The organism is Brevibacterium pigmentatum (genome assembly GCF_011617465.1).
Taxonomy (GTDB): Bacteria; Actinomycetota; Actinomycetes; order Actinomycetales; family Brevibacteriaceae; genus Brevibacterium; species Brevibacterium pigmentatum.
Window position 1 is genome coordinate 285,968 of sequence record NZ_CP050153.1, and the last position, 230,686, is coordinate 516,653.

The window sequence follows — 230,686 nt, forward strand, 5'->3', positions numbered from 1 at the left end:
GGGAAAGTCAGCAGACTTCGTGATCCTTGATAGGGACCCATTTGAGGTCGAAACCGACGATCTGGGGGACCTCCAAGTTCTATTGACGGTCGCCGCAGGGGAACACGTCTACGAGCGCAGTAGAGCGATCGTATGAAGTCGTGATTGACTTTGTCAGCGACTTAGACTCAGAGCCTCCCACGCAAACGTCGCTAACCAATGCGACGACACGTACTCGTCAGAGACAGCTGATGCAAGTCCGGGGGTCATCAACGAATCGACTCGGGTGAGCATGCCCTTGGCCTGTGCCATGAGCTCGTCATGGTCCGTCTTCTCCGCAATCGCCACCAGCCTCGGCGCCAGCCGCATCACTGATGCCGCTACTGAGAGTCCCAAGCCGTAGAGGTGGCTCTGCTGACCGTCGGTTGGGTCGAGGACCTTGACCGGTGTAAGCGCTGGGGACTCCGGCGAAAGTTCGGATAGAAACTCAGGCAGCCACGTCGCCAACTCGTCTTCGGTGAGCATTTCAGCCATGAGGTCGGCCTCGCACAGGCCGGGGGAGAGGAAGTCGTGTCCGCTGCGCTCCTGAGTGAAGTTCCAGGCGGCATCCTCGGCGAAGAATCGACGAGCTGCACCTGCGATGACATCGACAACATCATGTCGGCCTGCCACCCGGGCGCCGAGGAGGATTCGGCGCAGTCCGAACGCCGTGTTCGAGTGCACCCCGTGACGAACTGGCTCGGCCGCCTTCGGCAGCCATGCAGCCACCAAGTCGAAAACAGTCTCGGCGAGCACCTGCGTATGAGTACCAAGCGCACGCAACTCCGGAATCCCACTGGCATTGAGCACCCGGTCGAGCTCGACCGCCCACGCCCAGCCATATGGCCGCTCCCACGAAGGACTGCCACGGAGGAAAGCCGCCTCGGCGAGCATATTCTCTTCGCTCAGATGCGCGGTCAGAACCTCGACCGCACGTTCGCGCCAACCAGCCCCGTGCGCCGCCTCGGTCCCCAACAGCGACGCCAACAAATAGTGCATGTGCACGCTCGAATGCCAGTCATAGGAGTTCGCGAACGCGGGATTCTTCTCCGCCGCGGGCACGATATCGGCAACGCTCCGCGCCAGATGATGGGAAGCGAACGGATACTCACGGGTGATATTGCTCAGAGCCACCTCGGCGAAAGGGTGGACGTAATCGTCAATCTGCGGCATTGATCCTCATCGGCTCGGGGGCTTCCACTCTACTGGGGCGATCACCAGGCATAGTGTCGAACCGCAACGGCTAGGCTGGAGCGGACCAGGATTATCCCTGGACGCGGCGTTCCGGAAGGTTAGGAGAGCAATGACGCGAACTCCCGAAGTATTCGGCCCGACGGTCGACGACCACACTCGGTGCGACCACTACGCCACTGGCCTCGACATCATCGCAATCCGCTTCGCCTGCTGTGACCGCTACTATCCCTGCCACCTCTGCCACTCCGAGACAGCCGACCACCCCGCGCAGCAATGGCCGCAGGATAAGTTCGACCAGCCCGCTGTCCTCTGCGGCAATTGCTGGAGTGAACTGACGATCGCTACGTACAAGGCGGCCGGCGACTGCCCGAACTGCGGGGCCGCATTCAACCCCCGCTGTGCGGCGCACTCGGATCTCTACTTCGCCGGTCAGTGACGAATCCGTTCAGTGAAGGAACTGCATCACCACGATCATCGCTGCCATCCCCCAACAGTCGAGTGAAATCAGAGGGCGCCTACGGGCGATGTCACGGACGGCGCAGACCACCAAAAGGATAGCTAGGACGACGACGGCCATCATTAGGAACGTGGTGATCAGCGACACGTCGCCGGCATGATGACCATGACCGCCGGCATGCGTCGCACCGCGCATGTGGGCCCCATGGTTGAGGACCTGCCACGCCATGACCGGATAGGCGATGGTGGAGAGCACTGCAGCCGTCGGCCCCGGGTGCGACGCCCCGGGACCGCTCCATTCAGGCTCGGCCGATGGCTGAAGCCCGCGGTCGGCCTCCGACTCTGACGGGCCGCCCACGCCAATCGCAACGAGAGCGGGGGTCCGCTTCGGCGAGGGGATCCTGGACGACGATCGCAGGAACACGGCCAGGCAGAGCCCGACGACGAGCAGCGCCCCAGACCAGATCACCGGCGGGACCAGGGCGGTATAGGCCAAGTCGACCATGGCAAGGACCATCATTGCCGCGGCGATGATAGTTGCCCGTCCCTTCGACGCGAGAGCGCCGGTCAGGCACAGGACTCCCGAGGCGACCATGAGGAAAGAGGCCAGGCCGCTCATCGTCTGCGCCGGTCAGTCGCACTCGCAGGAGTGACCGGTCTCTGTGTCGCAGTGTCCCGACTTCGGACGCGGCACATCGAGCGCGGGATTCCTGTCGAAAAAGCCGTAGGGCTTCATCGTGAACCCGAGCTTGTCGACAGGCATGATCGGCCAATCCTCGGGGCGGGGGAAGTGCGTCATCGCAAACGATGCCCACACGACGATGTCGTCACCATCGACCGGTCGCTGCTGCTCGACCCACTGGGTAATGGTGCCAGCGCCCGGGTTCTGATTCGGGTAAGTGCCAGAGGGGAACCGTTCATCCGCATCGAAGTGGGTCAGCCACATGTGCTTCGACCCGAAACCGGCCCGCTTTGAGATCGACGACCCCTCGGCCGCCATCATCGTTGGCTCATCGGGTACGCGCAGTTCATATCCCACGGGGAACCCATGCCGGTTGTTCTTCTCCGGATTGACGATATGCCAGACACGGCCGGTCTCCCCGTCGGCAGTCCGACCGCCCTCGGCGGTGAGCCGAGTGAGTTTGCGGGTGAAAGCGTTGCCGTAGGGGTTGTCGTCACCGAAGGGAACGCGGACAGCTTCCTGCTCATCGACGGCGTTGGCGATGCCGTCGACCTGCATGTCGAGGCGGGCACAGAACATGTGCTGGTGGAACGGCATGCCCAACCCCTCATCGCCGAGTGGGGACGACCAGCGCTGCCGCTGGGTCTCATCACCGTACGCGGCTGTGTAGACGATGCCGGTGGCCTTGCACTCGAGCTCGATCGTGCCGTCGAGGTAGAGGTACCAGTAGAAGCCGTAGTCGTAGTTGCCGACGGTGATGAAGAAGGAGATGACGAGTCGACGGTTGCGGCGCACGTCGACGGCTCCGGTGAACTCGTCGGTGTGCTTGAACAGAATGCCCGCGTCCTCTTCGTGGATGCAGATAGCGTTCGTGATCGTGTGTGCGTGCCCCTGATCATCGGCGAGCACAGCATCCGAGTAGTGGATCTCGCCGAGGCAGTCGCACCCGAGTTCGAGCGAGTTCGCGCTCTTGCCCATCGAGTACTCGCCGGCGTCGAAGTAGTTCTGCCAGAAGCGCACTGGGCTGGGATCGCCGTAGGGGACGACCATCTCCGCCACCGAAGCGCGGTAGACGATGGGGCGCCGCTCGCCCTCGTCATCGAAGCTGATCTGATGGAGCACCAGCCCTTCGACCGGGTCGAAGCCGAGCCGCACCTGCCACTTTTCCCAGTCGAGGACATCCCCGTCGAGGGTGAAGCTTGCCCCTTCGGGCTGGGTGATCTCGATCGCCTTCTGCGTCGTCCGCGGCTCAGGCAGCCACGAGTCGAGGTGGTAGTCGAAGCGCTCCTGCGGCACCGGGACGATATCGGTGTCGACGACCTCGACGACTTCTCCGGTGTTGAGGTCGAGGTAGGCGACAAGCCCTTCGAGAGGGTGGGCCCACGCATTGTCCTGCGGGTCCGACTGGATGAAGGATGAACCGCGCACGAGGCGGCGTCCGGCTTCTCCAGGGATGTCGAAGCATCCGGCAGAGAGCGCGCAGATGCGCACGGTCTCGACGTCGGTGATGCCGCGAGCCGCGACGGCCGCCCGCCAATTCGCGTCGTTGCGGATCATCTGTTCGGCTTCTTCGTACTCGGTCATCGTAATCGGGGCCTGGCCCTCGGCTGCGACATCGAGCACCCGGGCGAGCAGCACCCTGCGCTCGGTCAGCGAGACGAGGAGCTCTGTCTGTTCCCCGGTGCCGCGATCGATGATGAGCGAGCGCACGCGACGGTCGAGGTCAGTTGCGCCCGAAATAACATCGCGCTTATCTGGTTCGACAAGGCTGACGAGTGCGAACAGCGTCTGTTCGTTCACGTGGCCCGCGTCGACGATGACCGCACGGTTAAGTTCGATCTCATCGCGGGTCAGGCGATCAAGAGGGTGGGTGGTCGAAGTGCCTGCGGCAGTCGTTGTAGTCATGGATCTCATATGCCTTTCTGTGTGTGGAGTGTGCTGTCTAAAGCGGGGTCAAGGTCGTCGAGCAGATTCTGAGGATCGGCCGGGGTGGGGCGATAGACACGAATCCGGTGTCCGCGGACGTATCCGATGAGGGCCAGTGCGGCGAGGGCACCGAGGGTGCCGAGAGTGAGCGCAGTGAATGGGCCCTGTGCGACGCCCCACTCGTCGAGGAAGTTGTACTCTTGCCCGAACAGTCGATCGAGCGTGCCGGGGAAGATCGCGACCCAGGATCCGAGCAGGATCCAGAGGAAGGCGATGCCGCCGAGGATGGTGAATCCGACATTGCCGACGGGCACTCGGAAGGGGCGTTCGATATCGGGATGCTTCCACCGCAGTTTGATGGCTGCGGGAATGATGAGCAGGTAGCTGAGCAGGAAAGTGGAGATGGAGATCGAGAGGACGACCCCGAATAGTGCACCGGCGTCGCCGCTGAGCTGCATGGCTGCGATGAGGAAGACCGTGGCGACGATGCCCGAGAGCAGATTGACGTTGACCGGGGTGCCGAGGGTGCGAGAGATCTTGCCGAAGAAGCCGCCAAAGAACGCGCCGTCTGCCGCGGTCAGTGCCTGCATTCGATCGCTCATGATCATCCAGGCCGCGCCTTGGGAGGCGAGGATGATGACGAACATCAGCGCTGCGAGCACGACCATGATGTCGGCGGCGGGACCGTAGACGGTGAACACCGTCTGCACGGCGTCGAGGAGGCCGCCGATGCCCGTGATCGTCTCGGTCGGCAACACGAGCAGCATGGCGAGGACCGGCAGGAGATAGCAGAGCGCGGAGATGATACCGGAGCGTGCGATCGCGACGGGGATGTCCTTCTTCGGGTTCTTCATCTCGTCCGAGGCGCTGTTCGAGGCCTCGAACCCGAGGTAGGAGAAGAGCAGGAGCGGCACAAGCCCGAGGAAACCGCCGAGGCTGGGGCTGAAGTCCGAGAGGTGAAGTGGCTGAACGCCGTGCTGGGCGGCATAGATGATCGTGGTGAAGAGGAAGAACGCAATGAAGATGACCTTGAGCACGCCGCCGAGTGTGGGCAGCCACTTCGCCTTCGCCAGAGACAGGATCGCCGCGATCACCGTGATCCAGATGAAGACGATCTTGAAGATCCAATCGCCGATCGACCCGGCCTCGAGCGGGCTGACGAACTGGTTCCATGTGCCGGTGGCGAGGAACGCCATCGAACCGCCGACCCATACTGGCTGGGTGACCCAGCTGAGGATCGAGGCGATCGCGCCGAATGGCCGGCCGAAAGCTTGGCGGACCCAGATATAGGCTCCGCCCTCACCCACGAAAGTGCTGCCGGTCTCGGCGAAGACGAGCGCGTAGGGCACGAGGAAGAAGATCGCGAGGACGAGTGTCCAGGTGAAGGTCTCTGCGCCGAACCCTGCGGTTTCGGCGAGGACCTCGATGCTCAATACCGCCGACATGACGATGAGCACGATGTCGAATCGGCCGAGCGTCTTCTTCAGTTGCTGCTTCTGTTCGTCCGCGTATGCGGTCGTCCGTTCAAGGGAAGACACCATCCACCTCCTTGTGAGTGGGCGTCCGATAGAGTTCTTTGTGTTACACCGTAAAGAATTGCACGGGCCGGCGCCAATTGACAGAGGTACGGCCATACCGATCCGCGTTGGCCTGCATCACTTCAGGAGATAATGAGGCCATGGCACGACCGAAGAATCAGGCGGGACGTCGCGCACAGCTAGTGCAGGCGGCCAAGCAGGCAATTGCGAAACGGGGACTCAACGGGCTGCGAACCATCGACGTGGCCGCGCACTCAGAACTGGGTGCCGGATCGGTAGCGTACTACTATCCCGACCTCGGAGACCTCGTGCGAGAGGTGCATGAGGACGCGGTGTCGCGGTTCTACTGGAGTCGCCGCAAGCAGGGAAACGCAGACGACCAGCCGACGACCAGGCTCGCACAGATCATCCGTAGCGGCATCCCGCGCTCGCGCGACGACGTCGACTTCCAAGTGCTCAATGAGCTGCATACCCATGCATACAGGGATGCATTCCACGCAGAGCTCATGGCGGAGATGTACCGCCTAGAAGTCTCGCTCTATGCCGCCGTCCTCAGCGAGGGCGTCGATGCGGGCAACTTCACGATGACCCTACCCGTGGAGACTGCCGCGAGTAACCTCGTGGCTCTCGAAGACGCATACGGATTGCACTTCATGGGAGGAACACCGCTCAACGCGGATGACATCTTCCGGCTCATCGCCGCCAACGCCGAGGCTCTGACCGGGTGCAGTCTGGTCGAAACGACAATGGCGCGGTGAACCGGCGTCCACCCGAACAGGAGTGGTTGCCGGTTCACCGCGCCGAGAATGGACTTTAATGTCGGTGGGTCTTGCAGAAGCGGGGGTGTTTCACCCCCACTGCATCCAGGTGGTTTTGAAGTCCGAGTAGTTCTCCAAAGCGTGGACCGAAAGGTCACGTCCGAAGCCGGACTGTTTGAATCCCCCGAAGGGTGTGGTGAAGCCTAAGGCGTCGACGGTGTTGACCGAGACGGTTCCGGCGACTAGGCGCGCGGAGACTCGATGTGCCCGAGCCATGCTGCCCGTCCACAGCGCTGCAGCCAGACCGTAGGGCGTCTCGTTGGCCCTCGCGATGGCCTCCTCCTCGGAGTCGAAGGGAGTAACGAGGGCGACGGGTCCGAAGATTTCGTGGCTGTACAGGCGGTGGTCCGCCGGCAGGTTGGTGATGATCGTCGGATCGATGAAGGTGCGGCGGCCGTTGATCGCCGGACGATTGCCGCCCTGGACGATGGTGCCGTCTGCGCGGGCCTCTTCGATGCACTCCCACACTTCGTCGGCGTGCTTCTCGGATACGAGGCAGCCGATCGCGGAGGAAGGATCGAGCGGATCCCCGGGCTGAAAGTTCTCGGCCGCGTCCTCGAGAAGATGGACGAACTCTTCGTACACAGGGCGTTCGACGAAGATCCGCGAGGTGGCCGAACAGACCTCGCCCTGGTTGTAGAAGATGCCGAAGGCCGCCTTCTGGGCCGCGGCGGTCAGGTCATCGGTGTCGGCGAAGATGACGTTCGCGCTTTTGCCTCCGGCTTCGAGGGCCAATCGCTTCATGTTGGACTCCCCGGCGTAGACCTGGAGCTGCTTGGCGACCTCGGTGGACCCGGTGAAGCCGAGCATGTCCACGTCCATGTGCCGGCCAAGCGCGGATCCGACGACCGAGCCCCGACCGGGCACGACGTTGAGGATGCCCGCGGGCAGTCCCGCCTCGGCAGCGATCTCGGCCAGCAGCAGGATCGAATGCGAAGCCTCGACCGGCGGTTTGACGACCAGCGCATTGCCGGCAGCCAGCGCGGGCGCGATCTTCCACGTCGCGATCTCCAGCGGATAGTTCCACGGCACGATAACCCCGATGACGCCCAGTGGTTCGCGGGTGACGAGCGCCGTCGAGCCGGCCGGAGTCACCGGAATCTCGTCGCTGAGCTTCTCGATCGCTTCGCCGTAGAAACGGAACAGAGCAGCTGCACCCGGGGCGTCGATCGTCGAGGACTCACCGATCGGTTTGCCCATGTCGAGCGTGTCGAGAAGGGCGAATTCATCCGACCGCGCTTCGATGAGCTCGGCCAGGCGCAGCAGCACCTCACGCCGATGTGTCGCCGAGGCACGCGACCACTCGCCGGTGTCGAAGGCGGCGCGAGCGCTCGCCACCGCCGCATCGACATCGGAGGCGTCGCCGAGGTGGAGCTGGGAGATCACTTCACCGGTGGCTGGGTTCGTCTTCGGATGGGTCTGTCCTGAACGTGCATCGACACGTCGCCCGTCGATGACGGGCCGTCCGTCGATGGTCAGCGCCGCAGCTGCGGCCTGCCACTCGGCCAGGGTGCTCGGTCGGGTCGGGGTGTCGGTCAGAGTCGCGGTCATGGCAGGTCTCCTTCGAGTGTGGGGCGGAAAGCGAGTGGGTAAGTGACCGCGGTCAGCGGTCGCTTGAGGGTTCGACGGGCGGCGGGGTGGGGTGCACTGCCGGGGCTGCCGCTTCGTCGACCGAATTTGACGCCTCATCGATGTCGTCGGAGTGCAACAGGTTGATGCCGCGGGTCTCCGGCAGCGAGGCGACGGTGACGATGCCGATGACTCCGACGACGGCGAGGAACCAACCGGGGCTCAACGTGCTGCCGGTGGTATCGATGAGCCAGGTGAGGATATACGGGGCGGTGCCGGCGAAGAGTGCGGCTGTGAGGGCATAGGCGATGGACAGCCCCGTCTGCCTCGTCCGGGTCGGGAAGAGCTCGACCACGGTGGCGGCGTGGGTGCCGAGGATGATCGCGAGGATGAAGGCCAGCCCGAAGGTCGACACGAACGACGCCCACGGGTAGTCCGCGCCCATGAGGAGGAACAGCGGCACGGAGAGGACGGTGAGTGCGATCGCCGCGGTCATGAGCACGGGCTTGCGTCCGAAACGGTCGGACGCGATTCCCGCCAAGGGGACGATGACGAGTCCGAGCGCCGAAGCTAAGGTCGACAGCAGCGCCGCCCGCCCGGGTTCGATGCCCACGGCGGTCTCCTGATAGGTGAGCAGGTAGACGAGGACGACGTAGAAGGTGACGTTCATGAACGTCTCCATCCCGCAGGTCTGGAGGAACTGCTTGGGATTGCGTTTGAACACCTCACGCAGGGGCGCCTCGGCGACGGTTTCCATCTTCTGCAGCGCCTCGAATTCCGGGGTGTCCTCGATTTTCCGGCGGATGTAGAGGCCGATGAAGCCCAGAGGCACAGTGATGAGGAACGGGATTCTCCAGCCCCATTCGTTCACCTGGTCGGGAGTGAGTGCCTGGTTGAGGAGGAATACGACGAAGGATGCGAGCAGGAACCCGGCCAGGGAGCCCACCTCGAGCCAGCTGCAGCCGAAGCCGCGCCGCCTCGGCGGTGAGAACTCACCGAGGAAGGCCGCCGCACTGCCGAATTCGCCACCGGCGGCCAGCCCCTGCACGATGCGAGTGACGATGAGGAGGATCGGAGCGAGCATACCGATCGTCGCGTAGGTCGGCAGCAGCCCGAGCGCGAGCGTCGAGAGAGCCATGGCGAGGATGACCAGCGACAGGGTGTGCTTGCGGCCGAGTTTGTCTCCGAGTCGGCCGAAGATGATAGCGCCGATCGGACGGACGAGGAATGAAACCGCGAAGACGGCAAAAGTGGCGAGCAGTCCTGCGGTGCTGTCCTCCTCGGGGAAGAAGATCGATGCGATCGTCGTGGCCATATAAGCGTAGACGGCCCAGTCGAACCAGTGGACGAGGACGCCGATGGAGCCGGCGACTACGCTCTTCTGCAGGCCCTTCTTATAGGCCAGCCCCTCGATGTTCTGCTTGTCACCTGACATGTCCGAATCCTCCTTTGGATACGTGCCCGCCGGCAGTGTGCCGGTGGCTTCGGCTCGATGAACCGACTACAGCTCATTTCATGCGTGCGGCTATTGCCGGACCGCCGATTTGGTGCGGCGGTCACTGACGTCTGCGGCCGTCCAGGCCAGTGCCGTGGCGCCGTCGAGGAGTGTGCGTTCGGCCGTCTCGCCGATGCAGGACTCGGCGAACGCCGCCTGGTGGTTGCTGGCCTCGCCGCCCACACCGATGTAGGGGTGGATAGCGTCGACGATCTGAGAGACATTGCCCATGTCCGTCGAGGCACGGTTCATCGTCGCGGCGACAGGGTCGACATCGAAGGTCCGGCCCAGTGCTTCGGCGTTGAATCGGTAGTACTCAAGTGCTGCCTCATCGGTACGCATTTCCGAGTAGCGGCGGCTCTCCGGGGTGATGGTCAGCTCGGCCCCGGTGGCCAGGGCTCCGGCTTCGAAACAGTTGACGACCTTCTTCTCGACGTCCAGCAGTTCGTCGGTCGTCTCGGCGCGTACGTACCAGCGGCCTTCGGTCTTCTCGGGAATTGCGTTGGGAGCCTCGCCGCCGTTCGTCATCACCCCGTGGACACGCACGGTCTTCGGCAGCTGCTGACGCAGGAGGCCGAGGGCCACCTGTGCGATGAGGAATGCATCATTGGCGTTGATGCCGCGCTCGGGATAAGCGGCCGCATGAGCGGCGCGCCCGGTATATTCGACGTGCCAGTGAGTGACGGCGAAGGGTTCAGCCTCGGCGACGTCGACGGGTGCCGGATGAGCCATGAGCGCGAAGTCGAGTTCGGTGAAGGCCCCGCGGTCGAGCAGTTCGATCTTGCCGCCGCCGCCCTCTTCGGCCGGGGTGCCGATAACTTCGACGGTGATGCCGAGCTCCGCGGCCGCCTCGGCGAGGCCGATCGCCCCGCCGACGCTCATCGCTGCGATGAGGTTGTGGCCGCAGGCGTGACCGAGGCCGGGCAGGGCGTCGTACTCTGCGAGGAAGCCGACGGTGAACTCACCGGTTCCGTACGTGGCGCGGAACGCGGTTTCGAGCCCGAGGTAGGGGCGTTCGACGGTGAAGTCGTGCTCGGCCAGGACCTCGGCGACGGCGGCCGAGGAGCGGAACTCCTGCCAACCGAGCTCGGGTTCGTCGTGGAGGAAATTCGACAGCTCGATGAGCCGTGAGGCAACCTCGGTGATCCGGGCGGCGACTCGATCTTTGACTGCGGTTGCCGCGTCGTTCATCGGTCGTCTCCGGGGACACCGTACGACGGTGAGGCGGCCGGATCGAGGCCGCGAGTGATGTAATCGTCGCGCTGCGGCATCCAGATGTCGAGAAGGCGGCCGAGTTGTCCGATCGGATCCTCGTCGGCCCAATCGACGCGCAGGTCGGTGACCCTCCAGCCGGAGCCGTTGACCACGGACAGGCCGGCGGAGTGGACGGGTCCGGCTTCGCCGCCGGCGGCCATCGCTGCTTCGAAGGCTGCAAATAGTCGTTCTTCGAGACGACCGGTGGCAGACAGCGCGGTCTCGACGAAGGCGTCAAGGACGGTCAGGTCGGCGAGCATGTTGCCTCCGGCCACGGCGTTGGTCTCGGTGCGGGTGCCGAAGATGCCGAGTGCCTGTGCGCCCGAGTGCGCCGCGGTGTTCCCGGCCGCGTCGATGACGAGCAGCTGCCGAAAGTCGATCGCGGTCGGATCGGCAGCAGCGACGACGGCGTCGAGTGCCGACTTCGCGTCTTTGCCAGCGCGCATCTCATCGAGGATGGCCGGACCGAGCCGGGGGTCGGTGATGTTCTGGGAGTTCACCCCGCCGATCCCGTCGGCCAGACTGATGCAGCGTGCGGCGACGGCCGGTGAGGACGAGGAGATGGCAGAGCCGAACTCCCCGGTTTCGGGATCGTGGAGGAGCAGCGAGAAGGTCACTGGGCCACCTCGTTCCGTCCCGCCTCGGCGGAGTTGCTGATGACAGCGGTGGCGTCGATCTCGACGAGCCACTCGGGGCGAGCCAGGGCTTGGACGACGATACCGGTCGAGACGGGGTAGACGCCCTTGAGCCACTTGCCCATGGTCCGGTAGACATCTTCGCGGTAGCGGGGGTCGATGATGTAGACGGTGACTTTGACGATGTCGGCGAGGCTGCTGCCGGCTTCTTCGAGCAGCATTGCGATGTTCGCCATCGCTTTCTCCGTCTGGGCAGTGACATCACCGATGCCGACAGACTCTCTGGTGTCCAGATCCTGACCGATCTGTCCGCGGAGGTAGACGACACCGCCGGCGACGACGGCCTGACAGAGATCGTTGTCGAGGTTCTGCTCCGGATAGGTGTCCTTGGTGTTGAACATCCTCAGTCGTGTGTGCGTCGGCTCTGCCATGGTGCGTCTCCTCGTTGAGTGAAGCGATCGTTGTCTGCCACCCATTCTCGAGACATTCCATTCATCTGTGAAATAGTTATAATTTAGTCAGAGTATCTACAAAACAGATTCTTCGTCACAGGGAGCCGCAATGGTGCAGAGATTCTCGATCACCCTCACCCAGCTGTCGTACTTCGCCGAGTGCGCGAAGACGCTCAATATGACCGAGGCCAGCCAGGAGCTCCACATTGCGCAGTCGGCCGTGTCGACGGCGATCAATCAGCTGGAGAAGGCCCTCGGCGCTCCACTGTTCGTGCGCCAGCACTCGAAGGGCCTCGTGCTGACGTCGGCAGGCGAGAGCCTGCTCCGAGAGACCCGGGAGATCTTCGGACGCATCACCGATGCTGTCGACTCGATCCAGGCCGGCCAGCGGGAGGTGCGCGGGACCATCGTCATCGCCTGCTTCCAGACGATCGCGCCCTTCCTGCTGCCGCAGCTGCTCCAGCGGCTCGGCGAACGGTACCCCGAACTCAGCGTCGAGGTCGTCGAAGGTGATCACGAAGAGAGTATCGACGCCCTGCGCAGCGGGCGGGTCGAACTCGCTCTCAATTACGACCTCACCGAATCCGACGGCATCCGCGCCGAGATCGTCGGCGAGGCCCGTCCGCACGTCATCGTCGGCACCGATCACCGTCTGGCGAGGCGGAAGAAGATCTCGCTCACCGAGCTCGCCGACGACGCCTTTGTTGTCCTAGACCTGCCCGACAGTCGCGAGTACTTTCTCAACATCCTCCGTCTGGCCGGAATCACGCCGCACGTGCGCTACCGCAGCTCGAGCTATGAGACCGTGCGTTCGATGGTCGCTATGGGGCTCGGATACTCAATCCTCAACCAGCGTCCGCGGATCCGACAGACCTACACGGGGGAGCGGACGACGATTCTCGAGATCTCCGACTCCGTCCCGACCCTGCACGTGGCCGTGTCGACTTTGGCTCGCTCCGGGCGGACGGCGAAAGTTGCGGCCGTGACGGAGATCGTCCGCGAGATCCTCGCCGAGGTTGCCCTCGAATAGGGGCGGACGTGCCGTCGCCGGGTTGTTCGTGGGGCCCCGGAACGGCGGGCGTGCCAATACGTCGAATTGATCGATATCTGAGTACTGCATCTATTCAGTCGATGCAGTGGACCGTGAAGAACTATTGGCAATGCCACTCTCACCTGCGGTTTGCTGGATGGCGTCAGGGCAACGTTGAAGTTGTTCCCGCCAGCAATGAAGCACGTGCCGCAGCACCGCGGCACCGACGGAAGGGTGTCCATGTCGAACACAGCCGCAGAAACCACCGAGGTCGTCGTCATCGGCGGCGGCCAGGCCGGAATCGCGATGAGCGAGCATCTCAGCGACCGGGGAGTGGCCCATGTCGTCCTCGAGAAGCACCGGGTTGCCGAGGCCTGGCGAACTCGCCGCTGGGACTCCCTCGTCGCCAACGGTCCGGCTTGGCACGATCGCTTCCCCACGCAGGAATTCGAGGAGACCGATCCTGACGGTTTCGCCACCAAGGCAGAGGTTGCCGATTACTTTCAGAAGCTCGTCGATCGCAAAGACCTGCCGGTGCGTACCGGTGTGACAGTCACTACGGTCGAGGAGAACAGTGGCGGCCGCGGCTGCCGTGTGACCACCGACTCCGGTGTCATCGATGCCGATTACGTGGTGTCGGCAACCGGTCCGTTCCAGACTCCGCGCATTCCCGGACTCATTCCGGATGACGCAGGTTTCACCCAGATGCATTCGAGCTCGTACAAGAACCCTGACCAGCTCGAAGACGGCGGAGTCCTCGTGGTCGGAGCCGGGTCCTCGGGCGTACAGATCGCCGCAGAGATTCAGAACTCGGGCCGGCCGGTTCATCTTGCCGTCGGTCCCCACGATCGCCCTCCTCGGTCCTACCGCGGCCGCGATTTCTGCTGGTGGCTGGGAGTCCTCGGACTGTGGGATCTCGTGACTCCGCCTGCCGGGGCGGAACATGTCACGATTGCTGTCAGCGGTGCCGGTGGCGGACATACCGTCGACTTCCGGGACCTGGCCGATTCCGGAATCACGCTCCTCGGGCGCGCCAATGGGTATTCAGATGGAAAGCTTGTTCTGGGGACGGATCTGCAGAAGAACATCGCCAATGGTGACGAGAACTATCTCTCCCTGCTCAACGCTGCCGACGAGTACATTGAACGCAATGGCCTTGAACTGCCTCCCGAACCAGAGGCACATGTGCTCGGACCCGACCCGGAATGTGTCAAGAATCCGATCCTCGAACTCGATCTCGCCGAGGCAGGCATTCGTACGGTGATCTGGGCGACCGGGTTCGGAGTCGACTATTCGTGGCTCAAGGTTGATGACGTGCTGGACGAGTCCGGGTACCCGGTTCATGCACGCGGAGTCTCTCCGGTCCCCGGTGTGTACTTCCTCGGACTGCCGTGGCTGTCGCGGCGTGGATCAAGCTTCATCTGGGGAGTTTGGCATGATGCGAAATACATTGCCGATCAGATCGACATCCAGCGGATGTACCGCGACTATGCGCCGGCACAGTCCGGGCTCGCAGCAGCCGCAATCTGATTGAGTCAACAGCGGACGGGCGGCGGACATTTCGAACCCAATGATGGGCGAAACGACCTGTGGCCGAACTAGCAGCACCAACAATTCCGCCGCCCGTCCGCTGTCTCCGAAGTCACCTACTGACCGAGTAGAAAATATGAGATTCTGAAACCACTATGACTGAGTCGAACGTCTCCGCAGATCCCAACACCGCCTCTCTTCCCCTCAACTCGCCGACCGCGACGAACCAGATCCCCACGAACCAGAACCTCCCCACGCGCACCGAGACCGATTCGATCGGCAGCCTCGAGATCCCCGATACCGCGTATTGGGGTGTGCACACTGCTCGGGCGAACGAGAACTTCCCCATCGCCCGCCGTCCCGTCTCCGTCTACCCCGACTTCGTCCGTGCCTTCGCTTGCGTCAAACAGGCGGCAGCCCGCGCCAACGCGGAGATCGGTGCGCTCGATGAGCAGCGTGCGAACCTCATCGACGCTGCCTGCGAAGAGATCAAAGGCGGCAAACTCCACGACCAGTTCGCTGTCGGCGTCATCCAGGGCGGAGCCGGCACCTCGACGAACATGAACGCCAACGAGGTCATCACCAACCGCGCCCTCGAGATCGCCGGTCGTTCCAAGGGCGACTACGCGTTCATCCACCCCAACGACCACACGAACCACAGCCAGTCGACGAACGACACCTACCCGACGGCGATCAAGATCGCGCTGGCGTTCTCACTGCAGAACCTCCTCGGCGAACTCACGCTCCTTGCCGATGCCTTTGCCGCGAAGGGCCGCGAGTTCTCCCATATCGTCAAGGTGGGGCGCACCCAGCTGCAGGATGCCGTTCCGATGACGCTCGGTCAGGAGTTCAACGCCTTCGCCACGACGCTGCGCGAAGACGTCCAGCGCCTCGAAGAGGCGGTTGCCCTCCTCGGTGAGGTGAACATGGGCGCGACCGCGATCGGCACCTCGATCAACGCCCCGGTCGGGTACAAGGAAGCCGTCATCAAGCACCTGCGCCAGATCACCGGGCTCGAGCTCGTCACCGCCGGCGACCTCGTCGAATCCACCTCGGATACCGGCGTCTTCATCACCTTCTCCGGTGCGCTCAAGCGCAGCGCGCTGAAGATGTCGAAGATCGCCAACGACCTGCGTCTACTGTCATCGGGGCCGCAGGCCGGCATCGGTGAGATCAACCTGCCCGCCCGCCAGGCCGGATCGTCGATCATGCCCGGCAAGGTCAACCCCGTCATCCCCGAGGCGGTGTCCCAGGTCGCGTACTCCGTGGCCGGCGCCGACGTCACCGTGTCCATGGCCGTCGAAGGCGGACAGCTGCAGCTCAACGCCTTCGAACCGATCATCGCCCACTCGCTGTTCCAGTCGATCACCTGGCTCGAACGCGCGGCCCAGACTTTCCGCATCAACTGCGTCAACGGCATCACCGCCAACGAGGCGCACATCGAGGACACCGTCGACCGCTCGGTCACCGTCATCACCGCGTTGGCCCCGGTCATCGGCTATGTCGCCGCAGCAAAACTGGCGAAGGAAGCACTGGCGAAGAACGAATCCATTGCCGATCTCGTCGTCGAGCACGGACTGCTCGAGCGGGATGAACTTGGCGAAATCCTTCGCCCCGAACGGCTGACCGGTATGCCCGCCGATGATTCCGTGGACAACACTGCCACCAGCGCCGAGGCGGTTCCCCGGGATGAGGTGACCACCGAGCTTCCGATCATCCCCGATCCGGAAGGGTGACAAGCGGCAAGCGGCTGTGCCAGGTGCCTTAGAGGGGTTCCCGGCACAGCCCATAATTGTTTGTTGTCTCAAGGTGTCCCGTGGCGAAAGACCTCAAGAATTTCATCGACCCCGGCCCCCGCGAGTCCGAGAGAGTCGACGGTACGGCCTGTCTCCTTGAAGTCGACTCCACACAACACGCTGCTGATGGCGATGAATCCGTCGGTGAGCGGCATTTTCACACCCACCTCGTTCCCAATCGAGCTCCAGACGACCAACCCGAAGGGGATGTCTTCGGTGAAGTAACGGTGGGTGAGCGAATCCGGCTCTGGGAACGCCTGCCGACCATAGCCTTGGACGACGCGGTCGACGAACGATCCTTCAGTTACTCCATACGCGTCGGCGAGGAACTGCCAGAATCCGGTCGTGTCCGTGTGCAGAGTCGAGGACAGCGACAATCTCTCTTGATCGAGAGCCTCGATGGCCTCGGCGATCCGTGGAGTCACCAGAGTGTGTTGGGGCAGACGGTCGGCGTCCTCAACCGTCTTGAAATTGAGCACTGCCGGCGGAACGTGATAGATCGGGTTCGAATTGCTCAGCCCTACGGCAAGACTGTCAGCTGCCGCGACATAGTGCTTACCGAAGAAGGGAGTCAAGCGGTCGACCACTTCCTGCGTCCGGCTGTTGGGTAGGCTCGAAACCCGTATCGAGTCCTTGATGGCGCCGACGTACACCCGGGCTGGTTCCTTAAGTCGGCATGTGTATAGGCTCGTCGCGCTTTCCGCGATCAGACTGGGTCGACGCTTCTCCAGAGCGAACTGTCGGCATAGTTCGACACCGCTGCCGAGCACCGTGGGTTGGAAGACGACGAGCTGCTCCGGAGTGAGAACCTGTGCGAGGGATGCCGAAAGCCCCGGATGAGCGAAGGCGGGCGCCGCCACCACGATGACTTCGGCTCTGGCCACGGCGGCCTCGATGTCGGTGGTGAGCAACGCCGGCATTGCTCTGCCTTCAACATCTCCGAATAGCTCAATACCTCCTCGGTCGCGGATCGGATCGAACTCTCGGTCCCATACGGAGTACATTCGAACCGAATGTCCTTCCAATGTCATGTGTCCGGCAATTGTTTGTCCGACGTTGCCTGCACCGATGACGGCTATCGTTCCCATTATTTGTTCCTTTCGTTGTTACAGCAGTTGTTCGGTCGGCGCCGCAAGCGATGAAATCAACGCACAGGTACACCTGGTCCGAGCGGAATCCCGATGAGATACCAGAGGACGAAGAACGTCGTCCATACGATGAGCACCGCGACGGCCAGCGGAAGGGTGAACGACAACATCGTTCCGACACCGGCCCCTTTGCGGAAATGCTGGACATATCCGAGGGCGAGAACGAAGTAGCCATTGAGCGGCGTGAGGCAGTTGGTCACTGAGTCGCCGATCATGAACGCGACCATTGCCGATTCGGGACGCATGCCGATGTACATGACCAGCGGGACGAGGACGGGTGCGAGAATCGACCACATCGCTGAACCGCTGGTGATGAGCATGTTGAGTATGCAGATGGCGACAACGATGAGCAGCAGCAGCACGAGGTGCGGGGCACTGAGCTGCTTGAATAGCTCAGCACCATTGACGCTGATGACCGACCCGATATTGGTCCACTCGAAGTAGGCGAGGAACTGCGCGACGACGAAGAACAGTACGAGCACCGGTGCCAGTGTTCGGATGCCCTCGGCCATCGCAGGCGGCACATCGCCTAGGGTGGGAATCGACTTCGTGATCCGGCCATAGACGATTCCGAGCAGACCGAACACGACGGCGATGAAGATCGCGATGTTCTTGAGGACGGGGGACTGGACGATGCTGCCGCCCTCACCGCGGAACGGTGAGCCGGGCATGAGCATGAGTGCGATGCCGACTGCCGCGATTACGAAGACGACGGCTGACAAGATGAGTCCTCGACGCTCCTCTGCACACAGGGTCACCGAGCCGCCCGCCTGCATTGTCGGATCGGTGTTGAACAGCTTGTCGGAGACAGCGAAGTCGGCATCCAAGCGATTCGGAGAGAATTCCGGGCGGCGGGCGAGCAACTTGTCGACGACGACGGCGATCGTGATCGAGAGGATCACCGATGAGGCCGCCGTGAAGAAGTAGGTCGCGAAAGGCGTGACGACGTAGTTCTCGTCGACGATGTGCGAGGCGGCCATCGATAGGGACGCGCGGATCGCATCAGAAGGTGTGACGAGCGGGCTGGCGTTGAAGCCGACAGCAGTGGCCGCATAGGCGACCATGAGGCCTAGCAGCGGGCTGCGGCCTGCAGCTCTGAACGCCAGTGCGCCGAGCGGGATCATCACGAGGTAGGCGGAATCCGACATCACATGTGCGATCATCGAAGCGAAGGCGATCGAGAAAGTCAGCCACGCTTTCGGCAGACGTCCGACCGTGACTCGGAGCAGCGCGGTGAGCATTCCGCTGCGCTCGGCGATGCTCACGCCGAGTAGGACGACGACGATCATCGCCAGCGGCGGGAACGTCGCATAGTTCGTCAGAGCGTTCTCGACGGCGAAGAGGGCGCCGTCGATAGAGAACAGGTTCTTGACCCGCGCTGTCGATCCGTCGGCCGGCAGGACTACGGAGACTCCGAGTCCAGACATGATCGCACTTGTGATTCCTAGCAGTATGCAGAGGAAGGCGAAGAGCCAGAACGGGTGAGGTAGTCGGTTTCCCGCGCGTTCGATCGCACTGAGTGCTCGGTAGAAGCGGTTGTCAGGGTTGATTCCCGGATCAGCGTCGACGGTTCGGGGTGTCATGAAGGCCCTCCTGCGGGTCGTGGACTCGTGGCACGTCGTTGTGGTGAGGTCCTCGTCGAGGACTGGCAGCCAAGTTGTTTAATCCAACTTACGTACATGAAATATATAACAGGAATGCTAGAATTCGAAAGCAGATGAAGTCAACCCGCAGCGAACACTCGGGTTGAGACTCGAGAGCGGAAGTGGGTGTTCGATGGCTTCGAAGGAGTCAATGGCCGATCGGGCCTATGCCCGGTTGAAGAGGGATATCATCGAAGCACGGCTGCGCCCGGGGACGGTTCTGTCGGATTCGGCCCTCGCTGAACAGTACGAGATGAGTCGTACGCCGGTGCGAGAGGCGATCAACAACCTCCGCCGAGAAGGGCTCGTCGTCGTACTTCCGAAGCGGGGAACCTTCGTCAAACCACTTGACTTCGGCGAAATCCACGATCTCTACACTCTGCGGACCCTTGTCGAGCCCGAGGCGGCGGTGCTCGCCTCTCAGAGAAGCACAGAGGGGGAGCTCACCGAGCTCGAGGAGCTCAGCGCACTGAGCACGGACCCTGACGTCGAGAAGCTCGTGCTCAATGAGCGCAACAGCAGGCTCCATGTGCGCATTGCCGAACTTTCCGGCATCTCCCTGCTGGCGACGACGGTGCGGGCGATCCATGAAGAGATCGAACGCTGTCTCAACCTCCGCCGAGAACTCGGTCGTCCCTACAAGGCGGTCAACCACGGCCGTCTGGTCGACGCGATCATGACTCGTGATGAGGTCGTCATCCGCAGCACTGCGCTGAGCGGGATCGAGCGGGCGCGCGACCATATGATGAGTGTGCTCACACGGCACTCAGGAGTCGCCGGAGAGGGCGACTCGTAGTTCTCCCGGAGTTGGCTGTAGTTCTTCACCGGTGGGGCCACACGCCGAACGACCAGATAAGCGCAGGGAAGACTGCAAACAAGGCGATGTCCCATCGAGCGACGCGCGGCACGACGGCTTACTCGCCCTCCCACTCCACCGGGGTCTTCGTGAGGAAACCTTCGACGGCGTTCGCGAAATCCTGGCTGCCGTAGACCTTTGAGACGACATCCGCATCGTCGACGGGTCCGCCGGCGGCCAGGCGACGGAGGTTCTCCTTGATCGCCCATTGCGTCAGCGGAGCCCCGGACACGACCCGTTCGATGAGAGCTTCGGCCTCGGCGTCGAGATCCTCGGCGACTGATGTGAGGAACCCCGAGGCCAGCGCCTCCTGCGCGTCGACCTTCCGCGCGGTGATGAGCATCGACGCCGTCCGCGGTTCCCCGAACGCCCGGACCAAGCGGCGCAGGGTGTTTGCCGAGAGAGTGTTGCCCAAGGTGCGCGCGATGGGGACGGAGAACGCCGAGGCGGCCGATCCGATCCGCACATCCGCGCAGCACGCGATGCCCAGACCTCCGCCCACGCAGTGTCCGTCGATGACGGCGATGACCGGTTTGTCGACCGCGGCCAGGGCGCCGAGCACCTCGTCGATGCGCTGCTCGTACGCGACCCCGTCCTCACCGGTGAACCCGCGGAACTGCGCGATGTCCGTGCCGGCGACGAAGGCTCGGCCTCCGGCTCCGCGAAGGACGAGGGCACGCAGATTTGGATCCGCGTCGACCTGGGCGGCCGCCTCGGCGAGCTTCTGATACATCTCGAACGTCATCGCATTGCGGGCCTCGGGACGGTTGAACGTCACGCGCAGACTGCGCCCGACCACCTCGGTGATCACTTGATCGCTCATGACCGGGCCTCCTCGGTGACTGTGCCGACTCCGGCATCGGTAGTGCCCGGTCCGGACCCGTCCGACTCGGCAGCGCCTGCGAACTCCGCGAGCACCCGGTCGGTGTCCGCGCCGAGCGACGGTCCGGCCGGACCGTGGGTCAACTGCGAACGTGAGAAGCGCATCGGGTTGCCCAGCTGAGTGACCTCGCCGAGGCGGGGGTGCTGAGACGACCAGAAGAAGTTCCGTTCCTCAAGGTGAGCGTCGGTGAAGACCTGCTCGTAGTCGTTGATCGGGGCGGCCGGGACACCGACACGATTCATCTCCTCGACCACCTCGGCGATGGTGCGCCTGCGCAGCCGATCCTCGATGACGGCGATGAGAGCCTCTCGGTTGGCGAACCGCAGCGCGGGCTCGGCGAATTTCGGTTGGTGCTCGAGATCGGCGAGGTCGAAGGCCGAGCAGAACCGCGTCCAGGTGGCCGGGGTGTTCGCGCCGATGGTGACGAAGCCGTCGCCGACCTCGATCGCCTGATACGGCGCCTGCGCCTGATGGGCCGAACCGTTCGGCCGACTCACCGTCCCGGCGCCGAAGTACCCGCCGGCCTCCCACACCGCCAAGGACACGGCCGATTCGAAGAGCGAGACGTCGAGGTACTGGCCCTGCCCGGACTCTCGACGCTCATAGAGGGCGGAGACGATGCCGAGCGCGACGTAGAGGGCGGTCGAGAGATCGGAGATCGGCACCCCGACCTTCGCCGGCGGCAGATCGGGAAACCCGGTGATGCTCATCAGCCCCGACCGGGCCTGCGCCATGATGTCGAGGCCGGCCAAGGGCGCCAGCGGCCCGTCCTGTCCCCAGCCCGAGGCGGAGGCGTAGATGAGATCGGGATGATCCTCACGCAGATCGTCGTATCCGAAGCCCATCTTTGTCAGCGCCCCGGGACGCATGTTCTCCACGAGGACGTCCGCCTCGGCGAGCAGGGAGTGCAGGCCGGCTCTTCCTGCGTCGGATTTGAGGTCGAGGACGATCGACTCCTTGTTGCGGTTGAGCCGGATGAACGGGCTCGATTCGCCGTCGACGAATGGCCCCGAAGCGCGCATCGGATCGCCGCCCGGCGGTTCGATCTTGATGACGCGGGCGCCCATATCGGCCAGCTGCATCGTCGCGTACGGCCCGGCGATGAACACGCCGAGCTCGAGCACCGTCACCCCCGATAGCGGTCCTGGTGCTGAGTCCTCACTCATTGCGTCCTCTCTGACTGCATTCTCACTGATCGGTCGGATCGTCGGGGTCGGTTCTAAGTGCCGAATGGTTCAGGCATCGGCGGGTTCGCCTGTCGGCGCCTTCACGCATCGGCGGCTTCGGGCAGGCGGGAGGCGCGGGCTGAATGCCCGGGCCTCGATGCCTCGCCGGTGAGCAGCTGCGGCAGCGTCATTCCATTCACGTTCGCGAGGTCCGCCGCCTGGGTACGACAAGAGAATCCGTCTGCCAGATAGATGGAATCCGCCGGCGCATCCCGCAGTGCCGGCAGCAGGGCGTTCTCTGCCACTGCCACCGAGGTGTCGTAATGGCCGGCCTCCATCCCGAAGTTCCCGGCCAGCCCGCAGCAGCCGGCGAGTTCGCGCACCGTCGCACCTGTCCGCTCGAGGAGCGCCCGGTCCGCGGCGAAACCCATGACCGAATGCTGATGGCAGTGCGGTTGGACGACGACGGTGCGTCCCGTGAGATCGGGGACGTCGAGCTCCGCGTCGACAAGGACCTCGGCCAGCGTCGAGGTGGCCGCCGCGATCCGCCTGGCCCGTTCGTCGTCGGGGAAGAGATCGCCGAGGTCGCTGCGCAGCACCGCGGTGCAGCTCGGTTCGATGCCGACGACCGGGATGCCCTTCCGGGCGTAGGGATCGAGGATCTCCATCGTCGACTCGAGTTTCCGCTTCGCCGCGTCGAGCTGGCCCGTGGAGATGAGCGTGAGCCCGCAGCAGGCTTGCTGATCCGGCAAGAGGATCTCGAAACCGGCCGCTTCCAGCAAGTCGACGGCCGTCCTGGCCCCGGCATCGGAGAGGTATTCGGTGAACGAATCCGCCCACAGCAGGACCTGTTTCTTGCTCGCCTGGGAGGTGCTCACGTATTCGTCGGCGACGAGGGCGTCACGGTTCGCATCTGAGGCATCGCGCGCCTCGGCGGAGGAGACGCGGGACTTCGCCCAGCGGGAGAACCGGCGATCATTGAACCGGACCATCTTCCGGCGTGGGTCCATTCCGCCGCCGGTCAGGACGAGTTTGGCCAGGGGACGGAACCCCAGCGCCGCGTTCGCCAAAGCACTGACCCCGGGCACCGCCGTGAGCAGGCGGCCCCAGGTGGGCAGCCAGCCGAGCGAATAGTGCGCGAGGGGACGGAGCTTCCCACGGTAGGTGCGGTGGAGCACCTCTGACTTGTACTGGGCCATATCGACCCCGGCCGGGCAGTCGGACGAACAGGCCTTGCAGCTCAGGCACAGGTCGAGGGACTCGGTCACCTCGGCGCTGTCGAATGCGTTGATCAGGCCTCCGTTGGTCACCTCTTGGAGGACCCGGGCGCGACCGCGGGTGGAGTCCTTCTCATCTTTCGTCGCCAGATACGACGGGCACATGAACCCGCCGGACCCGGAGGTGTCGGCACGGCATTTGCCGACGCCCACGCAGCGGTGGACGGCGTTCGTGAAGCTGCCTTTGTCGTGCGCGAAAGCGAAGCCGCCGGCCGTGCCGATCGGGATCGACTGCGGCCTGCGCAGGTCGGCGGTGATCGGCAGCGGGTCGACGATGATGCCCGGGTTGAGCAGGTTGTTCGGGTCGAAGAGCCGTTTGACCTCGCCGAGGGCGGCGATCGCTTCATCCGAGTGCTGAAGGCTGAGGAGTTCGGACCGCGCTCGCCCGTCGCCGTGCTCGCCGGAGGCAGAGCCGCCGTATTTCGTGACGAGTCGTCCGGCCTCCATGACGAAGTCGTGGAAGACGTCGATGCCATCGGGGCGGTCGAAGGGGAAGTCCGTGCGCATGTGCACGCAGCCGTCCCCGAAGTGGCCGTAGGGCAGACCGCGGATTCCATAGGAGGCCATCAGCTCGTCCTGGTCTCGCAGGTAGTCGCCGAGCACCTCGGGCGGGACCGCGGCGTCCTCCCATCCGGTCCAGGCGGGGTCGCCGTCTTCGGTGCGTCCGGCCAGTCCGCCGGCGTCGGCGCGGATGCCCCACAGGGTGCTCGCTTCTTTTCCGGCGGGCAGGATGCGGAAGTGGTCGGTGCCGGCATCGGCGGCGATGATCTGGGCGTTCGCGACGGCTTCGTCCGCGGTGGCGCCGGCGACTTCGATGAGCAGCCAGCCCTTGCCCGCCGGCAGTTCGGGGACGGCGTCCTTGCCCTTGTGGTTGCGGACCATGTCCATGAGCCGTGAATCGATGCCTTCGACGGCGAGCGGGCCGTGGGGCAGCACCCGGGGGACGGCATCGGCGGCTTCGAACATGTCCGGGTAGCCGAGGACGAGCACCGTGGGTGACTTCGGAAGGTCGCCGAGGTTGACGACCGCCTCGGTGATCGTCGTCAGTGTGCCTTCGCTGCCGACGAGGAATTTCGCGAGGTTCGGGCCGTTCTCCGGGAGCAGATGCTCCATCGCATAGGCCGAGGCTTGGCGGCTGAACCGGCCGAATTCGGTGCGGATGACTCCGAGATGACGGCCGGCCACCTCGGCGAGTCCGGGAATGGGATCGAGTCCGGATCCGGCGAGGAAGGACCGGCCGGTGCCGTCGATGGCCGTCATCTCGACGATGTTGTCGACGGTGCGGCCGGCCGAAATCGCGTGCGGTCCGCAGGAGTTGTTGCCGATCATGCCCGCGATCGTCGCCCGATTCTTCGTCGAGGGATCGGGGCCGAAGGTCAGCCCGTGCGGTTTGCCGGCTTTCTGCAGCTCGCTCATCAGCACCCCCGGTTCGACTCGGGCGGTCTTTGTCGCCGGGTCGATGTCGAGGATGCGGTTGAGGTGGCGGGAGAAGTCGATGACGATCCCGGTCCCGATCGAATTGCCGGCCTGCGAGGTGCCGCCGCCGCGGGAGGTGATGGGCACCCGGTGCGACCGGGCCACGTCGAGGATCGAAACGACGTCAGACCTGGTCTTTGGGAAGGCCACGACCTGCGGCACCACCCTGTAGTTCGACGCATCGACGGCGTATTCGGCCAACCGGCGAGCCGAGGTGTCGACGGTGCCTTCGATGCCGCGGGTGAGATCGGTGACGACGTCGGTGATGTCGGTGTTCGTCTCAGCGCTCATGCCGAGCTCAGCTCTCGCGGAGGATGTCGAGGGCTGCTCCGAGGCCGGCTGAGTCGATCTTCACTCCCGCCAGCTGCAGTCCCATCTGGACGCCGGCCAGTGTGCCCGCAAGGGTGAGATCATTGAGATCGCCGAGGTGGCCGATCCGGAAGACCGTCCCCTGCAGTTTGGATAGGCCCGCCCCCAGAGACATATCGAAGCGGTCGAGGATGAGCTTTCGCAGCTCATCGGCGTCGTGTCCGTCGGGCATGACGACGGCGGTGAGCACGGGGGAGTGTTCGCTCTCGTTCGTGCACAGCACTTCGAGGCCCCAGGCCTCGACTGCGGCACGTGTCGCTTCGCCGAAGCGGATGTGGCGGGCGAAGACGTTGTCCAGGCCTTCCTCATTCAGCAGCCGCAGTGATTCCTTGAGTCCGAACAGGATGTTCGTGTTCGGGGTGTAGGGAGTCATCCCGTTCCTGCCGGCGGCGAGCATCTCCGTCCAGTTCCAGACGGATTTCGGAAGGGACGAGGACTTGTGGGCTTCAAGGGCCTTGTCGCTCACGGCATTGAAGGACAGTCCCGGTGGGAGCATGAGGCCCTTCTGTGAGCCCGAGACCGTGACATCGACGCGCCATTCGTCGTGCCGGTAGTCGACGGAGCCGAGTGAGGAGATCGTATCGACCATGAACAGAGCCGGGTGGTCTGCGGCGTCGATGGCCGCGCGGATCTCGGAAATGCGGCTCGTGACCCCGGTCGAGGTCTCGTTGTGGACGACGCAGATAGCTTTGAAGCGGTGGTCGGTGTCAGCGGCGAGGGCTTCGCCGATCTTCTGGGGATCGGCGCCGGTGCGCCAGTCGCCCGCAATGACCGTGGGTTTGAGTCCCCATTTCTCAGCCATCGTCTTCCACAATGAGGAGAAATGCCCGGTTTCATAGCAGAGGATCTCGTCGCCGGGGTTGAGCGTGTTGACCAGCGCAGCCTCCCACGCCCCGGTTCCCGTGGCCGGGTAGATGACGACCTGATTGGAGGTGCCGAAGATCTCGGCCATGCCTTCGAGTACATGGCTGAAGAGTTCTTTGAAGGCAGGCCCTCTATGGTCGATTGTGGGCATCGAGATCGCCCGAAGAACAGTATCGGGAACGTTGCTGGGTCCCGGGATCTGTAGGAAATGCCGTCCGCTGATTGTCATTGAAGAATCCTCTCTGATTCCACGATGCGGTACATTATTTTCATTTGACGCTACCACAATGAATTCGAGAGAAAAATGCCCTTTCCAGGATTCGGAACGGAGATTTGCGGCATTCTGCTCGCCGGTCGAGTTGAGCCTTTTCTGCCCGGTTCGGATTGCGGTATTCCATTTTCTCTGAGTCTTTGACGTGGAGTTCTGTACTTTCCTGTGGCGAAAGGCTTACTTTGAAAACCGCGGGTTGGTATACATGCTCCTGTTATTCGGGAAAGTGAAGTCGAGGTCTTGACGGTTCGGAATTCTCCGGGGCAGACTTTCATAAAGTAGCAGCAAGATTTCCACATCGTGGAATGTCGGTTGCGGCAATGGGGTCGTTTCCGACTGATTCACACATCGCATAGGAGCGAATTGTGTCTTTGGAGATTGCTTCGATACTCGTTCTCGTGGCTCTGTTCGTCATCGCCACCTTTGTTTCGGTCCATATGGGTGCGCTCGCGCTCATGGCGACCTTCCTGTTCGGAACCTTTGTTCTCGACGAAGACGTCGACACCCTGTTGTCAGGTTTCCCTGCAGATCTGTTCCTCATCCTTGTCGGTGTCACGTATCTGTTCGCCTTGGCGAAGGACAACGGCACGGTCGATTGGATCGTCCATATCCTCGTCAAGGCCGTCGGCGGTCGAATAGCGCTGATCCCGTGGGTGTTCTTCGTCGTCACGGCTCTGCTCTCCGGTTTCGGTTCCGTGGTGCCGGCGGCCATCGCGATCATCGCGCCGATGGGGATGGGCTTCTCCCGGCGGTACGGCATCCGACCGCTGCTCATGGGGCTCATGGTCATCAACGGAGCGACGGCCGGCGGCTTCTCGCCGCTCAGCATCTTCGGCACGATCACCAATCAGGTCGTCGAGCGCAATGACCTGCCGGGCAGCCCTCTGCTGCTCTTCCTTGCCTCCTTCGTCTTCAACGTCGTCCTCGGCTTCGTCTGCTTCTTCCTCTTCGGCGGGCGGGAGCTGCTGGGCAAGCGCGATCTCGGGCATGGACTCGAAGACAAAGACGGTGAGCCTGCCGGTGGTGTCGGAGCCGGATCGGGCGGCACCGGTGCAGGCGGCTCGGGCGGAGCGGATGGCACTGCTGGCGGCGTGGACGGCGGGTCGGGCGGCTCTCCCGCGCCGTACCACGACCCCGAGCGCAGGGCGGCGCGACGGTCGGTGCAGACGACGATGGTCAAGGACGCCGACGAGGACGTCGAAGTCACCACCCTCGACCTCAACCGCATCGTCACCCTTGTCGGGCTCGTCGTTCTCGCTGTGATGGTCGTGCCGCCGCTCAACCAGGACGTCGGCTTCACCGCGATCAGCATCGCCGTGATCATCTCGTTCTTCTCGCCCCGCATCAGCAAGGGCGCGGTGAGCAAGATCGCGTGGCCGACAGTGCTGCTGATCTGCGGCATCGTCACCTACGTCGAGCTCATGGAACGACTGGGCACGATCGACTGGCTCGGCGAGCAGGTCGCTGGCATGGGCGCTCCGCTCTTTGCGGCACTCATCATCTGCTTCATCGGTGCGGTGGTCTCGGCATTCGCGTCGACGACGGGCATCCTCGGTGCTCTCATTCCTCTGGCAGTGCCGTTCCTGCTCACTGGAAGTGTGAGCGAGATCGGCCTGATCATCGCACTGGCGATCTCGTCCTCGGTGGTCGATTCCTCACCGTTCTCGACTTCTGGAGCGCTCGTCGTGGCGAACTCGCCGGAGGACCAGCGTGACAGGGTGTTCAAGCAGCTCATGGTGTGGGGCTTCTCGATGGTCGTCATCGCACCGATCGTCACCTGGCTGATCTTCGTCGTCCCCGGGTGGTGATGAAGGATCCAGTCCCGGGGTCGGGGGTGGAACGTCAAAGGCTTTCAACGCGAATCGGCGATGGGTTGGAAATGTCTGTGCCTATGGTGTTCATTATTGCACGGGGCTATATTTGAATGTATGGGACGGTTCCAATCGGATAATCCGGGCGAACTCATTCGCGAAGCGCGTCTCGATCTGGGAATCACACAGACCGAGTTGGCCCGGCGCGCCGGCCTGAGTCAGTCCAGCCTGGCCCAAATAGAATCGGGCAAGCGGAACGTCTCCTCTGAGATGCTCGAACGCGTATTGAAAGCGGCAGACTACCGACCCTCACTTGCCCTCGAGATGGCATTTGAACGAATTCGTGACGAAGCTGACCGCCTGGGCCTGAGGAATCTGAGAGTGTTCGGCTCGGTGGCCCGCGGCGACGATGGTTTCAACAGTGACATCGATTTCCTCGTCACTGCGGATGAGGAAGTCGACCTGTTCGATCTCGCGCTTTTCGGAGAGCGGGTCCGACAGATCACCGGCTTCCCCGCAGATGTCGTTGTCGATGATGGTCCGATCCCACCCGGGTGGCAAGCAATGCGAGAGGCCGTGCCGGTATGAACCCATCGGAACCTCATCGAGGCACGTATCGCCGGCCCCCGCGGCGGGAAAAGACGGACGTGGACTTCGACCAGGCGAACATCCGTACCGAGTTGAGGGCGATTCTGCGACGCACGCAATCGGTGGCCGCGACTGCCCGCGAAGAGTTTTCGGACGGAACCGCTTCCTACGATATCGCCGGCATCGCAATCATTCGCCTCGCGTCACTGACCGAGCGGGCTGAGTTCGCGATCTGGATGAAGCTGCTGACGAAAGATGAAGTCCTCAGCATCAGAGCGACCCGGAATATCGTTGCTCACGCGGGCTACGCGTCGATGGATGATGACCGCTTCTGGGACACGGTGACAAAACGTGTGCCGGAACTTATCGAGAGGCTGCTGAGCTCCGAAGAGTGAAACGGCGTCGCTTTCGGTCGCCTGGGCGACCGGGAACTATTGAGGCCGGTCTGGCGAGAATATTTACTTTAGGGCACCTAAAGTAAATATTCTTCCGTGATCCGTGAGGTTAGCTGGAATCGCCTACCCCTCGAGCAGCCCCTTGATGTCCGCGGCGGTCACCGTCTGGCTGAAGGCTTGCCCGCCTGGGCCCCGGCCCTCGTACGTGCCGGCGTCGGACATGAGGTCGTCGAAGAGTTCGGCCTTGCGCTTCTGCAGGGCGAGCACCTTCTCCTCGATCGTGCCCTCGGCGACATAGCGGTAGACCATGACGCTCTTCGTCTGCCCGATCCGGTGCGCCCGGTCGATCGCCTGATTCTCCGAGGCGGGATTCCACCACGGATCCATGAGGAAGACATAGTCCGCCTCGGTGAGGTTGAGCCCGAACCCGCCGGCCTTGAGGCTGATGAGGAACACCGGCGCCTCACCCGACCGAAACGCATCGACGACCGCCCCGCGATTGCGCGTCGACCCGTCGAGGACGACATAGGGAATCCCGCGAGCGTCGAGGTCCGCGGCGACGTTGGACAGGAACGACGTGAACTGGCTGAACACGATCGACCGGTGGCCCTCGGCGATGACATCGTCGAGCCGTTCCAGGAGCGCCGCCAACTTCGACGACGGCACCTCAGTATGTTCGGCATCGACGATCGACGGATCGAGAGCGAGCATCCGCAGCAGCGTGAGCGACCGGAAGACGATGAACCGCTGCTTGTCGTATTCGCTGTCGATGAAGCCGAGGATCTTCTTCCGTTCCTTCTGCAGAATCCGATCGTAGAGTCTCCGGTGCGCGGCGTTGAGCTCGACCGAGATGACCTGCTCCTGCTTCTCCGGCAGGTCTGCGGCGACGAGGTCCTTGGTCCGACGCATCATGAACGGTCGGATCCGCTTCTGCAGACACTGCATCCGTCCCGGATTCTCACCCGACTCGATCGGACGCACATACTCTTCCTCGAACCGGTGCGGTGACGGAAACAGTCCCGGCGAAGTGATCGAGAACAGCGACCACACGTCCTTCAGCGAGTTCTCCAGAGGAGTTCCGGTCAGCGCCAGTCGGAACGGTGTGCGCACTTCCTTCGCCGCCAGATGGGTCTGCGCGGACGAGTTCTTCACGAACTGCGCCTCGTCGAGGATGAGTCCCGCCCACTCCATCCGCGAGATCGGAGTCTCCTCCAACCTCAACATCGCATACGACATGACGATGACATCGGCACCGCGAGCCACCTCGGCGAGGTCGACCCCACGCGCCCGCGTCGACTCGGCCACGACACGGACATCGAGATCAGGGGCGAACGCGGTCGCCTCCTTCACCCAATTCGGCACCACTGAGGTGGGAGCGACGACGAGGAAGGGGGCGCTCGCCTTCGCGTGCTTGATGAGCGCGAGCGTCTGCAGGGTTTTGCCCAGGCCCATGTCGTCGGCGAGGATCCCGCCGAGGCGGCACCGGTAAAGCAGTGCCAACCACCGAAATCCCTGCACCTGATACGGACGCAGCTTCGCACCGTTCAGGTCGGGGACCTCGGTGGCGGGCAGGTGCTCGAGGTCGGCCAATGCGCTCACGGAATCTCGCCAGGTCACGGCCGGTTCGGACTCGTCGGCGAGGTCCTCGAAATCCGACCACAGACCCACATGCATCCGGGAGATCTTCGGCGACTCCGGTTCCCATTCGGGGATGAGGTCCGCCTCGGCGAGGAGGGCCTTGAGCTTGTCGAAGATGGGCTTGTTGAGCGACAGGAAGGAGTCGTCGGAGAGCTTGATCTTCTTCGTTCCGGCGGCCAGCGCCTTGTACAGCTTGACGAAGGGGACCGGGTGGCCGTCGATGCTGATCTGGAAGCCGAGATCGAACCAGTCGTTCTTGTCCGACTCGACCGAGGTGATCTTCACGTTCGGCTCCCCGCCGAGCTCCCGGTATGGCTGCTTCTTCCCGCGCGTGATGACCTTGACGTGCTCGACCTCTTCGAGCCCGGGCAGGACGTTGACGACGAAATCCGCGGTGTCCGCGTCGTCGAGTTCGACGTCTCTGATGGTCGGCAGGGCGGAGCCGGTTTCGTGGGTGTCGGCGAGGAGTTTGTCGACCTCGGCGACGACGGCATCTTCGAAGTCGAGTTCGCGTTGCTCCGCATATTCCCTCGCCGAGGCGGCGCTGAGCCTCAATCGATCGATGACGGGGAAGGTGCGGCGGGGTCCCTGGTATTCCCAATACCAGCTTAAGGAGAGTTTGTCGCCGGCGCCGAAGGCGGCGAAGACGACGAGGCGGGGCCGGCCGTACTGCGGGAAGGCGACGGTGGCGTCGCTGCTGATGACCTCAGCGCTGGAGCGCAGCTGCGGGTAGTACTCCTCGAAGAATTCTTCGGCCTCCGCCTCGGGGATCGTGATCGGCCCAGGCGATTGGAGCACGGGCAGCGCGGATTCCTTCGTCGGGATCTCCGCGGGGGCCAGGGTGACGGTGAAACCGCTGGTGACGTCGACGCCGAAAAAGCCGTGCGTCCAGATGGGTTTGATCAGTCCGGGGGCATATTCGCGTTCGTCGATCGTTGCCCGCGTCTGCACCTGCAGGCGGTTCTGGCTGCGGCGGATGTCGATGGCGGCGCGGGCGGTGTGCCCGATGCGGATGGTCATATCCGGATTGATGCCGACGAATTCGATGCCGAGCTTCTTCCCCTGCGTGAAGTGGTCCCACAGCAGGGGAGTGCGGAAATCGGCGAGGTGGTACGGCGCCCCGTCGGGTGTGAAGTCCGTCTTCCCGCGGGTGCGCAGTCCGGCGAGTTGGGCGAACCATTCCTGGTGGGCGGGGTCGATGTCGAATTGGCGGGTCATGCGGTCGATGGTGCGCCAGGTCAGGGACTTCTTCACCCAGTTGCCGGATTCGCTGAGCATGAGCGGGCGGATCGCGAGGCTCGGGTTCGCACCCGGGGTGACGTCGTCCTTGTTGAGGACGACGGAGTGCTGGGCTTCGAACCAAGTGCGGGGGATTACTTGGACGAGCTCGAATCCCAGCGCCACGGGCGTGTGTGAGTGCGGAGCCGCCTCGGCGAGTGGGGCGAAGGCATCACGCCAATCGGCGGGGAGGGCGGATCGGTTGTCAGACACCAGGCCATCCTCTCATCTGCCGGTGCCGCGAGACGTACGCGCTGCGTCTGGGGTGAGAGGTACAGTCGGCGCATGAGCGAGAACAGCGACAGTGATGACGAGCGGTGGCTGATCGTAAAGGGACGCCGATGGCGACGAACCGACCCAGCACTGGAACCCAGCGTGATCGAGGAACTGAAGGGTCACCTCGGCGCTGCGAGGAATGCCGTCAAGCAGGCGAAGAGGCGGGGTGCTGAGAATGATCTCGCGGAGGCGAGACGGAGGGTGAATGTCGCGAAGCACGGCCTCGGCGAACGCGGCGAGTATTGGTGGGAGATGTCGCTCGAAGACCGCCGTCGGCGCGCGGAGACGGCCCTGAACGAACTGCGGTGAGCTCGAACAGGGCCGTCACTATACTGTCAGGCGTGAGCAGCCCGGGTGGACGCGCTGCTGCGGGACGTCAGACTCCGGACACCGCGGCTGCCAAGTTGCCGAGGGACGATTCGAGGTCCTCTTCGCTGACGGCCGGGAAGTCGACCTGCTTGAGCACCTCCTTGTCGGTGACAGCGCTCCAGTCGTAGGTCACGGAGACCTCGGTCGAGTCATGGCTGTGGGACTTGAGCTCCCAGACCCACTCCCAACCCGGTGGCTCTTCACCGGCCGGTGCCGTCTTCCAGGCGAGAAGCTTGTTCTCCTCAAAGCCGATGACGTGATTGTCGGTCTTGTAGTCGCCGCCCATCTTGTCCCAGTGCATGTTCATCGTGAACACTTGGCCGGTCTCGGTGATGCGGTCAGTCTTGTCATCGGACTGGACCATTCCCGAGCCGTCGATCTCGGCATGACGCTCTGGATTGGAGAGGACGTGGAAGATGTCCTCTACGGGGGCATCGATCGTGCGGGAAGCGCTGATGCTCGTCTCACTCATGCTTGTCACCTTTCGTCAGATGGTGGCTGGAGTACGGGCCGGTCGACCCGTCCCTGTGGCCCACGGTATACCCTGGTTCCGAATGAGGGGAGGGGGTGCGCAACCAATGACAGCAAATGTGGCTGGTCTTCCGGATCCTCGTTGAGGAATGCAGAATAGCCGACAGAGGTACGTGCCCTACGACGAAGACTTCAACATCGTAGGCAGCTATCGGCCGGCAGTCTCGCAGGGCCGATCGCTGATCCTGCAAGGTCATGTGGATGTCGTTCCGACCGGACCCTTGGAGAATTGGACTGCTCCGCCCTTCGAGCCTCGAGTCGAGCCTTCGAGCCTCGAGTCGAGAACGGCTGGCTGTACGGACGTGGCGCCGGGGACATGAAAGCCGGCCTCGCGGCCAACCTCTTCGCCTTCGACGCGATCACCGCTGCCGGATTCTCTCCTGCAGCCCCGATCCATCTCCAATCCGTGGTGAAGGAGGAGAGCACCGGCAACGGAGCGCTTTCGGCACTTCTGCGCGGCTACACCGGCGACGCCGTGCTCATCCCGGAACCAGTAGAGAACGCCCTGGTGCGAACCAACGTCGGAGAGATCTCTGGCGGAGACTGACCCTTCAGCGTCCCGTCATGGTGTGAGGTCTCCGTGCGGCCGCCATCTATCCGGGGATCGACCCGGAACAGGCGTGGGAAGAGATCCAGGAGCACGTCCGGCACGCGAGCATCGCCCGGCGCGGTCAGGACAGTCGCCTGCCACACCTGGAGCGAACCGGCTTCTTCACCGCAGGATATCGACTCGACGAAGGCGGAGGAGCTTAGGCCGTCCTCGGCTCGGCCCACCGGGATGTGTTCGGCCTCCCCTCTGCAGTCGTTCACCACGCCGGGCTACCTCGACGGCCGGGTGTACACGAACTACGGACCGATGCCGACTCTGACCTACGGACCCCGATCCTTCGACATCCATGCCTTCGACGAGCGCGTCCACATCGAGTCCGTCCGCAACATCACGAAGACCATCGCTCTCTTCACCGCCGAGTGGTGCGGGTTGGAGCCGTTGAAATAGGCGCATCGGCGTTCTGCGCGGACTGCTGGCCCAGCACCCCTTCGAGGCGATGCCTCAGCCGATCCGGTCAGCGAGGTCCTCGAAGTCCTGCGCGATGACGTCCCAGTCGCCTTCGGCCGCGAGGTCCGTCGTCTGGTCGGATCCATGCTCGGAAGGGCGACGGACGAAGCACGTCCGCAGCCCGAGGGACTGTGCTGCGGCGAGATCGCTGTTGTGCGCGGCGACCATGGCGACTTGATGCGGTTCGAGACCGAGGATTTCGGCGGTCCGCCGATACGCGTCGGGGTCCGGCTTATAGGCTCCCGCCACCTCGGCGCCGAGGATCGCATCCCAGGGAAGACCAGCACGTTTGGCGACGTCGAGAGCCAACCGGACGTTCGCATTCGACAATGGGGCGACGACGAATCGCTCCTGCAAACGGGTCAACCCTGCGATCGCATCCGGCCACGGATCGAGCCGGTGCCACGCAAGATTGGTCTCGTCGAGGACCGGTGCGGGAATCGAGTCCGGATCGACGCCGAGACCCCTGAGCACGGTCTCGAGATTCTCCCGGTGGAGCACATCCAGACGAACGAACTCCCGGTCACCGTTGCGGACCTGCTCCATCGACGGCTGATATTCGGCCCGCCAAGCGTCGGCGAACTCAAGTGGAACGAGATCGGGAACATGATCGCGCAATTGCACGGCCACCTCGGCGGCAATACTTGTACGCCAGTCGACGACAGTGCCGAACATGTCGAAGACGAGGGCGTCGACCGAATCGAATCCTGCTGTCATGGTTACACGGTAGTCCGGGCGCATCGGACCGTCCACGTCGGTTCTCCCGCTCACCATGTCAGTCCGTCCGCTTAGACTGAGCGGTGTTGGGAGTCGACGAGGACCTCATCGACACTGAACCACACGGCATCGGCGGAAGGACCTGACCGTGGGATGGAGCACGAGCGAATTGGCGCGTCTGACCGGAACCACGGTCAATACGATTCGGCATTATCACAAGCTCGGGCTGCTCACCGAGCCCGAACGGATGAGCAACGGATACAAACAGTACGGGGCTTCCCACCTGCTGCGACTCCATCAGATCCGGCGGATGCGCGAGCTCGGGATCCCGTTGGCTGATATCGGTGCGGTCGAAGACGATCACGAACAGCAGCAGCTCGCCCTCAAACAGCTCGAGTCCGACCTCGGTGAGCAGATCGCGGCCCTGGAAAAGGCACGCACCGAGGTGTCCCAGCTCCTCGAACACGGAGCGCCGATCGATACTGCTTCAGGCTTCATCGACATCGCCGCCCGGATGTCGAACTCCGATCGCGCACTGATGAACATCTATTCGACCCTGTACGAGGAATCGGCGCTCGCGGAGATGCGGTCCATCATGTCCGAGACCACACCGTACGACCAGGAAGTCGATGAGCTCGCCGAGGATGCCGACGACGCCACCCGCGCACGCTTGGCAGAGCAGATCGCCCCGAGTATGAAGCGACAGCTCGAAGCGAAACCCTGGCTCCTCGCGCCGACCGAGCGGATGACCGGGGACGTGAAGATGGGGCAGGCTGCGATCATCGGCTCGCTCAGAGAGCTCTACAACGACGCGCAGATCGACGTCATCCAGCGTGCCTTCATCGCCGTCTTCCCGAATCTCGATATCCCGGACGCCGACCGCGAGCGGTTCATCGCTTTCATCAAGCACGTTGCCGCGGAGGAAGAAGGCTGAGGCAGGGGACTGAGGCGGAGGAAGAGGAGTGAGGTCGGGAGCTGAGGGAGAGAGCTGAAGACAGTGACTGGGAAATGTAACTGAAGATTCGCTGGGTTCGACGATGAGGGCTTGACCCTGTTCTGAGAACACAGTCTGTACTGAACGTATCAACCATCAGATCCGGTTCATCCGGGCCGGGATCTGCCGATTACGTTCAGGAGGACACCATGAACCCCATCATCGAATTCTTCCAAGGTCTCGCCGCTCAGGTTCCCGACCTGCTTCAGCCGTTCATCATCGCCGCGGCCGGGGCGGTCCCCTTCATCGAGGGTGAGATCTCCTCGATCATCGGCGTGTGGGCCGGAATGAACCCCGTGCTCGCCGGAATCGCCGGAGCCATCGGCAACTTCATCTGCGTCACCGTCATCGTGCTCCTCGGCGCACGGGCGCGCCGCGCCGTCGTGAATCGTCAGAGCGAAAAGCGTGAGCTCGCGACCGTCGGGGCAGGCGCCGGTGTCGGTTTCGCACCGGTTGATGGCGCTGCGCCCGAGGCAAGTGCCACGCGGAATGGATCCGCCGACGTTCTCTCCCCCGGTCCAGCGGCCGACGGCGATGCCGGTGACACGGCGACGGAGGGCCACCTCGGTGAAGGTGGGAAGCCCGAGTCCAAGGGACGGGTCAAATTCAAAAAGTTCCTCACCCGCTTCGGCGTCCCCGGCGCGAGCCTGCTCGGACCGCTGGCGATTCCCACCCAGATCACCTCGACGATCCTCGTCAGTGCTGGTGTGAAGACCTCGTGGATCCTGCTGTGGCAGGGCATCGCGATCATCGCCTGGACAACCTTGACCACGCTCATCGCCACGGGATCGCTCGCGCTGCTGGCAGGCTGAGCAAATCCTCGACCGACGTACTGGAACAGCAGCCGACCTAGCTCAGACAATCCAGGTGACTACGCCCATGTATTTCTCACTTGGTCGAACCGTGACGCATGCCGCCTTGACGACCCGATATCCGAAGAGACGGTGGACAGAAGCCGCCGTGCGCACATATTTCTCGCACTGTGTGAGAGTCGGGTGATATGTGTGGCTGGCTTTCATCACACCGGCGTGAGCGGCGGTGCCGCCGAATATGCTCGCCGTAGCCAGAATCAGGGAGGCAGTTCCAATTCCAAGAACTCGTTTCATCTGCATCATCTTCTCCGCATCTCAGGGGCATCATTCTCTGTACGCGGCCACCATCTCTGGCCACACGACCGACACTATTTGCAGTTACGTGAGTCGGAGACGATTGCGTGTACCGAGGTTGAAACCCGATGTGCCCCATCTGAAACGTACAATGGAGTGAATGTCTGATACCGGGAGAACCCACACCTCGTCGCTGGCCGTGCTCGGTGCGCTGCTGTTCATCACCGCCCGCAGCCTCGATTCCACTGGCGCGCCGGGGATCCCTGCCAGCGCCGATCCGGCGAAGCTCAGTCCCAGCGACCGGGAGACCCTCGCCGAGGTGGAGTCCGCACTGACCGTCCAACTCGAGAACTCAGGGACGTCGGTGACGTCCACTCTCGCCGAGGTGGCTGCGGCGGTTGCGTACGTCCGCGGCCGGGCGGAGGTCCCAAGTCTGACCGCCAGCCGGTACGACAAACTGCGCAAGTCGGTGCTCGACGGCCTCGGAGCGACCTCGGCGCAGGGGGCGACCATCTGGCCGCCGACCAGTCAGACCGCGGTGCAGCGGTTCGGGTCCTGGAACGAAGCGCTCAAGGCGGCGGGTCTGGCGACGAACAAGATCGGCCGAGCCAAGGGCCAGCTGCGCTTCGACTCGGATGCCTACGACAAGGCGATTGCCGAGTTTCTCGCCGACTGCGAATCACGCGGGACCGCCGCGACCTACAAGGCTTACACCGAATACGCCGCCGAGCATAAGGGCGAGGTGCCCTCGGCCGCGGCCGTCCGGAAGTTCTACGGAAGCTGGAATTCAGCGCTCGCCGCAGTGGAATGAGGTTGTTGCAGGCTCACCGAGCTGTGGCGAAGGCCTCCAGCCGGTCGCACGCGGTGTTGATGGTCTCGTCCGAGACCGCGAAGGTCAGACGCAGGTAGCCTTCGCCGGCCGGGCCGAAGGCCGAACCGGGGATCGTCGCGAGATTGTGCTTCTCGAGCAGCTGGGTCGCCAGTTCCCAAGAGTCCAATCCCCACTCGGAGACATTCACCCAGGCATAGAACGTCGCCGCCGGGCGCAGCAGACTCAAGCCCTCGACGGCGTTGATGCGCTCGACCATGAGCTCACGCCGCCTGGCATACGAAGCGACCATCTCATCGACCGCGGTCTGCGGTCCCTCGATTGCGGCGACCGCTGCCTCCTGGACGAAGCCGGGCAGACTCGAGGTCAGGCCCTCCTGCAGCAGTGCCATCGGCGCGATGAAATCCTCCGAACCGATGACGAAACCGCACCTCCACCCGGTCATCGCATAGGTCTTCGAGAAGCTGCCGATGGCCAGGAACCGATCGAACTCAGCTCCCACCTCGGCGGTGGATGGTTTCACCTCGGCGATGGAGGTGAAGACAGCATCGTCGAAGACCATCTCGTCATAGACCTCATCGGAGATGACGGTGAACTCGTGCTCATCGGCCAGCGCAGCGATCTGCTCGAGGTCGGCCCGATCCATGACCGAACCCAAAGGGTTCGACGGACTGTTGATGATCACGGCCGCGGTCTTGTCCGTGATCGCAGCGCGGACATCCTCGGCGCGGAGCTCGAAATCATTGTCCTCGGTGACAGGAACGGATACCGCAATCCCGCCGAGGCGGTGCACCTGACCCATGTAGTTGGGGAAGCTCGGGTCGGGGATGAGGACCTCGTCGCCTGGGGTGACAGTGACGTCGAGGGCGAAGGTGAGCGCCTCCATCGCGCCGAAGGAGACCATGACGTTCTCGGGCGCGATGCTGCGATTCCATCGAGTCGAGTACTTCCGGGCGATCGCCTGCCGCAGTTCGGGGATGCCAGCATTCGCAACGTAGCGGGTGTTGTCGTTCTCGATCGCGCGGATGCCTGCGGCCTTGATGTGCTCCGGAGTGGTGAAGTCAGGTTCGCCGACGGTGAGCTTCACAGCATCGGGGAAGTCGAGGGCGAGGTTGAACATCTTGCGGATGCTCGACGCCGGGTAGGAAGCGGCCATGGGGGAGATGCGGCTGTGCGAACTCGTCATGGATTCAGTCTGCCTCTTCGACGAACCGGACGACAGGGGTGGGCCACAGCGTAAGACCGGGGCAGGTGCCCGGCCGTTAGGCTTCAGCTTGGTGAACCTGCCGCAGCTTGGTGCAAGGACCGAGCTGCTGCAGGTTCACCGAGCTGGTGGAGCTGGTAGGACTGGTGGAGCCCCGCCCCGCTTACTCGTGCAACCCGGCCAAGCGGGATCCGAATCGGGCGAGCAGGCTCGTCTTCTTCGCCCCGGTCGCTGACTCCCACGCATCCGCGAGGCCGAAGATCTTGTACATCGACCGGATGCCCAACCACCGAATCGGTTCGGGCTCCCACTGCCCGGAGAAGTGGTCGTTCCACGGCAGCCCGGTCAAGGGCGTCGATGCCCCGGCAGCCCGATCGAGCAGGGTCTTCGCCGCCAGATGAGTCGCCGTCACCCCGTGCCCGGCGTAGCCGCGGGCCACTCCGATGCGCTGTGTCGGGTCGAAGAAGACACCAGCGCACCAGTCTCTGGTCACCCCGAGCGCCCCGCGCCAGGCATGAGCAACCTCGAACTCGAGGTCCGGGAAGAGCGAGGACAGGCGCCCGGCCAACAGGTCGACCACCTCGGCGGGGACCTCACCGTCACCGGGCAGGCCCGACCGAAAAGCATAGGGTGCCCCACGGCCGCCGAGCGCGATCCGGCCATCGGCCGTGCGCTGGGCATAGATGAACGTGTGCGCCGTATCGCCGAGACATTCGCGCCCCTCCCAGCCGATCGACGCCCACGCGTCGCCCGGCAGCGGCTCGGTTGCGATCATCGACGAGAACACCGGGATGACCTGCCGTCCCTGCAGGCCCGACAGGTCGCCGCCGACCGTGTCCGAATACCCCTCGAGACACACGAAGATCGTGTCCGCGTGCACCGGCCCGCGGTCCGTGGCGACCGAATTCTTTCGGATATGCCTCGCCGAGGTGGCCTCACAGATGGTCACGCCCTGTTCCCTGAGCACGTGGCCGAGTCCCCGGGTGAGCAGTGCAGGATCGATGGCGGCGGTACCGGGGAAGTAGAGGCTGCCGAGCGCCCCGTCGACGTTGATGCGGGCACGAGTCGCCTCGGCGTCGAGGAACTGCATATCCTCGGGCCCGTATCCGAACTGCTCATTGCCGGCCTCAAGATCGCGCAGCCGGGACAAGCCGGCCTCCGATTGAGCGATGTCGATATGACCGCCGCGGACTTGGTGGGCATCGATGCCCTCGGTCTCGCAGACGTCGAGGACCTCGTCGATGGAGTCGAAGAGTGCCGACTGGAATGCGCTGACGCTGGCCACGCCGTCGAGCCCTGCCGAGCCGACCGGCCCGGAGGGATCGTTCTTCCGGGCACGGTCGACCGCCTCGGCGAACTTGGTGCGATTGCCCGGCAGCAGGGTCGAGAGCCACCCTCCGTTGCGGCCGGAGGCGCCGTAGCCGATGTGGCGGGCCTCGATAATAGTGATCGCCCAATCGGGGTGGGCCTGCCTGGCGTAATAAGCCGACCACAGGCCGGTCAGTCCGCCGCCGACGATGACGAGATCTTGTTTCTCGCGCGGCAGTGGTGCGGGGTCGTGGGTTTCGGCGGGGGAGGCCGCCAGCCAGTGCGAGGCTTCACCATTGAAGTAGGACACGGATCATCTCCTGAACTCGAGGCGGACCATGTGGTCGCCTACGAAAACAGTTCTATCTCACGCTCAAGGTGAAGTAAATAGTTGCGCCGGTTTGTATTGAGTGCTGAAACAACCTCGACAGCCTACTGATTTCTTCGTCACGGCGGTACTTGGGTGGTTGTGCTGATTACACAGTTCGCATGAGCGCAATGGAGCCGATCAATACCCGCGTATTTCCACTCAGCCACGAACCGATCGGGGACTGGCAGATCATTCCGGCCGCCTCGGCGGGAGGGCCCGACGCGGTTGGATCGGTCGAGCTGGAAGGGGCGACATCCTCGGCGGGGGAGGCGTCTGTGACGACGGGACTCGCCGAATTCGGCACCATCGGCGGCGCTCAGAGCCGAGGGAGTCGGGAAAACGTCATGGGTGCGGATCCTCTTTGTTGAGTAGTGTCGAAGACGGCCCGCACGGACGAAAGGGATCGACGATGATCGACGTGGCATACTCGCGCGACCTCGTCATGATCGGCGCGATCTTCGGTCTCGCCGCGTTCATCTGGTCCGGGTGGGCGCAGGAAGCACCTCCCAAAGGGCTGGTCTTCCGGCTGGTCCTCGCCGGGTTCGGAGTCGCGGGACTCGCCCTCGCCGTGCCGAGCATTCTCACCGCCATCGGCAACTGGTCGGAACCCAGCGCCTTCACCACCGGGACCGCCTCATTCACGCTCTACCTCATCGTGTTCTGGGCCGAGGTCATCATCGCCGCGGTGGTGAGCTTCTTCCTCATCCGCGCCGGCCAGACCGAGAACATCGCTCCGCTCATCCTCGCGATCGTCGGCATCCACTTCTTCGCACTCGCCGTCGTCTTCGACCAGCCCGTCCTTCATCTGGCGGGGCTGCTGCTGACCATCGTCACGGTGGTCGCGTTCATCTTGCCGCGCGAGACCGCGGCGCCGAGCTTCTGGTGCGGCATCCTCGGCGCTCCGGTATTCCTCGGCATCGGTCTGTGGTGTCTGCTCGCCGGACGCAGCGCGCTCGCCGTCGGATGAATCTCGGACACCGCTGACAATCCCTGGTCAGGTGCTCTATCGTGAGTGAACCGGTGCGCACCGTGCCCCGGGGACGGTTCCGTCCCTCCTTGCGCAGCACCCACGGGCACCTCAGCACCGACACCTCAGCACTGCCCCGAAGAGATGGACCCCGAAGAAGGAGTCGACGATGAAGACTGCTCGCCGCTTGGACAACCTCGGCACCGAGACCGCTTTCCGCGTGGCCCAGGCCGCCGCCGATTGGAAGGCGAAGGGCAACGAGGTCTTCCCGTTCCACCTCGGCGATCTCAATTTCCCGCTCGCTCCTCACATCGTCGAGGCGATGGAGCAGGCGATCCGCGACGGCAAGACCGGCTACTGCCCCGGGCCGGGGATCCCCGAACTGCGGGAAGCGCTCGCCGATGACATCGGCGCGCGGCGCGGAATGACGATCGACCCCGCCGAGGTGGTTGTGACCACCGGTGGCAAGCCCGTTATCACGAAATTCCTCCAAGCGGTGATGAACCCCGGCGAAGGTGTGCTCTACCCGAACCCGGGATTCCCGATCTACGAATCCCAGATCGAATACTTCGGCGGTACGGCTCTGCCCTATCGCTATGTTCCGACCTCCGACGGTTTCGCGATCGACCTCGATCACCTGCGGGCGTCGATCGATGAGAACACCACGGCGATCATCTACAACGACCTGCAGAACCCGATCTCTGCGGAATCCACCCCGGGGGAGCGGGAGGCCATCGCTGCGATCGCGCAGGAATTCGACCTGTGGGTGCTCTCTGACGAGGCGTACTTCGAGATGCGCTATCGCGGGAAGTCCCAGTCGATCGCCGCGCTGCCGGGCATGCGCGAGCGCACCGTCATCCTCTACACGTTCTCGAAGAAGTACGCGATGACCGGTTCGCGTCTCGGGTGCGCGGTAGCGCCGAAGGAGGTCGCCGAGGCGATCTCGCTGATGAACACGAACGACGAATCGTGCACGAACCAGTACGTGCAGTGGGCGGGGATCGCTGCCCTGCGCGGGCCGCAGGGGCCGGTCGGGCAGATGTTGGAGGTGCTGCGCAAGCGACGTGATGCCACCTGTCGGCTCATCAATGAGATCCCCGGTATGTCCGCGGCGACCCCGGGGTCGACGTTCTACGTCTTCCCCGATGTCACCGAGGCGATGGAGGCGAAGGGAATCGCGACTCTGGCCGACTTCTCCACAGAGGCGCTGCATGCCACGGGAGTCTCATTCTGCACTCGCGAGCACTTCGGCTCACCGCAGCCCGGAGAGGATCGTTCCTATATCCGGCTGGCATATTCAGGCATCGACGAAGCCGCGATCACCACGGGGCTCGTCCGACTCAAGGAGTGGATCACGGCCGACTGAGTCCAGCTCGGCCCGGCCGCGGCCCAGTCAGGACCAGTCGCTCCAGGCGGGACGTCGGGTGCTCGGCAGTGCGTTGTGGCGGCGCCACTCGTGGATCCACTCGGGCAGTTCGGGCACATTCTCCGGCACCCCGAATGCCTCAATGAGGTCGTCTCTGGTGAGCGGGCCGCTGTCTGCGATCACTCGTGTGGCGACATAGGCGCGGGCGAAGATCTCACCGTCGACGACCATGCGATGTTCGAAGAACACGGTACGTTCATCGATTCCGCAGACCTTGGTCTCGAGGACGTAGCGCTGCCAGAGTTTCAGTGATTTGCGGAAGCTGATGGTCTCGCCGCTGACGACTCCGGACCATCCGCGCTCACGCATTGCCTGCCAGGCCCCGCTGCGCATCATCATGTCGAGTCGGCCGAGGTCCATGATCGACAGGTACTTGCCGTTGTTGAGATGCATGAAGATGTCGATCTCGCCGAGGTGGACGCGCATGGGGAGAAAATACGTGTCCCAAATGTCGCGGGCAGAGCGCTGCTTGGACCTGAAGAGGTGCAGGAGCATACGGAAGAAGTGCATGACGACTATGTTACTTTGCAGTAGATGATCGGCGGGTGCGGCCCCACCTGCCTCGGCTGGGACAGCATTTCAGCTTGAGTGAACCTCAGCCCTGGGCGCCTGTGATGGGTGACCGGTCGCTCCGGAGAAAGAGTGGATCGTCCGGTCGAGGACGGGAATCGCGCGAGACGACGGGGCAGGGGAGCCGCCTCGGCGAGGGGTTCCGTCAGTCCTTCGCAGGTTCGGGTTCTCGTGCGGGGAAGAAGGGCGATTCCTCGGGTTCGGGATGGCGTTTCCACTGCACGATCATGATCACCGCACCGAGCGCGACGGCGCCGATTGCGCCCCAGACGTTCGTGCGCAGGCCGAGGATGACGAAGCTCGGGTCGAGGCGAATAGACTCCCAGACGATGCGGCCGGCACCATACCACATGAGGTAGACGGCGAAGAGGCGTCCCCACTGGAAGAAGACCTTGCGGCCGAGGTAGAGCAGGACGAGCGCGCCGAGGCTGTTCCAGATGACCTCGTAGAGGAATGTCGGGTGGAAGAGCGTGCCGGGTGGAGTGCCCAGCGGGATGGCCGGATTGCCGGGGTCGATCTCGAGACCCCAGGGCAGGGTGGTGGGCAGGCCGAAGAGCTCCTGGTTGAACCAGTTGCCGAAGCGTCCGCAGGCCTGGGCGAGGATGAGACCCGGTGCCAGGGCATCGAGCAGGGTGGTGAGTTTGAGGCCGAGGCGGCGGCACATGATCCATGCACCCAGCGTGCCGCCGATGAGTGAACCGAAGATCGCGATGCCGCCCTCCCAGATCGCCCAGACCGAACCGGGCTCGAACGGATTCCAGGGGTTGCGACCGGGTCCGAAGTAATCGGTGTAATGCGTGATGACGTGGTAGATGCGGGCGAAGACGATGGCCATCGGAACCGCCAGAGTCGCGATGTCGAGGACTTGCCAGTCTTCGACGCCGCGTTTGGTCAGTCGGCGGTTGGTCAGCACGATCGCGATGATGATGCCTACGAGGATGCACAGCGCATAGAAGTGGATCGTCAGCGGACCGATTTGGAAGCTCGAGATGGACGGGCTGGGGATCGCCGCCGAGGTGTCGTGCGGAATCGCGGTCGCGCTGGAGGTCACTAGGCCGAGGTGCATGAGGCCAGTCTATTTGCGGCGCCTGTGAATCCGGTATTCGCGCGGATGGAGACTGCGTTGCAAGTGAGTCTGCTCCAGCGAATGGGCCTCGACGATTCGCGACCAATTGAGCTCGCCGGTTGTGCACTGCGTGTTCTCGCTGAGGTGCGGGCACAAGGGTGCCCTTGAGCTGCCTGGCAGGGCTACGTGCCGAAGAGGCCGTCGATTATGTCGTCGGTGATGAACCTCGAGTGCATGATCGGGGTGCGAGCTGGGTCGATGCTTTCGGGAGGTTTCCATGCCGGCCGACCGTCAGCGAGCATGAAGACTTCCCAGGTGGAACGGTCCATGAGGTGGTGGTGGAAGGAACAGAGCAGGCACATGTTGTTGATGTCGGTCTTGCCACCCAAGGCGTGCGGAACAACATGGTTCACGTCGCACCATCCCGCTGGTGAGTCGCAGCCGGGGAACACGCATCCGCGGTCTCGGGCGGTGACGATCGCGGTCTGTTTCTTGTTGGCGAAGCGCTGATCCGTGCAGACTTCTACGGTGCGAGCCTTTTCGTCCATCAGGTGGAAGAAAACGGTGCCATTGAGTCCGCGGCGAACGACATCGCTCATGGGGAAGCGGTCGCCGGAACCTGTGACGGCTTCGCCGGTGCCGTTGGCGATATCCGACGCCTTCGCTGTGATGACGAGAGGGTATGGCGAGCCCTTGGCTGCTTCCTTCATGCTGATGCGCGAGATGACGGTGGTGAAGCGCTCGTAGATCCAGGCTCTCGCACTGGGTTGTTCGCTCATGAGGTCGACTGTCGAGCCGTCGGCGCGGACGCCATGGCCAGCGGGAGTGGAACGGTCGCCAGCGGAATCGGCAGTATTCGCATCGGCGTCGCCGGCAGCTTCACTCTCGGCGGCGGAGTCGCTCGCGGCATCGATGACAGCCCACGGGGGAGCGTCAAAACGATCTCCGGTGAGCACTGCATCGAGGGGTTCGAACTTTTCTTCGCCCGGTCCCGCTGTGCTCGACGGGTCTTCGTCGGCAGTTCCCGCCGAGCTCGATGCGTTGTCTTTAGCAGATTTGATCCGCGACGTCAGCAGTCCGTGCAGTTCTGATCCTGCTACTGGATCGAGGACCCCCTCCAGCCTCCAGTCGCCGTTGCGCTTGGGGCGGGCAGTGATGAAATAGGCAGAACGGTCGCTGGGGTCGAGCGGCTCGGCGCCGTCGGGGTCGATGAGAGCGAGCATCTGACGGAAGATGTCGCGGAGCTCGGTGACAGTCACCGATTTCGCGTACTTCACGAGGTCGGTTTCCACACGGGACCTAGTCTCGTGATCCACCCATGCGGGCAGTGCCTTGAGGCATTCTTCGATGACAGTGAGGTGCTCGGCCGGCAGCGTGCCGAGGTGGAGCTGCTCGGCCACGAGCGGATGCTCAGGTTCGAGCGGTTGCCCGTCGAGTGCGACACGTCCGCCGAGATTCTCTGCGAGCTTCGCCCGGCGGTTCGCTTCTCGCCCCGAGAGATTGAGGCGCTCCTGGATGAGCGCCTTGGTCGACTTGGCACCACTGTCCTTAGGTGTGCCGACGCGTTCGTAGACGGCCAGCGCCAAAGTGGACAGGGATTCACTGAGCCGACGCAGCGCCTCCGCCCCGTCGATGACCTGCAGGGCCTCGTCGGGCCCCATGGGTCGATCGAATGCCCGAAGTGCACCGACCAGTCCGGTCAGTGAGGCGATCGAGTCGGTGATCTCGGGAGCGCTCTTGGCAAGGTCGTTCCAGGCGGAGTCGGTGAGGACAGGGTGCAGCGAGGTCGGTCGCTGAGAGTCATCTCCGGCATCGGGCTGAGGCGGGACGGGGTTGATTGCATTGGTCGAGCTCGCGAGTTCAGGAACTGCGCGCTGTGCGGCTGAGTCCGCCTTGGTATTCGGCTCAGGCTCTGCGGGGATTGCTGTTTCAACGGCTTCGCTTGGTTGAGCGACCTCGGTCGCATGTGTGTCTGCGATGGGTTCTTCGAGTTTGGTGGTCGGCGCGTGTTCGTCCAGTTCGTCGTCGGTCGATACGGGGTCCAGGGCATTGAACACGTCGGCGAAGTGGTGGCCACTGAGGTCGAGTCCGGCTGTCTTGAGCTGCTCAGCCAGAGAAGAAGGGCTCGATGGTTCAACTTCGGGGCTTGTGGGTGCGTTGTCCTCGGAGGCGCGAGAAGTTGAAGTGGGGGAGTCGGTGCAACTCGTAGGATTCGAATTGGTCGGTGGCCGGCGTCTCGCCCCGCCGCGCGAGTCAGTGGCAGCGCGTCGGTCGCGCTTTCCTGACTTGCGTCGCTTGCGGTTGGGGGTGAAGGTCATCGCTGTCGAGTTCCGTTCGTCGTTGAAGGTCTCTTGCTGAAATTATAGTCAGTCACGATGGAGAAAACAATAGAAACTTCGAAAAATATTCGATTGGAATTGTCGTTCCAGTTGAGAGGGAATATTAAAATGATGGAGAACACGTCATTGGCGTGTTTGAGGGTGATTCTATCTGTCGGCACCGACACGAGATCGATGCGAGACCGACACGAGATCGATGCGAGATCAACGCGGAATGCCGCGGCGGTCAAAGGCTTCGCGGCGGGCCGCCTCGGTGAGGATGCCATTCCTGTGGCGGTGGGCCGCTTCGGTGGGGGCGGCATTCCTGTGGCTCTGGCCGCCTCGGCGGGGCTGTGTCTGCATGCACGGGCGCTGCGGGTGGGATGATGAGGGATTATGGCACTCGATTTCACCCTGGTGCAGCTGCGGTACTTCCAGGAGGTCGCCCGGCGAGAGAATATGACCGAGGCGGCGAAGCAGCTCAATGTCACCCAGTCGGCGATCTCGACGGCGATGGCTCAGCTCGAGCGGACCATCGGGCTCGACCTCTTCATCAGGCAAAAGAACCGATCCGTCGTGCTCTCGCCGGCGGGAAGGCGTTTCCTCGCCGAAGTGACAGGCTTCCTCGATGCCTCCGAGGCGCTCGGCGAAACCGCGCAGGGGCTGTCCCGGTCACTGAGCGGGAGTCTGACTGTCGGCGTGTTCTCGCCGATCGCACCGACCCGGCTGCCGCTGATCCACGACGAATTCGCGAAACGCTACCCAGACGTGCAGGTGACCTACCTCGAAGCCGACCTGGAAGAACTCCAGAGAGCCGTCAAAGCAGGCGATTGTGACCTGGCGCTGACGTACATGCTCGGTCCGACGAGCCGATTCGACACCTTCCTTCTCGATGTCATCGAACCGCACGTGCTGGTGTCCCGCAATCATCGCTTCGCCAACGGAGGGAAACCGAAGCCAGTGAGCCTGAGCGAGCTCGCCGACGAAGACTACATTCAACTCGATCTGCCCTTCTCCAGGCAGTACTACGACGAGCTCTTCCGCATCGCCGGGGTCGTGCCGAAGGTCCGCCACTCATTCTCGGGTTACGAGACTCTGCGGTCGTTCGTGGCGATGGGGCACGGATACTCGTTGCTCAGCCAAAGCGTGTCATCGGGCACCTATATCGGTCTGCAGACCGTCGATGTTCCCCTGCTCGACGACTTCCCGAGCATCGATCTCGCCGTGATCTGGCCCGAAGGCGTGCGCTTGAACCGGCGCGGGAGAGCCTTCTGCGAAGTCAGCAGAGAGGTGCTGGGCGCTGCCTCGAACGAGTGATGGCGCGGAACGTCGGAGGCGGGCGCGGAACGGCACGCCAGGTGAGAAAGTGCAGACACCGGAGAGCACCTGGCCCCATCATCTGCCATTCATCCAATTGATGACAATGTTCAAAAGTATCTGTTGGACTGATTCCGATTCGCTGATGACAATGAATGGCAGGCGTCACGCGGGCAGACGGTGATGCTTCCGCCCGCCAGGGCGACAGAGCAAAGGAGCTTTGATGTCCACTCCCATCACCGGCCAGGAGCACACGCCCACCGCCGACGGCAACGGCCGATCGACGACGATGCAGCGAAAGGTGCTCCTCGGCGGCAGCATCGGCCAGTTCGTCGAGTTCTACGACTTCACGCTGTACGGTCTCTCAGCAGTCATCCTGTCCGAATACTTCTTCCCCGACGGTGATCGGATCACCGGTCTGCTGGTCATCTTCGCGACCTTCGGAGTCGCCTTCGTCATGCGCCCCCTCGGCGGACTGTTCTTCGGCGCACTCGGCGACAAGGTGGGCAGGCGGCAGACCCTGACGATCACGATCTTCCTCGTCGGAGCCTGCACCGCACTCATCGGCATCCTCCCCGGGTTCGACACGATCGGCTGGTTCGCGCCGATCCTGCTCATCCTCGCCCGCCTCGGACAGGGCTTCTCCGCCGGCGGCGAATCCGTCGGCGGTCCGTCCTTCGTCTACGAGCACGCTCCGATTGCCAAGCGCGGACTCTGGATCAACATCACTCTGGCCGCGACCGCTCTGCCCTCGGTGTTCGCCGGAGGCCTCATCCTCCTGCTGTCGACGATGATGAGCGACGCCGCCTTCGAGTCATGGGGCTGGCGTGTTCCGTTCCTTCTCGCCCTGCCGCTCTCAGCCGTCGGTCTGTGGATCCGGTCGAAGACCGACGAATCAGAGCTGTTCAAGAAGACCGCCGCAGAACGGCCCAAGGAATTCAGCCCGATCCGCGAATCCTTCCGTGAGAACTGGGTCGGCATGCTCCAGGTCTTCTTCGTCCTCGGCGTCACCGCACTCGGCTTCTACATGCTCTCTGCCTACTTCGTCACCTACATCCAGACCACCGGCGACCTCAGCCGCGAACAGTCGCTGCTGACCAACGCGATCGCCATGGCCAGCTACACGATCTTCCTGCCCATCGCCGGCCACCTCGGCGACCGCTTCGGACGTCGGCCCATGCTCATCGCGGGCTCGATTCTGCTCGCGGTCACCTCGATGCCGGCATTCGGGCTCGTGACCAGTGGACACATGGGGCTGGCATTCCTCGGACAGACGATCTTCGTCCTTGCCCTCTGCTGCTACGGCGGAGGCTGCTACACCTTCTTCTGTGAGCGCTTCTCGACGAAGACGCGGTTCACCTCGGCGGCCATCAGCTACAACATCTCCTACGCAGCGCTCGGCGGAACCGCGCCGTTCGTGGGTACCTGGCTCGTCGACATCACAGGCGTCAACACCGCACCCGGCTACTACATGGCCGCTGCGGCCGCCGTATGCCTCGTCCTCATCTTCGTCACCCGCCTCCCCGAGACCCGCGGACGGCTGGGGTGAGCACGGGTGAGCCTGCATTGACATCGAGTTTCGTCCACTTTCACATCACATTTTGTACAGATCATCGGGATGAAAAGCGATGAACTGAACGAAAAGCGATGTGCGGGCCCGCCCGCGCCCTCAACCGCGCCCCAGACCTTTGCAAACCGCATCCCACCCACAAGAAAGCAGCGATAACCAATGAACCATCAGGCACCCCCATCGCCCGACGCCGCCCCGTCGTCCGCACCCCCGGCATCCGACGCGGCCTTCCTCGCAGACTTCCATTTCGTCGCCACCATCGGGGCCACTGACAACAACGGCGTCGACCGGCAGGCGCTGACGCCGGAGGACAAGCAGACGCGTGACTGGATGCGCGGCTGGGCGACCGACAAAGGCTTCGAGGTGCGGGTGGATGCGATCGGCAACATGTTCGCGTGCCTCGAGTTCGTTCCCGACGCCCCATATGTCCTCATCGGCTCCCACCTCGATTCGCAGCCGCTCGGCGGTCGCTTCGACGGCGCCTACGGCGTCATCGCCGCCCTCTTCGCGGCCCTGCGCGTCAAAGAGGAGCTCGCCGAATCGGGCCTGAAACCCACCTTCAACCTCGCTGTCGTCAACTGGTTCAACGAAGAAGGCGGCCGCTTTGCTCCCTCGATCATGGGCAGCTCCGTCTACGCCGGACTCTTCGACCTCGACGAGATGCTCGCCGTCACCGATCTCGACGGCACCACCGTCGCGGAGGCGCTGGGCGCCATCGGCTACGCTGGCACCGACACCCCGCCAGAGGCGATCTCCTACGCCGAGATCCACATCGAACAGGGCCGCATCCTCGAGCGCGAAACCACGGACATCGGCGTCGTCGAATCCAGCTGGTACACGCAGAAACTCGACATCGACGTCCTCGGCGAACAGTCCCACACTGGCGCGACCGCCATGGCCGATCGCCACGACGCCCTCGTCGCAGCGGCCAAAGTCGTGCTCGCCGTCGCCGAGGTGGTCGACGAGTTCGAGGAGGAAGCCCTCGTGTCCTCGGTCGGTCAGCACGTCGTCGAACCGAACTCGCCGATCGTCGTTCCCCGCCGCGTCCACATGGTCGCCGACCTCCGCTCGTCCGACCCCGCCATCGTTCAAGCCGCCCGCGACTCCCTCAAGACGCAGATCGCCGAGATCGCCCGCGCCCACGACATCGCGATCAACTCCCGCGACTTCGACATCCGCGATAAGCGCCATTTCCCGACCGAAGGAGTCGAACTCGCCGAGAAGGCCGTCGCCAACGAAGGCCTGAGCATCCGTCGGCTGGAAACCATGGCGGGCCACGATTCCGTGGCGATGAACCACCGCGTGCCCGCCGTGATGATGTTCGTGCCCAGCGTCGACGGCGTCTCCCACTGCGAACGCGAATTCACCACCGACGAGGACATGGTCCGCGGAGTCCGCGTCCTCACCTCGGTGGCCGGAGAGCTCGTCCGAGGCGAGCTCGCCGCCGTCCGCGACGGTGCCGTCTGGGTCGGTTCGTCCGTCGCCGAGGCGCGCGCATGAGCCGCGCTGTCCCGCGCTCCGGCGCTGACGCCAAGACCGCCAACACCACGACCGAACCCTGGACCCTGTCCGCCACCGAGGCGCTCGCCGCCTTCCGCTCGAAGGAACTCTCCCCGGTCGACTACCTGACCTCCTTCATCGGCCGCATCACCGCGGAAGATGAGCGCATCAATGCGGTCACGGAAGTCGTGGAGGAGGCGGTCCCCTCGGCGCGGGAAGCCGAGAGGTTCTACTTGAGCGCCACCGACGATGACCTCGCCGATGCGGCCGCCACCCGCCCGCTGCTCGGACTTCCCGTGATCGCCAAGGAGAAGCACCCGCTCGCCGGCCGAGGCCTCACCCAAGGACTGCTGCACGAACGCGACACCATCGCCGACAACGATGCCGCGATCATCGCCCGCATCCGCGCCGCCGGCGGATTCGTCCACGCCCGAGCCACCTCCCCGGAGTTCAGCTGCGCGACGATCACGCACTCGCCGATGTGGGGCGTGACCCGCAACCCCTGGAACCTCGACCTCTCGCCGGGAGGGTCCTCGGGTGGGTCCGGTGCCGCGCTCGCCGCCGGATTCGCGCCTCTGGCCACGGCCTCGGACATCGCCGGATCGACGCGGCTGCCCGCCGCCTTCACCGGCACCGTCGGCTACAAAGCTCCGTACGGTCGGATCCCCGGCGCCCAACCCCTGGCCGCCGACTGGTATCGCGGAGACGGGCCGATGACGCGCACCGTCGCCGATGCCGCCCTGCTCGCCAAAGTCATGGTCGGCGTCGATCCGAGCGATCACGCGACGATCACCTCGCTCGGGTTCCTCGATGACTTCGACCCCGCCGAGGCGGCTGATCGACTCCGCGGACGCAGGGTCGCGCTGTGCGTGAGGTTGGGGGACTTCCCCGTCGGGAAGGACACCGAAGCGAACACCCGCGCGGTCGCCTCGGCGCTGGAATCGGCGGGTGCGCAAGTCGAGGAGATCGAACTGCCGTGGACGGCCGAGCGGATCTTCGAGACCGCGTTCACCCACTTCGGGCACCTGTTGGCACCCGCCATGCGGAAGGCCACACGCGGCCACGAGGACACGTTGGCCGACTACACGCTACGGTTCATGGCCGACTCCGAGGCGGTCGCCGGCCGCCGCTCCTTCTTTGACGGACTCGCCATGGAGTCACAGATCCAGGCCGAGCTGGCGTCCGCGATGGACGGCTTCGACGTACTCCTGGCGCCCACCTCGGCGGTGGCGGGGTTGGAAGCCGATGCGAGCTATCTCGACGGGATCACGGTCGGCGCGGACGGCGTCGGTCGCGAAGGCGGAGAGAACGGTGCGGGCGGCGACTCGGGCGGTGCGGTCGCTGCCTCCGGCGAAACGGCCGGCTTCCACCTCGACCACTACTGGCAGGCGCATATGACGATGCCGTTCAACATCTGCAACCGGGTGCCGATCGTCAATGTGCCCTCCGGGATGGCTGACTGCGGCATCCCCACCGGCGTCCAGGTCATTGCCCATCCCTATCATGATGTTCGAGCCTTCGAGATCGCCGCGGCAATCGAAGAGCTCTGCCCGTGGTCCGGTCTCGCACCGCTGTGACGACCGGACTCGGCGCCCCTGATCCCCGACGGCTGGCAGACGCCAGCCCAACTCAGCACGAAGCCAAGCGGCTGCTTGACTGCACCACCTAGTAACAAGGACCCACAATGATGTCTGATCCATCCGGGGTGCTCCCCGACGACCCCGGCGGCTCTGCCGGCACGACAGCACGCGGCACCACAGCACGCACCACCAACCCAGCCAACCCCAACGGCCCGGAGTCGACCAACCCGGGCAAGGTCGCCTTCGCGAGCTTCATCGGCACGACCGTCGAATGGTACGACTACTTCCTCTTCGGCACCGCGGCTGTGCTCGTGCTCAACGACCAGTTCTTCCCCTCGCTCGATCCTTTGGCCGGGCAGCTGGCGTCGCTGTCGACCTTCGCCGTCGCCTTCGTCGCGCGGCCTTTGGGCGGAGTGATCTTCGGGCACTTCGGTGACAAGCTCAGCCGCAAGTCGATGCTCGTGCTGTCCCTGCTCATGATGGGCTTCGCGACTTTCGCGATCGGGCTGCTGCCCGGCTACAGCACAATCGGCGTGGCCGCTCCGATCCTCCTCGTCCTCCTCCGCGTGGTCCAAGGCTTCGGCGTCGGCGGCGAATGGGGCGGGGCCGTGCTCATGGCTGTCGAACACGCTCCACCTCATAAGAAGGCGTTCTACGGAGCCTGGCCGCAGGCCGGTGTGCCCGCCGGTTCCGTGCTCTCCAGCCTCGTGTTCTTCCTCGTCCAGCTCATGCCCAATGAGCAGTTCATGTCCTGGGGGTGGCGGATCCCGTTCCTCATCTCCGCCGTCCTCGTCCTGATCGGCCTCTTCATCCGCCTGCGCCTGACCGAGTCGCCTGAACTCAACGAGGTCAAGGAAGAGAAGAAGGTTGCGAGCCTGCCCTTCCTCGAACTGTTCAAGACCTCGAAGAAGTCGCTGCTCATCGGGATCTTCTGTCTCGTCGGATCGAACACGCTCTTCTATATCGCCAGCGTCTACCTGCTCTCCTACGCGCCCGACTACACCGGCTTGAACCGCGGCGAGGTGCTCCTGGCCATAGCGATCGGTGCGTCCTTCGACGTCATCGCCATCCCTCTCGTCGCGATCTTCGCCGACCGCCATGGCAAACGCACGATGATGCTCGTCGGCAGCCTCGTCACCGCCGTCGCCGCCATCCCGATCTTCTGGGCGATCAACACCGGGACCTTCCTCGGTGCGGTGCTGGCGATGATCATCGCATTCCCGATCGCGCACTCGGTCGTCTACGCCACCTCCTCGGGCTTCATCTCCGGACTCTTCGACCCCGAGGTCCGCTACACCGGAGCATCGATCTCCTACCAGATCGGCGGGCTCATCTCCTCAGCCCCGGCTCCGATGATCTCCGTGCTGCTGTTCACGACCTTCGAATCGTGGGTGCCGGTCGCGCTCTACCTCGTCGCGGCTAACCTGTTGGCAGGGATATTCGTCCTCTTCGACACGAGGAACAGGGCGATGAGCGAGTGACCAGGAGCAGACAGATGACCGACGGACAGGTGCAGCCGACGAACGGACCGACTCATCCAGAACAGGCTCATCCGATGGATGAGCACACCATCGCCGAGGTGGAACGTGCCGGAACGCAGTTCAACGCCGTCACAGCGATGACCGTCGACCGCGCGGATGCCCTCACCGCGGAATCGATCCGCCGCCGCGATTCCGGGCAGCCGCCTCGGCGCCGGTCGTGGACCGACTCGAAGCAGCGGGGGCGATCCCGGTCGCGAAGACGAACTGCCAGGAATATTCCTACGGAATCCTCGGCGACGAATCCGCCTTCGGCCGCGTGATCAACCCCGTCGATCCCGCACTGTGCACCGCCGGATCGAGCTCCGGATCGGCCGCGCTCGTCGCCGCCAACGCGGTGCCTTTGGCCTTGGGCACGGACACGGCCGGGTCCGTGCGCGTGCCCGCGGCCTGCCAGGGCGTGTTCGGGTTCAAACCGACCTTCGGCGTCGTGCCCGTCGACGGAGTCTTCCCGCTGTCGCCTGCCTTCGACACCGTCGGCCTGTTCGCCTCGGACCTCGGCGTGCTGACCACGGCCTTCGATGTGATCGCTGGCGACGTGTCCGGCGAGGCACCCGATCTGAGCGCGGCGATCGGCCTCATCGGCAGCGGCGAACGGACGATCGATGTCAGCCTCTTCGGCGACGACGATAGCCGGGCGAGAGACCTGCTCATGACGGTCCCGGACCTCACGATCACCTCGGCGAATGGCCCGACCCTGGGCGAACTCCTCGACGACCTTGCGCCGATCTACGACTTCATCCGTCTCTATGAGGCTTACGAGGTCCACAAGGACCTCTTCGCCGAGCACGCCGCGGACTACCAACCGGGCGTGGCCAAGAAGATCGAGGCCGGCCGGGACCTCGGCGAGGCCGAATACCGGAAGCAGTTGGACGCGCTCGCCGAACTGCGGGAGCGGTCGCTGTCGGTCTTCGGCGCCGCCGATTTCCTGCTCACTCCAGCCCTCGACGGGCCGGTGGTCCGCTGGGATGAGATCGACTCCGGATCGGCGGCGAAGTTCATGCGCTATTCGATGCCGTTCAACGTGCTCGGCTGGCCGGCGTTGACGATCCCGCTGCCCGGGGCCGGCGTCGGAAACGGAAACGGCGTTGGAACTGGAGCCAGCTCAGGACCGCGGGCGGTGCAGCTGGTCGGTCGCCCGGGTGGTGACCGCGACCTGCTCGCCTTCGCCTCGCGGCTGGGGTGAACGCAATTCAGATACCGCCGAGGCGGCCCTCCCATTTCGGGAGGGCCGCCGCGGCGAGGATGGGCCACGTCGTTCGGATGCGTGATCCGATCAGGGAGGGCTGCCTCGGTGAGGGTGGGAGGTCACAGCCTCCAGCAGCTGTCGAGCGGAGCCTTGCCCGCGAAGGTGCGACTGGTGAAGGCCTCGATGCGGGGCAGGGCTGCGACGTAGCCGCCTAAGTGAGTGGGCCCGAGATTGTCCTCGAAGGCCACCTTGTGACCGGCTCGGCACCAGGTCGACGCGAGCTCCTTGCCCTGATCGAACGAGATGACGTCGTCGAGACGGCTGTGGTTGACCAGCAGCGGAATATCAGGCACTTCGGCCTTACCCAACCGCTGCCGGTCAACGATGTCCGTGAAGTGCTCGTCGATGACCTCAGGGAACGACTCGCCGTTCTTCGTCAGCGACTTCCCATCCGTGAAGGCAGTCGAGAGCAGGGCTTGGACGGTGCACTTGTCCGCTGTTTCGGCGACCACCTTCTGCCCCTTCTCGTTGAGGAATTCTGACAGATCGATGTCGGCCTGATCGGCGAACCCGACCACGCCGTAGAGTGCGAATGCCGTATAGACGCTCGAGAGACCGGAGACGGTCTTGTACAGGTCGGTCGGCACGGCACCGGCCGAGGTGGAGACGACGTTGAGTTCGGGAGCCCATTCCTTCTGTAGCTCCAGAGCTGCCGTCGTGGCGTGGCCGCCCTGTGAGTATCCGCGCAGCTGGAGCTGGGTGTCCGCGTCGATCTCGCTGCCGTCGAGCTGCTGAACGGCGCGTGCCGCGTCGAGGACGGAGCGCCCCTCTTCGACACGGTTGACGTAGTGGTGGGTGCCTTCGGTGCCGAGGCCCATGTAGTCGACGACGACAACCGGATGCTTTGCGGCGAGGGCCGATGCGACGGAGATGCCTTCGTATTCGGTGCCCATGCCCATCTGGCGGCTCGGAGCGCACTTGTCGGCGATGCCCTGGGTGCCCGGCGCGATGACGACGGCATCCTCAGCGTAGCCGCTCGCACCGTTCGGGGTGAGCAGAGTGGCGGTCGCGGCTCGGGCCTGTCCCTTCTCATCGGTGGTCTTGTACATGAAGACCGTCGACTTCGCGTCATGCTTGATGAGCTTCACCGGATCGAGGTAGAACTCGGATTCGGCCTGCTTGACCACTGCGCCGTCCTCGCTCGGCAGTGAGTCCGGGGTCTGATAGAAGTTCCCGGGAACCCCCGATGCCGGAAGCTCCTCCTGCGCGGCGGCGTATTCGACATCGGCCGTGGTGATCTCATCGGACTCTTCGACGGCCTTCTGCGCCTGTTCGACGCTGACGCCTTCGGGGACGGAGTCGCGGTCGAGTGTGCTCGGACCCTCTGCCGCACGGTCGTCGAGGAACTGTTCGGCTTCGGCATCGGTCTGCGGAACGAGTTCGGTGGCCTTGGCCGGCGCGGTGGTCGTGCACAAAGTGAGTGCGAGGCCGACGACGGCAGCGGCGCTCAGGGCCCGCAGGCGACGACGGGAACCGTGTGAGGAGGTGGTCGGCAGTGCTGTGGTTGGCGTGCTCATAGGCGTGGTCCTGTTCTGCCATGTCTCTCGGCATTGAGAAGGTGCGGGACAGTGGTGTCGGTGCAGACCGCAGCGGTGTACACCGTGACGGTGAGAACAGTGTCACGACGGGGTGCAGTCGGCCAGAGTGTTCACCGTTGGACGCCCTGATTCTGACGGGCACCACACACATTACTTGATAGTAGAACTGAGTGGTAGTTAAGTGCAGATTCGGTCTGTTGCCTGGTGGAGAGACACGTCGACGGCCGCCGGTCGACAGCGAAGCACGCTGCCGGCCGACGGCCGTTGGAGGAGCGGAACCACCCCGCCGAGGTCAGCTGCCCGGAATGGGCAGGGCCGCCTCGGTGAGGGTGGGGTTCACTTGCGTTCGAGGTCCTCGAGGGAGGGGTAGATGGTCTCCTTCGGGGCGACTCCGTGGTTGCGGATGAGCAGGAAGTAGAGCACGAAGGTGACCACGATGCCCACGAGCCACGAGATGTCCGCGCCGCCGAGCTTCGCGACCAGCGGACCGGTGTAGAAGGACTGCGCGAGGAACGGGATCTGGACGACGACGCCGACTCCGTAGGCGACCAGCGCGCGCCAGTTCCATGCACCGTAGCGACCATGGCGGTCATAGAATGCGGGGATGTCGAAGCGGTCCTTCGAGATCAGGTAGTAGTCGGTGAGGTTGATGACGCTCCACGGGGTGAAGACCATGAGCAGGGCGAGCACGAAGTTCTTGAAGTTCGCGAGGAAGTCCGCTGAGGCCGCCAGCGCCACCAGCACGGTGAGCGCGACGATGCCGATGACGAACACCGCTCGGGTCCAGCGGCGGATCGTCGCCCGGTTGCCGAACGAGGTGAGGATCGTCAGCGTGCACATGAAAGCGCCGTAGGCGTTGAGCGTGTTGACGGTGAGCTTGCCGAGCAGGATGACGACGAAGATGAGGAGCGCGAAGACGCCGCCGCCGACGATGTCACCGACGTAGGCGACCTGGTTCTCGACGAACTCGTTGCCGGTCTCCGTCATCGCGGCCGCACCGATGAGCGCTCCGAGCGTCATCGACCACTGCGAACCGATGACCGAACCGCCGAAGGTGAACCAGAAGGTCTTCGCTGCCGGGGTCGAGCGCGGCAGGTAGCGCGAGTAGTCGGCGACGTAGGGGCCGTAGGTCAGCTGCCAGCCCACGGACAGAGCGATCGCGGAGAGGAAGGCGGGGAAGGCGAACGAGGAATTTGAGATCAGTCCGGGGACGTCGACCTGAGTGATCACGCAGTACGTGATGAACAGGAATCCGAGCAGGCCCGTGACCGACGAGATCCGTCCGAGCACGTGGATGTACTTGTACCCCAGAAGAGCCACCAGAGCGGTGAGCGCGCCGAAGATGACGATGCCGATCCACGGGGTCTGCGCGCCGATGATGAGGTTGACGGCCTGACCGGACAACACCGCGCCGGTCGAGGCGAAGCCGATGTACATGAGCACGACGAGCACGAGCGGGATGATCGCGCCGATGATGCCGAACTGCGCACGCGAGGAGATCATCTGCGGCAGACCCAGCTGCGGCCCCTGCGCCGAGTGCAGAGCCATGACGATGCCGCCGATGATGTTGCCGATGAGCAGGCCGATGATGGCCCACAGTGCATCGGCGCCGAAGACGACGGCCAGAGCCCCGTCGACGATGGCGGTGATCTGGGTGTTCGCGCCGAACCACAGGGTGAACTGGGACCGTGGCGTTCCGTGACGCTCGGCGTCAGGCACCATCTCGATGGACCGCTTCTCGATCCCCGAACTGGTCGTACTTGCCATGATTTTCTCCTTTGAACTGATGGACCTGGTTCAGTGTGGCACCACTGCACAACACCCGACGAGGTCCAGATCACACTTTCTGTCCGAAATATCGGAAAATCTCGCCGAGGCGGCCCGGAACGTCCGGACATCGGAGCGGGGGTCCGAGGAGCGACCGACTCGCCCTCAGATACCGTGCCGATCGTAGACTCCGACACGTTTCGGTGCTGTTTCGCGCCCGGTCTCCCGGCCGCACCGGCCGCTATTTCGACAGAGAGCGCGCGATGATCGTGCGCTGGATCTCCGACGAGCCTTCGTAGATGCGGTAGATTCGGGCATCTCGAACGTAGCGTTCGAGCGGAAAGTCCCGGGTGAAGCCGTAGCCGCCGTGGATCTGCAGGGCTTCATCGGCGATGTACGCGGCCGCCTCGGAGGCGGCGAGCTTTGCCGTGGCCGAAGACCGGGTGAAATCGACCCCCGAATCGCGCTGTTCGGCGGCGTCCATCGTCAGCAGCCACGCCGACCGGTACTTCGTGTACATGTCCGCGAGCTTGAACGCGATGCCCTGCAGGCGGCCCAGCGGTTTCCCGCTGATCTTGCGCTCGCCCGCCCAATCCACGGCGGCGTCGAGAGCGGCCTTGCCGATTCCCAGGCTCATCGCCGCGACCTCGATGCGACCACGGTCGAGCACGCGCATCGCCGTGGTGAAGCCCTCGCCTGCGTTCCCGAGGAGGGCATCCTCGGGGACGACCGTGTCGATGACGAATTCGAAGACCGGGCTGCCGCGCAGGCCCATCGTCTTCTCCGGGGGATTGAAATCCAGCCCCGCCGAGGCCGCCGCGGTGTCGACGATGAATGCGCTGATGCCCTTGTGGGCGGCATCGACGTCGGTCTTCGCATAGACGATGATGAAGTCCGCGAAGCCGGCGTTGGTGATGAAGCACTTCGTGCCCTTGAGATGCCAACCACCGTCGACCCGTGTGGCCTTCGTCGACATCTCCGCCGGGTTCGAACCGGCACCCGGCTCGGTGAGCCCGAAAGCGCCGATGACCTCGCCGGCAGCGGCACGTGGCAGCCACGCTTCGCGTTGGGCATCGGTGCCGCCGAGGAGGATCGAGTCGGTGGCGAGGAACTGCGCGGTGACGATCGACGCGGTCGATGCACACGCCTCGGTGATGGCGGCGACCATCTGGCTCATCGCCACCGAACCGACGCCGGGCCCGCCGAATTCCTCGGGCAGGTTGAGCCCCATGACCCCCACCTCGGCGAGGGTCTTCAGGGTTTCGTCGGAGACGCGTTCGTTCGCGTCGGCGGCCGCGGCCTGTGAAACGAGGACGTCCTTGCTGATCGAGACGACGGCGTCGACGAGTTCCTGTTCATCGGTGGTGATGTCGAAGGCCATAAGAGTGCTCCTTTGCAATGGGGATCGGTTCGATGGAATTGGACGGGGTCCCGACCAGGAGGATCGGGGAATCCTGACTGAGAGGCCAGGGGATTCGTGCGGAGTGCGCCGCCTCGGCGAGGTTGAGGCCAGCCGGTCAGGTCAGCGTGCGTCGGTGGGTGCGGCGAAGTCGGCGTTGTGTTCGCCGAGGCGGGGCGCCGGAAGCGCGGACGCCGGGCGGGTGCCGTCGACAAGGAGCGGGTGGCCGAGGAAGGCGTGCCCGGATCGGGGATCGGTGGCAGTGAGATCGCGATCGGAGCCGATGGGGCCGGTGACCGCCTCGGCGAAATCGAGGACGGGGGAGTTCGGGATTCCGGCGGCATCGAAGATCTCGCACAGCTCGGTCACGGTGCGCCCGGTGGTGAATTCTTCGATCTCGATGCGCAGCGCGTCGTCGTTGTCCGACCGATGAGCGTCGGTGGCGAAGCGCGGATCGGTGGCCAGCTCCGGCTTGCCGAGGGTCTGGGCAAGAGTACCGAAGAGCCGGTCGTTGGCCACGGCGATGACGAGGAGTCCGTCGGCGGCGCGATAGGTGTCGAACGGTGCCGAGACGGGGTGGCGGTTGCCGACCCGGGTGGGGGCGGATCCAGCGGAGCGGAGGGAGGCGTTCGTCGGCTGCATGGCGAGCATGACGTCGAGCATCGGAATGTCGATATGGGCACCTTCGCCGGTCGTCTGGCGGTGGAAGAGCGCCGAGGAGATGCCGAAGGCGGCGAAGACTCCGGCGGAGACGTCGGCGATGGATTCGCCGACTCGGGTGGGGGAGCCGTCGGGGAAGCCGGTCGAGGCCATGAGGCCGCTCAGGGCCTGGATGACCGTGTCGTAGGCGGGGCGTTTGGCTTGGGTGCCGTGCTGTCCGAAGCCGGAGATCGACGCGTAGACGATATCGGGTTTGACGGCCTTGAGGTCCTCATAGGACAGGCCGAGCTTCGCGGCGACGCCGGGCCGGAAGTTCTCGACGACGACATCGCAGCTCGCGATGAGATCGAGCAGTCGAGCGTGGTCTTCCGGGTCCTTGAGATCGGCCTCGATCGAGCGCTTTCCGCGGTTGAGTCCGGTGAAGTAAGTCGACCCGGAATCTGTGAAGGGTCCGAGATGTCGGGAATCGTCCCCGTGGCCGGGCATCTCGATCTTGATGACCTCGGCGCCCTGATCGGCGAGCATCGCCGTGGCGTAGGGGCCGGCGAGGACTCGGGAGAAATCGGCGACCCGAACCCCGGTCAGCAGCTGCTTCGTTGCGTTCATGTTCCTCATCCTCGGCGCTGACCTGGGCGAAGACAACGGGGTCTCCGCGGATTTCGTCCGAGGTGTCGGACTGGATCGAGCGCTGACGGGCGGTCCGTCCCTGGGGTGGCCTGAGTCGGCGTGAAGGGCCGCCCGCGACAGACGCGGACGGCCCTTCACTCGGCCTGCGGTGAGCTGCTGGCTCCTCGAGTCGATCAGCCTCAGGCGAGGCCGTCCTGTCAGGCTACGCGTTCGAAGACCGCAGCCATGCCCTGGCCGCCGCCGATGCACATGGTCTCGACTCCGTAGCGGGAACCGCGGCGATCCATCTCCCGCAGCAAGGTGGCGAGGATGCGCCCACCGGTCGCGCCGACCGGGTGGCCCAGTGAGATGCCCGAGCCGTTGACGTTGAGACGCTCGGCGAAGTCGGATTCGGACAGTTTCCATTCGGTCGTGCAGGCGAGCACCTGCGCCGCGAATGCCTCGTTGAGTTCGATGAGGTCGATATCGCCGAGTTCGAGACCCGCGCGTTGCAGTGCCTTCGCGGTCGCGGGGACCGGACCGATGCCCATCGTCTTCGGCGGCACTCCGGCCACCGCCCAGCTGCGCATGCGGGCGAAGACCCGCAGACCCAGCTCGGCGGCCTTGGCGGCGGTGGTGACGATGCACAGGGCGGCACCATCGTTCTGACCCGAGGCATTGCCGGCGGTCACCGTGGCCTCATCGTCGGACTTCCCGAGCATCGGCTTGAGCTTCGCGAGCTTCTCGACCGTCGACCCGGGACGGATGTGCTCATCGGTCGTGATGACCTGTTCGGGGGTCTTCCGGGTGGCCGGCAGTGTGATCGGCACGATCTCGTCGGCGAACTTCCCTTCCTCAGTCGCCGAGGCGGCACGACGGTGCGATTCCACGGCGTAGGCGTCCTGGTCCTCCCGCGAGATCTTGTACTCACGGCGCAGGTTCTCCGCGGTTTCGATCATTCCGCCCGGCACCGGGTAGTCATTGCCGCCGGCGGTGAGGCGGCCGCGGACGAGGCCGTCTTTGAGCTCGACGTTGCCGCCCCTGATGCCCCAGCGGATCTCCTCATTGAAGAACGGTGCGCGGCTCATCGACTCGACGCCGCCGGCGACGACGAGGTCCGCATAGCCGGCCGAGATCATCGCGTGGGCGTCAGCGATCGCCTGCAGGCCGGAGCCGCAGCGGCGGTCGACCTGACGGCCCGGAACGGTGATCGGCAGTCCCGCGTTGAGGGCGACGACGCGGCCGATCGCCGGGGTCTCCATGTGCGGATAGCAGTTGCCGAGGACGACATCCTCAATGGCTTCACCCGGCAGGTTGGTCTTCTCCAGCAGAGCTTTCAGGACCTGACGGCCGAGCTCCTCGTGCGGAACGTCCTTGAACTGTCCGCCGAATCCGCCCACGGGGGAGCGGAGAGGTTCACAGATGACGATGTCTTCGGACACAGGGTCTCCCTCTGGTTGCGGTCGCACCGTCCCGCTTGTGGGGCCGGAACGTCGACACGATCGGCATCACTGCCGAATTTGGTATTAATACTTTCCCATTTATGAACATATCCGAATGGATTGCGCCTGACAAGGGTGCGTCTCAATGAATGGGCCTCATCGTGACGGCGCGGCACTGGTGGGTGGGTCGCCTCGGTGACGGTATGCGGGGTCGCTGGATTCGATTCGCAAGATTCGCCAGCCTGGCGGGCTTGCGGCAGCCAGGCCGCTCAGCGGACGGTCGGCAGTACCGCCTCGGCGACATCGAGCACCGTGTTCAGGGCTGCGTCCTGCTGATCGAGTCGGTAGGCGAGGTGGAGCTGGGTGGCTTCGTTCGGGAGATCGAGCGGCACGGCGGTGATCCGCGAGTCGTAGCCGGCGGCGACGGAGTCGAACGTGATCGTCACACCCATTCCGGCGGCCACGAGCGCAGAGATCGACTGCGAATCGGGGGCCTCCTGGACCGTGCGCGGGCTGAACCCGGCATCGAGGCATAGGCGCATGGCGGTCTCGCGCAGGTTCGAATTCGGTCGTGCGGGCAGGAGGACAAAGGGTTCGTCGGCGAGTTCCTCGACGCCGATCTTCTTCCGACCCGCCAGGCGGTGAGAGCTCGGCATGGCGACGCATGGACGCTCGATCGCCACGGGGCGGCCGGCGATGAGCGGGGGCCGACGGCGCCAGCGGACCAGCGCGAGGTCGAGGGTGCCGTCCATGATCCGCTCGAGGCCTTCGTCGGCGTAGACCGTCGACTCGAGGTGGAAGGTGATGCCCGGATTGCGTTCGTGTGAGGCCGCCACGAGGGTGGCGGCCAGGTCGCGGGAGGACGGGTGCGAGTAGCCGAAGCGGACGCGGCCGACCTCACCGCTGGAGGAGCGGTGGACGGATTCGACGGCGGCCTGCTGGGTGGCGAGCATGTGTTTGGCCGGTTCGAGCAGAGCCTCACCGGCGGGGGAAAGGCTGACTGAGCGCGTCGTGCGTTGGAACAGTGAGGCGCCGAGTTCGGTCTCCAGGGAGCGGATGGTGCGGCTCAGCGGGGGCTGGGCCATGCCGAGGCGTTCGGCGGCGCGGCCGAAGTGGAGTTCCTCGGCGACGGCGACGAAGGCGCGGATCTGCTGCAGCTCCATGGACGATCTCCCTCGTCAGACGTTCAGGCGGTCGGGCATGCGGGTGGCCATCATTATTGCACGTTGGGTAATCAATGACTGAGCTGTTTTATAGCGGTCGGCAATGGGGTGTGCGGCGCATACTCGAGCACGTCCGAAATGTCGGACGGAACTTGATGCGGGCCACTTCCGCATTCTGCTCCAGCCGACAGAATGGAATGTGTAGTCAGAGCCGACAGCGCAGGGGAGCCCACACCTCGGCGCGACGGCGAAGCGGCAGCCAAGCATCCGCCTCGTCGGACACAGCGACAAGGAGAATCCCATGACCACCAAGCCGTCGTTCACTCAGCACGACCCGTCCCGCGTCATCCGCGCCGACCGCGGAACCGAGATCACCGCGAAGTCGTGGCAGACCGAAGCCCCCAAGCGCATGCTCATGAACAACCTCGACCCCGAGGTCGCCGAGCGTCCCGAAGACCTCGTCGTCTACGGCGGCACCGGTCGCGCCGCCCGCTCCTGGGAAGCCTACGATGCGATCGTGCGCACCCTCGACGACCTCGAGGACGACGAGACCCTGCTCATCCAGTCGGGCAAGCCCGTCGGTGTCATGCGCACCCATGAATGGGCCCCGCGCGTGCTCATCGCGAACTCCAACCTCGTCGGCGACTGGGCCAACTGGGAGCACTTCCGCGAGCTCGAGGCCGAAGGCCTCATGATGTACGGCCAGATGACCGCCGGATCCTGGATCTACATCGCCACTCAGGGCATCCTCCAGGGCACTTACGAAACCTTCGGCGCCATCGCCCGCAAGCGCTTCGACGGCACCCTGGCCGGCACCCTGACCATCACCGCCGGCTGCGGCGGCATGGGCGGAGCCCAGCCGCTGTCCGTGACCCTCAACGGCGGCGCCTGCCTCATCATCGACGTCGACAAGACCCGCCTCGACCGCCGCAAGGGCAAGCGCTACCTCGACGAGGTCGAAACCGACCTCGACACCGCACTGGCCAAGGTCATCGAAGCCAAGAAGAACAAGCAGGCACTGTCGGTCGGACTCGTCGGCAACGCCGCCGAGATCCTCCCGCTCATCCTCGACCGCCCCGAGGCGGCCGAGGTCGACATCGTCACCGACCAGACCTCCGCGCACGACCCGCTGTCCTACCTGCCGATCGGCGTGAGCGTCGACGAATGGCACGACGAAGCCGACCAGGACGCCGAGAAATTCACCATCCGCGCCGAGGAGTCCATGGCCAAGCATGTGAAAGCCATGGTCGAATTCCAGGACCGCGGCGCCGAGGTCTTCGACTACGGCAACTCGATCCGCGACGAAGCTCGCAAGGCCGGATACGATCGCGCCTTCGAATTCCCCGGATTCGTCCCCGCCTATATCCGTCCCCTCTTCTGCGAAGGACTCGGACCCTTCCGCTGGGTGGCGCTGTCCGGCGACCCGAAGGACATCGAAGTCACCGACCAGGCGCTGAAGGAACTCTTCCCGGAGAACGAACACCTCCACACCTGGCTCGACGCCGCCAACGAATACGTTGAGTTCGAAGGTCTGCCGGCACGCATCTGCTGGCTCGGCTACAAGGAACGCCATCAGGCCGGCCTGCTGTTCAACCAGCTCGTCGCCGAAGGCAAGATCTCGGCCCCGATCGTCATCGGCCGTGACCACCTCGACTCCGGGTCCGTCGCCAGCCCCTACCGCGAGACCGAATCCATGCTCGACGGCACGGACGCTGTGGCCGACTGGCCGCTGCTCAACGCCCTGGTCAACACCTCCTCGGGTGCTACCTGGGTGTCGATCCACCATGGAGGCGGCGTCGGCATCGGCCGCTCCATCCACGCCGGTCAGGTCTCCGTGGCCGACGGCACCGAACTGGCCGCGAAGAAGCTCGCCCGCCTGCTCACGAATGACCCGGGCATGGGCGTCATCCGCCACGTCGACGCCGGCTACGACCGCGCCGCCGAAGTGGCCGAAGAGCGCGGTCAGCGCGTGCCGATGATCCCCGAGCTCGACAAGCGCGACGAGGAATCCGCCGCGCAGTAAGCAGTTGGAGTCGCCGCGTCGAGCGGCCGGCTGCTGAATAGCTCGAGAAAAGTCGGGCAGCACAGTTTTGAAACAGTGCTGCTCGACTTTTTGTGTGCCGCGGGGAATTGTCGACCGCGAGTAATCGGCTGCGCCGCGAACCCTACTCGTCGAGGAAGAGGTCGAGCTCGAGGTCGTTGGGCCCGTGACCGACGGAGCCGGGCTTCGACGCATCATGGGCGTAAGCCGAGAGGTCCGTGACACCTTGAGCCGCCAACACCTCGTCGTCGATGAAGAAATTGCCGGTGACCTCGCGGGGGCCGCTGGTAAGGATCACCCATGCCGCCTCGGCCATGATCTCGGGCTTGCGGCTGCGCGCCATGAGCTGTTCGCCGCCGAGGAGGTTGTTCACAGCGGCCGTTGCGATCGTCGTCCGTGGCCACAGGCTGTTCGCCGCGACTCCGGCCTCGCGCTGCTCCTCGGCCAGCCCGAGCGTGACCAGCGACATCCCGTACTTCGCCATCGTGTAACCCAGGTGTCTGCCCGCCCATGCCGGATTGAGGTTGAGCGGCGGGGAGAGCGTGAGCACATGCGCGGCGTCCGAGTCTCGGAGGTGCGGCAGGGCCGTTTTGGCCAGAAGGTAGGAGCCACGTGCGTTGATCGAGTTCATGAGGTCGAACTTCTTCATCGGCAGGTCCTCGACTGGGGAGAGGTCGATGGCGCTGGCATTGTTGACGACGATGTCGATCCCCCCGAAGGCCTCAACGGTCTTCGCGACCGCCTCGGCGACGGATTCGTCGCTGCGGACGTCACCGATGATCGGCAGGGCCTTGCCGCCGGCCGCCTCGATCTGCTCGGCCGCAGTGTAGACCGTGCCCTCGAGCTTCGGATGGGGTTCCGCGGTCTTCGCCAGCAGCGCGATATTCGCCCCGTCCTGGGCTGCGCGCAGAGCGATCGCCAGTCCGATTCCACGGCTGCCGCCGCTCATGATGATCGTCCGTCCGGCCAGCGATCGGGTGGAATATCCCTCGCCGAGGTGGCTGTCAGTGGTCATCGTTCGTCTCCTTCATCCGTAGTCCGATGATCGTATCCGTGTGTTCGGTGGTCGGGTCCGTGTTCCGCGATCCGTTGATCGGGATGGATATGAGCCAGGCTAGCCTTCGGGTCACGACTTTGCCCAGGTGTCAGGTGCTTCCGGTGCCCGACAGCGAGGGTGACCGTTCCGACAGGACCGCATGAATCTTTGTCCGAAATATCGGACGAATATCTTTCTGGGCCGTTCACTGCCGTTCGCCGACAGTCCATACTGGGACTGAACCACACTCGATCGGAAAGGGCCGACCGTCATGCAGCTATTCACCGGGATCAGCGAACTCGTCGTCAATGATCTCGACCGTCTCGGCGAACTCGACGTGATCGCTGACGCCGCTCTGCTCGTCGACGCCGGTCGGGTGATCTGGTCGGGACCGTCCGCACAGGCGGACACCGCGCTCGCTGCACACGAGGACCAGACCGGCACCGCCGGCCTCAACGACGATGACATCGCCAACGGGGAAGTCACCTCGGCGAATGACCTCGGCGGACTCGAGACGATCGACCTCGATGGGAAGGCCGTCATCCCGGGCTTCGTCGACAGCCACAACCACCTCATCTTCGCCGGCGACCGGTCCGAGGAATTCGCGGCCCGGATGGCCGGGCAGAAGTACTCGGCCGGGGGCATCGCCACTACCGTGGCCGCCACCCGCGCAGCGACGGAATCCGAACTCGAGGCGAACCTCGTCCACCTGCTCGATCAGGCCAAGCGGCAGGGAACGACGACGTTCGAGATCAAGTCCGGCTATGGGCTGACCGTGCCCGACGAGATCCAGGCCCTCGACATCATCAACCGGCACGCCGAGGAATCGACGCTCATCGCCGCCCACGTCGTCCCACCGGAGTTCAAGGACGAACCGGAACGCTACGTCGACCTCGTCATCGACGAGATCATCCCAGCCGCCGAAGGCAAAGCGAAGTGGATCGACGTGTTCTGCGAAACCGGTGCCTTCACCGAGGATCAGACCCGGCGGATCATCGAAGCCGGCAAGGCCGTCGGAATGAAACCGCGGCTGCACGCCAACCAGCTCACCGGGGGAGGGGCGCTCAAGCTCGGCGCGGAACTCGGCTGCGTGTCCGTCGACCATGCGACCTTCGCCTCCGATGAGGACCTCGCCGTCCTCGCTGAGGCGGGCACCGTCGTCACCCTGCTGCCGAGCATCGAATTCTCCACCCGCCAGCCCTACCCCGACGCCCGCCGCTACGTCGACGCGGGAGTATCGCTGGCGATCGCCAGCGACTGCAATCCCGGGTCAGGGTTCTCCAACAGCATGCCGTTCGTCATCGCCATCGGCGTCCGGGACATGCACTTCACCGTCGAACAGGCGGTGTGGGCAGCGACAGCCGGCGGAGCCAACGCTCTGCAGCGCACCGATGTCGGCCACCTCGGAGCGGGAGCCCGCGCCGACCTGGCCGTCCTCGACGCACCCAGCTACCGCCACCTGGCCTACCGGCCGGGTGTCCAGCTGGTCGAGAGGGTCTACTCCGGCGGTGAGCTCATCGTCGACAACCGATCCCGCGACTGAACTTCATCCACGACGAACACAAGGAAAGGCTCTTCATGACCACATTCATCGATCTCGACCCCGATACGCTGACCTTCGCCGAGGTGGTCGACGTCGCCCGCAACGACGCGAAGGTCTCCCTGTCCGAAGCCACCCTGGCCCGGGTGAACAAGTACCGGGAGGCCATTGACGCCCTCGCTCAGGCGGAGAAGCCAGTCTACGGAGTCTCGACCGGATTCGGCGCGCTCGCGCAGCGCCACATCCCCGCCGAACTGCGCACCCAGCTGCAGAAGTCCCTCATCCGCTCCCACGCCGCCGGCGTCGGCGAACCCGTCGAACGCGAAGTCGTGCGGGCGCTCATGCTGCTGCGCGCCCGGACACTCGCCACCGGTCGGGCCGGCGTCCGCGCCGAGGTCCTCCAGACCTATGTCGACCTGCTCAACGCAGGCATCACTCCGGTCGTCCACGAGTACGGATCACTCGGCTGCTCCGGCGACCTCGCGCCCCTGTCGGCGTGTGCCCTCGTCGTCATGGGCGAAGGCGTGGCCGAAGGACCCGACGGAGTGGCCGGGCCGGCCGATGAGATCCTCGCTGCCGCCGGAATCACCCCGGTGACATTGGCCGAGAAGGAAGGCCTCGCGCTCGTCAACGGCACCGACGGCATGCTCGGCATGCTCATCATGGCCCTGACTGACTTGGAGAACCTGCTCACTGCCGTCGACGTGTCCGCGGCCATGAGCATCGAAGGACTCTTCGGCACCGACGCCGTCTTCGCCCCCGAGCTCCACTACGCACTGCGCCCGCACGACGGTCAGGCCGCCTCGGCCGCGAACATGCTCGCCGCGCTCGCCGATTCCGGCATCACCGCCAGCCACCGCGACTCCACCCACCTCGTCCAGGACGCTTATTCGATGCGCTGCGCCCCGCAGGTCAACGGCGCCGCGCGTGACGCCGTCGCCTTCGCCACCCAGGTCGCCGAACGCGAACTTCGGGCCGCCATCGACAACCCCGTCGTGCTCACGAACGGAATGGTGTCATCGAACGGCAACTTCCACGGCGCACCACTGGCCCACGCGTTGGACTTCCTCGCCATCGTCGCCGCGGACGTCGCCTCGATGTCCGAGCGCCGCACCGACCGGATGATGGATGTTGCCCGCAACCAGAACCTCACTCCATTCCTCGCCGATGACGCCGGCGTCGATTCGGGACTGATGATCGCCCACTACACGCAGGCGGCCATGGTCTCCGAGGCCAAGCGCGGCGCTACCCCGGCCTCGGTCGACTCGATCCCGTCCTCGGCCATGCAGGAAGACCACGTGTCCATGGGGTGGTCGGCCGCACGCAAACTGCGCAAGGTCATCGACAACCTCGCCTCCGTCGTCGGCATCGAACTCTATGCCGCCTCCCGTGCCTGCGATATGCGCGACGCCGCACCGGCACCGGTGACCGGAGCCGTGATCGCGAAGATCCGTGAGACCGTTCCCGGACCAGGCCCTGACCGGTTCCTCTCGCCCGAACTCGCCGAGACCATCGCGAAGGTCAAGGACGGTTCGCTTATCGCCGCCGCCGAGGCGGTTGCACCGCTGACCCACACCGTCACCGCTGCTGCCGGAACCTGGCAGCCGGAAGACGGCGGACCGGCCGTCAACGATCCCGAGTTCACTGCGCTGGGTAACCTCGAAGCCGCCGCCGAGGCTTCGGGCACCTCAGCAGCCACCACCCACCAGGACTGACACCGGGCTGGGACCGGTCGCCGACCGGACCCGACCGACGGGCCTCTGATGCCAGGGCCGGCCGACCACGGCGCCGACACATCACCGGACCCCACCGATTTCGAACGGAGTGAACTGTTAATGAGCGATGTCGTCTCGCTGCTGAGCCAGATCGAGGACACCGGCCGCGACACCCGCGGTCCGGGCTACCAGCGGCCCGGATTCTCGGACACCGAACGGGACCTGCGTGAGTGGTTCCTCGCCGAGGCGGCCCGCCGCGGTCTCGATACCGAGATCGACGCCAACGGCATCACTTGGGCATGGGCCACCCCGCAGGGTGCGAACGCGGTCGTTACCGGATCCCACCTCGACTCCGTGCCCGGGGGTGGTGAGTTCGACGGCCCCCTCGGCGTCGCCTCGGCGCTGGCGGCCTTCGACGTTCTCAAGGACTCCGGCGCACTCGAACAGTCCACCCGGCCCCTCGCCCTGGCCGTGTTCCCCGAAGAGGAGGGCTCACGCTTCGGTGTCGCCTGCCTCGGCTCACGACTGCTCACCGGCGCCATCGAGGTCGACCGTGCACTCGGTCTCAAGGACGCCGCCGGTGACACCTTCGCCGACGTCGCCCGTGGCTATGGCCTCGATCCGGATCGGATCGGGCGTGACCAGTCTCGGCTGGCCGGAATCGGTTCCTTCATCGAACTCCATGTCGAACAGGGCATCGGTCTGACCAACACCGATCAGGCCGTCGCCATCGGCTCCTCGATCATCGGCCACGGTCGCTGGCACTTCGCCTTCTCCGGCCAGGGCAACCACGCCGGTACGACGCCGATGAGCCATCGCGCCGACCCGGTGGTCGCAGCTTCCCGCGTGATCGGGGATATCCCGACCCTAGCGGCCGCCACTGACGCGAGCGCCGTGGCGACCGTGGGGCGCACTCTCATCCACCCGGGCGGGACGAACGTCATTGCCTCGTCCATGAGTTTCTGGCTCGACATCCGCCACCCTGACGACGCGGTCGTCAAGCAGGTGCTCGAGGCGATCAGCCACCGCGCCCAGGACCACGGCGCTGATTCCGATGTCGACGTGACCATCTCGCAGGAATCCTACTCGCCGACGACCCACTTCACCGCCGATCTCAACTCCCGCTTGACCTCGGTGTTGCCGGACGCGCCGCTGCTGCCCTCGGGCGCCGGCCACGATGCGGGCATCCTCGCACCCCATGTGCCTTCGGCGATGCTCTACGTCCGCAACCCGACCGGAGTCTCCCACGCTCCCGAAGAGGCCTGCGAGGTCGACGACCAGAGGGCCGGAGTCGATGCGCTCGTCAAGGTGCTCGCCCGCGAACTCGGCATCGAGAACGCCCTGGCCGACGGCAATGCGGCAGGCCCGACGACAGGAGGTGCGCGATGAGCACCCGCTACTGGTGCGAATCCGCCTGGATCGACGGAGCCGTTGCTCACGGAGTCCTGCTGAGCGCCGATGACACAGGAACTCTCACCGCCGTCGAGACCGGGATCGACACCGCTCCGTCCGACGCCGAGGCGGTGTCCGGGTTCGTCCTGCCCGGCGGAGTCAACGCCCACTCCCATGCCTTCCATCGGATGCTGCGCGGTCGCACCCACGGCGACGGCGGCACCTTCTGGACCTGGCGCGAAGTCATGTACTCCGTCGCCGCGAAACTCGACCCGCAGGCCTACGAGACCGTGGCGCGCGCAGTGTTCGCCGAGATGCTCGCCGGCGGCTACACCTCGGTGGGCGAATTCCACTACGTCCACCACGCGCAGGACGGAACGCCGTACGGCACCGAGCGTCCCCGCGGGGACGCCGAAGCCGGCACCGAGCGTCCCCGCGGGGACGCGAGCGACGATGCCGGACACCGCGCCCACGCGATGGAACGAGCGCTGGCACGGGCGGCCGCCTCGGCGGGGATCCGCGTCCGACTGCTCGACACCTGCTACCTCACCGGCGGCATCGACTCCGAACTCTCGGCCGAACAGGCCCGATTCGGCGACGGCACGATCGACGGATACATGGACCGGCATGCCGGCCTCATCGGCGCCTTTGCCGACGAATTTCCCGTTGAGACCCCAGGTGAGAGCTTCGTCCACGTGGGAGCCGCGATCCATTCGATTCGTGCGGTCCCGGCGGCAAACCTGCAGCGGTTCACCGAACTGTCCGGGCCCGTGCACGTCCACCTGTCCGAGCAGCCGGCGGAGAACGAAGCCTCCCAGGAGGCGTACGGAGCCACCCCGACCGAGGTTCTCGCGCGCTCGGGGGTCGTCGACGACCGGCTCTCGGCCGTCCACGCTACCCACCTGAGCGAGGAGGACATCGCGATCCTCGGCGGCTCCCGGTCGACGATCGTCATGTGCCCGTGCACCGAGGCGGACCTCGCCGACGGCATCGGACCAGCCCGTGAACTCGCCGATGCCGGAGCAGTGATCTCGCTGGGCTCCGATCAGCACGTCGTCCTCGATGCCCTGCGGGAGACCCAGGGACTCGAAGCCGGGGAACGGCTGCGCTCCGGTCAGCGCGGACGGTTCTCACCGGCCGAACTCATCACCGCGCTCACCGCGGGCGGGGCGCGCAGCCTCGACCTGCCCGTCGGCGGGCTCGAGGTGGGGAAGGCCTGTGACTTCGTGGCCGTGCGCAACGACAGTATTCGCACCATGGGGTCGCTGGACGAGCAGATCATCCTCACGGCCAGCGCGAGCGATGTGCATCTGACCGTCAGCGGCGGGAAGGTCCGCGTGCGCGACGGAGTGCACACCGAGCTCGGCGATATCGCCGAACTCTACGCGCAGGCTTTCGCCGCGTTGGAGATGGAGGGCTGAGTCGTGGCTGAGGTTCCCGCACTGCGGCGGGCGATCGCGATCCTGCGGCATATGGCCTCGTCGAACCGATCGATCACGGCCGGCGCCCTGGTCCGGTCGCTCGAGATCCCGCGGTCGAGTGCGTATGACATCCTCGCCGTGTTGGAGGAGCTCGGGCTCGTGGCGCGCACCGAATCCGGGTATGTGCTCGGAGCCGGCGTGCACGAGCTCGGGGCGTCCTACCTGCGGACGAACCCCTTGCAGCGGTTGGCGCAGCCGATCGTCCGGCAACTCGCCGAGGATACTGCGACGACTGCGCAGTTGGCCGTGATCCGCGGCTGGGAGACGGAGTACGTGCTCAAGGAGCAGTCCCTGAAATCCGTCGCGGTCATCACCGCCACCGGTGTGCGCATGCCCAGCTACCTCACGGCGACCGGGCGGGCGATCCTCGCTCAGCTGCCGAAGTCCGAGGTGCTCGCGATGCTGCAGTCAGAGACCGAGTTCGTTACGCGCACGGGCAAGGGCCCGACCTCGGTGAAGGCGCTCAACGCGGTGCTCGCTCAGGAGCGACGGACCGGCACCGCGATCGAACACGGCGAAGTCACGCCCGGGATCTCGACGCTCGCGGCACCGGTGTTCGACGTGTTGGGTCGCCCGATCGCGGCCATCGGCCTCTCGTTCGTCACCGAGACCCTGCCCGAGGACACCGATCCGATCGTCGACCAGGTCAAGGCCGCCGCCGCCGAGGTGACCGCCAAGCTGCGGTGAATGTGTCCGGTCCGCTTGCGCCGACTTTTCGGCGCGGTCGGGCCGAGCGTCAGAGCCCGAGGACTCGTCGCTCGCGCGCGACCTCCTCGACGATCTGGTGATCGCTGCGCAGCTCCTTGATCAGCGCGATGCCGAGGACGACCACGATGACGGTGAACGGAACCGCTGAGAGCATCGCCGCCTGCTGCAGGGCCTGCAGTCCACCGACGAGGAGTAGGACGACCGCGCAGCCTCCGGTGAGGAAGCCCCAGGTCGCGATCACGGGACGTCGGGGAGCGAAGGACCCGCGTGAGGACAGCGAGCTGAGCACGAAGGTGTTCGAGTCTGCGGAGGAGACGAAGAACAGGATGACCATGATGATCGTGAAGACCGAGGCGAGCATGGACAACGGCAGCTGATCGAGGAGGCTGAAGAACGCGGTATCGAGGTTGTCCTGAGTGGCGTCACCGATTCGGGCCCCGTCCATGTCGAACTTGATCGCCGAACCGCCCATGACGGTGAACCAGATGAAGAACACGGCGCTGGGAACGAGAAGGACTCCGGCGACGAATTCCCGGATGGTCCGGCCCTTCGAGATCTTGGCCAGGAAGATGCCGACGAAGGCGCTCCAGGACAGCCACCACGCCATCATGAAGTAGGTCCAGCCGAGCATCCATTCGCTGTCTTCGGCATTCGTGGGTGTCATGAAGCTGAGTTCGATGAAGTCTCCGGCGAAGGCTCCGACGGACCGGACGAACAGGTTGGAGACGAAGCCGCTGGGTCCGGTGATGAAGACGAACAGCCCCAGCAGAGTCGCCATGGTCAGCGTGATCTGCGAGATGTACTTGATGCCTCGGCTCACTCCGGTCAGTGCCGAACCGGTGAAGAGGAGGGTGAGCACGGTGATGACGATGATCTGCATGACGATGGTGGAATCGACGCCGAGGACGGTGTTGAGTCCCTCGCCGATCTGCGAGGCGCCGAGCCCCAGGGACGTCGTCGTCCCGAAGAGTGTGGCGATGATGGTGAGGATGTCGATGAAGTTGCCGACCCAGCCGTCGACGAAGCGGCCGAGGACGGGGCGCAGCATCGTGGATACGAGTGCCGGTCGGCCCTTTCTGTGGGTGGAGTAGCCGATCGCCAGTCCGAAGACGCCGAAGATCGCCCAGGCTTGGAAGCCCCAGTCGAGGTAGGAGAACTGCATTGCGCGGATCGCCGCGTCCATGGTCTCCGGCTCGGCCAGTCCGTGGGGCGGGGTCATGAAGTGCGACATCGGTTCGGCCACTCCGTAGCTGACCAGGCCGATTCCCATCACAGCTGCGAGGATCATCGCGAGCCAGGTGATCGTGCGGTATTCGGGACGCGAGTCCTGCGAGCCGAGGCGGAGGCGACCGAATCGACTGGCGGCGAACGACACGAGCATCGCGATCGCGGCGAACGGAACGACGAGGTAGATCCAGCCGAATCCGGTGGACACTGTCGTCATGGCTCGCGTCATGATGTCAGAGAGCGCATCGGGTGCGATTGTCGCCCACACCATGAAGGCGATGACGACGGCGACCGAGCATACAAAGACTTTCCCCACTCGGTTGGAGTGTGGGGCTGCATCGGGTGCCGTAGGGGAGTCGGCAGTATCAAGTGCGGATCCGGCCCCGCCGGCAGGGGGAGGGTCGTCTGACCCGCTCGAGGAAGCGGACGCGGTTGAGCGGTCGGAACCGCCTGCAGTGCCGCTTGCGGGTTCGGGGGTGGGTGAGTTCAGCATCGTCATCGTGGTCTCCGGACTCACAGCCGCCTCGGTGGCGGGCATGAGCAATCGTCGGTTCAGCGGGTGGGATCGGGCAGATTACACAACAGGCCCCGCGAACTGGGTCGTTCGTGGGGCCGTGCGACTGACGAGTCTATGCGCTCGCCGCCGAATCGCCACATGTATGAGCGCGGAAACAGCAGAGTGTGAGTCTTCTCGCGGTGGAGTACTGACGCTGCCGGGTCCCGCCGACCGCTCGAGTTGTCGTCGCTGTGCCGAGTTATGCGGCGAGCGGTGGACGCTGGCTCGATCGGTCGGCGAGGGGCAGCAGCTGCTCAGAGGTATGGACGAGTGATGAGCTCGAGATACATTCCCGACGGGTCGAGGAAGTAGACACCGCGACCCCCGTGCTCGGTGTTCGTCTCCTGCGGGCGAGTGCGCTGTGGGTCCGCCCAGTAGTCAAGCTCGCGCTGTTTCAGCAGGTCAAGGGCTCGACCGAAGTGGTCGTCCGGGCAGAGGAAGGCCATGTGCACGGGCAGGATGTCGTACCCAGGCGGGGGAGAGGCGAACTGGAGCATGACCCCGCCGGAGAGCATGATGTTGGCGAACGGTCCCCAGGACTGGGTGTGCTCGGCTTCGAGAATATCGACATAGAACTGCGCCGAGGCGGCTGGATCGGCTGCGGCGACGATGGTGTGGTTGAAGGTTGCTGACATGATGAAGTCCCTTTTCGGATGGAGGGTGGTTCGCTGATAGCCCGAAATGTTTTCGGGCATGGTGAACTGAGAATTGAGAAATGACTTCATCATGAGGAGGACCGCGAGCAGAACGCTCGTGACCTCTGCGGCTCAACCGTCGACCGGGTTACCGATCCGTGAGCGGCTATATGCCTGTCCGGTCATCGGCAACGAGCCTACAACCTGCGGGCTCGAAGCGATACCGTTTCTGCAGAATCCAGCGAGGAGCAGGCGCGCTCACCGCTTCTGGAGCAGGACCGCGACCTCGAGATGCTTCGTGTGCGGGAACATGTCGAAGATCCGTGCCTGAGCCACCTCATATGCGGGCATCCGCGCGAGATCCTTCGCCAGAGAGACGGGATTGCAGCTCGAATAGACGATGTGCTCGACGCCGGAATTCTCCAACGCTGCCGACAGACGTGCACCGATCCCTCGCCGAGGCGGGTTGACGATCACGCAGTCCGGTCGTTCGACGCCGGTTGATGCCGCCAAGTTCGCCTCGGCGAACTCCGTGGCATCGCCGGAGAGGAACCGGGAGTCGATGCCGAGCTCGGCGGCGCTGACCTTAGCGGACTCGATGGCCTGCTCGCTGACCTCCACCCCGGTGACCCGGCGGGTAGGGCCCGCACAGTAGAGAGCGAACCCACCGACACCGCAGTAGAGGTCCCACAGGTTCGATGCCTCCACCGCATCTACCCACGCGGCGACTTGGTTATAGAGCCCAATAGCTACGTGCGTGTTCGTCTGGAAGAAACTCTGCGGCCGCAGATGCAGATCGACACGATCGAGGTTCATCCGCAGCGATTCCCCGCGGAGCATTTCCTCGCGGCTGCCTTCGAGCACGGCCTTGTGCTCGGGCAGCAGATTCACCGACACCACGGACGCGGCGGGAATGAACTCGAAGAGCGGCCCTTTCCGCGACCGCAGCACATCGAGACCGTGCTGAGTTCGGACGACGAATCGAATCATCAGGTCACCCGACGGCGCCGCCGTGACATGGACGAACTTCAGCTCCCCACGGCGAGCAGAGACATCGTAGGGCTCGAGCCCGGTGCCATCGAGGAAGTCCGCAAGCACCGGAATCACCGCACGGATCGCCGGGGCCTGAATTCCACAATCACGCAGATCGACCCCGTGGAACTCCTGATCGAGGATGCCCAGGGTCACGTGACAGGCCGACCCGCCGACGGCGAGCTTCGCGCGGTTCCTGAAATCCCGCACACCGCTGGCGAAGGTCGGCAGCCAAATCCGGGGCGCTGCCTCGGCGAGGGTCTCCCGGCACCAGGACTCCTTGTCCGTGATCTGCTGCCCATAAGGCGTCTCGATGAGCGCGCAGGAACGGCATTCCCCGCGCTCGAAATACCCGCAGTGCAGGCGCCCATGATCCGCCGAGGCGGGGGTCAGCGGCAAGGTCGTCATCCCCTCATTCTATTCCGCGATCGGCTCCGGAATATCGTTGACCCGGATCGTCTGGCACCGTAGAAGAAGTCGGACAGATCGCCGAAAAACGGGATGGGCGTCGAGAAACGCACGCGCACACCCGTGCGTCGACGCCCAGCCCGTTTTGCGGCGGAGCCGGGAGATCAGGCGGCGATGAAGGCGAGGGCGACGAATGTGCCGAATGAGACGAACGGGGCGATCGCTGCAATCGCGATGGCGATGATGCCGGGTGTTCGGCCCCGCCCGGTGACCGCGGCCGTGATGCCGAGGATGATGCCTGTGAGACCTAAGCAGGTGCACAGGCCCTGGACTCCGACGAGAACGGTCGCCAGGGTCTGATACCAATCCGGTGTGTCCGTGAAGTAGTAGCCGGACGCGGCCTCGGACGGCCCGACGGTCACGCCCAGGATCACCGAGGCGGCCAGGCTCAGGGCCATGGCGACGATCGAGAGCGCCACGGCCACCTTGCCCAGCGCCGGCGACTTCACCGAGGCGGCGCCATCCATTCGAGTGTTGACGCCGTTGTGCGCATCAGCCAGATCGTCGGGCCGCGGCGAGGCATAGACGGGATGGACGGGAGGGGCGGGGACTCGGGGCTGCTGTGCCGCGAGCTCATCGTCGGTGGGCTGGGGGTACGAGAAGTCCGTCGAAGTCATGCTTCGACGCTATCGACGCAGAAAGGCGGCGCCCCACCCTGCTATCCCAAGAGTGGCGTCGGGAAAACCACCCTGCAGGCAGCGCGAGTCAGGGCTTGTGGGCGACGATGAGGAATCTCTTCTGGGTGACGGTGATCGGCTCACTCGATTCGGCCAGGCGTCTGAGGACATCGAGGTTGGACCTGACGGCGAACCCGGGAACGTCCCACGGAATATAGGCGAGGTACTCGATGACCGCCTCGACGTCGGTGAAGCGCATCGTGCCCTGCCATTTGCGAGCCGCCTCGATCGACAGGCCCTGACTCTCGGCGTCGCTGACGCACGGCTCGAGCTGCTGGTGCAGATCGCCCACCCCGCCGCCGAAGAGGTCGCGGAACTCCTGCGCCTCCGTGCCGTCGACCTGCTGGGTGAGGAACAGCCCGCCCGGGGAGAGGACACGGGCCACTTCGGCGAGGTCATAGCTTTCGTGTCGATTCATCACGAGGTCGAACTCACCGTCGCCCCACGGCATCTCCGGGTGATGCTCACTGTCGTACCGGGTGACCTCGACGCCATAGTCCTGCAGCGTCGAGGCGGCCAGGGGAACATTGGGCTCCCACCCTTCGGCCGCGGAGATCGTCGGCGACGGTTCGCCGGGAGGCCTGGCCTCGTCGAGCCGATCGATGAGTTCGCTGAGGCGCTCGCCGCCTCCCGTGCCCATGTCGAGGCATCTGCTCGACTCGGCCATCGCATCGAGGCAGATCTGATCGAAGTCCCACGGCGGATCATCGGCGACGAGGCGGCCGGCCAGTGGGGAGAAATCCCACCCGGTCATCGCCGCCGTCTCATGGATCCAGGCCCATCGCTCGTGGCGTTCATGGGGAGTCTCGTCGCGCGTGCGACTGCTGTCGGCATATTCGGGCATGTCCACACTCCTCTGCCGGGTGGCTCGGCACCATCACCGAGCAGGTCAGCAATTCTGCCGGACGGCTCAGCGCCGAAGGAGGCGCCGGTGCCGTACTTCGACTCTAGGCCAAAACGGGATCGAGGTGCGGGATGTGGGAGAAGAATTCTCCGGACTGAGACATGGGATATTCAGAGGAAGCAGAACACGAGCACCGCGATGCAGACGACGAGCATTCCCAGACAATTGAGCCAGAAATCCCGACCGACATACCTCGCTCGCAGGTGAGCGGCAGCGGCGCAGAGGAAGTAGACGACGAGGCCCGCCGCGGCTGCTGCGCCGAGCCCGGGAATCCAGATCCCCGTCACCAGTCCGGCCGCGGCGAGGAACTTCACGACGGCGAGTACCCACCACCACTCCCGCGGGAAGCCGACCCCGTCGAGGCAGGCGGCGATCGCCCGCGGGGGACGGAAGGTGAGCAGGCCGTCGCCGAAGACGATGACCGCGAGGACGATGACCGGCCAGACCGGTTCGGGCAGGAGCGTCACAGCGAGCTCCTGACTCTCGTATGGAAGACGATGCTCGCGAGCATCGCCTCGACGGCGTCGTCGAGACCCATCGTCGTCGCCGCCCACCGGAAGAGGATGCCCAGGTAGGAATCGTAGAGAGCCGCGGCGCTGGCCCGTGCGTGGTCCTCATTGATCCCGATCGAGACCAGTGACTCGCTCAGGCGGCTCTGCAGGTCCACGGCGAGAGCGTTGAACACCTCCGGCTCGCCCTTGACTCGCATCATCGCCGCCGCATAGTCGCGGGACAGATCCTCGTGTTCGGCGAAGAATTCGAGGAAGGGCAGGAAGAGTTCGAGCAGATGACGCTGCACGCCGAGGATGGTCGGGGCGGGCCCGTTGTTGCGCCGGCGTTCGTTTCCCGACGCGACAGGCTCGTGCGTCGCGCCGGTGGCGTGTACCTCCCGTTCTGCAGCTGCCCGATCCACCGATCGAAGCACCGGACGAGGATGACGTCCTTATCACCGACCGACATCACTCTGCCCACCGACACGCCGGCAGTTTTCGCGACTGCCCGAATGGTCGTGGCCTTGAAGCCATATTCGAGGAACAGCTCGGCGGCGGCACCGATGATCCGATCCTCGGTCTGCCGGCGCTTGCCCGACCTCGATTGAACGTGTTCACTGACCATGCTCGAACCCTAAGCCCTTCCGTGTTCACTTTCCAGACCCGGTGTGGTGTTGCCCGCAACGGGAAAGTTAATGTACCTTAACTTTATGAACGTCGATTCCTCATCGGTGCGCACCCGCGAGCGCGGGCGGAAGAAGCACGGCCGGAAGAAGATCTCCACGGCAGTGCTCCTCGGCCCGGCCTTCGTCGCGGCCATCGCGTATGTCGATCCGGGCAACGTCGCGGCCAACCTCACCGCCGGTGCGGAGTACGGGTACCTCCTCGCCTGGGTGCTCGTGGCCGCGAACCTCATCGCCGTTCTCGTCCAGTACCTGTCCTCGAAGCTCGGACTCGTCTCCGGGCAGTCGCTGCCGAGTCTGCTCGGTGATCGCCTCCGCAAGCGAAGCCGACTCGCGTACTGGGGGCAGGCCGAGGTCGTCGCCATCGCCACCGACCTCGCCGAAGTCATCGGCGGCGCGATCGCGCTGAAGATCCTCTTCGACCTGCCGCTCCTCCTCGGGGGTGTCATCGTCGGCGTGGTGTCGCTGTTCCTGCTCTCGATCCAATCCACCCGCGGTCAGCGTCCCTTCGAGTTCGTCATCATCGGCTTTCTGGTCATCATCGCCATCGGCTTTCTAGCAGGCCTGTTCGTCGGGGATGTGAATTGGGGGCAAGCCGCAGGTGGAATCGTGCCTCGGCTCGAGGGCACGAACTCCGTGGTCCTGGCCGCGAGCATGCTCGGCGCCACCGTCATGCCCCATGCGATCTACCTCCACTCAGCGCTGTCGGTCGACCGGCATCGTGACAATGCGACCGCTACGACTGGGCAGCTGCTGCGCGCCAACCGCTGGGACGTCGTCCTCTCCCTCGTCGTCGCCGGTTCCGTGAATATCGCGATGCTCCTGCTGGCTGCCGCGGCACTGCGCGGCCAGACCGGCACCGACACCATCGAAGGTGCGCACGCGGTCGTCACGGCCAACCTCGGCGAGGTCGTCGGCCTCTTCTTCGGCATCGGACTCCTCGCCTCGGGGCTGGCTTCGAGCGCCGTCGGATCCTATGCGGGCGCGTCGATCATGCAGGGCCTGCTGCGCGTGAACTTTCCGATCGTGTGGCAGCGCGCGTTCACGATGATCCCGGCACTCGTCGTCCTCGCCATCGGAGTCGACCCCACCTGGGCGCTCGTGCTCAGCCAGGTCGTGCTCAGCCTCGGCATCCCGTTCGCGATGATTCCCCTGGTCAGGCTCACGAACAGTCGCCGGGTGATGGGCGAATTCGCGAACGCGCGATGGATCACGATCATCGCGGCGGCCGCCTCGGCGCTCATCATCGCACTCAACGTCGTCCTCATCGTTCTGTTGGCTCTCGGGGTGGAGTGACCCTCGCCGAGGCGGCCGTGCACTGCCGCTCAGCCCTGACGCAGGTCAATCGGACGGATGAGGATCCGCGGGTCCGAGCGCACCCACCACGGCTTCGGTTCTCCTGCAGCTTTCGCGGCGCGGCGCTCGGCGCGGGTGGCATAGCGAAAGGTGAAGACGCGGACGCGGACGAGGTCCGGCGTTCGTCCGTCGAAGGGGTCGGGACCCATGAGGCGGCGGATCTGCGGGTCTCCGGAGCCGATCTTGCGCACGAGCTCGGTGAACCAGGTCTGCCGGTAGTCGCCGAGACCGGCGAACCACATGAGCCAGTCGAGCCGCAGGTGATAAGGCGCGATGATAGGACCGCGCCGGTGCACGTCACCGGGTTTGCCCTTGAACGCATACTCCCGCCAACCGGCGTCCGGGCCCCCAGCGTCGGAGTCGGTGCTGTCGTCGCCGGAGCCAGAGCCGGCACCGGAGTCGTCGATCCACCCCTCGATGATGATCTCGTTGCGGGTCTCGGTCATCGACCCGAATGCACCATAGGCGTTGCCGAGCCCGAGTCGATTGAAGCTCGCGTTCATCAGCTGATTAGCTGAGAACAGGTTCCGCACAGCCGGCACATTCAGCCACACCTGCCACGCGACGAACACGAGGACGACGATCAGCCACCAGAGCGGCAGGGCCTCGACCGGTGCAGCGGCAGCGGCGGGGTCGACCACCTCGGTGCCGGTGTGATCGGTGAAGAATGCGGTCACGGAGTCCCAACCCCATCTGGGGAAGGGGCCGCCGACGATCCACCGGAAGAACGTGTCGCTGATTCCGGAGCAGGCGAGCAGGATCGTCGCCCAGTTCAGCCACGCATAGTTGCCGCTGACCACGAGCGCGAGCTGGGTGATGATGATGGCAACGGCGGCGAACGACGCGATCGGCTGAGGCAGGAACAGCAGCCATGGAGCGGCGAGCTGGACGATGTGGCTGCCCAGGGTCTCACCCTTGTGCCACCAGCCGGGCATGAGGTGGGCGCGGCGGCTCAGCGAGTTCGGCATCGGCTGCGTCTGATGGTGATAGTCCATGGCGGTGAGGTCACGCCAGGAAGAGTCCCCGCGCATCTTGATCATTCCGGCACCGAATTCGATGCGGATGACGAACCAGCGCAGCAGCAGGATCATCGGCAGGGTCGGGGCCACCTCGTGAGAGCCGAGGAACCCGATGAGGAACCCTGCCTCGAGCAGCAGCGATTCCCAGCCGAAGCCGTAGAAGCGCTGCCCGATCGACACGATCGAGAAGTACAGCGCCCACACGCCTAAGAACACCGGGATCGGCATCCATGCCGGTCCGGCCTGAGGCAGACCGATGATCGCCGAGGCGGCCAGGACCATTCCGATCACGCAGACGAGGCGCAGCCGTCGGTCCGAATACGAGAACCGCTTCCACCGGAAGAGACTCGGTGCCTGCCGGGCCGAGGTCAGAGCGATGAAGCGCGGGGCGGGGGTGAGTCCCCGCTCGCCGAGGAGTGCAGGGAACTGGTTGAACGCGGAGGCGAAGGCGATGAAGAAGAGCACGCCGAAGCCGCGTTGGATGATCTCACGGGAGATCGTGTAGTCGCCGGCGGTGAGCAGAGCGACCACCTGGCTGAGTTCCATGGCTTAAGTCTCCTCCTCCTGCGGCAGACGTCCCGTCGTGGCCAGAGCGGTCAGTGCTTCGGTGAACGTGTCTGCCTCGCTCGGGTCCCCGCCGACGAGTTCCATGTCCGGACGGTCCCGGAAGTGCACCGAGGTGGTGTGTCCGGCTGGGCGGAACTTGGTGCTGGCTCCGCGCAGCTGTCCGGGATGTGCCTGGTCGAGGATGCGGACCGGGCCCGGTCGGGCGGACCCGGTTCCGGTGCCGGTGGGTGCGGCCAGGAGGAGTCGCTGGTTCGTGGCGGCGAGAATCTGCCCGGTCGGGTTATCCCTATCGGCGAAGTGGAGCATGAGGTTCTCACTTGGGGCGAGAGTCATCAGCAGAGACTGCAGTCGAGCCTCGTGGGCCGCATCGATCCTGTTGGTGACGCGTGCTCGGGCGACGGCGAACAGGCGGGCCGGGACCAGTGCGACCGTTGTGATGATGAGGCAGATGGCGGCCACTGCCAGCCCTGCCGGCGGTGACACCGTGAGGATGTTCGATGCCACGACGCCGATGGTGATGGCCAGGATGGCGATGAGCACAGAGACGATGAGGAAGACCGCCCAGAGCGTGCGGTGGAAGGCGTCGGCGATCGCTCCGAGGGCGAGGCTGAAGTTGACCGTGGCCCACAGTCCGAAGAGCAGGGCGAAGGCCGGCAGAGGCGATGCGGTGAGGTCGCCCCAGACGGTTCCGGGAATGCCGGAGTCCTTAGCGAAGGCGTGCCAGACGAATGCGGCGATGACTCCGCAGACGGCCCATACCGGTCCGACGGCGAACACTCGAGGCCATGGATTCCGGACGAAAGCGGTGGGCGGCTGTCTGCGTTTCACTCCATGCGGATCCGCGGCCTGCTGCGCACGGGCGGCATCGCTGCCAGCGGGCGGTTTGTCCTCATAGAAGGCGAAGGCGGCGATGGCCGAGAAGAAGAACAGGACCAGGATCCCGATGCTCGGCGCCTGGTCCGGGTTGATGCCTCTGAGCACATGCTTGCGGAGCGGATTGATACCGGCATTGGCAAGGAAGAACGGAATCGAGGCGAAGACGGCGAATCCGATCCCGAACACGAGAGTCATGCCCCTAGAGCGTCTGTCCCTATTCATACCTCCATCCTCGCAGGAACTCTGCGAGCCATGGGTGCTGAGATGTTCCGGATCCGTTGCGTCGGAACTACAAGTCTGGTCGAAGGAGTATGCCGGATCAGCGGGGAAGACGGCCCGTCCGGGCGAGGACGGTGATCGCCTCGGCGAAGCGACCAGATGCTTCCTCGGTGCCGCCTGTCACGCTCATCGGCTGCCGGCCGTTGAAGAGCACCGTCGTGATCACGTGGTTGCTGCGACGTTCCGATGCGCCGCCGCTCAGCTGACCGGGCTCGGCCTGTTCGAGGACGAACGTGTGCCCCGGCGCAATGATCGAAGCACGGAAGATTCGTCGGTCGGTCAACACGAGCACCTGCGGGTCGGAGGCGCCGCCATTCGAATGGGCGTCCGGGGTCTCGCCGAGGTAGCTGGTCAGGACCCGCTCGCCGGGCTGGAGGGCGTCCTCGGGCGGCTGAGGGGTTCGACCGAATCCCCGTCGGCTTTCGGCAGATGGCCGTTTGCCGGAGTCGAATCGGTCGACTCGCCTGACCGCCCACCATCTGAGCGGGATGAGCAGTGAGGTCGAGAGGATCAGGCAGACCACACCCAGCGGAAACGCAATGATCGTCGGAAATGTGGCGAGTCCGAAATAGCCGAAGAGGCCGGCCGTCAGACACCCCAGGCCGAGCCCGCAGGTGAGAATCGTGAGCGAAGCTGAGCGGCGATCCCGGTTGAACGCTTCGGCCAGAGACGACCAGGCGAGGGAAATATTCGCTGTCGCCCAGCAGAAGAACACGATCGACAGAGCGGACAGCGGGTTGCCGGTGAGGTCGCCCCATACCGTTCCCGGCGCCCCTGGGTCTGCGGCATAGGTATGGCCGATGAACAGCGCGGCCAATGAGCAGATGGCCCAGATCGGTCCGGTGAGGAGGACTCGTGGAAGCGGGGCGCGGACGAACCTGGTGAACGACTCCGGCTGCCGTGGAGTGTGCGGATCCGTCTCGGCGTGGTCGGGATGATCGTCTCCGCTGACGATGGCCAGCGCCGCGATTGCGACAGCATGCGCGGTGAGGAGGATTCCGAAGATCACGGACGGCGCCAAGTAGGGGTCGCCTCCGAAATCGTCGGGGCTGTGTTTCGACGCGACTCCCGCATTCGTCGAGGTGAAGGCGACGAGGGCGATTCCGGCGATGAACAGACCGAAGACGACGATCATGCCGATGGACGGGTGCCTGAACTTCATGATTCGATTCTTCCACGCCTCACTGGCCTCGCAGCGCCTTGTCGCATACGACACTGAGGACGCCCGACACCGTCGGTGAATACAGAAGGAGCGGTGACCGTATCGGTCACCGCTCCTTCGATCGCTGTGCTCACCCCGTCACCGAGGCGGCTGTGCACGGGTGGGCACGGCCGCCTCGGCGTGGGGAATGGTTCAGTGCTTCGGCGCTTCGAGCTCTTCGACGTCGTCGGCATCCTTGGGCACCGCCGGAATCGAATCCGTGGTCGGCGGTGTGGGAGGGGTGACGACCGACTGGTAGGAGTGCTCGTGCGAATAGGCGAGGAACGACAGGTGGTTCTCGTACCGGTCGAGCACGTCATCGATGATCTGCTGCGAGCTCAAGCCCATGAGGTCGTAGCCTTCCGAACCGGTCTGGGTGAAGACCTCGATGCGCAGGTACTTGTCGTCGCCGCGCGGGGCATTGCGGGCACCGAACGACGGCACATTCGCTTCGACGGCCGCGGCCTCATAGTGGAAGTCGCGCTGCTCGCCCATGTCGACATTGAGCGTGTTCGTCGTGATGCCGGTGTCCTCGTCCATGGTCTGGAGGTGCTCGACGGTGTAGCCGAGTTCGCGGAACTCCGCGGCCACGGCGTCCAAGGACGGTCCGACCACCTCGGCGACGAAGCGTTCGACGGACTTCTTCGTCGGGTAGGACCGCAGAGTGGCCAGACGCTGACGCCAGGTCTTCTCCGGGGTGCGTCCACCGTGGGCGGCGGTGGTGCGGCGACGACGGATTCGACCCTCACGCTCGGCGCGCTCCATGCGCAGCACCTTCGAGAACGAAGCCATGACGAGGTAGGCGATGATCGTCACCGGCAGGGCGAAGATCAGGGTCGCGTACTCCATCGTCGTCACACCGCCGGCGACGAGCATGGCGATCGTGAGCACTGCGGTCACCAGCGCCCAGAAGATGCGCAGCCACTTCTTGCCGTCCTCTTCCGGATTGGGGATCGAGGAGGAGAAGTTCGACATCACCATGGCACCGGAGTTCGCGCTTGTGAGGTAGAACAGCAGACCCGACAGTGTGGCCAGTCCGACGAGGAACGTCGCTCCGGGGAACATCTCGAGCAGGTCGTACCAGCCCTGTTCCGGGGAGGCGATGGCTGTCTGCGCGAACTCGTCATTGCCGTTGAACACCTCGGACAGGGCGGAGTTGCCGAAGATCGTGACGATGATGAAGTCACAGATGACGGGTGCGGTGATCGCGGCGATGACGAACTCACGCAGGGTGCGGCCGCGGGAGATGCGGGCCAGGAACAGACCGACGAAAGGACCCCAGGCGAGCCAGAAGGCCCAGAAGAACAGGGTCCAGCCGCCCATCCATTCGGAACCGCCGTCGACATAGGCGAACGTCGACAGAGTGCGTTCGGGAAGCGTGAAGATGAAGCGGCCGATGTTTTCGACCATGGCGTTGAGCAGGAACGCCGTCTTGCCGGTGACGAGGATGTAGAGCATCATCGCCGCACACGACCAGAGGTTGAGCTCGGAGATCAGACGGATGCCCTTGTCCACACCCGAGGTGCAGGCGGCTACGGTCATGACCACGGCGACGACGACGAGAGCGATCTGCAGTGCCAGACCCTGTTCGAGTCCGAAGAGGCTGGCGAAGCCGACGTTGAGCAGGACGACGCCGATGCCCATCGAGGTGGCCACGCCGAAGACGGTGCCGACGAGGGCGAAGATGTCGATGACGTCACCGGTGGCTCCGCGCACGCGCTTGCCCAGCAGCGGGTAGAGGACCGCACGGATCGACAGGGGCATGCCCCAGCGGTAGGCGAAGTAGCCCATGGCCATGCCCAGCAGCGAATACATCGACCAGCCGGCGATGCCGTAGTGGAACATCGTCCACACCACGGCGTCCTGTGCGGCGGCGGCCGATTCGGCTGTGGCGTTGACCGGTTCGAGGTACTGGGTGATCGGTCCGGTCACCGAGTAGAAGAGCATGTCGATGCCCACGCCCGCGGCGAAGAGCATGGCGACCCAGGTGAAGAGGTTGTACTGCGGACGAGAGTGGTCGGGGCCGAGCCTGACGCTGCCTTCCTTGGACAGCGCCACCCAGAGGACGAAGCCGATGACGACGGTGACGGTGACGACATAGAACCAGCCGAGGTTCTCTGCAATCCAGTCCACGACAGTCTTCATCGTCGACTGAGCCGAGTCGGGCATCATCATCGCCCACACGGAGAACGCGAGGATGATGAGGGAGGCGACGATGAAGACTCGCCAATTGACCCGGGAGCCGCGTTCGTCGGAGAGCTCCTCCGGGCCCTTGCTCATCTCTGTGCTGTCGATCGGAGCGCGCTTCTCGGGGTCGACGTCCCTGCTGATTCTCGTGGCCCGGTCGGTTCCGCCGAATCGTTCGCGTTCGACGACTGGGCGCTTCAACGTCTCTTCGTTCGGATCCTGCACGCATTGACCTCCGGTAGACAAAAAGGGACAGGGCCCGAAAATGGGCCCGATCTATTCTACGGGTGGAGGTTTCTCACAAATTCATCACCCCCTCTTTTCAGGAAGTTGACTAAGCGGTGGAGGCGTCCGGGTCAGGCTGTGAAAGCAGGTGCTGTCAGGTGAGGGAGCGGGCGCGGTCACGCCCGGGAGCGGGCGGCCACCTCGTTGACGGTGTCGACGAAACGGTGCGCCTCCGCGGGAGTGGTCTCCTCCAACCGCATCGACGATCCGACATGCAGCTCCACGGTCACGGTCGCGCGTCCACGGAACTCCTCTGCTCGGACGCCGCCGACCTGCCGAGTAGCCGCCTCTGAAAGCTGGGCGACTAAGCCCTGAGCATCAGTGCGCACCCGCATGATCCGCAGGTTGGTGAGGATAAGCAGATCGGTGTCGAACGGCGGCAGGCTCCGCAGCCTCGCATACTCGAACTCTCCGCGGTGGAACAGGCCTGCCGCGTTGATGCTCCCTGATCGTGCCTGCTGGTCGAACGAGGTGGGCGCCCCTCGCCGTGCTGTTGGTCGGGACGCCGACTTGCGGGCCTTCGCCCACCGGCGGAGCGCACGGAACGGGGACCAGCCGTCTGTGAGGGAGGGGCCGTCGGGGATGGCGGGCCGAACCGACCCCGGTCGGTCGGCGTCGTCGGCTGGGGGAACCGGGTCGGAGGGGAGGGAATGGGAGGTCATGAATGTGATTCTGGCAGGGCCGCCTCGGCGATGGGGTGGGTCGGTCGTAATCGTTTGGGAACATCTGTGCCCGATCACTCACTTCGGGTGAAGTGCCGGGCGGGCCGATGCGTCCATGGGATACTGGGGGCATGCGTGCAGGTGAAGTCTCCGAGGTCAGTCAGGACTACCTCAAGGCCATCTGGTCGGCCCAGGAATGGGGCGGGGATCCAATGACGGCCACCGAGCTCGCGAAGCGGTTCGGAACGACGAAGGCCAATGTCACCGAGGTGCTCAAACGACTCGACGAACTCGGTCTCATCACACGCGTGCCCTACCGTCCGCCCGTGCTCACCGAGCAGGGCAAGGCAATCGCCCTGTCGATGGTGCGCAGGCACAGGCTCATCGAAACGTTCCTTGTGAAGTCGCTCGGGTACGGCTGGGACGAGGTCCACGATGAGGCCGAGATCCTCGAGCACGCCGCCTCGGATCGGCTCATCGACCGCATCGACGCCTTCCTCGGCCACCCGGCGTCCGACCCGCACGGCGATCCCATCCCGGGTGCCGATGGTGCCGTCGATTCCCATACTCCGACCCTCCTCGCCGAGGCGGCCGCCGGGTCCTATGCGGTGCTGAGGGTCTCCGACGCCGATCCTGTTGTTCTGGGCGAGCTCGCCGAGGCGGGTGTGCTTCCCGATGTCGCGCTCGTTGTCGTCGATCGCACCGATGACGCGGTGACCGTGGACATCGGCGGGAGGCGGGAGACGATCGCTGCCGCGCTCGCCGCGGCCGTATATCTGGATGCGGCCGCGGCGAGGTGACGGGCGGGACCGGAGTCTCGCGTTCGCCGCGCTGGGTCAGGCAGTCTCGCCTTCGCCGCGTGTGCGCGGGCGGGGGAACTTCGGTTCGGCACGCAGCAGGGTCAGCGCTGTGGCCGCGTGGGCGTCGAAGCCTTCGGCGAGGAAGAGCTTCGGCCAGTCGCCCCAGAGTTCGGATTCATACGGGGTGCCGGGCAGGTAGGTTCCGTGCCTGTTCTGTCGATGCCACGGGTGGGACCGGAACGCCGTCTTCGGAATGGTTCGCAGCGTTTCGAACAGGGTCTGATAGAGCACCGGTGTGAAGCCATCGCTGCGCGCGGCATCGGCCGTGCTCACCCAGCCGGGTCCGGCAATCGGGATGCCCCGTTTGATCGCCGAGCTCATCTGGGCTTTGATGCCGGCACGCTGCGGGTCGGGGGAGTGGTGGAGGAGCACCTTCGACCAGTGCAGGGCCTCCTCGGGGTCGAAACCCGGCCACTGTTCAGCGGCCCTGCGGCGGTTCTCGGCGTCGTTGTGGGAGCCGGCGGAGTCGTTGTCGAAGTCTGCGGACATGGCACACCGTCCTTCTCGGGCGCGCTTCGGCAGCGCTGACCCGGATCGAAGCTTGCCCGAACGGTTGACACGGGCCCGTTCTTCCCCTGGGGCACCCGGTCGATGACGGGTTGCCGTGTGGCCGGCCAGGTACCGATGGCCACAACTCGCGAACGTGATTTCAGTGTAGACGGAGGGTCTGACATGACCTGTGTGGTGGCGATTTCTGCGGGTGCGCCGCGGAGGAATCTAGACGAGTCCTTCCTCGTCGGCGTCGGCCGCCGATGACCAGAATCGGGGGTCGTGGTCCTCGACTGTTTCTCCGCAGTCGACACAGGTGCGGAACTCGATTGTCCCGTCGGCGCTGAGTCGACCCGGTGTCAGGCTGCTGCTCTCTTCGCAGCCGGGACACCATCCATTGATGAAGCGTCTGATGTGAGTGCCGTGGTTCTTGTCCATTCCGGCTCACCTCTCGACCGAATGCGCTCTCGCTGCTTTCAGTCTACGAGCGCCGGCAGTCGGCGAAGATGAACTTCCGGAGAAGATGACCGCGTCCCGGTCCGACGGGGAGACGTCGGACCGGCGCACTGGACTCTCACCTGCGCGGCAGATTCCACCTCGGCTGGGGCTGCTGCGGCTTCTGATGTTGGTTCATGAAACCGCGTTCGGCCTGCAGATGGCCCTTGTCATGGCTCTTCGCCTTGGAATCGGCGCCCGGGATGGATGCCTGGAGCTTCTCGTTCGCCTTCTGCGCACCGACGATGGGCATCTCCCCGGTGATCAACGGTGTCTGAGGGGCCGCCTCGGTGATGGGGTTCTGTTTGGGTGCCTTGCTGTTTCGCATGGTCTTTCCCTTCTTCGCATTCTTCGGTTGTTTCGCGGTCTTCGCGTTCGTCCGGTCGCCGAAGTTCTTCTGGTCGGATTCGGCGGCCAGTTCGGTGAACAGTCCGGTCCACTGGTCGGGGGTGAGGTCTTTGGGCAAGGTGTCTCCTCGGATGCCATTGCGGTCCATGGTCGATTGCAGAGTGCGGTGATCGGTGATGCTCATCTTCGAGAGGATTCCTTTCATTCCTCGCCCGCGACCGGTGAAGACCGAACGGACGAACTGTTGATAATCGGATCGAGCCTTGGCCGAGATCGATCCAGTGGGACAGCGATCGATGGTGAGGATGCCGCCATCGACGCTGGGCTTCGGGGTGAACGCATCGGCGGGGACGCGTGTGACGAGGCGGAAGTCGAACCACGGGGCCCATTGCGCGGTCATCATGGTCGAACCGCCGATTCCTGCGCGTTTGCGGGCCACCTCCCATTGGGTGAGCAGGATCGCCCGCTGCCAGCGTCCGGAACGCAGCAGCCTGCGGAGGATGGGAGTGGTGAGATGGAACGGCAGATTGCCGACGATGACCGGCCGGTCGAGCCGGGTGGTCAGGATGTCGGCGTGCCGGACCTCGGCCCGCGGGTATGTGTCTTCAAGGTGATCCAACCTCGTTTCGTCGATCTCGACGAGTGTGAGCTCTCGTCCGAGCCGGTAGAGCTCGGCGGTCACTGCCCCGTCGCCGGGACCGATCTCCATGATCGGTCCGGAGGTGGAACGAGTCAGGCTCGCAATCGTTGAAATGGTGGTGGGTGAGCGCAGAAAATTCTGGCCGAGTTCGTGCCGCCCGCCGTGCGTCGACCGTGAGGTCGAACGCTGATGAGTCGAACGGCTTCGTGAGTTCTGGGGTCGCAATGGGATGTGCTCCAAAAAGACGATGGAGGCACCCGAGGCAGCGCAATGATGGTGAGTCAGATCGATTCGCGATGACCCGCTCGATCGTGGTGATCGACGTGGTCAGATAATCGGAAAGGGATCAGCCGATTGCCGCATCGCCCGGATGCCGAGGGCTCTCCGGGAGGACAACGCGCTTGCAGAGCAGATCAGGGTGACCGTCGTCGGTCAGCCGATCGCAGAAGAATTCGTCAGGCGCGCTGTCAGGCGCTGCGGTGACGAATGTAGAAGCAAGGCGCAGTCACTGCGCTGCTGTTCAATGTACCCATGTCGAACAAGATAGCACAGGGGGCTTTGCCGAGACCAGGGCTCGGATGGAAAACGCCCCGCCGACTTCGCGTGGAAGTCGGCGGGGCGGAAGGTCGGATCCGTTCGGAATGATGTCTCGAACGTGGTCCGGTGAACACCTGTGGGCGTTCGTGTCAGCGGGTCAGCCCATCAGGGTGCGCAGAGCGATGACGCCGACCGAACCGATGACAGCGGCGGCCGGAAGGGTGATGATCCACGCCAGCGCGATCGGCTTCATGAGCTTCCAGTTCGCCGAGCGGTTGACCAGTCCGACACCGATGATCGCACCGATGAGGATGTGCGTCGACGACACCGGCAGGCCACTCACCGAGGCGGCCATGACGATTCCCGCAGCCGCGAGCTCGGCGGCGAAGCCGGAAGCCGGGTGGATCTCGGTGAGGTTCGTGCCGACGGTTGCGATGACCTTGCGGCCGATGAACCAGAGACCGACGATGAGGGCGATGCCGCAGGTGAGCATGGCCGCGAACGGCACGGTCGCCTCGCCGCTGATGCTGCCGGTGCGGAGCACATCGAGGACGGCGGCGAAGGGGCCGACGGCGTTGGCGATGTCGTTCGAGCCGTGGCTGAAGGCAAACGCGGAGGCCGTGAACACCTGCATCCAGGAGAACAGGATGTAGGTTGCGCGGGGAACCGTCTGCTTGCGCAGGGTCTTGGCGAAGACGAACACAGCCAGCCACACGGCCGCGCCGATCATCGCCATGATGAGCAGACCGCCGACAGTGGTCACGCTCATGTCGAGGTTCTTCAGACCCTTGAACAGCAGCATCGCGGTGATGATGACCGCGCCGGCGGAGGCGATGAGGGGAACCCAGCGCTGCAGGGCCGAATGCGTACCGATCGAACCTTCGCCGGTGGGGGCATCCTCGGTGGCGGCGTCGATCTGTGCATCGACGGATCCCTCAGCAGCGGAGACCGGGGCGAGCATGTGCGGCTTCAGCGTGTGCGACAGTGCCTTGCCGAGTACGTACTTCTTGATCACGCCGTAGATGACGAAAGCGGCGAGTCCACCGAGGGCGGGGGACAGCACCCAGGAGATCGCGATCTGACCGACCTCGGACCACTGCACCATGGCGAGTCCGCCGCTGCCGGTGACGAAGCCGATCGTCAGAGACGCGCCGATGATGCCGCCGATGATCGAGTGCGTCGTCGACACCGGCCAACCCATCCGAGTCGCCACGAGCAGCCACACGGCCGCGCCGAGGAGGGCCGCCATCATGATGAACGCGAAGTCCATCGGGTTGATCGCCACCCCGCTGAGGTCGACGATTCCGCTCTTGACCGTATCGGTGACGTCACCGCCGGCGAGCAGCGCGCCGCTGACCTCGAAGACTGCGGCGATGAGCAGTGCCTGCTTCATCGTCAGGGTGCCGGCGCCGACGGAGGTTCCGAAGGCGTTGGCGACGTCGTTGCCGCCGATGTTGAAGGCCATGAAGGCACCGAAGATGACCGTGGTGATGAGCACCATGCGGGGTGCGTCCCGGCCCACGAAGTCGAAGGACCACAGGGTGAAGGCGATGAGGGTGATCGCCAGCAGTCCGCCGAAGGCCAGATGCCAGAGGCAGTCGTTGCTGCGGCCGACGGCAGGCGGCGGAGTGTGGCGCTCCGGGGCCAGAACCTGGGTCATTCGTTCTCCTAGCGGGATTCAGTCGATGAGGCGGTGTCTGTCTGCCTCCATGATTCGCAGGTCGAATGACCGCCAGGTTACGGCGAAAGTGAATAGACGGTTAACTCCGATTCCGAGGCCCACGAAATGCTCATGCACAATCGGTAGGTTTTGCCGTGTGTTCACGCGATGTTCCAGGTCAGGTGCTATATCAGCGGGCTTTTGCGCAGCGGGCGCTTGGGTGTGCCGGAGATCGAAAGTCATGTTGTGACAATGACCACTTCGGTCCGACTTCGGTGCGCGAATCGGTGAGCAGCGGGTATGTGAGAGAGCCCGGATCCGCAATTATGCGGATCCGGGCTCTGTCGAAAAGGGGGAAAGGTCGCCGAGGCGGCCGGAGTCAGTCGATGATCTCCCCGCGGATGACATCGCCGCCGTCGTCGTCGGGACGGTTGCGGTGAGGGTCGGATTTCATCTGCCTGTCGACCTTGCGCAGTCGACGGCCGAGAGCGATGAGGGCGATGCCGACGAGGATGATGAACCCGGCGAGGGTGAAGATCAGCGCGGTCACTCCGGCGCCCGGTGCGAAGAGGAAGAAGCCGCCGAGGATGATGCCGAGGACGCCGATGACGGTGAGCGCCCACCAGGTCCTGACGCCCATCCGACGGATGAAGAAGGACATGGTGAGCGCGAGGAAGCTGAAGAAGATGATTGCGAATCCAGTCAGCACCGTGACCATGGAGGCGAACAGCATCGGGGTGAAGAAGATGAGCGCACCGAGGAGGATGAGCAGGACCGCGCGTGTGACCATGCTGCCGGTGCGGCCTCCCTGCGGTGCGAAGACGAGGGAGGAGCTGGCGATGACGGCGAGCCAGCAGGCGAAGATCCGCACCACCACCTCGGCGGAGGTGCCTGGCCAGACCATCATCAGCGCACCCATCACGAGGGCGATGACGCCGTTGACGATGACTGTTCTTCCAGTGCGCTTGAGGTCCATGCGCACAGCCTAGTCCTCGGCCTTGGACAGACGCTGAAGACGGCGGGCGAGGTCGGCGGGCAGGAGATGGGTGAGGCGGGCAGGTTCAGGCGTGCCCGAAGTGCTCCTCATGGTCGGCAGTGTCGGACCGTGCGGCCGAATCCGAGGTGGTCCGCTCCTGCTCCGGCATGTCCGAGGTGACGCGCTCCTGCTCGGGCATCAGCCCGCTGAGCTTGAACGATTCGGACATGGCATGGACGATGGCGTCGAGGTCGGCCGGGGGACTCGACGTCGTGCCCGATTCAGTCCGGTCAGCCGCCTCGGCGGGGGTGTCCGTGGTGGGTGTGACTCCTGCTTCCGTGGTCGACTTCGCTCCCGCCTCAGTGGTGGGAGGAGCCGCCGGGGTGTTGTTCTCGAGGAAGCGGAGCAACTCGACGGGGAAGGGCAGGACCAGGGTCGAGTTCCGTTCCGCGGCCACCTCGACGATGGTCTGGAGGAGGCGCAGCTGCAGGGCGGACGGGGTGTGGGCCATGGCCTCGGACGCCTTGGCGAGTTTGTTCGAGGCCTGCAGCTCACCGTCGGCGATGATGACGCGGGATCGGCGTTCGCGTTCGGCTTCGGCCTGGCGCGACATCGAGCGTTTCATTGTCTCCGGCAGGGCCACGTCCTTGATCTCGACGCGATCGATGTGGACGCCCCAGTCGACGGCGGGGCTGTCGATCATGATCGCCAGACCCTGGTTGAGGCGTTCGCGGTTGGTGAGCAGATCGTCGAGTTCGCTCTGTCCGATGATCGAACGCAGCGACGTCTGGGCGACCTGGCCGACGGCGAGCTGATAGTCCTCGACGTCGACGACGGCCTTGCGTGGGTCGACGACCTTGAAATAGATGACGGCGTCGACGCGGACGGTGACATTGTCGCGGGTGATGCCCTCCTGCGCGGGGATCGGCATTGTCACGATCTGGAGGTTGACCTTCTCGAGCTTGTCGACGAAGGGGACGATCGCAGTCATTCCGGGCGGACGGGGCTCGGCGTTGACTCTGCCGAGGCGGTAGACCACCCCGCGCTCATACTGCTTGACGATCTTCAGGCTGTTTCCCAGCGTGATTGCTCCGAGTGCGACAAGTGCGGCGAGGATACTGAGCGCCAACATGTCGAATCGCCTCCTTTGACGATTGACTGTCTGCTCCATGTTACGCCTGCGCGGCGCGGAAAGACCCGGCTCTGAGGGAATGTGGACGGTGCGTACTCAGGCTTCTCTAGCGAGCAGTCGTTTGCCGGCGGGGTAGGCATCCAGGGCTTGAGGGAGGTTGACGCGTCGGCCGGACGCGAAGGTTGCGAGCACGCGTCCGGTGCCCGGCTGATCCTCGCCGACTCCGGCGGGTTCGAGGCCGATGCGGCGCAGCGTCTGTTTGGCCACCGGCATGGGGGAGTCGAAGACGGTGAGGGCTCCGGCTCGGGCGGCCATGATCCGGTCGGCGACGAGTCCGTAGTGGGTGCAGCCGAGCACCACGGTCTCCATGCCGGGGCCCATCTGAGTGAAGGCATCCTCGATGGCGGTGTCGATCTTATTGAGATCGGCGGCGTTGATGGCCTCGGCCAGTCCGGGACAGGCGATCTTGGCCACGTGCAGGTCCGCGGCGAAGGAGTCGATGAGGTTCTGCTGATACTCACTGCCCGTGGTCGCCGGTGTCGCCCAGATAGCGAAGTCCTGGCCGGTGCCGGCGGCCATCTTCACCGCAGGCACGGTGCCGATGACGGGGATGGTCGGTTCGTAGCGGGCGCGGACGGCTTCGAGGGCCTGCACCGAGGCGGTGTTGCAGGCGATGACGATGGCATCGGGTTCCCATTCGGCGAGCACCCCAGCCGAATGCAGGGCCCGCTGTTCGAGAGTGTCGGTGCTCAGGCTGCCGTACGGGGTGAAATCCGGGTCCATCGCGAGGACGAGATCTGCGTCGGGAGCGAGGTTGAACAGTGCGTCGGCGGTGCCGAGGAGTCCGAGTCCGGAATCGAGCAGGCCGATGCGCGTCATGAAGTTCCCTTCGGGTCGGATGTCGTCGAGTGGTTGGTTTTCGACTTGGTGGTCGTCGGGTCGCCTGCGTTCGGGCCGCCGGGCTTGGTGTCGCCGGTCTTCGGAACGCCAGTCCACGGGTAGGCGAACTCCCGGATCTCCTTGAGATGGGCTTTCGTCAGGCCGTGGGCGAAGTCCGGGGCGATGAGTTTGAGGCGGTTAGGCGAGTAGTGCTTGAGGAAGTACTCGCGGGTGGCCGGCCAGGCCAGGTCGTCGTCGATCCAGATCGCACGCCCGTGTTCGTGGGTGGCCAGCCAGTCCTCCATGGCACGAGCTTTCCACCACTGCTGCGGATCGTGAGCGAAGCGATTGTGGGTCTCATCGGGCATTTCGATCACGTCGAAGGAATTGCGCAGACCGAACTTCGGTTCGAGTTCGGACTTGCATCGCTGCGACCAGGTCGAGAGCCACACGACGTCGACTTCATGGGTTTCGACGATGCGGTCGAAGAATTCGACGACGGACGGCCGGTAGTGGAGTTCGTAGTGCCACGCGTGCAGCTTCTTCCGGCCCTCGGCCATGCCGCGCAGCTTGGGAACCGGGTAGGAGTTGAGGACGCCGTCGACATCGAGGAAGACAGTGACATGGCGAGCCTGCCTGCGCGCCGACACAGGCGCTGAGGATGCTGCAGCCATCATTCCTTCCCGTGAGCTCGGGCGTGTGGCCCTCTGTTGGGGCCATTCGCGCGCTATTCTGGGGGCAGATCGCGCCGCCCGCACCAGATGATCACAGACGAGTTTACCGCCGCGAGCGTCAGGAGGCCGAGTCCGTGTACCGCGAAACCCGGATCCCACGCCAGCGGGCGAGCCTGTGGGTCTCCGTTCCCGACAAGGCAGATTCCCTCGCCGAGGCGACCGATCCCGTCTGTGGGAACCCTGCCTTCGGGTCGGACGCCGCGCCTGCTCCAGCTCCCTCGCTCATCGCGCCCGACGGGTGCATGGATCTCATCGTCATCGATTCGCAGATGCTCATCGCCGGTGCCGATTCCACGGCACGGAGGTTCCACGGTTCGGCCGCACCGACGGTGGGTCTGCGCTTCGACTCGGGCGTGCTTCCGCAACTGTTGACCACCTCGGCGGGGGAGCTGGCCGACCGGGTGACGCCCCTCGACGCTGTCATCGGCGGCAGGCATACCAGGGGTGGGAAAGTCGGTGAGCGCGGGGCCGCCTCGGTGACGGGAGCTGCCCGGGTGCTGCTCGACACAGCCGGCGGCCTGATGGACCGGGCTCCGCTGGATCCGCGTCCGATGTCCCTGGCTCGGGCATTGGATGTGCGCTCAAGTTCGCCGGCCCAGACCGTCACCGAGGCGGCCGCACAGTTCGCGTATTCACCGCGGCAGCTGCGCCGGCTGAGCACGGAATGGTTCGGCTACGGACCCAAGCACCTGGCGAAGATCCTGCGCTGGCAGGCCGCACGAGACCTCATCGAATCGGGCCGCTCACGGACAGCAGCCGCGGCCGAGGCCGGGTATGCCGATGCCGCACACCTGCGGCGGGATGAGCGCTCGCTCATCGGATGAGGGCGCTCTTGGCGTTCGTTCCGTAAGTTCGTCCCCACTTAGAACTACCCGACGGCGGCCCAGCAACCTCGCGCCAGGTTGCTGGGCCGCCGTCGGGTAGCAATTAGGAGTTGAGGGCGGCGAAGAGGTCGACCGTGTTGCCGTCGGGGTCGGAGACCACGGCGTAGCGCTGTCCCCAGAACGCGTCCCAGGGTTCGTGGACGATTCCGGCCACGGGATCGCTTCCCCCGTCGCCGCGTCCGGTGAGCTTGGCGAATGTCGCATCGACCCCCTCGGCGGTGGAGCAGTCGAAGGCCAAGGACATCGTGTGTCCGCCGGTCGGGCGGGTCCACTCGGGGTCGATGCCGAGGACGACCGCTTCGGTGTCGAGGAGGATCCGCAGGGATCCGGAAGTGAACTCGGTGTGTGGGGCGTCCGGGCCGCCGTCGGCGAGCTCGAGGCCGAGCGCGGAGTAGAAGGTGATGGCGGCTGGCATGTCTGAGGTGATGATCGAGATCGCGTCGAGTTTCATGACTTCAGACTATGCGGACGTGCAGGGAGTCGGCTTGAACGAATCGGCCATGATCGCGCGTCCCCCGGGAGGTACTCGCCGCTGTCGGGCGGGCGATGCGCTCACACTGGGTGAGTAAATGGCCACGCCCGCCGCGGTTTCGCGTGACTGTCTCTCCCACCTAAGTCAGCGGTTCGGTCCTCAACCCTGCAGGTAGGGTTCGAAGACTGCGCGCAGCTCGGGCGTCAGCGGGGTGGGCTTCTGCGAGTCCCGGTCGATGTGGACGAGCACGCAGTCGTGGTCGAAGACCTGACGTCCGTCCTGGTCACCTCGGGTGTTCACCGTGAATGAGGAGTTGCCGAGCTTCTTCACCGTCACCGTCATCTTCAGCTCCGGGCCGTACATGACGGGCACGAGGTAGTCGATGGTCTGGCGGGCGACGAGCAGTCCGCCGCCGGTGATGTGTCCGGCCCGGATCTCGTGCATCCAGCGCACGCGGCATTCCTCGATGAGGGTGATCATCCGTGCGTTGTTGACGTGGCCGAGCAGGTCCTGATCCGACCAGCGCACTTCGGGTGAGAGTTCGAAAGTGGCCATGACTGCCTCCGGGAGCTGATTGGGAACGAGGTCTGAACGATCGTTCCATAGTTAACCAGGTGGCCAGCGCCAACGGAAATTCTCAGTGCATTGGTACTGTCCGAAGCGGCCTTGGCGGAGCCCGGGTTCAACTGCGCTCAGCCGCGACGGCGCACGATCTCCTCGTTGACAGCGGCGACCACCTCGTGGAGGTCGCCGATGATCGCGTAATCGGCACGCTGGACCATCGTGGCCTCCTCGTCGGTGTTGATGGCCACGAGCGTCTTCGCGCCCTCGATTCCGGCCATGTGCTGGATCGCTCCCGAGATCCCGCAGGCGATGTAGACATCGGGGGAGATGCGACTGCCGGTCTGGCCGACCTGCTCGGCGTGCGGGCGCCAGCCCAGCCCCGTGACCACACGTGAGACGCCCAAGGCCCCGCCGAGGTGGTCGACGAGTTCGAGGACTTCTGCGAATCCGTTCTCCGACCCGACTCCGCGACCGGCCCCGACCACGGCTCTGGCCGAGGTCAGTCCGGACGCATCATCGGCGGCTTCGACCTCGGTGCGCTGGACACGGGTGGCCAGGTCCGCCTCGGCGACGGTGAGGTCATAGCCAATGATTTCGGGGGTGATCGGGGTCGTCTCTTCGGGAGTGCACGCGTGGCCGGCGATCGTGAGCACCTGCAGATCCCCGTCGAGGCGGAGGCGTTCGAAGGCAGTGCCGCCGTGGACCTGACGCAGCAGCCCCTCCTCGTCGGCGGCGATGACGTTGGCAGCCATGCGGGCGCCGGTGCGAACAGCGGCATGGGCCATGAGCTCCATGCCGCGCGGGGTGCCCGAGGCCAGCAGCGTGCCGGATTCCGGAGTGACGTCGACGATCGCCTGCGCCCAGGCCGCCGCCGAATACTCCGCGAGATCCGGATGCTCGAGATGGTGGATGACACCGACCCCGAGTCGCCCCAGCGCGTCAACGGCGGAATCGCTGAGTTCCCCGATCACCACCGCTTCCGTGCTACCTGACGGCGGCCCAGATACCTCGCGCGAGGTTGCTGCGCCGCCGTCAGGTAGTAATTGGGTGCGGGCGAAGGTGAGGGCTTCGGCGGAGGTGAGCGTCACCTGGCCGGAGGTGTCGGTTTCGATGAAGACTAGGGTCATGGCCGGATCACTCCGATCTCTTCGAGCACATCGACCAGGGCGGGAGCCGCTTCGGGGCCCTCGCCGAGGATGGTCACCGAACTCGCCTTCACCTCAGGCAGTTCGAGCCGGATGCGGGGGCTGCCCGTCCCGGGTTCCGGGGCGTCATATTCGACGATCGGGGCCTTCTTCGCCTTCATCCGGCCGGTGATCGAGGGATAGCGCGGATCGACCCCGCCCTCGTGGACGGCGACGACGGTAGGCAGGTCGAGTGAGAAGATCTCCGTTCCCGCCGGCCCGATCCCGCGGGCTTCGATGCGGCCACCGCCGCGCTCGCCGCCTCCGCCGCTCCCGGCACCAGCCCCTTCTCCGCCGCCGGTTACACCAATCGTCTGGATGTTCGTGAGCACCGGGTATCCGAGGTCGTAGGCCAGGCGGATTCCGACCTGGAAATCGCCGGTGTCGGCGGCATCGTCACCGGTGAGGACGAGATCGAAGGTCTGCCCCGCCTCGGCGCGATCACGGATGACATCGCCGATGACCTGCGCAATGTCCTCGGGTGCGAACACGGACGGGTCGGCCGCCTCGACGAGGATGCCGTCGTTCGCACCCACAGCCACTGCCGCTCTCAGCTGCTCGACCGCCTCGGCGGGGCCGAGTGTGAGCACCGCGACCGTCCCGCCGGTCGCGGCCGCGGTCTGGATCGCGAGCTCGACAGCGCACTCCTCATGCGAGGACATGGTGTGGCCGAGCCCGGATTCGTCGATCTCGGTACCGGTGTCGTCAAGGGTGACGGAGCCCGCGATATCGGGGACGCGCTTGATGCACACGAGGATGTTCATCTCATCTCCTGATGCACTTGTTGTCGGGGTCGAACAGCGGCGTCGAATCGACCGACGCGACCGTGACGGGATAGAACTCCTCCATGTAGACGACCTGCAGTTGGTTGCCCAGCACCGCCTCGGCGGGTGGGAGGAACGCCATGAGCACATGCTTGCCCAGGCTCGGAGCCGACCCCGCCGAGGTGACATAGGCGGGGCGACCGTGCCCGTCGACCAGCGGTTGACCCTCGGCAGAGACGATGGGTTCCCCGCCGAGCATGTACCGCTTCTCCCCACTCGCACTCGTGTGGTCATCGACGGTGAGCGAGCACAGCACCGTCTTCGGCTCCTCCTCACGGTGACGCAGGTGCGCGGCCCTGCCGATGAAGTCCTGGGACTTCACCTTCGGCCGGCTCATCCCGACCTCGACGACGCTGCGTTCGGAATCGAGCTCGGCCCCGAACGCGCGGTAGCCCTTCTCGATCCGACCGGTGGTGCCGTAGACGCCGAGACCGACGGGGATCAGCCCATGCTCGTGGCCGGCTTCCATGAGCATGTCCCAGAGCTTCAGCCCCGACTCCATCGGCACGTAGAGCTCCCAACCGAGGTCGCCGACGTAGGAAATGCGGGAGGCGAGCACTTCGAGCGAACCGATTTCGATCCTCCGCGCCGTCCCGAATCTGAACCCCTCGTGAGAGACAACCGCGCTGGTGAGCTCGCCGAGGATGTCGCGGGCTCGCGGTCCCCACAACCCGATCGTCGTCCACGAACTCGTGAGATCGGCGATCTGCGCGCCCGTATCGGGCAGTCGGTCGGCGAACCATTTCAGATCGACCATTCCGTGGGCGGCGCCCGTGACGACGCGGAACCGGTTATGTGCCAGCCGCATGATCGTCAGATCCGAACGGAACCCGCCGTTCTCATCGAGGATCGGGGTGTAGACGACCCGACCGACGGCGACATCCATCTGCGCCAAGGCGATGGTCTGGACCGCGTCGAGGGCGGCGGGGCCGAACACGTCGAAGATGACGAAGCTGGAGAGATCGACGAGTCCGGCACGGTGCCGCATCGCCAGGTGTTCGGCGTTGATGATCGGGGACCACCAGCGGGAATCCCATTCGGCACTGCGGTCCATCACCGCGTCGCCGAACTCCTCGAGCAGACCGGCATTCGACTCGAACCACTGCGGCCGCTCCCACCCGCCGGCTTCGAAGAACACGGCTCCGAGATCGGCCTCACGCTGCCACATCGGCGACCGGCGGATGTCGCGATCGCTGCTCCACTGCTCGCCGGGATGGACGATCCCATAGGTCTTGTTGAAGGCTTCGGAGGTGCGCGCCTTCACATGGGCGCGGGTGCGCTGGTGGGAGTGGAAGCGAGCGATGTCGGCGCCTTGGATATCGATCTCCGGCAGTCCGTTCGTCATCCACTCGGCCACCGCCCGACCGACTCCGGGCCCTTCCTTCACCCACACGGCCGCCGCCGACCACAAGCCCTTCACCTCGGGTGATTCGCCGAGGATGGGCGCCCCGTCCGGGGTCAGCGAGAGCAGACCGTTGATGGCGTAGCGGATCTCGACGTCCGGGTTCGACAGCACTTCGGGCATGAGTTCGACGGCCTGTTCGAGCTGCGGATCGAAGTCCTCGTCCGTGAACGGCATCTCCGTGGGGGAGAGCTTCGCCGCCTCGATCGAGGGGATCTCGTCGGGGTCGTGGAGGATCGGCCGGTGGGCATAGGAGCCGATCTCCATATCGGATCCGTGCTGACGTTCGTAGCAGAAGGTGTCCATGTCCCGCACGATCGGAAACGAGATCTCGCCGGGACGTTCGGTCAGCTGCGGGACGGGCCCGACGCTGATCATCTGGTGGACCGCCGGAGTCAGCGGAATCGCGGCACCGGCCATGGCAGCAATCCGCGGGGACCACACGCCGCAGGCGATGAGGACTCGGTTCGTCGCGATCTCGCCCTTCGTCGTGTGCACGGCCACGATCTGCCCGTCGTCGACATCGATGCCGGTCACCTCGGTGTTCGGCGAGACCGTGAGCGCTCCCTTGGCTTCGGCGGATTCGCGCATCATCGTGCCCGCCCGCACGGAGTCGACGACTCCGACGGTCGGTGTCCAGAACGCGCCGAGGATGACCTCGGGATCGAGGAACGGCACCTTCTCGACCACCTCGGCGGGGGTGACGAGGGAGGATTCGATGCCCCACGCGCGGGCCGAAGCCATGCGTCGCCGCAGCTCCTCCATGCGCTCTTCGGTGCGGGCGACCTCGAAGCCACCGGATTCGGTGAAGACGCCGAGTTCTTGGTACTGGCGCATGCTGTCGAGGGTGAGGTCGGCGATCTCACGCGAGTGATCGACGGGGAAGATGAAGTTCGAGGCGTGCCCGGTCGAACCGCCCGGGTTCGGCAGCGGACCCTTGTCGACCTGGACGATATCGGTCCACCCGAGCTCGGCGAGGTGATGGACGAGGCTGTTGCCGACGATGCCAGCTCCGACAACGACGACGCTGGCCTGGGCGGGGACGGAAGCCATGAGCAGGCTCCTCTCTGAAGGCATCTTCGCCTTCACCGGCATTGTTGCGAACTATGCAACGATGCGCGCTATGTGGAACTGCGTACGATGATCGTCCTCCGCCGAGGCGGGTGTGTCAAGAGGTTGTCTGCGCCGTCTTCGTCGGGTTGAGTGACCGTGTTGAGCGCGGCTTCAGGGGTGACCGGCGAGGCTGCCGTCAGCGCGTCCGTGCCGAGCTCGCGTGGTTCAGCGTTGTGAATCAGTGTTCGTGCCAACCGAGGCGCGCGGAGATGTCGGCCGCAGCCTGAGTGAGCAGGTCTCTGGCAGACGTGACCTTGTCGGTGGTGAACCGGAAGCTCGGACCCGAAGCCGAGATCGAGGCGATGACGTCCCCGTCGGCATTGCGTACGGGAGCGGACACGGCGGTCAGCCCGACTTCGAGCTCATCGATGACGAGCGAGAATCCGGTGGCGGCCACCTCGGCGACCTGGGTGAGCAGCTGCGGGACCGAGGTCACCGTGTGCGGGGTGTAGCGGGTCAGCTTCGCGCCCAGAGTCTCGCGCATGCCTGACTCGCTCAGCGCGGAGAGCAGGACTTTGCCGTTGGAGGTCGCGTGCAGCGGAATGCGCTGCCCGACCCAGTTGTGGCTCTGCACCGAGGATGTCGACGAGGCCTGATCGAGGTAGAGGGCGGCGCCGTCGGAGAGGACGGCGACGTTGATCGTCTCACCGGTCGCCTCGGCGAGCATCTTGGTGATCGGGCGGGCCTCCTGAACGATGTCGAGGCGTGCCGTCGTCGCTCCAGCGAGGCGGAGGATGGACAGGCCCAACCGGTATCTGCCGCGGTGGTGGTCCTGTTCGACGAGTCCACGGGCCTCGAGGGTGGAGACGATGCGCGAAGCCGTCGACTTGTGCACCCCGAGCTCACCGGCGATCTCGGTGATCCCGGCGAGCCCGGTGCGGGCGATGATCTCGAGGATAGTCACGGCCCGATCTACCGATTGGACGCCGCCCGAGCCCACTTCGCTGTTGCTCATTTCGAAACTGTAACTCACGACGCGCAACCCGGCCAGAGTCTGAGGGCGTGGGGTAGGGTGAGTGCGGTCGGAGGGCCTCGAATCCGCCGACCCCCTTTCCCCGACGGAGCTGAGCACGATGAGCAATGGGACCCAGTCGATCGACCGGGCGGCAGAGATCCTGTCGTTGGTCGTGAGGTCCGACGAACCGATCTCCTACACCGAGGTGGTCGAAGAGACCGCATTGGCTCGGTCGACGGTCTCACGTCTGCTCTCCGCGCTCGAGCGCAATGGCCTGGTCGAACGCGACGGTGAGGGCCTCTACCGCGGCGGCTCGCTGTTCGCGACCTATGCCTCCCGCTTCGACCGGGTGGAGAATCTCGTCTCCGCAGCTGATCCGACCCTGCAGCGCCTCAGCGAGGAGACCGGTGAGACCGTCAACCTCGCCATGCCGGGACCCAAGGGCGTCGTCCAGGTCGCTCAGGTCGATTCGACCTTCGTCCTCGGCGCCACGAACTGGGCCGATGTCGAGGTGCCTCCGCACTGCTCGGCCCTGGGCAAGGTCATGTTCGCCTACGACGTGATCCCGTTGCCGACGGGTCGACTCGAGCGCCGCACCGAGAAGACCCTGGGCTCACGCAAGGAACTCACCGACGACCTCGAGGCGGTGCGCGAGCGCGGATTCGCGATCGTCCACGAAGAGTTCGAGATCGGCCTCGACGCTTTGGCGGCACCAGTGTTCGGCATCGAGGGAGACGTCGTGGCCGCCGTGGGCATCTCCGGGCCGACGATGCGCATCGCCGCACACCATGACCGCCTCGGCGAGCTGCTCGTCGACGAAGCCGGCCTGCTCTCGCGCACCCTCAAGCGCAAGGTCACCCACCGGTAGACGAGCCGAAGATAGGTCGTATTCGGATACTTTTCGGCGCTGAAAGTATCCGATAGTGACCTGGATTCGTGTGGCCGTGTCCGATGGTGACCTATTTTTGAGTGCGGTCGCCTCTCACCACGCGGTCGAGACCTCTTCGGCACCGCCGAGGGCCGCGAGCTGCTTGCGGCGCCAGACCTCGGTGTCCTTGATCTGATTGAACGTATAGATGTGCAGACCGGCTACGCCCATGTCCTGGTCGTCGAGGACCGGGCCGATCTTGTCGAGGAACTTCCGCGGGTTGTATCCGCCGGGCTTGGCCATCCGCGTGAACGTCGCCGTGTTCTTCCGCAGGAACCGCGTGGACTCTCCCACCCCGATCTTCGTCGCGACCCGGGCGAGCTTGGCCAACTCCACCTTCCCGGCAATGCCGAGGACCAACGGCAGTTCGACGCCCCGTGCGCGAACCCTGGGCACCCAGGACGCGATGACGGACGGATCGAAGCACAGGTTCGAGACCAGGTGTGTGGCGTAGTCACGCTTGTCCCACATCGCCTGGATCGTCACATCATCGGGGATGATCGGGTGCGATTCCGGATAGGCGCTGACGCCGATGTGTTGGAACGGTGCGGCCATGGATGAGAGATCGACGAGGAGGTCGTGCGCACCGGCGTACCCGCCGGCCGGGGGAGTGGCGTCCCCCGCGGGGACGAAGATCCGGTCCACAGCCGCCTCGGCGAGGCGATCGACGATCTCTGTGAGCTCGGGTCTGCCATGGATCATCCGCGCCGCGAGATGGGGCACGGCCCGGAACCCCAGGGCCTGGAGCTGCTCGGCCGTGGACAGGGTCGCCTCGAGGGTCAGCCCCGTCGACGCAGTCACCGTGATCTCGCGGCCGGGCGCCACGTACTCCTCGATGCGTTCGACGATTCCGGCCGTGGGCAGAACCTCGTAGCGGGCGGTGGTCAGGAGCGCGCGCAGCGTTGCCTGTGACATCCTCGTCTCCTTCTCGGAGGTCGATTCATGAAACTCGCATCCGCGAGTCCCTTGCGTCCCGGTGTCCTCGATCCTACACTCATTGTACCCATGATATGGGAATTGAGTTCCATAATATAAAACTGTGCGAGCAGGGGGAACACCATGCACAACAACGTCCCCACAGTGGACCAAAGCGACAGACAAGTCCCGATCAACCTACGCCAGTCCGGCCCGACCCCGGTCGAAATGCTCATCGACACCCGTGTCCGCAAGTCCCCTTACTGGGAACTGTCCATGCAGCAGGGATGCTGGCGGGCGTCGATCTACAACCGGATGTACCACCCGCGTGGCTACATCCCCCGCGACGAGGGCGGGATGATGGCCGAGTACCAGTCCCTCGTCAACGATGTGACCCTGTGGAACGTCGCCGTCGAACGGCAGATCCAGGTCAAGGGTCCCGACGCCGAAGCGTTCGTCAACTTCGTCATCACCCGTGACGCAACGAAGATCCCCGTGATGCGCGCCCGCTACGTCATCCTGTGCAACGAAGCCGGCGGCATCCTCAACGATCCGATCCTGCTGCGGGTCGGCATCGACGAGTTCTGGTTCAGCCTCTCCGACACCGACCTCATGCTCTGGCTGCAGGGGGTCAACGTCGGCGGCCGGTTCGACGTCACGATCGGCGAGATCGACGTCGCCCCCGTCCAGGTGCAGGGGCCGAAGTCCGTCGACGTCATCGCCGATCTCGTCGGAGAGGAAGGACGCACACTGCCGAGCTACGGACTCATGGAAGCCCAGGTCGGCGGCCGCGACGTCATCATCTCCCAGACCGGATTCACCGGTGAGAAGGGCTACGAGATCTACCTCAGGGATGCGACGAAGTACGCCGAGGATATGTGGAACGCCGTGCTGGAAGCCGGTGCGCACTACAACCTCAAGGTCGTCGCTCCCAGCCACCACCGCAGGATCGCAGCCGGCATCCTCTCGTGGGGTCAGGACATGGACTTCGAGACGCTCCCGTTCCAGGTCAACCTGTCCTACCAGGTGCCGCGTAAGAAGGAAGCCGACTATATCGGCAAGGCCAGGCTCGAGGAGGTGCGTGGGCTGATCGAGGCCGGCACTCCGCCGTATCGCACGCAGCTGGTGGGTCTGCTGGTCGGCGGGAAGCCGATCACGGACTATGCCCCGGACTTCTGGCTCGTCTCCGCCACGGCCGATGGTGAGGCGGTCGGGTACGTGACCTCACCGTGGTATTCGCCGGAACTCGAAGCGAACATCGCTATGGCTCACGTGCCGGTCTCAGGAACCGAGCTCGGCACCGAGTACTGGGTGCATCTGCCGGAACCGTTCGCCGATACTCCCGGAGTCCCGGTGCGCGCCGAGGTGGTCGAGATGCCGTTCCGCCCGAGTGTGAACCCCAACCAGCGTGAGCGTCTGAAGATGCGCGGACTCGACGCCGCCGTCTGAGTCGACTCCCGCTCCTTAAGACCGAGCGCGGTCGCCGTTGCGCAAAGCCGGCGGCCGCGTTCGCATGGCAAGAGACGTACGCGCGGTCGGCGCGTTTGGTCGCCCGCGAGTGTTCGGGCGCAGCTCGGTCCGCAGAGCGTCGGCATCACGCACCGCAAGTGCCGAATCCTCCCGCTGGCAATGCCGGCACCCCTCACCCTTAGTGGCACCTCCTACATATAGCGAAGCACCCCTCACTCTCAGTGGCTCACCACCCCGTTGCAAAGGGGTGATGTGTCGCTGAAGGTGAGGGGTGCGAGCACTGGTGCGGTGTGCAGCTAACGGTGCGGAGTGCCGCTAGCGGTGAGGGATAGCTCCCGCGATCACTTGCCGCGGAGGGCCTTGACCTTTGCGAGGAGTTCGGTCTCGGCGTTCGGGCCGGCCTTGACGCCGCGCGGCAGCCGGAACATGAACACGACGCCGATGATCAGCCACACACCGAACATCGCCCACGACTGCCACGCGAGCTGGGCAGAGAACGGGGTGATCGGCAGGTAGAGGACGAACAGGATGAGCGTGAGCACGGCCGAGATGACACCGATGGTGAAACCGGAGTTGCCCTGGCCGCCGATGCGCAGCGGACGGTCCATCGCCGGTTCGCGCTTGCGCAGGACCAGGAACGCGACGCTGACGAGGAAGTAGGCGATGACGATCGCCGGCGAACCTGCGTCGACGATCCATCCCAAGGCCGCCGAACCGAGGAACGGTGCCAGGGCGGAGAGCGCTCCGATGAAGAGGATCGAGTTGACCGGGGTGCGGTAGCGCGGGTGCAGTTTGCCGAACCAGGCGGGGATCATTCCGGCCGTAGCCATCGCCCACATGAGGCGGGACGAGCCCATGAGGAAGGCGTTCCACGAAGTGATGATTCCGGCCAGACCGCCAGCGATGACGAGCTTGCCCCAGAACGCGGAATTGAACATGGCTGCCAGTGCGTCCGCGGTGACGAGATCGTGCGCGGCCAGTTCAGACGCGGGCATGGCCAGCGACGTCATCCAGATGATGATGACGTAGAAGGCGATAGCCATGAACACCGAGGCGACGACGACTTTGCCGATCTTCTTCGGCGGCAGGTTGATCTCCTCAGCGGACTGCGGGATGACGTCGAAGCCGACGAAGAGGAACGGCACGACCGCGACGACGGCGATGAAACCTGAACCTCCGCCGGTGAACAGCGGCTCGGCGTTGGCGGCTTCTCCGCCGACCAGTCCGCCGGCCAGGAGCATGAGGGCGACGATGATGAGGAAGGAGACGACGAAGGTCTGGACGAGGGACGCGACCTTGACACCGCGGATGTTGATCCAGGAGATGATGATCGCGGTGACCGTGCCGACGAGCGCCCAGGTGAGATACACATCGAAGTCGGCGATCGTCCACAGTTTGACGAACTCGAGGTTCGGGAAGAGGTAGAGAGCGGTCTTCGGCACGGCGACGGCTTCGAACATGACGACGCTGATGTAGCCGCCGGTGATCGCCCACGAACCGAAGAGGGACACCTGTGGCCCCATTGCCCGGATGAGGTAGTTGTGCTCACCGCCGGCATGCGGCATGGCTGCGACGAGTTCGGAGTACACGGTTCCGACGAAGCACATGATGATGCCGCCGACGACGAAGGCGAGGATGGCGCCCATGGTGCCGGCGCCGGACAGCCACTCACCGGTGAGCACGACCCAGCCGAAGCCGATCATGGCGCCGAAGCCGATGAAGAGGGCATCGATCGAGCCGAGGGCTTTGACGAAGCCGTGGTCTCGATCTGTCGTTGTTGACTGCGATTGACTCATGGGGTTCCTCGACACTTCAGTGTGGATGGACTGTACAGGTGCTGGACCGCGCCGCGGGCAGGAGACTGATCGCGGCTGTTCCGATAAGGCAGAGTAGCAGGATTCTGACCGTTACCGGTGAGTTGACTGCATACGGGTTCATCCCGGGTCAGTGGTGCTACATTTCGTCTGGTGCACAGCTCACATCGCTCAGCGATCGTCCGCGTCATCGCGGGCTACCTGGCAGCATTGGTCACCGGGACCACTCTGCTAATGACCCCGGCGGCCACGGTCGCCGACGGCGGCATCTCGCTGCTCAAAGCTCTCTTCACAGCCACCTCGGCGCTCAGCGTCACCGGGCTTGTCGTCCTTGACACCGGTCAGGACTTCACGCTCTTCGGTCAGATCGTCATCATCTGCCTCATCCAGGCCGGCGGTCTCGGCGTGCTCCTGCTCACCGCACTGCTTGCCCTGCTGCTGGCGGGAAAGGCCGGACTCCGGCTCCGCCAATCCGTGGCCTCGGAGACGAAGAGCGACGCGATCGGCGGCGTCAAGCCGCTCGTCCTGCGCATCACGGCACTGACCTTCGGCACGGAGCTCGTGGTCGCCTCGGCGCTGTTCCTCCGGTTCTTCCTCCATTACGACGAACCCGTGCCACAGGCGATCTGGGATGCGATCTTCCATGCGATCTCCGCGTTCAACAACGCCGGATTCGGGCTCCGTCAGGACAACCTCGTCGATTACGTGGCCGACCCCTTCATATGCGGTCCGATCGGACTGGCAGTCATCCTCGGCGGGCTCGGCTATCCCGTCCTCATCGAACTCGTCCGGGGGTACCGAACCCCGCTGAAATGGGGTCTGACCACCCGGATCATGGTCGTCATCACCCCAATTCTTCTCATCGGCGGCACCATCTTCATCGCCGTGATCGAGTGGAACAATGCCGCGACGATGGGCCACCTCGACGCGTGGGGGAAGGTCCAAGCTGCGACGTTCCAATCGACGATCACCCGCACGGCCGGGTTCAACTCGATCGACATCAGCCAGATGCACACGGCGACCTGGTTCGGGATGGACGTCCTCATGTTCATCGGCGGCGGACCGGCGGGCACGGCAGGCGGTGTGAAGATCACGACGATGGCGGTGCTCGCGGCGACGACGTGGACGGAGATCAGCGGCGGACGATCTGTGACCCTGTTCGGTCGCCGCATCTCCCGTGACGTGCACAGACAGGCGACGACGGTCATCGTCCTCGCGCTCGGCTGGGTGCTGCTGGCGACGATGGTCATCCTCCTCTGCGACCCGAGATTCGGCCTCAGCCGAGTCCTCTTCGAGGTCATCTCCGGCTTCGGCACGGTCGGTCTGTCGACCGGAATCACCGCGGACCTGTCCGCGCCAAGCCAGATCATCCTCATCCTCACCATGGCGCTCGGCCGTCTGGGACCGGTGACCGTGGCGTCCGGCCTGGCCCTGCGTGAGCGCCCCATCCGCTACGAACTGCCGAAGGAACGGCCGCTGATCGGCTGATGGCCGATCCATCGAGAGCCGAATCAACGACTGCCGATGCCCCCGCCGAGGCGGCCCAGAAAGGACAAGACCATGAACGAGAAGAAGAACTGGATGGCGCGGTCCGCGTCGTTCTTCACCGGCGACCCCTCGCCACTGGCGAAGGACGGAGCGGTGGCCGTGATCGGGCTCGGCCGCTTCGGCGGATCCCTGGCGCACGAACTCGCAGAGCATGGAGTCGAGGTCATCGGCGTCGACCGTGACGAGTCCGTCGTGGCCGAGTTCGCTGATGTCCTCGCCCATGCCTCCCGCGCCGACGCCACCGACGAGGTGGTGCTGCGACAGCTGGGCATTGACGAGGTCTCCCGCGTTGTCATCGCCATCGGCAGCGATCTCGAAGCGAGCATCCTCGTGGCTTCGCGGATCCTCAAGCTCGGCAATCGGCACATCTGGGCGAAGGCGATCAGCGAAACCCACGCAGAGATCCTCCATCAGCTGGGCATCGGCAACGTCATCAGCCCCGAGAACGATATGGGCCGGCGCCTGGCCCACCTGATCAGGGGCCATATCTCGGACTTCCTGCCCATCGACGAGGACTTCGTCCTGGCGCGCACCACTCCGCCGGTGCGCACGACCGACGTGCCCTTGGCCTCGCTGGGGCTGCGCACGAGGTACGACGTCACGATCGTCGCGTTCAAACGCCGCGGCGGCACCCACTGGGACATCGCCGATCGCGACGTCACGCTCTACGCCGACGACGAGATCCTCGTGGCCGGCAGCCCGAAGAAGGTCGAAGCGTTCAGTGAATTGGACAAGGACGCCGACGCATAGGTCGACGTCCTTGGACGATTGGCATTCCCTCGCCGAGGCGGCGCTTGAGTTCTCGAGGGGTATTCCCCGAGGCGGCGCTTGAGTACTCGAGGGCTGGTCCCCGAGGCGGCCCCGGAGTCAGGTGCGCCCGATCCGGGCGCTGTGGCTGAGCTCAGTCGCGAAGGTCAGTCGCCGAGGTCGACGACCTCGAACTCGAGGAGGTTCGCCTGCTCGGATACCGGCTGCTTTCCGCCGGACTCGTGGACGGATGAACGGTTGGCGCGCCAGTTCTCGAAGTCTTCGCGGGTCGCCCACTGGGTGTAGACGAAGTACTGATCTCCGCCAGCGACCGGACGCAGCAGTTGGAAGCCCTCGAAGCCGGGAGCGCCGTCGACGGAGTGCTTGCGTTCGGCGAAGCGCTTTTCGAGTTCAGCGCGAGCTGGTTCGGGGACGGAGAGCGCGTTGATGGCGACGACTGACATGGTTGCTCCTGTTCGGGTTGGCAGCTGAGTCTCCTCGACCCTACGGCCTTGACCCGAGTGCTGTCTGAGGAGTCCGATTGTTCGCCCGCAGAGTCTCAGATCCGGGCTCAGAGCCGGTCTCGGAATCTGTTTCAGAAGTCCTGTCGGCGCAGCCGCCACGTTGCCAGCACTGCTCCGCCGATGACCCAGGCGACGAGGACGAGGAGGGCTGGGAGGACACCGATGTATTCGGTCCCTCCCGCCTCGGCGACCCCGCTGATGTTGTGCACGGCGCCCAAGGGGAGGAACGGTCGGAGGACGGACGCGAGACCGTCCGGCAGCCAGCCGGCGAGCATGGACCCGACCAGCAGAGCCAACGGGGTGAGCACTCCGCCGGTGACCGAGCGGAAGATGACCGCACCGAAGACCGCGAGGAGCGAATAGATTACGGGCAGGAGCGTGCTGCCGAACGCCAGCCGCAGATGGTCCGGGCCGCCAGCCGCGGCGAGGACTTCCGGCCAGTCGGCCCCGGCGGCTGTTCCCGCGAGGAGGCTGCCGCAGATCGTGGCAATGACGGCCGTGACGACTGCGGTGACGGCGGCGGCCGCGGCGATGATGACGGCCTTCGCTGTGACGAAGCCTGATCGTCCGCGGGCGCGCAGCAGGGCCTCGGTGATCGCGCCGGTACGGAACTCGACCCCGGCGAACCAGGCCCCGAGGACGACGAGGACGGCCGCGGCGGCATCGACTCCGAGAACGCTGGTCGAGAGCACATCTTCGGTGCTGGTCTCCGACAGAGGGGCGCTGCGGGTGGCGGGGATGGTGAGCACGAGCAGAACAGCCGAGATCGCGCCCAGCGCGAGCGTGATGCCGAGCAGCTGACGCGGCCGACGCAGGTCACGGAACTTCACCCATTCGGCGCCCGTCCATCGGGGCCGAGCGGTGATCGGAGAGGTGGGTGCTGTCTGAGAGGCCGGTGCGGTCGGTGGTGTCGTGGTCATGCCGTCGCTCCCTGTTTCGGGTTGTCTGAGGGTGTGCCCGTGCCGATCGTCGCCGCTGTCTGTGAGGCCGAGGAAAGTGTCTTCGAGGCCGCGTTCCTCGGCGGCGAGCCCCGTGAGCTCGACCCCGAGGCGAACGCAGAGCCGGAAGATCTCGCCGGGGTCGATTCGGGCGATCGTGGCGTGAGTGCACAATGCGTCGGGTTCGACTGCGATGCCCTCTGCCCGCAGATGATCGAGCAGCAGTGCGAGATTCGTTCCCTGCACTCGGACTCGGGTCGAGGATTCCCGCCGCATCTCATCGAGGGGACGGTCGGCGATGAGCGCACCGTCGCGGATGATGATGACGTGGTGGGCGATGAGCTCCATCTCCCGCAGCAGATGGCTCGAGAGCAGCACCGTTCTGCCTGTGCCCGCGAAGTCCGTGAGGAGCGATCGCAGCCATGTGATTCCTGCGGGGTCGAGTCCGTTGAGCGGTTCGTCGAGGATGAGGACTTCGGGGTCGGTGAGAAGAGCAGCCGCGATGCCGAGTCGCTGACGCATGCCCAGTGACAGCTGGGAGATCCGGAGGGAGCTTGCGCGGGTCAGGTCGACGAGGTCGAGCATCTCGTCGATTCGGGCGGGTTCGGTTCCCGTCGCCGTCGCGATCCAATCGAGGTGTCCCCGTGAAGTGAGCCCCGGCAGCATGTTTCCGGCGCCGAGGAAGGCTCCGGCGATGTGTGCGGGTTCCGCGTGCTCGGACAGGGGACGGCCGTGGACGGCTACGGTGCCGGAATCCGGTGAGGTGAGACCGAGGACCATCTGCATCGTCGTCGACTTTCCGGCACCGTTGGGGCCGAGGAACCCCGTCACCTGTCCTGGCGCGACGTCGAAGCTGAGATCGTCGACGACTCGGTGACCGCCGTAGCTCTTCGTCAGGCCGCGGACCGAGATGCCTGGATCTTTCGATGGCAATACATTCATACTGCAATCATTATGCAAGTTGATCGTATTGTAAAGTGGGAGGATGCCGAAGATCGTCGACCATGCCCAGCGCCGCACAGAGATCGTCCATGCCCTGTGGCAGGTCATCTATCTCAATGGGATCGACGGGGTGTCATTCCGTTCCGTCGCCGAAGCGGCCGGAATCTCCATCGGCCGCGTGCAGCATTACTTCCCTTCGCGCAGTGAGCTCATCCTCGAAGGCTGCCGACATCTCGTCGACAGCGCTGAGGTGGCCGATCTGGACGATGCCGATGCGTCGTCCGCACCTGGTTCCGCTGCTGCGGTGAGTGCGCTCCGCGAGTTCTGCTTCGCGTTCATTCCCTCAGGTGAGACCATGCGCATCGGTGCGTCGGTGTGGTACACCTACGTCGCTCGAGCGGTGATGGATGAGCAGATCGCCGAGATCATCCGTGCCAGCGATCGTGCGACGATCGAGCTCGGGACGCGCCTTTACCTGGCAGCTGTCGGCACCGACAGCTCTGTGGCGGACGGCGACAACGCTGCCTCCCGCAGGTGGGCGATGCGGATGATCGCCTTGGGCAAGGGGCTGGCTCAGGAGGTCATGCTCGATGAGCGCAGCGCCGCCTCGGCGAAGGAGATCCTCGAGGAGGAACTCACGGGCTTGGTCGCGCCCTGATTCCGCGCTATTCGCCGTCGTTGACCTCGAGTTCGGTGAACGTCAGGCTGGGGGCGTGGATGCCGGCAGCGCGGCGGATGCGCTCGGCGGTGAGTTCGCTGATCGTCGGGAATTCGGCGTCTGTGGCGGCACCGCCGGTCCGGCCCTTTCCGCCGCCGACCACCACGGCCTTCGCGTTCTTCGATCGCAGCGGCTCCGGGGTCTGCACGAGCACGAACGATCGCGAACCCTGATCCCGTTCGTTCGCGGCCATGACGGCCTGCGCGGTGGTCCCGGACCCGGCGAAGAAATCGAGGACGATGGCATCGGGATCGAAGAACGTCTGCGAGGCCACGAGTGCCTTGACCAGCTCGACCGGCTTCGGATAGCTGAATACCCCGCCCAGGCCCAGCGGTTCCAGATCGTTCTGCCCGCCGAGCGCCTTGATGATCGAGTACATCTTCGAACTCGCCTTCTCCGCCGGCGTCACCCGCACCACCGCGTGCTTGCCGTCTGAGCCCCAGGGTCGCAGGATGTACTCGCCCGTCGCCAGCTTCGCGTCCACCTCGGCGAGCTTCTTCTCACCCTTGACCGCGACGATGTCCTCGTACATCAGCCGCCGCTCCGACCCGCGCGCATACCGGCCGAAGCCGGCGCGGAGCACATCGGTCTCCACGAGCATCCGCCTGCCGTCGATGACCTCAAGCTTCGCCGGCGACTTCTTCTCCGTGAGGAACGGCCCCACCCGGCTCGCATCGCGGGCCCACACATGCACATAGTCGTGCCCGCGCACGAACGACCGCGCATTGCCCCCGCCTTTCGCGCGCTGATGGATGAGCGTGCCCAGCGAATTGTCCTCACCGAAGATCTCGTGGCCGAGCAGCTGCGCCCACGCGCTCTCCTTGTCGTCGAGATGGAGGAATAACACTCCGTCCTCGCGCATGAGCTCGCGAGCCAGCAGCAGCCGCGGCGTCATGAACGACAGCCAACTGGCGTGATCGTGCCCGTGATCCTTATAGGTATGTGCATTGCCCGTGTTGTACGGCGGATCGATGTAGACGACCTTGACCCGCCCACGATGCGTGGCCAGCAGCGCCTGCAGCGCCGGCTGATTGTCCCCGACGACGAGGAGATTCTCGTGCGGATCGGGAGCATGGGCGGCACCGTCGCTATCCCGAAGCCGTGGTCGATCCTCGCCGAGGCTGGGCTCGGGTTCCCGCTCACCCTCACCGAGGCTGGGCCCGGTTTCGGAATCCGCAATGAGGCGGCGACCGAGGGCGAGGGCGGCGGCCTTGCCCGGCCACTCCAAGACGGTCGTCATCCTTCTCCTTCAACCCGAACGGTGCCAAGATTGCTGTATGAGTATTTCACGAGTGGCCGTCGTCGGTGCCGGCATCCTCGGCGTCGCCGCCGCCCGCGAAGTCACCATGAAGTTCCCCGACGCTGAGGTCGCCGTCTTCGACAAGGCCGAAACCGTCGCCGCACATCAGAGCGGGCACACCTCCGGAATCGTCGACTCCGGACTCGATCAGAAGCCCGGTTCGGCCGAAGCGAAACTCACCAAGCGCGGCCTCCAGCTGCTGATCCCCTATATGGCCGAGACCGGCGTGCCCTACCGGGAATGCGCTCAGCTGCTCATCGCGCAGAACACCGACGAAGCCGAACGACTCGAAGAGATCTTCGCCCGCGCCAAGGACAATGAGGTCCCCGGCGCGCGGCTGCTCGAACGCCACGAGATCGGAGCCGTCGAACCGGCCGTGAGAGGAGTCCTCGGCCTCTTCTCACCCCATGCGGCCATCGCGGACTTCGCGGCGCTCACCGCCGCGCTCGCCTCCGATGTGCGTGCCGCCGGAGGGACATTTCGCTTCGGCACCGAGGTCACCGGCTTCGACACCATGAGCAACGAAGTCCGACTGCGCGGACGCCCGGTTCCGGCAGACGACGCCACGGCCAGTTCTGACGACCGCGACGAGCAGGTCCGCGACCGGCCGCGCACATATCGCGGGGAAGAGGGGCACGACCCGGTCATCGGCATCGGCGATGAGCTGCGCGATCGCTTCGGGCAGCAGGACTGGTTCAAGCAGGCCGAATCGACGATCGGCGAGTGGACACAGAAGCTCTCTGACTCCTGGTCACGTCGTGACGATCGGCGCTCATGGGATGCGCGCCCCGACAGCGGACAGAATGATGCCCCACACCGCGACAGCTCCGGCCGGGACACTGCCCCCGAAGAGGTGCTCGGCACCTTCGACATCGTCATCGTCTGCGCCGGTCTCCAGGCCGATCGCCTCGCGACCGCCGCCGGACTGGATGCCGAACCGCGGATCGTGCCGTTCACCAGCGACTACTATCGGATCCCGGCCACCGACACCGAGGTGGTCCGCGGCATCATCGGATCCGTTCCCGACCCGCAGGCTCCCTTCACCGAAACCTCGATCGTCCGCGGGCTCGACGACGGGCTCATCCTCGGACCGAATACCTTCGTCGCCCTCGGCCGCGAATCCTACGACCGGCGCGGATTCGACCTCGCCGATATCAGCTCGACCGCCAGAAACAAAGGTTTCTGGAAGTTCGCCGCCCAGACCGCGAAGACAGCGGCCCGCGGAGTCAGACCTTTGGTGAGCAGGACCGCCTTCGTCGACGGAATCCGCCGCTTCGTCCCCGAGGTCGATCCGAACACCGTGACCTCCGGACCTCGCGGAGTCCGTGCTCAGGCGATGACCGCCGACGGCGAACTCATCGACGAACTGGCCGTGACCAGGCGCGGCAGGCTGACCATGGTCAGATCCGTGCCGAAGTCGGCAGCCACCTCGGCGCTGGCGATCGCCGAAACGATCGTCGATCGGGCCTTCGAGAACACGACCCGCTGAGGATCCGCAGCGCGAACTCATGCTCGTCCGCCTGGCCGAAGCCCTGGCGGAATGATCCGAACGCTCACCAGCCTCGGTCACGGGACACCCGGAGTGGGGGAGCCGCCTCGGCGTGGGATTCCTGTGCCGTTGATCTCTGTCGACGATCAGCCGGAATGGCGCTCGAGGAACTCGTAGACCTCGGTGTCGTCGACGCCGGGCACGGCACCGGGCGGAACCGCGGCCAGCAGGGACGCGTGCATCCGGGCCGACGGCAGCGCCTGGTCCTCCCACTTCTCGGCCAGATCGTTCGGGGCCTGTCGGCAGCAGGACGGATCCGGGCATCCTGACTGCGATCGGATCGGTGATTCCCGACCCTCGAACCAGCGGACATGGGAGAACGGGACGCCGACGCTGATGGCGAAGTCGCCGCCGGGCAGCACACGGGCGGTGCACCAGAACGAGCCGTGCGGGGTGTCGGTGTACTGGTAGTACGGGCTGAACCGGTCCGCGACGCGGAAGACGGTGCGCGAGGTGAAGCGCTTGCACGCGAACTGGCCCTCGATCGCTCCGAGCGGATCGGTAGGGAACGGCAGGCCGTCGTTCGAGTACGCCTTGTGGATCGTGCCGGAGTTGTGGACCTTCATGAAGTGCACGGGCAGGCCGAGGTGCTCGGTGGCGAGGTTCGTGAACCGGTGGGCGGCCATCTCATAGCCGACGCCGAACATATCGCGCAGATGCTCGACGGAGAGCACCCGCTTCTTCTTCTCCTCTTCGAGCATCGGCACGGCTGAGGACTCGGGCAGCAGGATGGCGGCAGCCAGGTAGTTGGCCTCGACGCGCTGCTGGAGGAACTCGTGGAAGTCCTTCGGGGAGTCATAGCCGAGGACATGCGGAGCCAGGCTCATGAGCAGGTGCGACCGCGGATCGAAAGCGGCATCGGCATTGGGCAGATACAGGCGCTTGTTCGCGGTGTCCGAGATCGACCGAGTCGATTCTGGCAGGTCGGAGACGTAATGGAGGCTGAAACCGAGCTTCTCGGCGATGAGCGCTGTCTGCCGCTGTGACACCGTTCCGGATTCGTAGCCGACGAGGTCGAGCAGCTCGGCGGCAGTGGCCTCGAGGTCGGCGAAGTAGTTGTTCTTCTCCCTCATCCGATCCCGCAGCTCCCGGTTGGCCCGCCGTGCCTCCTCCGGGGTAGCGGCCCGTCGCTCCAGAGCCTCGCCGAGCTGCCGCTGAAGACCCACGATCGCCTCGAGGGCATCCGCCGGCAGGGACTTGATCCGCACCTGCGGCAGTCCGAGGGAGGAGTACATGGGGGAGGCCTGATTGCGTTCGGCTTCGAGTTCGAGGGCTTGTCGTTCGTCGATCGGAGCGGGGTCGATGAGCTCGGAGACATCTGTCTTCAGCGCCTTCGCGATCGAGGCCAGGAGCGTGACAGAAGTTTCTCGCTTGCCGTTCTCGATCGTCGAGATCTGGGACGCCGCACGCCCCACTTCGTGCCCCAGCTCGTTGAGGGTCAAACCGCGCTTCTTGCGAAAAAATCGGATTCTTCTGCCGATGCTGAGCAGGTCGGTCTGCTGCTCTTCGCTCTCAACTTCCGCGCCAACGCTGTTCAAAGTGCCTCCCTCGGTTTCTGTGGGCTGGTTCACGCGATTGAAAAACAGTATGACAGAACCGCGAAATTTCTGAAACCGGAAATATCGAGATTATTCATCCGAAAAAACAATGCGAGAGCGCTTGCGGCCCCCGCAGACTGGATACATCAACAACCCCGAGAGATCGAGAAAGAGAAGGACAATGACTGAGAACACCACGCAGAACAGCTTGCACGATGCTGAAGCCATCCGCCGCGACTGGGCCACCAACGCCCGCTGGTCGGGAGTCGCTCGTGACTACGAGCCCGAGGATGTCGTCAAACTGCGCGGTTCGCTGATCGAGGAGCACACGCTGGCCCGTCACGGAGCCGGGCGCCTCTGGAACCAGATTACCGCCGGCGACATCCACTCCGGTGACTACGTCAACGCACTCGGTGCACTGACCGGCAACCAGGCAGTCGAGCAGGTCAAGGCCGGCCTCAACGCCATCTACCTCTCCGGGTGGCAGGTCGCCGCCGACGCGAACGCCGCCGGTCAGACCTACCCCGACCAGTCGATCTACCCGGCCAACTCGGTGCCGCAGGTCGTCCGCCGCATCAACAACGCTCTGATGCGCGCCGACCAGATCGAGACCTCGGAAGGCAACAAGCAGGTCGACGACTGGTTCGCTCCGATCGTCGCCGACGCGGAAGCGGGCTTCGGCGGCTCGATCAACGTCTACGAACTCATGCGGTCGATGATCGCAGCCGGCGCTGCCGGTGTGCACTTCGAGGATCAGCTCGGTTCCGAGAAGAAGTGCGGCCACCTCGGCGGCAAGGTCCTCGTCCCGACCTCGCAGCACATCCGCACGCTCAACGCCGCCCGCCTCGCGGCCGACGTCGAGAACGTGCCCAGCCTCGTCATCGCCCGTACCGACGCCGAGGCAGCCACGCTGATGACCTCGGACATCGACGAGCGCGACCAGCAGTTCGTCACCGGTGAGCGCACCGCCGAAGGCTTCTACAAGGTTCGCAACGGCATCGAAGCAGGCATCGCACGCGGACTGTCGTTCGCTCCCTACGCGGACATGCTGTGGATGGAGACCTCCACACCTGACCTCGAAGCAGCCAAGCAGTTCGCCGAGGCGATCCACGCCGAGTACCCGGACCAGATGCTGTCCTACAACTGCTCGCCGTCGTTCAACTGGCGCAAGCACCTCGACGATGCGACCATCGCGAAGTTCCAGCGCGAGCTCGGAGCCATGGGCTACAAGTTCCAGTTCATCACCCTGGCCGGCTTCCACGCTCTGAACTACTCGATGTTCGATCTGGCCCACGGCTACGCCCGCGAGCAGATGAAGGCATACGTCGACCTGCAGGAGCGCGAGTTCGCTGCCGAGGAGCGCGGATACACCGCGACCCGCCACCAGCGTGAGGTGGGCACCGGCTACTTCGATCTGGTGTCGACTGCACTCAACCCCGAGTCGTCGACCACCGCGCTGGCCGGCTCCACCGAAACCGCTCAGTTCCACTGAGCCGCGCCGGGTTTTCGCCCCGCTGACCAGCGGGGATGAGCCCACCAGAGACCCGGGGCGGATCGATGATGTTTTCACGGGGTTTACATCGTCGATCCGCTCCGTCACACCACAGACGAAGAACCCCGCCACGATCCCACCGGAACGCTCACTGTCACTGCGGAGCCGCCTCGGCGAGGATCACCCACAGACTGAAAGCCACATATTCCAGGCACACTACGACGGGTGAGGAGAAGCCCATGTCTTACATCAAGATCAACGCGCCGCTCGAAACCGGCTTCGGCACCGTCCTTTCGGAGCCTGCTCTGACGTTCATCGCCAAGCTCCACGACGAGTTCGCCGGCACCATCTGCGACGTGCTGCGCACGCGCCGGGCCCGCGCGGCCGAGATGAACGGCGGAACCCTCCCCCGTTTCAAGCCCGAGACCGCACGCATCCGCGCCGACCGCTCCTGGTCGGTCGCCGGATCCGCCGGAGCACCCGGTCTCGAAGACCGCCGCGTGGAGCTCACCGGCCCGGTCACCGAAGACGAAGTCGTGGCAGCGCTGAACTCGCAGGCGAAAGTGTGGCTGGCCGACCTCGAAGACGCCACGAGCCCCACCTGGGCCAACGTCATCGGAGGACAGGTCAACCTCTTCCGCGCCATCCGCGGCCAGCTGCCCGGAGTGACCAACGACAATCAGCCGACCATCGGACTGCGTCCCCGCGGTTGGCACCTGCCCGAGAAGCACCTGATCTACGTCGATGACAACGGAGCCGAGTTCTCGACCTCCGCCGCGCTGGTCGACTTCGGTCTCTACTTCTTCCACAATGCTCGGTACCTCATCGACAATGGTTCCGGCCCGTACTTCTACCTGCCGAAGCTCGAGTCCTCGCAGGAAGCACGCCTGTGGAACAAGGTCTTCGTCCTGGCGCAGAACATGCTGGGCATCGAACAGGGCACCATCCGGGCGACCGCTCACATCGAGACGATCACCGCAGTGTTCCAGATGGAGGAGATCCTCTTCGAGCTGCGCGATCACTGCGCCGGCCTCGAAGCCGCCGGCTGGGACTACCTGTTCTCCGTGGTGAAGAACCTGCGCAACACCACCGAGTACGTTCTGCCCGACCGCGAGCGCCTGACGATGGACCTGCCGCTGATGAAGGCCTTCACCGACCGCCTCGTGGCCACCTGCCATCGTCGCGGAGCACATGCGATCGGAACCATGTCCAACCTCATGGCCGATCACCCCGACCAGGAGTTCGTGGCCGCCGAATTCGAGCGCATGCGTGAGGACAAGGCCCGTGAGGCCTGGCAGGGCTTCGACGGCACCTGGGTCGCCGATCCTGCTCTGGTTCCCGCTGCCCTGGCCGTGTTCGACGCCGCTCTGGGCTCGCAGCCGCACCAGCTGGAGAACAAGCGCCCCGACGTGCAGGTGACCAGCGAGAACATCCTCGACCGCACCGGCCTCGAGCCGGTCGTGACCGAAGAGGGCGTGCGCGTGAACATCCGCGTGGCCATCGGATACATGAACGAATGGCTCGGCGGCAATGGGCACGTGGCTCTGGAGAACCAGCTCGAAGACGTGTCGACGGCCGAGATCTGCCGCTCGCAGATCTGGCAGTGGATCCGCCACGAGGTGACCCTGGACAACGGTCAGCAGCTGACCTCGCGTCTGGTGGAGCGCTACCTCGGCGAGGAGCTGGCGGGCATGGAGCGCCGCGCCGACGACCACTTCGATGAGGCCGTGGAGATCTTCCGCGAGACGGCACTGGGCGAGGAGTTCGCTGAATTCCTCACCATGCCGGCCTACACCGACCACCTGGTCGACCGGGTGTCCAAGCCCACCGAAGCCTTCGTCGCCTAACAATTACTACCTGGCGGCGGCCCAGCAACCTCGCGCGAGGTTGCTGGGCCGCCGTCAGGTAGTTCTGGGGGTAGTTAGTGGGGACTCAGGTCCAGTCGATGCCCTCGGGCGGCCACGGCTCGCCGTCGGCCTGAGCATTGAGCTGGTAGGCGATCGCCCCGTCGATCGACTCGCGGATGATGTCTGCATGTCCGGCATGCCGGGCGATCTCGGTATTGAGATGCATGAGGATCCAGCGGACGGACATGACGAAGTCGTCGGGCATCCACGGGTTGTACGGCATCGGAACTTCGGTGCCGAGGTCGGTCCCCGCCTCTGCGACTGCGGCCCGAGCCTCCTCGATCCCGTCGATGACCTTGTCGAAGATCGCTACCGCCTCGTCGATGTCGAGGTCGGGCAGGGCTGACCCGTCGAACATCGCCGTGAGTCCCATCTTTTCGTTGACCGGTCGGTAGTCGTCCTCGGCGATCTCTCGAGTCGGTTCCTTGACTTGGATGAGCCAGTTGTTGACGACCTGCGCCGCGTGGACGACGAGTCCTGTGATGCTCAATCCGCTGGCCGTCGGTGTGCTGCGAGCCTGTTCGTCGGTCAGGCCGAGCGCCGTGAGCTTGAGCTGGTTGCACTGCTGCGTGAGGAACGTGAAGGCAGCGTCGGCTTCGGTCGTGACGGAAGGGGTGAAGAACGGCATGGTCTCTCCTCGTGGGGTCTTCGTTCGGCAGGTCCGCCGCAGCCGATCGGCTGAAGCGGTAAACCTATCGTCAACTCCTATGCGGACATATACTGTCCGCATCTGTGGAGGGGCCCGAAGTTCTTTGAAGACGTTGTCGGAGGCTCCTTTCAGATCTGCGCGGGCACCTTATCTCGGCTCGCACGAAAGAGGAGAGTGACATGCGATCGGAGACGCGGCTCCTGACTCTGCTGAGCCTGTTCGCCTCCGGGCGTGGGTACACTGCCGCCGAACTCGCCGCCCGCTTCGACGTCACCCCGCGGACCATCCGCCGCGATATCGCCGAGCTGCGCGATCTCGGCTACATCATCTCCTCGATCCCTGGTCTCGCCGGTGGCTACCGCGCCGAATCGCGGACGGTGCTGCCGCCTCTGCAGCTCGAGGCGGGGGAGGCGCTGGCCACCGCGGTTGGTCTCGCGCTCCTGCGCGGGGCCGGCCTGGACACCGAGCATGCGGATTCGGCGACGACGAAGCTGCGGGAGATGCTTCCGACGGCGATGCGCGCGACCGTCGCTGATATCGCGGCGGCCGTGTCCGTGTCCGAAGGAAACGTTCCCGGAGTCGATATCGATGCAGTCATCACGCTCGCCTCGGCGATCAATGCGTCGACGATCGCGACCTTCGACTACCGGAAGATGCAGCGGACGGAGGCCGAGGTCCCCTCCGTCACGAGCGCGCCCGTTACCCCGACCGCCGATCCGATTGCGGTTCGATGGGCAGCCCCCGATAGCGGCGTCACCGACGCCAACTCCTCGACTGCCGAACCCTCGACGCTGCGTCGCGTGGAACCGATCCGCCTCGTCGTTTTCGGCGCTCACTGGTACGTCTTCGCCTTCGACCTCGACCGCGATGATCATCGGGTCTTCCGCCTCGACCGGATGAGCGATGTCCACGCGACGACGCTGAGCTTTACGCCGCGTGACCACCCCGACGCCGAGGCGGCTGTCTCCGCCGCCGTCACCACCACCGCGTATCCGCACACCGTCGTTCTGCGCACCGCTGCCTCGGTGCAGGAGGCGAAGGAATGGTTTTCCACCCGGAGCGCCACCATCACCGAGGCGGCCGACGGGGTGCGCATCACCTGCGGATTCTGGGACCTCAGATGGGTCACGGCCACCCTGGCAGCGATCCCCGCCGAGATCGAAGTGCTCCACCCGCCGGAGCTCATCGACTCCCTGCGAGAACACGCAGCGAGAGCCCAGGCAGTCGTCGAAGCCTCAATTTCCTAATTGCCACCCGACGGCGGCCCAGATACCTCGCGCCAGGTTGCTGGGCCGCCGTCAGGTAGTAATTGGAGGGCAATGGGGGTTGTTTCTACCTGACCGTTGAGTGATCCCGACGTGAATGAATCATGGATGAGTCCATATACTGGGGGCCATGACGATTCTCATTGGCTACCTACCCGCTCCCGAGGGTGAGGCTGCTCTGCGTGCCGGTTTCGCAGAGGCCAAACTGCGGTCGAGCGCTGCCGTCGTGATCAACTCACAGCGACGAGGTGCCAGTGGAACTCCGACCGAGATCGGTGAGGACGAGATCAAGCGGATCGTCGACCTCGGCAAGGAATCGGACGTCGACGTCGAGGTGCTCCAGCCCGACCACGAAGACGATCTGCCCGGCACGCTCAACGACCTCGCCGAGGAGTACAAAGCCCAGCTCATCGTCATCGGCCTGCGCAAACGCTCGGCGATCGGGAAGTTCATCCTCGGCTCGCAGGCACAGCGGATCCTCCTCGAAGCCGAGGTTCCGGTCCTCACGGCCAAAGCCTGATTCGACGGCAAAGACCTGAAAACTCGCCAAAGCCTGAATCGACGGTAAGACCTGAAACCTCGCCGAGGCGGCCCTGACCTCGGCGTCACCGCCGAGGTTCCAGCCCCCATCCCCACGCGAGGAGTTCGGCCAGCGACACGCCCTCGGCGTCGCTGAGATCCGTGATCTGTGTGCGGCACGAATACCCGTCGGCGAGAACGATCTGCAGACGCTCGCCGTTGTCGGAATGCGTGCCGGATCCGGTCCGGGGCTCCACACTGGTGGCCCGTCCCCGTTTGCGCAGAGCCGGCAGCAGAGCCACCTCGGCGACGGCGACCGAGGTCTCGAAATGGCCGTCCTCGACGCCGAAGTTCCCGGCCAGACCGCAGCAGCCCCCGAGGAACTCAGTGCTCGCTCCGGCCCTGGCCAGCAGCTCCCTGTCGGCCGCATTGCCGAAGATCGCGGACTGGTGGCAGTGCGGCTGCACGAGCGCCTCGACTCCTGACAGGTCCGGCAGTCCGGCGCCGATGCTCAGCAGGTATTGGGCAAGAGTCTGCACGCGGTCGGCCACTCGGTGCGAGGCCTCATCGGCGACGAGCTTGAGCGAATCGTCCTTGAGCGTGGCCAGGCACGAGGGTTCGACGCCGATGATCGGCACGTCTCCCGTGGCATCGAGAGCGGTGATCGTCTCCGACAGATTCGCCTTCGCCGCATCCAGCTGACCGGTGGAGATGAGAGGCAGCCCGCAGCACACGGTCTGATCGACCACCCGCACATGCACACCGGCCTGCTCGAGCACGGCGACGGCCGCGGCGAGGATGCGCGGAGCGAAATGGTTCGACCAGGAATCGGCGAACAGCACGACTTCGGCATTGGCACGCGACTTCGGTGCCGCCTCGGCGATGGTGGTCCACCACTTCCTGAACGTCGTGGACGCGAACTGCGGGATCGAGCGGCGGACGTCGATGCCGGCCATCTTCTTCGCCAGCGTCGTCAGCCCCGGCAGTCCCGAGACCTTGTTGAGCACCGGCGCCACCGGCGTGACCAGGCGCGCGAGCTGGGGGAGGAACCCGAGGGAGTAGTGCTTCATCGGCCGCAGCCTGCCCTTGTATGTCTGGTGCAGGACCTCGGCCTTGTACGTCGACATGTCCGTGCCGGTCGGGCATTCGGTCCCGCAGGCCTTGCACGATAGGCACAGGTCGAGAGCCTCGTGGACCTCGGGGGAGTCCCAGCGAGGCTCGAGCAGATCTCCGGACACCATCTCCTGCAACACTCGTGCGCGACCTCGCGTCGAATGCCGCTCGTCCCGGGTGGCCTGGTACGACGGGCACATGATGCCGCCGCCGGCCGCCGAATCCGCACGGCACTTGCCGACTCCGGTGCACCGGTGCACCGCCGAAGCGAAACCGGCGGACTCGCCCTCGTAAGCCATCGCCAGAGTGCCGGGCAGCTCCTCACGCAGCGGCAGTTGGGTCAGACGCACCGACTCGTCGAGGGCATCCGGGTCGACGATGACACCGGGATTGAGCAGATGCTGAGGATCGAAGAGACGTTTGACCTGGGCAAACAGATCGAGCGCCGCCGGGGTGTACATGAGGCGGAGCAGTTCGGACCGGGCCCGACCGTCCCCGTGCTCCCCGGAGACCGACCCGCCGTAGCGGGCGACGAGCTTCGTGGCCGCGACCATGAAATCGCGCATCACCTGACCGCCGTTCGGGTCCTCGAGTGGGAAGTCCACGCGCATGTGCAGGCAGCCGTCACCGAAGTGCCCATAGGGAATACCCCACAGCCCGTGCTCCTCGAGCAGCTCCATGAGGTCATGAAGATAATCGCCGAGGTGGTCCACCGGAACCGCCGAATCCTCCCACCCCGCGTGGGCGTCCCGTCCATCGGGAGTGCGTGAGACGAGGCCCGCACCATCGGCGCGGATCGCCCACACCTCGGCCGCCGCCTTGGCATCGAGGACCGCGGTATCGAGCGACTTCGATTCGGAGATGAGGCGCTGAGTCTCCGACTCGAGGGCGGACTCGTCCTCACCGGTGAGTTCGACGACGAGCCAGCCCGCGCCCTCGGGCAGCGGCGGGACCGCCTCGGCGCCCTTGGTGTCGATGACCCGGTCGAGCATGCGCGAATCGAGACCCTCACAGGCGGCGACGGGGAAGTCCTTCAGCAGAGGCGCATCGTGGGCGGCGGCGACCATGTCCGCATAGCCGAGCACAACCGCCGAGGTGAAGCTCGGGTCCTTGACCAGACGCATCTTCGCCGCGAGGATGACGCCCCAGGTGCCCTCGGTGCCGGCGAAGGCCCGGCGGACGTCGAAGCCATTCTCCGGTAGGAGGGACTCGAGGCCGTACCCGGAGACCTGGCGGGAGAACGTGCCGAAGTTCGTGCGGATGGTGCCGAGGTTCTGCGCAACGAGTTCGTGCAGTCGCGGGAACGTCGCCGCCGCGTCCGAGTCATCGAGGGTGACGACGGTGCCGTCGATGAGCATGACCTTCAGCGCCAGGATGTTGTCCCCCGTGCGTCCGTAGCCCAGTGCCCGCGGGCCGCACGCATTGTTGCCGATCATCCCGCCGATCGTGCAGCGGGTGTGGGTGGACGGGTCCGGGCCGAAGCGCAGACCGTGCGGTTTGGCCTGTTTCTGCAGGTGAGCGTGGACGCAGCCGGACTGCACCCAGGCCGACTGCTCGTCCGGGTCGAGGTCGAAGACCGCATTCATATGGAGAGAGAAGTCGAGGACGATGCCGCGGCCGATGGCATTGCCGGCGATCGATGTGCCGGCGCCGCGGCTGGTGATGGCCACACCGAGGCGGCGCGCAACAGACAGTACTCGCGCCACTTCCTCTTCGTCCTGGGGGAAGACGACGGCGGCGGGGACGAGCCGGAAGAGCGAGGCATCGGAGGAGTACGCGGCGCGGTCGGTGTCGTCGATGCTGAAATCACGGATGCCCGCGGTGCGGAACTGTTCGGCGAGTGCGGTGGGAAGCGCTGTCTGGGACTCGTCTTCGTCGACGGTCGCCCGATTCGCTCCAGTGGGATGGGCCATAGTCGTCATGTCCGCATTGTGCCACCTGGGTTGCCGGAACATCGATACCTTCCACGTCGCGGAGTTGCGAGTGAGAGTCATCTTCGGGGCCTCAGGAACGTTATACTTTCGTTATCACACGTGCTCAGAACGGTGCTGCACAGTAGCCTGAGTTCCTATATCCGGGAATTCTTGGCGTCTTGACATATTCGTGGTATCTAATGGGACTACACCAATTCGTGGCAACGTGCCACTACTTGAATGCAAGGGAAGAAACCATGTCTCGTCGAGCTCGTGAATTGACAGTTGATCAGACTGCATTAGTCGGCGTCGTCCGAAAGGTCGCACGGCAGCGTTCGAAAATCAACACCGACTATGTGATGGCGATTCTGCGCGCCCGTGAAGAAGGCGCGACCTTTGGTGCGATCGCCGAGGCGGCCGGCACCTCCTCGCAGGCCGTTCAGGAGATCGTGCGCAGGCACGGGCCTGTCAAGCGCAGTGAGCCGAAGGCCGGAGTCGCCGACCCTGCCTGATCCTAGGAAGCACGGGGCAGGACGGCATTCTCCGGGTCCCCTCTGTGCCCGCTCTTCCCGCGCAGAAACCAGGGCGGTGATCCATAGATGATATGGATCACCGCCCTTGTGCGATTCATGCACGTTTTCTGACGGTTCCGTGGCCGAATCGTCGAGACACCGGAAGTGGGAATTTCCGAACTGGTGACAATGAGGCTGGTGAGCGAACAAATCACCGAAGAGAATACTGTTCGGAGTTCGAAAATCGCTTCAGGAATCGCCTCTTCATCGGTTTGAGAAATCATTCGGACCTGGATGCTGTGACGGCAACCGCAGGTGAGTTTCCGAAGGACCGGAATAGCCGATTGATCGGAGTTCCCGGCCGCAGTGGGCGGCTTAGATACAAGAAGTACATATTCGCCGGTGTATTGCAGTCTTGTTACACAGGGGACGAGCCAGAGTGAATGGCTCTGTGTGGACCTGGGCCATGCGGCCCTATGCCGGCGCGCAATTTCGGGCAGGTTTCTGCCTGCGGACACTTGGGCGAGAGCCGCAACGCCTTGTCTAGAGTGGCCGTATGAACTCCGAGCTCGAATCGCTGCCCGCTGAGATCGTCGACCTTCCGCTCATCCGCATCGCCTCAGACCTCTCGCTCATGGCTTGGGAGCAGATACTCGCCTGGAGGCCGCTGCTCGGCGCGAGCCTCGATGCCAGCGTCGTCGATACGAAGACCTCACCGAATGACCTCGTCACTCGCGCAGACGCACAGATCGAAGCGCTTGTGCGCGGGTACCTCAATCGAGTCCGACCCCATGACCTCATGGTCGGCGAAGAGGGATCCGAGGCCCTGGATCCTGTCGAAGTCTTCCCAACGGATTTCCTACTCAAACTCCACGCTTTCGACTCGGAGTCGGGCCGACTCCTCGAGCTCGGCGATGAACGGCAGAGTAATGGAGCAGCCGGGGCGGATGACGGTCCGCGCTTGGAGTGGCATGTCGACCCGATCGACGGCACCGTCAACTATGTCCGCAGCATCGAACACCATGCATTCTCCGTCGGCGTCTGCGAGGTTGCAGATGAGGAGGACGCCGGCCTCGGGCTCGGCGTCTGGCGGATCGGACTCGTCGCCTCACCCGGACTGGACGCCACCTGGTTGGCGGCCGCGGGACGCGGCGCCTTTCGCGTCGACGGACGATTGGCTGACTACCGCGAGTCCAGTTCTGCCGTTCCGGCGCGACGCCTGCGTGGGACTCCGCCCGGACTGTCGGGCAGGCTCCTGGCCACTGGATTCGCCTACGCCCTGAGCAGCCGCGGCGTCCAGCTGGCCAAACTCGAGGACCTCATGACCGGCTACGACGACATCCGACGCTGCGGATCGGCCGCCCTCGACCTGTGCATGGTCGCCGAAGGGCGGGTCAACGGCTACGCCGAACGCGGCCTGGGCATCTACGACTACGCCGGCGGGGCCGTCATCGTCGAAGAGGCCGGCCTCAAGGTCAGTCGCGGAGGCTCCGGCGGACCGACCGCCGCGGCCGATACCCAGGACGAGGTCGACCGTCTCATTGCCGCGATCTGAACCCGGGGTCGCCGCCGTCCGACCCCAGGCCCACGCCATCTGAACCCAGCCCCCATCACCTGAGCTCAGGCCCACTTCGAGTGTGATGCAGATAACGTCATACTTATTTGACTTAATTTTCAGAGCATAGGCTAAGCTTACTTTCAGTGTGTGCACGCGCTCTTCTTATACGTTCATTCCTGAAAGTGGGACCCTCATGGTTTCGACTCGCCTTCAACTGAGCGCCCTGGCAGGCGTTGTCGCTCTCACTCTGGCCGGCTGCGGCTCGGCAGAATCCGACTCGGCGAAGGCCGATGCCTCCGGCTCCACGGTCGAGGTCGAGGACAACAACGGCAAGCAGACCGTCGCCTCCCCGCCGAAGTCCGTCGTCGCCACCGACAACCGCACGTTCCAGACACTCAGCGACTGGGGCATCGAACTCAAGGGCGGCGCCGTCTCCCTGATGAGTGAAGACCTCGAGTACACGCAGGATGATTCGATCCTTGACCTCGGCAGCCACCGCGAACCCGACCTCGAGAAGGTCGTCGAAGCGAAGCCCGACCTCATCGTCAACGGTCAGCGCTTCGCCCAGTTCCATGACGATCTGGCCAAGCTCGCTCCCGAGGCAACGGTGCTCGAACTCGATCCCCGCGACGGCGAGGACTTCGACGCCGAGCTGCGCCGACAGACGACCACTCTCGGCGAGGTCTTCGGCAAGCAGGATGAGGCGAAGAAGCTCGTCGACGACTTCGATGCCTCCATCGAACGCGCCCAGGCCGCCTACGACGACAGCGACAAGGCCATGGGCCTGATCACCTCGGCCGGCGACATCGGCTACGCTGCACCCTCGGTCGGACGCACCGTCGGCCCCGTCTTCGACATCCTCGACCTCGACCCGGCCCTCGAGGTCGAAGAGGGCAGCGAGGACCACCAGGGCGACGACGTCTCCGTCGAAGCCATCGCGAAGTCGAACCCGGACCTGATGATCGTCCTCGACCGCGACGCCTCCTTCGCCCCCGAGGAACGCGACGAAGGCTCGGCCCCTGCCGCCGAGGTCCTCGAAGACTCCGAAGCGCTCAAGGACGTTCCTGCGATCAAGGACGACAAGATCGTCTACTTCCCTGAGGACACCTACCTCAACGAAGGCATCCAGACGTACACCGAGTTCTTCAACGACTTCGCCGACACACTCGAAGACCAGAAGTGATGACCCTCGCCGAGGCGGCCCGACGTCGGAACGAAAGCCGACGCAACCGGACGGAACAGGTCCCACGTGGGGCCGCCTCGGCGAAGGCACCCCTGTTCGGATGGCCCCTGCTGCTGGGCATCCTCGGGGTCGCAATCCTCCTCGCGGTCTCGCTGCTCACCGGCGTCTATGACGTCTTCGGCGGTGACGGCGGGGCCGAGATGTTCCAGATCACGCGGATCCCGCGCACGATCGCCCTCGTCCTGGCGGGAGCCGCCATGGCGATGTGCGGGCTGGTCATGCAGCTGCTGACCCAGAACCGCTTCGTCGAACCGACGACGACCGGAACCACGGAATGGGCGGGCCTCGGCCTCATGCTCACCGTCATCATCTACCCCGACGCCTCGATCGTGGCACGAATGGTCGGGGCGATCATCGCCGCGTTCATCGGCACCCTCGTCTTCTTCGTCTTCCTCCGCCGCGTCTCCCTGAAGTCCTCGCTCATCGTGCCCATCGTCGGCATCATGCTCGGCGCCGTCGTCGGCGCCGTCTCGACATTCATCGCGGTGCAGACCGACATGCTGCAATCCTTGGGCATATGGTTCGCCGGCAGCTTCACCTCGATCCTGCGCGGCCAGTACGAGACGCTGTGGATCGTAGCGGCCGTCGTCGTCGCCATCTTCATCCTCGCCGACCGATTCACCGTCGCCGGTCTCGGCAAGGAGATCGCCACCAACGTCGGACTCAACTACAACCAGATCCTGCTGCTGGGCACCGTGTTCGTGGCCATCGCGACCGGAGTGGTCACCGTCGTCGTCGGCAACCTGCCGTTCCTCGGCCTCATCGTGCCGAACATCGTCTCGCTCATGCGCGGCGATGACCTGCGCTCGAACCTGCCGTGGGTGTGTCTGCTCGGCATCGCGATCGTCACCATCTGCGACCTCATCGGCAGGATCATCGTCATGCCCTTCGAAGTGCCCGTCTCCCTCATCCTCGGCGTCGTCGGCGCGGCCGTGTTCGTCGCCCTGCTGCTGCGTCAGCGAAAGGTCGGGTGAGCTCGGATGCGCGCAAACGATGAAACCGAATCGACCGGGACCGGCACCGAGGCAGCCCACCCGACCGCGGCCACCGTCGTGAACGGCGGGGATCGGTCCGGTGCGGGCGCACGGTACGGTCGGCCGCCTCGGCGAGGGTCCGCGACTGCTCAGCGGTCGTCGGGACCGCTTCCGACGAAACGGTCGCAGCGTCGCTACTGGACGATGATCATCGTGCTGGCGGTCGCCTCGGCGGGGATCGCTCTGGGCATCCTGGCCTGGGACAATCCGATGCCGATCACCGACCCGGGGTTCTGGCTGATCGCCGAGCTGCGGCTGACGAACCTCGTCGTCATCGCCCTGGTGGCACTGTGTCAGTCGTTCGGCACGGTCGCCTTCCAAACGGTGACGAACAACCGGATCATCACCCCATCGATCATGGGATTCGAGTCCCTCTACGTGGCGATCCAGACCTCGGCGATGTACTTCTTCGGAGTCACCGCGATCGTCGAACTCAAGGGGCTAGTGCCCTTCATCGTCCAGCTCGTGCTCATGGTCGGGCTGTCGCTGGCCCTCTACGGGTGGCTGCTGTCGGGACGGCATTCCTCGGTGGCGCTCATGCTGCTCATCGGCGTCGTCATCGGCGGCGGACTCGGCTCGGTCGCGACATTCATGCAGCGGACGCTGACCCCGAGCGAATTCGACGTCCTCTCCGCCCGACTGTTCGGGTCGATCTCGAATTCGGATTCGAGCTACCTGCCGGTGTCGATCCCGCTGAGCGTGCTCGCCTGCCTCGGGCTCTACCTCTGCTCCTCACGCCTGAATGTGGTGGCCCTGGGACGGGACATGACGAGCAACCTGGGACTCAACTACAAGGGCGAACTGCTCAAGGTCCTCTTCTTCGTCTCCATCCTCATGGCAGTGTCCGTCTCGATGATCGGACCGATGGTCTTCCTCGGCTTCCTCGTCGCAATGCTCGCCTACCAGTTCGCTGACACCTTCGACCACAAACGCCTCTTCCCGATGGCCGCGCTCATTGGATTCGTCGTTCTGGGTGGGGCGTACTTCGTCATGAAGAACATCTTCTACGCCGAGGGGGTCGTGTCGATCATCATCGAGATCGTCGGCGGCGGCGCCTTCCTGCTCGTCATCCTGAGAAAGGGGCGCCTGTGATCACGCTCGAATCGGTCCGCAAATCCTACGCCGACGAAGTATCGATCGGACCCGTCGATCTGCAGATTCCCGCCGGGGGAGTCACCGCTCTGGTCGGGCCGAACGGTGCCGGGAAGTCGACGCTGCTGACGATGATCGGGCGGCTGCTCGGGATGGATTCCGGTGCGATCTCGGTGGCCGGCTATGACGTCAGCTCGACGAAGTCGAAGGATCTCGCGAAGATCGTGTCCATCCTGCGGCAGGAGAACCACTTCATCACGCGGCTGACGATCCGGCAGCTCGTCGGCTTCGGGCGGTTCCCGCATTCGAAGGGACGACTGACGACTGCCGATGAGGAGGTCATCTCGCAGGCGATCGACTTCCTCGAACTCGGTGAGCTGGAGAATCGCTTCATCGACGAGCTCTCCGGCGGGCAGCGGCAGCGTGCCTATGTGGCGATGGTGCTGGCTCAGGACACCGACTACGTGCTGCTCGATGAGCCGCTGAACAACCTCGACATGAAGCGGTCTGTGCAGATGATGCAGCACCTGCGCCGGGCCGCCGCCGAGATGGGGAGGACCATCGTCATCGTCCTCCACGACATCAACTTCGCCGGTCACTACGCCGACCACATCTGTGCGGTCAAAGATGGTGCGATCGTCGAATTCGGCACGCCCGAGGAGATCATGACCGGAGAGGTGCTGTCCCGAGTGTTCGACACCCCGGTCGACGTCGTCGACGGCCCGCGAGGGGCCCTGGCGGTGTACTTCTGAGGCTGCTAGCTGTGTGCTGCTGATCTGCTGTTAGCGGGGACGGCTGTCCGTGTGTGAGGCCTGCCCGTGCGGTGGCTGGGGTGGCGGGGACACTTACTGAGGCTACTTTCGGGCGCTTATCGCCTTTTGACCGAATCATCGATTTCGATCCCGATGCATCGGTCAGAAGGCGATGACAGTTCGGACGAAAGTCGATGACGGATGGTGCAAAAGCCGATTACTGGGCTCGAGCTCCCGTGGACTGAGTTCTCACTTGCGCACCAGACACCGTGGAGTGCCTGCTCGGTCGGCGCCTTTCGAGACAGTCAGTGCGATCATCGGTTGCAATGGGCGAACCCATCTCAACGGTGCTCAACAGCTGAGTGTTCGCGGGGACTCCCGTGCAGTATTTCGGGGAGTCTTGTGCAGAAACGGTTCTCAGCGGCCTGTGGAGAAGAACGTGACTCGACCGTTGTGGACTTGTGGACGACGAAACGTTGTCCACAGCCCCAGCGCAAGAGGTTCTGAAGGCGGGCCGCTGATGCCGATACTCGCCAGATGAAGAATACGATCTATCGTGAAGAGCTCTCCGCCGCGGGTATCTCCTCCAAGACGATCATGGGTGCGCTGGACTGCTGCCTGATTCGTCTTTGCCGCGGGGTGTACTCGGTGATCCGCGAGTGCCACGTGAGAGACCACAGCCGAATTGCGGCATTTATCAGAGACGCCGACTGGATCAGCTTCCACGTCGACAAATCTCCATCCGACTTGAAGCGTGATTTCCGGTACCAGACCCAGCTCCGTGCGCTGCGAATTCAGAGCTATCGCTGGTATCGGCCAGAGGATGTGATTGTCGGCAAATCGGCTGCTGTCCTCCACGGAATACCTTTGTACAAGGACGCATCGAAGGCGATCACGGTCAGACACCCGAGGAGCAATTCACACACTGAGGAGATCATCCGGGTGCGGCGTGAGGTTCCCACAGAGGATCAGGTCCGATTCGGCCACCTAGCGGCCACCTCGGCGATCAGGACGGCCTTGGACCTCATTCGGATCTCGGGACAACGCGAAGCTTTTGCAGCACTGGAGTGGGTGCTGCGTCAGACGACGGCCGCTCAATTCCCTGGCTTCAACCCGAAGTTCGGGTATACGGAGAAGTTTCAGACCGAGGCCCGTCGAATTATCGAGACGGCATTCTATCCCGCGGTTGCCCGCATGCGGTCGGGCCAAGTCACCGCACAGCGGATGGTTGATGCGATCGGTCCGTTCTCTGAGAGTCCTGCTGAGAGCCACTGCCGATTCAACCTCATCGCCTTGCATCTGACGGGGTTCGAACAGCAGATCGAAGTCCGAGACAGCCGGGGCTTCATAGCTCGAGTGGATTTTCTCAACGAACAGACACGAACGATCCTCGCAGTCGACGGAAGCGAGAAATATGCTCTGGTGGGGCCTTCGCTGATCCGGAAAGAAGGCGAACAGCACAACCGGCTTCTCAGCTTGGGCTATAAGGTCATCCATCTGAGTTTCGACGAAGTGCTCAGCCTCAGCGACTTTCGGGACAAGATCTTCAGACAAGCGCCGGAACTGAAGTAGATGGTTAGGAGTCCGGACGAATGATGCAGACCTCGCGCATCGACTTTTGTGCCGTTAACCATCGGGTTTTGTACGGTCGGGTATCGAGTTTTGTGCGGTGCATCGAGTTTTATCCCGATGACCTGATCAGAGAGCGATGATTCGCCGAGGAGGCCGCTGAGTGACCACGCCTCGTCACTCGGTGAGGGCGCCGTTCAGTGCCAATTCCTGCGTCGGCCTCCAGTGGCCACCCGAAGAGAACGGCGCTGATGTTCGTGACCGTCGGATCCTTTTCGCGGCCTTCCTCAACCAAAGTGAGGACGCGGAAGGCGGCTGCGCTTTCGGTCTGAGCAGACCCGGCGGCCTCCTCTATTTGTCGTCTGCCTCGACGGCCGGTCGGACCGTCACCCAACGGCGCACTGCGAGCACGAGTGCAGTGATGAGCCCGACGATGAGCAGCCCGTCGGCGGCGATGTAGAACAGGTGCAGGGCCGAACCGCCGTCGTCGACCCCGGCGAGCACCGCATCGGTGCGCTGGTTGAGCAGCGGTCGGATGACGATGACCTTGATGATGAGCACTGCGATGAGCCCGCAGGCCACACTGCGGTAGGCGCGGTCGACTCCCGACTTGAGCAGGGCCCACAGCAGGATCACGGCGATGACCAGTTCGACCCAGTTCATCACGCCGAACACCAGTCGCCCGATGCCCAATCCCAACGGGATCGTGATGCCCGGGGCCGTGAACTTCAGCGGCGCCTCGATGAGGGAGATGCCGATGATGAGCCCGAGCCAGACGGCGGGCAGGAGGATCCGAGCGCTCGCCGCCAATCGCGAGTCATCGGTGCTGAAGAAGTGAGTCATGATCCCGATTCTACTCCTCGTAGAAAATCGGCTGCCGCGCCCGATCCGCATCCATTCGGCCGCACCGCAGCGTCCGCCCATCCTTACCACCGCCCCTCCCGCTCTAGACTGGTGCCCATGCGTCTGTTCTCCAACGCCGTCGTGCGCACGTTCGCACCCCAGGCCGCCTCGAACACCCCTGTCTCGACTGCCTCCGACCCGAGCGCATCGAACTCAGACACCCCCGCCGCAGCTCCCACCTCGACCGTCGACTTCATGCAGCCGGCTCCCGACGCGATCCTCGTCGACGGGGAGACCATCGTGGCCGTCGGCACCCGGGCCGAACTGCTCGACATCGCCGCCGCGCAGTCGTCGACGACGGCGGCGCTCGCCTCGGCGGGTGGGGTCGGTGCGACCACGGTCATCCCGGGACTCGAGATCGACGAAATCGACTGCGGCGGACAGGTCATCCTGCCCGGTTTCGTCGACGGCCACATCCATTCGATCATGTACGCCGACTCCCTGACCGACCTCGATCTGTCCCAGACGAAATCCCTCGCCGAGGCGGTCGCACTCATCCGCGAACGTGCCGATTCCCTCCCGGTGGGCACGTGGGTGGTCGGCTCCGGGTGGGACCTCAACAAATGGGAGGACCCGAGTTATCCGGACCGGACGCTGCTCGACGCCGAGGTTCCCGACCATCCCGTGGCGATGTGGTCACTCGACCTGCACACTCTGTGGGCCAACGCCCACGCCCTCGAGATCGCCGGAATCGACGAGGCGACCCCCGACCCGTCGGGTGGCAGCTTCGTCCGCGACGACGGGCAGCTCACCGGTCTGGTGCGCGAGGACGCCACCGACCTCGTCGCCCGCTTCATTCCCGAACCCAGCCGCGAGGAGCAGGTCGAACGCCTCGCCACCACTCAGGAGCTCTTCCTCTCCCAGGGCCTGACCGGGATCCACGACTTCGACGGCATCGCCGCGACTCTGGGGTGGAACGACCTGCATGAAGCCGGTCGCCAGGACATGCGCGTGACGCTGTTCCTGCGCTCACCCGAGGTGCCGTGGGCGATCGAGACCGGGTGGCACACCGGCGACGGCGACGACTGGCTGCAGTGTGGTGGGTTGAAGCTGTTCTCCGACGGGGCGCTCGGCTCGCACACCTCGCACATGTCCTCACCGTTCCCCGAAACCGACGGCGAGACCGAGAACTTCGGCATCGCGCAGATGACCGAGGACGAACTCTTCGAGCAGGCGCACATCGCCACCGAGGCGGGCATCTCCGTGGCCATCCACGCCATCGGCGACCAAGCGAACCACCATGTGCTCGAAGTCTTCGACCGGCTGCGTGACATCACGCGGGCCGCGGAGGAGAAGTACGACCGGCCCCTGCGCCACCGCGTCGAACACGCTCAGTTCATCCAACCGTCCGACGTTGCACGGTTCGCCGAGCTCGGGGTGCTCGCATCCATGCAGCCACGCCACTGCATCTCCGATCTGCATCTGCTCCACCTCATCGACGAGTCCGCGCAGCTGGCCGCTTACGCGTGGCCGGACCTGCTCGAGGCGGGCGCGCACGTCGTCTTCGGTTCCGACGGCCCCGTCGAACCGGCGAACCCCTTCGCCGCGATCTATGCGGCGATGACCAGGGCGAACATCTCCGGCGAGGCGTCCACGACGTTCCAGCCGCACCGTCGTCTGAGCGCAGTCGAGGCCATCCGCCTGCACACTCAGGGTCCGGCTTTCGCCGCCGGCCTCGAGGCCCGACGCGGATATCTGGCCCCGGGAATGGACGCCGATTTCATCCTCGTCGACACCGATCCGTGCGCCGCCGAAGGGCTGAGCAGCGACGCCCTCAACACCGAGGTGACCGCACAGTCGAGTGACCTGAACGGCTCGCGCACGCCGACCGACGGCCTCCTCGGCTACGATTCCGAAGAAGCCCTCTTCGCCCACGCCGAGGCGATCCGCGACACCCGAGTCGCGCTCACCGTCGTCGGCGGCGAAATCAAATACCGGGCCTGACCTCGCCGAGGCGGCGCGACCGTCCCGCTGAAACGTCCCCGCAGGGACGCGGAAATCCCGTGAGATGTCCCCGCAGGGACGCGGAAATCCCGTGAGATGTCCCCGCGGGGGCGCGAACCCACCGAACGACGACGGCCCGACGTCCCCGCAGGGATGTCGGGCCGTTGTGAACGCTGCTCATCCTCGGCGAGGCACCGGAACGGATGTCCTTTCGCCTTGGCGAGGTTCGACGCAGACGTCGGGCCGCCTCGGCGAGGCGAATAGCCGACTCAGATGTGGCGGCCGCCGGAGATCTCGGTGACGGTGCCGGTGAGGTAGCTCGAGAGCCCCGAGGCGAGGAAGAGCACAACCGAGGCGACCTCTTCAGGTTCGCCTGCCCGGCCGAGCGGGATGTCGGCGAGCTTCGAATCGATCGCGTGCTGCGGCATGGCTGCGGTCATCGCCGTGTTGATGAAGCCGGGCTGGATCGCGTTGATGCGGATGTTCTTGAACGCGACCTCCTTCGACACGGCCTTCGTCATGCCGACGATGCCCGCCTTCGCCGCGGAGTAGTTCGACTGTCCGGGATTGCCGACCTTGCCGCTGATCGAGGACACGTTGATGATCGAGCCGCCGCGGTCCTGTTCGCGCATGAGTGCGGTGGCGACCTTGAGCCCGTTCCACGTGCCCCGCAGGTGCACGGAGATGACATCGTCGAACTGCTGCTCGGTCATCTTCCGGATCGTCGCATCACGGGTGATGCCGGCGTTGTTGACCCAGATGTCGACACCGCCGAACGCCTTGGCGGCCTCCTCGGCGAGCTTCTCGACGGCTGCGAGGTCGGAGACGTTGCACACGACACCGGCTGCGATGTCTTCGCCGCCGAGCTCGGCCACGGCCGACTGCAGTCTCTCCTCGGTTATATCGGCGACGACGACCTTGGCTCCGGAGTCGACGAGGCTGCGCGCCATCGCCAGGCCCAGTCCCTGCCCGCCGCCGGTGACGACGGCGACCTTCCCGGCCAGCAGGCCGGGAATCGCGGTGACTCCGCCGGTTTCGGTGACGGTGATGCCGGTGTTCGCGGTCGTGGATTCAGTCATGTGATGCCTTTCGTTGGGGTGTGACCAAGCGGAGCCGGACCTCGCCGAGGCGGCCCGCCGTTGCGCTTATGCGTGCAGAATACTGGTGCCGAACTCAGAGGTTGAACTGGGGCTTGTGCGCGCCCTTGAGCAGCTGTTTGGCGACGACGACGCGCTGGACTTCGGAGGTGCCTTCGTAGATGCGGAAGAGGCGGGCGTGACGGTAGAAGCGTTCGACCGCGGATTCGCGCATGTAGCCCATGCCGCCCTGGATCTGCACGCCCTTGTCAGCGATGCGGGCCAGCGCTTCGGAGGCGAAGAGCTTCGCCGAGGAGGGGCCGAGCTTGCGGTCGGTCTCAGCGTCCCAGCGCTGCGCGGCGGAGAGGACGAGCGCTTTGGCGGCGGCCACCTCGGTGTAGATATCGGCGAGCATCGCCTGGACGAGTTGGAAGCGGGCGATCGGCTCGCCGCCCTGTTTCGCGTCGGCGGCGAAGCGCACCGACTCGTCGAGGATGCGGATCGACTGGCCGACGCAGATCGCCGCGATGTGCAGGCGTCCCTTGTTCAGCGAGGCCATTGCCGCGTAGAAGCCCTTCTCCTCCTCGCCGCCGATGAGGTTGGCGGCGGGCACGCGGACGTCGTCGAAGAAGATCTCCGAGGTCCATGCGCCGGCCTGGCCCATCTTGTGGTCGTGCGGTCCGACGGTCACGCCCTCGGACTTCGTGGGCACGAGGAAGACTGAGATGCCCTTCGACCCGGTGGCGTTCGGGTCGGTGCGGGCGAAGACCATGAGGACGTCGGAGGCCTCGGCGTTGGTGATGAACCGCTTGGAGCCGTTGATGATGTAGTCATCGCCGTCGCGCACGGCCTTCGTGCGCAGGCCCGATGGATCGGATCCGGCCTCGGATTCGGTCAGCGCAAAGGAGGCGACGACGTCGCCGGATGCCAGACGTGGCAGCCATTCGGACTTCTGGTCGTCGGTGCCGTAGTTGACGAGCACCTGTCCGGCGATGCCGTTGTTCGTGCCGAACAGCGAGCGGAACGACGGTGTTGTGTAGCCGAGCTCCATGGCCAGGAGTGCGTCCTGTTCGGCGTTGAGGCCGAGGCCGCCGTATTGCTCGGGCAGGGCCCAGCCGAAGAGTCCCATCTCGGCCGATTCCTTGATGATGGCTTCGGGGAAGGCGTCTTTGTCCTCGACCTGGGTTTCGAGGGGGACGACCTTCTCGCGGACGAATTCGCGGACGGCGGTGAGGATGTCGTCGAGTTCTGAGTTGTCCATGGGTCACTCTCCTTTGTGTGTGTCCGGACGGTGGCATCCTGCGGACGGCGGTTCAGTGGCGCAGAGGTGCAGCAGTGTCATTGTGCGACTGGGGCCATCATATATCGAATTGATGAATAAACGAGAGGCATTAATGCCGTGATAGGTAATTATTATCGGTGTGAGTGGCGGTGGGGCTGGGGAGTGGTGAGGCGGTGGGACTGTGGGGTGCTGACTCTGTGGTTCTCAGAGAGACGCGTTCCACTCGTCGAGGCGGCTGCGCAGCAGCTCGGCCGTCATCTCAGTGAGTCCGATGCCGTGATAGTTCGGCAGCCAGGTCTCGACACGATCGGCCGCGCTCGCCGCCGTCTGCACATCCCAGTCATTGATGTCGGAGATCGCTGCACCGAGCCGGGCCTCGTACTCGGCGAGGAACGATGCGGCGGCAGCGCGGGAGCCCAACAGGACGAGGTCCTGCCTGCACCAGGCGAGATCGAAGCCCCGCGGAGCGTGCTTGGCTCCCGACCAGTCGACGACCCCCGTGAGGCGAGGCGCCCCGGTGGCCTCGTCGCGAACCCACAGGGCGTTGCCGGTCCAGAAATCCCCGTGGGAGAGCACTCGATCGCGGAGGTCGAGCCGGTCGAACCCCTGTTGCGCACGGTGGGCGATCGCCGATTCCCCGGTGTGCGGTGCCAGCGGTGCCAGAGGCAGTCCGGTGCCGTCGAGTCCATGGATGGAGAACAGTGCCGCAGCCATCTGCTGCGCCACGGCAACGAGATCAGCGTGGGGATCGGGCGTCGAACCGGCGACCCTGGTCGTGATGATGAGCGGTTCTTCGGTATCCGCGCTGCCGGCGACGAGGTGAGGGACCATCGGCCCGAGCGCGGTGATTCGTTCGAGCGCGGCGAGCTCTCTGGCCACGGCATCGTCTCCCGAGGGAAATGTTCGAACGACGACTTCGGAAGCACCATCGGAAGCCAGAAGGGTGAAGGCGTGCTGGCCCGCAGTGAAGACCTCGAGCAGCTCGAGATCCCGGCCCAGAAGCGTCGACGCCGATCGACGGGCTCGTTCCTGTGATGTCGGCACGCGCATCATCGCCGCGGTTCAGCAGCCGGTGCGTGCGGAATGCCCGCGCACCGGGCGAGCAGCTTCTTGAGCCCGGATGTATAGCGTTTGGCCATCATCATCTGCGCGGCGGTCGTGATCGGGCCGGCCGCCTTGAGCGGCGGATGACCCGGTACAGAATCCGCGGTGATCGAGGCAACGAGGCGGCCCTCGGAGTCCGTGGACACGAGGAAGGTCTCCTCCCCGTTCTCCAGGTGACCGGGCAAGGTGCGATAGGTGAATCCGGCGCGGTTCGCCTCGTCGATGACCTCGGAGACGATGCACGACCCGACCGTCACGAGCAGATCCCGACCGCGCAGCCGCCTCGGCGAGGTCGGCCATAAGGGGTTGAGTCGCAGGTCGACGACCTGCCCTTCGGCCACACGACGTCCGGGTCGGACCGCGACGCCCGCGAGCTCCTGCAGCTGCCAGGTGAAGATCGCCTCTCGGGTGGCGGGGAAGAGATCGGCAGGCCCCAGATCGCGGTGGTGCTCGAGGTGATTCATTCCCCCATTCGCACCCGGATCGCGGTCATTCTTCGCGCCCGATCGACCCTTGTCATCGCCCCTGGTCAGGCCTAGGATGAAAATGGTTAGCTGAACGAACGCTCGCTACACGTCGGCGTCGTGAGGCGATGCCGATCGCTCATGCCATCGAACGGACACTGGAGTTCATTTATGTCAGACAGCACCTCAGCCGCTCAGCCCACGGCCGCCTCGGCGGGTCCGAAATCCGGTCGCCGCTTCGAAGGACAGGTCGCCGTCATCACCGGTGCCAGCCGCGGCATCGGACTCGGCGTCGCTCGGCGGCTCAACGCCGAGGGGGCCACCGTCGTCCTCACGGCACGCAAGCCCGAAGCGCTCAACGAAGCCGTCGCAACGTTCCCCGAAGGCACGGCGCTGGCCATCGCCGGCAAGGCCGATGACCCGGCGCACCGAGCAGAGGTGTTCGACACGATCGCGCAGAAGTTCGGCCGTCTCGACGTGCTCGTGGCGAATGCGGGAATCAACCCCGTCTACGGCCCGCTCGTCGATATCGAGCTCGACGCTGCGCGAAAGATCTTCGACGTCAACGTCCTCGGCACCCTCGCCTGGGTGCAGGACGCCGTTCACCACGAGGGGCTGAAGTTCCGCGAGAACAAAGGCCGCGTCGTGACACTGTCCTCGGTCGCCGGGCAGGTCCCGAGCGAGGGCATCGGCTTCTACGGGATCTCGAAGGCGGCGGTCTCGCACCTGACGAAGACGCTCGCCGTCGAACTCGGCCCCGATATCCGCGTCAACGCCGTCGCCCCGGCCGTGGTGAAGACGAAGTTTGCGACTGCGCTCTACGAAGGCCGAGAGGAACAGGTCGCCTCCGCGTATCCGGTCAAGCGCCTCGGCACTCCCGAGGACATCGCCGGCGCGGTCGCCTACCTTGCTTCCGACGACGCGGATTGGATCACGGCCCAGGTGCTCACCGCCGATGGGGGAGTCGTCACCGCCGGCGGCAGCGCCTGAGGCTGAGTATCTGGCGGCTCTGGCTGCGAGTTGGTAGTGGCGAAAGGTCTGAATTCTTGATGGAATTCAGACCTTTCGCCACTATCAACGCAGGAGGGTCGGACTCCTCCCTGGTGTTGGCAGCCGACGGCTGAGGGGGCAGCGGTATTCTGCGGCGCATTGTTGGGTCGATCCACGGTGTTCTCGGCGCGGAAACCACCGTGGATCGACCCAACAATCCAATCCGGGCAACGTGCTGGAGGCGCCGGCTCTATTTCACCGGCAGACCGGCGGCGTGGGCGCAGATGACGCCATAGCGTTCGGCCAGATCGGCCGGGGTGAGTTCACCGTCGGAGCGGTACCACTGCGAGACGCCCGTGCAGATCGTCGTAATCGCCCGCGAGGCATCCCGTGGGAACTCAGTGCTGAAGCTGCCGTCGGCAACGCACTGCTCGACCACCTCGTCGAGGAGTTTCTGCTGCCGGTCACGTGCGGCGATATGGGCTTCTCGGTGTTGGCCCTGCAGGCTGCGGATCTCGCTGAACGCGATGAAGGCGAGGTCGGATTGGTGAGCGTGGAAGAGCAGCAGACACTCGATGAGTCGGTCGAATCGCGCCAGGGGGGCCTGGTCGCCATCGTCCAGAGCCGCGACGCTGCGCTGCCACAGATCTTCCATGGCCAGGTTGTCGATCTCGGCGAGGATCGCATGCTTCGAGGCAAAGTGATGGTAGAGGCCAGGCACTGACAGTCCGGCTGCTCCGGCGAGCTGGCGGATGCTCGTGCCATGGAATCCGCCCTTGACGAAGTTGTCGAGGGCGGCCTGGAGGATCGGCGACAGCAGGGGCGCGTCGTAGTCCCGCCATTCGATCGTGGGTGCGTTGCTCACGGGTTGTCCCTGCCTGATCTGTCTCACTGTCCTGTCATCTCTAATCTACGACCATTCCTGCCGGGCGGCTCTATTCAGCTCCCGAGGCCTCTGTCTGTTTTCCCTTGCGTCCGACCATCGTGTGACCTACGATACAGAATTAACCGAGCGAGCGCTCGGTCGGGCGGGATGAAGACGTTCCTGTCACGACATCATGAAGGGCGACAGTCAGATGGCAGCCGACACCACTTCCACCACCCCGCAGCACGTGTGGACGCGGCTCTACCCCGCCGGAGTCGGCGCGGATCCGGAGATCCACGACGAATCCGCCGCTCATGCGTGGAATGCCCGCGTCGATGCCCACCCCGACCAGACGGCCGTCACCTACCGCGGCACCACCTACACGACGACCGCCATCGACCGCGAAGCCGAGGCGCTCGCCACCGGATTCCTCGAACGCGGACTCACGAAGTCGAGCGTCATCGGCGTCTATCTCCAAAACGTCCCGCAATTCGCCGTCGCACTGCTGGCCGCTTGGAAGATCGGCGTCGTCCCACTCGTCCTCAACCCCATGTACCGCGGCCGAGAACTGCGCGCGCTGATCGACGATTCGGCCGCCTCGGCGATCATCTGCGACGAAAGCGACTTCGCTCAGGTCCAGGAGACGCTCGCCGGCGGATCGGTGACTTGGGTGCTGACGGCGAACGACGACGAATACGCCACCGACCCGACCCTCGCGACCGTCGACACCACCCCCGCCGAGGCGGCCCCCGCCGATTCCGGCATCGCCGTCGACGCCTGGGCATCCTTCCTCGCCGCGCACCGAGCCGAAGCTCCCGCCCGCCGGACCGAACTGCTGCCCGGCCTCGACGACGCTGCACTGCTTACCTACACCTCGGGCACGACCGGCCCCGCCAAGGGCGCTATCGGCACCCACCGCAACGTGTTGGCCGTGGCCCGGTCGTACGGAGCGTGGATGAGCCTCGGCGAAGGTGACGTCATGCTCGCCATCGCCCCGCTCTTCCACATCACCGGAGCCGTCGCCTGCGCGGCGACCTCGCTGATCTTCCCGATCACGCTTGACTTCATCGGCCGCGTCAACGCGGACAAGATCGTCACCGCCATCCGTGATGACAAGGTCACCGTGACCATCGGCTCGATCACCGTCTACAACGCCCTGCTCGAACACGAATCGGCCACAGCTGAGGACCTGCAGAGCATCCGCTACCTCTACTCCGGTGGAGCCCCCGTGCCGCCGGCCACGGTCGAGCGCTTCCGGAAGCGGTTCGGCCATTACATCCACAACATCTACGGAATGACCGAAACCGCCTCGGCGGTCATCGGAGTCCCGCCCGGCACCGAGGCACCCGTCGACCCGGCCACCGATACCCTGGCCATCGGCGTGCCATTCCCCGGACTCGAAGCCCGCATCGTCGACGTCGCCGAAGGCACCGTCATCACCGACACCACCTCCGGCGAACTCGAACTGCGCGGACCCCAGATCACGCCCGGTTACCTCGGCAAACCCGAAGCCGACGAGGCGGCCTTCGACCACGGCTGGCTGCGCACGGGCGACGTCGGAGTCATGGACGACGCCGGCTGGATCTACCTCGTCGACAGGATCAAGGACCAGATCAACGCCTCCGGCTACAAGGTATGGCCGCGCGAGGTCGAGGACGTCCTCTATGAACATCCGGCCGTTCTCGAAGCTGCCGTCGTCGGCCAGCCCGACGACTACCGCGGCGAGACCGTCGTCGCCTACGTCTCGCTTCGCGCCGGTCAGGACGCCGCCCCCGAGGAACTCATCGCCTTCACGAAGGGACGACTTGCGGCGTACAAGTACCCGCGCATCGTCCATGTGATGAGCGATCTGCCCAAGACGCACACCGGAAAGATCCAGCGGAGGATGCTCCGCGATTCCGGCAAGGACAAGCCCGCAACACAGGAGAAGCAATGAGCGAATCAACGATCGGACGCCGATTCGAAGGGCAGGTCGCCCTCGTCACGGGATCGAGCCGCGGCATCGGACTCGGCATCGCCCAGCGGCTGCAGGCCGAAGGCGCAACCGTCGTCCTCACCGCCCGCAAGCCCGAACCACTGGCCGAGACCGTCGCCGAATTCCCCGACAGCACCGCCATCGGCATCGCCGGCAAAGCCGATGACCCGGCTCACCGCGCCGAGGTCTTCGACACGATCGCTGAGAAGTTCGGTCGCCTCGACGTGCTCGTCACGAACGTCGGCATCAACCCCGTCTACGGCGAAACCGTCGACATCGACCTCGACGCCGCGCGCAAGATCCTCGAGGTCAACGTGCTCGGCACCCTGGCCTGGATTCAGGGCGCGGTCAACCATGAGGGGCTGCGCTTCCGTGAGAACAAGGGCCGGATCCTCTCGATCTCGTCGGTTGCCGGACAAAACCCCAGCGAAGGCATCGGCATGTACGGAGTCTCGAAGGCTGCCGTGTCCCACCTCGTGAAGACCCTCGCTGTCGAACTCGGACCCGAAATCCGTGTCAACGGCATCGCTCCGGCCGTCGTCAAGACCCGTTTCGCCACCGCCCTCTACGAAGGCAAGGAAGAAGAAGTCACCGCAGCCTACCCGGCCGGCCGCCTCGGCGCGCCGGAGGACATCGGCGCAGCCGCGGCATACCTGACCTCGTCCGACTCGGACTGGATCACCGCCCAGATTCTCACCGCCGATGGCGGACTCATCACAGCAGGAGGCACAGCATGAGCCGGATTCCCGCAGAGGTCGAGGAGCTGCGCCAGCGCACACGCACCTTCATCCGCGAGGTCGTCATCCCCGCCGAACCTCACCCGGGTGACTACCTCGACGAGGCGGTCCTCGCCGATCTCAAGGCCAAGGCCGAGGAAGCCGGCGTCTTCGCCCCTCACGTGCCCACCGAATGGGGTGGACAGGGCGTGCCGATCGAATTCTGGTCCCCGATTTTCCAGGAGGCCGGCTACTCGCCGATCGGACCCGCTGTACTCAACTGCATGGCCCCCGACGAGGGCAATATGCACATGCTCGAGCAGATCGCCACGAAGGAGCAGAAAGAGCAGTTCCTCGCTCCGCTGGCCGCCGGCGATGCCCGCTCATCGTTCGCCATGACCGAACCCCACCCGGGCACCGGTTCCGACCCGTCGGCGCTCGCCACCCGCGCGGTCAAGGACGGCGACGACTGGGTCATCACCGGCGACAAGCGCTTCATCTCCGGTGCTGAACTGTGCACCTTTTTCATCGTCATGGCTGCCACCGATGCCGAGGACTCCGCCGACGCCGGCGACGGCTCCGGTTCAGCTCAGGCCCGCAAGGGGCAGGCAGCCACGATGTTCCTCGTGCCCAAGGACACCCCCGGCGTCAGCGTCGGCCGGTCGATCCACACGGTCGATCGCACCATCGCCGGCGGCCACCCCTACGTCCACTTCGACGACGTCCGCGTCCCCGCCTCGGCGATCCTCGGTGAACCCGGTAAGGGATTCGCCTACGCTCAGGTGCGCCTGGCACCCGCCCGCCTCACGCACTGCATGCGGTGGCTGGGACTGGCCCGCCGCGCACTCGACACGGCACTCGACCGCGCCGAACACCGTGAGGCGTTCGGCGACATCTTGGCACGTCAGGGCCTCGCTCAGGAGCTCATCGCGCAGTCGGTCATCGACATCGAGACCTCCGACGCGATGATCACGAAGACCTCCGAGGTGCTCGCCACCGACGCGAAGGAAGCGAACTCGCGGTCCTCCATCGCGAAGGTCTACTGCTCCGAAGCCGTCTACCGCGTCATCGACCGCGCCATCCAGATCACCGGCGGCGACGGAGTCTCCGACCAGCTGCCGCTGATCCAGTACCTCAACGACGTCCGCCCGTTCCGCATCTACGACGGCGCCACCGAGACGCACAAGTTCGCGATCTCCCGCCGCGCCTCGTCGAAGCGCCGCAAGGAAGTCGCCGCAGGTGCGCCCCGCCTCGACAACGTCGGGGAGGCACGATGACCGAGAAGCTCGTCGACGTCGTCGACACCGCCGCCGAGGCGCGCGCCCTGTTAGCACCGCCGCTGCTCATCGTCGACGTCCTCACCGACTACCTCGACGCCCACGGTCTCGGAACGGGACCGATCCGCTGGGACCGCATCGGCGAAGGCCAGTCGAACGTGACGTTCCGCATCCGCCGCGATGAACTCGACGTTGTGCTCCGCCGCGGACCCCGTCCCCCGATCCCGAAGTCGACCCACGACATGGTCCGGGAAGCGAAGATCCAGACGGTGCTCGGTTCACAGGGCGTGGCCGTGCCGAATATCCTCCACGTGTGCGAGGACGAATCCGTGCTCGGCGTGCCGTTCTACGTCATGGACTTCGTCCCCGGCACCGTCGTCACCGATACCCTGCCGGACTTCCTCGCCGAGGCGGCCGACCGTCGCGCACTGAGCGAAGCCCTCGTCGATCGCCTCGTCGACCTTCATTCGGTCGATGTCACCGTCCCCGAGGTGGCCGCACTCGGCCGTCCGGACGGGTACATGGAGCGGCAGGTGAAGCTGTTCGCATCACTGTGGGAGAAGAACACTCAGCGAGACCTGCCTGAGGTGAACCGCCTCGGCGAGTGGTTGGCTGCGAGCATTCCGACCACTCAGCGTCATACGGTCGTCCATGGTGACTACCGTGCTGGAAACGCAATGATCGCATCGTCTTCGCCGGTCGAGGTCGCTGCGATCCTCGACTGGGAGATGTCGACGCTCGGCGATCCGCTCGCCGACCTCGGCTACTTCCTCGTCACCTACACGGACAACGAGCATCCGCGCACGGTCATGGACCTCACTCCGGTCACGGCAGGCGAAGGATTCCTTACCCGCGCCGAACTAGCTGCTCGCTACCAGGAGAAGACGGGCCTCGATCTGTCCGACCTGCCCTGGTACGAGGCCTTCGCGCTATGGAAGGCGGCGATCTTCAGCGAAGCCATCTATACGAGGTGGCTCAACGGTGAAGCGCCGGCTGCCGGTGACTTCACCGGCAGCCTCGAGACCGGAGTCCCCGAACTCATCGCAGCAGCCGAGACCATCGCCGCCACCGTCGTCTGAGGGCGGGCGGCCGCACCTGCACCATCTCAGAGAATCAGAGCACCACCACCTCCAAAGAAGCAGTGGAAAGGAAGCCATGACCGATACGATCGCAGAGACAAAGGTGCCTTTGCAGCTGAAACGACGCTCCGTCGTCGCCAGCACCATCGGCAACATCCTCGAATGGTACGAATGGAGCGCCTACGCGGTGTTCACTCCGTTCATCGCGGCCGCTATGTTCAACAGTGAGGACCCGGTCTCCTCCGTCCTCGCGACCCTCGGCGTCTTCGCCGTCGGATTCCTCATGCGGCCGCTCGGCGGCATCGTGTTCGGCAAGATCGCCGATGTGAAGGGTCGGAAGTTCGTCCTCATCGTCACGATGCTCATCATGGCCGGCGGATCGTTCCTCATCGCCGTCCTGCCCACCTACGGACAGATCGGCGTCTTCGCTTCCCTCATTCTGCTCGTCATCCGGGTTGCCCAGGGCTTCGCTCACGGCGGAGAGTCGGCGACTGCGAACTCCTACATCGCCGAGATCGCCCCGGCCCATAAGCGCGGATTCTGGGGCAGCATCGTCTTCGTCGCGATCTTCGGCGGCTCGGTCGTCGCCTACACCATCGGCGGAGTGATCACGAATGTCTTCTCTGAAGCCGCGGTCAGTGATTGGGCGTGGAGGATTCCGTTCGCTCTCGGTGGTCTGCTGGCGCTCGTCGCACTGTGGATGCGCCGCGGAATGGTTGAAAGCGATGTCTTCGAAGCCGACGAAGCTGAGGAAGTCGTCGCTCCGACTCCGCTGGATCGTGGGCGTGTGGTTCGCGCGATCATCCTCGTCGTGCTCATGACCTCGGGGATCACCGCAGCTCACTACACGTGGACGTCGTACGCGTCGACCTTGGCGATCACCGAGCGTGGCATGGATGCGCAGACCGCCTACTGGGCGACTGTCGGTGCGCAGATCATCGCTCTCGCGTCATTGCCGTTCTGGGGAATCCTCTCTGACCGGATCGGTCGTCGGCCGGTGCTCATCGGCTTCGGTGTCCTCATGGCCATCCTGCAGTATCCGCTCATGGGCATGATCACGGACACCGGGTGGACGCTCTTCGTCGCGTCGACGCTGGCTCTGCTCGTCGTCTCGATGGCCGGTGCGCTGCTGTCTGCAGTCCTGTCCGAGGCATTCCCGACGAAGGTTCGCACGCAGGGAATCGGGTTCGCCTACTCGGTCTCCGTGGCCGTGTTCGGTGGAACGGCGCCGTACCTCAACGGACTGTTCAACTCGCTCGACCTCAGCTGGCTCTCCAGCGGCTGGGTGGTTCTGCTCTGCCTGGCGACGATCGTCGCCGTGGTTAAGCTGCCCGAGACCAAGGGCAAGGACCTCAACGCGATCTGAACATCGCGGCGGGACGGAAGAGCCGCCTTGGCGAGGATTTCTTGAGCGGAAGCCCGATTGGGTGGGAGAAATGGTCACGTTCTGCGCGCAGCTGCGTGACCATTTCGCCCACCGAAGGCACTGACAGTGGCGCACCGACGCTACTGGCAGGGGAACCGTGCGCCTCGGCAGGGCGACCGTTCGCCTCGGAAGGGGCACAGAGTGTGCTGCCGAGCCGCCGGCCTGCGCCTGAACCCGGGGTTTGTCGGGGGTGATTTCATTCACTAGAATCGGAGGCGCAGTTCCACACGGTACTGCACACAACTTCATACGCCGCTAAGACAAGACGTGGGAGAGCTGCCGGGATTCCGAGCAGCGCCGTAGGTGCAATTCCCTCCCCGGGAAACTCTCAGGCCCAGTACCACCGATTGCAGGCATATCTGAAGGACAGCGAGTCCCGACTGCAGCCGATTCCGCGCCGAAGAGCGCACGAAACGGAGGCAGGGCAGGCCGCAGCTCCGACAGATCGGGGAGGACACTCAGTGATCGCTGCGTCCTCCTATCGGTGGGCGCGACACCGACCCTAGGACGGCAATTGACCAGTTCACTCGCCCATACGACGCAGGCAACAGGGGACACCGCACGCCCCTTCTCCGACCGCCACATCGGCCCCCGCGCCGATGACGCCCAGGCCATGCTCGCCGAACTCGGCTATGACTCCCTCGAAGCACTCTCGAGCGCCGCCGTCCCCGAATCCATCCAGAACGAAGAGCTCAACCTGCCCGCAGGCCGCTCCGAGTTCGACGTTCTCAACGACCTGCGCGAGCTCGCCGGTCAGAACGTCATGCGCACCCAGCTCATCGGTCAGGGCTACTACGACACGATCACCCCGGCAGTCATCCGCCGCAACCTGGTCGAGAACCCCGCCTGGTACACCGCCTACACGCCGTACCAGCCCGAGATCTCCCAGGGCCGCCTCGAAGCGTTGCTGAACTTCCAGCAGGTCGTCCAGGACCTCACCGGCCTCGACATCGCCAACGCCTCCCTCCTCGATGAGGCCACCGCCGTCGCCGAGGCGGTCCTGCTGATGCGTCGCGCCGTGAAGAAGGGGACAACTGTCGTCCTCGACTCCGAACTCCACCCGCAGACCATCGCCGTCGTCCGTGCCCGCGCCAAGGCCATGGACTTCCGCGTCGCCGTCGCCGACCTCGCCGAAGGCCTCGTCGGCGAAGACATCTTCGGCATCGTCTGCGCCCAGCCCGGCACCACCGGCGCCATCCGCGACTTCACCGAAGCCGTCGACGGCGCGCATGACCGCGGCGCACTCGTGACCTTCGATGCCGATCTGCTCGCACTGACCCTGCTCAAGGACTGCGCCTCGCAGGGTGCGGACATCGCCGTCGGCTCGGCCCAGCGCTTCGGTGTGCCCCTGTTCTTCGGCGGCCCCCACGCCGGCTTCATGGCTGTGAAGTCCGGACTCCAGCGCCAGCTGCCCGGCCGCCTCGTCGGAGTGTCGAAGGACGCCCAGGGCAAGCCCGGCTACCGCCTGGCCCTGCAGACCCGCGAACAGCACATCCGCCGCCAGAAGGCGACATCGAACATTTGCACCGCGCAGGCACTGCTCGCCAACGTCGCCTCCATGTACGCCGTCTACCACGGCCCGGTCGGCCTGACCCGCATCGCCTCCCGCGTCCACCGGCTCGCTCAGGCCTTCGCGAAGGCGGCGGACACCGCCCCCGGCGCCGAGGTGGTCACCTGGGAATTCTTCGACACCGTGGCGCTGCGCGTCGCCGATTCCGAGGCCGCCCGCTACGTCGCCGACCAGGCCGGATTCAACATCCGTGTCATCGACGACTCGACCGTCGGCGTCTCCTTCGGCGAGCCCCACACCGTTGCCGATGCCAACGGTCTGCTCGAAGCCCTCGGCATCTATGCCCGGGTCGACGCGGACGAATTCGAAGCCGCCTCGGCGGGGACCTTCGGAGCCAACGCCGTGCCGGAACCCGCGTTCGACGCGAAGTTCCACCGGGACACCGAATTCCTCACCCACCCCGTCTTCAGCGCCCACGGCTCCGAGACCTCGATGATGCGCTACCTGCGCACCCTGGCCGATCGGGACCTCGCGCTGGATCGGACGATGATTCCGCTGGGTTCGTGCACGATGAAGCTCAACGCCGCCGCCGAGATGGAACCCATCACCTGGCCGGAATTCGCCTCCATCCACCCCTTCGCCCCGGCCGAGCAGACCGAAGGCTGGCGCGCACTCATCGGCCGCCTCGAGGACTCGCTCGTCGAGGTCACCGGCTACGACCGCGTGTCCCTGCAGCCCAACGCCGGTTCCCAGGGTGAGCTCGCAGGACTGCTCGCCATCCGCGCCTACCATGTGGCGGGCGGCGACGACGCCCGCACCGTCGTGCTCATCCCGCAGTCCGCGCACGGCACGAACGCCGCCTCCGCGGTGCTCGCCGGACTCCAGGTCCAGGTCGTCGGCACCGCCGATGACGGATCCGTGGACATGGACGACCTCGATGCGAAGATCACCAAGCACGAAGGCAAGATCGCCGGCATCATGATCACCTACCCGTCGACCCACGGCGTGTTCGAACCGCAGATCCGCGAGGTCTGCGACAAGGTCCACGCCGCCGGCGGCCAGGTCTATGTCGACGGTGCGAACCTCAACGCCATGGTCGGCCTCGCCAAGCCCGGCGAATTCGGCGGCGACGTCTCCCACCTCAACCTGCACAAGACTTTCTGCATCCCTCACGGAGGCGGCGGTCCGGGCGTCGGACCCGTCGCAGTGCGCGAACACCTCGCGCCCTACCTGCCGGGTGACGCCACCGATCCGCTGCTCGTCGCCGGTGACCCGGAGGCCAAGGAACTGCCGATCTCGGCCTCGATGTTCGGCTCCGCCGGAGTCCTGCCGATCAGCTTCGCCTACCTCGAACTCATGGGCTCCGAGGGGCTGCGCGAAGCCTCACGGGCTGCGCTGCTGGGTGCGAACTACCTGGCGAAGAAGCTCGGCGACGTCTACCCGATCCTCTACTCGGGTGAGAATGGACTTGTCGGACACGAGACGATCCTCGACCTCCGCGCCATCACCGCGGCCACGGGAGTCACCGCCGAGGATGTCTGCAAGCGCCTCGTCGACTTCGGCTTCCACGCCCCGACGCTGGCCTTCCCGGTCCCCGGCACCCTCATGGTCGAACCGACCGAGTCCGAGGACAAGGAAGAGCTCGACCGCTTCATCGAGGCCATGCGCACTATCCGTGCCGAGATCGACGAGATCGGCAAGGCGTACTCCTACGAAGAGTCGCCGCTGGCACTCGCTCCGCACCCGGCGACCGTGGTGATGGACGACTGGGATGCCAAATACTCGCGTGAGACCGCCGTGTTCCCGGTTCCGAGCCTGCGCCTGACGAAGTACTTCCCGCCGGTCAGCCGTATCGACGGAGCCTACGGCGACCGCAACCTGGTGTGCTCCTGCCCGCCGCCAGAGGCCTTCGAAGAGTTCGAGGAAGAGGACAACTGATGACTGATCAGACTGCCAACGCCCCCAAAGAGACTCCGCTGCACAGCGTCCACGCTGACCTCGGCGCATCCTTCACCGACTTCGGCGGCTGGGACATGCCGCTGAAGTACGGTTCGGAGCTCGCCGAACACCGTGCCGTGCGCGAGGCCGCAGGCCTGTTCGACCTCTCCCATATGGGTGAGGTGCGCATCAGCGGAGCCGATGCCGCCGCCTTCCTCGACTACGCGCTCGTCGCGAAGTACTCGACGATGAAGATCGGCAAAGCCAAGTACGGTGTCATCGTCAACGAGGCCGGCGGACTCCTCGATGACCTGATCACCTACCGCATCGGCGACGAAGAGTTCTTCATCGTCCCCAATGCCTCGAACACGGCTGCCGTGGTTACGGCGCTGACCGAGCGTCTGCAGCACTTCCTGCAGGCCGTGGCACCCGGCTCCGATGTGCACCTGACCGACGAATCCGATGCCACCGCACTCATCGCCGTGCAGGGACCGAACTCGGAGGCGATCATCCTGCGCGCCCTCGACGAATCCGGCCACGGCGAATTCGGACCCCGCACCGGCGCCGGCGACCAGGCGAAGGAACAGGTCACCGACGATGCCAACGGGGGAGCCACCTCGGCGGGGAATGACACCATCACCATCGGTCAGGCGGTGCGCGAACTGGGGTACTACGCGTGGATGCCGCTGACGATCGCCGGGATCGACCTCATGCTCGCTCGCACCGGCTACACCGGTGAGGACGGGTTCGAGCTCTACACCCCGAACATCGGCGCCACCCGCCTGTGGAACACACTCGTGACCTCGGGGGCGGACTACGGGCTCGTGCCCTGCGGGCTGGCCGCACGCGATTCGCTGCGCCTCGAAGCGGGAATGCCGCTCTACGGCAACGAACTCGATGAGAACACCACCCCGTTCGATGCGGGACTGGGCCGGATGATCGGGTTCAACACGAAGGACGTCTTCTTCGCCCGCGAAGCCCTCGCGAAGCTGGGAGAGACCGAACCCCCGCGCGTTCTCGTCGGCCTGAGTTCGGAAGGACGCCGCGCCGCTCGATCCGGAGCCGTCGTGTCCATTGACGGCGCCGAGGTCGGCACCGTCACCTCCGGCCAGCCCTCACCGACGCTCGGCCACCCGATCGCCATGGCCTACATCGACCGGGACCGCGCCGAGGTGGGCACCGCCGTGACAGTGGACATCCGCGGCAAGGCGCACGACTTCACCGTCACGCAGCTGCCGTTCTACAAGCGCCAGGCCGACTGAAGCTCTCACCCACAATTCATCCCAGGTGGGGCCGGTGACTCGTACACTGGTCTCACCTGGCACAACAACGTCGTGATCGCCGCTTCCGGCGGCGGTCGCAGTAAGGAAGACACATGGCACAGCTGCCCCCGCTCCCGCAGAACTTCACCTACTCCGCCGAACACGAATGGGTCGACGGCGCTGCCGATGAGCTCGTCGGCAAGACCGTCAAGGTCGGCATCACCGCCGTTGCCGCCGATGCCCTCGGCGAGGTCGTCTACGTCGACCTGCCCGAGGTCGGCGACACGATCACCGCAGGTGAGACCTGCGGCGAGGTCGAATCCACGAAGTCCGTGTCCGACCTCTACACCCCGGTGACCGGCGAGGTCGTCACCATCAACGAGGCGGCCGTGGACTCACCCGGACTGCTCAACTCCGACCCCTACGGTGAGGGCTGGCTGTTCGAGGTCGCCGTGACCGAGGTCGGCGAAGTCATGGACGCCGCCGGCTACGCCGAGGCGAACTCCCTCTGAGACTCGTTGTGAGGCTCGCATGAGTCTCACCCGTCCCGCCGAGGCGGCCCTGCGGGGCTGCCTGACGGGACAGCCTTTCGAGGCGGATCCTCCGGGCGGAGGATGCAAACCCTGAAGCGGGGTCGGTCGAGGTCGGTGCCGACGCATTGTCGGCACCGACTCGCCCTGCACGTGAGTGCACGGCTGTTCGGTCGGCCCCGTCGTCATCTCATCAGAAACGAAGTGATTGCCATGCCATTGAGTGTCTTCGACCTCTTCACGGTCGGCATCGGACCGTCGAGCTCCCACACCGTCGGACCAATGCGTGCCGGCGCGAGCTTCATCGACCTCCTTAGCGATTCGCTTAGCTCCGTGGCGGATCTGCGCGTCGACGTATTCGGTTCCCTGGCCGCCACCGGAGCCGGTCACGGAACCTTCGACGCCATCCTCATCGGCCTCGAAGGCTGCCGCCCCGACCTCATCGAAGCCAACGAACTCACCGCCCGGCGGACACGGATGTCCGAGACCGGGACGATCATCCTCGGCGACTCGACCGGCGATGGCGTCGAACTCAAGTTCACCGAGGATGACATGGTCAAACGCCCCCTGACCGTCTTGCCGCGCCACACGAACGCCATGACCGTAACCGCCTACGACGCCGCGGGGGAGACCCTCGCTGAGGAGACCTACTACTCCGTGGGCGGCGGATTCGTGACCTCGGAGACCGAGTTCCTCGACAAGGAGAAGACCGCCGCGGCGGACGCGGGAGACGGCGATGCCGAGTTCGCTGTCGCGGACTCCGTCGTCGACGCCGAGCTCGAGTCCTATGACGAAGAGCTGCCCTATCCCTTCCACTCCGGAGTCGAGCTGCTTGAGTGCTGCCGCGAGAACGACCTGTCGATCGCCGAGATCATGCACGCCAACGAACTGTCGATGCGTGAGGAAGACGAGATCCTGCACGGCCTGCTGCACATCTATTCGGTGATGGAGGAATGCGCTTCGGCGTCCCTGGACCGCTCGGGCTACCTGCCCGGAGGGCTCAAGGTCCGTCGCCGCGCCCACGACTGGTATCTCAAGCTCAAGGCAGAGGACCCCGGCCGGGATCCCGGCTACTACCTCGAGTGGGTCAACCTCATCGCGATGGCCGTGAATGAGGAGAACGCATCGGGCGGCCGCGTCGTCACCGCACCCACCAACGGGGCGGCCGGCATCATCCCCGCCGTGCTGCACTATGCGCTCAACTATGTTCCCGCGGTGATGGAGGGCGGCGAGTCCGCGAAGCATCGGGCGATCGTCGACTTCCTGCTCACCGCGGCGGCCATCGGAGTCCTGTACAAGGAGCGAGCGTCGATCTCCGGCGCCGAGGTGGGCTGTCAGGGTGAGGTCGGATCCGCCTCGTCGATGGCGGCCGGGGGACTGGCCGCAGTCATGGGCGGGACGCCCGAGCAGGTGGAGAACGCCGCCGAGATCGCGATGGAGCACAACCTGGGCCTGACCTGCGATCCGATCTCCGGGCTCGTGCAGGTGCCGTGCATCGAACGCAACGCGATCGCCGCCGGCAAGGCCATCAACGCCTCCCGCATGGCACTGTGGGGCGATGGCCAGCACCGGGTCAGCCTCGACGAAGTGATCGAGACGATGCGCCAGACCGGGGCGGACATGTCCTCGAAGTACAAGGAGACAGCGATGGGCGGCCTCGCCGTCAACGTAGTCGAGTGCTGAGTGCTGAGTGCTGAGTGCTGAGGGCGGAGGGCGCGGCCCCGAACCGCCGCGAAGCCGCTCACAGAGCCTCAGCAGCCCCAATAGAACAGCAGGCATCCTTGCTGTCCCAATTCGACCGAAGTGACATGGAACATGTGGAACACGTGTTCCAAATGCATCCAAATGTAACGAAACGATAACGAACCTCCGGCGCGGTATGAGCGCGAAAGAGCGCCCCGTCACATCCCAACGATGCCATGGGCAAGGCCGGGTCTGTTACATGTCGGTAGGTCGGGGCGATCGTTGCGGAAGTGCCCCGAAATCGACGGTTTCGAGGTTGACGCTCATTCTCATCCCGTTAGGTTTATTGGCGTGAGAAACGCACTCGCTGAACCGAAGACGCAAACCGACGTTCGTACTCCCGAGCTGGAGGACGGACAACATCTATGGCGGCTCGCGAAAGATACAGCCGTGCTCGATCTGAACTCCTCGTACTCGTACCTGCTGTGGTGCCGCGACTTCGCGGACACCTCGGTGATCGCGCGAATCGACGGAGAGCCCGCCGGCTTCATCACCGGGTACACCCGTCCGGAGAATCCGGACACCCTGATGATCTGGCAGGTCGCCGTTGACGAGAAGTTCCGTGGTCACGGACTCGCTTCGACCATGCTCCACGAGCTGGCCGATCGCACCGGCGCTCTCCGCATGGAGACGACGATCACCGATGACAACGCGGCGTCCAACCGTCTGTTCCAGGCCTTCGCAGACCAGCGCGGAGCCGGATACGACCGGCGCCCGCTGTTCACCCCGGAGATGTACCCGGACGGCCACGACACCGAGTACCTCTACGAGATCGCACCCCTGTAACGAGCCCCACCCCCGGCACCCCGCAGCCCCCTGCCTCAAGGGAGCGAACGCGACAGGTGCCAGGAGGCGGAAGGAAACGCCCGCAATGAGCGGCAGCGGCCACCGCCTCGGCGACTGCACACGATGCAGCCGCACAATCAAGAAGTCGAAAGGACTCCAAAGATGACCGAAACACCTTCTGACAAGCCCGACATCTTCGAAACTCGCGAGTCTGCCGTGCGCAGCTACTGCCGTTCCTGGCCCGCCACCTTCGCCCGTTCGCAGGGTGCGAAGCAGTGGGACGAAGACGGCAACGAGTACCTCGACTTCTTCTCCGGCGCCGGCGCGCTCAATTACGGCCACAACAACCCGGCCGTGATGGGCCCGCTCATCGAATACCTGCAGTCGGGTGCCGTTCTGCACTCGATGGACATGAAGACCCCGGCCAAGCGTGAGTTCCTGCAGACCTTCCAGGACCTCATCCTCAAGCCGCGCGGACTCGACTATTCCGTCATGTTCCCCGGACCGACGGGAACCAACACCGTCGAGGCGGCGCTCAAGCTCGCTCGCAAGGTGACCGGTCGCCAGCACATGCTCTCGTTCACCAACGCGTTCCACGGTATGACGCTGGGATCGCTGTCGGTGACCGGCAACTCGATGAAGCGAGAAGGTGCAGGCATCCCGCTGACCAACAGCTCGAAGATTCCCTATGACGACTACTTCGACGGCGAGGTTCCGGACTTCCTGTGGCTGGAGAAGGTTCTCGAGGACTCCGGCTCGGGCGTCGACAAGCCTGCCGCCGTCATCGTCGAGACCGTGCAGGGCGAGGGCGGACTCCGTGCCGCTCGCGCCGAATGGCTGCGCGCCCTGTCCGATCTGTGCAAGAAGCACGAGATCCTCCTCATCGTCGATGACGTGCAGGCCGGCTGCGGCCGCACCGGCTCGTTCTTCAGCTTCGAAGAGGCCGGCATCGAGCCCGACATCGTCTGCCTGTCGAAGTCGATCTCCGGTTCGGGTCTGCCGCTGGCACTGACTCTGTTCCGTCCCGAGCTCGACGTCTGGGAGCCCGGCGAGCACAACGGCACCTTCCGCGGAAACAACCCCGCGTTCGTCACCGCGACCGCCGCCATCAAGACTTTCTGGGCCGACAACGAGTTCCAGAATCAGCTTGCCGACACCATCGCCGCTCTGCACCAGCGTCTTGACGGAATCGTCGAGAAGGCCGAAGGTGCATCGATCCGCGGACGCGGCCTGCTGGCCGGCGTCTGCTTCGAAGACCTCGAAGTGGCTGAGAAGGTCGCCGCCTATGCCTTCGAGAACGGTCTCCTGCTCGAGACCTCGGGCGCCGATGACGAAGTCATCAAGATCATGCCGCCGCTGACGATCGACTCGCGCGATCTGCAGGCGGGCCTGGACATCATCGAGGCCGGAGTGGCCAAGTTCGCTCCCGCCGCTGCCAAGGCCGCACTGGCCTGACCCACCTCTGCCCGGGCCGGCGTCGCAGCAGTGGCGCCGGCCCGAGCTTTGGGCGGATTCGAGCTCACCAGCTCGATCGCCCAGCCGGGCTGACGGTTGCCGTTGATTTGCAGCGGTCGCCCGCGGTCCACCCCTGAATACTTTCACCGACCTTTTGCGAAAGGACCACAAATGTACGTAGTCAACCGCGATGACCTCAACGACACCGACCGCGATGTGAAGTCCGAGACCTGGCGCTCACGCCGCATGGTGCTCGGCAAGGAGCGCGTCGGATTCTCGTTCCACGACACCGTGATCTACGCCGGAACCACCTCGACGTTCCACTACCAGAACCACGTCGAAGCCGTGTACTGCGTGCAGGGCAAGGGAACGCTGACCGACCTGGAGACCGGGAAGGAATACCCGCTCCACGATGGCGTCATGTACCTCCTCGACGGAAACGAGAAGCACACCGTCGTGGCCGAGGAAGAACTGCGCATGGCCTGCGTGTTCAACCCGCCGGTCACCGGTCGCGAGGTTCACGACGAGAACGGCGTGTACCCGCTCATCCTCGAGGATGAAGCAGCACCTGCGAACTGATTCAGTTCCCCTTGAAGGCTGAGTCGGCGAAAGCCGACTGAGCTTCATTCGCCGAGGCGGCCCGAGCATTGCGCTCGGGCCGCCTTTTCGCGTGTGGTTGAGGCTTCCGGGTGAACGGCACCGTTGAGTGGGGCCGGATGGACTGCAGGTGTGATAATCTTCGGCTATACAACTTTCAAGTTCGTGACTTCTCGTTGCCGATTACACATTCGTTGACTCCAACTCAGGCACCCCCTTCCATCCCATCTTCAGTTGGAGTCTTTATGAAGTTCCTCAAGCGCGCCCTTGTGGCGTCCGTTGCCGCTCTTGCTCTCGCCGTCGGTCCCGCCGTCTCCGCCGAGGCAGCGAGTGCGAAGTTCGACGTCACGAAGCTCTCTGCCAAGAGCATGGTTGTCTCCAATTCGAACTGCCGCAACGTCGACGTGACGATGGCTCACAAGAAATCGGGTGTTTCCGAATGGTTCGTCGATGTTGATGTCACTCGGAGCGGCGGAATAGTCGACTACGTGTCTTTCAGTCATGACGGCAACACGAAGCGAGCGCGTTCGATGGTCTGCCCGGACTGGTCGGGGCTCGGAAAATACACGCTCGGTCCGTCAGATGTCTGGGCGAACAATTCCAGCTTCTCGAAGTACGTCGACCGTACCGACTACACCAAGGGGTACTTCTACGTTCGCGGCAAAGCGTATGCGTCTTTGTCCTCGAAGCGCAGTGGAAGCACGGTCACTCTGACCTCGTCGACGAAGGTCTATCACCCGGAGCACTACGGCAAGATCAAGTACAGCCCGAAGGTGAAGTTCCAGGTCAAGTCCGGCAGCAAATGGAAGACGCTGAAGACGGTCTCCGCGAAGAAGGGCAAGGCCACCTACAAGCTGAAGTCAAAGAGCAAGAAGACCTACCGCGTCACTTTCAGCCAGGTCAGCTGGGCAACCGGAGCGACCTCGAAGTCGGTCAAACGCTGACCGTCCAAAGAATGACCGGCACCTTTGGAGGCGATTCATCTCTGTTGGATCGCACCGAGGGTGCCGGTCTCTCTGTCCTGGCTCTGACCGGGGTACCGGGGACGATGTCTTCCTGTTACGGTGGCCGCACAACCCGTTCTGCGGGGCCGATGAGCAGTTACGCCACCGGCCCGGCAGACGGCACATAGCGAAGGAAGGAGAAATGATGACAGCAGTATCAGCTGCGACCGCAACCACAGATCTCTATCCGACTCGCTCCGGTGAGACCACAGAGGTTCTCCCGCGCACGGGTCCGATCGTCTTCGGCGCTCCCGAAGACGGGCCCCTCGAGGCGCCTGATCTCAAGCACTTCGAGGACACGGGCTATCTGACGATCGATCAGCTCATCACAAGCGAAGAGCTCACACTCTTCACCGACGAGCTTCAAAGGCTTTCGCGTGACCCGGAGGTGAAGGCCGATGAGCGTACCGTCGTCGAAGCCGAGTCCGACGAGGTCCGGTCGATATTCGACATCCATCGCACCAATGAGATCTTCAGAAAGATCGCGAACGATCCGCGCCTCGTCGACCGTGCACGTCAGATCCTCGGAACCGATGTCTATATCCATCAGAGCCGGATCAACTACAAGCCGGGATTCGTGGGCAAAGAGTTCTCCTGGCATTCGGACTTCGAGACCTGGCATGCTGAGGACGGAATGCCCACTCCGCGCGCGGTGAGTCTTTCGCTGTCGCTGACGGACAACTACTCATTCAACGGCCCGCTGATGATCATGCCCGGTTCGCACAAGCGCTACATCAGCTGCGTGGGAGGCACTCCCGAGGACAACTATCGGAAGTCACTTATCATGCAGGGTGCGGGCACCCCGGATCGTCAGACTCTCAGCGACTTCGCCGACGAATACGGCATCGACGTGCTCGAAGGAGCGGCCGGCGGAGCGATCATGTTCGACTCCAACTGCATGCATGCGTCGAACGGCAACGTCACTCCGTTCTCGCGCTCGAATATCTTCATCGTGTACAACTCGGTGGAGAACACGTGTGTGGAACCGTTCGCAGCGCCGAAACCGCGTCCGGAGTTCGTCGGCAGCACTGACTTCACTCCAGCCGGTAGGTGACTTCACATACGCATTTGGCCCGGCCGCTGATGCCTCGCCCATGCCTGGAACTCCCCGTGGAGTGAGCGTATCTGCACAGAAGGGGTCCGGTGCCGCAGTCGCGGCGCCGGACCCCTTTGCCTTCCCACAGACCTCGACGAGTCGCGGCTACTCGATGATCCTCAGGTCAGTCCCACGAATCACCCCACGGGATCCCTCGAATGGGCCTAAAGCTTCGTCGAGTAGGGAGCCCAGGGTGCCGAGTTCGGCGCTCTGACGACCCCCGGCTTCCCGTGAAGTGAGATTTTGGTTGTATCGCATCTGACCGATCTCGGAATCGGTGACGGTCCAGATGACCACCTGCGGTGGATCATCATTTATGAACGTCACTCGGTGGGGATCTGCCGTGACCGACCATCCGGTCGCCTCGGCGAGGGCGCTCGCCAAATCAGCGCGATCGATACTCATCGGGACCTCCTTAGGGTCAGGGGACTGCTTCTGGATTCGGGGGAATGAAAACACATCGGGCGCCCCGAAAGGGAGCGCCCGATGTGCGTTGTCGACTGCTGTTCGGCAGCCTCACTCGTCGTCGGGGCGGACCTTCTTCCCGCGGTCATGCCAGAACTTCGTTGTGGTCACTTCGTCGGTGCCGTCCCAGGCATCGACTTCGGTGTTGATGCGCTTGAACGTCGGCAGATCCCCGCGGCGGAATACCGGTTCGAAGCCGGCCTTGCGCTGCTTCTGGTAGTTCTTCAACAGCGAGAACACCAGCGGTGAGAGCATCAGCAGGGCGAAGAGGTTGATGAGAGCCATGATCGCCATGAAGATATCGGCCGCGGTCCACACCAGGTCAAGGGCCGCGATCGCACCGATGAACACCGAGACCATGACGATGACCTGATACACACGCAGCGCGACACGGTTCGTCGTCAGATGCTCGATGTTCGCCTCGCCGTAGTAGTAGTTGCCGAGGATCGACGAGAACGCGAAGAGGAAGATCGCCAAGGTCAGGAAGTGGATCGCCCACTGCCCGAGCTGCCCGCTCAGCGCCGTCTGCGTGAGCTGGATGCCCTCAGCGGAGCTGCCGTACTCCGGATTCGACAGCAGGATGATGAATGCGGTGATCGAGCAGACGAGGATCGTATCGAAGTACACGCCCAAAGCCTGCACGAAACCCTGCTTGGCCGGGTGCGACGCCGAGGCCGTGGCCGCGGCGTTCGGCACCGAACCGATGCCGGCCTCATTGGAGAACAGGCCGCGCTGCACACCGATGAGCATGATCGATCCCAGCGTTCCGCCGGCGATCGAATCCATGCTGAATGCGTCGGTGACGATCGTGGCGATCATCGACGGTACGGCGCCGATGTTCATCACCACGACGATGATGCCGACGATGAGGTAGAGGCCGGCCATGATCGGCACCAAGTATGCCGAGATGTTCGAGATGCGCTTGGCGCCGCCCGCGAAGATCGCGAAGGCGGCGACGGCGATGATCGCGCCGGCCACGGCAGCGAAGACGCCGTCCGAACTCTCGACTCCGAAGGACGCCCCGACGGCGTCGACGATGGAGTTCGACTGCACCGAGTTGAATACGATGCCGTAGGTGATGGCGACGATGACGGCGAAGACCAGTCCGAGCCACTTCATATTCAGCCCGTGCCTGATGTAGTAGGCAGGACCGCCGCGGAAGTTCGGGCCGTCCTTGAGCTTGTACAGCTGGCCGAGTGCAGACTCGGCGAAGGCCGTGGCGCCGCCGACGATGGCCGTCAGCCACATCCAGAACATCGCACCCGGACCACCGAGCGAGATCGCTAAGGCGACACCGGCGATGTTCGCCGTTCCCACCCGCGAGGCTGCAGAGATCGAGAATGCGCGGAACGGCGAGATGTTCCGGTTGCCCTCGGAATCCCGTCCGCCCGGCTCGGTCAGGGTGCGGAACATCTCGGGCAGCAGGCGGACCTGCACCGCTCCCGTGCGAATGGTGAAATACAGACCTGTGGGGATGAGAACAGCGACGAGGACGTATGACGACACTCCGCTGACACTGTCAAACACACTTTGGAGTAGCTCCATCGAACTGCGCCTCCTTCGGCAATCGTGCTGGAGAGGATCGGAGGTGCAGTGCGCGAGAACTCCGTCCGTGGTTACTCCCAGTCTGCCACCCTTGCTCCCGAGGTTGTGGCAGTGGCCCCTGCCCGAAGTGCGACATTCCCTTTCGGCCGAGTCAGCGTCAGCCCAGGCGACGGCCAGTGCCGACACCGTCAGGATTCATGTTCCGTCCACTCGCGCATCATCCGGAACTTGCTCGGGCCCCCTAATCTGGGCGGCCTAGTACTCATCGTTCGGCCACCGTGCAGCAGTTGGATCCGGAGCCCGAATGCCACCCGCAGTCTCCGTGGAGGAGTTCTGAAATGCCCATCACCCTCGCCACCCCCACCTCCGATCACTCGCCCCGCGACCTCAGCACCGGCGTCACCGATACCGTGATCGATCCCGCCCGCGTTCGGGTCCCGCCCCTGGTCATCGCACACCGAGGTGCGTCCGCCGACTGGCCGGAGAACACGATCCCCGCGTTCATCGCCGGCATCGACCAGGGCGCAGACATGATCGAGACCGACGTCCACATGAGCGCCGACGGTGAGCTCGTGATCATGCACGACACGACCGTCGATCGCACCACCGACGCCCGCACCCTGTACCCGAATCGTCAAGACCGCAGCATCGCCGGCATGAACGCCGCCCAGATCGCCACGCTCGATGCCGGAAGCTGGAAAGGTGAGGAATTCGCCGGGATCCGTGTGCCCCGTCTCGCCGAGGTGCTCACTCTCGCACACGACACCCGCACCGGTCTGCTGCTCGAGGTCAAGCACCCCGAGATCTATCCCGGAATCGCCGAGGCGATCGTGACCGCCCTGCGCGCCGTGCCGAACTATCTCGACCGGGCTTTGGCCGCCGGCATGCTCGTCGTCCAGTCCGCGAACTGGGCATTCGTCGAAGAGTTCCACGGACTCACCCCGGAGATCCCGGTCGGAGTGCTCGGTCGCCCGTGCCCGGACGAACTCCAGGACTTCGCCGAATGGGTCGACCAGGTCAACCCCGAGTTCTGCGCCGCCGACGAGGAGTTCCTCACGGCCATCCACGAACTCGGAATGACGAGCCTGGTGTGGACGGTCGATGACCTCGGCGAGATCGAACGGGCCATCGACGTCGGCGCCGACGGCATCATCACCAACGCCCCTGACCGCCTCGTCGAGGTCGTCGAAGCTCTCTGATGACCCGGCGCTGCCCCAGCGTTCGAGTTCGAATCACAATGCCCGAACGCGCCGCATCGGTCACTCGTGTGGAGCGCGCGCCACGTCGCTGAGAGCTGACTTCCACGTCGTCGGATCGGTCACGGGGAAGCTGCGGCCGGTGACCTCCTCGGCGAGGATCCGGACGAAGTGATTCTTCGTGCCGGGCTGCAGCGGGGAGACGTCGAGCGAGACGGTGCTGCGCAGGTCGTCGGGAGCGGTGATCTCCTTCGCATCGCCTTTGACGACGACGCTGAATGCGGTCTCCTCATCGACGCCGTCGATCTCGAAGGCGACGCGGGGATGACTGCGCAAGGCGTCGATCTTCGTGCCGTCCCCGGTGCGGATGACAAGAGCGGAATGCTCGACGGTGAAGTTGACCGGGAAGATCTCCGGGGCGTCATCGACGATGACCGCCAGTCGGCCGACTGTGGTCGACCGCAGGTGCTCCCAGCAGTCCTTGGCGTCGAGGGTCCAGGGTGATTCGGTGCTCATGGTCGTCCTCCTTGTCCGACAGCGGTGGTCACCGTGTTCGGTTCCCTCCTCGCTGAGTTCTACATAGTGTAGAAGAAGCGCGGCTGAGGAGGAAGAGGTGTTTGCCCGTCGGATGATGTGGTCTCACCACGTGGGGCGGCTCAGCTGTGGGCGAGCAGTCTGCGGCAGTCGCGGGCCGGCTCAGTCGTGGGCGGGCCGGCGGATCGTGCGGTCGTGGGACTTGTCGCTCTCCTCGTCGCCGGATAGGGCAGACTCTTCGTCGCGGGTCTGGGCGTCGTCAGTCGGAGCGCAGTTGAAAGTGCGGACCGCGAGCACGAAGCTGCCGAGTACGAAGCCGAACATGGAGACAACCCAGCCCGGGTATCCCAGGGTGAGGGCCGGTGGATATCCGATCGCCAATATGGTCGATTCCAGGCACAGATGCAGTCCGCAGGCGATGACGACGAACGCCAGAGTGCGAGCAGATCGTGGTGTTGTGCCGACCGGAGACGCCCCGACTGCCGGTGCATCGGCCGGCAGTGACCGAGACTCGGCGATGACCCGCAGGGCGAAGATCGCCGAGAGGAACCCCAGTGCGGCGCCCAGCGCGTTGAAGACATCACCGTATCCGAGGAGGAACATGACGTCGACGAACATGGTGCGCAGCAGCCAGACGAGGACCACGGACCCGGCTGCGACGAACAACCCGGTGGCGGCGGTACGCGAACGGCGGCGGATGGCGGTGGGGGCGGTCGCCTCGGCGATGGGGATGAGCCGAGCTGTGACCGCGGCCAGGGAGAGGGCCACGACGAGCGGGAAGGCCACCGCCACGATGAGATTCAGGATGTCGAGGACCGAGAGGAGCATGGAAGCGTCGGCCAAGCCCTCGGTATCCGTGCCGAACGCGTCGATGGTGAAGATCGACTTCAGCAACGCGATTGCGCAGAGAACCACGGTCACGACGACGAACACGCTGCGGGGAATCGGGCGAAGGTCCCTGCCGACTGTGATCGCAGCTGCGCCGGAGACGGCGATGAGTGCCAGATGCAGGAGGCTCGGACCCGGTGACGACACATAGGAGTCTTGAGCCTTGACCTCGAGGAGCCCTGCGCCGATCCACGTGACGAGGAAGACGAGCGCGGCAACGGCGGTGATGGCCATCTTGCGGGCGTCAAGGCCGATTCTCGGGTTGTGGGAGTCGGTGTTCGATGCGGTGGTCATGGCCTCATGCTCCCATAAAAACCAGTTCCCTTGTCGGCTGAATGGGGAAGATCTCGCACTGTCTTGAGCGTGATCTCGCACGAGACCGCGCGAAATGAGACGCTGGGGTCATGCCGAACGAACTCGCCGACTCGACCAGCCCCTACCTGCGCGCGCACGCGGACAATCCCGTGGACTGGCGGATGTGGACGAAGAAAGCCCTCGCCGAGGCGGCCCGCCGTGACGTCCCCCTCCTCATCTCGATCGGATACTCCACTTGCCACTGGTGCCACGTCATGGCGCACGAATCCTTCGAGGACGAAGCAGTCGCGACGCTGATGAACGACCGGTTCGTGCCCGTGAAGATCGACCGCGAGGAACTGCCGGACATCGACGCCTATTACATGAACGCGCTGCAGGCGATGACCGGACAGGGCGGCTGGCCGATGACGATCTTCGCCACCCCGAGCGGCAGCCCCTTCTACGCCGGCACCTATTTCCCGCCCGCGCCTCGAGGAAACCTGCCCGCATTCACGCAGGTGCTCTCGGCCGTATCGGCGACCTGGACGGACCGCCGCGACGAAGTCAACCAGATGACGTCCCGGATGGACCGCGGGTTGGCCGAAATGGCCGATGCCGTGACGAGTGCTCTTCCCGCCGAGGCAACTGCGGAGTCATTGACCCCCGATGAACTCGATTCCGCCGCCGCGGCGCTCCTCGATTCCTACGATCCGGCGTGGGGCGGGTTCGGCGGCGCACCGAAGTTCCCGCCGATGATGAACGTCCTCCAGCTCCTCGCGGCGTTCGTGCGCTTGGGTGGGACCGCCTCGGCGGGTGAGGGGGCGGACGACGGTGCTTCGGCGCGCCCGGGAACCGGTGGGACCGCCTCGGCGAACGGGGTGGGGGCCGGGGAGCACCCGCTGGATCGGGTCCGGGCCGAGGGGCGGCTCAGCTGGCTCGGCGCCGACGGACACCTGACCGGTGAACTCATCCTCGACTGCCTCATCGCCGTGCGTTCGACACTGGCGCGGATCGCTTCCGGTGGCATGCGCGACCAGGTGCGCGGCGGAATCGCTCGCTACAGCGTCGACCGGCAGTGGTTCGTGCCGCACTTCGAAAAGATGCTTTACGACAACGCCCTCTACCTGCGCGCCGTCGTCGCCTGGGCCAAGGTCGAACGCGTCCTGGAACCGACCTCGAAATGGCTCGCCCTGGCCGAACGCGAAATCGCCGACACCGCGAACTTCCTGATCAGCGACCTGTCGACCGATGACGGATTCATCGCCGCGCTTGATGCGGATTCGCTCAATTCGGCGGGCGTCTCCGAAGAGGGCGCGGCCTACGTCATCACCGCGGAGGAATTCGCGGAAGCCGGACAAGCCGGTCTGCTCGGGCTGGTCGATTCCCCAGCCGGCGGCGAACTGTCCGGTCAGGTGGTCGCGGCCGTGCGCATCATCGACTGGCTCGGCATGGAGGACGTGCCATTCGACGCCGAGCACCCCGCCCCCTGGGACATCGAAGCGACGAAGCAGCAGCGCGAGGTGCTCGACTCCCTGCGCGCTCGCCGTTCGCAGCCGGCCCGCGACGAGAAGATCATCACCGAGTGGAATTCCCTGGCCATCACCGCGCTCGCCGAGGCGGCACTTTTTATGGGTGCCGACGATGAGAATGTGGATGGTGCGGCTCGCGGAGACCTGGATGGTGCGGATTCGGCGGGCGCGGGATCGGTCGGCGCGAAGTTCGCCGGTGTGCCTTCTGCTGAGTGGGAGAAGACCGCGGTGCGGTTCTGGCAGGCGATGCACGACCGATTCGAGCGGGTGGGAGCATCCGAGCCGGTGGACGCGGCCGGACCGGCTGGATTCGATGTGCGGCGCTCCTTCACCGAAGGTGTGGCCGGCCCCGGTCAGGGCGGGCTCGCCGATTGGGCTCAACTCATCACCGCTGGGATCACGGTCCGGCAGCTGTCGGATGGGGCCGCCTCGGTGAGGGTGGATGATCTGGTCGATCTCGGTGCGACGATGCTCAACCTCTTCACCTCCGAGCGGGGCGACGGGGTCCTCGAAGCGGTCGATTCGCTCGGTGACGGGATCATCGACGTGAAGTCAGCAGACCCTGTCGACAATACGGTTCCTTCGGGACGATCGGCGGCCGCCGAGGCGGTGCTGCTGCTCGCCGAACTCGGCGTCGAAGCTGCGACATCCGGTGGTTCGGAATCGAGGGCGGCAGAGCCATCGGGTGAGGCGGAGCCTTCGGGCACGGCGGCCGCGCCGGATACCGGACGGCTGTTGGAGGTTCGGGATCGGCTGCTCGGGGTCTATCGGGCACTGGCCGGTCAGGCTCCACGCGGGTGCGGACACGCGCTGTGGCAGGCCGAGCGGGCCCTGTCTCCCGTGCGGGTCGCCACCGTCGACGATGCGCTGCGAAGCATCGCGGCCAAGCATCCGTCGCTCACTCTGCTCACAACCTCGACCGGGGTGCCAGGACCGGACGGTCGGGAGGTCGAAGTCCCCGCGGGGACGGCGATCGTGTGCCGCGGGACCTCGTGCTCGCCGCCAGTCGGCACGGCCGCCGAGCTTGTTGGGCTGCTGAACGGATAGGGGCGAGGTTCAGTTCAACGATTGAGATTCGGGTCAAGGCTCGAGGGCCTTCTCAGCGTTCGAGGTTCGGCTCAGCGTTCGAGGCTCAGGCCGCGGTAGCGGTTGAGTGCGGCGGCGATCTCCTGCCGGCGCGGCCGGGTCAGGTGGCCCGGATGGTCGCGGTGGCCGGTGATTCCGTCGAGGCCCTCAGCGTCGAGAATCTCCTCGACCTCGGCCAGCGCCTCGGTCAGGGAAATGCGTCCGTCGAAGATCTCCGCGAAGTATTCGAGAGCTTCGGCCACTCCCGACGCCTGCTGAGCGTCGACGAGCTGAGCGATGGCGATGAGGTCGATGAAGTCGCGGCCGAATTGGATCCGGTCGGATCCCTTCGCTCGAGCGGTCTTCGTCTTCGACTCCGGCCGCAGCGCCTTCGCCGTCGGCACACGCGGTGCGGCGGCGAAACCGGGGGCGGCGGGGGAATCTGAACCGGTGTCCGGGTCGCTGCCGGTTGGAGCCGTTTCGAGATCGGCGGCGGTGATGCCGACGAGTTCATGCGCTTGGTCCGTGACTTCCTTGGGCACATAGGCGTCGAGTGCGATGACGTGGTCGGCGACTTCGAAGAATGCGCTCGATCCGCCGGCGACGAGCACCGTGGACACGCCCTGCTCGGTCAGCAGAGGTCGGACGCGGTCGACGAACGGGGTGATCGGTTCCCGCTCGGCGGGGATGAGCGCACGCATGCGTTCGTCGCGGATCATGAAGTTCGTCGCCGAAGTGTCCTCGTCGATGAGCAGGGTGTTCGCGCCCGCCTCGATCGCTTCGACGAGATTGGCCGCCTGCGAGGTGGACCCGCTGGCGTTCGTCGTGGAGAAGAACCTCGTGTCAGAGCCCGAGGGTAGGTTGTTGATGAACGCCGAGATGTCGTCGCCGGTGACGGCGCGTCCGTCCTCGGCTCGAATGGAGGTGGCAGTCGGGTCGCTGATGACCCATTCGCGCCCGTCGCCGGCGATATGCGGGTAGACGCCGCGTTCGAGCGCGCGCAGAATCGTCGACTTGCCGTGATAGCCGCCGCCGACGATGACGGTGACTCCGCGAGGGATGCCCATGCCGGTGACGGTGCGCCCGCTGGAGAGTTCGACCGTGTGCTCGAGTTCGGGAGGGGAGGTGAAGACAACCGCATCGGAGGACTTCATCGGCAGGTCCGAATCCCCGGATTCTCGCGGGAGAATCGCTCCGTTGCCGACGAAGCCGATGAGTCCTGCTTCGCCGAGGTGGCTGCGCAGTTCCAGCTGATCCCGGTGCAACTGGACGTGGTCGGCGAGCCCCTGGGCCGATGGGGCATGAGGTTTCGCACCGCTGCCTGCTGGGGCGTCTGACCAGCGGTCGAAGAGGAAGAGCCGCTCGGCGAATTCCGGCAGATCACGGGTGAGGATGTCCGCTGCCTGATGGCCGAGGATGCGGCGGCCGCGCGCTGGCAGATTGACGAGCAGTCGTGCCTCGAACCCGGCGTCATCGATGAGGATGTTCGTCCGCTCGAGGATCTCCTGCCCCGGACGGCCGAGGATGAGTGCGCGCTGGTCGAGCTTCGCAAGCACCTCGTTGCCGGCACGGAGCAGATAATCGGCGGCGGCGATGCGGTCGGCGCGATCAGTGGTGAGGTCGAGCGGGAACTTCGCATCGGCACGGTCGACGCGGACCCGGACCTTCGATGGAGAAGCGAAGGGATCGGCCTGGACCCGGTCGATGAACACGGTGACCGGTCCGAAGGTGTAGCGGCCGCGGATCTGCTTGAGATTGCCGTAGCTGCGACCGTCGAGGTTGTGCAGACTGGAGGCGAGATTCGACTGACGTGAACTCATGTCACTCATGCTACTGGTGAGAGATGAATGCGTGCTCAGCGGTTTTGGGCTCGACGCCGTAGAACCGGGCCGCGTTCGACCAGAACACGGCGTCCGCCTCGACGGGAGTGAGCGCCTGACGAAGGAGCGTGAAATCGGCGTCGGCGAAGGGGCGACGCGCCCGCGTCGACGGCAGGTCCGTCCCCACCATCAGAGCGGTCGGGTCGGTGTCGACGATGCGACGGACCGCCTCGGCGGGGTCGAGCTCCACACGGCCGAAACCGGTGGCCTTGACCTTGACTCCTGCCTCGACGAGGCGCAGCAGGGTGGCCAGACCGTCCCTATACATGCCCAGATGATCGATGCTCACCGCCGGCAGTGAGGCGATGCGTGCGGCGAGGTCCTCAGTGATCGTGCGGGTGTCGATATAGAGCTCGGCGTGCCATCCGACGAGGTCATGGACTCGTCGGGCGAAGCTTTCGAGGGCATCGAGGGTGGCCGAACCGCCGCGGGCGATATTGAATCGCAGAGCCTTGATGCCGGCCTCGTCGAGGTGTCGGATCTGATCATCGGTAGTCTCATCCGGCAGTTGGGTGACGCCGACATAGTTGTCGCCGAGCTGGCGCAGCGCCTCGATGAGGTACCCCTGGTCGAAGCCCTGGAACGAACCGGACACGACGGCGCCTCCGGCGATCTCGACTCCCACCTCGGGCAGACTCTGCAGCCGCGCGCGATAATCAGTGACCGTGAACGGATCGGGCAGATAACCGTTGTTCTCGATCAGCGGATGGCTCGGATCGATGATGTGCAGGTGCGCGTCGAAGGCACGCTGGAGTTCGCTCATAACGTCAACCTACCCGGCCCGGAAGTGCCATTGGGTCAAGGGTTGCCGCGTCTGTCGATTCGTGCACCGTTCGATAGTCGCGCCACGCCTTGATCGACGCTGGTGAGTCGGGGCGTCCCGGCTCGCGCGGCAGAGTTTGGGGGAAGGCTTGCGGAGTCCCATTGTTCGGCACCGCGGATAACGATCCCATCAAGGGTCTCGAACGCGCGGTCGGCAGGCCCGGTCATGTCCGCGCCCCGGTATATTGTGAGGGAGTTCACATTGAGGTGATCGAGCAGCGCTGATCGACGGCGATCGCGTCTGCTCTCTCCGCGCATTTGGAAGGATGAGGATGTCCGGACGCACTGCCGAGGCCGCTTCGACAGACTCGGTGCAGCAGACCGACGTCGACGAGCTCATCGCTCAATACGACGAAGAGCTGCCGCAGCGGACGTTGACCCGCAGACTCGACCTCGGTGTCGGCATCGTCTGCTTCGTGGTCTCGCTGTTCGTGCTCAACCAGGTGTTCTTCCCACTGCGGCAGGGCAACCAGTTCTACCTCATGTGGTTCCTCGCCATCGTGCTGCCGCTGGTCTTCATCTGCTATCGGCCCGGATTCGGTCGCAAAGCCGAGGCGGCAGACAAAGCCGCGGAGGCGGCCGAAGCAGTATCGACAAACAATGCGGGAGTCGTGGGAACGGTCGGCGCCGAGGCGAGGACATCCTCGGCGAAGAAGAAGCGGGCGAAGAACGACAACCCCTCGATCATCGACTGGGTGCTCGTCGTCATCACCTTTCTCACCTGCGCCTATCCGGTGCTGCCGTTCTTCTCCGGCGGGTTCAACGAATTCCTCAACCGACAGGGATCGCTGACGACTCTCGACGTCATCATGGGCGGGATCCTGCTTCTGCTCATCCTCGAAGCGACCCGCCGGACCACTGGACTCATCCTGCCGATCTTCTGCATCGTCTTCTTCCTCTACAGCTACTACGGCTCCTACATCCCCGTGAACTGGCCGGGCTCGCACGCCGGGCAGAACTTCGACCAGATCGTCAACGCCCTGTACAACGACGCCTCCGGTTTCTACGGAATCCCACTCGACGTGGCCGCGACGTACATCGTGCTGTTCACCATCTACGGAGCCGTGCTCGACAAAACCGGCGCCGCGAGCTTCTTCATCGACCTCAGCTTCTCCCTATTCAAGAAGTCCAAGGCAGCCCCCGGCCGCACCGTGGCACTGTCCGGATTCCTCCTCGGCACGGTCTCCGGTTCAGGCACGGCTACGGCGGTCTCACTCGGCGCGGTCACCTGGCCGGTGCTGAAGAAAGCCGGCTACCCGAAGGAGAACGCCGGCGGCATGCTCGCAGCGTCCGGCATCGGCGCCATCCTGTCCCCACCGACCCTTGGGGCCGCGGCCTTCATCATCGCCGAGCTGCTCAACGTCTCCTACGGGCTCGTCCTGCTGTGGGCGGTCGTGCCCACCCTGCTCTATTACCTCGGCATCTTCCTGGCCATCGAAATCGACTCCCGGAAGATCGAAGTCGACTACAACCCGCCTCCGGGTCTGCGGTCGTGGCCGATCTTCAAGAGGGGCTTCTACCACTTCATCTCCCTGGGCATCATCGTCGTCTTCCTCGCCCTCGGCATGGCCCCGTTCAAAGCCGTCGTCTACGCGACGCTCGTCGGCATCGGCTTCGGCATCATCGAGATCGTCCTCGCCCGCCGGGGTGAGCCCGCCACGATCCTCCGCGCCGTCTGGGACGTGTTCTACGGGGCCCTGTCGACCGGCATCCGCTCGGTTCTGCCGGTGACGAGCGTGTGTGCCGCCGCCGGCATCATCGTCTCGACGATCACGAAGACCGGGCTCGGCCAGGTCATCTCCGACATTCTCATCAAGGGAGCCCAGGCGTTCTCGGACGATCCCACGGTCATCCTCATCCTCACTTGCATCTTCGCCGCCGTAGCTGTGACGGTGCTCGGCTTGGCGGTGCCGGTGACCGCCTCGTTCATCATCAGCTGGGTCATCGTCGGTCCCGCCCTCATCACACTCGGAGTCCCCGAGGCGGCCGCCGCGATGTTCATCTTCTACTACGCGGTCCTCTCCGAAGTCTCTCCACCGACCGCTCTGGCAGCGGTCGCATCCTCCGCGATCACCGGCGGCCGAGTCATCGCCACCATGTGGCAGGCCTGCAAGTATGCGATCCCTGCATTCCTCGTCCCCCTGGCCTTCACCTTCACTCCCGAAGGTGCCGCTCTGGTCGCCCAGGGAGGGTTCCTCGGCGCGGTCTGGACCTTCCTCGTTTCGGCCTTCGCCGTCGCGGCCTTGGCCGCCGGTGCGGGCGGGTGGATCATCCGCCGGGCCGGATGGCCGGAGCGGATCCTGTGCTTCCTCGCCGCTGGTGCGCTCCTCTATCTGCAGCCGCTGTCGATGATGGTCGGCTTCGCGGCCCTTGCCCTCGCCGTCGTCATCCATCTGATCCTGCGACGCAAGCCCGCAGCCGCCTCGGCGAGCGGGACAACGGAAGGAACGGCCGCCTCGGTGATGGAGGGCTCATCGTCATCAGAGGATATGAGGCGGACAGCTCACGGACCTACCGACGAACCACCCTCGTCCGGAACACCGGCCGGGATCAACTGAGAAAGGGACGAAGTCCATGAAGCGAACGAAGACGTCCACGATCGCTGCGGCAGCCCTGGCCGCGGTGCTGACGATGAGTTCATGCGGTGGCAAACGCGAAGCCGAACCCGCCGCAGAAGGCGGCGACGGCTGCACGGCCGCCTCAGGGCAGATCACCATCGCCACAGGAAACTCGACCGGCGTGTACTACGTGCTCGGCGGTGGTCTGGCACAGGTGATCTCCGACAATTCCGACCTCAAGGCCACCGCCTCGGAGACCGGCGCCTCCGTGCAGAACCTCCAGCAGCTCTCCAGCGGCGACTTCGACATCGCGTTCTCCCTGGCCGATACCGCCGCCGATGCTGTGTCAGGCAATGCGGATTTCAAGGAAGCCGAGGACATCTCGGCGCTTTCGCGCATCTACGACAACTACACGCATGTCGTCGTGCGAAAGGGAGCGAAGATCGATTCGGTCGAGGACTTCAAGGGCAAGACGATCTCGACCGGTTCGCCGAAGTCCGGCACCGAGGTTATCGCCAACCGCCTCATCGAATCGGCCGGCCTCAAAGACGGGGACGTGACCAAGCAGCGCCTCGACCTGTCGAAGACCGTCGACGGGATGAAGGACGGAACCATCGACGGCATGGTGTGGTCCGGCGGACTGCCCACGGCCGGCGTCACGGACCTCTTCACCTCGAACGGCAAGGACGTCGAGATCCTCGACATCTCCGATCTCGAGGGCAAGATGAAGGAGATCAACCCCGTCTACGAGGTAGCCGAGATCCCCGGTGACACCTACAAAGGCGTCGACGCGGTGAAGACGATCGTCACCCCGAACGTGCTCATGGTCCGCAACGACATGGACGAAGGCACTGCCTGCGCCCTGACGAAGCTCATGTTCGACAAGAACGACGATCTGGTCAAGGTGCATGCCGCGGCGAAGGAGATCAACCTTGATACCGCCGAACCGCCGGAGCCGATCAAACTGCACCCCGGATCACAGAAGGCACTGGACGAACTGAATAAGTAGGAGGTTGGGCTGGCCGGCCCCGTTGAATCAAGGGTTGGCGCGTCTGTCGACTTGTGCGCTGGTCGATAGACGCGCCTCGCCTTGAACGGCGGTCAGTCTGCCTTGAGTCCGACCGTCGGATCGGGCAGGTAGACCTCTCCGCCCGATGCGAGGAACTCGCGGCTCTTCTGCTGCATTCCCGCCAGGGCCTGTTGAGCCTCGGCGCTGCCGTAGGTGTCTCGGATGTCCTGGGAGATGCGCATCGAGCAGAATTTCGGCCCGCACATCGAGCAGAAGTGCGCGGTCTTCGCCGGTTCGGCCGGCAGGGTCTCATCGTGGAATGCCTCAGCAGTCTCCGGATCGAGGCCGAGGGCGAACTGGTCTCGCCACCGGAACTCGAACCGCGCCTTCGACAGCGCATCATCGCGGGCCGTCGCACCGGGGGGTGGCCCTTCGCGACATCGGCGGCATGCGCGGCGATCTTATAAGTGATCACTCCGGTCTTGACGTCGTCGCGGTCGGGCAGGCCCAGATGCTCCTTCGGGGTGACGTAGCAGAGCATCGCGGTTCCATAGCGAGCGATTTCGGTCGCCCCGATCGCCGAGGTGATGTGGTCGTATCCGGGCGCGATGTCCGTGACCAGCGGACCTAGGGTATAGAACGGCGCACCGTGGCAGAGCTCCTGCTGACGTTCGACGTTCTCCCGCACGAGGTGGAGCGGAATGTGCCCGGGTCCCTCGACCATCACTTGGACGTCGTGGGCCCACGCGCGTTCGGTGAGTTCGGCGAGAGTGTCGAGCTCGGCGAACTGGGCGGCATCGTTGGCATCGGCGATAGAACCCGGCCGCAGTCCGTCACCGAGCGAGAATGCGACATCATAGCGAGCGAAGATCTCACAGAGTTCATCGAAGTGGGTGTAGAGGAAGTTCTCCTCGTGGTGGGCCAGGCACCAGCCGGCCATGATGGATCCGCCGCGAGAGACCATCCCGGTGACCCTGTCGGCCGTGAGCGGAACGTAGCGCAACTGCACTCCGGCGTGGATGGTCATGTAGTCGACGCCCTGCTCGCACTGTTCGATGACAGTGTCCCGGAAGATCTCCCAAGTCAGCGCGTTCGCGTCCCCGTCGACTTTCTCCAGTGCCTGATAGATCGGGACGGTGCCGATGGGGATCGGCGAATTCCGGATGATCCATTCCCGGGTGGTGTGGATGTCATTGCCGGTCGACAGATCCATGAGGGTGTCGGCACCCCACTTCGCAGCCCACCGCAGCTTCTGCACCTCCTCGGCGATGGAGCTGGTGACCGCGGAATTGCCGATGTTCGCGTTGATTTTGACGAGGAACGCTTTGCCGATGATCATCGGCTCTGATTCGGGGTGATTGATGTTGTTCGGGATGATCGCGCGACCGGCGGCGAGCTCGGCACGGACGAGTTCGACATCGCACTGTTCGCGGAGCGCAACGAACCGCATCTCCGGGGTGATGATGCCCTGCCGGGCGTAGTGCATCTAGGTCACCGTGCGGCCGGCCTTGGCGCGACGAGGAACAGGTTTGCGTCCCTTCCACTGCTGAGACGGGGCACCCCGGCGAACGGCTGCCCGACCGTCATCGGCGATGTGATGGCCGCGGGCTGCATACGTTTCGGTGTCGAGGCGGTTCTCGACCCACGGAAATCGCAGAGCGGGGAGTCCCTCTTCGGGAATGCTTCCCGGTCCGACTGTGCGGTAGACATCGACGGGATCGTTGGCCCGGCCGTTCGAGTCCTCGAGTTCGATGCGAGTGACGGGAACGCGGATGTCGTGTTCCTTGTCATCGACCCACGCCGGCGAATGCGTCGGATACTGCTCGAGGGTGAACTGGTCGTGCGAATCTGCGTCAGACGAAGTCGTGGTAGGGGCAGGTGTTTCAGGGGTGAATGCAGTCATCTGCAGTCCTCACTTCCTACGCCGGTATCAACCGGATCAGGTTCTACGGTCTCGGACGATCCAGTCCGATCTCAGCCCTTGCAACGGGCTCCCGTGGGGTCGTGCCATTCGTATCACGACTGCCGCAGTGAGGACAACCGTGGCTCCCTGGGCGACAGGGTGAGGGTCAGCTGCCCTGGAGGAAGGCCTTCGCAGCGGCGCCGAGGGCGACGACATCGGAGACCGCGACCATCTCGCGTGCCGAGTGCATCGAGTACAGGGCAGGCCCCACATCGACGGTCGTCATGCCCAGACGGGTGGCGGTCAGCGGTCCGATCGTCGACCCGCAGGGCATCGCATTGTTCGACACGAAATCCTGATAGTCGACTCCGGCGGCTGCGCACGCCTGCGACCACACGGCGGTGCCCACCGCATCCGTGGCGTAGCGCTGCTGAGCGTTGAGCTTGAGCAGGGGACCGCCGCCGAGGCGGGGGCGCACATGCGGGTCATGCCGTTCCGGATAGTTCGGATGGGCCGCATGTCCGGCATCCGAGGAGACGCACACCGAGGAGGCCATCGATGCGAGATAATCGCTGCGAGTCGACTGCGGCAGCAGAGAAGCGACGATGCGTTCGGTGACGTCGGCGAGGAACGGGCCGCAGGCACCCGATCGCGAATTCGACCCGATCTCCTCATGATCGAAGGCCGCGAACAGAGGAATGCCGTCGAGGCCGTCGGCATCGAGGTGGGTCAGCGCAGTGACGCCGGCATGGACGGACAGCAGGTTGTCCAGCCTCGGCGAGGCGAAGAACTCCTCGGCGGCACCGAAGAGGGCCGGCTCTTGAGTGGGAATGGTGTAGGCATCGTGGCCGACGACGGTCTCGGCATCAACCCCGGCAGAAGCGGCGAGCAGTTCGATGATGTCGGCCTCAGCGAGGTCGGCCAGGCCGATGACGGGAGTGGTGTGACGCTGCTTGTCCAAGGTCAGACCCTCGTTGACCTGCCGGTCGAGGTGGATCGCGAGCTGCGGGATGCGGGCGATCGGCCCGGTGCGGGCGAGCACGATGCTGCCGTCGGCGAGGCTGAGTCGACCCGCGAAGGCGAGCTCACGATCGAGCCACGAATTCAGCAGCGGCCCGCCGTAGATCTCGACTCCCACCTGACGGGTGCCCTCGGCGGTGTACTCGCCGCCGGGTTTGAGTTTGAACGCCGGGGAATCGGTGTGGGAACCGAACACGCGGAACCGGGGAGCCGCCTCGGTGACGGTGGGATTCATCCATGCGATGATCGCGCCGTCCCGGATGACATAGTGCCCGGTCCCGGGCGTCAGCGCCCAGGCAGCGGACTCGTCGAGGCGGGAGAATCCGGCCTCTTCCAGGCGTTTCGCAGCGGTGTCCACCGCGTGGTATGAGCTCGGGGATGCGCTGACGAAGTCGCCGAGGTCGACCGCTGTCGTCGCTGCCGCGTCCGGTCTCGGGAGTGATTCATTCATTTCCCCAGCCTATCGTTTGCGGTAGTTTGGATGACAAGAAGACACGTCTCAGCCGCCGGGTTGCCACCGGGGCTGAGAATCAGGCGGGGGCAGCGACCCTGCGACCGCACCAGCGACGGCAAGGAGTGTTCGACGTGAACCAGTTCGTGACGGAGTGGAACACCTGGCGCGACTCACGAAACTCGGCACTGGCGAAACCGTTCGGCTGGCTCAGCGTCGTCGGACTGCACTGGCTCGACGCCGAATCGACCTGGACCGACGCCCCCGGTACCTTCACCGTCGACGACGGGTGGGTGACCGTGTCCCTGAAAACCGGCATCAAGGCCGGACCCGCGGCCGAGACGTTCGATCTGCTCAGCAAGGTCGAAAACGGCGGGGCCAGTGTGTCTGCCGGTGGCGAACCGGGGACGAATGGCGCCGGTGTGACCAACTCTGGACCGACCCGGGCGACCAGTCCGGCAGTGCCCAGCGATACCTCGACCCTGCCGACGGTCACGGACCAAGCGGGTGCGGGCAGCGCAGCCGGGGCTGGCTCTGCCGGTGGCGATTCTGCTGCTGGAACGGATGCCGGTTCCGGCGGACACGACGCTGTGTCTGCCCGACCTCAGGTCCGCGTCGAGGAGAACGGATTCAGCGCGAAGCTGCCGGCCGGCGGATCGCTCAACTGGTTCACCGTCGGCAACGTCCTCTACGAACTCATCGACCGAGGCGGCCGCCTCGGTGTGCGTGTGCGCAATTCGAAGTCCCCGCTGCTCGGGAAGTTCTTCGAGGTTCCGGTCTTCGACCCGGACCCGGACTTCGTCTTCCTCGCCCGGTTCACCCGATTCGACCCGTTCAAGACCTATACGATCGAAACCGCTCAAGAGGATCTGCAGCTGCAGACGCAGGCGACGGGAATCGTCACCTTCGAGACTCAGCAGGGTGAAGTGAGCCTGCTCACCACCGGGTGCCCGAAGACGGGACTCCAGCTGGACTTCCACGATTCGACGAATGGGGCCACCACCTCGGCGTGGCGGACCATCGACCTCGGAGTGCCGAATCACGACGGGTCGCTCGTCATCGATTTCAACCGTGCGGTGAATTACCCGTTCGCGTTCACCTCGTTCGCCACCTGCCCGGCCCCGATCGAGGGCAACGTCGTTCCCTTCGACGTCACCGCAGGTGAGCGGCGTCCCCCGTTCTTCTACTCGGAGGCCGGGATCAACGTGCCGTTTCTCTTCTACGTGTGGTGGGACGAAGAGCGCGCCGAGGTGACTCGCCCCTGGTACTCACGTTTCGGCCTCGACATCACGATCCTCAACCCCAACCACGACGATGGGCGGATCTCGCTCGTCGGCTTCGACGGGGTCGCCATGTCCGGTGGGGACCTGTCACCGCTGGGACGCAAGGCACGGTCGCGTCTCATCGACGTCGCCACCGAAGCGCTGACCTCGCGGATTCCGGTCATCGGCATCGGCGCGTACTCGGCATTCGTCATCCAGGCCCAGCGTGAGCTGCGGTCGCAGCAGGGCTACGTCGACGGCATCGAAACCGAATACGAGGCGCCGGCGGACCGTCTGCTCATCGTGATGAACAATGAACTCAACCCGAAGACGGCCGGTTTCGACATCGTCCACACCGACGCCAGCGGGCTGATCTACGTGGAGATGCCCTTCGATATTCCGCTCGAATCCGACCGCACGGAAGTCGAGGACTTCCAAACGGCGATGGAATCCGACGCGCCGATCACGAGCTGGCAGGAATTCGACTACCGCATGGTCGCGCTCATCCGCCACCACCGCTGAGTCCCAGCGCTCACTTTACTCCCAGAACTACCTGACGGCGGCCCAGCAACCTCGCGCGAGGTTGCTGGGCCGCCGTCAGGTAGCAATTACCAGATGGTGACTCGGGATTCGGGAGCGAGGTACATTCCGTCCGACTCCTCGACTCCGTACGTGTCGTGGAACGCGGTCATGTTCTTCACGACCTGGTTGCAGCGGAACTCCTCCGGCGAATGCGGGTCGATCGACAGCCGGCGCACACGCTCCTCGGTGCGCATCTTCGACCGCCATGCCTTTGCCCACGCTTCGAAGAACGCCTTCGCCTGCTCGGCCGACGGCGCCACCGGCACACCCGGGGTGCCCGCTCGTTCGCCAAGTTCGAGCTCGAGAGCCTTCCACCCGATCGACAGCCCGCCGAGGTCACCGATGTTCTCACCGACCGTCAGCGCCCCGTTGACGTGCTGGTTGGCTTCGAGGCCGGTCGGAACCAGTACTTCGTACTGGGCGATCAGCGCATTCGTGCGCTCCTCGAACAGGGTCCGATCCGATTCGGTCCACCAGTCGACGAGGTTGCCGTCGCCGTCGTAGCGCGACCCCTGATCGTCGAAGCCGTGTCCGATCTCGTGGCCGATGACTGCGCCGATCGCTCCGAAGTTCGCGGCCACATCACCAGCGGCGTCGAAGAACGGCGGCTGGAGGATCGCTGCGGGGAAGACGATCTCATTCATCACCGGGTGGTAGTAGGCGTTGACCGTCTGCGGGGTCATCAGCCATTCCGTGCGGTCGATGGGCCCGCCGATCCGCTTCACCTGACGCACATGCTCGGCCTGCGAGCAGCGACGCACATTCCCCACCAGGTCGGAGGCATCGATCGCGGCCGGGTACTCCCGCCACACATCCGGATAGCCGACCTTCGGAGTGAACTTCGAGAGCTTGACCAGCGCCCTCTCCTTCGTCTTCTCGCTCATCCAGTCGAGCTCGCGGATCGACTTGTCATAGGCCTTGATGAGCATGCCCACGAGGTGATCGATCGCGTCCTTGGACGACGGCGGGAACTCAGCAGCGACGTAGAGTTTGCCTACGGCTTCACCGAGGTAGCCCTCGACGAGGCTGACTCCGCGCTTCCAGCGCTCCCGCAGGGCAGGAGTGCCCGAGAGCGTCCGGGAGTTGAAGTCGAAGTTCTCCTCGACGAGTTCATCCGAGAGCAGCGAAGCGGTGTCGGAGACGACGACGAAGCGCAGCCAGGTCTTGATGGTCTCGATGTCGGTCTCCGCCCACACCTTCGCCATGCCCGTGACGAACGAGGGCTGGGAGACCACGAGGTACTTGAGGTCGTTCGCCTCAGCGGTGAGGATGCCGAGGTACGAGTCGAAGTCGAACTCGGGGCCGAGGTCGCGCAGCTCGGAGATCGAATACTTGTTGTAGGTCTTCTCCGCGTCACGGCAGGCCACACGGTCCCAGTGGTGGCGGGCGAGTTCGGTTTCGAACGCCATCACCTTGGCGGCCACCTCGGCGTCTGAGATTCCGGACTTCTCGCCGAGCCCGGCCAGGGCCGCGATCTTCTGCACGTGGGCGAGGAACTTCGCGCGCACCTCGGCGTGGTCGTCGTTGAAGTAATAGTCCTCGTCGGGCAGGGAGATGCCGGCCTGGACGAGGTAGAGGGTGTAGACGTCGGAGTCCTTCGCGTCGGCGGTGACGTATCCACCGAGCACTCCGCCGATGCCTTCGGTCTCGAGACGGGCGAGCAGGGCGGCGAGTTCGGACTTGTCCTCGGCGGCGTCGATGGCGGCGAACGTCGAGTTCAGCGGGGTGACGCCGAGTTCGTTGATGCGGGCTTCGTCCATGAACGAGGTGAACAGGTCAGCGACCTTCTGCCCTTCGGAACCGGGCTCCTGCGGGGAGTCGGTGACGGAGGAGATGATGTCGCGGACCTTGGTCTCGGCGGTGTCGAAGAGTTCACGCATGGCACCATCGCCGGCCCGGTCGTCGGGGATCGTGAATGAGTTGATCCACTCGCCGTTGATGTGCTGGTACAGGTCGTCCTGAGGCCTGATCGTGGTCAGTGAGGTTTCAGAAGTCATGGCCCAACAGTATCGTGATCAGTGCCCCGCACGCCCTGCCCCAGAAGGAGAGCAATGAGTCTGGCATCCGTCGTTTTCGTCTGCACCGGAAACATCTGCCGGTCCGTCACCGCCGAACGTGTGCTTGAGCATCACTTGGCCGAGTCCGGCGCCGAGGCGGTCATCGACTCCGCCGGAATCAGCGACGAGGAGACCGGCAACCCCATTGACCCACGTCAGACCCGTGTGCTCGCCGCCGCCGGCTACCGCACCGATGACCACGTCGCCCGGCAGATCACCCCGGAATGGCTGGCCGAACGCGACCTCGCCGTGGCGATGACCGCCCGCCATTACCTGGCCCTGCAGAGGATGATCGCAGACCTTCCCGCCGAGGCGGCCCCGGAGCTGCGGATGCTGCGCGAGTTCGATCCGCAGGTGGCTGGGTCGGTCACAGGTGCGGGAGCCGATGCAACCGCAGCGGGCTCGGGGACGGGCAGCGCCGCCTCGGCGAAGGGGGAGGACATTCCCGCCCCCGACGTGGAGGACCCCTGGTACGGGGAGTTCAAGGATTTCGAAGAAACTCTTGAGACAATCGAGAGGTCCGTGCCGGGAATCACGGAACGTCTGCGCGCGCTGGCCGCGGGTACTCAGTGATACTAGAAGGCACACGCTTGCTGACTCGACCGATATCGCAGGTACGCCTCGAAGGAGAAACTTCATGACTCGTCTCATGACACGACAGAACTGGACCGCTCTCAGGCTGGGTTTCGCCGCCCTGTTGGTGGCTGCGCTGAGCGTGTTCGCGTTCGCTCCCGCCGCCAGTGCGCACGACCAGCTGGTGTCGTCGAATCCTGAGGACGGTGCCGAACTCGATGAGCAGCCCAAGTGGCTCGAGATGACCTTCTCCGGCGAGATCCAGGAAGTCGGCTCCGAGGTCACCGTCGTCGTCGATGGTAAGGACGTCTCCGCTGGTGAGCTGACCGTTGAAGGTAAGAAGCTCAGCGTTGCCCTGCCCGATGACCTCAAGCCCGGTGACTACAAGGTCACCTGGCGTGTGGTGTCGCAGGACGGTCACCCGATCTCCGGCGACTACTCGTTCGCGATCACGGACGCCGAAGGCGCCGGCGGCGAGGTCAAAGAATCGTCCGAGGAGTCGACGAAGGCCGGACTCGGCGGCGGAGTCGTCGACGAACCCGGTAAGGACACCGAGGATCGCGGCGAGATCGGCGAATCCACCGGCAGTGATTCCGGAATGTCGACGCCGATGATCGTGCTGCTCTCCGTGGGCGGCCTGGCCATCATCGTCATCGTCGTCCTGCTCATGCGTCGCAAGTCCCAGGGCCTGCCCGGCACCAAGGACAACTGAGCGAGACTGCCCACGCGGCACGTCTGACACGAGGCCCCGAACGTGAAGAGCGTTCGGGGCCTCGGTCTATTCGGTCCGTGGCGGTGGAGTCGGTGCCGCCGTTCAAGCGTGCGCTCACTTATCGGTTCGTGTACGCAGCGATAAGTGAGCTTCCGCTTGAATGAGCTTCTACTGCCGTGGGGCGGTTGCTCATTCAAGCAATAGCGCGGATATGCCTAGGTGCAGCGGCTGATAAGTGCGCTCACGCTTGATCGAATCGCCGCTGACGCCGTCGTCGTCAGGGCGTGAAGCGCAGGAGCCGGTCGTCGGCCGGGCCAGGTTCTCCGCGGCCGTCGGTGTTGTTCGTCAGCACGAGCAGCGTACCGTCGGGCGCCTCGACCACATCGCGCAGCCGGGCCATGCTCGCCGGTCCACAGCTCCGACGACGACTTCAGGTCGGCGAGCGGCACCTGGTGCAGGCGCTCACCGCGCAGTCCGGCAATGAGGATGCTGTCATCGGTGACGGCCAATCCGCTGGGGCTCGCTTCATCGGGCGACCACTGCTGCACCGGGTCGATGAAGTCGCCCGAGCCGTTATCGGTGCCGTCGCTGCCACCTGAACTAGTGCCATCGCCGTTGCCACCAGCAATGCCCTCAACTTCGGCCCACCCGTATGCCTCCGGCTTCGATGATGTTGAGCTCATCCCACGTGTCCTGCCCGAACTCCGAGGCGTACATCTTGCCGTCGTCATCCCATCCGATGCCCTGCGGATTTCGGTGCCCCATGCTGTAGACGAGCGAATCGCCGAAGGGATTGTCATCCGGAATCTCGCCCTCGGGAGTCATGCGCAGAATCTTTCCCGACAGCGCCTCCTCATCCTGCGCACTGCTGCGATCGCCCGTATCGCCGAGCGTGGCATAGAGCATCCCACCAGGCCCGAACGCCAACCGTCCGCCGTTGTGGAAGTCCGCGGTCGGCAGTCCATCGAGGATCGTTGCCTCCTCACCCAATGACAGATCCCCCGCCTCGCCGAGGAGGTCGAACCGGACGATCCGATTCTCCGTCCCAGCGGCGAAGAAGGCATAGAGACGGTTATCGTCAACGGCGAGACCGTGCAGACCGGCTTCACCAGAGGCCGAGACACCGTCGATCCGGCCGACCTCACGAACGTCCCCACCAGCAGAGACTTCGAGGATGCGACCCGAGTTGCGTTCGCTGACCAGTGGCGTCTGCCCGACGAAGGCGATCGACCATGGGGATTCGAGGCCGGTAGCCACGACCTCGGGAGAGTCCGCGCCAGGCGCAGACGACGTTTGAGATCGGGCCCCGGAAGATCTGGAATCAGCATTCGCCGAGGCGGCCCCCGGACCTGACCCGTCCGGATCGGCGGTCTCACCGGAATCCGAATCAGAGGAGCAGGCAGGAAGAACGACGGCGAGAGATACCGCGGCACCGGTAAGAAGGCGTCCGGCTCGGCGCTGGGAGGAGGTGCTCATACTCTCTCCTTCATTGGGGAGTCCGGTGGACCAAGACTAACCGTGGCCTGCCCGAAAACTGAACCTCTTGCCGGCAAATAGGACCGTCTGCTCAGGAATAGAACCGTCTGCCCGGACTGTTGCCTCAAGTAACTGAAATTTCTGCGACTGCGTTTTCCGGCCGCACCACGCGCTTACCGAAGGAGACCCCTACCGTGTCCGTTCCGTTGAATATCCTCGATCTCGTCTCCATCAGGGAAGGCTCCACCGCACACGAAGGCATAGCCGAATCGATGACGTCGGCGAAGCGGGCCGACGAGCTGGGATATAAGCGCCTGTGGTTCGCCGAACACCACAACACGATGGGCCTGGCCGCCAGCGCCACGGCCCTGCTGATCTCACAGGCCGCCTCGGTGACGGAGAAGATCCGGGTCGGATCCGGTGGTGTCATGCTGCCCAACCACGCCCCGCTCATGGTCGCCGAACAGTACGGGACGCTCGCGAACATCCACGGGCCGCGCATCGACCTGGGCCTCGGACGCGCACCCGGCACGGACGGGATGACCGCGCAGGCGCTCGCCCGATCCTCGGCCGAACCGCAGGACTTCGCACAGAACATCTACGACATGCAGGGCTGGTTCTCTGACACCGGGCAGGCGCACACGATGCCGATCAAGTCAGCGGTCTCGGCGGGGATGGAGGTGCCGATCTGGGTGCTCGGGTCGACGATGAACGGCGCTTCGATCGCCGGTCAGCTGGGCCTGCCGTTCTCCCTGGCCTCGCACTTCGCGCCCGACCAGATCGACATCGCCATCAAGACCTACCGGGACGCGTTCACCACCGAGGCGCCGACCGCGCAGATCGACGAACCCTTCGTCATGGCCGGGATCAACGTCATGGTCGCCGACACCGACGCCGAGGCGGCCCGCCAGTTCACGTCGGTCCAGCAGATGTTCAATGACATGCGCACCGGTCGCCGCCGCAATCTGCAGCCCCCGGTCGACCCGGCCGAGATCTACGCGCAGGGCGGGACGAGCCCGATGCTGTCCATCAGCGCCGTTGGTTCGCCGGATACGGCGACCGCGCAGATGGCTGAGTTCGTCGAGCGCACCGGCGCCGACGAACTCATCACCGTTACCTACGCCTATGACCCCGATGTGCAGCGCGAGTCCCTGCGACTGCTCGCCGACGCCTGGTTCTGAGGTTCGGAGCCGTGTCCGCGTGGCGGCGCGCTGAGCTGGGAACTGCCTACTCCAGCACCCGGACATAGTCGGAGAGGTCGGGTTCGACGTCGGTGAGCGTGCGGGCTGTGGACAGGACCGTCGACTCCATCGCCGAGGCGGCCCTGGTCGCCCGCACGTCCGCGCGCTTAGCGAGGCTGACCGTGCGAGGCAGGCGCGGATCGACCAGCGGCACCGAATCCAACCGGGGCCGGTCGACGAGGACCATCGCCGGGACGATCGCGACCCCGAGACCACGCTCGACGAAGCGCAGAGCCGCATCCATCTCCACCCCCTCGACGACGACTCGTGGTATCAGGCCGGCTGAGTCGAACGCTGAGGAGGTCGCCTCCCTGAGGTCGTAACCGTGATGGAACAGGACCTGGGGACGGTCGGCCACCTCGGCGAGCGTGATCCGATCGGTCTGCGCACGGTCCGAGGTGAGCAGGTCGGAACCGGCGGCGGCGATAACGACGAGATCCTCGGCAAGGATCCCGCGCAGGCTGAGCCTCGGCATCTGCGGGGCGAGGTCGAAGGTGCGGGTGATGAGCGCGAGGTCGAGCTCGCCGCCGGCCAGAGATTCGATGAGCTCCCGGGACCCCTTCTCCACGAGCTCGAGTTCGACGCCGGGGTGGGCGGTGTGGAACCGGCTGATCGTCTCGGCCACGAGGCTCACGCACAGGGTCGGGGTCGCACCCAGCCGAACCCGGCCCTGCTGCAGGCCCGCGAGCTCATCCATGTCACGGCGGATCGCCTCGGCGTCGGCGAGCATGCGCTTCGCCGTCGGCAGCAGCGTCGCCCCGGCATCGGTGAGCGTGATGTGACCATGCGCGCGGTGGAAGAGCTCGGCTCCGAGCTCCTTCTCCAGCGTCGAGATCTGTCGCGACAGGGAGGGCTGGGCCAAGTGGAGCGTCGCGGCGGCTTTCGTGAAATGGCCGGTGGCGGCCACCTCGGCGAAGCTTCTCAGCTGTTCGAGGTTCATGATCGGTCTCCGTGCAGGTCAGTCATATCAATAGCCTACCGCTATTGATATGACTCAAACAATGCATTGGACGTATGGAATAGGCGGTTCCATAGTGGATTCCATGAACACCACACAGGGCGGATCCCGCCGTAAAGAACACTCCATCTCCACCTCGGTGCTGGTCATCGGAACCGGCGGATCGGGTCTGCGGGCCGCGATCGAGGTCGCCGAATCCGGGGCCGACGTCCTCGCTGTCGGCAAACGGCCGAAGGAGGACGCCCACACCTCGCTGGCAGCCGGCGGCATCAACGCGGCCCTGGCGACGATGGACCCGGACGACACCTGGCAGCAGCACGCGGCCGACACGATCAAGGAATCCTATGACCTCGCCAACCCCCGCACCGTCGAGATCGTCACTCAGGGAGCAGCCGAAGGCATCGCTGACCTGGAGCGATATGGAATGGACTTCGCGAAGGAGGACGACGGTCGGATCTCTCAGCGCTTCTTCGGCGCCCACACCTGGCGTCGTACCGCTTTCGCCGGCGACTACACGGGGCTGGAAATCCAGCGCACCCTCATTCGTCGCGCCGAATCCCTGAACATCCCCATCCTCGACCGCGTCTACATCACGAAGCTGCTCGTCTCAGGCGGTCGCATCTTCGGTGCCTACGGCTTCGACGTCATCGACGGCACCGGGTACCGGATCCACGCCGACGCCGTCATCCTCGCCGCCGGCGGACACAACCGGATCTGGCGACGGACCTCGTCTCGCCGGGATGAGAACACCGGTGACTCCTTCCGCCTGGCTGTCGAGGCCGGCGCCCGACTGCGCGATGCCGAACTCGTCCAGTTCCACCCCTCGGGCATCATCGAACCCGAGAACGCTGCGGGCACGCTGGTTTCCGAGGCGGCCCGCGGTGAGGGAGGGATCCTGCGCAACGGTCTGGGGGAGCGGTTCATGGAGCGCTACGACCCGCAGCGCATGGAACTTTCGACGCGTGACCGGGTAGCCCTGGCCGCATACACGGAGATCGCCGAGGGGCGCGGCACTGAGAACGGGGGAGTGTGGCTCGACGTGTCCCACCTGCCGCGCGAGACCATCATGAACCGGCTGCCCCGGGTGTTCCAGACGCTCATGGAGACGCAGATGCTCGACATCACGACCTCGCCGATCGAGATCGCTCCGACCGCCCACTACTCGATGGGAGGAGTGTGGGTCGACCCGGTCGATCACAGCACCGACGTCGAAGGCCTGTGGGCCATCGGTGAGGCGTCGTCCGGTCTGCACGGGGCGAACCGGTTGGGCGGGAACTCGCTCATCGAGCTCCTCGTCTTCGGTCGGATCGTCGGTCGGTCAGCCGTTGCGTATTCTGATTCGCTTGAGGCTCAGGTGCGGTCACATGCCGCGGTTGATGAGGCCAGGGCCGAGATCTCCGCTCTGCTGGCATCCGAGGGCACGGAGAACGTGCGTGCCCTGCAGCGGGAGGTCCGCAATCTCATGACCGAGCACGCCGGAGTCGTTCGCGACGAGGCCGGTCTGCTCGCCGGCTTGGAGAAGCTCGCAACGATCGAGGCCAGGCTCGAGCTCGTCGGCATCCACCCCGATATCGCCGGGTTCGCCGACCTCGCACACGCCTTCGACCTCAAGTCCTCGGTGCTCGCGGCACGGGCGACGCTCGAATGTGCGCTGGAGCGTCGGGAGACCCGCGGCTGCCATAACCGCAGCGACTACCCGGAACTGGACCCGAACCTGCAGGTCAATTTGGTCTGGTCTCCGTCGGTCGGAGTCGTCCGCGAGTCGATCCCTGCAGTTTCGGCGGACGTCGCGGCGCTCATGCACACCGGTGAAATCAGCCAAGAAGGCAAACTCGTCGAATAATTGCTACCTGACGGCGGCCCAGCAACCTGGCGCGAGGTTGCTGGGCCGCCGTCAGGTAGCAATTAAGGGGAGGGGCGGCGGTCGGCTGAAGGTCCTGCGCCGGGTGGGCCGAGTCGTTGGCGGCGTCTCTCCGTGTGTCGTATGCTGGCAAGTCAGTCGATGCACCGACGACACCGACATGCAAGTGAGCCACGCGAGCGAAAGGTGAAGACATGACTGACAGCGACAAATCTCAGGAGCGGAGCCCGGTGCCCGATCAGGCGGAGGCCAACGCCTTCTTCCCGAGCGCCTACTCGCTCTCCCAGTACACGTCGAGCAGGACCGACTTCGACGGCCCCGTCACCGAGGAGACATACACGGGCGGGAAGTGGAAGATCCTCACGATCGCCACCGACGAGCGGTACATGCTCATGAGGAACGGCACGTTCTTCTCCACTGGCAACCATCCCGTTGAGACGCTGCTGCCACTCCACCACATGGCCGAGGCCGGCTATGAGGTCGATGTGGCCACCGTCAGCGGCGGGCCCGGTAAATTCGAGTGGTGGGCCTACCCCGGGCAGGACGAGGCCATCGCCTCCGCGTGGTCGGGCACCGAGACGAAATTCAAGGCTCCGCTGAGGCTCTCCGACGTCATCGCGAACGGCCTCGACGACTACGCTGCGATTTTCATCCCGGGCGGTCACGGTGCCATGAACGTCATCCCCTTCGACCGGGATGTGCAGGCCGCCTTGGACTTCTTCCTGGACAACGACAGGCTGATCATCACCCTCTGTCATGGTCCGGCGGCGTTGCTGGCCGCAGGCCTCGATCGCTCTGAGAACCGCTTCGCCGGCTACCGTGTCACTGCGTTCCCGGACGCTCTCGACTTCGGGGCGAACCTCGACATCGGCTATCTGCCCGGTAAGATGCCTTGGGCGCTCGGCGAGACGCTGACGAAGGACGGTATCGAGATCATCAACGATGAGATGACCGGTGCCACCACACGCGACCGCAACCTCCTGACCGGGGACAGTCCGCTCGCAGCGAATCAGCTCGGAAAAGAGTCTGTGGTCGCGCTTCTGGAGAGCTTCGGCAGCTGAGTCCTCCGTCGTTCAGCGTCCCGCCAGACGACCTGCACGTCGCTGAATGCGCCCGGCACCACACATTCAGTGACGTCGCGGGGGTTCGGCGGCGGTGGTCGGTGTTGCCAGCATTCTGCCAGCCTGGGCCAGGATAATCGATACCAGCCGCCCACTTGATCACTTTCGGAAGGACCATGGACGACTATCGAAGTCCCGGCTGGGACATCTCTCTTCGCACCTTGGAACAAATCAATAACGCGCGCGCAGACGCTTTGCGAGCGCAGAGCACGCAGGCAGGTGGTCGCAGTTGACCTGGCTGCTCTCGTTGCTCATAGGCCTCCTCGTCGTCCTCCTCATCACGGTGGCCACCGGCTACTTCGTGGCGCAGGAATTCGCGTACATGGCCGTCGACCGCTCTCGTCTGGCCGCACGTTCGGCCTCCGGTGACCGCGCCGCGGCCCGGGCCCTATCCATCACCCGCCGCACCTCCTTCATGCTCTCCGGCGCACAACTGGGCATCACCGTCACCGGTCTGCTCGTCGGCTACGTCGCCGAACCGCTCATCGGCACATCCGTCGGCGAGGCACTCGGCGGCACCCCGATCCCTGCGGGCACAGGTGTGCTCATCGGCACCGTCCTCGCCCTCCTCGTCTCAACGCTCATCCAGATGCTCTTCGGTGAGCTGTTCCCGAAGAACCTGGCTATCGCCCGCCCCGAGGCGCTCGCCACATGGCTCGCCCGGTCGACCTCGATCTACCTCGCCGTCTTCGGCTGGCTCATCACGATCTTCGACAAAGCCTCGAACGCCCTGCTGCGCGTCCTCGGCATCGAACCGGTCCACGACGTCGACCACTCCGCCACCCGGCGCGACCTCAAACACATCGTCGCCGAATCCCGGGAGGGCGGCGAGATCGTCGACGACGATTCGCTCATCCTCGACCGCATCCTCGACTTCCCGCAGCAGAGCGTCGCCCACGCCACGGTGCCACGCTCACGCGTCGACGCCATCGACATCGACACGCCCCTGGACGAGGTGCGCGAACTGATGAGCCGAGGACACTCCCGCTACCCCGTGCTCGACGCCGATGATCAGGTGATCGGCACGATCGACCTCCTCGATGTCCTCGCCGAGGCGGGGTCGGGCACCACCGAAAACGTCGCCGAGGCGGCACCGAGCACCACCGACACCGTCACCGGGACCGGGATCCGTTCCCTCTTGCGTGACCCGGTCTTCGTCCCGGAATCCCTGCCGCTGCCGGCCGCGGTGGCCACGCTCTTCGGACGGCGGGAGCAGATGGCCTGCGTCCTCGACGAATACGGCGGCTTCGCCGGAATCCTGACGATGGAGGACCTCGGTGAGGAACTCGTCGGTGACATCGCCGACGAACACGACCACATCGTCGAAGAACTCATCGAGACCGGCGACGGCACCTGGACAGCACCGGGGGTCATCCCCCTCGACGAGGTGGCCCGCGTCCTCCAACGCGAACTGCCGACCACCTCGGCGCAGACCTTGTCTGGCCTCGTCATCGAACACCTCCGCGGATTCCCCGAGGTGGGTGACCGGGTCTCGATCGAACTGCCGATCGACCCCGCCGACCTCAGCGGAAACGACACCCCGGAGACCGAGCGACTCGTCATCGACTTCATCGAAGTGGCCACGCATGTGCCTGCGCGGCTGCGGATCGGAATCGAGGTGGCGCGATGAGCAACCCCTGGGTCATCACAGCGATCACGCTCGCCATCATCGGCCTCAGCGCGTTCTTCGTCGCCGTAGAATTCGCGCTCATCGCCGCCAAACGGCACCGTCTCGAAGACGCAGCCGCGGACAGCCGATCCGCCCGGGCCGCCCTGCGCAGCTCGACCGAACTGTCGGTGCTGCTGGCAGGGTCGCAGCTGGGCATCACGGCCTGCACACTGGCGCTCGGGGCGATCACGAAGCCGGCCGTCCACCACTGGATCACCCCGGTCGCCGAGACACTGGGTCTGCCGCTGTGGATCGCCGACATCGTCGGCTTCGTGCTCGCCCTCGTCATCGTCACCTTCCTCCACCTCGTCGTCGGTGAGATGGCGCCGAAGTCGTGGGCGGTGGCGCATCCGGAACGCTCGGCGATCATGCTGGCGCTGCCGATGCGAGCGTTCATGTTCCTCACCCGCCCGCTGCTGCATGTGCTCAACAACGCTGCGAACGCGTGCCTGCGCCTCGTGCGGGTCGAACCCGTCGACGAGGTCGATCAGGCGCACACGCCCGAGGACCTGAGGCAGCTGCTGCAGCATTCGGCGCAGGCGGGAACCTTGGAGAAGGAGTCCTCGGAGGCTCTGCTCGGCGCCCTCGACCTCACCAGGCTCACTCTTGACGAGCTCGTGGCCGGTCGTCCGGAGCCGACAGCCGTCGGTCCGGCAGCGACTGCAGGTGAGGTGCGCGAGGCGTCGCGCCGTGACCGTCACCGTCGCATCCTCGTGCGCACCGAGGCTGAGGGCCCGCTGAGTCATGTGGTGCATGTCAGGGATGTGCTCGGACTCGCCGAGGATGCTCTCATCGCCGAGGCAGCCCGTCCCGTCACCGTCGTGGACGGCTCGATGACCGTGGTGCGGGCATTCAAGGCGATGCGGGAGGACAGCGTGCAGCTGGCTTTGGTGGAGAGGGGCGACGGCAGCCACGCGGTCGTCACCGTCACCGACGTGCTCACCCACCTGCTCACCACCGGTCAAGTACCCTCCCGATAATTACTACCTGGCGGCGGCCCAGCAACCTCGCGCGAGGTTGCTGGGCCGCCGTCAGGTATGTCTGAGCCAGGACATGATGCATGCATCAATGTATGTATCTGTTATCGTGGGCCCGTGAATGATTTGCTGACACTGCCCTGGCAACGCATCGACGACTCCGCTCCGATCGCCGTTCGGATGGCCGCGGCGACCGCCCGGGAGATCATCGAAGGCCGACACGAACCCGGCGACCTCCTCATCGAGTCCGACCTCGCCGCCGCGCACAACGCCAGTCGCACCCCCGCCCGGGAGGCGATGCTCCAGCTCGAACGTTGGCGCCTCGTCCGCCTCGTCCCCAAGAAGGGCGCGCTCGTGACCACCGTGACGGGCAAGGAGCGCCGCGACCTGCTCGCCGTGCGCTCGATGTTCGAGATCGACGCCGTCGAGACACTGTCCGACAGCGGCGACCTCACCGCTCTGGCCGCCGATCTGCGCACCCTGCTCGGCGAGCAGAGGAAGGCTCTTGACGCGGGCGATCCGCTCGGCTTCGCCAGCGCCGACTACGCCTTCCACGCCCGCCTGATCCGCAGCGGCGACAACGCCATCGTCACCGAGATGCTCACCACCATGGGCCCGCGCCTGGCCCGCCTGACCTTCCAGGTCGCCATCGACGCGCCGCACACCCTCGACACGCTCCTGACCGAGCACGAAACTCTCACCGACCGCGCCGAGTCGGGCGACGCAGAAGGCTTCGCCCGACTCGTCCGCGCCCACATCGAAGGCTCCCACTTCCCGCAGTCCCGCTGAGGAGGACCATGACCGCTTACCCCTCGACCTCCACGACCGTCACCGCCGTCGAGACAGTCCCCACCGGGGACAGGAATACCCGCACCGAGGCGGCCCCCGCCACGGGCGTGGAAACGCAGGTTCCGAACCCTGCCCGGTCCCGCCTCGGCGAGGTGGATCCCGATCGTGGGCCGGAACGGCGACGGCGGGCGCGGGCGTGGCTGATGGTGGCCCCGGCGATGTTCCTGCTCGCATGGGGCGGCAATCATTTCACCCCGCTCGTGCACATGTATGAGGAGGACGGCGGCTACGCCATCTGGCAGGCGAACCTGCTGCTGGGCATGTACGTGGGCGGACTCATTCCGGGACTGTTGGTCGCCTCGGCGCTGTCGGATCGGCATGGACGCAAACCTGTCCTCATCGCCGGATCGCTCGCCGCGATCGCCGGCAGTCTCGGGCTCGGGATCGGTTTCGATCTGTTCTGGCTGCTCTGCCTGGGTCGGGTGCTCGCGGGGATCGGCGTCGGGGTGGCGATGTCGGTGGGCACGAGCTGGATCAAGGAGCTCTCGGCCCCGCCGTTCGATCACCAGGCCGGAATCACCGCTGGTGCCCGGCGTCCTTCACTGACTCTGACTTTGGGGTTTGCCATGGGCGCGGCGGTCACCGGGTGCCTGGCCCAATGGGGACCGGTGCCCGAAGTCGTGCCCTACGCCGTGCACGGAGTGCTCAATATCGCCGCACTGATCCTGGTGATCTTCGCGCCGGAATCGATGCCTCGCGACCAACGGGCAGCAGGCCATTGGTGGCACGGTCTGCGCGTTCCGCTCGTCGCGCATCGGACGTTCCTGCGACTGATCGTGCCGGCCGCGCCCTGGGTGTTCGGTGCCGCCGGGGTCGCCTATGCCGTGATGCCGGCGATCGTGCAGGGAGAGCTGGGGGAGTGGACGACGATGTACGCCACGGTGCTCACCGTCGTCACGCTCGGAGCCGGTGCGCTGGTGCAGAACATCGTGCCGTGGATCAACCGGCTGACCGGCGGGCGGGCGCTCGTCGTCGGACTGGCGCTGATGACCGTGGGGATGGGGCTCGGGGCGGTGGCCGCAGCTCTGGCGGACCCGATCCTCGCGTTCATCGTGGCGATCGTGCTCGGTGTCGCCTACGGAATCTGTGTGGTCTCGGGGCTCATCATCGTCCAGGCCATCGCCGCACCGCAGGAGCTCGCCGGCATCACCGGGGTCTACTATTCGCTGGCGTACTCCGGGTTCCTGCTGCCCACGGTGCTCGCCGCCTTACTGCCCGTGCTGTCATACTCGGTGTCCTTGGCGGCCGTGGCCGTCATCTGCCTAGTCTGCCTCTCAGCAGTCGCCATATCCACCGAACACCCCTAATTGCTACCTGACGGCGGCCCAGCAACCTGGCGCCAGGTTGCTGGGCCGCCGTCAGGTAGTACGGGGGAGGGGGAGCGCGCGGAATATCTGGGGTGGTCGGCCTGTTCCGTCTGCGTACACGAAGAATCGAAGCGAAAGAACTGCTGATGAGTACTGTTGTCATTGTCGGAGCGGGATCGGGACTGGGTCTGAGCGTGGCTCAGGCATTCGGAGCGAAAGGCTTCGACGTTGCCCTCGTCGCCCGCAACAAAGACCATCTCGACGACATGAACTCCGCACTGGCGAACAGCAACATCACCTCTCGCGGCTTCGTCGCCGACGTCACGGATGAGTCCCAGATCGCCGCGGCATTCGCACAGGTGCGCGAGGTCTTCGGCCAGGTCGACGTGCTCGTCTACAACGCAGGAGTCATCGCTGCGGTCTCCGCTGCCGAAGCCACGGCCGAACTCACCAATAAGCACCTGCAGGTCAACATCATCGGTGCGATCGCCAGCGCCCAGCAGGTCATCCCCGACATGGTGGAACGAGGACAGGGCGCGATCTTCTTCACCGGTGGTGGCTCCTCGGAACTGACCGCCACCCCGATGCTCACGACCCTGTCCATCGGCAAGTCCGGTCTGCGCAGCTACGCACGCTGCCTGCATGAGGACCTCAAGGACAAGGGCGTCTATGCGGGAATGGTCTCGATCTCCGGAGTCATCGAACCCGGCACCGCATTCGACCCGGACGTCATTGCCCGCGAGTATGTCGACATGTTCGACAAGCGCGATACCGTCGAACGCTTCTTCACCGGTCGGCCAGCCGAGGCGACCAGACCCGCCGACTGAGCCCGCCGAGGCGATCAAACCCGCCGACGCGCCCGAGTCTGCCGAGACGCCCGCGTCTGGGCGCTGATGCCGCTGTCTGGAGATTAACCTCGAGTCCTAAAATGAGAGTATCCGTCAACTACTGATAAGGATCGACTACATGCCCGGCAAGACACGCCACCAATCGCCAGCCGTCAACGCGTTCATCGACATCATGGGGCCACGCCACGTCCTCACTTCTGCGCGGGCGACCGCGCCGTACGCCAAGGGCAACCGCTTCGGCGGCGGCAACGTGCTGGCCGTGCTGCGACCGGGCAGCCTCGTCGACATGTGGCGGGCCCTGCAGGTCTGCGTCGACAACGACCTCATCGTCATCCCGCAGTCGGCCAACACCGGCCTGACCGGCGGCTCCGGGCCCGGCGCGCAGGACTACGACCGCCCGATCGTCATCATCTCGACCCTGCGGATCAATCAAATCTACCTCATCAATGACGCCCACGAAGCGATCTGCCTGGCCGGATCCACCCTGTACGAACTCGACGAGGCGCTCGCCCCGTTCCACCGCGAGCCCCACTCTGTCATCGGCTCGTCCTCGATCGGAGCCTCCGTCATCGGCGGCATCGCGAATAACTCCGGCGGCTCCCAGATCCGCAAGGGCCCGGCGTTCACGAAGCACGCGATCTTCGCCCGCGTCAACGAGGCGGGGCGGCTCGAACTCGTCAACCACCTCGGCGTGGAGCTCGGTGACGACCCCGCCCACATCCTCGACAAACTCCAGCGCGGAGACTGGGACCCGGCCAAGGTCACGCCCGCCCCGGAGGACACGACGGAGACCGAATACGGTGAGCAGGTCCGCAAGATCGTCGATTCCCCGGCTCGATACAACGCGAACTCCGACTACCTGTACGAGGCCTCCGGTTCGGCCGGAAAGCTCATGGTCTTCGCCGTGCGCACCCGCACCTTCCCGAAGGAGGAGGGAGCGACGACGTTCTACGTCGGCACCAACAGCCCGGTCGAACTCGAGGACCTGCGCCGGGCGATCCTCACCTCGGACATGCCGCTGCCGATCTCGGGCGAATACATGGGCCGCCCCTCGTTCGATCTCGCCGAGAAGTTCGGCAAGGACACGTTCGTCTCGATCAAGCACGCCGGCAGCCGCGAGCAGATCAAGTTGTTCGCATTGAAGAACTGGGCCAATGGCGTGTTCGCGAAGCTGCCGTTCTTCGGCGAGACCGTCGCCGACACGATCGCGCAGAACGCGTTCGGCCTGCTGCCGCAGCAGCTGCCTAAGCGGATGCTCGAGTACCGCGACCGGTTCGAGCATCATCTTCTCCTCGTTGTCAGCGCCGAGGAGAAGGCGCGGATGGGTCGATTCCTCGACGATTTCTTCGCCGAGGATGCCCACCACGGTGATTATTTCGTGTGCAGTGCCGATGAAGCGCAGTCCGCGATGCTCCACCGCTTCGGTGCCGCGAGTGCCGCGACCCGGTACTTCAACCTCAACCGCGAGGACTCCTCGGACATGATCACCTTCGACGTGGCGCTGCGCCGCGATGACGATGATTGGCTCGAGGTGCTGCCGGACGAGATCGCCGACCAGCTGCACATCAGCTCCTACTACGGTCACTTCTTCTGCCACGTCCTCCACCAGGATCATGTGGCGAAGAAGGGGGTCGACACTGTGGCGCTGAAGAAGCAGATGACCGAGCTGCTCGAGGCTCGCGGCGCTGCGGTGCCCGCCGAACACAATTACGGCAGGCTCTACTCGGTGCCGCCGGAGATGGAAGCGCACTTCAAAGACCTCGACCCGCACAACGTCTTCAACGCCGGAGTCGGCGAGACGTCTGCGAAGAAGGACTGGGCGTGAATATCTCGGATCCCGTAATCTTGGTGGAGGCTCAGTACTGAGAAAGCAATGGCCCCGGTGATTTGGTCGATTTTTCAGACCAGGGATCATTCCGGGGCTTTCGCTCTCCAGTTTAGTGCAATGACTCAGTCCTCGTCCTCAATGGAGTCGGCAGCGGCCGCCTCGGCGCGAGCCTGCTTGGATTTGCGCACCCGGGAGGCCGTCATGATGGTCAGCGCGATGATGAAACCGATCGCTGCGCCGATCACGATGGAGTAGGTGCTGGACGGGGCGCCGGGCATCGCACGATTGCCCATGCCGGCGTCGATGAGCGGGTAGCCGTTGCTCATGTGGAAGACGACGGCGGCGAGCCAGGCGAGGGTGAATACGCCCCCGATGACGTTGGATATGATCAGTCGCTTCGGCGAGACGCGGGACATGGCCATCGAAAAGTCCACATTCTCGCGCCTGCAGTATGCCGAGATGGCCACTCCGCTCACGCCGGAGGCCAGGACGATGAGTGCTGACCACAAGCCAGCTCCGAGAACGGCAAAGGCGAGTGCGAGCGTGAAGAACGCATACGTGGAGAAGATCGAGCCGAAGGTATAGGCCCGCAGAATGACGTCGCGTTCGCGTTCATCGCCCATCGAGGGGTCGTCGAAGCCGGCGATTCGATCGGCAAAGGCGTTGGGTCGATTCTTTTTGTCACTGACGTTGTTCATGGGGATTCCTCCTGGAGCGAGAAGATCTCTTCGACTGTCGTGTTCAAGGCCCGGGCGATGCGCAGCGCCAGATACACGCTGGGGGCGTAGTCGCCGCGCTCGGTCGCGATGATCGTCTGCCGCGACACCCCGGTGAGCTGGGCTAACTGTGCCTGCGTCAGCCCCGCAGCCTTGCGAACCTGTTTGAGGTCCGAGGTTTGAACTTCCATACCGTTCCTTGATGTCAACTTCTCTTTACATCAACAAGTAAAGCATGTTTGACATCACGATGTCAATGATCTTTGACATCGCCGAGGCGACCCTGCGGTTCCGCGATCCGCGGGCTCGCGATCGGGCCACCGCGGCCGTGCTGGGTGGGTGCAACGTCGTGTCCTCCGCGTGCAACCCCTCGCAAACGCGAAAACACCCCGCCGCAACGGGGTGTTTTCTCGCTATGGGTGGTGGATGGCCAGCCGGCGGTGCGAAGAGAGGCTACCGCGAGGGTGTGCTACTAACGGTGACGGATGCTCGCCGAGGTCGACGCTGCAGCGTTCGCCGAGGCGACCGCCGGTCGCCGCATCGACCTCACCGGCCGCCGCAACACTCGCCCACCGCCGACCTACGACTCCACAACCTTCTCGCGTCGGCGGTCCTTTTCCAGACGGGCTTCGTGGCTCGAACGCTTGGGGTTCAAAAGCTTGAGCAGCGACAGCGCGATGATCGCTCCCAGCACTGCGCAGCCGGCGGGCAGAAGCATCGCGGTCTTCGCATCGAAGGCGTCGATGATGTTGCCGGCGACGGCCGAACCGAAGGCGACGCCGAAGCCCAGCGAGGTGCCCAACCAGGCGAACGCCTCGGTGAGCCTGCGCGGGGGAGCGAGCTGCTCGATGACGGAATTCGCGCCGATGAGGCTCGGTGCGATCGCGGATCCGACGACGATGAGGATGATGCCGTAGGTGATCATCGAGTTGGCCAGCAGCATCAGGCATGCGCCCACGGCCAGAGCGGACACGGCCACGCCGAAGCGGTGATGGACGGCGGCCTGCCAGTTCCGAGCCCCGTACAGCGCGCCGGAGACCAGTGATCCCAGCGCCAGGCACGACAGCAGCACACCGGCAGAGGACTTCACGCCGAGTTCGTCGGCGAAGGCGACGGCGATGACGTCGATGGCACCGAAGTTCACGCCGAGGAAGATGTTGACGACGATGATCGCGAAGATGCCCGGGTTCGAGAACACGTGGCCCTTCGCCTCGGTGGTCCGCTCCACCGGCGGCGGTTCGGTCGACTTCTGGATGTAGAGCAGCAGCGAGCCGACGCCGACGGTGACCATCGACAGGATGATTCCCGCCGGCGGCCACACGGCGGTGGCGAGCACCGTGGCCAGCACCGGCCCGGAGACGAACATCAGCTCATCGGCGACCGATTCCCAGGAGAACGCGGTCTGCAGCTTCTTCGGGGTGTCGACGATATGCGACCAGCGCGAACGCACGAGCGAACCGACGGAGCCGACGGTGGCGCCGCCGATGCCGGCGAAGACGAAGACGAATCCCGTCCACCATTCCTCGTACACGGAGACGATGAGCAGCGCCAACGCGATGAGGTGGGTGATGACGATGGGCACCATGACCTTCGCCTGGCCGAGGCGGTCGACGAGGCGAGCGATCCCGGGGCCGGCAAGTGCCTGGACGATCATGTAGACGGCGGAGACGATGCCCGCCATGCCGTATGACCCGGTCACGCCCTGGATGAAGAGGACGATTCCCAGCCCCAGCACTGCGATGGGCATCCGGGCGACGAGACCGGCCAAGGAGAACTTGAGAGCACCGGGAAGCGACAGAATTTCCCGATAGTTATTGAACACCAGGAAAGTCTACCGAGCGCCCCGAACGACAGCCAGACGAATTCTGCGTTATTCCTGGTGAATCCCCTCACCTCGACCCCGGGGGTCATCAGTGGGTAACGAACCGGTATCAGTCCCGGTCCACCCGGTCGAAACCGGGGATCTTCGCGTCTGACAAGGCAGAACACCTCGCCGATGCGGCTCTGCCCTCCCGTCCGCCCCCGCGCTTGGGCGCGGGGTGAGCCGCGCAGCTGAGAAACGAGTCACCTCTGTCGCTATACAATGAGCGGGATTGCCCAATGACCCCGGCGCCCGGCGCCGACCGCTCAAACCCCGGAGTGCCGATGACGGACAACACCACCTTCGACGATCTCTTCGACCACCAGAACGAGGAACAGCAGCGCCCGCGCAAGAAGAAGCGCGTCTGGCGCAAGGTACTCGTCGCACTGCTGATCATCGTCATCCTCGGCGTGCTCGGCATCGGGCTCTACGTCTGGAGCGTCGGCCGGTCGTTCGACAAGAACGCGAACCAGCTCAGCGATGAGCAGGTCTTCGGCAAGTCCGGCGGCGGCAAGGACGGCGACGGCACGAACATCCTGCTGCTGGGCTCGGACGAGTCGATGAAAGATGTCGACGTCAACGATTCGCGCGGCCTGCGTTCGGACACGATCATGGTCATGCACCTGCCCGAGGACGGCGGCAACGTCCAGATCATGTCGATCCCGCGCGACACGTACGTCGACATCGAGGGCCACGGAAAGTCGAAGATCAACGCGGCACTGTCCTACGGCGGTCTGCCGCTGGCCGTGTCGACGGTCTCGGACTTCATCGGCACCGAACTGGATCACGTGGCGATCATCGACTTCGAGGGATTCAAGGCACTGACCGACAGCCTCGGCGGGGTGACCGTGAACTCCGAGCAGGCGTTCGAGAAGAACGGCTACTCGTTCACCAAGGGCGAGAACGTCCTCAACGGTGACCAGGCGCTGACCTTCGTGCGTGAGCGCAAGCAGTTCCAGGACGGCGACTTCCAGCGTGCACGTAACCAACAGGCGTTCATCCGCGGGCTGACGAACGAGATGATCTCGGCCGATACTCTGTCGAACCCGAAGAAGATCCAGGACATGGTCAAGAACTTCGCGCCGTACATGTACGTCGACTCGGGCATGGACGCGAAGTACATCTCCGCGACCGCGTTCAACATGCGCGACGTCCGCCCCGGTGACATCGAGTTCTTCACCGCGCCCGTCGCCGGCGTCGGCACCTCCCCGGACGGTCAGTCGGTCGTCAACGTCGACGAGGATGAGCTGAAGAAGGTCCGCGACGCGTTCAAGAACGACACTGTGGCCGACTACGTGCAGAACGCCCCGGAGGCCCACTTGTAGAACCTCGCCGAGGCGGCTCACCGCAGCCGTAGGCGCCGAGACCCAGCGTCGCTGAGTCACACGCCGAGCCCCGCTCCAGGATCGTTCTGGAGCGGGGCTCTTGTTGTACGGCGAGTTTCGGCCGATATCAGCGGACGCATAATCGCCTTTAGTTCTAGTCATCGAGTTTTAGATCGATGACTGGAACTAAAGGCGATGAGGTCGAGGCGAGTCAGCCGTCGAAGTCGACCCTGTGCACAGCGTGGGGTGCTGCACCCCATTCGTCCTGGTCGCCGATGGCCTGGTTGGAGACACCGAGCGTCATCTTCTCGCCGGTCTCCGTGTTCCGGTAGGTGATGTAGGTTGTTCCCGCGGCGCCTTCTGCTCCGGAGTTCCTCCAATGAGAACCGTTTTCATTGCCGTGGTCTGCCAGTTTCTTTGCGACTTCGTCGCTGGCAAACGCTTCGACGCGTTCGGTGTTGTCCTGGCCCCAGGCGATGACGAGTTCGTCAGCATACTTGCCGGCTTCGATCGGGTAGTAGATGGACTGCGTGTCGACGTCTGTGGCGGCCGACTGAGCCGATGAGTTGGCTGCGCCAGAGTCTGCGGCCATGGCTGGTCCTGTTGCGAGTCCGAGTCCGGCGAGTCCGGCGACGGTGGCAACTCCGAGGGCTGCAGTTCGTGTGCGGATAGTGGATTTCATTGTGCTTTCCCTTCTGCTTCTGCGTCGCCGTGACGAGGCGACGGGTTGTTGTCGCAGATCAGTCTTGTCGCCGATTCTGAGGTGGAGGCAACGGTGGCTGAAAGCACAATCAAAGCGGATAACAGCGCGAAGTCAGGAATATTGCAGTCGTGCGACAGGCGCAGTCAAACGGTGGTGAATTCCAGGCAAACGGCGATAGTTCCCGACTGTACAATCTGGCAGAACAGCAAGCTGACGGCACTTCCGCGCGTTCTGTCTGGAAACCGCCGGGGAACGCGTTCTACGACAATTCCGACTGTGCGGCGATATCCGATCGTGACCCGCTGGGGGCTTACAAAATGAGCAGAAGTCCGCACCGGATCAAACAGAAGTCCGCGCAGGGGCGTGAAGCTGCGATCAACGGCTGCACCCGCGCCTGCGGCCCTCACCCGCGCCTGCGGCCCGCACCTGAACGCGGACTAGCCGTGCGCTTACTCCAGCACCCCGTCGACGAGAGTGCGGGCGTCATGCTGGACCTGGCGCAGGTGGTCCTCATCGCGGACCGATTCTGCGTAGATCTTGTAGACGTCTTCCGTGCCCGACGGTCGTACGGCGAACCATGCATTGTCCGTGGTGACCTTGAGCCCGCCGATGGGTGCATTGTTGCCCGACGCCGAGGTGAGCACCTCCTTCACGGGTTCACCGCCGACGGTCTTCGCGCTCACCTGGGAGGCTTCCAGGGACCCCAACCGTTCCTTCTGCGCCCGCGTCGCCGGAGCATCCTGACGCGCGTAGAAGCTGGAGCCGTGATTCGCAGCCAGCCCTGCGTAGCGCTGCGAGGGAGTCTGCCCGGTCTTCGCAGTCATCTCGGCGGCAAGGAGGGCGAGGATGATACCGTCCTTGTCCGTCGACCACACCTTGCCGTCGCTGCGCAGGAACGATGCGCCGGCCGATTCCTCGCCGCCGAAGGCCAACGTCGAATCGAGCAGGCCGGGAACGAACCATTTGAAGCCGACGGGCACCTCGAAGAGGGTGCGATTATGCGCGGCGACGATGCGGTCGACGATCGACGAGGTGACCAGAGTCTTGCCGATCGCGGCGCCCTTCGGCCAATTGGTACGGGAGTCGAGCAGATAGTCGATGGCGGCTGCCAGATAGTGATTCGGATTCATCAGGCCGGCATCGGGAGTGACGATGCCGTGACGGTCGGCATCGGCGTCGTTGCCGGTGGCGATGTCGAAGTCGTTGCGCGAGGCGATGAGGCCGGCCATCGCATAGGGGGAGGAGCAGTCCATGCGGATGTTCTCGTCCCAATCCAGGGTCATGAACGACCAGGTGGGGTCGACGTCCGGATGGACGACGTCGAGGTTGAGGTCGTAGTCCTCGGCGATGGCCGCCCAGTAGTCGACGCTGGCTCCGCCGAGCGGATCGGCGCCGATCTTCAGCCCGGAGCTGCGAATGACGTCGAGGTCGATGACAGACTCGAGGCCGTCGACATAGTTCGAGACGTAGTCGAAGTTCTCGGTGTTCTCCAGATGGAATGCCCGCTGGAACGGGGTGCGCGGGATCTTCTCCCACCCCTCGGTCAGATACTGGTTCGCGCGTTCGGCGATCCAGGTCGTCGTCTCGGTGCCGGCGGGCCCGCCGTGCGGCGGGTTGTACTTGATGCCGCCGTCGGCGGGCGGATTGTGGCTGGGAGTGACGATGATGCCGTCGGCCTGCGCATCCTCGCGCGACTTCCCGCCATTGAAGCCGAGGATCGCGTGGGAGACCGCGGGGGTCGGGGTGAAACCGTCGCGTTCGTCGATGAGCGCCGGAACCTCGGCTGCGGCGAGCACCTCGAGGACGGTGAGGAAGGCGGGCTCACTCAGTGCGTGAGTGTCACGGCCGAGGAAGACCGGCCCACGGATGCCTTTTTCTCTGCGGAAGTCGACGATCGCCGCGGCGATGGCCGCGATGTGCGCCTCGTTGAAGGAGCGATTGAAGCTCGAACCGCGGTGGCCGGACGTCCCGAAGCTCACTGCTTGCGAAGGCACCGAGGGGTCGGGAACCAAGTCGTGATAGGAATCGAGAAGGGCAGGGATGTCAACGAGATCCTTGTCCTGGGCCAGCTGGCCGGCGCGTGTTGTCATTCTTCTACCTAACCAAATGACAGCGGTTGCGCACAGTTGTGTCCACGGAGTTCTTGCATCGTGGACTTCGACGGCCCCTCGGCGGGAGAATCAGCGGCCTCGCTCGCCCTGCTGACGTCTCAGTCCGGCGGCTCCACTGAGTCGTCCTCCTCTTCCTTCGTGTCACCACCGCTGATATCCCGGTCTTTGTCTGGGGAGGAAGACCCTTCCGCTTTGGCCTGGGCTTCCTCGGGATCCCGATCGATCGGAACATCGTGCTCAGCAGCGATGCGCTCGAGCCTCTCTTCGGGAGTTTGGGAACTGCCTTCGGCGTCGGTCTCCGCGCCGACTCCGACAGCAGTGCTCTCGATGTCCTGCTCGTCTTCGGTCTGCTCTTCTGCTGAGTTCTCCGGCAGGTTCTTCTTCTCGTCACTCATGACTTCGGCTCCTTTCGGAGTTGAACACGCTCACCGCGTTCGACGGAGGAATGGGGATCACCAGATGTGCCTCAGTGATCCGTGGTCTCGACGGTAGACCCATCGTGGCATGCGGGCAAGGGGGTTCAAACCGACGGTCAGGGACCTGTGCAAGGTGAGTGCCCTGAGATACAGTGAAATCACTCTGTGGAGAGGCGCTGAGCGGCCTGTCCCACGGCAACCCCCAAGATTGGGACGAGGATCAAAGATGGTCGGGCCCGACGAGAAATCGGTCAGACAGCGAGCATTCACCGGCGGCCTGCCTGCCGACCGCTTCATCGATTCGACCCTGGCAGACATCCACGCACGGTACGGCGGACTCGACGACGGTGAGGTCGCCGACTACATCCCGATCCTCGCCGAGGCGGATCCCCGATGGTTCGGACTCAGCCTCATCGAATCGGCCGGGACCGTGCACGAGGCCGGAGACGTCGATATCGAGTTCTCCATCCAATCCATCTCCAAGGCCTTCGTCTTCGCGCTCGTCTGTCAGGCCCGCAGCTCCGAACTCGTCCACGAACGCGTCGGCGTCAACAACACGGGACTCGCCTTCAACTCGGTGATGGCGATCGAACTCAACGACGGCAAACCGTTGAACTCGATGGTCAACGCCGGCGCCATCGCCACGACCGCACTCATGCCCGGGGCCACCTCGGCGGAGAAATGGGAGAACATCCGCTCCGGGCTCTCCCGTTTCGCCGGGCGGCCGCTTCGCCTCGACGGCCGGGTGTACGAATCGGAGATGAAGACGAATCAGCGCAACAAGGCCTTGGCTCGTCTGCTCGAGAGCTATGGGCGGATCATCACGGATCCGCTCGACACCGTCGACATCTACACCCGGCAGTGCTCGCTGCTGGTCACCGCGCATGACCTCGCGGTGATGGGTGCGACCCTGGCCGACGGAGGAATCAATCCGCTGACCGGTCGGCAGGTCGTCTCCGCCGAGGTGGCCCGTGACACGCTCGCGCTGCTCGCCTCGTGTGGAATGTACGAAAACAGCGGCGAATGGCTCTTCGAGATCGGACTGCCTGCCAAGTCCGGGGTGTCCGGGGGCATCGTCGCCATCGCGCCAGGCAAGGGAGCGCTGGGCACTTTTTCGCCGAGGTTGGACTCCGCGGGCAACAGTGTGCGCGGACAGCGCGCGTGCTTTCACATCTCCCGGGTGCTGGGCATGAATCTCTTCGCATCGAACGCGGCCGTCGAACGCCCACGGAAAGGACAATGATGAGCGCCGAAACCACACCGCACGACATCGCCGAGGAGCGCAGATCCTGGGCACCGATGATCGGGCTCTTCCTCGCCCAGGTGCTCATGTCGTTCAACGTCGCCGCCCTGCCGATCTCGCTCGGCGGAATGGTCGAGGACTTCGGTGTTCCGCCCACGGTCGCCTCGTCGACGATCGTCGTCTACGGCCTTGCCGTGGCCGCGCTCGTGATGACCGGCGCGAAGCTGGGACAGCGGATCGGGTGGGTGCTCATCTTCCGCGTCGTCCTCGTCGTCTTCGCGGCATCCTCGCTGCTGATGATCTTCTCCCGGACGGTCACCTGGGTCATCACCGGTCAACTGCTCGCCGGGGCCGCCGCCGCGATCATCGTGCCGGCCCTGGTCGCGCTCATCGCGGAGAACTACCGGGGTGCGCAGCAGGCCGCGGCGGTCGGTTCGCTCGGTTCGGCGCGTGCTTTCTCCGGGATGAGTGCCTTCCTCATCGGCGGCACTCTCGGCACGTTCGTCGGATGGCGGCCGATCTTCTTCATCACCCTGGGACTGGCCGTCATCGTCTTCGCACTGACGTTCACGCTGAAGTCGGACAAGGGGGACGCTGCGATCCGGATCGACCTCGTCGCTTCGGCGCTCATCGGTGCTGCGGTCGTGCTGCTGACGTTGGGGTTCAACAACCTCAACGGGTGGGGGATCATCCGCGCCGAGGATGGGGCACCTATCTCGATCGCGGGGCTGTCACCGGCGCCAGTGTTCATCGTCGTCGGCGTGGTCCTCGGGCAGCTGTTCTTCGTCTGGACGAAGAGGCGGAAGGCGGCGGGGAAGGTTCCGCTCGTCGACATCAGCGTGCTCGGTCGTCCGAGTGAGCGGGCAGCGGTCTATGCGATGTTCGTCATCGTCGCCATGGAGGCGGCGGTGAACTTCACCGTGCCCACTTACATTCAGGTCGTCCAGGGGCGCACCCCTTTCGATACCTCGTTGGCGATGCTGCCGTTCAACCTCACGGTCTTCGTCACCGCGACTCTCATCGTCCGCTTCTACAAGCGGTTCTCACCAAGGACCATTGCCCTGTTCTCCTTCGGGCTGACGACGGCGGCACTCGTCTGGCTGGCCTTCGTTGTGACGAACAACTGGGAGACTCTGCCGACGATCCTCGGCCTCATCGTCTTCGGCATCGGTCAGGGTGCGCTCGTGACCTTGGTCTTCAACGTCCTCGTCACTGCCGCGCCGAAGCATCTGGCCGGTGATGTCGGTTCGATCCGCGGTACCGCGCAGAATCTCGCCTCGGCGGTCGGTACGGCGGTGATGGGAGCGCTGCTGGTCACGGTGCTCTCGGCCGGTCTGGCCTCTGCCGCCGACGATCATCCCGATCTGCCGCCGGAACTCGTCGAGCAGGTCGACCTCGACAATGCGAACTTCGTGAGCAACGACGAACTGCGCGACGTCCTCGAGGGGACGACGGCGACACCGGACCAGGTCGAGCATGCCGTCGAGCTCAACTCCCAGCAGCGACTGCGCACGCTCAAGCTCGGCTTCCTCATCCTCGCCGGCATCAGCCTGATCGCGGCAGTGCCGGCTTCCCGGCTGCCGAAGTACCGACCCGATGAGATCCCCGACCCCGCCGAGGCTGACTAGGCCAGGCGAGTCAGCTTGATAACTTTATCAACGGCCTGAATCTAGCGGCTGAAAACGGCAGGGGAGAGGATCACTTCACCCAAGGCTCTTCGCCGGTCTCGGAGACGATCGGCTTGCCATTGTCGATGTTCCAAGAGCCCATGCCGCCGACGACATCAAAGGCGTCGAAGCCATTCTGATTGAGCCAGGCCACGGCTCGGTTCGAGCGTCCGCCGGTGCGGCAGATGACGTACATATCGTCATCGAGAGGAAGATCGTCCAGGCGGGTGGGCAGCTCGCCCAGCGGTACATGGATCGCGCCTTCGATATGGCCGGCCTCCCATTCGTCATCCTCGCGGACGTCGATGATGGCGGCCCCTTCGGGGATGTCGTTGACGGTGACGGTCGTTTCTTCATCCATGTCTTCAGTGTAGGCACGCACGTCGGGTGCTCGCACACGGCTGACTTGAACGCGCCGGTGATCGTGTGGGCGCCCGTGCCTGCATCCGTGTGCGCAGGTTGAACGCCTCCGTCGTTTCAGGCGTTCACCCAGTTCCAAGGGGGCTGTTGCCGACCGGAGAGCCGTGTGAGAATGACCGTGTAGTCGTTGACGCGCCAGCCGACCACGGCCCGCCAGAACGAGCCACGGCCCGCGCCAGCGACTGCAGTGCCAGGAACCGTCTGCGAAGGGAAATGGTCATGAACAACAGAGACAAGAGTGACGAGTCGCCGGCCGAGGAGAAGGCCCGTGACGTCGCAGCAAAACTGGACGAGACCGCAGAACCGCTGGCCGGGACTTCGGACATGGAATCTCACGCCGAAGTCGGATACACCGAGCAGAACGTTGAGGAACGCGCCCAAAGGGCCGCGGACGAAGAAGGTGTGACGCTGCATCGCAATCCCGACGGCTCGCACACGGCGATCGACGAATCGAAGGCCGCCGAAGCGACTCCGAGCTCGGGAACCGAGAACTCCGGAGCCACTGACGCCTCCCTCGCCCCGGGCATGGGCGCCTCGGTCGGCACCACGTCCGAGCCCGGTGACATCTACAGCGCGCCGGGGATGGGCAACGCGGTCGGCAGCACGACGGAAGGCGGCGTCGCGAGCACGGAAACAGCAGTCTTCGCCACCGACGACACGGAAGCCGGCCAGGTATCCGCCGCGGGTGATGGGCAGAGGCCCGCAGGAGAGGCGGCGACAGACGCGCTCGACCGGGCCGACGTCGTCAAGATCCTGCGCGGCGGTGATTCTGTCATGCTCGCGACCGCGCTCGCCGATGGCAAGATCCTCGCCCACCCCATGGCACCCCAGCAGGTCACCGAGGAGGCCGACGTCTGGTTCTTCCTCGCCCTCGACGGTGACCAAGCGAAGGCGCTGCAGACGAACCCCGAGGTCAATATCAGCCTCGCGGAGGCGGGAAACTGGCTGTCGGTGGCCGGGCGCGTGAAGTTCGTCGACGACAAGGCCAAGGTCGATGAACTGTGGTCGGATTCCGCCACGGCGTGGTTCGATGACCGCCGTGACCCGAACCTGGGACTCATCAAGGTCGTCACCCACTCCGCACAGCACTGGGGGCTGCCCGGTGGCAAGGCATCGGGCCTGTTCCGCATGGTCAGGTCCAAGCTCACCGGAGACCGCCCGTCCGGCGGCACACAGACCACGGAACTCTGAGCCGTGAGAGGCCAGGGGGCTCGGCACGACTGCTCTGCTGCCCGTGCCGGGCGCCCCACCTCACCGCGAGCCGCCTCGGCGAGGCATAGCATGGAGACATGAGCAAGCGGATCGTCATCATCGGTGCGGGACTGGCCGGCACGACTACGGCGCGGGAGCTGAACGCGCGCGGTCAGGCCGTCACCGTCATCGACCCCCAGGCCGGCGAAACGTGTGAGCGGCCGCCGCTGTCGAAGCATCTTTTCGACGGATCCCGCCACCACCTGCCCTACCACCTCGAATCGACCGAGCACATCACCTTCGTTCGTGACCGGGCAGAAGAGATCACCCTCGCCGAGGCGGCCGCGGAGTCCCGCTACACCGCCGAGACCCAGCGACACCCCCATCCGCTTGAGAACCATCACGCCACCGCGGGCGCCATCCATCTGGCGTCGGGGGAGTCCATCGACTTCACCCACTGCATCCTCGCCACCGGGATGGAGGCGAACCGCCCCGAAGTCCCCGCCTACCCGGACGCCCTGCCGGTCTATGACCTCGGCGACGCCGAATGGATCCTCGAACGTGTGAACAACGCGACCGAGGCCCTCGACGTCGGGGTGCTGGGCTCCGGTTATCTCGGAATGGAGGTGGCTTCCTCGGCGGTGGCGGCCGGACACCAAGCCACGGTCTACCTGCGCGGGGGCGAGCCCCTGCGCAAGCAGCTCTCTGCTCCGGTGCGGCAGGCGCTGTTCGACAAACACAAGGCCGCCGGAGTCGAATTCGTCACCCACACCGCGAGCCCGGACGACATCCCGGCCGATGTTCACGACCTATTCATCACCAGCGTCGGCGCTCGCCCCAGGCTGATCCCGATCGACGGCCACCGCCCCGCTCATGCATGGGATGTGGATGAGAGTTTGGCAACATCCCATCCGGGTGTCTTCGCCGCCGGCGACTGTGCCATCGTCATCGCCGGACCCTATGCGCTCGACCATCCATGGGCCTGTGAACCGGTGGCTGAAAGTCACGGAAAGTTCCTCGCCGAGCTCCTCGGCGAGGGGGCGGGAGAGCCGTCGAACAAAGGCGAGAGCGACTCCGAATCCGCTTCAGGCAGTGGGCCGGAAGGGGGTCCGAAAGTCTGGTCGGACGTCCCCTGGCACTGGAGCTTCCAAGGCCCGGAGAAGGTGTTCACGGCGGGTCTGACGAGCCCTGACGCTGACGACACGCTCATCCGACACGACCCCAGCGGGTCGAAGTTCCAGGTCTTCCACTTCGATGGGCCTGACCTGGAGTCGAGGCTCGTCGGTGTCGAGACGTTCAACTGGCCGCCGATGCAGGCGGCAGCTCGACGGGTACTCGGCGGTAGCAATATTCCGACGCGGGCCCAAATCGCCGACCCAGACTTCGACTTCAAGGCTCACAGCCGACTGTGAGTCTGCGCTAGTCTCATCCCGTAGACTCTTTCTGTTCTATCCCCAGTCGCCGACGAGAGAATTTTCTGTTCATGGATATGGCCAGGCTTGCTGCCGAGCACGGACTCGAGAGAGTGGGTGGACGGCCGTCTCTGCCCCAGTACGTCAAACAGCTTCTCAACCGAAGCGACTTCACTTACACGCTTGCGAAGTACCGGATGCAGTCCGAGAACGAGCGCAACCGCCTCGGCATGGCCTGGGTGCTGCTGCGTCCGTCGTTCTCGGCACTGATCTACGGCACGGTCTTCGGCTTCATCATGCAGGGCGCGACTGCTCGCCCGCCGGACTTCGCTCCATTCGTCGTCATCGGCGTCTTCATCCTCGAGTTCTTCAACAGCTCGATGAATGGCGGTGCGAAGTCGATCATCTCGAACGCGTCGCTCGTGCAGTCTCTGCCGTTCCCGCGCATAGTTCTGCCGATTGCCAAGGTGTTCCAGAACCTGCTCGACTTCATTCCCACGCTCATATTCATGGCGCTCATCGTCATCATCTTCGGTGCCAGGCCTGATTGGGACTGGTTCCTCTTCATCCCGCTGGTGTTCCTGTTCTGGGTCTTCAACCAGGGTGTGGCGTTCATCTTCGCCCGCGCAACGGTCCACTTCCGGGACCTGTCGCAGGTCACCCCGTTCATCTCCCGCATGATCTTCTACACCTCGGGTGTCTTCTTCGACCTCAAGGTCATGGTAGAAAAGATCAATCCCGCTCTCCAGCCCTTCGCCGATTGGCAGCCCATCAACAACGTGCTGTCCATCGCCCGCGGCATCCTCATGAAGGACGGGGTCGTTCCCTACGACTACTTCTGGCACCTGGCCATCTGGGCATTCGGCATCTTCATCATCGGCTTCGTGTTCTTCTGGCAGGCCGAGGAAAGGTTTGGTCGTGATGAGTGACGATAATTCGTTCGACACCGGCAGCCTCCCCGAGGTGACCAAGAACAATCCACCCGTCGTCGTCTGCGACAACGTCCACGTCCGCTACAAGACCCTGGCCACGGGCAAGAAGCTCAAGCTCGGCAGTAAGAACGTGATGGGGCGGAAGCGTGAGCTGCGAGAAGTCCACGCCCTCAAGGGCATCAGCTTCGTCGCACACAAGAACGAATCCATCGGCATCATCGGCAGCAACGGCTCCGGCAAGTCGACGCTCATGCGGTCGATCACCGGGCTGACCCCGACCTCCGAGGGCGCGATCTATGCGACGTCACGGCCGAACCTCCTCGGTGTCGGTGCCGCACTGATTCCGGATCTCTCCGGTGCTCGCAACATCGTTCTCGGTTCTCTGGCCCTGGGGCTCACCCGTGACGAGGTCGACGAGAAGTTCGACGACATCGTCGAGTTCACCGGGCTCGAGGACTTCATCGACCTGCCGATGCGCACGTACTCCTCGGGTATGTCCCAGCGTCTGAAGTTCGCGATTGCGACCTCGGTGCAGCACGAGATCCTCATCGTCGACGAGGCGCTCAACGTCGGTGACAAGAAGTTCCGTGACCGTTCCGAAGGCCGTATCCGTGCCATCCGTGAGAACGCCGGTACCGTCTTCCTCGTCTCGCACTCGATGCGCACGATCAAGGACACGTGCAATCGTGCGCTGTGGATCGAGAAGGGCGAGCTGCTCGCCGACGGCCCGGCGCTCGAAGTCATTCGCCAGTACCAGGCCTTCACCAGGGCCGAGAAGGCGAAGGAAGTCGAGGAAGAGCCGGGCTGAGGCAACGCACCCCCTAGCCGAGTCACAGGTGTCTCGGTACATTCGGCGGCATGGACAACAGTTCACGTGAGCCGATCGAGTCACGCCGCATCAGTGATCAGCCTGCGCTGCGCAGTTCGTCAGGCACCATCTGGATCGTGGCAGGTGGGATCTTCCTCGTCGTCATTGCGGGTGTGCTCGCGGCGATCATCGTCTCCGGCAATACGGCGGTGCCCACAGCGATCACTACGATCGTCATAGTGGCAGTGCTCTACCTGATTCTGCTCACTGCCCGCTTCGCCTTGCGACCAGGCAGAGTTCGCCTGTGGGTCATGGCCGGAGCAATGATCGGAATGGCTGTTGCTTCGCTCGTTGGACTCGTCCTCTGCGTGGGCGCTGCTGCGAGCGGAGCCTGAATCCGCTCAGGCTAGTTGGGAAGTGCGCTCGAGCCCCGGCTCCATTCGCTATCCGGCAGCCTCCGCCTCGGCCAAATGCCCCTTGAGGTACTCGCCGGTCACGCTGCCTGAGGCATTCGCGACTTGCTGCGGAGTTCCCGTCGCCACGATCTGACCGCCGTCCTGGCCTCCGCCGGGGCCGAGGTCGATGATCCAGTCCGCGTTCGCGATCATGTCGAGGTCATGCTCGATGACGAGCACCGTCCCACCTTGGTCGAGCAGCTGCTGGAAGACGCGCACGAGCACACGCACATCCTCGGGGTGCAGGCCCACCGTCGGTTCGTCGAAGACGAAGAGGGTGTGCTGCTGCGACTTCCCGAGTTCGGAGGCGAGCTTGAGCCGCTGCGCCTCACCACCGGACAGTGCCGGGGTCGCCTCGTGGAGGGTGAGGTATCCGAGCCCCACATCCTGCAGCGCCCGCAGCCGGGCGTGGACCTTACGCATCTCGCCGAGGTGGGGGAGCGCCTCGGCGACGGTCATCGCCAGCAGATCCGGCAGCGACAGCGGCTGACCATCGGCATCTGAGGGGCGGCAGTATTCGTCCGCGTCAGGGCTGTAGCGTCGCCCTTCGCAGTCGGGGCAGGGGATGTCGACGTCGGGGAGGAACTGCACGTCGAGGGTGATCTCGCCGGTGCCTTCGCATTTCGGGCAGCGCAGCGAACCCGTGTTGTACGAGAAATCCCCGGCCTTGAGCCCGGCGTCCTTCGCCGATTCGAGTCGGGCATACGCACGGCGGAGGTCGTCGAGGACCCCTGAATAGGTGGCCACGGTGGAGCGGACGTTGATGCCGATCGGGGTGGCATCGACGACGTTGACCCGATCGATCCCGTCGGCGTCGAGTTCACGCACGTGAGACGGCATCGCACGTTCGTCCGCGGCAGCCTCGGCTTTGAGCGCGGGGACGAGACTGTCGAGGACAAGCGTGCTCTTGCCCGATCCGGACACTCCGGTTACGACGGTGAGCCGCTTGCGTGGGATCTCGGTCTCCAGCGTATGAACGGTGTGGATCGGTGAGGTGAGCAGCCGGATCCGACCGTGGTCGTCGATCTCGGCTTCGGGTGCGGGAGTGCGTACGAGGGCGTCGGCGCGGCCGGTGAGGTAGGGGCCGATGCGGGAGTCCGGGTGTGCGTCGAGTTCGGCGACGCTGCCTTCGGCCACGACCGAGCCGCCGTCCTTGCCGGAGCCGGGGCCGATTTCGATGAGGTGGTCGGCTTCGCGGAGGACGAGTGGATCGTGGTCGACCATGACCACGGAGTTTCCCTCCTCGAGGAGGTCGGCGATCACACCCTGCAGACCTTTGATGTTCGAGGGGTGGAGGCCGATCGAGGGTTCGTCGAGGACGTAGAGGACGCCGGTGGTCTCGTTGCGCACGGCACGGGAGAGTTGGACTCGTTGGCGCTCACCAGTCGACAGAGAGGAACCGGCCCGGTCGAGTCCGAGGTATCCGAGACCCAGGTCGAGCAGCCGGCGAGCCATGCCGAGAAGTGCGTCCACCAGCGACCGGGCCATCGGCTGCATGGGCGTGGGGAGAGTTTCGGGAACGTTCGCGGCCCAGTCGACGAGTTCGTCAAGCGTCATCGCAGTCGCATCGGCAAGCCCGAGATCGCCGATGCGCGGCGCACGGGCGGCGGGGGAGAGACGCGTGCCTTCGCAGTCAGGGCAGACCTGTTCGGAGAGAAACCGGCTGACCCGGGCGAAGCGCTTCTCGTTGTCCGCGCGTTTGAGTTCCTCGGTCACGGTCAGGCGAGCGTTGCGGAAGGTGAAGTCGAGGTCGTGCAGCCCCTTCTTCGAGGTGACCGTAATGTGCTTCTTCTCTTCGGGACCGGTGAAGACGATGTCGCGTTCCCAGTCCTCGAGGTCGCGCCAGGGCACGTCGGTGCGGACGCCGAACTCGCGGGCGATCTGCGGTTGGACGTTGAAGCCGAACATCTGCCAGGGAATGACAGTGCCGTCGTCGATCGACATGTCCGGGTCGCGGATGAGCGAGGCGTCGTCGACTTCTCTGATCGTGCCGATGCCCTCGCAGCGGGGACAGGCTCCACCGGAATTGAAGGCGAGCTCCTCGGCGCCGGGGGCCTGGACCGTCTCACCGCATTCGGGGCAGTCGAACGGCTCCTCGGCAGCGACATCGAGAGTCGGTTTCTGCCGGTGCCCGTTCGGGCAGAGGTGGGAGGCCAGCCGAGAGAACATCAGGCGAACGACGTTGAGCAGCTCGGTCGAGGTGCCGAACGTCGAGCGGACCCCGGGGACTCCGGGCCGTTGCCGCAGGGCGAGGGCGGCGGGGATGTGGCGGACGGTGTCGACGTCGGCGCGGGCGGCTTGACCCATGCGTCGACGGGTGTACGTCGACAGAGCTTCGATATAGCGGCGGGAGCCTTCGGCGTAGAGGACTCCCATGGCCAGGGAGGACTTGCCCGAACCGGAGACGCCGGCGATGGCGACGAGGGTATTCAGAGGGACGTCGACGTCGATGTTCTGCAGGTTGTGCACGCGGGCGCCGCGCACCTCGACCGCTGTGGCAGGGGCAGTGTTCCGGGCTTCGGGCAACATATCGTGATCGTAACAACCGGCGCTGACAGGACTCGTCATCTCCTGAGACCGCCTTGGCGACCGGAAATGACCGGACTACAATCGACTCGCTGACGAGAACAGGGGCATACTGGTCAGATCTGAGACTCCAATCAGGCTTGTGAATGAGCAACATCCGCCCCGGATGATGAGCAACGGTGCCTGCATCCCGTAAGCCCACGATCCACCACCGGCTCCGCCACCCAGGGCGCCCGGGCACCTACAAGAAAAGGCACACGATGACTGAGACACCCGTCGAGACCCGCGAAGAGAAGTCGCGGGCCCGCAAGGCCGTATTCGCGGCTGGACTGGGCAATGCCCTCGAATGGTACGACATCATCCTCTTCGGATTCATGGCCACCTCGATCACGGCGGTCTTCTATCCGGGCGAAGGCCTGTCCGCGCAGCTGATGACCTGGGCGACCTTCGCCATCACCTTCGTCGTCCGTCCGTTGGGCGCCATCATCATCGGCCGTTACGCCGACAAGCACGGCCGCAAGGCGGCCCTGTCGCTGACGATCGGCCTGATGACCCTCGGCGTGTTCATCATCGTCGTCCTGCCCGGCGAAGCGACCATCGGCATCTGGGCCTCGATCGGCCTCATCATCGCCCGCATCATCCAGGGCATCTCCGCCGGCGGCGAATTCGGATCCGCCACCGCCTTCCTCACTGAGAACACCAAGCGAGGCAAGGCCTACTACGCCTCCTTCCAGACCGCGACCCAGGGCATCTCGATGTTCCTCGCCGCCGGAGTCTCGTGGATCTTCAGCTCCGCACTGAGCGAAGAGGCCCTGCACTCCTGGGGCTGGCGCGTGGCCTTCGCGCTCGGCCTGCTCATCGGCCCCGTCGGCTGGTACATCCGCTCGAAGATGGACGATACGCCCGAGTTCGAAGCCGCCGAGAAGACCGACAACCCGCTGCGCGTCCTCCTCGGTGAGCACTTCGGTCGTCTCTTCTCCGCGTTCCTCATCATCGCGATGGCCACGATCTCGGTCTACCTCATCACCTTCCTGCCGCAGTTCGCTGTCGGCAACCTCGGACTCGAACCGTGGGCAGCGTTCCCCGGTGCCGTCGTCGCCGGTCTCATCACCCTCATCGGTGCTCCGTTCGCCGGCCGCCTGGCCGACCGAGTGGGCCCGACGACCGTGATGATTCCGACGACCATCGTGGGCATCATCGTCGCCTGGCCGATGTTCATCCTCCTGACCGCGAACCCTTCGATCGGCGTCCTCACCCTGTGCGAGGCGATCGTCGGCCTGTTCATGGTCTTCTACTTCGGCCCGATGCCGGCGCTGCTGTCCGAACTGTTCCCCGTCAAGGTGCGCAGCTCCGGCATGACCATCGCCTACAGCTTCGGTGTCGCGATCTTCGGCGGTTTCGCCCCGCTTATCCTCACCGCCCTGCTCGGCGCAACGGGACTGCTGACCGTGCCCGGCTTCTACTACGCGGGACTGTCGCTGCTCTCCCTCATCGGCGTGATCATGGCCCGGAAGCTCTACAGCCAGCGCTGACTTTCGCCATCACCTCACGCGGATCAACGCGAAACTCGAAAAGCACGTCACTAGCGACGTGCTTTTCGAGTTTCGCGTTGATTGAGAAGGGTAGGCGGCGGTGATCAGCTGCCGATGGTCGCTTCGGCCTCAGCTTCCGCGGCTTCCTCAGCCTTCCGCGCCTTCGAGGCTGCCCGCTCGACGCGGACGACGTGGGCGATGAGGGCAAACCAGACGAGAGCCAAGCCGGCGAGCGTCAGCCACACGGTCGACGCGCCCAGCCCGAAGGTGAGCAGGATGGTGCGGATGTTCGTGAGAACGATGATTCCGCCCGCGGCGACCGCAAGCACCTTCGCCGGCAGCAGCTTCACCAGCCACGCAGCGAACGGTGCGGCGATGACGCCGCCGATGAGCAGCGCCGCCACGATCTGCCACTCGATGCCCTGCGAGCCGAGTGCGATGAGGAACCCGAGCGAACCGCCGACGGCGACGACGAACTCACTCGTATCGATCGACCCGATGACCTTCCGGGGCTCCAAACGTCCTGATGAGAGCAGCGTCGTCGTCCCGACCGGACCCCAGCCGCCACCGCCGATGGCATCGAGCGCTCCACCGACGAACCCGACCGGCACGAGCATCCCCGCGCTCGGCCGCGACTTGAACTCCGGACGCTTCCCGCCCAATGCGAGGAACCGCCAGATCACGTAGACCCCGAGCGCGAGCAGGATTCCCGAGATCCACGGGGTCGCGGCCTCCCCATCGAGGCTGGCGAGGAACGTCGACCCGAGGACCGCGCCGATGAAGCCGGGACCGGCGAGGATGCCCACCGTCCGCCAGTCGACATTGCCGAACCGGTGATGGGAGATCCCTGACACCAGGCTTGTGCCCAGTTCAGAGAAGTGCACCGCCGCCGAGGCGGCCGCCGGTGCCGTACCCGCCGCGAGCAGCAGCGTGGTTGAGGTGACCCCATAGGCCATCCCCAACGATCCATCGATGAGCTGAGCGATGAGGCCGACGATCCCGAGGACGATGAGCTGACGCATGTGCTTGCCTTTCGTGGATGACGCGAAGGTGGTGATGACGCAGAAGACGTCGAAGATGCGGGCGGTGTCAGGAACGCAAAGACGCGTTGACTAGACACACTAGCGAAACTGTTGAGCAGAATGGCGAATCATCCGCAATCCTACGAACTCGGTCGCTGTATGTCGAAAGATGACGCCACATGGCGGTATTTCCCTGATGACGAGCCTGTATGCGGCGTTGACACTGATGGGTTACGCTGTGCGAATGCAATCAAGAGTGACGAGAGCTGCTCACCCGGGCCGTATAGTCGTTGAGCAATTGCTTTGCGCGATGACCGTGACACCCCCGGTTCCTGCGCGGGGTCGGGCGCCGCAGCCAGTGAGATTCCGGGCGCAGAGGCCTGCCCAGGAGTGGGCGCTGTGACGGGGCTGCCGTCGGTGGGGCTGATCTCCCACGGGACCTCATCGCCGACCGGCCAAGTCCTCATCGAGGTGCTCGCGGCAGAGATCGCCACAGACCTGCGCATTCGCGGGATTGCCGACGAGGTCATGCTCGGCCATGTGGACGTCCAGCAACCCGACGTCGACGAGGTGATCAACCGCCTGCCCGCCGACCGCCCGGTGATCCTCGTGCCGCTTCTGCTCTCCCCGGGCTATCACGTCCATGTCGACCTCGCCGAGGCGGTCAACCGAGCCATCGAGTCCGGCCGTGACGTTCGGCGGACGCCGACGCTTGGGCCGGATACGAGGCTTGCGGAGATCCTTGCCGATCGCCTTCCGGCTTTGAGCGACAACGACGAGGTCATCCTCGCCGCTGCCGGATCGAGCGACGAGCGGGCGAACGAGTCATGTCGTGAGATGGGCAGGCTGTTGGCCGCAGAGCTCGAGCGTCCAGTCGAGGTCGGCTTCCTTGCCGGTGGGGGAGTGCCGTTGAAGGAGCTCGTCGAAAAGAGCCGTAGCCGGGGAACCCGCCCCGTGCTTGCGAACTATCTGCTGGCGCCGGGGTTCTTCGACGACCTTGCGCGCAAACTCGTCGCGGGTGGCGGAGCGGAGAGTGATCGTGCGAGGAGCGTCGACGCGAAGAACGACGAAGCTGGCAGAGGAAGTGGTCCGGTGGATGTCCTTTCCCCGCCGCTGCTCACCGGCGGAAGCCACGCTGCCGCCGTGCCGCCCGGGCTCGTCGACATCGTCCGCGACCGAGTCGGCGAAGGCGTCCGTGACGGCGTCCGATCCCACGCCTCTACTGCGGGCATGCTCAACGCCTGACCGCACCCGCGGCAGGCGGCCCCAACCGCCCCGCGGCAGACCGTGACGCCATATGTCACTCCGTGACACAAACTATTCGGTAATTTGTTGAGCAATTCGGCATTCATGTAGCGTGGCTCATCACTGGTTCCCCTCAGCGTTTGGAGACAGCAATGTCCACTCAGGTGGAAGAGAACAAGGAAACGGCAGGTAAACGGACCGCTAAGCGGCCCGCCCGCCCGAAGAAGTCCAATGGGCAGTGGAAGATTGACGGCCATGAACCGTTGAACAAAAACGAGATCGACAAAGCCGAAGACAACGGCCTCAACGTTCGCGCCCGGATCGAAACCATCTATGCCAAGCAGGGATTCTCTTCGATCGACTCCGACGACCTGCACGGCCGCTTCCGCTGGTGGGGCCTGTACACCCAGCGCAAGCCCGGAATCGACGGCGGCCGCACCGCGAAGCTCGAACCGCACGAGCTCGAAGACGAATACTTCATGCTCCGCATCCGCATCGACGGCGGCAAGCTCACCACCGAGCAGCTGCGGGTCATCGCGGACATCTCCAACGAATTCGCCCGCGGCACCGCGGACCTCACCGACCGCCAGAACATCCAGCTCCACTGGGTCGAGATCGAGTCCATGCCCGAGATCTGGCGCCGCCTCGAAGCCGTCGGACTCCAGACCACCGAAGCCTGCGGCGACGTCCCCCGCGTCATCCTCGGCTCACCCGTGGCCGGCATCGCCGCCGACGAACTCATCGACCCGACCCCGGCGATCGAAGAGATCTCCCGCCGCTACATCGGCGACCAGTCACTGTCGAACCTGCCGCGCAAATACAAGACCGCGATCACCGGCCACCCCAGCCAGGACGTCGTCCACGAGATCAACGACTGCTCCTTCGTCGCCGTCGAACACCCCGAACACGGCGTCGGCTACGACCTGTGGGTCGGCGGCGCCCTGTCCGTCGTCCCCCGCTTCGCCGAACGCCTCGGCGCTTGGGTCGCCCCCGACCAGGTCGTCGAGACTTGGCTGGGCGTGACCTCGATCTTCCGCGACTACGGCTTCCGCCGCCTGCGCAACAAGGCCCGCCTGAAGTTCCTGCTCGCCGATTGGGGTCCGGAGAAGTTCCGCGAAGTCCTCGAAACCGAATACCTCGGATACAAGCTCGCCGACGGGCCGGCACCGGCCAAGCCGATCACCGCCGGTGACCACGTCGGCGTGCACAAGCAGGCCGACGGCCGCTACTACATCGGGGTCAGCCCCGTCGTCGGTCGCGTCTCGGGCACCCTGCTCGGCCAGGTCGTCGACCTCGCCGACAAGTACGGCTCCACCCGCCTGCGCACCACCCCGCACCAGAAGGTGCTGCTGCTCGACATCGAGGAGAAGGACGTCGAAGCCGTCGTCGCCGAACTCGACGCCTTGGGCCTCTCCAGTCGCAAGGACCTCTTCCGCCGCTCGACGATCGCGTGCACCGGCATCGAATACTGCAAACTCGCCATCGTCGAGACCAAACAGACAGCAGCCGATACCATCACGAAGCTCGAGGAGCGCCTCGCCGACATCGAGGAGCTGCCCCACCCGATCAGCTTCCACCTCAACGGCTGCCCGAACTCCTGCGCCCGCATCCAGACCGCCGACATCGGGCTCAAAGGCCAGATCGTCACCACCGACGACGGCGAACAGGTCCCCGGATTCCAGGTCCACGTCGGCGGAGGTCTGGCTTCGAAGGACCGCGACGAGGCTGGCCTCGGCCGCACCGTCCGCGGGCTCAAGGTCACAGCCGAGAACCTCAGCGACTACGTCGAGAAGCTCGTTCGCCGCTTCCTCGCCGGGCGTGGGGAGACCGAAACATTCTCCGAATGGGCCCATCGTGTTGACGAGGAGGAACTGGTATGACCCGCACGAACACGACCACCACCGAGGCGGCTCCCACCACCGCAACCGCGGTGAAGGGAAGGGCAGCGACCCAGTCCCGCCCCGAACCACGTCCGGTCGAGGAGCTCAAGGCCCTCGCCGAGGCGGGTGCCCGTGAGCTCGCCGGTGACCCGGAGAACGGTGTTCCCGAGGCCAACCCCGCCGACGTCATCCGCTGGGTGTCCCGGAACTTCGACACCGCGGCCTGCGCCGTGGCCTGCTCGATGGCCGACGCCGCCCTGCCGCACTACGTCGCCCAGTACCAGCCCGGCGTCGACGTCCTCTTCCTCGACACCGGCTACCACTTCCGCGAGACCTACGACACCCGCGACGAGGTGGCCCGCCGTGTCGACGTCCACATCGTCGATGTCCTCCCGGAACAGACCGTGGAAGAGCAGGACGCCGAGTTCGGCAAGGATCTCTTCGCCCGCGACCCGGGCCTGTGCTGCGCCCGCCGCAAGGTCGCACCGCTGAAGAAATCGCTGAAAGGCTACGAACTCTGGTTCACCGGAGTCCGCCGTGACGAGGCTCCCACCAGGACGAACACGCCGCTGATCACCTTCGATGAGAAGAACGGACTCGTCAAGGTCAACCCCCTGGCCGCGTGGTCCTTCGATGATCTCCTCAACTACTCACGCGCCTTCGACGTCCCGGTCAACCCGCTGCTTGACCAGGGGTACCCGTCGATCGGCTGCCAGCCCTGCACTCGTCCCGTCGCCGAAGGGGAAGACCCCCGCGCCGGCCGTTGGGCCGGATCGACCAAAACAGAATGCGGACTCCACACATGAGCATCGACACCCAGTTCAACAACGACACCCACAGCGCCCCCGAGGCGACACCGGCCAACCCGAAGAACACCTCCCTGTCCACCCTCGACGTCCTCGAATCCGAAGCGATCCACATCATCCGTGAGGTCGCCGCCGAGTTCGAACGTCCCGTGCTGCTGTTCTCCGGCGGCAAGGACTCCGTGACGGTCCTTCACCTCGCGGCGAAGGCGTTCTGGCCGGCGAAGATTCCGTTCGGACTCCTCCACGTCGACACCGGACACAACTTCGACGAGATCATCCGCTTCCGCGACGAAACCGCCGAGAAGTACGGCCTCGACCTCACGGTGGCGAAGGTCCAGGACTACATCGGCGACGGTCGCCTGCGCGAACGCCCCGACGGGACCCGCAACACCCTGCAGACCCAGCCGCTGCTCGACGCCATCACCGGCGGAAAGTTCGACGCCGTCTTCGGTGGTGCCCGCCGCGACGAGGACAAGGCCCGCGCCAAGGAACGCATCCTGTCCCTGCGCGACGAATTCGGCGGCTGGAACCCCAGCAGCCAGCGCCCCGAACTGTGGAACCTCTTCAACGGCCGTCACCTGCCCGGCGAACACGTGCGTGTGTTCCCGATCTCGAACTTCACCGAACTCGACGTGTGGAGCTACATCGCCCGCGAAGGCATCGACCTGCCCGAGCTCTACTTCGCCCACGACCGCGAAGTCTTCCAGCGCGACGGCATGTGGTGGGCCACGGGCGAATTCTCCGCCCCGCGCGAGGACGAGACAGTCACGACCAAGAAGGTCCGCTACCGCACCGTCGGGGACATGAGCTGCACCGGGGCCGTCGAATCGAGCGCCGATGACCTCGAGTCCATCCTCGCCGAGGTGGCCGCCACCACTGTGACCGAGCGCGGTGCCACTCGCGCCGACGACCGGATCTCGGCCGCGGCGATGGAAGACCGCAAGAAGGACGGGTACTTCTGATGACCACAACCACTGACGCAACCGCCAACACAACAACCACCGAGGCGACGCCGACGTTGGACACGACGACGAAGACGCTGCTGCGCTTCGCCACCGCCGGATCCGTCGACGACGGGAAATCCACGCTCGTCGGCCGGCTCCTCCACGATGCGAAGGCGATCCTCGCCGACCAGCTCGCCGCCGTGACCGCGACCAGCCGGGAACGCGGATTCCTGGGAGGTGAGTTCGACTTCGCGCTGCTCACCGACGGTCTGCGGGCCGAACGCGAACAGGGCATCACCATCGACGTCGCCTACCGGTACTTCGCCACCGACCGTCGCTCGTTCATCCTCGCCGACTGCCCCGGACACGTGCAGTACACCCGCAACATGGTCACGGGAGCCTCGACCGCCGATGCCGTCGTCGTCCTCATCGACGCCCGCACCGGCGCGACCGAACAGACCCGCCGGCACCTCACCGTCGTCTCCCGACTGGGCATCCGCCACGTCATCATCGCCGTCAACAAGATCGACCTCATCGACTACGACCAGGCAGCGATCGAGACTGTCGAAAACGACATCAAGTCACTCGCCGACGAGATCGGCCTCGAGACCCCGCACCTCATTCCGATCTCCGCGCTGGCCGGGGACAATGTCGCCACCACCTCGGACAACACACCCTGGTACACGGGTCCGGCACTGCTCGAACTCCTCGAGACCCTGCCGAGTGCGGACGAGGACACCGCCGATCTCGAGGCCTTCCGCCTCGACGTCCAGACCGTGCTGCGCCCGCAAGGGGGACTGGCACCTGGACTCGACCCCGAGGAATTCCGGGACTACCGGGCGGTGGCCGGACAGATCACGGCCGGGCGGGTCAGCCTCGGCGATGAGATCGAGATCCACCCCGCCGGGCTGACAACGACGGTGACGGGCATCGATACCGCCAGTGGTCCCCTCGAAACCGCTAGTGCGCCGCTGTCGGTGGCGCTGCGGCTGGCCGATGATGTCGATACCGCTCGTGGCAGCGTCATCGCCGCGGCCGGCACCCTGCCCACCCCGCGCAGGGAACTGCGCGCCGAGGTCTTCCCCTTCACGACCGAGGGCCTGCGCACAGGGGATCGGGTGCTCATCAAGACGGGGACGACGACCGTGAAGGGGATCGTCACCATCGAAGCCAAACGCAACCTCGAGACCTCCGAGACCGAACCCGCCGAGGTGCTCGCCGGCAACGACATCGGCCTGGCCCGGGTGAAGCTGTCGGCCGAGCTGCCGGTCCCGGACTTCCGCGACCACGGCACGGCCGGAGCCTTCGTCGTCATCGACCCGCAGACAGGCAACACCCTCGCTGCGGGAATCCACACCCCCGAGGCGGCCCCCACCCCCGAATCCACCGAGGACCAGTCATGACGCTCTTCCTCCCACAGCAGCCCGGCACCGTGCTGCTGGTCGGTGCCGGACCGGGCGATCTCGGACTGCTCACCGTCACCGGTCTGCGCGCATTGGAACGCGCCGATGTCATCGTGGCCGACCGCCTCGGCGCCCGATCGGTCATCGATCAGCTCGAAACCGATCGTGGTGCACCCCTCGGTGCGGAGATCATCGACGTCGGCAAGCTGCCGGGGCACCATCCGGTGCCGCAGAGCGGGATCAACGACATCCTCATCACACAGGCGAAGCTCGGCCGTCGGGTCGTCCGTCTCAAGGGTGGGGACCCCTTCGTCCTCGGACGTGGGGGAGAGGAAGTCATCGCCTGCCGGGCCGCCGGAGTCGATGTCCGCGTCGTTCCCGGGGTGACCAGCGCGAACTCCGTTCCCGCGGTCGCCGGAATCCCGCTCACCCACCGAGGCGTCGCCACCTCGTACACGGTCGCGACCGGCCATGACCAGCTGGGTGAGATCGGCGGGGGACGCGACCACACCGTCGTCGTGCTCATGGGAGTGGGCACACTCATCAACTCGGCGATGGTGCTCGCCCGATCCGGGCGCGGTGACGACTGCCCGGTCGCGATCGTCGAAGACGGATTCGGTGAGAACCAACGGGTGACCATCGGAACCCTCGGCGACATCGCCTTCCGCGCGGCTCGCCGCGGCGTCCGGTCACCGGCCGTGATCGTCGCCGGTGATGTCGTGACCCTGAGCCCCTACGCCGATGGTGCGTTCACCCAGGCGACCGAGCCTGCCGCATCGGCATCCGAACTCGTGAGGAACCCATGACCTACATCATCGCCCAGCCGTGCGTGGACCTGAAGGACCGAGCCTGCATCGAGGAATGCCCGGTCGACTGCATCTACGAAGGCACCCGCTCCCTCTACATCCACCCCGACGAATGCGTCGACTGCGGGGCTTGCGAACCCGTGTGCCCCGTCGAGGCGATCTTTTACGAAGACGATGTGCCCGATGAATGGGAGGCCTACTACAAGGCGAACGTCGAATTCTTCGACGACATCGGCTCCCCGGGCGGAGCGGCCGCCCACGGGGTCGTCGACAAAGACCACCCCTTCATCGCAGCTCTGCCACCGCAGAACACCGACGACTGACCAGCAGCGAGTCCTCGCTCCATCACACCGAGCGACTCCCCGCTCCACGACGACTGATCAAGGAAACCCATGCCTACTATTCCCTTCAGAGTGGCCATCATCGGTGCCGGCCCCGCCGGCATCTACGCAGCCGACCTGCTGACCAAGGCCGAACATGACCTGAGCTTAAGCATCGACCTGTTCGAACGACTGCCCTCACCCTTCGGGCTCGTCCGCTATGGGGTCGCCCCCGACCATCCGCGGATCAAGGGCATCATCAATGCGCTCATCAAGGTCCTCGACCGCGGTGACATCCGCCTGTTCGGCAACGTCGAATACGGGGCCGATATCAACCTCGGCGAGCTCACCGACCGCTACGACGCCGTGATCTTCTCCACCGGCTGCTTCGTCGACGCACCGCTGTCGCTGCCCGGGATCGATCTGCCCGGTTCCTATGGGGCAGCCGACTTCGTAAACTGGTACGACTCCCACCCCGATGTCGCCCAGACCTGGCCGCTGGACGCGGAAAAGGTCGCCGTGCTCGGCAACGGCAATGTCGCGCTCGACGTGGCCCGGGTGCTCGCGAAGCAGGCCGATGACCTGCACACCACGGAGATCCCCGATCACGTCTATGAGGGCCTGAAGTCCTCGAAGGTCACCGACGTCCATATCTTCGGCCGCCGGGGTCCCGCGCAGGCGAAGTTCACGCCTCTCGAGCTGCGTGAACTCGGTCAGGTCGCCGACGTCGACATCATCGTCTATCCCGAGGACTACGAGTTCGATCAGGGTTCGCTCGACGCGATCGAGTCGAGCAACCAGGTCAAGCAGGTGACGAAGACGCTCACGGACTTCGCGATGCGGGAGGAGACCGGGGCGAAGCGGCGACTGCACCTGCACTTCCTCCACGCGCCGGTGGCCATCCTCGGCGAGGATCGGGTGACCGGTCTGCGCACGGAACGTCAGGAACTCGACGGGACCGGTGGCGTCAACGGCACCGGGGACTTCCACGACTGGGACATCGACGCCGTGTACCGGGCCGTCGGCTATGCGGGTACGCAGCTGCCGCAGCTGCCCTTCGATGAGGCCAAGAAGGTCATCACGAATCACGAAGGACGCGTCGTCGACGCCGAAGACCAGGGGCAGGCCGCCGAGGCGGACGTCATCCCCGGCGTGTACACGACCGGGTGGATCAAGCGCGGCCCCGTCGGGCTCATCGGTCATACGAAGGGCGATGCGCTCGAGACGATCGGGCACATCCTCGACGACCAGGCCGCCGGAACGCTCACCGAACCCCTGTACCCGGAGGAGTCCTCGATCGTCGAGCTGCTCAAATCGAAGGGCGTCGACTTCACCGATTGGGAGGGCTACCACCGGCTCGAGGCTGCGGAGAAGGCCCTCGGTGAGACCGAGGGCCGGGAACGCGTGAAGATCGCGACCCGAGAGGCCATGCTCGCCGAGGCGCGTGCCCACCTGACTGCGGAGGCGAACGCGGGCTGAGGTCGCCCAGCTGCGAGGACCTGGACGGAGCGCTAGTTCAGGTTTGCGCTCCCCGTCGTTCAACAGCCAATCGGGTTATCGATGCGAGACAGCATCGATAACCCGATTCGTCGTTGAACGACAATGTTGACCCTGATAGTTACCGACACGACATCAGTGAATACGCTGTGAGCCATTCATGTCTGGATAACATGCTTATTTGAGTATTCCGGATTGGATGACGTCAGGCGAGGAAAAATGGCAGTGAAGAAGCTGGGGGAGCGGGTACGCCGCTGGGGCGCTGAACAAGCGTCGACTCGGCAGAAGGTGATCGCGTCGAAGCTTCGGCATCGTGAGTACCCGTGGCTGCGCGGCTTCGCTGGCGACCGTGTTTCCGCAGGAGCGGCTCCCGACCGCGGCTACGATGCCCGAGCAATTGCCGCAGAGAATCTCAGCACTGTCACACAGCTGCTGCGGACCGCTGGAGTCGAGACAGTGGTTCTGCCGAGTTCGAACGAATTCAATCCCATTGTGGTCGTGGCAGAGAATCAGACACGGCAGGTGGTCGACGCGTTGCAGCGTCTGAACGTCGAGGACGGTTGGCAATCGAACGTGACCGGTTTCTCCGGACGGCGGGCACCGCTGTCCAAATTCGTGTCGACACCGGACGATGTGAGCCGAATCCGCTGCCGTCGCCATCTGGCCGCTCCCAACGGCAAACTGATGAACACGAGGTTTGAAGACGTCATCATCGAGACATGGGCTGTTCTGGAT

The 230,686-nt window shown here is 64.9% G+C and carries 195 protein-coding genes, 2 pseudogenes and 3 riboswitches (2 of these 200 cut by a window edge); of the genes and pseudogenes, 105 read left to right on the forward strand and 92 right to left on the reverse strand.

The genetic code is table 11. The annotated features are described in order from the left end of the window. Positions 1–136, forward strand: partial view of an amidohydrolase gene (locus GUY30_RS01275; RefSeq protein ID WP_167193433.1) — the 3' portion only. Its footprint begins 1,550 nt before the window's first position; 136 of the gene's 1,686 nt are visible here — the last part of the coding sequence; the start codon falls outside the window, past its left edge; its stop codon occupies positions 134–136. Between the two features lie 17 nt (positions 137–153). Here GUY30_RS01275 and GUY30_RS01280 read toward each other — a convergent pair whose 3' ends face one another. Then, positions 154–1,191, reverse strand: coding sequence for a DUF2891 family protein (locus GUY30_RS01280; protein WP_167193435.1), 1,038 nt, complete (start codon positions 1,189–1,191; stop codon positions 154–156). A 130-nt stretch (positions 1,192–1,321) separates the two neighbouring features. Between GUY30_RS01280 and GUY30_RS01285 the strand changes: the two genes are divergently transcribed. Further along, on the forward strand, positions 1,322–1,648 hold the full coding sequence (locus tag GUY30_RS01285; RefSeq protein ID WP_167193437.1) for a CHY zinc finger protein: 327 nt from the start codon (positions 1,322–1,324) through the stop codon (positions 1,646–1,648). A 9-nt stretch (positions 1,649–1,657) separates the two neighbouring features. Here GUY30_RS01285 and GUY30_RS01290 read toward each other — a convergent pair whose 3' ends face one another. From GUY30_RS01290 to GUY30_RS01300, 3 genes are read right to left on the reverse strand one after another with little or no spacing between them, the layout of a single operon-like run. Beyond that, positions 1,658–2,287: a hypothetical protein gene (locus tag GUY30_RS01290; protein ID WP_167193439.1), complete on the reverse strand. Its 630-nt coding sequence runs from the start codon at positions 2,285–2,287 to the stop codon at positions 1,658–1,660. Between the two features lie 12 nt (positions 2,288–2,299). Then, the gene (locus GUY30_RS01295) at positions 2,300–4,255 is read right to left on the reverse strand and encodes a primary-amine oxidase (RefSeq protein WP_208091462.1); all 1,956 of its coding nucleotides are present in this window, start codon (positions 4,253–4,255) and stop codon (positions 2,300–2,302) included. A gap of 5 nt (positions 4,256–4,260) precedes the next feature. Then, positions 4,261–5,817 carry an APC family permease gene (locus GUY30_RS01300; RefSeq protein ID WP_167193443.1) on the reverse strand — a complete coding sequence of 519 codons (1,557 nt, stop codon included), beginning with the start codon at positions 5,815–5,817 and terminating at the stop codon, positions 4,261–4,263. A 137-nt stretch (positions 5,818–5,954) separates the two neighbouring features. Here GUY30_RS01300 and GUY30_RS01305 point away from each other — a divergent pair, with 137 nt between their 5' ends. Next, entirely contained in the window at positions 5,955–6,572 is a 618-nt protein-coding gene (locus GUY30_RS01305) for a TetR/AcrR family transcriptional regulator (RefSeq protein ID WP_167193445.1), read from the forward strand. Positions 6,573–6,662: 90 nt separating this feature from the next. On the opposite strand, the gene GUY30_RS01310 is transcribed toward GUY30_RS01305, so the two are convergent. The 5 genes from GUY30_RS01310 to GUY30_RS01330 form a co-directional block, all read right to left on the reverse strand. Further along, on the reverse strand, positions 6,663–8,183 hold the full coding sequence (locus GUY30_RS01310) for an aldehyde dehydrogenase family protein (protein ID WP_167193448.1): 1,521 nt from the start codon (positions 8,181–8,183) through the stop codon (positions 6,663–6,665). A gap of 52 nt (positions 8,184–8,235) precedes the next feature. Further along, positions 8,236–9,636, reverse strand: a complete 1,401-nt coding sequence (locus GUY30_RS01315) for an MFS transporter (RefSeq protein ID WP_167193450.1) — start codon at positions 9,634–9,636, stop codon at positions 8,236–8,238. Between the two features lie 90 nt (positions 9,637–9,726). Next, complete coding sequence (locus GUY30_RS01320; RefSeq protein WP_167193451.1) at positions 9,727–10,887, reverse strand: M20 family metallopeptidase; 1,161 nt, start codon at positions 10,885–10,887, stop codon at positions 9,727–9,729. Beyond that, the gene (locus GUY30_RS01325) at positions 10,884–11,567 is read right to left on the reverse strand and encodes a DUF1028 domain-containing protein (RefSeq protein ID WP_167193453.1); all 684 of its coding nucleotides are present in this window, start codon (positions 11,565–11,567) and stop codon (positions 10,884–10,886) included. Before GUY30_RS01325 ends, GUY30_RS01320 begins: the two co-directional genes overlap by 4 nt. Continuing rightward, entirely contained in the window at positions 11,564–12,016 is a 453-nt protein-coding gene (locus GUY30_RS01330; RefSeq protein WP_167193456.1) for a RidA family protein, read from the reverse strand. The genes GUY30_RS01325 and GUY30_RS01330 overlap by 4 nt, the downstream gene beginning before the upstream one ends. A 130-nt stretch (positions 12,017–12,146) precedes the next feature. On the opposite strand from GUY30_RS01330, the gene GUY30_RS01335 reads away from it, so the two are divergent. From GUY30_RS01335 to GUY30_RS01345, 3 genes are all read left to right on the forward strand, one after another. Next, positions 12,147–13,067, forward strand: a complete 921-nt coding sequence (locus GUY30_RS01335) for a LysR substrate-binding domain-containing protein (protein ID WP_167193458.1) — start codon at positions 12,147–12,149, stop codon at positions 13,065–13,067. Positions 13,068–13,307: 240 nt separating this feature from the next. Next, positions 13,308–14,597, forward strand: a complete 1,290-nt coding sequence (locus tag GUY30_RS01340) for a flavin-containing monooxygenase (RefSeq protein ID WP_167193460.1) — start codon at positions 13,308–13,310, stop codon at positions 14,595–14,597. Positions 14,598–14,752: 155 nt separating this feature from the next. Continuing rightward, positions 14,753–16,333, forward strand: coding sequence for an aspartate ammonia-lyase (locus tag GUY30_RS01345; RefSeq protein WP_167193462.1), 1,581 nt, complete (start codon positions 14,753–14,755; stop codon positions 16,331–16,333). A gap of 68 nt (positions 16,334–16,401) precedes the next feature. On the opposite strand, the gene GUY30_RS01350 is transcribed toward GUY30_RS01345, so the two are convergent. Together GUY30_RS01350 and GUY30_RS01355 are read right to left on the reverse strand one after the other, a co-directional pair. Next, the gene (locus GUY30_RS01350; protein WP_167193463.1) at positions 16,402–17,481 is read right to left on the reverse strand and encodes an NAD/NADP-dependent octopine/nopaline dehydrogenase family protein; all 1,080 of its coding nucleotides are present in this window, start codon (positions 17,479–17,481) and stop codon (positions 16,402–16,404) included. A gap of 56 nt (positions 17,482–17,537) precedes the next feature. After that, positions 17,538–19,124: an AbgT family transporter gene (locus GUY30_RS01355; protein WP_167193466.1), complete on the reverse strand. Its 1,587-nt coding sequence runs from the start codon at positions 19,122–19,124 to the stop codon at positions 17,538–17,540. Positions 19,125–19,335: 211 nt separating this feature from the next. On the opposite strand from GUY30_RS01355, the gene GUY30_RS01360 reads away from it, so the two are divergent. Continuing rightward, a complete protein-coding gene (locus GUY30_RS01360) occupies positions 19,336–19,980 on the forward strand; it encodes a GntR family transcriptional regulator (protein WP_167193467.1) in 645 nt (214 codons plus the stop codon). Positions 19,981–20,098: 118 nt separating this feature from the next. Here the strand turns inward: GUY30_RS01360 and GUY30_RS01365 are convergent, their stop codons facing one another. The 4 genes from GUY30_RS01365 to GUY30_RS01380 all read right to left on the reverse strand — a co-directional run bounded on the left by GUY30_RS01365 (position 20,099) and on the right by GUY30_RS01380 (position 26,304). Continuing rightward, positions 20,099–20,863: an enoyl-CoA hydratase gene (locus GUY30_RS01365; RefSeq protein WP_167193469.1), complete on the reverse strand. Its 765-nt coding sequence runs from the start codon at positions 20,861–20,863 to the stop codon at positions 20,099–20,101. Then, positions 20,860–22,089, reverse strand: coding sequence for a CaiB/BaiF CoA transferase family protein (locus tag GUY30_RS01370; protein ID WP_167193472.1), 1,230 nt, complete (start codon positions 22,087–22,089; stop codon positions 20,860–20,862). The genes GUY30_RS01365 and GUY30_RS01370 overlap by 4 nt, the downstream gene beginning before the upstream one ends. Positions 22,090–22,190: 101 nt before the next feature. Next, positions 22,191–25,133 (reverse strand): FAD-binding and (Fe-S)-binding domain-containing protein, encoded by a 2,943-nt coding sequence (locus GUY30_RS01375; RefSeq protein WP_167193474.1) that lies wholly within the window; start codon positions 25,131–25,133, stop codon positions 22,191–22,193. 7 nt (positions 25,134–25,140) lie between these two features. Continuing rightward, positions 25,141–26,304: a pyridoxal-phosphate-dependent aminotransferase family protein gene (locus tag GUY30_RS01380; protein ID WP_167193476.1), complete on the reverse strand. Its 1,164-nt coding sequence runs from the start codon at positions 26,302–26,304 to the stop codon at positions 25,141–25,143. A gap of 407 nt (positions 26,305–26,711) precedes the next feature. Here GUY30_RS01380 and GUY30_RS01385 point away from each other — a divergent pair, with 407 nt between their 5' ends. The 3 genes from GUY30_RS01385 (at position 26,712) to GUY30_RS17725 (ending at position 29,140) form a co-directional block, all read left to right on the forward strand. Beyond that, positions 26,712–28,154: an SLC13 family permease gene (locus tag GUY30_RS01385; protein WP_167193478.1), complete on the forward strand. Its 1,443-nt coding sequence runs from the start codon at positions 26,712–26,714 to the stop codon at positions 28,152–28,154. A gap of 120 nt (positions 28,155–28,274) precedes the next feature. After that, entirely contained in the window at positions 28,275–28,745 is a 471-nt protein-coding gene (locus GUY30_RS01390) for a helix-turn-helix domain-containing protein (protein ID WP_139469487.1), read from the forward strand. A gap of 59 nt (positions 28,746–28,804) precedes the next feature. Next, positions 28,805–29,140: a HepT-like ribonuclease domain-containing protein gene (locus tag GUY30_RS17725; RefSeq protein ID WP_208091463.1), complete on the forward strand. Its 336-nt coding sequence runs from the start codon at positions 28,805–28,807 to the stop codon at positions 29,138–29,140. Positions 29,141–29,263: 123 nt separating this feature from the next. On the opposite strand, the gene GUY30_RS01400 is transcribed toward GUY30_RS17725, so the two are convergent. Beyond that, positions 29,264–32,269, reverse strand: a complete 3,006-nt coding sequence (locus tag GUY30_RS01400; protein ID WP_228281573.1) for a DEAD/DEAH box helicase — start codon at positions 32,267–32,269, stop codon at positions 29,264–29,266. A gap of 72 nt (positions 32,270–32,341) precedes the next feature. On the opposite strand from GUY30_RS01400, the gene GUY30_RS01405 reads away from it, so the two are divergent. Next, positions 32,342–32,641, forward strand: a complete 300-nt coding sequence (locus GUY30_RS01405) for a biopolymer transporter Tol (RefSeq protein WP_167193480.1) — start codon at positions 32,342–32,344, stop codon at positions 32,639–32,641. A 67-nt stretch (positions 32,642–32,708) separates the two neighbouring features. Here the strand turns inward: GUY30_RS01405 and GUY30_RS01410 are convergent, their stop codons facing one another. Beyond that, entirely contained in the window at positions 32,709–33,173 is a 465-nt protein-coding gene (locus GUY30_RS01410; protein WP_167193482.1) for an SRPBCC family protein, read from the reverse strand. A gap of 375 nt (positions 33,174–33,548) precedes the next feature. Here GUY30_RS01410 and GUY30_RS17835 point away from each other — a divergent pair, with 375 nt between their 5' ends. Both GUY30_RS17835 and GUY30_RS17840 read left to right on the forward strand, forming a co-directional pair. Next, positions 33,549–33,779 carry a M20/M25/M40 family metallo-hydrolase gene (locus GUY30_RS17835; protein ID WP_266096036.1) on the forward strand — a complete coding sequence of 77 codons (231 nt, stop codon included), beginning with the start codon at positions 33,549–33,551 and terminating at the stop codon, positions 33,777–33,779. 231 nt (positions 33,780–34,010) lie between these two features. Further along, positions 34,011–34,229, forward strand: coding sequence for a hypothetical protein (locus GUY30_RS17840; RefSeq protein ID WP_228281577.1), 219 nt, complete (start codon positions 34,011–34,013; stop codon positions 34,227–34,229). Between the two features lie 54 nt (positions 34,230–34,283). Here GUY30_RS17840 and GUY30_RS01420 read toward each other — a convergent pair whose 3' ends face one another. Further along, entirely contained in the window at positions 34,284–35,006 is a 723-nt protein-coding gene (locus GUY30_RS01420) for a haloacid dehalogenase type II (protein ID WP_167193484.1), read from the reverse strand. Between the two features lie 148 nt (positions 35,007–35,154). Here GUY30_RS01420 and GUY30_RS01425 point away from each other — a divergent pair, with 148 nt between their 5' ends. The 3 genes from GUY30_RS01425 to GUY30_RS01435 all read left to right on the forward strand — a co-directional run bounded on the left by GUY30_RS01425 (position 35,155) and on the right by GUY30_RS01435 (position 37,917). Beyond that, complete coding sequence (locus tag GUY30_RS01425; protein WP_167193486.1) at positions 35,155–35,940, forward strand: helix-turn-helix domain-containing protein; 786 nt, start codon at positions 35,155–35,157, stop codon at positions 35,938–35,940. A gap of 209 nt (positions 35,941–36,149) precedes the next feature. Then, positions 36,150–36,812 carry a small multidrug efflux protein gene (locus GUY30_RS01430; RefSeq protein ID WP_167193488.1) on the forward strand — a complete coding sequence of 221 codons (663 nt, stop codon included), beginning with the start codon at positions 36,150–36,152 and terminating at the stop codon, positions 36,810–36,812. Positions 36,813–37,266: 454 nt separating this feature from the next. Continuing rightward, positions 37,267–37,917, forward strand: a complete 651-nt coding sequence (locus tag GUY30_RS01435; protein WP_228281580.1) for a homing endonuclease associated repeat-containing protein — start codon at positions 37,267–37,269, stop codon at positions 37,915–37,917. 13 nt (positions 37,918–37,930) lie between these two features. Here GUY30_RS01435 and GUY30_RS01440 read toward each other — a convergent pair whose 3' ends face one another. Continuing rightward, positions 37,931–39,121: a pyridoxal phosphate-dependent aminotransferase gene (locus tag GUY30_RS01440; protein ID WP_167193490.1), complete on the reverse strand. Its 1,191-nt coding sequence runs from the start codon at positions 39,119–39,121 to the stop codon at positions 37,931–37,933. 181 nt (positions 39,122–39,302) lie between these two features. Then, positions 39,303–40,757, reverse strand: a complete 1,455-nt coding sequence (locus tag GUY30_RS01445; RefSeq protein WP_167193492.1) for an NAD(P)/FAD-dependent oxidoreductase — start codon at positions 40,755–40,757, stop codon at positions 39,303–39,305. A 179-nt stretch (positions 40,758–40,936) separates the two neighbouring features. Between GUY30_RS01445 and GUY30_RS01450 the strand changes: the two genes are divergently transcribed. The 3 genes from GUY30_RS01450 to GUY30_RS01460 all read left to right on the forward strand — a co-directional run bounded on the left by GUY30_RS01450 (position 40,937) and on the right by GUY30_RS01460 (position 43,150). Beyond that, positions 40,937–41,185, forward strand: coding sequence for a hypothetical protein (locus tag GUY30_RS01450; protein ID WP_167193494.1), 249 nt, complete (start codon positions 40,937–40,939; stop codon positions 41,183–41,185). 41 nt (positions 41,186–41,226) lie between these two features. Beyond that, the gene (locus tag GUY30_RS01455) at positions 41,227–41,784 is read left to right on the forward strand and encodes a hypothetical protein (RefSeq protein WP_167193496.1); all 558 of its coding nucleotides are present in this window, start codon (positions 41,227–41,229) and stop codon (positions 41,782–41,784) included. Positions 41,785–41,953: 169 nt separating this feature from the next. Next, entirely contained in the window at positions 41,954–43,150 is a 1,197-nt protein-coding gene (locus GUY30_RS01460; protein WP_167193498.1) for a pyridoxal phosphate-dependent aminotransferase, read from the forward strand. 27 nt (positions 43,151–43,177) lie between these two features. On the opposite strand, the gene GUY30_RS01465 is transcribed toward GUY30_RS01460, so the two are convergent. The 3 genes from GUY30_RS01465 to GUY30_RS01475 all read right to left on the reverse strand — a co-directional run bounded on the left by GUY30_RS01465 (position 43,178) and on the right by GUY30_RS01475 (position 46,903). Continuing rightward, the gene (locus GUY30_RS01465; protein WP_167193500.1) at positions 43,178–43,720 is read right to left on the reverse strand and encodes an acyl-CoA thioesterase; all 543 of its coding nucleotides are present in this window, start codon (positions 43,718–43,720) and stop codon (positions 43,178–43,180) included. A gap of 205 nt (positions 43,721–43,925) precedes the next feature. Then, on the reverse strand, positions 43,926–44,846 hold the full coding sequence (gene lgt, locus GUY30_RS01470) for a prolipoprotein diacylglyceryl transferase (RefSeq protein ID WP_167193502.1): 921 nt from the start codon (positions 44,844–44,846) through the stop codon (positions 43,926–43,928). A gap of 182 nt (positions 44,847–45,028) precedes the next feature. Beyond that, on the reverse strand, positions 45,029–46,903 hold the full coding sequence (locus GUY30_RS01475; RefSeq protein ID WP_167193504.1) for an HNH endonuclease signature motif containing protein: 1,875 nt from the start codon (positions 46,901–46,903) through the stop codon (positions 45,029–45,031). Between the two features lie 318 nt (positions 46,904–47,221). On the opposite strand from GUY30_RS01475, the gene GUY30_RS01480 reads away from it, so the two are divergent. The 8 genes from GUY30_RS01480 to GUY30_RS01515 all read left to right on the forward strand — a co-directional run bounded on the left by GUY30_RS01480 (position 47,222) and on the right by GUY30_RS01515 (position 55,855). Further along, positions 47,222–47,551, forward strand: coding sequence for a hypothetical protein (locus GUY30_RS01480; RefSeq protein WP_167193506.1), 330 nt, complete (start codon positions 47,222–47,224; stop codon positions 47,549–47,551). Between the two features lie 9 nt (positions 47,552–47,560). Continuing rightward, positions 47,561–48,481, forward strand: coding sequence for a LysR family transcriptional regulator (locus GUY30_RS01485; RefSeq protein ID WP_167193508.1), 921 nt, complete (start codon positions 47,561–47,563; stop codon positions 48,479–48,481). A gap of 223 nt (positions 48,482–48,704) precedes the next feature. Then, positions 48,705–50,030 (forward strand): MFS transporter, encoded by a 1,326-nt coding sequence (locus tag GUY30_RS01490; RefSeq protein WP_228281582.1) that lies wholly within the window; start codon positions 48,705–48,707, stop codon positions 50,028–50,030. A gap of 180 nt (positions 50,031–50,210) precedes the next feature. Continuing rightward, positions 50,211–51,551: a M20 family metallo-hydrolase gene (locus GUY30_RS01495; RefSeq protein WP_167193510.1), complete on the forward strand. Its 1,341-nt coding sequence runs from the start codon at positions 50,211–50,213 to the stop codon at positions 51,549–51,551. Continuing rightward, positions 51,548–53,128, forward strand: a complete 1,581-nt coding sequence (locus GUY30_RS01500; RefSeq protein WP_167193513.1) for an amidase — start codon at positions 51,548–51,550, stop codon at positions 53,126–53,128. Before GUY30_RS01495 ends, GUY30_RS01500 begins: the two co-directional genes overlap by 4 nt. 107 nt (positions 53,129–53,235) lie before the next feature. Next, positions 53,236–54,612, forward strand: coding sequence for an MFS transporter (locus GUY30_RS01505; protein WP_208091464.1), 1,377 nt, complete (start codon positions 53,236–53,238; stop codon positions 54,610–54,612). A gap of 14 nt (positions 54,613–54,626) precedes the next feature. Continuing rightward, entirely contained in the window at positions 54,627–54,932 is a 306-nt protein-coding gene (locus tag GUY30_RS01510; RefSeq protein ID WP_167193515.1) for a hypothetical protein, read from the forward strand. Continuing rightward, entirely contained in the window at positions 54,830–55,855 is a 1,026-nt protein-coding gene (locus GUY30_RS01515) for an amidase (RefSeq protein ID WP_167193517.1), read from the forward strand. The genes GUY30_RS01510 and GUY30_RS01515 overlap by 103 nt, the downstream gene beginning before the upstream one ends. Positions 55,856–55,977: 122 nt before the next feature. Here the strand turns inward: GUY30_RS01515 and GUY30_RS01520 are convergent, their stop codons facing one another. From GUY30_RS01520 to GUY30_RS01545, 6 genes are all read right to left on the reverse strand, one after another. Further along, a complete protein-coding gene (locus GUY30_RS01520) occupies positions 55,978–57,435 on the reverse strand; it encodes a lipase family protein (RefSeq protein WP_167193519.1) in 1,458 nt (485 codons plus the stop codon). Positions 57,436–57,792: 357 nt separating this feature from the next. Next, positions 57,793–59,223 carry a purine-cytosine permease family protein gene (locus GUY30_RS01525; RefSeq protein ID WP_167193521.1) on the reverse strand — a complete coding sequence of 477 codons (1,431 nt, stop codon included), beginning with the start codon at positions 59,221–59,223 and terminating at the stop codon, positions 57,793–57,795. A gap of 241 nt (positions 59,224–59,464) precedes the next feature. Beyond that, positions 59,465–60,604 carry an acyl-CoA dehydrogenase family protein gene (locus GUY30_RS01530; protein ID WP_167193523.1) on the reverse strand — a complete coding sequence of 380 codons (1,140 nt, stop codon included), beginning with the start codon at positions 60,602–60,604 and terminating at the stop codon, positions 59,465–59,467. 141 nt (positions 60,605–60,745) lie between these two features. Then, the gene (locus GUY30_RS01535) at positions 60,746–61,888 is read right to left on the reverse strand and encodes a CaiB/BaiF CoA transferase family protein (RefSeq protein WP_167193526.1); all 1,143 of its coding nucleotides are present in this window, start codon (positions 61,886–61,888) and stop codon (positions 60,746–60,748) included. A gap of 218 nt (positions 61,889–62,106) precedes the next feature. Then, the gene (locus GUY30_RS01540) at positions 62,107–63,330 is read right to left on the reverse strand and encodes an acetyl-CoA C-acetyltransferase (protein WP_167193528.1); all 1,224 of its coding nucleotides are present in this window, start codon (positions 63,328–63,330) and stop codon (positions 62,107–62,109) included. Between the two features lie 269 nt (positions 63,331–63,599). Beyond that, entirely contained in the window at positions 63,600–64,493 is an 894-nt protein-coding gene (locus GUY30_RS01545; protein ID WP_167193530.1) for a LysR family transcriptional regulator, read from the reverse strand. A 301-nt stretch (positions 64,494–64,794) separates the two neighbouring features. Here GUY30_RS01545 and hutU point away from each other — a divergent pair, with 301 nt between their 5' ends. After that, the gene (hutU, locus tag GUY30_RS01550; protein ID WP_167193532.1) at positions 64,795–66,516 is read left to right on the forward strand and encodes a urocanate hydratase; all 1,722 of its coding nucleotides are present in this window, start codon (positions 64,795–64,797) and stop codon (positions 66,514–66,516) included. A gap of 142 nt (positions 66,517–66,658) precedes the next feature. On the opposite strand, the gene GUY30_RS01555 is transcribed toward hutU, so the two are convergent. After that, positions 66,659–67,549 carry an SDR family oxidoreductase gene (locus tag GUY30_RS01555; RefSeq protein WP_167193533.1) on the reverse strand — a complete coding sequence of 297 codons (891 nt, stop codon included), beginning with the start codon at positions 67,547–67,549 and terminating at the stop codon, positions 66,659–66,661. Between the two features lie 292 nt (positions 67,550–67,841). On the opposite strand from GUY30_RS01555, the gene hutI reads away from it, so the two are divergent. From hutI to GUY30_RS01580, 5 genes are all read left to right on the forward strand, one after another. Beyond that, the gene (hutI, locus tag GUY30_RS01560) at positions 67,842–69,113 is read left to right on the forward strand and encodes an imidazolonepropionase (protein WP_167193535.1); all 1,272 of its coding nucleotides are present in this window, start codon (positions 67,842–67,844) and stop codon (positions 69,111–69,113) included. 35 nt (positions 69,114–69,148) lie between these two features. Next, positions 69,149–70,825 carry a histidine ammonia-lyase gene (hutH, locus tag GUY30_RS01565; RefSeq protein WP_167193537.1) on the forward strand — a complete coding sequence of 559 codons (1,677 nt, stop codon included), beginning with the start codon at positions 69,149–69,151 and terminating at the stop codon, positions 70,823–70,825. 120 nt (positions 70,826–70,945) lie between these two features. Then, on the forward strand, positions 70,946–72,214 hold the full coding sequence (locus GUY30_RS01570; protein WP_167193539.1) for an allantoate amidohydrolase: 1,269 nt from the start codon (positions 70,946–70,948) through the stop codon (positions 72,212–72,214). Continuing rightward, entirely contained in the window at positions 72,211–73,638 is a 1,428-nt protein-coding gene (locus GUY30_RS01575) for an amidohydrolase family protein (RefSeq protein WP_167193541.1), read from the forward strand. Before GUY30_RS01570 ends, GUY30_RS01575 begins: the two co-directional genes overlap by 4 nt. A gap of 3 nt (positions 73,639–73,641) precedes the next feature. Then, positions 73,642–74,385: an IclR family transcriptional regulator gene (locus GUY30_RS01580; protein WP_039211444.1), complete on the forward strand. Its 744-nt coding sequence runs from the start codon at positions 73,642–73,644 to the stop codon at positions 74,383–74,385. A gap of 49 nt (positions 74,386–74,434) precedes the next feature. On the opposite strand, the gene GUY30_RS01585 is transcribed toward GUY30_RS01580, so the two are convergent. The 8 genes from GUY30_RS01585 to GUY30_RS18140 all read right to left on the reverse strand — a co-directional run bounded on the left by GUY30_RS01585 (position 74,435) and on the right by GUY30_RS18140 (position 81,021). After that, positions 74,435–75,949, reverse strand: coding sequence for a BCCT family transporter (locus GUY30_RS01585; protein ID WP_228281586.1), 1,515 nt, complete (start codon positions 75,947–75,949; stop codon positions 74,435–74,437). A 494-nt stretch (positions 75,950–76,443) separates the two neighbouring features. Then, a complete protein-coding gene (locus GUY30_RS01590) occupies positions 76,444–76,824 on the reverse strand; it encodes a VOC family protein (protein WP_167193543.1) in 381 nt (126 codons plus the stop codon). A 258-nt stretch (positions 76,825–77,082) separates the two neighbouring features. Further along, on the reverse strand, positions 77,083–78,264 hold the full coding sequence (locus GUY30_RS01595) for a methyltransferase domain-containing protein (protein ID WP_208091465.1): 1,182 nt from the start codon (positions 78,262–78,264) through the stop codon (positions 77,083–77,085). A gap of 164 nt (positions 78,265–78,428) precedes the next feature. Next, positions 78,429–78,941: a hypothetical protein gene (locus tag GUY30_RS01600; protein ID WP_167193545.1), complete on the reverse strand. Its 513-nt coding sequence runs from the start codon at positions 78,939–78,941 to the stop codon at positions 78,429–78,431. Positions 78,942–79,029: 88 nt separating this feature from the next. Continuing rightward, positions 79,030–79,845: a class I SAM-dependent methyltransferase gene (locus GUY30_RS01605; RefSeq protein WP_167193547.1), complete on the reverse strand. Its 816-nt coding sequence runs from the start codon at positions 79,843–79,845 to the stop codon at positions 79,030–79,032. Between the two features lie 170 nt (positions 79,846–80,015). Further along, a complete protein-coding gene (locus GUY30_RS01610) occupies positions 80,016–80,372 on the reverse strand; it encodes a DoxX family protein (protein WP_101545914.1) in 357 nt (118 codons plus the stop codon). Beyond that, positions 80,369–80,704 (reverse strand): hypothetical protein, encoded by a 336-nt coding sequence (locus GUY30_RS01615; protein ID WP_167192990.1) that lies wholly within the window; start codon positions 80,702–80,704, stop codon positions 80,369–80,371. Before GUY30_RS01615 ends, GUY30_RS01610 begins: the two co-directional genes overlap by 4 nt. Next, complete coding sequence (locus tag GUY30_RS18140) at positions 80,614–81,021, reverse strand: TetR/AcrR family transcriptional regulator (RefSeq protein ID WP_167193549.1); 408 nt, start codon at positions 81,019–81,021, stop codon at positions 80,614–80,616. Before GUY30_RS18140 ends, GUY30_RS01615 begins: the two co-directional genes overlap by 91 nt. 85 nt (positions 81,022–81,106) lie before the next feature. Between GUY30_RS18140 and GUY30_RS01625 the strand changes: the two genes are divergently transcribed. Then, positions 81,107–82,375 carry an Nramp family divalent metal transporter gene (locus tag GUY30_RS01625; protein WP_228281591.1) on the forward strand — a complete coding sequence of 423 codons (1,269 nt, stop codon included), beginning with the start codon at positions 81,107–81,109 and terminating at the stop codon, positions 82,373–82,375. A gap of 29 nt (positions 82,376–82,404) precedes the next feature. Here GUY30_RS01625 and GUY30_RS01630 read toward each other — a convergent pair whose 3' ends face one another. The 5 genes from GUY30_RS01630 to GUY30_RS01650 form a co-directional block, all read right to left on the reverse strand. Next, positions 82,405–84,000 (reverse strand): lipase maturation factor family protein, encoded by a 1,596-nt coding sequence (locus tag GUY30_RS01630; protein ID WP_167193552.1) that lies wholly within the window; start codon positions 83,998–84,000, stop codon positions 82,405–82,407. A 3-nt stretch (positions 84,001–84,003) separates the two neighbouring features. Continuing rightward, positions 84,004–85,092: a hypothetical protein gene (locus GUY30_RS01635; protein ID WP_167193554.1), complete on the reverse strand. Its 1,089-nt coding sequence runs from the start codon at positions 85,090–85,092 to the stop codon at positions 84,004–84,006. A gap of 124 nt (positions 85,093–85,216) precedes the next feature. Further along, positions 85,217–86,338, reverse strand: coding sequence for a hypothetical protein (locus GUY30_RS01640; protein WP_167193556.1), 1,122 nt, complete (start codon positions 86,336–86,338; stop codon positions 85,217–85,219). A gap of 192 nt (positions 86,339–86,530) precedes the next feature. Beyond that, positions 86,531–88,789 carry a choline BCCT transporter BetT gene (gene betT / locus GUY30_RS01645; protein WP_167193557.1) on the reverse strand — a complete coding sequence of 753 codons (2,259 nt, stop codon included), beginning with the start codon at positions 88,787–88,789 and terminating at the stop codon, positions 86,531–86,533. 176 nt (positions 88,790–88,965) lie between these two features. Then, positions 88,966–89,511 carry a hypothetical protein gene (locus GUY30_RS01650; protein WP_167193559.1) on the reverse strand — a complete coding sequence of 182 codons (546 nt, stop codon included), beginning with the start codon at positions 89,509–89,511 and terminating at the stop codon, positions 88,966–88,968. 131 nt (positions 89,512–89,642) lie between these two features. Here GUY30_RS01650 and GUY30_RS01655 point away from each other — a divergent pair, with 131 nt between their 5' ends. Next, positions 89,643–90,311 carry a metal-dependent transcriptional regulator gene (locus tag GUY30_RS01655; protein ID WP_167193561.1) on the forward strand — a complete coding sequence of 223 codons (669 nt, stop codon included), beginning with the start codon at positions 89,643–89,645 and terminating at the stop codon, positions 90,309–90,311. 36 nt (positions 90,312–90,347) lie between these two features. Here the strand turns inward: GUY30_RS01655 and GUY30_RS01660 are convergent, their stop codons facing one another. The 8 genes and pseudogenes from GUY30_RS01660 to GUY30_RS01695 all read right to left on the reverse strand — a co-directional run bounded on the left by GUY30_RS01660 (position 90,348) and on the right by GUY30_RS01695 (position 98,201). Then, positions 90,348–90,860 carry a hypothetical protein gene (locus tag GUY30_RS01660; protein WP_167193563.1) on the reverse strand — a complete coding sequence of 171 codons (513 nt, stop codon included), beginning with the start codon at positions 90,858–90,860 and terminating at the stop codon, positions 90,348–90,350. 43 nt (positions 90,861–90,903) lie between these two features. Further along, positions 90,904–91,014, reverse strand: a riboswitch (SAM riboswitch). Positions 91,015–91,088: 74 nt separating this feature from the next. Then, complete coding sequence (locus tag GUY30_RS01665; protein ID WP_167193565.1) at positions 91,089–91,298, reverse strand: hypothetical protein; 210 nt, start codon at positions 91,296–91,298, stop codon at positions 91,089–91,091. A gap of 481 nt (positions 91,299–91,779) precedes the next feature. Continuing rightward, positions 91,780–92,568, reverse strand: a pseudogene (gene erm, locus GUY30_RS01670) (23S ribosomal RNA methyltransferase Erm); the annotation flags it as partial. Between the two features lie 469 nt (positions 92,569–93,037). Next, complete coding sequence (locus GUY30_RS01675; protein ID WP_167193569.1) at positions 93,038–94,540, reverse strand: inorganic phosphate transporter; 1,503 nt, start codon at positions 94,538–94,540, stop codon at positions 93,038–93,040. A gap of 379 nt (positions 94,541–94,919) precedes the next feature. Then, positions 94,920–95,516, reverse strand: coding sequence for an HdeD family acid-resistance protein (locus GUY30_RS01680; RefSeq protein ID WP_167193571.1), 597 nt, complete (start codon positions 95,514–95,516; stop codon positions 94,920–94,922). A gap of 85 nt (positions 95,517–95,601) precedes the next feature. Beyond that, complete coding sequence (locus GUY30_RS01685) at positions 95,602–96,648, reverse strand: slipin family protein (protein WP_208091466.1); 1,047 nt, start codon at positions 96,646–96,648, stop codon at positions 95,602–95,604. 96 nt (positions 96,649–96,744) lie between these two features. After that, a complete protein-coding gene (locus GUY30_RS01690) occupies positions 96,745–97,527 on the reverse strand; it encodes a glutamate racemase (RefSeq protein WP_167193573.1) in 783 nt (260 codons plus the stop codon). Then, positions 97,524–98,201 carry an HAD domain-containing protein gene (locus GUY30_RS01695; RefSeq protein WP_167193575.1) on the reverse strand — a complete coding sequence of 226 codons (678 nt, stop codon included), beginning with the start codon at positions 98,199–98,201 and terminating at the stop codon, positions 97,524–97,526. The genes GUY30_RS01690 and GUY30_RS01695 overlap by 4 nt, the downstream gene beginning before the upstream one ends. 134 nt (positions 98,202–98,335) lie before the next feature. Here GUY30_RS01695 and GUY30_RS01700 point away from each other — a divergent pair, with 134 nt between their 5' ends. Continuing rightward, a complete protein-coding gene (locus GUY30_RS01700; protein WP_167193577.1) occupies positions 98,336–99,085 on the forward strand; it encodes a helix-turn-helix domain-containing protein in 750 nt (249 codons plus the stop codon). A gap of 103 nt (positions 99,086–99,188) precedes the next feature. Here GUY30_RS01700 and GUY30_RS01705 read toward each other — a convergent pair whose 3' ends face one another. The 6 genes from GUY30_RS01705 to GUY30_RS01730 form a co-directional block, all read right to left on the reverse strand. After that, positions 99,189–99,596: a VOC family protein gene (locus GUY30_RS01705; RefSeq protein WP_167193579.1), complete on the reverse strand. Its 408-nt coding sequence runs from the start codon at positions 99,594–99,596 to the stop codon at positions 99,189–99,191. 180 nt (positions 99,597–99,776) lie between these two features. Continuing rightward, a complete protein-coding gene (locus GUY30_RS01710) occupies positions 99,777–100,172 on the reverse strand; it encodes an acyl-CoA thioesterase (protein ID WP_167193581.1) in 396 nt (131 codons plus the stop codon). Between the two features lie 137 nt (positions 100,173–100,309). Continuing rightward, complete coding sequence (locus GUY30_RS01715) at positions 100,310–101,308, reverse strand: electron transfer flavoprotein subunit alpha/FixB family protein (protein WP_167193583.1); 999 nt, start codon at positions 101,306–101,308, stop codon at positions 100,310–100,312. Further along, positions 101,305–102,129 carry an electron transfer flavoprotein subunit beta/FixA family protein gene (locus GUY30_RS01720; RefSeq protein WP_167193585.1) on the reverse strand — a complete coding sequence of 275 codons (825 nt, stop codon included), beginning with the start codon at positions 102,127–102,129 and terminating at the stop codon, positions 101,305–101,307. Before GUY30_RS01720 ends, GUY30_RS01715 begins: the two co-directional genes overlap by 4 nt. Position 102,130: 1 nt before the next feature. Beyond that, a complete protein-coding gene (locus GUY30_RS01725) occupies positions 102,131–104,644 on the reverse strand; it encodes a GcvT family protein (protein ID WP_167193587.1) in 2,514 nt (837 codons plus the stop codon). A gap of 238 nt (positions 104,645–104,882) precedes the next feature. Next, the gene (locus tag GUY30_RS01730) at positions 104,883–105,659 is read right to left on the reverse strand and encodes an IclR family transcriptional regulator (RefSeq protein WP_167193589.1); all 777 of its coding nucleotides are present in this window, start codon (positions 105,657–105,659) and stop codon (positions 104,883–104,885) included. A gap of 118 nt (positions 105,660–105,777) precedes the next feature. On the opposite strand from GUY30_RS01730, the gene GUY30_RS01735 reads away from it, so the two are divergent. After that, complete coding sequence (locus GUY30_RS01735; protein ID WP_167193591.1) at positions 105,778–106,527, forward strand: IclR family transcriptional regulator; 750 nt, start codon at positions 105,778–105,780, stop codon at positions 106,525–106,527. Between the two features lie 114 nt (positions 106,528–106,641). Here GUY30_RS01735 and GUY30_RS01740 read toward each other — a convergent pair whose 3' ends face one another. Then, positions 106,642–107,502: a methylenetetrahydrofolate reductase gene (locus GUY30_RS01740; RefSeq protein ID WP_167193593.1), complete on the reverse strand. Its 861-nt coding sequence runs from the start codon at positions 107,500–107,502 to the stop codon at positions 106,642–106,644. Between the two features lie 144 nt (positions 107,503–107,646). Here GUY30_RS01740 and GUY30_RS01745 point away from each other — a divergent pair, with 144 nt between their 5' ends. Further along, positions 107,647–108,951: a glycine cleavage T C-terminal barrel domain-containing protein gene (locus tag GUY30_RS01745; RefSeq protein ID WP_167193595.1), complete on the forward strand. Its 1,305-nt coding sequence runs from the start codon at positions 107,647–107,649 to the stop codon at positions 108,949–108,951. A gap of 362 nt (positions 108,952–109,313) precedes the next feature. On the opposite strand, the gene GUY30_RS01750 is transcribed toward GUY30_RS01745, so the two are convergent. Beyond that, entirely contained in the window at positions 109,314–110,768 is a 1,455-nt protein-coding gene (locus GUY30_RS01750; protein WP_167193597.1) for an APC family permease, read from the reverse strand. Positions 110,769–110,939: 171 nt separating this feature from the next. Here GUY30_RS01750 and GUY30_RS01755 point away from each other — a divergent pair, with 171 nt between their 5' ends. Together GUY30_RS01755 and GUY30_RS01760 are read left to right on the forward strand one after the other, a co-directional pair. Then, a complete protein-coding gene (locus GUY30_RS01755; protein WP_228281593.1) occupies positions 110,940–112,274 on the forward strand; it encodes a TrkH family potassium uptake protein in 1,335 nt (444 codons plus the stop codon). A 72-nt stretch (positions 112,275–112,346) separates the two neighbouring features. After that, complete coding sequence (locus tag GUY30_RS01760; RefSeq protein ID WP_167193599.1) at positions 112,347–113,084, forward strand: potassium channel family protein; 738 nt, start codon at positions 112,347–112,349, stop codon at positions 113,082–113,084. Positions 113,085–113,248: 164 nt separating this feature from the next. Here the strand turns inward: GUY30_RS01760 and GUY30_RS01765 are convergent, their stop codons facing one another. Together GUY30_RS01765 and GUY30_RS01770 are read right to left on the reverse strand one after the other, a co-directional pair. Continuing rightward, positions 113,249–113,545: an antibiotic biosynthesis monooxygenase family protein gene (locus GUY30_RS01765; protein WP_167193601.1), complete on the reverse strand. Its 297-nt coding sequence runs from the start codon at positions 113,543–113,545 to the stop codon at positions 113,249–113,251. A 131-nt stretch (positions 113,546–113,676) separates the two neighbouring features. Then, on the reverse strand, positions 113,677–115,485 hold the full coding sequence (locus tag GUY30_RS01770) for an ABC transporter ATP-binding protein (RefSeq protein ID WP_167193603.1): 1,809 nt from the start codon (positions 115,483–115,485) through the stop codon (positions 113,677–113,679). Between the two features lie 43 nt (positions 115,486–115,528). Here GUY30_RS01770 and GUY30_RS01775 point away from each other — a divergent pair, with 43 nt between their 5' ends. Continuing rightward, a complete protein-coding gene (locus GUY30_RS01775; protein WP_167193605.1) occupies positions 115,529–116,143 on the forward strand; it encodes a TetR/AcrR family transcriptional regulator in 615 nt (204 codons plus the stop codon). A 7-nt stretch (positions 116,144–116,150) separates the two neighbouring features. On the opposite strand, the gene GUY30_RS01780 is transcribed toward GUY30_RS01775, so the two are convergent. Then, complete coding sequence (locus tag GUY30_RS01780) at positions 116,151–117,443, reverse strand: site-specific DNA-methyltransferase (protein ID WP_167193607.1); 1,293 nt, start codon at positions 117,441–117,443, stop codon at positions 116,151–116,153. 37 nt (positions 117,444–117,480) lie between these two features. Between GUY30_RS01780 and GUY30_RS01785 the strand changes: the two genes are divergently transcribed. After that, positions 117,481–118,992 (forward strand): FAD-dependent oxidoreductase, encoded by a 1,512-nt coding sequence (locus GUY30_RS01785; protein ID WP_228281596.1) that lies wholly within the window; start codon positions 117,481–117,483, stop codon positions 118,990–118,992. A gap of 146 nt (positions 118,993–119,138) precedes the next feature. Here the strand turns inward: GUY30_RS01785 and GUY30_RS01790 are convergent, their stop codons facing one another. After that, complete coding sequence (locus GUY30_RS01790; protein WP_323127770.1) at positions 119,139–120,494, reverse strand: ImmA/IrrE family metallo-endopeptidase; 1,356 nt, start codon at positions 120,492–120,494, stop codon at positions 119,139–119,141. Here GUY30_RS01790 and GUY30_RS01795 point away from each other — a divergent pair. The 3 genes from GUY30_RS01795 to aceB all read left to right on the forward strand — a co-directional run bounded on the left by GUY30_RS01795 (position 120,471) and on the right by aceB (position 123,929). Beyond that, positions 120,471–120,779, forward strand: a complete 309-nt coding sequence (locus tag GUY30_RS01795; RefSeq protein ID WP_167192992.1) for a hypothetical protein — start codon at positions 120,471–120,473, stop codon at positions 120,777–120,779. The two genes, GUY30_RS01790 and GUY30_RS01795, sit on opposite strands and share 24 nt — an antisense overlap. Then, positions 120,772–122,082, forward strand: a complete 1,311-nt coding sequence (gene aceA, locus GUY30_RS01800) for an isocitrate lyase (RefSeq protein WP_167193610.1) — start codon at positions 120,772–120,774, stop codon at positions 122,080–122,082. The genes GUY30_RS01795 and aceA overlap by 8 nt, the downstream gene beginning before the upstream one ends. Before the next feature lie 239 nt (positions 122,083–122,321). Then, a complete protein-coding gene (gene aceB / locus GUY30_RS01805) occupies positions 122,322–123,929 on the forward strand; it encodes a malate synthase A (protein ID WP_167193612.1) in 1,608 nt (535 codons plus the stop codon). An 85-nt stretch (positions 123,930–124,014) separates the two neighbouring features. Here aceB and GUY30_RS01810 read toward each other — a convergent pair whose 3' ends face one another. Beyond that, a complete protein-coding gene (locus GUY30_RS01810) occupies positions 124,015–124,617 on the reverse strand; it encodes a mycothiol transferase (RefSeq protein WP_167193614.1) in 603 nt (200 codons plus the stop codon). Positions 124,618–124,817: 200 nt separating this feature from the next. On the opposite strand from GUY30_RS01810, the gene GUY30_RS01815 reads away from it, so the two are divergent. Together GUY30_RS01815 and GUY30_RS01820 are read left to right on the forward strand one after the other, a co-directional pair. Then, positions 124,818–125,885, forward strand: coding sequence for a helix-turn-helix transcriptional regulator (locus GUY30_RS01815; protein WP_167193616.1), 1,068 nt, complete (start codon positions 124,818–124,820; stop codon positions 125,883–125,885). 148 nt (positions 125,886–126,033) lie between these two features. Then, positions 126,034–126,423 carry a universal stress protein gene (locus GUY30_RS01820; RefSeq protein WP_167193618.1) on the forward strand — a complete coding sequence of 130 codons (390 nt, stop codon included), beginning with the start codon at positions 126,034–126,036 and terminating at the stop codon, positions 126,421–126,423. Positions 126,424–126,508: 85 nt separating this feature from the next. On the opposite strand, the gene GUY30_RS01825 is transcribed toward GUY30_RS01820, so the two are convergent. After that, positions 126,509–129,457 carry an FAD-binding and (Fe-S)-binding domain-containing protein gene (locus tag GUY30_RS01825; RefSeq protein WP_228281597.1) on the reverse strand — a complete coding sequence of 983 codons (2,949 nt, stop codon included), beginning with the start codon at positions 129,455–129,457 and terminating at the stop codon, positions 126,509–126,511. Positions 129,458–129,705: 248 nt separating this feature from the next. Between GUY30_RS01825 and GUY30_RS01830 the strand changes: the two genes are divergently transcribed. From GUY30_RS01830 to GUY30_RS01860, 7 genes are all read left to right on the forward strand, one after another. Further along, positions 129,706–129,960, forward strand: coding sequence for a hypothetical protein (locus GUY30_RS01830; RefSeq protein ID WP_167192995.1), 255 nt, complete (start codon positions 129,706–129,708; stop codon positions 129,958–129,960). 556 nt (positions 129,961–130,516) lie between these two features. Next, positions 130,517–131,515 carry an inositol monophosphatase family protein gene (locus GUY30_RS01835; RefSeq protein ID WP_167193620.1) on the forward strand — a complete coding sequence of 333 codons (999 nt, stop codon included), beginning with the start codon at positions 130,517–130,519 and terminating at the stop codon, positions 131,513–131,515. Positions 131,516–131,711: 196 nt separating this feature from the next. Beyond that, a complete protein-coding gene (locus tag GUY30_RS01840; protein WP_167193622.1) occupies positions 131,712–132,701 on the forward strand; it encodes a siderophore ABC transporter substrate-binding protein in 990 nt (329 codons plus the stop codon). Next, a complete protein-coding gene (locus GUY30_RS01845) occupies positions 132,701–133,735 on the forward strand; it encodes an ABC transporter permease (protein WP_167193624.1) in 1,035 nt (344 codons plus the stop codon). The genes GUY30_RS01840 and GUY30_RS01845 overlap by 1 nt, the downstream gene beginning before the upstream one ends. Before the next feature lie 6 nt (positions 133,736–133,741). Continuing rightward, a complete protein-coding gene (locus tag GUY30_RS01850) occupies positions 133,742–134,887 on the forward strand; it encodes an iron chelate uptake ABC transporter family permease subunit (RefSeq protein WP_167193626.1) in 1,146 nt (381 codons plus the stop codon). Beyond that, the gene (locus tag GUY30_RS01855; protein ID WP_167193628.1) at positions 134,884–135,639 is read left to right on the forward strand and encodes an iron ABC transporter ATP-binding protein; all 756 of its coding nucleotides are present in this window, start codon (positions 134,884–134,886) and stop codon (positions 135,637–135,639) included. The genes GUY30_RS01850 and GUY30_RS01855 overlap by 4 nt, the downstream gene beginning before the upstream one ends. Before the next feature lie 537 nt (positions 135,640–136,176). Further along, positions 136,177–137,211 carry an RAP domain-containing protein gene (locus GUY30_RS01860; RefSeq protein WP_167193630.1) on the forward strand — a complete coding sequence of 345 codons (1,035 nt, stop codon included), beginning with the start codon at positions 136,177–136,179 and terminating at the stop codon, positions 137,209–137,211. Positions 137,212–137,559: 348 nt separating this feature from the next. Here GUY30_RS01860 and GUY30_RS01865 read toward each other — a convergent pair whose 3' ends face one another. Continuing rightward, positions 137,560–138,051, reverse strand: coding sequence for a hypothetical protein (locus GUY30_RS01865; RefSeq protein ID WP_167193632.1), 492 nt, complete (start codon positions 138,049–138,051; stop codon positions 137,560–137,562). A gap of 117 nt (positions 138,052–138,168) precedes the next feature. On the opposite strand from GUY30_RS01865, the gene GUY30_RS01870 reads away from it, so the two are divergent. Further along, positions 138,169–140,055, forward strand: a complete 1,887-nt coding sequence (locus GUY30_RS01870; RefSeq protein WP_167193634.1) for an amidohydrolase — start codon at positions 138,169–138,171, stop codon at positions 140,053–140,055. 269 nt (positions 140,056–140,324) lie between these two features. On the opposite strand, the gene fabG is transcribed toward GUY30_RS01870, so the two are convergent. The 4 genes from fabG to GUY30_RS01890 all read right to left on the reverse strand — a co-directional run bounded on the left by fabG (position 140,325) and on the right by GUY30_RS01890 (position 143,981). After that, complete coding sequence (gene fabG / locus GUY30_RS01875; protein ID WP_167193636.1) at positions 140,325–141,134, reverse strand: 3-oxoacyl-ACP reductase FabG; 810 nt, start codon at positions 141,132–141,134, stop codon at positions 140,325–140,327. 94 nt (positions 141,135–141,228) lie between these two features. Continuing rightward, positions 141,229–142,392 (reverse strand): acyl-CoA dehydrogenase family protein, encoded by a 1,164-nt coding sequence (locus GUY30_RS01880; RefSeq protein ID WP_167193638.1) that lies wholly within the window; start codon positions 142,390–142,392, stop codon positions 141,229–141,231. Positions 142,393–142,617: 225 nt separating this feature from the next. After that, the gene (locus tag GUY30_RS01885) at positions 142,618–143,457 is read right to left on the reverse strand and encodes a phosphotransferase family protein (protein ID WP_228281598.1); all 840 of its coding nucleotides are present in this window, start codon (positions 143,455–143,457) and stop codon (positions 142,618–142,620) included. A gap of 5 nt (positions 143,458–143,462) precedes the next feature. Next, positions 143,463–143,981, reverse strand: coding sequence for a DUF1990 domain-containing protein (locus GUY30_RS01890; RefSeq protein WP_167193642.1), 519 nt, complete (start codon positions 143,979–143,981; stop codon positions 143,463–143,465). A gap of 171 nt (positions 143,982–144,152) precedes the next feature. Between GUY30_RS01890 and GUY30_RS01895 the strand changes: the two genes are divergently transcribed. Next, positions 144,153–144,971, forward strand: coding sequence for an SDR family oxidoreductase (locus GUY30_RS01895; protein WP_052239641.1), 819 nt, complete (start codon positions 144,153–144,155; stop codon positions 144,969–144,971). Between the two features lie 250 nt (positions 144,972–145,221). Here the strand turns inward: GUY30_RS01895 and GUY30_RS01900 are convergent, their stop codons facing one another. Beyond that, on the reverse strand, positions 145,222–145,836 hold the full coding sequence (locus GUY30_RS01900; RefSeq protein ID WP_167193644.1) for a TetR/AcrR family transcriptional regulator: 615 nt from the start codon (positions 145,834–145,836) through the stop codon (positions 145,222–145,224). A 211-nt stretch (positions 145,837–146,047) separates the two neighbouring features. Between GUY30_RS01900 and GUY30_RS01905 the strand changes: the two genes are divergently transcribed. From GUY30_RS01905 to thpD, 14 genes are all read left to right on the forward strand, one after another. After that, the gene (locus GUY30_RS01905) at positions 146,048–147,772 is read left to right on the forward strand and encodes a class I adenylate-forming enzyme family protein (RefSeq protein WP_167193646.1); all 1,725 of its coding nucleotides are present in this window, start codon (positions 146,048–146,050) and stop codon (positions 147,770–147,772) included. Further along, positions 147,769–148,548: an SDR family oxidoreductase gene (locus GUY30_RS01910; RefSeq protein ID WP_167193648.1), complete on the forward strand. Its 780-nt coding sequence runs from the start codon at positions 147,769–147,771 to the stop codon at positions 148,546–148,548. The genes GUY30_RS01905 and GUY30_RS01910 overlap by 4 nt, the downstream gene beginning before the upstream one ends. Next, positions 148,545–149,804 carry an acyl-CoA dehydrogenase family protein gene (locus GUY30_RS01915; protein ID WP_167193650.1) on the forward strand — a complete coding sequence of 420 codons (1,260 nt, stop codon included), beginning with the start codon at positions 148,545–148,547 and terminating at the stop codon, positions 149,802–149,804. The genes GUY30_RS01910 and GUY30_RS01915 overlap by 4 nt, the downstream gene beginning before the upstream one ends. Then, positions 149,801–150,883 (forward strand): phosphotransferase family protein, encoded by a 1,083-nt coding sequence (locus GUY30_RS01920; RefSeq protein ID WP_167193652.1) that lies wholly within the window; start codon positions 149,801–149,803, stop codon positions 150,881–150,883. The genes GUY30_RS01915 and GUY30_RS01920 overlap by 4 nt, the downstream gene beginning before the upstream one ends. A gap of 76 nt (positions 150,884–150,959) precedes the next feature. After that, the gene (locus tag GUY30_RS01925) at positions 150,960–152,249 is read left to right on the forward strand and encodes an MFS transporter (RefSeq protein WP_167193654.1); all 1,290 of its coding nucleotides are present in this window, start codon (positions 150,960–150,962) and stop codon (positions 152,247–152,249) included. Positions 152,250–152,567: 318 nt separating this feature from the next. Further along, positions 152,568–152,662: riboswitch (glycine riboswitch) on the forward strand. A gap of 161 nt (positions 152,663–152,823) precedes the next feature. After that, a complete protein-coding gene (gene gcvP / locus GUY30_RS01930; protein ID WP_167193656.1) occupies positions 152,824–155,757 on the forward strand; it encodes an aminomethyl-transferring glycine dehydrogenase in 2,934 nt (977 codons plus the stop codon). Continuing rightward, positions 155,757–157,019 carry a glycine cleavage system aminomethyltransferase GcvT gene (locus tag GUY30_RS01935; RefSeq protein ID WP_167193658.1) on the forward strand — a complete coding sequence of 421 codons (1,263 nt, stop codon included), beginning with the start codon at positions 155,757–155,759 and terminating at the stop codon, positions 157,017–157,019. Before gcvP ends, GUY30_RS01935 begins: the two co-directional genes overlap by 1 nt. Positions 157,020–157,132: 113 nt before the next feature. Further along, positions 157,133–157,531 (forward strand): glycine cleavage system protein GcvH, encoded by a 399-nt coding sequence (gcvH, locus tag GUY30_RS01940; RefSeq protein WP_167193660.1) that lies wholly within the window; start codon positions 157,133–157,135, stop codon positions 157,529–157,531. Positions 157,532–157,762: 231 nt separating this feature from the next. Continuing rightward, complete coding sequence (locus tag GUY30_RS01945) at positions 157,763–159,232, forward strand: L-serine ammonia-lyase (protein ID WP_167193662.1); 1,470 nt, start codon at positions 157,763–157,765, stop codon at positions 159,230–159,232. Between the two features lie 351 nt (positions 159,233–159,583). Beyond that, positions 159,584–160,078 carry a diaminobutyrate acetyltransferase gene (gene ectA / locus GUY30_RS01950; protein ID WP_228281600.1) on the forward strand — a complete coding sequence of 165 codons (495 nt, stop codon included), beginning with the start codon at positions 159,584–159,586 and terminating at the stop codon, positions 160,076–160,078. Between the two features lie 162 nt (positions 160,079–160,240). Beyond that, positions 160,241–161,533 carry a diaminobutyrate--2-oxoglutarate transaminase gene (ectB, locus tag GUY30_RS01955; protein WP_167193664.1) on the forward strand — a complete coding sequence of 431 codons (1,293 nt, stop codon included), beginning with the start codon at positions 160,241–160,243 and terminating at the stop codon, positions 161,531–161,533. A 171-nt stretch (positions 161,534–161,704) separates the two neighbouring features. Beyond that, entirely contained in the window at positions 161,705–162,112 is a 408-nt protein-coding gene (locus GUY30_RS01960; protein ID WP_025778555.1) for an ectoine synthase, read from the forward strand. Between the two features lie 263 nt (positions 162,113–162,375). Further along, entirely contained in the window at positions 162,376–163,074 is a 699-nt protein-coding gene (locus tag GUY30_RS01965) for a hypothetical protein (RefSeq protein WP_167193666.1), read from the forward strand. 205 nt (positions 163,075–163,279) lie between these two features. After that, positions 163,280–164,188 (forward strand): ectoine hydroxylase, encoded by a 909-nt coding sequence (gene thpD, locus GUY30_RS01970; RefSeq protein ID WP_167193668.1) that lies wholly within the window; start codon positions 163,280–163,282, stop codon positions 164,186–164,188. A 147-nt stretch (positions 164,189–164,335) separates the two neighbouring features. Here thpD and GUY30_RS01975 read toward each other — a convergent pair whose 3' ends face one another. Together GUY30_RS01975 and GUY30_RS01980 are read right to left on the reverse strand one after the other, a co-directional pair. Continuing rightward, the gene (locus GUY30_RS01975; protein WP_167193670.1) at positions 164,336–164,635 is read right to left on the reverse strand and encodes a hypothetical protein; all 300 of its coding nucleotides are present in this window, start codon (positions 164,633–164,635) and stop codon (positions 164,336–164,338) included. Between the two features lie 111 nt (positions 164,636–164,746). After that, a complete protein-coding gene (locus GUY30_RS01980) occupies positions 164,747–166,240 on the reverse strand; it encodes an alanine/glycine:cation symporter family protein (protein WP_039206220.1) in 1,494 nt (497 codons plus the stop codon). A gap of 338 nt (positions 166,241–166,578) precedes the next feature. Here GUY30_RS01980 and GUY30_RS01985 point away from each other — a divergent pair, with 338 nt between their 5' ends. Next, on the forward strand, positions 166,579–167,439 hold the full coding sequence (locus tag GUY30_RS01985; protein WP_062239513.1) for a glycerophosphodiester phosphodiesterase: 861 nt from the start codon (positions 166,579–166,581) through the stop codon (positions 167,437–167,439). 60 nt (positions 167,440–167,499) lie between these two features. Here the strand turns inward: GUY30_RS01985 and GUY30_RS01990 are convergent, their stop codons facing one another. Together GUY30_RS01990 and GUY30_RS01995 are read right to left on the reverse strand one after the other, a co-directional pair. Then, on the reverse strand, positions 167,500–167,952 hold the full coding sequence (locus GUY30_RS01990) for a pyridoxamine 5'-phosphate oxidase family protein (RefSeq protein WP_167193672.1): 453 nt from the start codon (positions 167,950–167,952) through the stop codon (positions 167,500–167,502). A 180-nt stretch (positions 167,953–168,132) separates the two neighbouring features. Beyond that, positions 168,133–169,152: a hypothetical protein gene (locus tag GUY30_RS01995; RefSeq protein WP_167193674.1), complete on the reverse strand. Its 1,020-nt coding sequence runs from the start codon at positions 169,150–169,152 to the stop codon at positions 168,133–168,135. A 110-nt stretch (positions 169,153–169,262) separates the two neighbouring features. Between GUY30_RS01995 and GUY30_RS02000 the strand changes: the two genes are divergently transcribed. Beyond that, positions 169,263–171,728, forward strand: a complete 2,466-nt coding sequence (locus GUY30_RS02000) for a thioredoxin domain-containing protein (RefSeq protein WP_167193676.1) — start codon at positions 169,263–169,265, stop codon at positions 171,726–171,728. A 71-nt stretch (positions 171,729–171,799) separates the two neighbouring features. Here GUY30_RS02000 and GUY30_RS02005 read toward each other — a convergent pair whose 3' ends face one another. Then, complete coding sequence (locus GUY30_RS02005; protein WP_167193678.1) at positions 171,800–173,566, reverse strand: ABC-ATPase domain-containing protein; 1,767 nt, start codon at positions 173,564–173,566, stop codon at positions 171,800–171,802. A gap of 10 nt (positions 173,567–173,576) precedes the next feature. After that, positions 173,577–174,389, reverse strand: a complete 813-nt coding sequence (locus tag GUY30_RS02010; RefSeq protein WP_167193680.1) for an amidohydrolase family protein — start codon at positions 174,387–174,389, stop codon at positions 173,577–173,579. Positions 174,390–174,720: 331 nt separating this feature from the next. Here GUY30_RS02010 and GUY30_RS02015 point away from each other — a divergent pair, with 331 nt between their 5' ends. Together GUY30_RS02015 and GUY30_RS02020 are read left to right on the forward strand one after the other, a co-directional pair. Continuing rightward, positions 174,721–177,006: a TRAP transporter permease gene (locus GUY30_RS02015; RefSeq protein WP_167193682.1), complete on the forward strand. Its 2,286-nt coding sequence runs from the start codon at positions 174,721–174,723 to the stop codon at positions 177,004–177,006. A 16-nt stretch (positions 177,007–177,022) separates the two neighbouring features. Beyond that, the gene (locus tag GUY30_RS02020; protein ID WP_167193684.1) at positions 177,023–178,015 is read left to right on the forward strand and encodes a TAXI family TRAP transporter solute-binding subunit; all 993 of its coding nucleotides are present in this window, start codon (positions 177,023–177,025) and stop codon (positions 178,013–178,015) included. Between the two features lie 92 nt (positions 178,016–178,107). Here GUY30_RS02020 and thiC read toward each other — a convergent pair. After that, positions 178,108–179,918: pseudogene (gene thiC / locus GUY30_RS02025) on the reverse strand (phosphomethylpyrimidine synthase ThiC). Next, positions 179,914–180,022, reverse strand: a riboswitch (TPP riboswitch). It overlaps the preceding pseudogene by 5 nt. A 62-nt stretch (positions 180,023–180,084) precedes the next feature. Continuing rightward, positions 180,085–181,389, reverse strand: a complete 1,305-nt coding sequence (locus GUY30_RS02030; protein ID WP_167193686.1) for a M18 family aminopeptidase — start codon at positions 181,387–181,389, stop codon at positions 180,085–180,087. Between the two features lie 134 nt (positions 181,390–181,523). Here GUY30_RS02030 and GUY30_RS02035 point away from each other — a divergent pair, with 134 nt between their 5' ends. Continuing rightward, entirely contained in the window at positions 181,524–183,173 is a 1,650-nt protein-coding gene (locus GUY30_RS02035; protein ID WP_228281601.1) for a DUF1684 domain-containing protein, read from the forward strand. A gap of 86 nt (positions 183,174–183,259) precedes the next feature. On the opposite strand, the gene GUY30_RS02040 is transcribed toward GUY30_RS02035, so the two are convergent. After that, positions 183,260–185,230 (reverse strand): M13 family metallopeptidase, encoded by a 1,971-nt coding sequence (locus tag GUY30_RS02040; protein ID WP_167193688.1) that lies wholly within the window; start codon positions 185,228–185,230, stop codon positions 183,260–183,262. 54 nt (positions 185,231–185,284) lie between these two features. Here GUY30_RS02040 and GUY30_RS02045 point away from each other — a divergent pair, with 54 nt between their 5' ends. Both GUY30_RS02045 and GUY30_RS02050 read left to right on the forward strand, forming a co-directional pair. Next, positions 185,285–185,863, forward strand: coding sequence for a low molecular weight protein-tyrosine-phosphatase (locus GUY30_RS02045; RefSeq protein ID WP_167193690.1), 579 nt, complete (start codon positions 185,285–185,287; stop codon positions 185,861–185,863). 64 nt (positions 185,864–185,927) lie between these two features. Next, positions 185,928–186,575, forward strand: coding sequence for a copper resistance CopC family protein (locus GUY30_RS02050; protein WP_228281603.1), 648 nt, complete (start codon positions 185,928–185,930; stop codon positions 186,573–186,575). Positions 186,576–186,852: 277 nt separating this feature from the next. Here GUY30_RS02050 and GUY30_RS17845 read toward each other — a convergent pair whose 3' ends face one another. Further along, a complete protein-coding gene (locus tag GUY30_RS17845) occupies positions 186,853–186,975 on the reverse strand; it encodes a PQQ-dependent sugar dehydrogenase (protein ID WP_228281608.1) in 123 nt (40 codons plus the stop codon). Between GUY30_RS17845 and GUY30_RS17850 the strand changes: the two genes are divergently transcribed. Next, positions 186,974–187,174 (forward strand): hypothetical protein, encoded by a 201-nt coding sequence (locus GUY30_RS17850; protein ID WP_228281609.1) that lies wholly within the window; start codon positions 186,974–186,976, stop codon positions 187,172–187,174. The two genes, GUY30_RS17845 and GUY30_RS17850, sit on opposite strands and share 2 nt — an antisense overlap. 34 nt (positions 187,175–187,208) lie before the next feature. Here the strand turns inward: GUY30_RS17850 and GUY30_RS02055 are convergent, their stop codons facing one another. Then, positions 187,209–188,051: a PQQ-dependent sugar dehydrogenase gene (locus GUY30_RS02055; protein WP_228281610.1), complete on the reverse strand. Its 843-nt coding sequence runs from the start codon at positions 188,049–188,051 to the stop codon at positions 187,209–187,211. A gap of 194 nt (positions 188,052–188,245) precedes the next feature. Between GUY30_RS02055 and GUY30_RS02060 the strand changes: the two genes are divergently transcribed. After that, positions 188,246–189,232, forward strand: a complete 987-nt coding sequence (locus tag GUY30_RS02060; protein ID WP_167193692.1) for an LLM class flavin-dependent oxidoreductase — start codon at positions 188,246–188,248, stop codon at positions 189,230–189,232. 46 nt (positions 189,233–189,278) lie between these two features. Here the strand turns inward: GUY30_RS02060 and GUY30_RS02065 are convergent, their stop codons facing one another. Next, on the reverse strand, positions 189,279–190,232 hold the full coding sequence (locus tag GUY30_RS02065; protein WP_167193694.1) for a LysR family transcriptional regulator: 954 nt from the start codon (positions 190,230–190,232) through the stop codon (positions 189,279–189,281). Between the two features lie 103 nt (positions 190,233–190,335). Between GUY30_RS02065 and GUY30_RS02070 the strand changes: the two genes are divergently transcribed. From GUY30_RS02070 to dld, 8 genes are all read left to right on the forward strand, one after another. Continuing rightward, positions 190,336–192,093: an FAD-dependent oxidoreductase gene (locus GUY30_RS02070; protein ID WP_167193696.1), complete on the forward strand. Its 1,758-nt coding sequence runs from the start codon at positions 190,336–190,338 to the stop codon at positions 192,091–192,093. Positions 192,094–192,305: 212 nt separating this feature from the next. Continuing rightward, complete coding sequence (hchA, locus tag GUY30_RS02075) at positions 192,306–193,172, forward strand: glyoxalase III HchA (protein ID WP_167193698.1); 867 nt, start codon at positions 192,306–192,308, stop codon at positions 193,170–193,172. A gap of 289 nt (positions 193,173–193,461) precedes the next feature. Then, the gene (locus GUY30_RS02080; protein ID WP_167193700.1) at positions 193,462–194,862 is read left to right on the forward strand and encodes a hemolysin family protein; all 1,401 of its coding nucleotides are present in this window, start codon (positions 193,462–193,464) and stop codon (positions 194,860–194,862) included. Next, positions 194,859–195,881, forward strand: a complete 1,023-nt coding sequence (locus GUY30_RS02085) for a CNNM domain-containing protein (RefSeq protein WP_167193703.1) — start codon at positions 194,859–194,861, stop codon at positions 195,879–195,881. The genes GUY30_RS02080 and GUY30_RS02085 overlap by 4 nt, the downstream gene beginning before the upstream one ends. Positions 195,882–195,995: 114 nt before the next feature. After that, positions 195,996–196,667: a GntR family transcriptional regulator gene (locus GUY30_RS02090; protein WP_167193705.1), complete on the forward strand. Its 672-nt coding sequence runs from the start codon at positions 195,996–195,998 to the stop codon at positions 196,665–196,667. An 8-nt stretch (positions 196,668–196,675) separates the two neighbouring features. Continuing rightward, positions 196,676–198,034, forward strand: a complete 1,359-nt coding sequence (locus GUY30_RS02095; protein WP_228281614.1) for an MFS transporter — start codon at positions 196,676–196,678, stop codon at positions 198,032–198,034. A gap of 146 nt (positions 198,035–198,180) precedes the next feature. Beyond that, complete coding sequence (locus tag GUY30_RS02100) at positions 198,181–198,861, forward strand: SDR family NAD(P)-dependent oxidoreductase (protein WP_039209357.1); 681 nt, start codon at positions 198,181–198,183, stop codon at positions 198,859–198,861. A 139-nt stretch (positions 198,862–199,000) separates the two neighbouring features. Continuing rightward, a complete protein-coding gene (gene dld, locus GUY30_RS02105) occupies positions 199,001–200,707 on the forward strand; it encodes a D-lactate dehydrogenase (protein WP_167193707.1) in 1,707 nt (568 codons plus the stop codon). 125 nt (positions 200,708–200,832) lie between these two features. On the opposite strand, the gene GUY30_RS02110 is transcribed toward dld, so the two are convergent. The 3 genes from GUY30_RS02110 to GUY30_RS02120 all read right to left on the reverse strand — a co-directional run bounded on the left by GUY30_RS02110 (position 200,833) and on the right by GUY30_RS02120 (position 203,248). Further along, positions 200,833–201,408: a hypothetical protein gene (locus GUY30_RS02110; protein WP_167193709.1), complete on the reverse strand. Its 576-nt coding sequence runs from the start codon at positions 201,406–201,408 to the stop codon at positions 200,833–200,835. Further along, positions 201,405–201,617 carry a helix-turn-helix transcriptional regulator gene (locus tag GUY30_RS02115; RefSeq protein WP_025776737.1) on the reverse strand — a complete coding sequence of 71 codons (213 nt, stop codon included), beginning with the start codon at positions 201,615–201,617 and terminating at the stop codon, positions 201,405–201,407. Before GUY30_RS02115 ends, GUY30_RS02110 begins: the two co-directional genes overlap by 4 nt. A 389-nt stretch (positions 201,618–202,006) precedes the next feature. Further along, a complete protein-coding gene (locus GUY30_RS02120) occupies positions 202,007–203,248 on the reverse strand; it encodes an MFS transporter (RefSeq protein WP_167193711.1) in 1,242 nt (413 codons plus the stop codon). Between the two features lie 323 nt (positions 203,249–203,571). On the opposite strand from GUY30_RS02120, the gene GUY30_RS02125 reads away from it, so the two are divergent. Continuing rightward, entirely contained in the window at positions 203,572–204,612 is a 1,041-nt protein-coding gene (locus tag GUY30_RS02125) for an LCP family protein (protein WP_167193713.1), read from the forward strand. Between the two features lie 211 nt (positions 204,613–204,823). On the opposite strand, the gene GUY30_RS02130 is transcribed toward GUY30_RS02125, so the two are convergent. The 3 genes from GUY30_RS02130 to GUY30_RS02140 all read right to left on the reverse strand — a co-directional run bounded on the left by GUY30_RS02130 (position 204,824) and on the right by GUY30_RS02140 (position 207,821). After that, entirely contained in the window at positions 204,824–205,294 is a 471-nt protein-coding gene (locus GUY30_RS02130) for a hypothetical protein (protein ID WP_167193715.1), read from the reverse strand. A gap of 470 nt (positions 205,295–205,764) precedes the next feature. Then, positions 205,765–207,405, reverse strand: coding sequence for a phosphoglucomutase (alpha-D-glucose-1,6-bisphosphate-dependent) (gene pgm / locus GUY30_RS02135; RefSeq protein ID WP_167193717.1), 1,641 nt, complete (start codon positions 207,403–207,405; stop codon positions 205,765–205,767). A 119-nt stretch (positions 207,406–207,524) separates the two neighbouring features. Further along, positions 207,525–207,821: a hypothetical protein gene (locus GUY30_RS02140; protein ID WP_167193719.1), complete on the reverse strand. Its 297-nt coding sequence runs from the start codon at positions 207,819–207,821 to the stop codon at positions 207,525–207,527. A gap of 247 nt (positions 207,822–208,068) precedes the next feature. Between GUY30_RS02140 and glsA the strand changes: the two genes are divergently transcribed. Together glsA and GUY30_RS02150 are read left to right on the forward strand one after the other, a co-directional pair. Then, complete coding sequence (gene glsA, locus GUY30_RS02145; protein ID WP_167193722.1) at positions 208,069–209,085, forward strand: glutaminase A; 1,017 nt, start codon at positions 208,069–208,071, stop codon at positions 209,083–209,085. Then, positions 209,085–210,713, forward strand: coding sequence for an MFS transporter (locus tag GUY30_RS02150; RefSeq protein WP_228281615.1), 1,629 nt, complete (start codon positions 209,085–209,087; stop codon positions 210,711–210,713). Before glsA ends, GUY30_RS02150 begins: the two co-directional genes overlap by 1 nt. Before the next feature lie 70 nt (positions 210,714–210,783). On the opposite strand, the gene GUY30_RS02155 is transcribed toward GUY30_RS02150, so the two are convergent. Continuing rightward, positions 210,784–211,113, reverse strand: a complete 330-nt coding sequence (locus GUY30_RS02155; RefSeq protein WP_062239468.1) for a rhodanese-like domain-containing protein — start codon at positions 211,111–211,113, stop codon at positions 210,784–210,786. A gap of 278 nt (positions 211,114–211,391) precedes the next feature. Here GUY30_RS02155 and GUY30_RS02160 point away from each other — a divergent pair, with 278 nt between their 5' ends. The 5 genes from GUY30_RS02160 (at position 211,392) to GUY30_RS02180 (ending at position 215,910) form a co-directional block, all read left to right on the forward strand. Further along, the gene (locus GUY30_RS02160; protein ID WP_228281620.1) at positions 211,392–212,363 is read left to right on the forward strand and encodes a pyridoxamine 5'-phosphate oxidase family protein; all 972 of its coding nucleotides are present in this window, start codon (positions 211,392–211,394) and stop codon (positions 212,361–212,363) included. A gap of 98 nt (positions 212,364–212,461) precedes the next feature. Continuing rightward, on the forward strand, positions 212,462–213,775 hold the full coding sequence (locus tag GUY30_RS02165) for an FAD-dependent oxidoreductase (RefSeq protein WP_167193724.1): 1,314 nt from the start codon (positions 212,462–212,464) through the stop codon (positions 213,773–213,775). A 71-nt stretch (positions 213,776–213,846) separates the two neighbouring features. After that, a complete protein-coding gene (locus tag GUY30_RS02170; RefSeq protein WP_167193725.1) occupies positions 213,847–214,704 on the forward strand; it encodes an ABC transporter permease in 858 nt (285 codons plus the stop codon). After that, positions 214,697–215,515 carry an ABC transporter ATP-binding protein gene (locus tag GUY30_RS02175; protein ID WP_167193727.1) on the forward strand — a complete coding sequence of 273 codons (819 nt, stop codon included), beginning with the start codon at positions 214,697–214,699 and terminating at the stop codon, positions 215,513–215,515. Before GUY30_RS02170 ends, GUY30_RS02175 begins: the two co-directional genes overlap by 8 nt. A gap of 50 nt (positions 215,516–215,565) precedes the next feature. Beyond that, complete coding sequence (locus tag GUY30_RS02180; RefSeq protein ID WP_167193729.1) at positions 215,566–215,910, forward strand: hypothetical protein; 345 nt, start codon at positions 215,566–215,568, stop codon at positions 215,908–215,910. A 48-nt stretch (positions 215,911–215,958) separates the two neighbouring features. Here GUY30_RS02180 and GUY30_RS02185 read toward each other — a convergent pair whose 3' ends face one another. Continuing rightward, complete coding sequence (locus GUY30_RS02185) at positions 215,959–218,499, reverse strand: excinuclease ABC subunit UvrA (protein WP_167193732.1); 2,541 nt, start codon at positions 218,497–218,499, stop codon at positions 215,959–215,961. Positions 218,500–218,756: 257 nt separating this feature from the next. On the opposite strand from GUY30_RS02185, the gene GUY30_RS02190 reads away from it, so the two are divergent. After that, positions 218,757–220,028 carry an MFS transporter gene (locus tag GUY30_RS02190; protein WP_167193734.1) on the forward strand — a complete coding sequence of 424 codons (1,272 nt, stop codon included), beginning with the start codon at positions 218,757–218,759 and terminating at the stop codon, positions 220,026–220,028. A gap of 104 nt (positions 220,029–220,132) precedes the next feature. On the opposite strand, the gene GUY30_RS02195 is transcribed toward GUY30_RS02190, so the two are convergent. Next, on the reverse strand, positions 220,133–221,050 hold the full coding sequence (locus GUY30_RS02195; protein WP_167193736.1) for a sulfite exporter TauE/SafE family protein: 918 nt from the start codon (positions 221,048–221,050) through the stop codon (positions 220,133–220,135). A 399-nt stretch (positions 221,051–221,449) separates the two neighbouring features. Between GUY30_RS02195 and GUY30_RS02200 the strand changes: the two genes are divergently transcribed. The 9 genes from GUY30_RS02200 to GUY30_RS02240 form a co-directional block, all read left to right on the forward strand. Next, complete coding sequence (locus GUY30_RS02200) at positions 221,450–222,295, forward strand: sirohydrochlorin chelatase (protein ID WP_228281622.1); 846 nt, start codon at positions 221,450–221,452, stop codon at positions 222,293–222,295. Between the two features lie 152 nt (positions 222,296–222,447). Further along, positions 222,448–224,175: a nitrite/sulfite reductase gene (locus GUY30_RS02205; protein ID WP_167193738.1), complete on the forward strand. Its 1,728-nt coding sequence runs from the start codon at positions 222,448–222,450 to the stop codon at positions 224,173–224,175. Next, positions 224,172–224,981, forward strand: a complete 810-nt coding sequence (locus GUY30_RS02210) for a phosphoadenylyl-sulfate reductase (protein ID WP_167193740.1) — start codon at positions 224,172–224,174, stop codon at positions 224,979–224,981. The genes GUY30_RS02205 and GUY30_RS02210 overlap by 4 nt, the downstream gene beginning before the upstream one ends. Then, complete coding sequence (gene cysD / locus GUY30_RS02215; RefSeq protein WP_167193741.1) at positions 224,978–225,943, forward strand: sulfate adenylyltransferase subunit CysD; 966 nt, start codon at positions 224,978–224,980, stop codon at positions 225,941–225,943. Before GUY30_RS02210 ends, cysD begins: the two co-directional genes overlap by 4 nt. Further along, the gene (locus tag GUY30_RS02220) at positions 225,943–227,328 is read left to right on the forward strand and encodes a sulfate adenylyltransferase subunit 1 (protein WP_167193743.1); all 1,386 of its coding nucleotides are present in this window, start codon (positions 225,943–225,945) and stop codon (positions 227,326–227,328) included. The genes cysD and GUY30_RS02220 overlap by 1 nt, the downstream gene beginning before the upstream one ends. After that, positions 227,325–228,134: a uroporphyrinogen-III C-methyltransferase gene (gene cobA, locus GUY30_RS02225; protein WP_167193745.1), complete on the forward strand. Its 810-nt coding sequence runs from the start codon at positions 227,325–227,327 to the stop codon at positions 228,132–228,134. Before GUY30_RS02220 ends, cobA begins: the two co-directional genes overlap by 4 nt. Further along, a complete protein-coding gene (gene fdxA / locus GUY30_RS02230; protein ID WP_025776713.1) occupies positions 228,131–228,457 on the forward strand; it encodes a ferredoxin in 327 nt (108 codons plus the stop codon). The genes cobA and fdxA overlap by 4 nt, the downstream gene beginning before the upstream one ends. 69 nt (positions 228,458–228,526) lie before the next feature. Then, entirely contained in the window at positions 228,527–229,933 is a 1,407-nt protein-coding gene (locus GUY30_RS02235) for an FAD-dependent oxidoreductase (RefSeq protein WP_167193747.1), read from the forward strand. Between the two features lie 237 nt (positions 229,934–230,170). Beyond that, on the forward strand, positions 230,171–230,686 hold the 5' end (the start) of the coding sequence (locus GUY30_RS02240; RefSeq protein WP_167193749.1) for a stealth family protein. It continues 1,122 nt past the right edge of the window; only the first 516 of its 1,638 coding nucleotides appear in the window; it begins with the start codon at positions 230,171–230,173; its stop codon lies off the right edge, out of view.

Excerpts from the sequence above, each read along its gene's own strand:
- thpD (WP_167193668.1), top strand. The coding sequence starts at position 163,280 with ATGACAGCAGTATCAGCTGCGACCGCAACCACAGATCTCTATCCGACT.
- GUY30_RS01835 (WP_167193620.1), top strand. The coding sequence starts at position 130,517 with ATGAACTCCGAGCTCGAATCGCTGCCCGCTGAGATCGTCGACCTTCCG.
- ectB (WP_167193664.1), top strand. The coding sequence starts at position 160,241 with ATGACCGAAACACCTTCTGACAAGCCCGACATCTTCGAAACTCGCGAG.
- GUY30_RS01355 (WP_167193466.1), bottom strand. The coding sequence starts at position 19,124 with ATGACACCCCGAACCGTCGACGCTGATCCGGGAATCAACCCTGACAAC.
- GUY30_RS01735 (WP_167193591.1), top strand. The coding sequence starts at position 105,778 with ATGAGCAATGGGACCCAGTCGATCGACCGGGCGGCAGAGATCCTGTCG.
- GUY30_RS01335 (WP_167193458.1), top strand. The coding sequence starts at position 12,147 with ATGGTGCAGAGATTCTCGATCACCCTCACCCAGCTGTCGTACTTCGCC.
- GUY30_RS01575 (WP_167193541.1), top strand. The coding sequence starts at position 72,211 with ATGAGCACCCGCTACTGGTGCGAATCCGCCTGGATCGACGGAGCCGTT.
- GUY30_RS01640 (WP_167193556.1), bottom strand. The coding sequence starts at position 86,338 with ATGAAGTTCAGGCACCCGTCCATCGGCATGATCGTCGTCTTCGGTCTG.
- dld (WP_167193707.1), top strand. The coding sequence starts at position 199,001 with ATGCCCGGCAAGACACGCCACCAATCGCCAGCCGTCAACGCGTTCATC.
- GUY30_RS01315 (WP_167193450.1), bottom strand. The coding sequence starts at position 9,636 with ATGTCAGGTGACAAGCAGAACATCGAGGGGCTGGCCTATAAGAAGGGC.
- GUY30_RS01365 (WP_167193469.1), bottom strand. The coding sequence starts at position 20,863 with ATGAGCGATCAAGTGATCACCGAGGTGGTCGGGCGCAGTCTGCGCGTG.
- GUY30_RS01780 (WP_167193607.1), bottom strand. The coding sequence starts at position 117,443 with ATGACGACCGTCTTGGAGTGGCCGGGCAAGGCCGCCGCCCTCGCCCTC.
- GUY30_RS01510 (WP_167193515.1), top strand. The coding sequence starts at position 54,627 with ATGACCGACGGACAGGTGCAGCCGACGAACGGACCGACTCATCCAGAA.
- GUY30_RS01465 (WP_167193500.1), bottom strand. The coding sequence starts at position 43,720 with ATGCACTTCTTCCGTATGCTCCTGCACCTCTTCAGGTCCAAGCAGCGC.
- GUY30_RS01725 (WP_167193587.1), bottom strand. The coding sequence starts at position 104,644 with ATGGCTTCCGTCCCCGCCCAGGCCAGCGTCGTCGTTGTCGGAGCTGGC.
- GUY30_RS01810 (WP_167193614.1), bottom strand. The coding sequence starts at position 124,617 with ATGCCGTTCTTCACCCCTTCCGTCACGACCGAAGCCGACGCTGCCTTC.
- GUY30_RS02065 (WP_167193694.1), bottom strand. The coding sequence starts at position 190,232 with ATGAACCTCGAACAGCTGAGAAGCTTCGCCGAGGTGGCCGCCACCGGC.
- GUY30_RS01935 (WP_167193658.1), top strand. The coding sequence starts at position 155,757 with ATGACTGATCAGACTGCCAACGCCCCCAAAGAGACTCCGCTGCACAGC.
- GUY30_RS01850 (WP_167193626.1), top strand. The coding sequence starts at position 133,742 with ATGCGCGCAAACGATGAAACCGAATCGACCGGGACCGGCACCGAGGCA.
- GUY30_RS01760 (WP_167193599.1), top strand. The coding sequence starts at position 112,347 with ATGAACGAGAAGAAGAACTGGATGGCGCGGTCCGCGTCGTTCTTCACC.
- GUY30_RS17840 (WP_228281577.1), top strand. The coding sequence starts at position 34,011 with ATGTGTTCGGCCTCCCCTCTGCAGTCGTTCACCACGCCGGGCTACCTC.
- GUY30_RS02100 (WP_039209357.1), top strand. The coding sequence starts at position 198,181 with ATGAGTACTGTTGTCATTGTCGGAGCGGGATCGGGACTGGGTCTGAGC.
- GUY30_RS02045 (WP_167193690.1), top strand. The coding sequence starts at position 185,285 with ATGAGTCTGGCATCCGTCGTTTTCGTCTGCACCGGAAACATCTGCCGG.
- GUY30_RS17850 (WP_228281609.1), top strand. The coding sequence starts at position 186,974 with ATGCTCGCCGGTCCACAGCTCCGACGACGACTTCAGGTCGGCGAGCGG.
- fdxA (WP_025776713.1), top strand. The coding sequence starts at position 228,131 with ATGACCTACATCATCGCCCAGCCGTGCGTGGACCTGAAGGACCGAGCC.
- hutH (WP_167193537.1), top strand. The coding sequence starts at position 69,149 with ATGACCACATTCATCGATCTCGACCCCGATACGCTGACCTTCGCCGAG.
- GUY30_RS01985 (WP_062239513.1), top strand. The coding sequence starts at position 166,579 with ATGCCCATCACCCTCGCCACCCCCACCTCCGATCACTCGCCCCGCGAC.
- GUY30_RS01455 (WP_167193496.1), top strand. The coding sequence starts at position 41,227 with ATGATCGACGTGGCATACTCGCGCGACCTCGTCATGATCGGCGCGATC.
- GUY30_RS01675 (WP_167193569.1), bottom strand. The coding sequence starts at position 94,540 with ATGACCCAGGTTCTGGCCCCGGAGCGCCACACTCCGCCGCCTGCCGTC.
- lgt (WP_167193502.1), bottom strand. The coding sequence starts at position 44,846 with ATGCACCTCGGCCTAGTGACCTCCAGCGCGACCGCGATTCCGCACGAC.
- GUY30_RS01690 (WP_167193573.1), bottom strand. The coding sequence starts at position 97,527 with ATGACGCGCATCGGCCTGCTCGATTCCGGACTCGGACTCCTCGGCACC.
- GUY30_RS01295 (WP_208091462.1), bottom strand. The coding sequence starts at position 4,255 with ATGACTACAACGACTGCCGCAGGCACTTCGACCACCCACCCTCTTGAT.
- GUY30_RS01500 (WP_167193513.1), top strand. The coding sequence starts at position 51,548 with ATGAGCCGCGCTGTCCCGCGCTCCGGCGCTGACGCCAAGACCGCCAAC.
- GUY30_RS02125 (WP_167193713.1), top strand. The coding sequence starts at position 203,572 with ATGACGGACAACACCACCTTCGACGATCTCTTCGACCACCAGAACGAG.
- GUY30_RS01815 (WP_167193616.1), top strand. The coding sequence starts at position 124,818 with ATGCGATCGGAGACGCGGCTCCTGACTCTGCTGAGCCTGTTCGCCTCC.
- GUY30_RS17845 (WP_228281608.1), bottom strand. The coding sequence starts at position 186,975 with ATGGCCCGGCTGCGCGATGTGGTCGAGGCGCCCGACGGTACGCTGCTC.
- GUY30_RS01320 (WP_167193451.1), bottom strand. The coding sequence starts at position 10,887 with ATGAACGACGCGGCAACCGCAGTCAAAGATCGAGTCGCCGCCCGGATC.
- GUY30_RS01920 (WP_167193652.1), top strand. The coding sequence starts at position 149,801 with ATGACCGAGAAGCTCGTCGACGTCGTCGACACCGCCGCCGAGGCGCGC.
- GUY30_RS01660 (WP_167193563.1), bottom strand. The coding sequence starts at position 90,860 with ATGTCCGCAGACTTCGACAACGACTCCGCCGGCTCCCACAACGACGCC.
- GUY30_RS02095 (WP_228281614.1), top strand. The coding sequence starts at position 196,676 with ATGACCGCTTACCCCTCGACCTCCACGACCGTCACCGCCGTCGAGACA.
- GUY30_RS01925 (WP_167193654.1), top strand. The coding sequence starts at position 150,960 with ATGACCGATACGATCGCAGAGACAAAGGTGCCTTTGCAGCTGAAACGA.
- GUY30_RS01605 (WP_167193547.1), bottom strand. The coding sequence starts at position 79,845 with ATGCCCGAATATGCCGACAGCAGTCGCACGCGCGACGAGACTCCCCAT.
- GUY30_RS01535 (WP_167193526.1), bottom strand. The coding sequence starts at position 61,888 with ATGAACGCAACGAAGCAGCTGCTGACCGGGGTTCGGGTCGCCGATTTC.
- GUY30_RS02055 (WP_228281610.1), bottom strand. The coding sequence starts at position 188,051 with ATGAGCACCTCCTCCCAGCGCCGAGCCGGACGCCTTCTTACCGGTGCC.
- GUY30_RS01595 (WP_208091465.1), bottom strand. The coding sequence starts at position 78,264 with ATGACGACCTTGCCGCTGACCCCCGCCTCGGCGGATCATGGGCGCCTG.
- GUY30_RS01915 (WP_167193650.1), top strand. The coding sequence starts at position 148,545 with ATGAGCCGGATTCCCGCAGAGGTCGAGGAGCTGCGCCAGCGCACACGC.
- GUY30_RS01625 (WP_228281591.1), top strand. The coding sequence starts at position 81,107 with ATGAACGTCGATTCCTCATCGGTGCGCACCCGCGAGCGCGGGCGGAAG.
- GUY30_RS02000 (WP_167193676.1), top strand. The coding sequence starts at position 169,263 with ATGCCGAACGAACTCGCCGACTCGACCAGCCCCTACCTGCGCGCGCAC.
- GUY30_RS02070 (WP_167193696.1), top strand. The coding sequence starts at position 190,336 with ATGAACACCACACAGGGCGGATCCCGCCGTAAAGAACACTCCATCTCC.
- GUY30_RS02015 (WP_167193682.1), top strand. The coding sequence starts at position 174,721 with ATGTCCGGACGCACTGCCGAGGCCGCTTCGACAGACTCGGTGCAGCAG.
- GUY30_RS02205 (WP_167193738.1), top strand. The coding sequence starts at position 222,448 with ATGTCCACTCAGGTGGAAGAGAACAAGGAAACGGCAGGTAAACGGACC.
- GUY30_RS01910 (WP_167193648.1), top strand. The coding sequence starts at position 147,769 with ATGAGCGAATCAACGATCGGACGCCGATTCGAAGGGCAGGTCGCCCTC.
- GUY30_RS02160 (WP_228281620.1), top strand. The coding sequence starts at position 211,392 with ATGAACAACAGAGACAAGAGTGACGAGTCGCCGGCCGAGGAGAAGGCC.
- GUY30_RS01980 (WP_039206220.1), bottom strand. The coding sequence starts at position 166,240 with ATGGAGCTACTCCAAAGTGTGTTTGACAGTGTCAGCGGAGTGTCGTCA.
- GUY30_RS01865 (WP_167193632.1), bottom strand. The coding sequence starts at position 138,051 with ATGACTCACTTCTTCAGCACCGATGACTCGCGATTGGCGGCGAGCGCT.
- GUY30_RS02190 (WP_167193734.1), top strand. The coding sequence starts at position 218,757 with ATGACTGAGACACCCGTCGAGACCCGCGAAGAGAAGTCGCGGGCCCGC.
- GUY30_RS01380 (WP_167193476.1), bottom strand. The coding sequence starts at position 26,304 with ATGACAATCAGCGGACGGCATTTCCTACAGATCCCGGGACCCAGCAAC.
- GUY30_RS01890 (WP_167193642.1), bottom strand. The coding sequence starts at position 143,981 with ATGAATCACCTCGAGCACCACCGCGATCTGGGGCCTGCCGATCTCTTC.
- glsA (WP_167193722.1), top strand. The coding sequence starts at position 208,069 with ATGGTCGGGCCCGACGAGAAATCGGTCAGACAGCGAGCATTCACCGGC.
- pgm (WP_167193717.1), bottom strand. The coding sequence starts at position 207,405 with ATGACAACACGCGCCGGCCAGCTGGCCCAGGACAAGGATCTCGTTGAC.
- GUY30_RS01520 (WP_167193519.1), bottom strand. The coding sequence starts at position 57,435 with ATGAGCACGCCAACCACAGCACTGCCGACCACCTCCTCACACGGTTCC.
- aceB (WP_167193612.1), top strand. The coding sequence starts at position 122,322 with ATGTCTTACATCAAGATCAACGCGCCGCTCGAAACCGGCTTCGGCACC.
- GUY30_RS01505 (WP_208091464.1), top strand. The coding sequence starts at position 53,236 with ATGATGTCTGATCCATCCGGGGTGCTCCCCGACGACCCCGGCGGCTCT.
- GUY30_RS01655 (WP_167193561.1), top strand. The coding sequence starts at position 89,643 with ATGCGTGCAGGTGAAGTCTCCGAGGTCAGTCAGGACTACCTCAAGGCC.
- GUY30_RS01495 (WP_167193510.1), top strand. The coding sequence starts at position 50,211 with ATGAACCATCAGGCACCCCCATCGCCCGACGCCGCCCCGTCGTCCGCA.
- GUY30_RS01710 (WP_167193581.1), bottom strand. The coding sequence starts at position 100,172 with ATGGCCACTTTCGAACTCTCACCCGAAGTGCGCTGGTCGGATCAGGAC.
- cysD (WP_167193741.1), top strand. The coding sequence starts at position 224,978 with ATGAGCATCGACACCCAGTTCAACAACGACACCCACAGCGCCCCCGAG.
- GUY30_RS01350 (WP_167193463.1), bottom strand. The coding sequence starts at position 17,481 with ATGGGAACGATAGCCGTCATCGGTGCAGGCAACGTCGGACAAACAATT.
- GUY30_RS02180 (WP_167193729.1), top strand. The coding sequence starts at position 215,566 with ATGGACAACAGTTCACGTGAGCCGATCGAGTCACGCCGCATCAGTGAT.
- GUY30_RS01435 (WP_228281580.1), top strand. The coding sequence starts at position 37,267 with ATGTCTGATACCGGGAGAACCCACACCTCGTCGCTGGCCGTGCTCGGT.
- GUY30_RS01840 (WP_167193622.1), top strand. The coding sequence starts at position 131,712 with ATGGTTTCGACTCGCCTTCAACTGAGCGCCCTGGCAGGCGTTGTCGCT.
- GUY30_RS02170 (WP_167193725.1), top strand. The coding sequence starts at position 213,847 with ATGGATATGGCCAGGCTTGCTGCCGAGCACGGACTCGAGAGAGTGGGT.
- GUY30_RS01440 (WP_167193490.1), bottom strand. The coding sequence starts at position 39,121 with ATGACGAGTTCGCACAGCCGCATCTCCCCCATGGCCGCTTCCTACCCG.
- GUY30_RS01685 (WP_208091466.1), bottom strand. The coding sequence starts at position 96,648 with ATGTTGGCGCTCAGTATCCTCGCCGCACTTGTCGCACTCGGAGCAATC.
- GUY30_RS01730 (WP_167193589.1), bottom strand. The coding sequence starts at position 105,659 with ATGAGCAACAGCGAAGTGGGCTCGGGCGGCGTCCAATCGGTAGATCGG.
- GUY30_RS01310 (WP_167193448.1), bottom strand. The coding sequence starts at position 8,183 with ATGACCGCGACTCTGACCGACACCCCGACCCGACCGAGCACCCTGGCC.
- GUY30_RS01360 (WP_167193467.1), top strand. The coding sequence starts at position 19,336 with ATGGCCGATCGGGCCTATGCCCGGTTGAAGAGGGATATCATCGAAGCA.
- GUY30_RS01570 (WP_167193539.1), top strand. The coding sequence starts at position 70,946 with ATGAGCGATGTCGTCTCGCTGCTGAGCCAGATCGAGGACACCGGCCGC.
- GUY30_RS01880 (WP_167193638.1), bottom strand. The coding sequence starts at position 142,392 with ATGGACAACTCAGAACTCGACGACATCCTCACCGCCGTCCGCGAATTC.
- GUY30_RS01490 (WP_228281582.1), top strand. The coding sequence starts at position 48,705 with ATGTCCACTCCCATCACCGGCCAGGAGCACACGCCCACCGCCGACGGC.
- fabG (WP_167193636.1), bottom strand. The coding sequence starts at position 141,134 with ATGACTGAATCCACGACCGCGAACACCGGCATCACCGTCACCGAAACC.
- GUY30_RS02040 (WP_167193688.1), bottom strand. The coding sequence starts at position 185,230 with ATGACTTCTGAAACCTCACTGACCACGATCAGGCCTCAGGACGACCTG.
- GUY30_RS02195 (WP_167193736.1), bottom strand. The coding sequence starts at position 221,050 with ATGCGTCAGCTCATCGTCCTCGGGATCGTCGGCCTCATCGCTCAGCTC.
- GUY30_RS17835 (WP_266096036.1), top strand. The coding sequence starts at position 33,549 with ATGAAAGCCGGCCTCGCGGCCAACCTCTTCGCCTTCGACGCGATCACC.
- GUY30_RS02165 (WP_167193724.1), top strand. The coding sequence starts at position 212,462 with ATGAGCAAGCGGATCGTCATCATCGGTGCGGGACTGGCCGGCACGACT.
- GUY30_RS01600 (WP_167193545.1), bottom strand. The coding sequence starts at position 78,941 with ATGACTTCGACGGACTTCTCGTACCCCCAGCCCACCGACGATGAGCTC.
- hutI (WP_167193535.1), top strand. The coding sequence starts at position 67,842 with ATGCAGCTATTCACCGGGATCAGCGAACTCGTCGTCAATGATCTCGAC.
- GUY30_RS01290 (WP_167193439.1), bottom strand. The coding sequence starts at position 2,287 with ATGAGCGGCCTGGCCTCTTTCCTCATGGTCGCCTCGGGAGTCCTGTGC.
- GUY30_RS01305 (WP_167193445.1), top strand. The coding sequence starts at position 5,955 with ATGGCACGACCGAAGAATCAGGCGGGACGTCGCGCACAGCTAGTGCAG.
- GUY30_RS02115 (WP_025776737.1), bottom strand. The coding sequence starts at position 201,617 with ATGGAAGTTCAAACCTCGGACCTCAAACAGGTTCGCAAGGCTGCGGGG.
- GUY30_RS01300 (WP_167193443.1), bottom strand. The coding sequence starts at position 5,817 with ATGGTGTCTTCCCTTGAACGGACGACCGCATACGCGGACGAACAGAAG.
- GUY30_RS02050 (WP_228281603.1), top strand. The coding sequence starts at position 185,928 with ATGACTCGTCTCATGACACGACAGAACTGGACCGCTCTCAGGCTGGGT.
- GUY30_RS02110 (WP_167193709.1), bottom strand. The coding sequence starts at position 201,408 with ATGAACAACGTCAGTGACAAAAAGAATCGACCCAACGCCTTTGCCGAT.
- GUY30_RS01770 (WP_167193603.1), bottom strand. The coding sequence starts at position 115,485 with ATGAATGTATTGCCATCGAAAGATCCAGGCATCTCGGTCCGCGGCCTG.
- GUY30_RS01740 (WP_167193593.1), bottom strand. The coding sequence starts at position 107,502 with ATGTCACAGGCAACGCTGCGCGCGCTCCTGACCACCGCCCGCTACGAG.
- GUY30_RS01895 (WP_052239641.1), top strand. The coding sequence starts at position 144,153 with ATGTCAGACAGCACCTCAGCCGCTCAGCCCACGGCCGCCTCGGCGGGT.
- GUY30_RS02020 (WP_167193684.1), top strand. The coding sequence starts at position 177,023 with ATGAAGCGAACGAAGACGTCCACGATCGCTGCGGCAGCCCTGGCCGCG.
- GUY30_RS02175 (WP_167193727.1), top strand. The coding sequence starts at position 214,697 with ATGAGTGACGATAATTCGTTCGACACCGGCAGCCTCCCCGAGGTGACC.
- GUY30_RS01420 (WP_167193484.1), bottom strand. The coding sequence starts at position 35,006 with ATGACAGCAGGATTCGATTCGGTCGACGCCCTCGTCTTCGACATGTTC.
- GUY30_RS18140 (WP_167193549.1), bottom strand. The coding sequence starts at position 81,021 with ATGGTCAGTGAACACGTTCAATCGAGGTCGGGCAAGCGCCGGCAGACC.
- GUY30_RS01345 (WP_167193462.1), top strand. The coding sequence starts at position 14,753 with ATGACTGAGTCGAACGTCTCCGCAGATCCCAACACCGCCTCTCTTCCC.
- GUY30_RS02155 (WP_062239468.1), bottom strand. The coding sequence starts at position 211,113 with ATGGATGAAGAAACGACCGTCACCGTCAACGACATCCCCGAAGGGGCC.
- GUY30_RS01630 (WP_167193552.1), bottom strand. The coding sequence starts at position 84,000 with ATGGAACTCAGCCAGGTGGTCGCTCTGCTCACCGCCGGCGACTACACG.
- GUY30_RS02010 (WP_167193680.1), bottom strand. The coding sequence starts at position 174,389 with ATGAGCGAACTCCAGCGTGCCTTCGACGCGCACCTGCACATCATCGAT.
- GUY30_RS01960 (WP_025778555.1), top strand. The coding sequence starts at position 161,705 with ATGTACGTAGTCAACCGCGATGACCTCAACGACACCGACCGCGATGTG.
- GUY30_RS01680 (WP_167193571.1), bottom strand. The coding sequence starts at position 95,516 with ATGGACCTCAAGCGCACTGGAAGAACAGTCATCGTCAACGGCGTCATC.
- GUY30_RS01430 (WP_167193488.1), top strand. The coding sequence starts at position 36,150 with ATGAACCCCATCATCGAATTCTTCCAAGGTCTCGCCGCTCAGGTTCCC.
- GUY30_RS01825 (WP_228281597.1), bottom strand. The coding sequence starts at position 129,457 with ATGACGACTATGGCCCATCCCACTGGAGCGAATCGGGCGACCGTCGAC.
- hutU (WP_167193532.1), top strand. The coding sequence starts at position 64,795 with ATGACCACCAAGCCGTCGTTCACTCAGCACGACCCGTCCCGCGTCATC.
- GUY30_RS01720 (WP_167193585.1), bottom strand. The coding sequence starts at position 102,129 with ATGAACATCCTCGTGTGCATCAAGCGCGTCCCCGATATCGCGGGCTCC.
- gcvH (WP_167193660.1), top strand. The coding sequence starts at position 157,133 with ATGGCACAGCTGCCCCCGCTCCCGCAGAACTTCACCTACTCCGCCGAA.
- GUY30_RS01750 (WP_167193597.1), bottom strand. The coding sequence starts at position 110,768 with ATGAGTCAATCGCAGTCAACAACGACAGATCGAGACCACGGCTTCGTC.
- GUY30_RS01995 (WP_167193674.1), bottom strand. The coding sequence starts at position 169,152 with ATGACCACCGCATCGAACACCGACTCCCACAACCCGAGAATCGGCCTT.
- GUY30_RS01530 (WP_167193523.1), bottom strand. The coding sequence starts at position 60,604 with ATGGCCTTCGACATCACCACCGATGAACAGGAACTCGTCGACGCCGTC.
- GUY30_RS01635 (WP_167193554.1), bottom strand. The coding sequence starts at position 85,092 with ATGACTCTCGTGTTCGGGATCGGATTCGCCGTCTTCGCCTCGATTCCG.
- GUY30_RS01860 (WP_167193630.1), top strand. The coding sequence starts at position 136,177 with ATGAAGAATACGATCTATCGTGAAGAGCTCTCCGCCGCGGGTATCTCC.
- GUY30_RS01370 (WP_167193472.1), bottom strand. The coding sequence starts at position 22,089 with ATGAGTGAGGACTCAGCACCAGGACCGCTATCGGGGGTGACGGTGCTC.
- GUY30_RS02030 (WP_167193686.1), bottom strand. The coding sequence starts at position 181,389 with ATGAATGAATCACTCCCGAGACCGGACGCGGCAGCGACGACAGCGGTC.
- hchA (WP_167193698.1), top strand. The coding sequence starts at position 192,306 with ATGACTGACAGCGACAAATCTCAGGAGCGGAGCCCGGTGCCCGATCAG.
- GUY30_RS01945 (WP_167193662.1), top strand. The coding sequence starts at position 157,763 with ATGCCATTGAGTGTCTTCGACCTCTTCACGGTCGGCATCGGACCGTCG.
- GUY30_RS02150 (WP_228281615.1), top strand. The coding sequence starts at position 209,085 with ATGAGCGCCGAAACCACACCGCACGACATCGCCGAGGAGCGCAGATCC.
- GUY30_RS01650 (WP_167193559.1), bottom strand. The coding sequence starts at position 89,511 with ATGACCTCCCATTCCCTCCCCTCCGACCCGGTTCCCCCAGCCGACGAC.
- GUY30_RS01330 (WP_167193456.1), bottom strand. The coding sequence starts at position 12,016 with ATGGCAGAGCCGACGCACACACGACTGAGGATGTTCAACACCAAGGAC.
- GUY30_RS02210 (WP_167193740.1), top strand. The coding sequence starts at position 224,172 with ATGACCCGCACGAACACGACCACCACCGAGGCGGCTCCCACCACCGCA.
- GUY30_RS01785 (WP_228281596.1), top strand. The coding sequence starts at position 117,481 with ATGAGTATTTCACGAGTGGCCGTCGTCGGTGCCGGCATCCTCGGCGTC.
- GUY30_RS01745 (WP_167193595.1), top strand. The coding sequence starts at position 107,647 with ATGCACAACAACGTCCCCACAGTGGACCAAAGCGACAGACAAGTCCCG.
- GUY30_RS01460 (WP_167193498.1), top strand. The coding sequence starts at position 41,954 with ATGAAGACTGCTCGCCGCTTGGACAACCTCGGCACCGAGACCGCTTTC.
- GUY30_RS01405 (WP_167193480.1), top strand. The coding sequence starts at position 32,342 with ATGAGCGAGAACAGCGACAGTGATGACGAGCGGTGGCTGATCGTAAAG.
- GUY30_RS01965 (WP_167193666.1), top strand. The coding sequence starts at position 162,376 with ATGAAGTTCCTCAAGCGCGCCCTTGTGGCGTCCGTTGCCGCTCTTGCT.
- GUY30_RS01480 (WP_167193506.1), top strand. The coding sequence starts at position 47,222 with ATGGAGAAAACAATAGAAACTTCGAAAAATATTCGATTGGAATTGTCG.
- GUY30_RS01905 (WP_167193646.1), top strand. The coding sequence starts at position 146,048 with ATGGCAGCCGACACCACTTCCACCACCCCGCAGCACGTGTGGACGCGG.
- GUY30_RS01695 (WP_167193575.1), bottom strand. The coding sequence starts at position 98,201 with ATGGCTGCAGCATCCTCAGCGCCTGTGTCGGCGCGCAGGCAGGCTCGC.
- GUY30_RS02130 (WP_167193715.1), bottom strand. The coding sequence starts at position 205,294 with ATGAAATCCACTATCCGCACACGAACTGCAGCCCTCGGAGTTGCCACC.
- GUY30_RS01285 (WP_167193437.1), top strand. The coding sequence starts at position 1,322 with ATGACGCGAACTCCCGAAGTATTCGGCCCGACGGTCGACGACCACACT.
- GUY30_RS01280 (WP_167193435.1), bottom strand. The coding sequence starts at position 1,191 with ATGCCGCAGATTGACGATTACGTCCACCCTTTCGCCGAGGTGGCTCTG.
- GUY30_RS01990 (WP_167193672.1), bottom strand. The coding sequence starts at position 167,952 with ATGAGCACCGAATCACCCTGGACCCTCGACGCCAAGGACTGCTGGGAG.
- GUY30_RS01845 (WP_167193624.1), top strand. The coding sequence starts at position 132,701 with ATGACCCTCGCCGAGGCGGCCCGACGTCGGAACGAAAGCCGACGCAAC.
- GUY30_RS01775 (WP_167193605.1), top strand. The coding sequence starts at position 115,529 with ATGCCGAAGATCGTCGACCATGCCCAGCGCCGCACAGAGATCGTCCAT.
- GUY30_RS01975 (WP_167193670.1), bottom strand. The coding sequence starts at position 164,635 with ATGAGTATCGATCGCGCTGATTTGGCGAGCGCCCTCGCCGAGGCGACC.
- GUY30_RS02140 (WP_167193719.1), bottom strand. The coding sequence starts at position 207,821 with ATGAGTGACGAGAAGAAGAACCTGCCGGAGAACTCAGCAGAAGAGCAG.
- GUY30_RS01555 (WP_167193533.1), bottom strand. The coding sequence starts at position 67,549 with ATGACCACTGACAGCCACCTCGGCGAGGGATATTCCACCCGATCGCTG.
- GUY30_RS02005 (WP_167193678.1), bottom strand. The coding sequence starts at position 173,566 with ATGAGTTCACGTCAGTCGAATCTCGCCTCCAGTCTGCACAACCTCGAC.
- GUY30_RS01450 (WP_167193494.1), top strand. The coding sequence starts at position 40,937 with ATGAGCGCAATGGAGCCGATCAATACCCGCGTATTTCCACTCAGCCAC.
- GUY30_RS01340 (WP_167193460.1), top strand. The coding sequence starts at position 13,308 with ATGTCGAACACAGCCGCAGAAACCACCGAGGTCGTCGTCATCGGCGGC.
- GUY30_RS01410 (WP_167193482.1), bottom strand. The coding sequence starts at position 33,173 with ATGAGTGAGACGAGCATCAGCGCTTCCCGCACGATCGATGCCCCCGTA.
- GUY30_RS01390 (WP_139469487.1), top strand. The coding sequence starts at position 28,275 with ATGGGACGGTTCCAATCGGATAATCCGGGCGAACTCATTCGCGAAGCG.
- GUY30_RS02220 (WP_167193743.1), top strand. The coding sequence starts at position 225,943 with ATGACCACAACCACTGACGCAACCGCCAACACAACAACCACCGAGGCG.
- GUY30_RS01665 (WP_167193565.1), bottom strand. The coding sequence starts at position 91,298 with ATGGACAAGAACCACGGCACTCACATCAGACGCTTCATCAATGGATGG.
- GUY30_RS01715 (WP_167193583.1), bottom strand. The coding sequence starts at position 101,308 with ATGACCCTAGTCTTCATCGAAACCGACACCTCCGGCCAGGTGACGCTC.
- GUY30_RS02235 (WP_167193747.1), top strand. The coding sequence starts at position 228,527 with ATGCCTACTATTCCCTTCAGAGTGGCCATCATCGGTGCCGGCCCCGCC.
- GUY30_RS01525 (WP_167193521.1), bottom strand. The coding sequence starts at position 59,223 with ATGGCAAGTACGACCAGTTCGGGGATCGAGAAGCGGTCCATCGAGATG.
- GUY30_RS02185 (WP_167193732.1), bottom strand. The coding sequence starts at position 218,499 with ATGTTGCCCGAAGCCCGGAACACTGCCCCTGCCACAGCGGTCGAGGTG.
- GUY30_RS01870 (WP_167193634.1), top strand. The coding sequence starts at position 138,169 with ATGCGTCTGTTCTCCAACGCCGTCGTGCGCACGTTCGCACCCCAGGCC.
- GUY30_RS01830 (WP_167192995.1), top strand. The coding sequence starts at position 129,706 with ATGTCTCGTCGAGCTCGTGAATTGACAGTTGATCAGACTGCATTAGTC.
- GUY30_RS01820 (WP_167193618.1), top strand. The coding sequence starts at position 126,034 with ATGACGATTCTCATTGGCTACCTACCCGCTCCCGAGGGTGAGGCTGCT.
- GUY30_RS01485 (WP_167193508.1), top strand. The coding sequence starts at position 47,561 with ATGGCACTCGATTTCACCCTGGTGCAGCTGCGGTACTTCCAGGAGGTC.
- aceA (WP_167193610.1), top strand. The coding sequence starts at position 120,772 with ATGACTGAGAACACCACGCAGAACAGCTTGCACGATGCTGAAGCCATC.
- GUY30_RS01590 (WP_167193543.1), bottom strand. The coding sequence starts at position 76,824 with ATGTCAGCAACCTTCAACCACACCATCGTCGCCGCAGCCGATCCAGCC.
- GUY30_RS02085 (WP_167193703.1), top strand. The coding sequence starts at position 194,859 with ATGAGCAACCCCTGGGTCATCACAGCGATCACGCTCGCCATCATCGGC.
- GUY30_RS01545 (WP_167193530.1), bottom strand. The coding sequence starts at position 64,493 with ATGGAGCTGCAGCAGATCCGCGCCTTCGTCGCCGTCGCCGAGGAACTC.
- GUY30_RS01705 (WP_167193579.1), bottom strand. The coding sequence starts at position 99,596 with ATGAAACTCGACGCGATCTCGATCATCACCTCAGACATGCCAGCCGCC.
- GUY30_RS01765 (WP_167193601.1), bottom strand. The coding sequence starts at position 113,545 with ATGTCAGTCGTCGCCATCAACGCGCTCTCCGTCCCCGAACCAGCTCGC.
- cobA (WP_167193745.1), top strand. The coding sequence starts at position 227,325 with ATGACGCTCTTCCTCCCACAGCAGCCCGGCACCGTGCTGCTGGTCGGT.
- GUY30_RS01375 (WP_167193474.1), bottom strand. The coding sequence starts at position 25,133 with ATGAGCGCTGAGACGAACACCGACATCACCGACGTCGTCACCGATCTC.